The 209,328-nt window shown below is 54.3% G+C and carries 197 protein-coding genes, 1 tRNA gene, 1 other RNA gene and 1 pseudogene (1 of these 200 cut by a window edge); 98 read left to right on the top strand and 102 right to left on the bottom strand.

Annotation, left to right across the window (positions count from 1 at the left end):
- Positions 1–124 (top strand): transposase (locus HY913_14170; GenBank protein ID MBI4964420.1); only part of this gene is annotated, 124 nt, incomplete at its 5' end.
- A gap of 143 nt (positions 125–267) precedes the next feature.
- Here the strand turns inward: HY913_14170 and HY913_14165 are convergent.
- The 5 genes from HY913_14165 to HY913_14145 all read right to left on the bottom strand — a co-directional run bounded on the left by HY913_14165 (position 268) and on the right by HY913_14145 (position 6,014).
- Positions 268–1,569, bottom strand: a complete 1,302-nt coding sequence (locus HY913_14165) for a 2-oxoacid:acceptor oxidoreductase family protein (protein MBI4964419.1) — start codon at positions 1,567–1,569, stop codon at positions 268–270.
- Positions 1,562–2,680: a pyruvate flavodoxin/ferredoxin oxidoreductase gene (locus tag HY913_14160; GenBank protein ID MBI4964418.1), complete on the bottom strand. Its 1,119-nt coding sequence runs from the start codon at positions 2,678–2,680 to the stop codon at positions 1,562–1,564. The genes HY913_14165 and HY913_14160 overlap by 8 nt, the downstream gene beginning before the upstream one ends.
- 50 nt (positions 2,681–2,730) lie before the next feature.
- Positions 2,731–4,239, bottom strand: coding sequence for a tripartite tricarboxylate transporter permease (locus tag HY913_14155; GenBank protein ID MBI4964417.1), 1,509 nt, complete (start codon positions 4,237–4,239; stop codon positions 2,731–2,733).
- A 31-nt stretch (positions 4,240–4,270) separates the two neighbouring features.
- Positions 4,271–4,723 carry a tripartite tricarboxylate transporter TctB family protein gene (locus HY913_14150; GenBank protein MBI4964416.1) on the bottom strand — a complete coding sequence of 151 codons (453 nt, stop codon included), beginning with the start codon at positions 4,721–4,723 and terminating at the stop codon, positions 4,271–4,273.
- A gap of 325 nt (positions 4,724–5,048) precedes the next feature.
- Positions 5,049–6,014: a tripartite tricarboxylate transporter substrate binding protein gene (locus HY913_14145; GenBank protein ID MBI4964415.1), complete on the bottom strand. Its 966-nt coding sequence runs from the start codon at positions 6,012–6,014 to the stop codon at positions 5,049–5,051.
- Between the two features lie 442 nt (positions 6,015–6,456).
- On the opposite strand from HY913_14145, the gene HY913_14140 reads away from it, so the two are divergent.
- The 16 genes from HY913_14140 (at position 6,457) to HY913_14065 (ending at position 23,373) form a co-directional block, all read left to right on the top strand.
- Entirely contained in the window at positions 6,457–6,903 is a 447-nt protein-coding gene (locus HY913_14140; GenBank protein MBI4964414.1) for an RpiB/LacA/LacB family sugar-phosphate isomerase, read from the top strand.
- Positions 6,904–6,976: 73 nt separating this feature from the next.
- Positions 6,977–7,717, top strand: coding sequence for a 6-phosphogluconolactonase (pgl, locus tag HY913_14135; protein ID MBI4964413.1), 741 nt, complete (start codon positions 6,977–6,979; stop codon positions 7,715–7,717).
- Positions 7,718–8,449: 732 nt separating this feature from the next.
- Positions 8,450–8,749: a hypothetical protein gene (locus tag HY913_14130; GenBank protein ID MBI4964412.1), complete on the top strand. Its 300-nt coding sequence runs from the start codon at positions 8,450–8,452 to the stop codon at positions 8,747–8,749.
- Positions 8,750–8,811: 62 nt separating this feature from the next.
- Positions 8,812–10,038, top strand: coding sequence for a hypothetical protein (locus HY913_14125; GenBank protein MBI4964411.1), 1,227 nt, complete (start codon positions 8,812–8,814; stop codon positions 10,036–10,038).
- A gap of 95 nt (positions 10,039–10,133) precedes the next feature.
- A complete protein-coding gene (locus tag HY913_14120) occupies positions 10,134–10,472 on the top strand; it encodes a hypothetical protein (GenBank protein ID MBI4964410.1) in 339 nt (112 codons plus the stop codon).
- Between the two features lie 6 nt (positions 10,473–10,478).
- Positions 10,479–11,660 (top strand): S8 family serine peptidase, encoded by a 1,182-nt coding sequence (locus tag HY913_14115; GenBank protein MBI4964409.1) that lies wholly within the window; start codon positions 10,479–10,481, stop codon positions 11,658–11,660.
- Positions 11,661–11,726: 66 nt separating this feature from the next.
- Positions 11,727–12,680, top strand: a complete 954-nt coding sequence (locus HY913_14110; protein ID MBI4964408.1) for a trypsin-like peptidase domain-containing protein — start codon at positions 11,727–11,729, stop codon at positions 12,678–12,680.
- Positions 12,681–13,342: 662 nt separating this feature from the next.
- The gene (gene nuoH, locus HY913_14105) at positions 13,343–14,296 is read left to right on the top strand and encodes an NADH-quinone oxidoreductase subunit NuoH (GenBank protein ID MBI4964407.1); all 954 of its coding nucleotides are present in this window, start codon (positions 13,343–13,345) and stop codon (positions 14,294–14,296) included.
- 12 nt (positions 14,297–14,308) lie between these two features.
- Entirely contained in the window at positions 14,309–14,824 is a 516-nt protein-coding gene (gene nuoI, locus HY913_14100; GenBank protein MBI4964406.1) for an NADH-quinone oxidoreductase subunit NuoI, read from the top strand.
- 26 nt (positions 14,825–14,850) lie between these two features.
- Positions 14,851–15,372, top strand: coding sequence for an NADH-quinone oxidoreductase subunit J (gene nuoJ, locus HY913_14095; protein ID MBI4964405.1), 522 nt, complete (start codon positions 14,851–14,853; stop codon positions 15,370–15,372).
- Positions 15,372–15,680, top strand: coding sequence for an NADH-quinone oxidoreductase subunit NuoK (gene nuoK, locus HY913_14090; GenBank protein MBI4964404.1), 309 nt, complete (start codon positions 15,372–15,374; stop codon positions 15,678–15,680). The genes nuoJ and nuoK overlap by 1 nt, the downstream gene beginning before the upstream one ends.
- Before the next feature lie 2 nt (positions 15,681–15,682).
- Complete coding sequence (nuoL, locus tag HY913_14085; protein MBI4964403.1) at positions 15,683–17,548, top strand: NADH-quinone oxidoreductase subunit L; 1,866 nt, start codon at positions 15,683–15,685, stop codon at positions 17,546–17,548.
- A complete protein-coding gene (gene nuoM / locus HY913_14080) occupies positions 17,545–19,122 on the top strand; it encodes an NADH-quinone oxidoreductase subunit M (GenBank protein MBI4964402.1) in 1,578 nt (525 codons plus the stop codon). Before nuoL ends, nuoM begins: the two co-directional genes overlap by 4 nt.
- Complete coding sequence (locus tag HY913_14075; GenBank protein MBI4964401.1) at positions 19,119–20,558, top strand: NADH-quinone oxidoreductase subunit N; 1,440 nt, start codon at positions 19,119–19,121, stop codon at positions 20,556–20,558. The genes nuoM and HY913_14075 overlap by 4 nt, the downstream gene beginning before the upstream one ends.
- 146 nt (positions 20,559–20,704) lie before the next feature.
- On the top strand, positions 20,705–22,330 hold the full coding sequence (locus HY913_14070; protein MBI4964400.1) for a B12-binding domain-containing radical SAM protein: 1,626 nt from the start codon (positions 20,705–20,707) through the stop codon (positions 22,328–22,330).
- Complete coding sequence (locus HY913_14065; protein ID MBI4964399.1) at positions 22,330–23,373, top strand: hypothetical protein; 1,044 nt, start codon at positions 22,330–22,332, stop codon at positions 23,371–23,373. The genes HY913_14070 and HY913_14065 overlap by 1 nt, the downstream gene beginning before the upstream one ends.
- A 94-nt stretch (positions 23,374–23,467) precedes the next feature.
- Here the strand turns inward: HY913_14065 and HY913_14060 are convergent, their stop codons facing one another.
- Positions 23,468–24,697, bottom strand: coding sequence for a glycosyltransferase (locus HY913_14060; GenBank protein MBI4964398.1), 1,230 nt, complete (start codon positions 24,695–24,697; stop codon positions 23,468–23,470).
- 268 nt (positions 24,698–24,965) lie between these two features.
- Here HY913_14060 and HY913_14055 point away from each other — a divergent pair, with 268 nt between their 5' ends.
- The 6 genes from HY913_14055 to HY913_14030 all read left to right on the top strand — a co-directional run bounded on the left by HY913_14055 (position 24,966) and on the right by HY913_14030 (position 28,491).
- Positions 24,966–25,718 (top strand): hypothetical protein, encoded by a 753-nt coding sequence (locus HY913_14055; protein ID MBI4964397.1) that lies wholly within the window; start codon positions 24,966–24,968, stop codon positions 25,716–25,718.
- A 5-nt stretch (positions 25,719–25,723) separates the two neighbouring features.
- Positions 25,724–26,215, top strand: coding sequence for a metallophosphoesterase family protein (locus HY913_14050; protein ID MBI4964396.1), 492 nt, complete (start codon positions 25,724–25,726; stop codon positions 26,213–26,215).
- Between the two features lie 78 nt (positions 26,216–26,293).
- Positions 26,294–26,809: an HIT domain-containing protein gene (locus HY913_14045; GenBank protein ID MBI4964395.1), complete on the top strand. Its 516-nt coding sequence runs from the start codon at positions 26,294–26,296 to the stop codon at positions 26,807–26,809.
- Positions 26,806–27,222, top strand: a complete 417-nt coding sequence (locus HY913_14040; GenBank protein ID MBI4964394.1) for a hypothetical protein — start codon at positions 26,806–26,808, stop codon at positions 27,220–27,222. Before HY913_14045 ends, HY913_14040 begins: the two co-directional genes overlap by 4 nt.
- 73 nt (positions 27,223–27,295) lie before the next feature.
- Positions 27,296–28,234, top strand: a complete 939-nt coding sequence (locus tag HY913_14035; protein MBI4964393.1) for a bifunctional riboflavin kinase/FAD synthetase — start codon at positions 27,296–27,298, stop codon at positions 28,232–28,234.
- Between the two features lie 62 nt (positions 28,235–28,296).
- Complete coding sequence (locus HY913_14030) at positions 28,297–28,491, top strand: hypothetical protein (GenBank protein ID MBI4964392.1); 195 nt, start codon at positions 28,297–28,299, stop codon at positions 28,489–28,491.
- Between the two features lie 30 nt (positions 28,492–28,521).
- On the opposite strand, the gene HY913_14025 is transcribed toward HY913_14030, so the two are convergent.
- The 11 genes from HY913_14025 to HY913_13975 form a co-directional block, all read right to left on the bottom strand.
- Positions 28,522–29,361: a GNAT family N-acetyltransferase gene (locus tag HY913_14025; GenBank protein ID MBI4964391.1), complete on the bottom strand. Its 840-nt coding sequence runs from the start codon at positions 29,359–29,361 to the stop codon at positions 28,522–28,524.
- Between the two features lie 237 nt (positions 29,362–29,598).
- Positions 29,599–30,582: a tetratricopeptide repeat protein gene (locus HY913_14020; GenBank protein MBI4964390.1), complete on the bottom strand. Its 984-nt coding sequence runs from the start codon at positions 30,580–30,582 to the stop codon at positions 29,599–29,601.
- A 104-nt stretch (positions 30,583–30,686) separates the two neighbouring features.
- Positions 30,687–30,974, bottom strand: coding sequence for a DUF1232 domain-containing protein (locus HY913_14015; protein ID MBI4964389.1), 288 nt, complete (start codon positions 30,972–30,974; stop codon positions 30,687–30,689).
- A gap of 48 nt (positions 30,975–31,022) precedes the next feature.
- Positions 31,023–31,769 (bottom strand): carbonic anhydrase, encoded by a 747-nt coding sequence (locus HY913_14010; protein ID MBI4964388.1) that lies wholly within the window; start codon positions 31,767–31,769, stop codon positions 31,023–31,025.
- A gap of 734 nt (positions 31,770–32,503) precedes the next feature.
- The gene (locus HY913_14005) at positions 32,504–33,382 is read right to left on the bottom strand and encodes a bifunctional 5,10-methylene-tetrahydrofolate dehydrogenase/5,10-methylene-tetrahydrofolate cyclohydrolase (GenBank protein MBI4964387.1); all 879 of its coding nucleotides are present in this window, start codon (positions 33,380–33,382) and stop codon (positions 32,504–32,506) included.
- Positions 33,383–33,650: 268 nt separating this feature from the next.
- The gene (locus tag HY913_14000; GenBank protein MBI4964386.1) at positions 33,651–34,418 is read right to left on the bottom strand and encodes an AAA family ATPase; all 768 of its coding nucleotides are present in this window, start codon (positions 34,416–34,418) and stop codon (positions 33,651–33,653) included.
- A 76-nt stretch (positions 34,419–34,494) separates the two neighbouring features.
- The gene (locus HY913_13995; protein ID MBI4964385.1) at positions 34,495–35,160 is read right to left on the bottom strand and encodes a DUF3786 domain-containing protein; all 666 of its coding nucleotides are present in this window, start codon (positions 35,158–35,160) and stop codon (positions 34,495–34,497) included.
- Between the two features lie 60 nt (positions 35,161–35,220).
- The gene (locus tag HY913_13990; protein MBI4964384.1) at positions 35,221–36,801 is read right to left on the bottom strand and encodes a phosphoglycerate dehydrogenase; all 1,581 of its coding nucleotides are present in this window, start codon (positions 36,799–36,801) and stop codon (positions 35,221–35,223) included.
- Between the two features lie 287 nt (positions 36,802–37,088).
- Entirely contained in the window at positions 37,089–38,720 is a 1,632-nt protein-coding gene (locus tag HY913_13985) for a methylmalonyl-CoA mutase (GenBank protein ID MBI4964383.1), read from the bottom strand.
- Positions 38,721–39,094: 374 nt separating this feature from the next.
- Complete coding sequence (locus HY913_13980) at positions 39,095–40,294, bottom strand: acyl-CoA dehydrogenase (protein MBI4964382.1); 1,200 nt, start codon at positions 40,292–40,294, stop codon at positions 39,095–39,097.
- A gap of 265 nt (positions 40,295–40,559) precedes the next feature.
- Positions 40,560–41,753 (bottom strand): CoA transferase, encoded by a 1,194-nt coding sequence (locus HY913_13975; GenBank protein ID MBI4964381.1) that lies wholly within the window; start codon positions 41,751–41,753, stop codon positions 40,560–40,562.
- Between the two features lie 298 nt (positions 41,754–42,051).
- Between HY913_13975 and HY913_13970 the strand changes: the two genes are divergently transcribed.
- The 4 genes from HY913_13970 to HY913_13955 all read left to right on the top strand — a co-directional run bounded on the left by HY913_13970 (position 42,052) and on the right by HY913_13955 (position 47,380).
- Positions 42,052–43,041, top strand: coding sequence for an FAD binding domain-containing protein (locus HY913_13970; GenBank protein MBI4964380.1), 990 nt, complete (start codon positions 42,052–42,054; stop codon positions 43,039–43,041).
- Positions 43,042–43,262: 221 nt separating this feature from the next.
- Positions 43,263–43,748, top strand: a complete 486-nt coding sequence (locus HY913_13965; GenBank protein MBI4964379.1) for a (2Fe-2S)-binding protein — start codon at positions 43,263–43,265, stop codon at positions 43,746–43,748.
- Positions 43,749–43,954: 206 nt separating this feature from the next.
- Positions 43,955–46,285, top strand: coding sequence for a molybdopterin-dependent oxidoreductase (locus HY913_13960; protein ID MBI4964378.1), 2,331 nt, complete (start codon positions 43,955–43,957; stop codon positions 46,283–46,285).
- A gap of 90 nt (positions 46,286–46,375) precedes the next feature.
- Positions 46,376–47,380 (top strand): hypothetical protein, encoded by a 1,005-nt coding sequence (locus HY913_13955; protein MBI4964377.1) that lies wholly within the window; start codon positions 46,376–46,378, stop codon positions 47,378–47,380.
- 230 nt (positions 47,381–47,610) lie between these two features.
- On the opposite strand, the gene HY913_13950 is transcribed toward HY913_13955, so the two are convergent.
- Both HY913_13950 and HY913_13945 read right to left on the bottom strand, forming a co-directional pair.
- Positions 47,611–48,510: a toll/interleukin-1 receptor domain-containing protein gene (locus HY913_13950; GenBank protein ID MBI4964376.1), complete on the bottom strand. Its 900-nt coding sequence runs from the start codon at positions 48,508–48,510 to the stop codon at positions 47,611–47,613.
- A gap of 170 nt (positions 48,511–48,680) precedes the next feature.
- A complete protein-coding gene (locus HY913_13945; protein MBI4964375.1) occupies positions 48,681–48,905 on the bottom strand; it encodes a type II toxin-antitoxin system MqsA family antitoxin in 225 nt (74 codons plus the stop codon).
- A 523-nt stretch (positions 48,906–49,428) separates the two neighbouring features.
- Here HY913_13945 and HY913_13940 point away from each other — a divergent pair.
- The 3 genes from HY913_13940 to HY913_13930 all read left to right on the top strand — a co-directional run bounded on the left by HY913_13940 (position 49,429) and on the right by HY913_13930 (position 52,010).
- Positions 49,429–51,018, top strand: coding sequence for an AMP-binding protein (locus HY913_13940; GenBank protein MBI4964374.1), 1,590 nt, complete (start codon positions 49,429–49,431; stop codon positions 51,016–51,018).
- A 309-nt stretch (positions 51,019–51,327) separates the two neighbouring features.
- Positions 51,328–51,591, top strand: a complete 264-nt coding sequence (locus HY913_13935) for a hypothetical protein (GenBank protein ID MBI4964373.1) — start codon at positions 51,328–51,330, stop codon at positions 51,589–51,591.
- Between the two features lie 83 nt (positions 51,592–51,674).
- A complete protein-coding gene (locus tag HY913_13930; protein MBI4964372.1) occupies positions 51,675–52,010 on the top strand; it encodes a helix-turn-helix transcriptional regulator in 336 nt (111 codons plus the stop codon).
- Between the two features lie 114 nt (positions 52,011–52,124).
- Here the strand turns inward: HY913_13930 and HY913_13925 are convergent, their stop codons facing one another.
- From HY913_13925 to HY913_13905, 5 genes are all read right to left on the bottom strand, one after another.
- Positions 52,125–52,931, bottom strand: a complete 807-nt coding sequence (locus tag HY913_13925) for a methyltransferase domain-containing protein (GenBank protein MBI4964371.1) — start codon at positions 52,929–52,931, stop codon at positions 52,125–52,127.
- 33 nt (positions 52,932–52,964) lie between these two features.
- A complete protein-coding gene (locus HY913_13920) occupies positions 52,965–53,648 on the bottom strand; it encodes a cupin domain-containing protein (GenBank protein MBI4964370.1) in 684 nt (227 codons plus the stop codon).
- 96 nt (positions 53,649–53,744) lie between these two features.
- Positions 53,745–54,245 carry a hypothetical protein gene (locus HY913_13915; GenBank protein ID MBI4964369.1) on the bottom strand — a complete coding sequence of 167 codons (501 nt, stop codon included), beginning with the start codon at positions 54,243–54,245 and terminating at the stop codon, positions 53,745–53,747.
- A 132-nt stretch (positions 54,246–54,377) separates the two neighbouring features.
- Positions 54,378–55,013 carry a dephospho-CoA kinase gene (locus tag HY913_13910; protein MBI4964368.1) on the bottom strand — a complete coding sequence of 212 codons (636 nt, stop codon included), beginning with the start codon at positions 55,011–55,013 and terminating at the stop codon, positions 54,378–54,380.
- A 230-nt stretch (positions 55,014–55,243) separates the two neighbouring features.
- A complete protein-coding gene (locus HY913_13905) occupies positions 55,244–55,795 on the bottom strand; it encodes a hypothetical protein (GenBank protein ID MBI4964367.1) in 552 nt (183 codons plus the stop codon).
- A 285-nt stretch (positions 55,796–56,080) separates the two neighbouring features.
- Between HY913_13905 and HY913_13900 the strand changes: the two genes are divergently transcribed.
- The 5 genes from HY913_13900 to HY913_13880 all read left to right on the top strand — a co-directional run bounded on the left by HY913_13900 (position 56,081) and on the right by HY913_13880 (position 58,995).
- Entirely contained in the window at positions 56,081–56,320 is a 240-nt protein-coding gene (locus HY913_13900; GenBank protein ID MBI4964366.1) for a hypothetical protein, read from the top strand.
- 352 nt (positions 56,321–56,672) lie between these two features.
- The gene (locus tag HY913_13895; protein MBI4964365.1) at positions 56,673–57,407 is read left to right on the top strand and encodes a hypothetical protein; all 735 of its coding nucleotides are present in this window, start codon (positions 56,673–56,675) and stop codon (positions 57,405–57,407) included.
- Between the two features lie 53 nt (positions 57,408–57,460).
- Positions 57,461–58,042, top strand: a complete 582-nt coding sequence (locus HY913_13890; protein MBI4964364.1) for a hypothetical protein — start codon at positions 57,461–57,463, stop codon at positions 58,040–58,042.
- Between the two features lie 234 nt (positions 58,043–58,276).
- Positions 58,277–58,555, top strand: coding sequence for an AbrB/MazE/SpoVT family DNA-binding domain-containing protein (locus HY913_13885; protein ID MBI4964363.1), 279 nt, complete (start codon positions 58,277–58,279; stop codon positions 58,553–58,555).
- Entirely contained in the window at positions 58,552–58,995 is a 444-nt protein-coding gene (locus HY913_13880; GenBank protein ID MBI4964362.1) for a PIN domain-containing protein, read from the top strand. The genes HY913_13885 and HY913_13880 overlap by 4 nt, the downstream gene beginning before the upstream one ends.
- Before the next feature lie 10 nt (positions 58,996–59,005).
- Here HY913_13880 and HY913_13875 read toward each other — a convergent pair whose 3' ends face one another.
- Positions 59,006–59,644: a hypothetical protein gene (locus HY913_13875; GenBank protein ID MBI4964361.1), complete on the bottom strand. Its 639-nt coding sequence runs from the start codon at positions 59,642–59,644 to the stop codon at positions 59,006–59,008.
- Between the two features lie 588 nt (positions 59,645–60,232).
- Between HY913_13875 and HY913_13870 the strand changes: the two genes are divergently transcribed.
- Positions 60,233–61,507: an AMP-binding protein gene (locus tag HY913_13870; GenBank protein MBI4964360.1), complete on the top strand. Its 1,275-nt coding sequence runs from the start codon at positions 60,233–60,235 to the stop codon at positions 61,505–61,507.
- Between the two features lie 154 nt (positions 61,508–61,661).
- Here HY913_13870 and HY913_13865 read toward each other — a convergent pair whose 3' ends face one another.
- From HY913_13865 to HY913_13850, 4 genes are all read right to left on the bottom strand, one after another.
- Positions 61,662–61,862, bottom strand: a complete 201-nt coding sequence (locus HY913_13865) for a zinc ribbon domain-containing protein (GenBank protein MBI4964359.1) — start codon at positions 61,860–61,862, stop codon at positions 61,662–61,664.
- A gap of 13 nt (positions 61,863–61,875) precedes the next feature.
- Positions 61,876–62,064 (bottom strand): hypothetical protein, encoded by a 189-nt coding sequence (locus HY913_13860; GenBank protein MBI4964358.1) that lies wholly within the window; start codon positions 62,062–62,064, stop codon positions 61,876–61,878.
- 490 nt (positions 62,065–62,554) lie between these two features.
- Positions 62,555–63,100 carry a hypothetical protein gene (locus HY913_13855; GenBank protein MBI4964357.1) on the bottom strand — a complete coding sequence of 182 codons (546 nt, stop codon included), beginning with the start codon at positions 63,098–63,100 and terminating at the stop codon, positions 62,555–62,557.
- On the bottom strand, positions 63,097–63,447 hold the full coding sequence (locus HY913_13850; GenBank protein ID MBI4964356.1) for a hypothetical protein: 351 nt from the start codon (positions 63,445–63,447) through the stop codon (positions 63,097–63,099). Before HY913_13850 ends, HY913_13855 begins: the two co-directional genes overlap by 4 nt.
- A 241-nt stretch (positions 63,448–63,688) precedes the next feature.
- Here HY913_13850 and HY913_13845 point away from each other — a divergent pair, with 241 nt between their 5' ends.
- Complete coding sequence (locus tag HY913_13845) at positions 63,689–64,525, top strand: hypothetical protein (GenBank protein MBI4964355.1); 837 nt, start codon at positions 63,689–63,691, stop codon at positions 64,523–64,525.
- Between the two features lie 154 nt (positions 64,526–64,679).
- Here the strand turns inward: HY913_13845 and HY913_13840 are convergent, their stop codons facing one another.
- Both HY913_13840 and HY913_13835 read right to left on the bottom strand, forming a co-directional pair.
- On the bottom strand, positions 64,680–65,204 hold the full coding sequence (locus HY913_13840) for a hypothetical protein (GenBank protein MBI4964354.1): 525 nt from the start codon (positions 65,202–65,204) through the stop codon (positions 64,680–64,682).
- A 74-nt stretch (positions 65,205–65,278) separates the two neighbouring features.
- On the bottom strand, positions 65,279–66,202 hold the full coding sequence (locus tag HY913_13835) for a radical SAM protein (GenBank protein MBI4964353.1): 924 nt from the start codon (positions 66,200–66,202) through the stop codon (positions 65,279–65,281).
- A 266-nt stretch (positions 66,203–66,468) separates the two neighbouring features.
- On the opposite strand from HY913_13835, the gene HY913_13830 reads away from it, so the two are divergent.
- Entirely contained in the window at positions 66,469–68,181 is a 1,713-nt protein-coding gene (locus HY913_13830; GenBank protein MBI4964352.1) for a proline--tRNA ligase, read from the top strand.
- A gap of 251 nt (positions 68,182–68,432) precedes the next feature.
- Here the strand turns inward: HY913_13830 and HY913_13825 are convergent, their stop codons facing one another.
- The gene (locus tag HY913_13825) at positions 68,433–68,723 is read right to left on the bottom strand and encodes a hypothetical protein (GenBank protein ID MBI4964351.1); all 291 of its coding nucleotides are present in this window, start codon (positions 68,721–68,723) and stop codon (positions 68,433–68,435) included.
- A gap of 213 nt (positions 68,724–68,936) precedes the next feature.
- The gene (locus tag HY913_13820; GenBank protein MBI4964350.1) at positions 68,937–69,245 is read right to left on the bottom strand and encodes a hypothetical protein; all 309 of its coding nucleotides are present in this window, start codon (positions 69,243–69,245) and stop codon (positions 68,937–68,939) included.
- Between the two features lie 384 nt (positions 69,246–69,629).
- Between HY913_13820 and HY913_13815 the strand changes: the two genes are divergently transcribed.
- From HY913_13815 to HY913_13795, 5 genes are all read left to right on the top strand, one after another.
- Positions 69,630–70,493: a sulfide/dihydroorotate dehydrogenase-like FAD/NAD-binding protein gene (locus HY913_13815; GenBank protein ID MBI4964349.1), complete on the top strand. Its 864-nt coding sequence runs from the start codon at positions 69,630–69,632 to the stop codon at positions 70,491–70,493.
- Positions 70,490–71,914 carry an NADPH-dependent glutamate synthase gene (gene gltA, locus HY913_13810; GenBank protein MBI4964348.1) on the top strand — a complete coding sequence of 475 codons (1,425 nt, stop codon included), beginning with the start codon at positions 70,490–70,492 and terminating at the stop codon, positions 71,912–71,914. Before HY913_13815 ends, gltA begins: the two co-directional genes overlap by 4 nt.
- Positions 71,915–72,438: 524 nt before the next feature.
- On the top strand, positions 72,439–72,744 hold the full coding sequence (locus tag HY913_13805; GenBank protein ID MBI4964347.1) for a hypothetical protein: 306 nt from the start codon (positions 72,439–72,441) through the stop codon (positions 72,742–72,744).
- Positions 72,745–72,803: 59 nt separating this feature from the next.
- Entirely contained in the window at positions 72,804–73,109 is a 306-nt protein-coding gene (locus HY913_13800) for a hypothetical protein (GenBank protein MBI4964346.1), read from the top strand.
- Positions 73,110–73,406: 297 nt separating this feature from the next.
- Entirely contained in the window at positions 73,407–74,354 is a 948-nt protein-coding gene (locus HY913_13795) for an LD-carboxypeptidase (protein ID MBI4964345.1), read from the top strand.
- Positions 74,355–74,371: 17 nt separating this feature from the next.
- On the opposite strand, the gene HY913_13790 is transcribed toward HY913_13795, so the two are convergent.
- The 12 genes from HY913_13790 to HY913_13735 form a co-directional block, all read right to left on the bottom strand.
- On the bottom strand, positions 74,372–74,590 hold the full coding sequence (locus HY913_13790) for a hypothetical protein (GenBank protein MBI4964344.1): 219 nt from the start codon (positions 74,588–74,590) through the stop codon (positions 74,372–74,374).
- 105 nt (positions 74,591–74,695) lie between these two features.
- Entirely contained in the window at positions 74,696–74,905 is a 210-nt protein-coding gene (locus HY913_13785; GenBank protein MBI4964343.1) for a hypothetical protein, read from the bottom strand.
- A gap of 10 nt (positions 74,906–74,915) precedes the next feature.
- The gene (locus HY913_13780; protein ID MBI4964342.1) at positions 74,916–75,272 is read right to left on the bottom strand and encodes a hypothetical protein; all 357 of its coding nucleotides are present in this window, start codon (positions 75,270–75,272) and stop codon (positions 74,916–74,918) included.
- A gap of 183 nt (positions 75,273–75,455) precedes the next feature.
- Positions 75,456–75,845 carry a hypothetical protein gene (locus HY913_13775; protein MBI4964341.1) on the bottom strand — a complete coding sequence of 130 codons (390 nt, stop codon included), beginning with the start codon at positions 75,843–75,845 and terminating at the stop codon, positions 75,456–75,458.
- A gap of 16 nt (positions 75,846–75,861) precedes the next feature.
- Positions 75,862–76,653, bottom strand: a complete 792-nt coding sequence (gene rlmB / locus HY913_13770) for a 23S rRNA (guanosine(2251)-2'-O)-methyltransferase RlmB (GenBank protein ID MBI4964340.1) — start codon at positions 76,651–76,653, stop codon at positions 75,862–75,864.
- Positions 76,650–76,895: a DNA-directed RNA polymerase subunit omega gene (locus HY913_13765; protein ID MBI4964339.1), complete on the bottom strand. Its 246-nt coding sequence runs from the start codon at positions 76,893–76,895 to the stop codon at positions 76,650–76,652. The genes rlmB and HY913_13765 overlap by 4 nt, the downstream gene beginning before the upstream one ends.
- A gap of 18 nt (positions 76,896–76,913) precedes the next feature.
- Positions 76,914–77,753 carry a YicC family protein gene (locus tag HY913_13760; protein ID MBI4964338.1) on the bottom strand — a complete coding sequence of 280 codons (840 nt, stop codon included), beginning with the start codon at positions 77,751–77,753 and terminating at the stop codon, positions 76,914–76,916.
- 44 nt (positions 77,754–77,797) lie between these two features.
- A complete protein-coding gene (locus HY913_13755) occupies positions 77,798–78,331 on the bottom strand; it encodes a DUF4416 family protein (GenBank protein ID MBI4964337.1) in 534 nt (177 codons plus the stop codon).
- A 121-nt stretch (positions 78,332–78,452) separates the two neighbouring features.
- Positions 78,453–78,941: a hypothetical protein gene (locus HY913_13750; GenBank protein MBI4964336.1), complete on the bottom strand. Its 489-nt coding sequence runs from the start codon at positions 78,939–78,941 to the stop codon at positions 78,453–78,455.
- A 384-nt stretch (positions 78,942–79,325) separates the two neighbouring features.
- On the bottom strand, positions 79,326–79,700 hold the full coding sequence (dksA, locus tag HY913_13745; GenBank protein ID MBI4964335.1) for an RNA polymerase-binding protein DksA: 375 nt from the start codon (positions 79,698–79,700) through the stop codon (positions 79,326–79,328).
- 139 nt (positions 79,701–79,839) lie between these two features.
- Positions 79,840–80,841, bottom strand: coding sequence for a KpsF/GutQ family sugar-phosphate isomerase (locus HY913_13740; protein MBI4964334.1), 1,002 nt, complete (start codon positions 80,839–80,841; stop codon positions 79,840–79,842).
- Positions 80,819–82,171: a phosphoglucosamine mutase gene (locus HY913_13735; protein ID MBI4964333.1), complete on the bottom strand. Its 1,353-nt coding sequence runs from the start codon at positions 82,169–82,171 to the stop codon at positions 80,819–80,821. Before HY913_13735 ends, HY913_13740 begins: the two co-directional genes overlap by 23 nt.
- Before the next feature lie 433 nt (positions 82,172–82,604).
- Here HY913_13735 and HY913_13730 point away from each other — a divergent pair, with 433 nt between their 5' ends.
- The 3 genes from HY913_13730 to HY913_13720 are packed head-to-tail and all read left to right on the top strand — an operon-like array spanning position 82,605 to position 85,337.
- Positions 82,605–83,486, top strand: coding sequence for a PHP domain-containing protein (locus HY913_13730; protein ID MBI4964332.1), 882 nt, complete (start codon positions 82,605–82,607; stop codon positions 83,484–83,486).
- 49 nt (positions 83,487–83,535) lie between these two features.
- The gene (locus HY913_13725; GenBank protein MBI4964331.1) at positions 83,536–84,852 is read left to right on the top strand and encodes an alkaline phosphatase family protein; all 1,317 of its coding nucleotides are present in this window, start codon (positions 83,536–83,538) and stop codon (positions 84,850–84,852) included.
- Between the two features lie 26 nt (positions 84,853–84,878).
- Positions 84,879–85,337, top strand: coding sequence for a tRNA (cytidine(34)-2'-O)-methyltransferase (locus tag HY913_13720; protein ID MBI4964330.1), 459 nt, complete (start codon positions 84,879–84,881; stop codon positions 85,335–85,337).
- 99 nt (positions 85,338–85,436) lie between these two features.
- On the opposite strand, the gene HY913_13715 is transcribed toward HY913_13720, so the two are convergent.
- Positions 85,437–85,802, bottom strand: a complete 366-nt coding sequence (locus HY913_13715) for a response regulator (GenBank protein MBI4964329.1) — start codon at positions 85,800–85,802, stop codon at positions 85,437–85,439.
- Positions 85,803–85,959: 157 nt separating this feature from the next.
- Positions 85,960–86,706, bottom strand: a complete 747-nt coding sequence (locus tag HY913_13710) for an outer membrane lipoprotein carrier protein LolA (protein ID MBI4964328.1) — start codon at positions 86,704–86,706, stop codon at positions 85,960–85,962.
- A gap of 529 nt (positions 86,707–87,235) precedes the next feature.
- Here HY913_13710 and HY913_13705 point away from each other — a divergent pair.
- The gene (locus HY913_13705) at positions 87,236–87,598 is read left to right on the top strand and encodes a hypothetical protein (protein ID MBI4964327.1); all 363 of its coding nucleotides are present in this window, start codon (positions 87,236–87,238) and stop codon (positions 87,596–87,598) included.
- Positions 87,599–87,958: 360 nt separating this feature from the next.
- Positions 87,959–88,810: a hypothetical protein gene (locus HY913_13700; protein ID MBI4964326.1), complete on the top strand. Its 852-nt coding sequence runs from the start codon at positions 87,959–87,961 to the stop codon at positions 88,808–88,810.
- Between the two features lie 6 nt (positions 88,811–88,816).
- On the opposite strand, the gene HY913_13695 is transcribed toward HY913_13700, so the two are convergent.
- Positions 88,817–89,836 carry a dipeptide ABC transporter ATP-binding protein gene (locus HY913_13695; protein MBI4964325.1) on the bottom strand — a complete coding sequence of 340 codons (1,020 nt, stop codon included), beginning with the start codon at positions 89,834–89,836 and terminating at the stop codon, positions 88,817–88,819.
- 230 nt (positions 89,837–90,066) lie between these two features.
- On the opposite strand from HY913_13695, the gene HY913_13690 reads away from it, so the two are divergent.
- From HY913_13690 to HY913_13675, 4 genes are all read left to right on the top strand, one after another.
- On the top strand, positions 90,067–90,846 hold the full coding sequence (locus HY913_13690) for a PrsW family intramembrane metalloprotease (protein MBI4964324.1): 780 nt from the start codon (positions 90,067–90,069) through the stop codon (positions 90,844–90,846).
- A 722-nt stretch (positions 90,847–91,568) separates the two neighbouring features.
- Complete coding sequence (locus tag HY913_13685) at positions 91,569–91,985, top strand: S-adenosylmethionine decarboxylase proenzyme (protein ID MBI4964323.1); 417 nt, start codon at positions 91,569–91,571, stop codon at positions 91,983–91,985.
- On the top strand, positions 91,957–92,442 hold the full coding sequence (locus HY913_13680) for a MogA/MoaB family molybdenum cofactor biosynthesis protein (protein ID MBI4964322.1): 486 nt from the start codon (positions 91,957–91,959) through the stop codon (positions 92,440–92,442). The genes HY913_13685 and HY913_13680 overlap by 29 nt, the downstream gene beginning before the upstream one ends.
- Positions 92,443–92,552: 110 nt before the next feature.
- Positions 92,553–93,011, top strand: a complete 459-nt coding sequence (locus tag HY913_13675; GenBank protein ID MBI4964321.1) for a DUF721 domain-containing protein — start codon at positions 92,553–92,555, stop codon at positions 93,009–93,011.
- Between the two features lie 112 nt (positions 93,012–93,123).
- Here HY913_13675 and HY913_13670 read toward each other — a convergent pair whose 3' ends face one another.
- On the bottom strand, positions 93,124–93,741 hold the full coding sequence (locus HY913_13670) for a hypothetical protein (GenBank protein MBI4964320.1): 618 nt from the start codon (positions 93,739–93,741) through the stop codon (positions 93,124–93,126).
- A 214-nt stretch (positions 93,742–93,955) separates the two neighbouring features.
- On the opposite strand from HY913_13670, the gene HY913_13665 reads away from it, so the two are divergent.
- The gene (locus HY913_13665) at positions 93,956–94,627 is read left to right on the top strand and encodes an endonuclease III domain-containing protein (GenBank protein MBI4964319.1); all 672 of its coding nucleotides are present in this window, start codon (positions 93,956–93,958) and stop codon (positions 94,625–94,627) included.
- Between the two features lie 191 nt (positions 94,628–94,818).
- Here the strand turns inward: HY913_13665 and HY913_13660 are convergent, their stop codons facing one another.
- The 4 genes from HY913_13660 to HY913_13645 all read right to left on the bottom strand — a co-directional run bounded on the left by HY913_13660 (position 94,819) and on the right by HY913_13645 (position 97,728).
- Entirely contained in the window at positions 94,819–95,043 is a 225-nt protein-coding gene (locus HY913_13660; protein ID MBI4964318.1) for an addiction module protein, read from the bottom strand.
- Positions 95,044–95,123: 80 nt separating this feature from the next.
- Positions 95,124–96,185 carry an SPFH domain-containing protein gene (locus HY913_13655; GenBank protein ID MBI4964317.1) on the bottom strand — a complete coding sequence of 354 codons (1,062 nt, stop codon included), beginning with the start codon at positions 96,183–96,185 and terminating at the stop codon, positions 95,124–95,126.
- A 157-nt stretch (positions 96,186–96,342) separates the two neighbouring features.
- The gene (locus HY913_13650; GenBank protein MBI4964316.1) at positions 96,343–97,122 is read right to left on the bottom strand and encodes a rhodanese; all 780 of its coding nucleotides are present in this window, start codon (positions 97,120–97,122) and stop codon (positions 96,343–96,345) included.
- Positions 97,123–97,728, bottom strand: a complete 606-nt coding sequence (locus tag HY913_13645; GenBank protein MBI4964315.1) for a rhodanese-like domain-containing protein — start codon at positions 97,726–97,728, stop codon at positions 97,123–97,125.
- 476 nt (positions 97,729–98,204) lie between these two features.
- Here HY913_13645 and HY913_13640 point away from each other — a divergent pair, with 476 nt between their 5' ends.
- The 6 genes from HY913_13640 to HY913_13615 all read left to right on the top strand — a co-directional run bounded on the left by HY913_13640 (position 98,205) and on the right by HY913_13615 (position 102,415).
- Positions 98,205–98,393, top strand: coding sequence for a hypothetical protein (locus HY913_13640; protein MBI4964314.1), 189 nt, complete (start codon positions 98,205–98,207; stop codon positions 98,391–98,393).
- Positions 98,394–98,653: 260 nt separating this feature from the next.
- Positions 98,654–98,803, top strand: coding sequence for a hypothetical protein (locus HY913_13635; GenBank protein MBI4964313.1), 150 nt, complete (start codon positions 98,654–98,656; stop codon positions 98,801–98,803).
- A 73-nt stretch (positions 98,804–98,876) separates the two neighbouring features.
- The gene (locus HY913_13630) at positions 98,877–99,110 is read left to right on the top strand and encodes a hypothetical protein (GenBank protein MBI4964312.1); all 234 of its coding nucleotides are present in this window, start codon (positions 98,877–98,879) and stop codon (positions 99,108–99,110) included.
- Between the two features lie 188 nt (positions 99,111–99,298).
- Positions 99,299–100,723, top strand: a complete 1,425-nt coding sequence (locus tag HY913_13625) for a hypothetical protein (protein MBI4964311.1) — start codon at positions 99,299–99,301, stop codon at positions 100,721–100,723.
- A 79-nt stretch (positions 100,724–100,802) separates the two neighbouring features.
- Positions 100,803–101,792 (top strand): hypothetical protein, encoded by a 990-nt coding sequence (locus HY913_13620; protein MBI4964310.1) that lies wholly within the window; start codon positions 100,803–100,805, stop codon positions 101,790–101,792.
- A gap of 74 nt (positions 101,793–101,866) precedes the next feature.
- Positions 101,867–102,415, top strand: coding sequence for a hypothetical protein (locus HY913_13615; GenBank protein ID MBI4964309.1), 549 nt, complete (start codon positions 101,867–101,869; stop codon positions 102,413–102,415).
- Between the two features lie 322 nt (positions 102,416–102,737).
- Here the strand turns inward: HY913_13615 and HY913_13610 are convergent, their stop codons facing one another.
- Complete coding sequence (locus tag HY913_13610) at positions 102,738–104,255, bottom strand: redoxin domain-containing protein (GenBank protein MBI4964308.1); 1,518 nt, start codon at positions 104,253–104,255, stop codon at positions 102,738–102,740.
- Positions 104,256–104,387: 132 nt separating this feature from the next.
- Between HY913_13610 and rnpB the strand changes: the two genes are divergently transcribed.
- Together rnpB and HY913_13600 are read left to right on the top strand one after the other, a co-directional pair.
- An RNA gene (gene rnpB / locus HY913_13605) (RNase P RNA component class A) lies at positions 104,388–104,751 on the top strand.
- Positions 104,752–104,767: 16 nt separating this feature from the next.
- A complete protein-coding gene (locus HY913_13600; protein ID MBI4964307.1) occupies positions 104,768–106,390 on the top strand; it encodes a hypothetical protein in 1,623 nt (540 codons plus the stop codon).
- 200 nt (positions 106,391–106,590) lie between these two features.
- On the opposite strand, the gene HY913_13595 is transcribed toward HY913_13600, so the two are convergent.
- The 6 genes from HY913_13595 to acs form a co-directional block, all read right to left on the bottom strand.
- Positions 106,591–106,992: a HEPN domain-containing protein gene (locus tag HY913_13595; GenBank protein MBI4964306.1), complete on the bottom strand. Its 402-nt coding sequence runs from the start codon at positions 106,990–106,992 to the stop codon at positions 106,591–106,593.
- Entirely contained in the window at positions 106,979–107,293 is a 315-nt protein-coding gene (locus HY913_13590; protein MBI4964305.1) for a nucleotidyltransferase domain-containing protein, read from the bottom strand. Before HY913_13590 ends, HY913_13595 begins: the two co-directional genes overlap by 14 nt.
- Positions 107,294–107,576: 283 nt before the next feature.
- The gene (locus tag HY913_13585) at positions 107,577–109,298 is read right to left on the bottom strand and encodes an AMP-binding protein (protein MBI4964304.1); all 1,722 of its coding nucleotides are present in this window, start codon (positions 109,296–109,298) and stop codon (positions 107,577–107,579) included.
- Between the two features lie 39 nt (positions 109,299–109,337).
- The gene (locus HY913_13580) at positions 109,338–110,378 is read right to left on the bottom strand and encodes a histone deacetylase (GenBank protein MBI4964303.1); all 1,041 of its coding nucleotides are present in this window, start codon (positions 110,376–110,378) and stop codon (positions 109,338–109,340) included.
- A 7-nt stretch (positions 110,379–110,385) separates the two neighbouring features.
- Complete coding sequence (locus HY913_13575) at positions 110,386–110,874, bottom strand: GNAT family N-acetyltransferase (protein MBI4964302.1); 489 nt, start codon at positions 110,872–110,874, stop codon at positions 110,386–110,388.
- A gap of 98 nt (positions 110,875–110,972) precedes the next feature.
- Positions 110,973–112,937, bottom strand: a complete 1,965-nt coding sequence (acs, locus tag HY913_13570; protein MBI4964301.1) for an acetate--CoA ligase — start codon at positions 112,935–112,937, stop codon at positions 110,973–110,975.
- Positions 112,938–114,128: 1,191 nt separating this feature from the next.
- On the opposite strand from acs, the gene HY913_13565 reads away from it, so the two are divergent.
- Complete coding sequence (locus HY913_13565) at positions 114,129–116,018, top strand: cyclic nucleotide-binding/CBS domain-containing protein (GenBank protein MBI4964300.1); 1,890 nt, start codon at positions 114,129–114,131, stop codon at positions 116,016–116,018.
- Between the two features lie 31 nt (positions 116,019–116,049).
- Here HY913_13565 and HY913_13560 read toward each other — a convergent pair whose 3' ends face one another.
- Positions 116,050–116,349, bottom strand: a complete 300-nt coding sequence (locus tag HY913_13560) for a hypothetical protein (protein ID MBI4964299.1) — start codon at positions 116,347–116,349, stop codon at positions 116,050–116,052.
- A 283-nt stretch (positions 116,350–116,632) separates the two neighbouring features.
- Here HY913_13560 and HY913_13555 point away from each other — a divergent pair, with 283 nt between their 5' ends.
- On the top strand, positions 116,633–117,124 hold the full coding sequence (locus tag HY913_13555) for a hypothetical protein (GenBank protein ID MBI4964298.1): 492 nt from the start codon (positions 116,633–116,635) through the stop codon (positions 117,122–117,124).
- Between the two features lie 316 nt (positions 117,125–117,440).
- On the opposite strand, the gene HY913_13550 is transcribed toward HY913_13555, so the two are convergent.
- The 7 genes from HY913_13550 to HY913_13520 all read right to left on the bottom strand — a co-directional run bounded on the left by HY913_13550 (position 117,441) and on the right by HY913_13520 (position 126,296).
- Positions 117,441–118,241: an energy-coupling factor transporter transmembrane protein EcfT gene (locus HY913_13550; protein ID MBI4964297.1), complete on the bottom strand. Its 801-nt coding sequence runs from the start codon at positions 118,239–118,241 to the stop codon at positions 117,441–117,443.
- A 35-nt stretch (positions 118,242–118,276) separates the two neighbouring features.
- The gene (locus HY913_13545; GenBank protein ID MBI4964296.1) at positions 118,277–119,161 is read right to left on the bottom strand and encodes a phosphate/phosphite/phosphonate ABC transporter substrate-binding protein; all 885 of its coding nucleotides are present in this window, start codon (positions 119,159–119,161) and stop codon (positions 118,277–118,279) included.
- Positions 119,162–119,229: 68 nt separating this feature from the next.
- Positions 119,230–119,961: a Crp/Fnr family transcriptional regulator gene (locus HY913_13540; GenBank protein ID MBI4964295.1), complete on the bottom strand. Its 732-nt coding sequence runs from the start codon at positions 119,959–119,961 to the stop codon at positions 119,230–119,232.
- 195 nt (positions 119,962–120,156) lie between these two features.
- A complete protein-coding gene (locus tag HY913_13535) occupies positions 120,157–122,559 on the bottom strand; it encodes a hydrogenase iron-sulfur subunit (protein MBI4964294.1) in 2,403 nt (800 codons plus the stop codon).
- On the bottom strand, positions 122,559–122,885 hold the full coding sequence (locus tag HY913_13530) for a 4Fe-4S binding protein (protein ID MBI4964293.1): 327 nt from the start codon (positions 122,883–122,885) through the stop codon (positions 122,559–122,561). The genes HY913_13535 and HY913_13530 overlap by 1 nt, the downstream gene beginning before the upstream one ends.
- Before the next feature lie 16 nt (positions 122,886–122,901).
- Positions 122,902–124,653: an adenylyl-sulfate reductase subunit alpha gene (locus HY913_13525; protein ID MBI4964292.1), complete on the bottom strand. Its 1,752-nt coding sequence runs from the start codon at positions 124,651–124,653 to the stop codon at positions 122,902–122,904.
- Positions 124,654–124,703: 50 nt separating this feature from the next.
- Positions 124,704–126,296, bottom strand: a complete 1,593-nt coding sequence (locus HY913_13520; GenBank protein ID MBI4964291.1) for an anion permease — start codon at positions 126,294–126,296, stop codon at positions 124,704–124,706.
- Between the two features lie 414 nt (positions 126,297–126,710).
- On the opposite strand from HY913_13520, the gene queF reads away from it, so the two are divergent.
- The 9 genes from queF (at position 126,711) to HY913_13475 (ending at position 139,589) form a co-directional block, all read left to right on the top strand.
- A complete protein-coding gene (gene queF / locus HY913_13515) occupies positions 126,711–127,154 on the top strand; it encodes an NADPH-dependent 7-cyano-7-deazaguanine reductase QueF (GenBank protein ID MBI4964290.1) in 444 nt (147 codons plus the stop codon).
- A gap of 35 nt (positions 127,155–127,189) precedes the next feature.
- A complete protein-coding gene (locus HY913_13510; protein MBI4964289.1) occupies positions 127,190–127,987 on the top strand; it encodes a TVP38/TMEM64 family protein in 798 nt (265 codons plus the stop codon).
- 6 nt (positions 127,988–127,993) lie between these two features.
- Positions 127,994–128,845: a sterol desaturase family protein gene (locus tag HY913_13505; GenBank protein MBI4964288.1), complete on the top strand. Its 852-nt coding sequence runs from the start codon at positions 127,994–127,996 to the stop codon at positions 128,843–128,845.
- A 175-nt stretch (positions 128,846–129,020) separates the two neighbouring features.
- On the top strand, positions 129,021–130,103 hold the full coding sequence (gene gmd / locus HY913_13500) for a GDP-mannose 4,6-dehydratase (protein ID MBI4964287.1): 1,083 nt from the start codon (positions 129,021–129,023) through the stop codon (positions 130,101–130,103).
- Complete coding sequence (locus HY913_13495) at positions 130,100–131,050, top strand: GDP-L-fucose synthase (protein MBI4964286.1); 951 nt, start codon at positions 130,100–130,102, stop codon at positions 131,048–131,050. Before gmd ends, HY913_13495 begins: the two co-directional genes overlap by 4 nt.
- A gap of 614 nt (positions 131,051–131,664) precedes the next feature.
- Positions 131,665–134,952, top strand: a complete 3,288-nt coding sequence (locus tag HY913_13490; protein MBI4964285.1) for a PAS domain S-box protein — start codon at positions 131,665–131,667, stop codon at positions 134,950–134,952.
- Between the two features lie 136 nt (positions 134,953–135,088).
- On the top strand, positions 135,089–135,505 hold the full coding sequence (locus HY913_13485) for a hypothetical protein (protein ID MBI4964284.1): 417 nt from the start codon (positions 135,089–135,091) through the stop codon (positions 135,503–135,505).
- A 617-nt stretch (positions 135,506–136,122) separates the two neighbouring features.
- Positions 136,123–139,278 (top strand): PAS domain S-box protein, encoded by a 3,156-nt coding sequence (locus tag HY913_13480; protein ID MBI4964283.1) that lies wholly within the window; start codon positions 136,123–136,125, stop codon positions 139,276–139,278.
- Positions 139,279–139,316: 38 nt separating this feature from the next.
- Complete coding sequence (locus HY913_13475; protein ID MBI4964282.1) at positions 139,317–139,589, top strand: PAS domain-containing protein; 273 nt, start codon at positions 139,317–139,319, stop codon at positions 139,587–139,589.
- Here HY913_13475 and HY913_13470 read toward each other — a convergent pair.
- Positions 139,564–139,743 (bottom strand): hypothetical protein, encoded by a 180-nt coding sequence (locus HY913_13470; protein MBI4964281.1) that lies wholly within the window; start codon positions 139,741–139,743, stop codon positions 139,564–139,566. The two genes, HY913_13475 and HY913_13470, sit on opposite strands and share 26 nt — an antisense overlap.
- A 63-nt stretch (positions 139,744–139,806) precedes the next feature.
- Positions 139,807–142,464, bottom strand: coding sequence for a sigma 54-interacting transcriptional regulator (locus HY913_13465; protein MBI4964280.1), 2,658 nt, complete (start codon positions 142,462–142,464; stop codon positions 139,807–139,809).
- Positions 142,465–142,652: 188 nt separating this feature from the next.
- Between HY913_13465 and HY913_13460 the strand changes: the two genes are divergently transcribed.
- Both HY913_13460 and HY913_13455 read left to right on the top strand, forming a co-directional pair.
- Complete coding sequence (locus HY913_13460; GenBank protein MBI4964279.1) at positions 142,653–143,141, top strand: HEPN domain-containing protein; 489 nt, start codon at positions 142,653–142,655, stop codon at positions 143,139–143,141.
- On the top strand, positions 143,080–143,478 hold the full coding sequence (locus HY913_13455) for a nucleotidyltransferase domain-containing protein (protein MBI4964278.1): 399 nt from the start codon (positions 143,080–143,082) through the stop codon (positions 143,476–143,478). Before HY913_13460 ends, HY913_13455 begins: the two co-directional genes overlap by 62 nt.
- Before the next feature lie 161 nt (positions 143,479–143,639).
- Here HY913_13455 and HY913_13450 read toward each other — a convergent pair whose 3' ends face one another.
- From HY913_13450 to HY913_13355, 20 genes are all read right to left on the bottom strand, one after another.
- Positions 143,640–143,816 (bottom strand): hypothetical protein, encoded by a 177-nt coding sequence (locus HY913_13450; protein MBI4964277.1) that lies wholly within the window; start codon positions 143,814–143,816, stop codon positions 143,640–143,642.
- On the bottom strand, positions 143,816–144,229 hold the full coding sequence (locus HY913_13445; protein MBI4964276.1) for a hypothetical protein: 414 nt from the start codon (positions 144,227–144,229) through the stop codon (positions 143,816–143,818). The genes HY913_13450 and HY913_13445 overlap by 1 nt, the downstream gene beginning before the upstream one ends.
- A gap of 4 nt (positions 144,230–144,233) precedes the next feature.
- The gene (locus tag HY913_13440; GenBank protein MBI4964275.1) at positions 144,234–146,054 is read right to left on the bottom strand and encodes a hypothetical protein; all 1,821 of its coding nucleotides are present in this window, start codon (positions 146,052–146,054) and stop codon (positions 144,234–144,236) included.
- Between the two features lie 148 nt (positions 146,055–146,202).
- Positions 146,203–147,204: a class I SAM-dependent methyltransferase gene (locus HY913_13435; GenBank protein MBI4964274.1), complete on the bottom strand. Its 1,002-nt coding sequence runs from the start codon at positions 147,202–147,204 to the stop codon at positions 146,203–146,205.
- A 43-nt stretch (positions 147,205–147,247) separates the two neighbouring features.
- A complete protein-coding gene (locus tag HY913_13430; GenBank protein ID MBI4964273.1) occupies positions 147,248–148,426 on the bottom strand; it encodes a hypothetical protein in 1,179 nt (392 codons plus the stop codon).
- 411 nt (positions 148,427–148,837) lie between these two features.
- Complete coding sequence (locus HY913_13425; GenBank protein ID MBI4964272.1) at positions 148,838–151,600, bottom strand: molybdopterin-dependent oxidoreductase; 2,763 nt, start codon at positions 151,598–151,600, stop codon at positions 148,838–148,840.
- The gene (locus tag HY913_13420; protein ID MBI4964271.1) at positions 151,597–152,427 is read right to left on the bottom strand and encodes an FAD binding domain-containing protein; all 831 of its coding nucleotides are present in this window, start codon (positions 152,425–152,427) and stop codon (positions 151,597–151,599) included. The genes HY913_13425 and HY913_13420 overlap by 4 nt, the downstream gene beginning before the upstream one ends.
- A 100-nt stretch (positions 152,428–152,527) precedes the next feature.
- Positions 152,528–153,172, bottom strand: a complete 645-nt coding sequence (locus HY913_13415; protein MBI4964270.1) for a hypothetical protein — start codon at positions 153,170–153,172, stop codon at positions 152,528–152,530.
- 81 nt (positions 153,173–153,253) lie between these two features.
- Complete coding sequence (guaD, locus tag HY913_13410; GenBank protein ID MBI4964269.1) at positions 153,254–154,675, bottom strand: guanine deaminase; 1,422 nt, start codon at positions 154,673–154,675, stop codon at positions 153,254–153,256.
- Positions 154,676–155,099: 424 nt separating this feature from the next.
- Positions 155,100–156,554 carry an FAD-binding oxidoreductase gene (locus HY913_13405; GenBank protein MBI4964268.1) on the bottom strand — a complete coding sequence of 485 codons (1,455 nt, stop codon included), beginning with the start codon at positions 156,552–156,554 and terminating at the stop codon, positions 155,100–155,102.
- 160 nt (positions 156,555–156,714) lie between these two features.
- Positions 156,715–156,790 (bottom strand) — tRNA-Phe (locus HY913_13400).
- 149 nt (positions 156,791–156,939) lie between these two features.
- Positions 156,940–157,476 (bottom strand): hypothetical protein, encoded by a 537-nt coding sequence (locus HY913_13395; protein ID MBI4964267.1) that lies wholly within the window; start codon positions 157,474–157,476, stop codon positions 156,940–156,942.
- Positions 157,477–157,516: 40 nt separating this feature from the next.
- Positions 157,517–158,134: an indolepyruvate oxidoreductase subunit beta gene (locus HY913_13390; GenBank protein ID MBI4964266.1), complete on the bottom strand. Its 618-nt coding sequence runs from the start codon at positions 158,132–158,134 to the stop codon at positions 157,517–157,519.
- A 131-nt stretch (positions 158,135–158,265) separates the two neighbouring features.
- Complete coding sequence (locus HY913_13385; protein ID MBI4964265.1) at positions 158,266–160,173, bottom strand: 4Fe-4S binding protein; 1,908 nt, start codon at positions 160,171–160,173, stop codon at positions 158,266–158,268.
- Positions 160,174–161,214 (bottom strand): peptide chain release factor 2, encoded by a 1,041-nt coding sequence (prfB, locus tag HY913_13380; protein MBI4964264.1) that lies wholly within the window; start codon positions 161,212–161,214, stop codon positions 160,174–160,176.
- A gap of 41 nt (positions 161,215–161,255) precedes the next feature.
- Complete coding sequence (locus tag HY913_13375; protein MBI4964263.1) at positions 161,256–162,266, bottom strand: HD domain-containing protein; 1,011 nt, start codon at positions 162,264–162,266, stop codon at positions 161,256–161,258.
- A gap of 69 nt (positions 162,267–162,335) precedes the next feature.
- On the bottom strand, positions 162,336–164,717 hold the full coding sequence (locus tag HY913_13370; GenBank protein MBI4964262.1) for a hypothetical protein: 2,382 nt from the start codon (positions 164,715–164,717) through the stop codon (positions 162,336–162,338).
- A 48-nt stretch (positions 164,718–164,765) separates the two neighbouring features.
- A complete protein-coding gene (locus tag HY913_13365; protein ID MBI4964261.1) occupies positions 164,766–165,569 on the bottom strand; it encodes a hypothetical protein in 804 nt (267 codons plus the stop codon).
- Positions 165,570–165,699: 130 nt separating this feature from the next.
- Positions 165,700–166,875 (bottom strand): glycosyltransferase, encoded by a 1,176-nt coding sequence (locus tag HY913_13360; GenBank protein ID MBI4964260.1) that lies wholly within the window; start codon positions 166,873–166,875, stop codon positions 165,700–165,702.
- A 397-nt stretch (positions 166,876–167,272) separates the two neighbouring features.
- Positions 167,273–167,938 carry a hypothetical protein gene (locus HY913_13355; GenBank protein ID MBI4964259.1) on the bottom strand — a complete coding sequence of 222 codons (666 nt, stop codon included), beginning with the start codon at positions 167,936–167,938 and terminating at the stop codon, positions 167,273–167,275.
- Between the two features lie 270 nt (positions 167,939–168,208).
- Between HY913_13355 and HY913_13350 the strand changes: the two genes are divergently transcribed.
- Entirely contained in the window at positions 168,209–169,105 is an 897-nt protein-coding gene (locus tag HY913_13350) for a peptidyl-prolyl cis-trans isomerase (protein MBI4964258.1), read from the top strand.
- 555 nt (positions 169,106–169,660) lie between these two features.
- Here HY913_13350 and HY913_13345 read toward each other — a convergent pair.
- Both HY913_13345 and HY913_13340 read right to left on the bottom strand, forming a co-directional pair.
- Entirely contained in the window at positions 169,661–170,464 is an 804-nt protein-coding gene (locus HY913_13345; GenBank protein MBI4964257.1) for a hypothetical protein, read from the bottom strand.
- A gap of 6 nt (positions 170,465–170,470) precedes the next feature.
- Entirely contained in the window at positions 170,471–171,007 is a 537-nt protein-coding gene (locus tag HY913_13340; protein MBI4964256.1) for a hypothetical protein, read from the bottom strand.
- A 395-nt stretch (positions 171,008–171,402) separates the two neighbouring features.
- On the opposite strand from HY913_13340, the gene HY913_13335 reads away from it, so the two are divergent.
- The 6 genes and pseudogenes from HY913_13335 to HY913_13310 all read left to right on the top strand — a co-directional run bounded on the left by HY913_13335 (position 171,403) and on the right by HY913_13310 (position 175,615).
- Positions 171,403–171,540: a hypothetical protein gene (locus HY913_13335; protein MBI4964255.1), complete on the top strand. Its 138-nt coding sequence runs from the start codon at positions 171,403–171,405 to the stop codon at positions 171,538–171,540.
- Between the two features lie 68 nt (positions 171,541–171,608).
- Positions 171,609–172,385 (top strand): CoA activase, encoded by a 777-nt coding sequence (locus tag HY913_13330; protein MBI4964254.1) that lies wholly within the window; start codon positions 171,609–171,611, stop codon positions 172,383–172,385.
- A gap of 38 nt (positions 172,386–172,423) precedes the next feature.
- On the top strand, positions 172,424–173,311 hold the full coding sequence (bzdQ, locus tag HY913_13325; protein ID MBI4964253.1) for a benzoyl-CoA reductase, bzd-type, subunit Q: 888 nt from the start codon (positions 172,424–172,426) through the stop codon (positions 173,309–173,311).
- 118 nt (positions 173,312–173,429) lie between these two features.
- Positions 173,430–173,720 (top strand): 4Fe-4S binding protein, encoded by a 291-nt coding sequence (locus tag HY913_13320; protein ID MBI4964252.1) that lies wholly within the window; start codon positions 173,430–173,432, stop codon positions 173,718–173,720.
- Positions 173,721–173,840: 120 nt separating this feature from the next.
- A pseudogene (locus tag HY913_13315) lies at positions 173,841–174,365 on the top strand (transposase).
- A gap of 134 nt (positions 174,366–174,499) precedes the next feature.
- Positions 174,500–175,615 carry a (2Fe-2S)-binding protein gene (locus tag HY913_13310; GenBank protein ID MBI4964251.1) on the top strand — a complete coding sequence of 372 codons (1,116 nt, stop codon included), beginning with the start codon at positions 174,500–174,502 and terminating at the stop codon, positions 175,613–175,615.
- Between the two features lie 217 nt (positions 175,616–175,832).
- On the opposite strand, the gene HY913_13305 is transcribed toward HY913_13310, so the two are convergent.
- Entirely contained in the window at positions 175,833–176,189 is a 357-nt protein-coding gene (locus tag HY913_13305; protein MBI4964250.1) for an aspartate 1-decarboxylase, read from the bottom strand.
- A gap of 367 nt (positions 176,190–176,556) precedes the next feature.
- Entirely contained in the window at positions 176,557–177,411 is an 855-nt protein-coding gene (locus HY913_13300; GenBank protein ID MBI4964249.1) for a pantoate--beta-alanine ligase, read from the bottom strand.
- Between the two features lie 372 nt (positions 177,412–177,783).
- Between HY913_13300 and HY913_13295 the strand changes: the two genes are divergently transcribed.
- Positions 177,784–178,929: a DUF362 domain-containing protein gene (locus tag HY913_13295; GenBank protein MBI4964248.1), complete on the top strand. Its 1,146-nt coding sequence runs from the start codon at positions 177,784–177,786 to the stop codon at positions 178,927–178,929.
- A gap of 8 nt (positions 178,930–178,937) precedes the next feature.
- Here HY913_13295 and dcd read toward each other — a convergent pair whose 3' ends face one another.
- Complete coding sequence (dcd, locus tag HY913_13290; protein ID MBI4964247.1) at positions 178,938–179,450, bottom strand: dCTP deaminase; 513 nt, start codon at positions 179,448–179,450, stop codon at positions 178,938–178,940.
- 130 nt (positions 179,451–179,580) lie between these two features.
- On the opposite strand from dcd, the gene HY913_13285 reads away from it, so the two are divergent.
- A complete protein-coding gene (locus tag HY913_13285) occupies positions 179,581–181,101 on the top strand; it encodes an NFACT family protein (protein ID MBI4964246.1) in 1,521 nt (506 codons plus the stop codon).
- A gap of 10 nt (positions 181,102–181,111) precedes the next feature.
- Here the strand turns inward: HY913_13285 and bamD are convergent, their stop codons facing one another.
- Entirely contained in the window at positions 181,112–181,771 is a 660-nt protein-coding gene (gene bamD / locus HY913_13280) for an outer membrane protein assembly factor BamD (GenBank protein ID MBI4964245.1), read from the bottom strand.
- An 89-nt stretch (positions 181,772–181,860) separates the two neighbouring features.
- On the bottom strand, positions 181,861–182,826 hold the full coding sequence (locus HY913_13275) for a polyprenyl synthetase family protein (protein MBI4964244.1): 966 nt from the start codon (positions 182,824–182,826) through the stop codon (positions 181,861–181,863).
- A gap of 472 nt (positions 182,827–183,298) precedes the next feature.
- Between HY913_13275 and HY913_13270 the strand changes: the two genes are divergently transcribed.
- The 3 genes from HY913_13270 (at position 183,299) to ispD (ending at position 186,142) form a co-directional block, all read left to right on the top strand.
- Entirely contained in the window at positions 183,299–183,973 is a 675-nt protein-coding gene (locus tag HY913_13270) for a tetratricopeptide repeat protein (protein MBI4964243.1), read from the top strand.
- Entirely contained in the window at positions 183,970–185,367 is a 1,398-nt protein-coding gene (locus HY913_13265; protein MBI4964242.1) for a lytic transglycosylase domain-containing protein, read from the top strand. Before HY913_13270 ends, HY913_13265 begins: the two co-directional genes overlap by 4 nt.
- An 88-nt stretch (positions 185,368–185,455) precedes the next feature.
- Positions 185,456–186,142, top strand: coding sequence for a 2-C-methyl-D-erythritol 4-phosphate cytidylyltransferase (gene ispD, locus HY913_13260; protein MBI4964241.1), 687 nt, complete (start codon positions 185,456–185,458; stop codon positions 186,140–186,142).
- A 14-nt stretch (positions 186,143–186,156) separates the two neighbouring features.
- Here ispD and HY913_13255 read toward each other — a convergent pair whose 3' ends face one another.
- The 5 genes from HY913_13255 to HY913_13235 form a co-directional block, all read right to left on the bottom strand.
- The gene (locus HY913_13255) at positions 186,157–187,563 is read right to left on the bottom strand and encodes an amidophosphoribosyltransferase (GenBank protein ID MBI4964240.1); all 1,407 of its coding nucleotides are present in this window, start codon (positions 187,561–187,563) and stop codon (positions 186,157–186,159) included.
- A 571-nt stretch (positions 187,564–188,134) separates the two neighbouring features.
- Positions 188,135–188,998 (bottom strand): hypothetical protein, encoded by an 864-nt coding sequence (locus HY913_13250; protein ID MBI4964239.1) that lies wholly within the window; start codon positions 188,996–188,998, stop codon positions 188,135–188,137.
- 252 nt (positions 188,999–189,250) lie between these two features.
- A complete protein-coding gene (locus tag HY913_13245; GenBank protein ID MBI4964238.1) occupies positions 189,251–190,249 on the bottom strand; it encodes a hypothetical protein in 999 nt (332 codons plus the stop codon).
- A 118-nt stretch (positions 190,250–190,367) separates the two neighbouring features.
- Entirely contained in the window at positions 190,368–192,053 is a 1,686-nt protein-coding gene (locus HY913_13240; protein ID MBI4964237.1) for a glycosidase, read from the bottom strand.
- A gap of 563 nt (positions 192,054–192,616) precedes the next feature.
- Positions 192,617–193,735, bottom strand: a complete 1,119-nt coding sequence (locus HY913_13235) for a DUF362 domain-containing protein (GenBank protein MBI4964236.1) — start codon at positions 193,733–193,735, stop codon at positions 192,617–192,619.
- Between the two features lie 180 nt (positions 193,736–193,915).
- Here HY913_13235 and pilB point away from each other — a divergent pair, with 180 nt between their 5' ends.
- The 12 genes from pilB to HY913_13175 all read left to right on the top strand — a co-directional run.
- Positions 193,916–195,613 carry a type IV-A pilus assembly ATPase PilB gene (gene pilB, locus HY913_13230; GenBank protein ID MBI4964235.1) on the top strand — a complete coding sequence of 566 codons (1,698 nt, stop codon included), beginning with the start codon at positions 193,916–193,918 and terminating at the stop codon, positions 195,611–195,613.
- A gap of 122 nt (positions 195,614–195,735) precedes the next feature.
- A complete protein-coding gene (locus tag HY913_13225) occupies positions 195,736–196,821 on the top strand; it encodes a type IV pilus twitching motility protein PilT (GenBank protein ID MBI4964234.1) in 1,086 nt (361 codons plus the stop codon).
- Positions 196,822–196,869: 48 nt separating this feature from the next.
- On the top strand, positions 196,870–198,087 hold the full coding sequence (locus tag HY913_13220) for a type II secretion system F family protein (GenBank protein MBI4964233.1): 1,218 nt from the start codon (positions 196,870–196,872) through the stop codon (positions 198,085–198,087).
- A 387-nt stretch (positions 198,088–198,474) separates the two neighbouring features.
- Positions 198,475–199,938 carry a lysine--tRNA ligase gene (lysS, locus tag HY913_13215; GenBank protein MBI4964232.1) on the top strand — a complete coding sequence of 488 codons (1,464 nt, stop codon included), beginning with the start codon at positions 198,475–198,477 and terminating at the stop codon, positions 199,936–199,938.
- Complete coding sequence (locus tag HY913_13210) at positions 199,935–201,170, top strand: lipoprotein-releasing ABC transporter permease subunit (GenBank protein MBI4964231.1); 1,236 nt, start codon at positions 199,935–199,937, stop codon at positions 201,168–201,170. Before lysS ends, HY913_13210 begins: the two co-directional genes overlap by 4 nt.
- Complete coding sequence (locus tag HY913_13205; protein MBI4964230.1) at positions 201,163–201,849, top strand: ABC transporter ATP-binding protein; 687 nt, start codon at positions 201,163–201,165, stop codon at positions 201,847–201,849. Before HY913_13210 ends, HY913_13205 begins: the two co-directional genes overlap by 8 nt.
- Complete coding sequence (gene bamA, locus HY913_13200; GenBank protein ID MBI4964229.1) at positions 201,846–204,509, top strand: outer membrane protein assembly factor BamA; 2,664 nt, start codon at positions 201,846–201,848, stop codon at positions 204,507–204,509. The genes HY913_13205 and bamA overlap by 4 nt, the downstream gene beginning before the upstream one ends.
- A gap of 213 nt (positions 204,510–204,722) precedes the next feature.
- Positions 204,723–205,331 carry an OmpH family outer membrane protein gene (locus HY913_13195; protein ID MBI4964228.1) on the top strand — a complete coding sequence of 203 codons (609 nt, stop codon included), beginning with the start codon at positions 204,723–204,725 and terminating at the stop codon, positions 205,329–205,331.
- A 25-nt stretch (positions 205,332–205,356) separates the two neighbouring features.
- Entirely contained in the window at positions 205,357–206,406 is a 1,050-nt protein-coding gene (gene lpxD, locus HY913_13190; protein MBI4964227.1) for a UDP-3-O-(3-hydroxymyristoyl)glucosamine N-acyltransferase, read from the top strand.
- Positions 206,403–207,206 (top strand): acyl-ACP--UDP-N-acetylglucosamine O-acyltransferase, encoded by an 804-nt coding sequence (gene lpxA / locus HY913_13185; protein ID MBI4964226.1) that lies wholly within the window; start codon positions 206,403–206,405, stop codon positions 207,204–207,206. Before lpxD ends, lpxA begins: the two co-directional genes overlap by 4 nt.
- A 2-nt stretch (positions 207,207–207,208) precedes the next feature.
- Positions 207,209–208,060: a UDP-2,3-diacylglucosamine diphosphatase LpxI gene (gene lpxI, locus HY913_13180; GenBank protein ID MBI4964225.1), complete on the top strand. Its 852-nt coding sequence runs from the start codon at positions 207,209–207,211 to the stop codon at positions 208,058–208,060.
- A gap of 18 nt (positions 208,061–208,078) precedes the next feature.
- Positions 208,079–209,328, top strand: partial view of an ABC transporter ATP-binding protein gene (locus HY913_13175; GenBank protein ID MBI4964224.1) — the 5' portion only. 517 nt of this gene lie beyond the right edge of the window; the window shows 1,250 of its 1,767 coding nt (coding positions 1–1,250); it begins with the start codon at positions 208,079–208,081; its stop codon lies off the right edge, out of view.

Below are 209,328 nucleotides of genomic sequence, written 5' to 3'. Positions count from 1 at the left end.
CGAAGAAGAGTTCAAAAAGGAACTCGAACAGTACATCTACTACTACAACAACCTAAGACCGCATCAAGCCCTAGGGGGGAAAACTCCCCTAGAATTCCTCGAGTCTTGTCCACGAATTACTTGACACGTACAGCAATGACATGGTTCGCGCGTGCGGTCTCCCCCGCAAGATTAAACAGTTATTGCTCTCCCATTCGGTCGACATCTTCGGCAAGGACTATGACCACGTGCTGGTGAAAGAAGGCATCCTTGTCGGTTTGGTCGTAATTAAGAAGTCTGCGCCATTACGGTTTCGACCACAGTCTTGACGCTCGCCAGGACCTTTCCCCCAAAGCGGTATGCCAAGGCGGATTCGAGCATAGGCTCGTCGATCACGGTCTGCATCTTGGCTATGACCGCGAGGGCGGCCACGGCCCAATCCTGGCCCTTCAGGCCCAGTGCCTTGAAGTCAACTTCCCGGACTTTGGCCTTGGTTTCCGGAATTGCTACGCCGGATGCCTGAATCACGAGCGTGCTCTCGTCGGCGCCGGCAAAAACGTTTTTACGGCGCGCCACGCCTTCCGGGGCCAAAGCAAGAATCACTGAAGGTAGGCCGATCTCCGGGTAATCAATTTCCGCGGGGGACAGGATCAGTTCGGTAATCGAGGGGCCTCGGAGCACTGTGATGTCGTAGTCGTTCTTCTGAGTCACGTACAGGCCGGCCGACATCGCTGCCATCCCGAGAAGTTCGCCGGCAGTAATTACCCGCTGGCCCGCGGAGCCAAGGATAATCACGTCCTGGCGTCCCTCTCCGGCTGGTTTGAGAGCAGCTTCTATGGCTATGGGGGCCTTCGCTCGCACTTGTTGGCGTGCCAACTCTCGATAAGCTCGGCCGTACTCGGGCCGGGTATTGGTCGGTACCGGGCCGTTTGCTTGGCCATTTCGGGCCAGGTCTGCCTCGATCATCCCCGGTGTCAACTTGTTTCTTTTTGTATACCGGCCCGGGCATATGCCGAGGATCTCCACTATGGAAAACCCGTCAAACACGATGGCTTCTTCAATGGTTTTGTCCAGGCCCTTTTGATAGCCCGAAACCGAAGCAACATAGGGTGCGCCGGCCGCGGTGGCGACTGAATGCAGATCCAGGGGCCTATCCAACCGGTTCAGAAAACCCGAGGCGACTTCGGCCTCACTTGGAGTGGTGGAGGAACACTGTCCGCCTGTCATGCCGAAGTTGAAGTTGTTGAGCACCAGCAATGTGATGTTCACATTTCTCCGGCAAGCGGCCAATAGGTGGGCTCCCCCTATTCCTAGGCCACCGTCACCCATGGTCGCGACCACTTGCAGTTCGGGGCGACAAAGCTTTATCCCCGCAGCGTACGTGAGAACGCGACCGTGAAGGCCGTGAAGCGCGTGGGTGTTGAAAAAGGTATCGAACAGACCTGAGCAACCGATGTCACTGACCAGGCAAATCCGGTTTCCTTCGAGGCCCATATTTTGAAACGCCTTGTCCAAGGCTCGAACTACAATCTCATGCCCGCACCCGGGGCAGAAAACCGGCGGTCGGCTTTTGTTCAACAGACTAGTCAATTACCGCCTCCATGATCTGTGACGGGCTGATGAGCTTGCCATCCATCCCTCCGGTGAATTCGACGTTGTGGTGATTGAGGATACGAGCTACTTCCAGCACATACTGTCCCTGATTCATTTCCACGACCAGAACTCTTTTGATGCTGTCGGCCGCACGGCAAATAACGCTTTCCGGCACCGGATACAACGTCTTGAGCACCAGCAGGCTCGCCTTTCGGCCTGTTTTGTTTAGCTCACGGCATGCCAGCCGAGCGGCCCGTGAAGTGATGCCGTACGTGACCACAAGCGTCCGGGCGCCCTCGACCGGTTCCTCGTGGTAATAGCTGAATCGGTCGGCATTTGCCGTCAGTTTTCTCTCCAACCTTTCATTGGCAGCTCGTATGGCCGCCGGGTCTGTGGTTATGTACCCGTTTTCTCCGTGGGTGGACGATGTTTGGCGCACCACGGTCTTGGCCCCAATGGGCAGGAAATAGGGCACGCCGGAATCCGGCGCAGGCCGAAAAGGGACAAAAGGCATCCCCTCCTGTGCCGGGAGCCTATTGATTATAGGTACTCTCTCCAGTTCGGCAAAATTCACCGTTTCACCGGTCAGGCCGATCTCTTTGTTGGAAGCGATGAACACGGGACACCGGTACTGCTCCGCGAGATTGAAAGCGTGCATGGTTATCGGGAAACAGTCGGCCACATCCGCGGGCGCGAGCACGATCACGGGCAGTCCGCCGGAGCTTCCCCAGCGCATGAATTGAATGTCACCGTCCGCGCCCTTGGTAGCGGACCCGGTGGATGGCCCCAAGCGCTGGACGTTTACGATAACCACCGGGATTTCCGATCCTATGGCAAACGAGATGTTTTCACTGTACAGGCTAATTCCGGGACCGGACGTGGCGGTCATGGCCTTCCAGCCTGCCATAGACGCTCCGAGGCAATAGCCGAGCGAGGCTATTTCATCCTCTCCCTGAAGCACAATTCCCCCTTCGGGAGGCAGAATTCGGAGCATACTGTTGTAGATCGTTGTCGCCGGTGTAATCGGATAACCCGCGAAAAAGCGGCAGCCGGCCTCATAAGCGGCCCAGGCAATAACCTCGTTACCCTCCATTAAGGTCAAACCCATAATTGGACTCCGAGCGGATTCATGTTCTTCGCATTAGTTCATCGGGCAGGCTAATCTTCACTCTCCAGAGTTGCCCCGGGGCGTTTTCGCCCGAAGTGAGGTACGAGAGGGATTAAAAGCAAAATCAGGCCGATCCCCAGACACACTGCTGAAATAGGCCTTGTCACGAAAATGCCGAAGCTGCCCTTGGATATGAGCAGGGATTGTTTGAGTGAATACTCCAGCAGAGGCCCGAGAACGAAGGCTAAAATGAACGGCGGGGCCTCGTACTTGAATTTTTTCATGAGATAGCCGATCACCCCGAACACGAGCATGAAGAAGATGTCCATCACGCTGTTCGAGATGGTGTAACTGCCTATCAGACAGAATAGGACTATGACAGGCATCATAATAGCATAGGGGACCTTCAGAAACTGGACCCACATCCCCACTAAGGGCAAATTCAAGACCAGGAGCATGACGTTCCCGAGGTACATGCTGGCCACCACGCCCCAAAAGACCTCCGGGTGCTGGGTGATAAGGAGCGGACCCGGTGTCACTCCATGAATAATTAGAGCGCCGAGCAGCATAGCCATGACCACATTCGAGGGTAGGCCCAGGGTAAGCAACGGGATAAACGCGGACTGTGCCGCTGAGTTGTTGGCTGCCTCGGGCGCAGCCACTCCCTCGATCATACCGGTCCCGAACTCATCCCCGCGCGGGGAAAACCTTTTTTCCACAGCGTACGCGACGAACGAGGACAGGACCGCCCCACCACCAGGAAGGATCCCCAGGAAGAAACCGACCAAGGTCCCTCGGACAAGGGCCCATTTGCACCTGATCCAGTCTTCCAAAGTAGGAAGGAGCCCTTTGACTTTGGTTTTGAATATCTCCAAATCTATCTTGGTTTCAAGATTGAGTAGTACTTCCGAGATGCCGAAGAGTCCCATGACGACCGGAACGAGGCCAACGCCATCCATGAGTTCCATGGTCCCGAAGGTGAATCGGGTTGTTCCCGACACTACGTCCTGCCCGACCGCTCCCACGATGAGACCGAAGCAAGCCATCATTAGAGATCTGATCATGGAGGTGGATGACAGGAATGTCAGGACGACCAGACCCAGGCACATCAGGGAGAAGTATTCGGGAGGGCCGAAACGCAATGCAAATCCGACCAACGGCGGCGCGAGCAACGTCAGCCCGAGGATTCCCACCGTGCCGGCGATAAAAGAGCAGAACGCAGCCATGCCCAAGGCCGCGCCGGCCCGCCCTGCGCGGGCCATGCGATACCCGTCCAGGCACGTCATCACCGAAGCCGCTTCCCCGGGTATGTTGACCAGGATAGAGGTGGTCGATCCCCCGTACATGGCTCCGTAATAGATCCCGGCCAGCATGATAACGGCTGAAACGGGCTGTACCTGAAAGGTGACGGGCAAAAGAAGGGACATGGCCGCGGTCGGCCCCAGCCCCGGCAACACCCCCACCATTGTGCCAATCAAGCAGCCCAGAAAACAATAGAACAGGTTGATCGGCTGCAGGGCAACCTGAAAGCCCAGGGCGAGCTGAGTCAAAACGTCCATGGTGCCTCCATACAGCGACCATGAATCATGGCTAAAAAACCAGAATTCCTGATGGCAATCTTACGTCCAGCAATAGGACAAAGAAAACGTAAACAGCGGCCAATGACAAGATGCTTGCCAATAGCACTACGTGCCAACGGTACGGTTCAACCGCCCGAAACAGAAAGAGCAAGAGCAAGAACGTGCAAAGGAAAAACCCCAAGGTGTTGAGCAGAGCCACGTACAGCAAGAGGGTCAGTATCACCAGACCCAGTTTGAGGATCTTCACCCCTGCCCACACAGATGGCTCTTCCTTAGCCTTCTCGGTGGCAGTTTGGACCAGCGAAATCAACGAAAGAAGGCCAAGGAGTACACCGGCCCAGAACGGTAGAAAACCCGGGCCCGGACTCGTGAATTCCCCTATCCCCAGACTCCAGGACTCCACACACACAGCCACCGCCAGGACCAACCAGAAGCCATCAGCTATCAAATACTGCTTTGTCAAAGCTAGCGCCTCACACGATTGAGCCTCGTTCTCATCCAGCGTAAGCATTCACCGGGCTAACTGCGCCTTGGCGTGGTACGCATGGCGAACTTGGAGGGAGATAGGGCTTGCGGACCTGCCGAGAACTTTCATCAGCGTCCCGGCAGGGTTGGCCGGTGGATTTTTGGGCAACCTGTTGGGGGTACCGGTTTTTTGACGGCACTGCAAGTACTGCGGGGCCGCCCCTCCAAACCTCCCCCATCGAGATTTCGAGCCCTTATGGCTATCTTGCTGATCGGTTATCAAACCCGCTGTGGGCTACCGAACGCTCTGTTGCTTGCGACGGCTATTCCTTCTTGATGAACTTCTTGACGTGATCACCAGCCTCAACGTAGGCGTCTGCCCAGAACTTCGCGTAATCATTGCCGTCCTGATACAGGACCGGCAACTCATAACTTTCCATGGTGGATAGGAACGCCGGGTCTTCCATCGCCTTCTTGAACCCGTCATGTAGGGTCTTGACCACTTCTTTGGGCATGTTCTTAGGGCCGAAAATCCCGAAGGGCGAATTATGCACCACCTTGTAGCCTAGTTCAGCCACGGTCGGGGCATCCGGAAAAGCCTTGATCCGTTTGTCTGCGAAAACGGCCAACACACGAACTTGCCCGGCCTGGGCCAAGGGCACCCAGCCTGATGTAGTGGACATGAAATCCACGTGGCCCCCCAAAACCGCTGCGGATGATTCCTGGTCTCCTTTGGAGGGAATATGAGAGAGCTTAATACCGGTGTTGTAGGCCAACTCCTCCATGGCCACGTGGCCGCCTGTGCCCACCCCGGAGGCCATGTACGTCAGTTTACCCGGATTGGCTTTTGCATGAGCCACCAACTCTCCCAAATCCTTGAACTGAGAGTCGCTTTTCACCACTATGCCGTACAAATACCCACCGACCCGGATGATGGGAGTGAGGTCTTTAACCGTGTCAAAGGGCAATTTATTTATATACGAGTTCCGAAGCAGGCTGGTCACGGCTACGGACAGGAGATAACCATCCGGCTTCTTGCCTACGATGCTCCCTACACCTACGGCGCCTCCGCCTCCACTCTTGTTTTCGACGATTACGGGTTGCCCCAGGTGTTTCTTGGCTGCTTCGGCCAACGCGCGTATGGCTACGTCCGTAGACCCGCCTGCCGGGTACGGAACGATCACGGTGATCGGCTTATCCGGAAAGCCCGCGGCCAGTCCAACGGCAGGACACAAGGCAAGCGCACACAAGAGCACTGCCAAAGTCAACATCCAACTCGCAGATCTCATGACTACACCTCACCACAATGTCTCTTTGTCGGGAGCAGAAGTCGTGACCCCAAATCGCGCAAAACCTACCTCTTCAGCGATTGGCGAGCGTTCTGACCAGTAGTCTGACGACTTCCCGGACCAATGGGAGGGATCGCATCGCGGCGGATCTTGTTCCGAACACTGAATCGGTTGCGGCAGCCGGTGAAAATCAGCAGGGGTGACGCGGGTCCAGCCTACTCACAGGCGTTCCGCGTGTCAAGGCTTATTGTGGCCCGGAATCCGCGATTCGCCAATGCCTTCACTCTCCTGTCTCTGCCCTCAATTTCATGCTGGAAAGGACGAAGCCCCTGTGCCATACTCTTTTCATCCCACAAGAAAAACGAGGTTCTTCATTTCTGCGCGGCCCACGATCAGGGCCGCCGGTGTCAATCAATTGTGATAGGGCAAAGGAATTACTGAAATGTCCAGAATAGGCATAGCTGCCGATCACGGAGGCTTCAGACTCAAAGAGGAGATATCGGCCAGACTCAAATCCGCGGGACACACTGTACTGGATTTCGGGGCCGCTGACCTTCAAGACACGGACGATTATCCCGATTTCGTAATTCCTCTGGCTCAGGCCGTGGCTAGTGGAGAAGTAGAACGCGGCATCGCAGTATGTGGTAGTGGGGTCGGCGCCTGTATCGCGGCCAACAAGATCTCGCATGTCAGAGCCGCCTTGGTCCATGAAACATTTTCGGCTCATCAGGGAGTGGAAGACGATAACATGAATCTCATTTGTCTCGGCGGCCGTGTGGTCGGCTCTTCCCTGGCCTGGGAATTGGTTGAAGCTTTTTTGAATGCTGAATTTACAGGAGCGGAACGCCACAAAAGACGCCTTGCCAAAATAAGCGCACTGGAAAGGTGAAAACCGAACGCTTACTGTCATCGGATAACGGCCAAATAAGAAAAGAGAATTTGCGGCAACGGCTACATGCGGAATGACTATTCGCGTCTTTTCGGATACTGAAGAACTTAGCAAAGCTGCGGCTGACCTCTTCGTGCAGTCTTCCCGGGATGCTGTCGCTGCAAAGGGTCGTTTTTCCGTGGCGCTTTCCGGCGGCGGTTCTCCCCGCGAGACCCACCGAATGCTGGCCCAATCACCGCACCGGGAAAAGGTACCGTGGGAAAAAGTGCACGTGTTCTGGGGTGACGAGCGGTGCGTGGCTCCAGGCGATCCTAGACATAATGCCACAACCGCTTTTGAGGACATGTTGAACCATGTTCCCGTGAAGACAAATCATATCCACGCCATTTCGTGCAACGAATCACCCGGAACCGCGGCCGAAGCATACGACTCCTTGCTTCGCGACTTTTTCAAGGATACTCCGACGAGCTTTGATCTGATCTTCCTGGGGTTGGGGCAAGACGGCCATACAGCTTCGCTTTTTCCTCACAATCCTGTCTTGGACGAAAAGGAAAGATGGGCAAAAGAGGTCTTTGTTCCGGAACAGAGGATGTATCGTGTGACTCTGACCGCGGCTGTCATTAACAGGGCGGATTATGTCGTGTTCCTGGTTTATGGCGATGGCAAATCGCAGGTGCTGCGAGATGTTCTGGAAGGACCGCATGCCCCCCAATTGCTGCCCGCTCAGTTGATAAGACCGGCCAAAGGAAAATTGCTTTGGCTCGTGGACGAATCAGCAGCCTCCAAATTGACGACCATACCCCCTAAAGGCTGAACAGAAGGACTAAAGGAGATTACGCAAGAAGACTCGGTGAGGTGGTGTTTGGCTGGTCAGCTCAGGTACGCGGGGAGGCTCGGGAGATTTCAAAAGGCGATCTCTCCATGGGGAATGAACGGAGGACCGGATTTCCAGCGACCGCGCTCCGCGATCTCGGTGGCCTATGACGTGAGGGAGCTGTTGCTTCCTCGGGTAAAGCGTCCCTGAGCAAGTAAATTGTACCACGCCATGGAAAAAATATTGCAGGCTCGCGCTCGATTCTGTACACTGAAAGTGGTACCCCCTTTGCCCCGTGATTGTTTTCTTTCTCACTAGTAATGAAGATCTTGCGCAATTAATTGGGGGCGTTGATCTGTTCCTTTGGTTTTGAGCGCAGGGTAAACCGGCCATTGGGTCATCGGGTGCATGGATGAAAATAACGATGTTGGAAATTTTCTAGAGCAAAGATTCCTGTTCTCACGAATTTGAAGGGGGCTCTTGATTATGCTCCCCGTCGCTTCCACGGCCCGCATCGGCCAAAAGTGAACAACGGCATCATTTGGATTTTGAGGGGGACAAGCTTGATCCACAAAGCCATCAAGCCTTTCTGATCCGAAACAATACGGTGTGGGGGGGCTGAATCGCGGGCAGTGGAATGCCGGCCGGCTAATGGTTTGTCTGGCGAGCATGGATTTCGCTCTCTCATATGGCGGCAATTGAGCGTATCACCCGGATGAGCAGGAGGCGACCATGGGCATGTATGACGTTTTTGTGGTGGCAAAGAATGGAGCGTTGGCCGCAGTCAGAGGAACCACATACACCGTGCAACAAGGCATTGAATTATATGCAACCGTCGGAACATCCTCCGACTATGCCTATTCACGCCATTTAGCGGACCCATCCAAACCGAAAGTCATAGGATTTACCGTCGAATTCAGCAAACGAGGATTCATCCCGCCTTTTTCGGAAATGCAGATGATTATCAAGGAAATCAATGCTGCGGTGATGGAGCTGTGCTGGATCGCCTGTGCCGACGTGCTGCGGCCATAAGTTACTAAACCTGACATCGGGGCTATACGAAGGCCCCACAACTTCTTCAGGGGGGAAAGACAATGCCTGGATTGTATTCGAAGGTTTTCAGAATCGTCGTGGCTTTCATGGCAGCGTTCTTGATTATGTCGGGGATGGCTTCGGCGGCCGACGAAAAATCTGCTCCCAATCTGTTCGAGCAGATCCCGGCAGACCTCAAGGCCATGCCTCCGAGCGTGGACGAAGGGCTCGCCAAGATCAAACAAAACAAGATGGTTGTAGGCATCAACGTTGTGAAGATAAATCCTGCCGTATTCGACAATAAGAGGATTAATCTCAATGTGCCTGCGGCTCCGGGAGTGGTGGCGGAAACCGCCGAAGTAACTAAACGCGCGCCGAACGATTTTACGTGGATCGGGAAGTTTCCCGAACCCACGGGTGATGCGGTCATGGTCGTGAAGAACGGGCAGGTGACTGGATCAATACGAGCGGGCGCCGCATTGTACAGGGTTTGGCCTCTGGGCGAAGGACAACATGCCGTGGTTCAGATCGACCAATCGAAATTCCCGAAAGAGCATCCGCCCAGCTTTGAAAAGATCGTGCCCGGCACATTGCCGCCTCAAGACAAGAAAAGCGATCAGCCGAGCGGGCCACGGATCGTTACGGCACTGGTGGCGTATACCCCCGCTGCCGCGGCTCAGGTTCCCGGTCCCATGGAGTCATTGATCAACCTGGCCGTGGCGGAAGCCAACCAATCCTACGTCAATAGCCAAATAAACCTTAAATTGGAACTCGTTAATACCCTCAAGGTAAACTATCAGGAGAGCGGCTCATTCGATCAGGATTTGGACCGCTTCATGGGGAAATCGGACGGTTTCATGGACGAAATCCACGGGTTGCGGGATCAGCATAAGGCCGACCTCTGCGTTCTGGTCATCAACGACAACGCTTACTGCGGGTTGGCGGCAGCCATTCTCGCCAAGCCTGAATCCGCCTTTTGCGTCGTGTACCATGACTGTGCAACGGGTTACTATTCTTTTGCACACGAGATCGGGCATTTGCAGGGAGCCAGGCACAACCCTGAAATGGACCCCTCGACACAGCCTTTTCCTTACGGCCACGGGTACTATGTCAATCCCAATTGGCGATCCATCATGTCCTATGCAAACCCGTGCAACTGTCCTCGGATTCAATACTGGTCAAACCCTAATGTGCAATTCCAGGGCGCAGCGATGGGCACCCCTGACAAGAACGATAATGCGCGTGTTATCAACGAGACAGCTCAATACATTTCCGGATTTCGGCAATAAGCGGTCAGTTCGGTGGTGGTGGTGGGCCGGCGGACCATCGCCTCCGGGTTCTCGTTAATAGGACATCATTGGCAATTACCGTGAGAAGGGCAACCGTGACGGAAGACATAACACTTAGAGGATCTATTAATCTTGCGAAAGAGCCTCCCGTTATCCGAGTGGAGGGTTCGCTCATTGTCTATCGAGATGATGATGTCGTCGAGATCAGCCGAATCGAGGCAGACGCGAGCGAGCCATCGGTTCTTTCGTTACGGCTGAGAGTGATCGAAGGCTCTTTTCCCATGAAGGGTGTTGTCCGTCATTGGATCTATGAGGAGGGAGGTGAGCACGTCAGAAATTACAATCGCGTAAGCGTTCAGGACCTGAAGAGCGGAACACGAACAATTGCAGTCCGTGTGCTCAAGTCAAATTACCGGCCAAAACAGAAAGGATAACACCCCATGAAAGAAAAGTACGTGATTTTGCGAAAGAGCGGGGCGTTCATGACTCGAAGTGCCTTTGCAGGCCCGACTGCCTTGACCCTGGAAATGCCGTTGGGTGCGCCTTCTCTGAAAATGGATGTGGACGAGGTCACAAAAAAAGACATCAAATTGCTCCAGCGTGACCAAGGTGTATTGGGCGCGGCTCCGGTTATGCCCATGAAACTGATAGAGCCTCTAAATGTCACGGATGTGGCGGCCCCATCCGGAGAACAGGTCGCATGGGGAGTCAAGGCTGTTCGGGCGGATACATCTCCGTTTACCGGTGACGGGATCGTTGTCGCGGTGCTTGATACCGGAATCGATGCGACGCACCCGGCTTTCGCAGGGGTCGAGCTAATCCGCGAAGACTTCACCGGTGAAGGTGTTGACGACAGTCATGGTCACGGCACTCATTGCGCGGGCACTATTTTTGGTCGAGACGTAAACGGATTCCGCATCGGGATTGCTCCGGGAGTAAAGAAAGCCGTCATAGGCAAAGTCCTTGGAAGAGAAGGAGGTTCTACCGAACAAATCTGGAAGGCCGTTCAATGGGCTGTCGAAAAAGGAGCCAATGTGGTCTCCATGTCTTTGGGTATGGATTTCCCGGGATTGGTAAAAATCATGATAGAGCAGGGCATCCCGCCGGAACCTGCTGCCTCACGAGCATTGGAAGGTTATCGGGCCAATGTCCTTCTATTCGAGAACTTGGCTCGATTCGTAGACTCCCAGGCCAGTCTTGTTCAAGGCGCGGTCCTTGTTGCGGCGGCCGGCAATGAGAGCAACCGGCCGGCCTGGGAAATCGCGGTGGCTCCTCCGGCCGTTGCCGGGGGAATAGTCTCAGTGGCGGCCGTAGGTCAGCAAGACGGCAAATTGGTAGTCGCGAAATTCTCCAACACAGGGGCGGACATCAGCGCCCCAGGTGTAGGGGTAATCTCGGCGAAACTCGGAGGGGGACTTCGATCGTCGAGCGGAACGAGCATGGCTTGTCCGCACGTTGCCGGTGTCGCGGTCTTGTGGGCGGAGAAAATGAAGAAAACCCTCGCTCTGACCCCCGATAGACTTATTGCAAACGTTGTCGGCAAGGCAACTCTTGCGGATCTTGCCCCGGGTTTCAATGCAGTGGATATCGGAAATGGCGTCGTGGTGGCGCCGCAAGACTGAGAACGCCGTGCTGATTCCGGCAAGCTTCAATTGATGGCGCTGGCTTTCAATGAAAGGAAGAACACCATGAGTGACATCCAATTGCTCGAATCACTGTCCGCAGAGGAACTCAGAGCGGAGTTGGCCGCCAGGGAAGCGAAGACCAAAGGTGCTCTGGCGATGCCGGCAAGCGAATCGCTCAAACACGTTACCAGCGCGACAATCGTCGAGGTACTGAGGGCCCAGCAGAAGGTCATTTACGGGATTGATGACCGGCAGGATATTTGGGAGCTGTCTTCCGCTGATCCAATGAAATCCCAAGCCGATAGCGTGGTCGCATTGTTTGAGGCAGGCAGCATAACAGACAACGGCAACGGGACCTCAAGCCTCCAGACGACAAAATTCCGGACAGCTCGCAATCTCTGCCCTGAAGAACGATTTGGCGAGCAACCTGTGGGGGCTTTTTGCACCGGTTTCCTGGTCGCACCGGACATAATAGCCACCGCCGGGCACTGCGCTAACGCAAGCAATGTGCAGGATGTGCGCTTCGTCTTCGGCTTCGAAATGGAAAACGAAACAAAAGCCCGATTAATTATTGATAATAATGAGATCTACCGAGGCGTGAACATCATCGGGCGGCAGGAGATAGCCAGTGGAGCGGATTGGGCTCTAATACGTATTGATCGCGCGGTCACAAACCATCCCGTGCTGCAAGTCCGCAAAAGTGGAAAAATCAATGACAATCAATCCGTTTACGTGATCGGCCACCCAAGCGGCCTGCCAAAGAAGGTTGCAGGAGGGTCCGCCGTAAGGAAAAACGAATCCCCGGAGTTCTTTGTTGCCAACACCGATACATATGGAGGCAATTCGGGCTCACCGGTATTCAACGCCAACAGTCATCAGGTGGAGGGTATTCTGGTGCGAGGAGAGACCGACTTCGTGACGCAAGGCAATTGCACGGTATCTCTCGTTTGCCCTGCCAGCGGATGCCGGGGTGAAGACTGTACTCGAACGTCGGTGTTCGCGTCACTGATTCCGTGAAAATGATGAACCAAAGCCTGGCCGTCATTCCATGACGGACAAACTATAGTCGTTCTCGAAAGCAAACACGAATTAGTTTGCCGGTGTCCCGCCAACGCGGGACGACCTCATTCGGGAAGAGCTTTTGGGAAAAACTATAGTAGCCCCGCATCTCAAGCGATGCCTTCTGCATTGGGTGCCACGGACCTGGGCCTTGCCAGGTCCGTGCTTCCTGCCGTTTCTATCGCCACGACAACTCGGAAGATTCCCAGCTTTACCGATCCATCGGCTCGCTTTTCAATTTGGTGTTCAGTGCTGGGGACGACCTTGCTGTTTTCCAAGAAAGCCGGCACGGACCTGACGGAGCCTAGGTCCGTGGCACCCGGGATTCAATCCGTGATAACTTTCAAGAACTGCTATAGTGCGTCAAGGCCCTCGCGATGAGTTGGTTACGGTTTAGCGAAGTCTTGCCTTGACACGATGCACTCCGACATACATAGTGTTTCCAAAATAAAGATGTCTCGGATACGCGGAAATTACCAAATTAGTAGGGCGAGATTTGTATCTTGCACTAAAACGGAAATTCTTGAAAAGTTGATTATGGTGTTTCGATCGAGTGTAAGTGTTGCAGGCCAGAAGGTCTTTCTCGGGCAGGGACCCAAAACCATGTCCAGAGACTTGATATGCAAGAGATCATCAAACCCGTAATAACAGTAATAGCGGTTCTGTTGGCGGTCATAGGCTTGGCCGCAGGTCTTATTTGGCTGGAACGGCGCCTGCTGGGCCTATGGCAGGACCGGTACGGGCCCAATCGGGTGGGGCCGTTCGGCCTTCTGCAGGTGGCTGCGGACATGATCAAGATCTTCACCAAGGAAGACTGGGTCCCACCGTTTGCAGATAAGCCCGTCTTTGTTCTTGCTCCATGTGTGATAGTCGTTACCGTATTGATGTCGTTTGCCGTGATCCCGTTTGCTCCGGGAATAGCAGTGGTGAATCTCAACGTTGGGCTGCTTTTTCTCTTGGCCATGTCGTCGTTGACTGTGTATAGCCTGACACTGGCCGGTTGGGCATCGGGAAGCAAATACTCTCTCTTGGGAGGCCTCCGTGCCGCGGCCCAGATGCTGGGCTATGAAGTGTTTATGGGACTGTCGCTGATGGGAGTGGTTATTCTCGCCGGGTCATTTGACCTGCGGGACATTGTGGAAGCGCAAGAGGAAATGTGGTTCTGCATCCCGCAGTTTCTTGGTCTGGTGATATTCCTGGTCGCGGGATTTGCAGAAACCCGGCGAATACCGTTTGATATCCCGGAGGCGGAGAGCGAGCTTGTTGCGGGTTACCACACCGAGTATTCCGGAATGAAATTCGGTATGTTCTTTGTCGGAGAGTATCTCGGCATAACGCTAATATCGGCACTGACCGTGACCCTGTTTTTCGGAGGATGGTCAGGCCCGGTACTGCCTCCGGTGATCTGGTTCTTCCTGAAGACCCTTTTTTTCATCGGTTTGTTCATACTGGTGCGAGCGACCCTGCCGCGGCTGAGGTACGATCAGCTTCTCGTCTTCGGCTGGAAAGTTATGCTGCCGCTTTCGCTGCTCAACCTGGTCGCAACCGGTGGAATTGTTCTGACGATCGGTTGATGTGAGGGCTCCATGTTCAGTCTGCTAAAGGGACTCTGGACCATACTATTACATGCGTTTCGCAAGAGAGAGACAATCCTTTATCCGGAGGAGAAGCCTTACATCCCGCCGAGATGGAGGGGTCGTATCATCCTTTCGCGCGATCCGGACGGGGGCGAGCGGTGTGTAGCATGCTACTTATGCGCCGTGGCTTGCCCTGTAGACTGCATATCGCTTCAGGCTACTCAGGACGAACACGGCAGGCGGTACCCGGAGTTCTTCCGCATCAATTTCTCACGGTGCATATTTTGCGGCTTTTGCGAGGAAGCTTGCCCGACTTACGCTATCCAACTCACGCCGGACTTTGAGATGAGCGAATATCACAGGGCCTCACTGGTTTACGAAAAGAAAGACCTGCTTATCAATGGACCGGGAAAATACCCGGGTTACAATTTCTATAGGGTCGCGGGTGTTTCCATAGCCGGAAAGGATAAGGGGGAGGCCGAGGATGAGGAACCACCGGTGGATGTGCACACTTTGATCCCGTAGTATCCACCTGCTTCGAGGGACGCTCTATGACCGTGGTTTTCTATGTGTCGGCCGCTGTTGCGGTAATTTCCACCATCATGGTGATCACCAGGCTCAACGCTGTACATGCGCTGCTGTACCTCATACTGTCACTTTTATCCGTAGCATTGATTTTCTTCGCGCTTGGAGCGCCTTTTGTGGCTGCACTGGAGGTCATTATCTATGCCGGTGCGATAATGGTGCTCTTCATATTTGCCATTATGATACTCAACCTGGGGCCGGGGGCACTGGAGCAGGAGCGGGTTTGGCTCAAGCCCGGGACCTGGCGGGGACCCGGTCTGCTGGCAGGGGTGCTGCTGTGCGAATTGCTATATGTCTTTGTTTCCGGCGGGAACGAGTCATTTGCCGCTGTGAACGTCTCTCCCAAAGAAGTGGGAATTGTTTTGTTCGGCCCTTACCTGCTTGGCGTCGAGTTGGCCTCATTGCTGTTGATGGCGGGCCTGATCGGAGCTTATCATCTGGGACGGCGCATTAGATCCGCGGAGCCGGAGAAAGGGGAGGACTCCTGATGGCGTCCATTCCGATGGAGCACGGTTTAATCTTGGCCGGGATACTTTTCGGCTTGGGGCTGGTCGGAGTGCTCGTTCGCAGAAATATAATCTTTATGTTGATGTCTATTGAAATAATGTTGAATGCCGCAGGGCTGGCTTTTGTGGTAGCCGGGGCCAGGTGGCAGCAGGCCGACGGTCAGATAATGTTCATTTTTATTCTCACTATGGCAGCAGCCGAGGTTTCGGTCGGCTTGGCGTTGATACTCCAATTTTATCACCATTTTAAGACACTCGATGCAGACGCTGCGCGGCAAATGCGAGGCTAATAATGGCTGAACTGTTGTGGTTGGTTCCCGCTTTTCCCTTCGCAGGATTCGCCGTGCTTATACTCCTTGGGCGCAGGTTTTCCGAGCGCTTCACTGCTTTGGTCGGCGTGGGATCAGTAGCGGTTTCAGCCTTATGCGCGATAGTCGTCTATGCCGGTCCCATTAGATTTCCGTATAGGCAGACCTTGTGGACATGGATGCAGGTTTCCACGTTCAAACCCGAATTTGCCTTATACCTGGACGTTCTGTCCATGATCATGGTTCTGGTCATCACTGTGGTAGGCTTTCTGATTCTCTTGTATTCCGCTGAATATATGGCCGGTGAGGAAGGGTACAATCGGTTTTTCGCGTACATGGACCTGTTCGTCGGATTCATGTTGACGCTGGTGCTGGCCGACAATCTCCTGCTGCTCTACCTCGGTTGGGAAGGCGTCGGGATCTGCAGCTATCTACTCATCGGATTTTGGTACAAGGACGCGGCCAACGGCCGTGCCGCGATCAAGGCTTTCGTGGTAACTCGTTTTGGCGATACTGCGATGGCAATTGGGCTGTTCCTGCTTTTCATTAACCTCGGGAGTCTCCAAATCCAGGAACTAATGCAAAGGGCCGTGCAGGAATGGCCTGTCGGGTCTACTGTTGCCGTCGCGGCAGCGGCCTTGTTGTTGGGCGGAGCTTTGGGCAAGTCTGCTCAGCTCCCTTTGCAGGTCTGGTTGCCCGACGCGATGGCAGGCCCCACGCCTGTGAGTGCCTTGATCCATGCAGCTACCATGGTCACCGCGGGCGTGTACCTGATCGCACGCACCAATGTGCTGTTCACTTTGGCGCCGGTGGTCCAGTCCGCGGTGGCTGTAATAGGCGTCTTGACCTTACTTGCAGCCGGTTTCAGCGCATTGACCCAGACCGACATCAAACGCGTGCTGGCTTACTCGACCATCAGCCAGATCGGTTACATGTTCCTCGGCCTTGGCGTCGGCGCGTGGTGGGCCGCGATCTTCCATTTTGTGACACACGCGTTTTTCAAATCTCTCTTGTTCCTATCCGCTGGCGTGGCCATTGCCGCGTGCCACCATGAACAGAGCATTTTCAAAATGGGCGGCTTGCGCACTCAAATGCCGGTGGTGTTCTGGACTTTTGTTATCGGAGCCGCTTCTCTTGCCTCTGTGCCTCTTGTAACCAGCGGCTTCTACAGTAAGGAAGCCATTCTGTGGCAGGTGTGGTCATCGGAATGGAGCGGAGGGTGGCTCTGGGCCGGAGGACTGCTCGGCGCTCTACTGACCGGGATCTATGCGTTTCGCGTGGTATTCCTCGCATTCATGGGAGAAGCCAAGGCTCCAGTAACGTACCGTCCGGGCAACCTCGTGTACATCCCATTGATAATACTGTCTGTTATCTCGGTGGCAGGGGGATTACTTGGTTCCATGCAGCCTCTTCTTGCTGCACGAGTCCCTGCAATAGGATTCTCGGATGCCCCCCCAGTACCTTACGACGGGACAACCGAGCTGATCGTGGAAACGGTAGCCGCAGCCGCAGGTTTGATCGGAATATCCCTGGCCTATTTGTTTTTTCTGAGGCGGCGGGACTTCGCTGACAGACTCGTCACCAAGCCTGTCCCTGCGGCCCTGCACCGTTGGTGGTTTGTAGGTTGGGGTTTTGACTGGACATACGACAAACTATTTGTCCAGCCCTTCGTCTGGTTGGCCAAGGCGAACAAAGACGACGTGATTGATCTCGTTTATCAGGGTATCGCGTTGGTGAGCAGCGTTTTGCACGAGTTACTGAGCAGCGCTCAGACCGGCAAGATTCGAGGTTATGCAGCGGGCATAGCCATCGGCACGGTAATAACCATAGCCATTGTGGTGTTCTTATGATCCTGGTTTGGCTGATAATTGTTCCATTTCTCGGTGCGCTGCTGGCGTGGATCGCCGCGGGCTGGAGCACCCGTTGGCCAAGGTGGATAGCGGTCGGCGCCCTGGCCGTTGACCTCGTCATAGCCCTGTACCTATGGATTGGGTATCCCGAAGCTTTGGCGTACGCAGGCCGGGGTCCCTGGATTGCCGACTTCAATTACCCCTGGATCCCTCGGCTTGGCATCGGTTTCCATCTTGCAATGGATGGGCTGAGCCTCCTAATGGTGCTGCTCACGATTATCCTCGGAATTGCCTCGGTTGTATGCTCGTGGACGGAAATTCAGGAGCGTGTCGGATTCTTTCACTTTAATCTTATGGCCGTGCTCACCGGGATCATCGGGGTGTTCCTGGCCCTGGATCTGGTCTTGTTTTACTTCTTCTGGGAGCTGATGCTGGTCCCGATGTACTTCCTCATCGCGGTTTGGGGCCACGAAAACAGGGTTTTCGCGTCGCTAAAGTTCTTCATATTCACCCAGTTGGGTGGTTTGCTGATGCTGCTGGCAATTTTGGGGCTGTATTTTGTGCATGGCAACAGCACAGGCATATATTCGTTTGACTATTTCGAGCTGCTCAATACTCCCATGACGCCCCTTGTGTCCACGTGGCTTATGCTGGGCTTTTTTGTCGCTTTTGCGGTGAAGTTGCCGGCAGTGCCTTTCCACACCTGGTTGCCGGATGCCCACACCGAAGCCCCAACCGCGGGGAGTGTTATTCTTGCGGGGCTGTTGCTCAAGACAGGAGCTTACGGTTTCCTGCGATTTGTCCTCCCGTTTTTCCCGGAATCGGTTGAGGCATTCGCTCCGATGGCGATGCTCCTGGCAGTGGTGGGAATTCTTTACGGCGCGTTCCTGGCTTTTGCGCAGACCGACCTCAAGAGGCTCGTGGCATACACCAGCGTTAGTCACCTTGGGTTCGTGTTGCTGGGCGTGTTTGATCGGAATGAATTAGCCTTGCAAGGAGCGGTGATGCAGATGATATGCCACGGCTTCAGCACAGGGGCTTTGTTTATTCTGGTCGGGAGCCTGCAGGAGCGGATTCACACCCGCGACATGAATCAAATGGGAGGTCTGTGGTCCACAGCGCCGAGAATGGGGGGAATGGCCCTGTTCTTTGCTTTGGCCTCTCTCGGATTGCCGGGTTTGGGCAATTTCGTGGGCGAGTTCCTCGTGCTGATAGGCACTTTCCAGACAAGTATCCTTTTGACTGTGCCCGCGGTTTTCGGGCTGGTACTGGCTGCTGTTTACTCACTCTCAATGATCCTGAGGGCTTTCCAGGGCACGAAGGGCGAAGGCTGGCGAATCCCGGACCTGTCCATTCGAGAAACAGCTCTCATGGGAGCGATGACCGCTATTCTGATCTGTTTGGGACTGTTCCCTCAGCCGGTGTTGAACACTGCTGCAGCGGCATTGAAGGCTTTGCCGGCCCACACTACCGCGGCACACACGTCGCCTTCTGCTCAAGAGGACCAACGAGGTGCCATAGCCGAAGTGCAGGCAATTGCGCTTAAGGCGGCCGAGCAGAGGAAAGAAAGATGAACGCAGCCGAAATCACGGTTCTGTCACCCATCATTGTGCTATCAGCAGCGTCTGTGCTGATAATGATGGTGATTGCGTTCTATCGCCACCACCTGTTGACCGCGGTTATGGCGGCTGTGGGGTTTGTGCTGGCCTTAGTTGCCATTGGATTGGTAGCGCCCGTGCTCCCCATGGAAAGCACGCCTCTCCTGGTCATGGATGGGTACGCGGTCTTTTTCATGGCCCTGACCGTGGGGGCCGGCCTGGCTGTTGTTCTCATGTCTTACGGCTATCTCAATGGACGGGAAGGCCATCAGGAAGAGTATTACGTCCTCATATTGCTGGCTACGGTGGGCGCGAGCGTGCTGGCGTCGAGCAACCATTTTGCCTCGTTCTTTCTGGGCTTGGAAATACTCGGAGTGTCGTTGTACGTGCTCATCGCCTACCCGCGAAGAAGAACCATCAGTATCGAAGCAGGCGTCAAATACCTCATCCTTGCAGCTACGTCGGACGCGTTCCTTCTTTTCGGCATGGCCTTGATCTACAGTCAGACCGGCTCTCTGCAATTTCAAATTATTGCTTCCGCCTCAGCAGATGGGAACCCGGCTTTCCTGTTGGTAGGGACAGCGTTGCTCCTCACGGGCATCGGCTTCAAATTGTCGCTCGTCCCATTTCACATGTGGACGCCGGACGTGTATGAAGGCGCGGCTGCTCCCGTGGCCGGATTCGTTGCGACGGTTTCCAAAGGAGCTGTATTTGCTCTGCTCCTGCGGTACTTCATCCGGGCTGATATCGGTGCAAGAGCCGATCTGGTCCTCGTGTTGGGAATCATAGCCCTGGCCTCAATGATCGCGGGTAACTTGTTGGCATTGCTGCAGAACAACGTGAAGCGCATACTCGCGTACTCATCAATCGCCCACATGGGTTATTTGTTGGTAGCGCTATTGGCAAGCGGTCCATTGGCTTTGAGCGCGGCGAGCTACTACCTGGTAGCGTATTTCATCACCACCCTTGGCGCATTCGGGGTGATTACAGCCTTGTCCAGTGGAGAGCGAGACACTGACAGCCTCGATGAATATCGAGGATTGGGGTGGCAGCGGCCCTGGCTGGCAGGAGTCTTTGCCGCCATGCTCCTGTCGTTGGCCGGTATTCCGCTGACCGCGGGGTTCATAGGCAAATTCTACGTTCTGGCTGCGGGTGTCGGATCATCCCTGTGGACACTTGTTACAGCCCTGGTAATAACGAGCGTTATTGGATTGTTCTATTATCTCCGTGTCATCGTAACGATGTACGCCATGCCGGCCGCAAGTAGGACAGTACCCGCGAGCCCGGCTCGGGAAACGTCTCTTGCAGCAGGGGTGGTGCTGTTGGTCTTGACGGTGCTGCTCGTCTGGCTGGGCGTATATCCCCTGCCTCTGATGCAACTAATCGAGACAACCGTCGCGCGGCTCTCGTAGGAGCCAAGGTCCGGGGCTGGCGTAGTGACGTGGGATACATTATGTTAGTCGAATAGGTCAGTCGCACTCTCGGGTGCGACATTCCGTTTACACCGGAAAAGATCACCTGCTTAAATAGGCTGGAATTCGACTCAGAGGACCAAAGCATGAGGGCGCTGCTTGTAAATCCGAAGACGCCGGAGTCCTTTTGGACGTTCCCTGACGCGTGTGAATTCCTGGGCCGAAAGGCACTGACGCCGCCGCTGGGCCTCATAACCGTGGCAGCGCTGTTGCCGGAACAATGGGAGTTCAGACTGGTGGATTTGGTGGCCCGCGGTCTGACCGAGGACGACTGGAACTGGGCCGAAATAGTAATGATTTCCGGAATGATCGTCCAGAGGGACAGTCTGCTCGCCCTGGTTAAGGAAGCTAAACAGAGGGGCAAACGCATAGTAGTGGGAGGCCCGTATCCCACATCCCTTCCGAACGAAGCATTAGAAGCGGGTTGCGATTTCCTTGTCAGAGGCGAAGGAGAGAGCGCGATCCCACTTTTCCTAGAGGCGCTGGAACAAGGCAAAACCAGCGGGATTGTTGAGAATCAAAACAAGCCTGATATGAGCGATTCTCCAACCCCGCGTTTCGATTTGCTAAACTTCGACGACTACATTGCTCTGGGTGTACAGACCTCTCGCGGCTGCCCGTTTGACTGCGAGTTTTGTGACATTGTGAATCTCTACGGCCGAAAACCCAGGTACAAGAGCGCTGACCAGCTGATTAACGAATTGGACACCATTTATCGGCTCGGCTGGCGCAGGGAGGTCTTTATAACAGATGACAACTTCATCGGGAGCAAGACCCACTCGAGAAACCTCCTCTCCAAGCTCATTCCTTGGATGAAGAGCCATGGCGAACCGTTTTCCTTTTGGACTCAGACCTCAGTGAACCTGGGACAGGACCTGGAGTTGATAGACCTCCTGACAGAAGCCAATTTCAGCACGGTTTTCCTCGGGATAGAGTCGCCGGACGAAGACATTCTGGCATTGAACCGTAAGGTCCAGAATATTCAGAATCCTCTGCTGGAGTCGGTGGCAAACATAAATGCAAACGGTCTGTCCATCGTGGCCAGCTTCGTGATCGGCTTTGACAACGAAAGACCAGGGGCAGGGGAAAGGATCTGCTCGTTTGTGGAGACCGCGGGAATACCAATTGCCGCACTGAACATGCTTCAGGCACTTCCGAACACGAGGCTGTGGGAACGCCTCAGCAAGGAAGGCAGGCTTCTCGAAAACCAAACTTCCGGCCAAACCTCCGGCGCGCGAATGAACTTCATTCCGACTCGACCCGAATCCGAGATTACCGAGGAATACCTGGCAGCTTGGGACTATCTGTACGAGCCCTCGCGCTACCTTGAGCGCGCGTATCGCTATTTCCGAAAGATGCGGCCGACCAGGGCCGCCAAAGCCAAACGAGAAGGAGAATCGGTGCCGGCCTCTCGGACCCTGGAAAGCCCGTCCAAACGGCAGATTGGTCAAGACCTTTCCAGGTTCCTGCGCTTTTCGTGGAAGCAGGGAATTCTATCCGATCATAAGGTCCAGTATTGGAGCCAGTTGTTGGGTATGTGGCGAAATAACCCCAGCCGCCTGGTAAAATATCTGAACGACTGCGGCCTGGGGGAGAACATGATTTCATTCAAAAAGGTCGTTCGGGAAAGAATGGGAAGATTGGCGACGGACGAGGGTGCAATAGCCGATAAGCCCTCAGGCAGTCTGAATTCAACGAGGCCCCGCGGTTAATGGCTCGCATTCTCTATGGAGTTATGGGAGATGCTCTGGGACACGTCAGTCGGTCCTTGGCTGTTGCACAGGCCATGCCCGGCCATGAGTTCCTGTTCGTGGGCGGGGGAAGGGCCCAGCTCCTGAAGGACGAAGGCTACCAACTGGAAGACGTCCCGATGGTTGAAACGTTTTACAGCGGCAGCCGTGTGGATTTCTCCAGGACAATCACCAATTTCTTCAAGGTATTCCTTGGCAAGAAGCGAACGATCCAGAGGGTTGCAGACATCATCAAGAGCTTTGACCCGCATCTTATTCTCACCGACTATGAGCTGTTCACCCCTTTGGCTGCTCGCAGTTTGGGGCGGCCCAGCGTGAGCCTGGACCATCAACATGTCTTGACACATTGCTCTTACAGCCCACCCAAAGGTAACCGTTTGAACCGCCTGTTCACGTGTTTCTCGGTAAGGCACTTTTTCAGCGCGTCCGACCGATTCTTGATAAGCTCCTTTTTCTACGTGGAACCCAAAGATCCGGAAAGAATAGAGGTCCTGCCTCCTGTGGTGAGGTCATCGGTCAGGAATTATCAGGCCTCTGACGGGGAGCACATCCTTGTGTACGTGAAAGCCAATATCCTGGCCCGCTTGCTCCCGTTGTTGGAGACGAGAAAAAGCCGGGTCGTTGTTTACGGGATGGGGGAAAAACCGGACAAGAATAATCTAGCGTTCAGAAGGAATTCCACTGAAGGGTTCCTCGAAGACATGGCTTCCTGCAAATATGTCATCACGACCGCAGGCCACAACATCATAAGTGAGGCACTCTGCTTCGGGAAACCAATCCTGTGCTTTCCGATCAGCTTTGCGTACGAGCAATTGGTGAATGCCCACTTTCTGGCTCAACTGGGCTACGGCGAGTTTTATGAAAAGGCGTCCATTGATGCGGAGGCACTCGATGGCTTCGAGTCGCGGTTGATGCAGTACCGCGGCCGAATTCGACGTGAAGATTTCTTCGGGAACCACAGGGTGGCCGGAAGAGTTGAACAGCTAGTCCGCGATGGATGTTGATCAGAAACCACCTGAAGCCGGACTTCAAAATAAGCGAGTGCCGGTTTTCTTACGGTAGGCTCGGCGTCCCTGCCGCCCTTATTGCAGGCACACTTCACGGCCTTTTCTCAAACATCTCCTGGTACAACTCGAAGACTCTCTTGTGATTGATGTCCGGGTTGAACCGTTCCAGTACCCGGGAGCGGCCCCTTTTAGCCATTTCCAGAGCGGCTTGCCTGTCCCCTATCATTTGCTGAACAGCCCCGGCGATTGCCAGCGGCTGTTTTTCCGGAATCAGTAGCCCCGTGAGCCTGTCTTCAATGAGTTCGCCAATCCCCGAGACATCAGTGGCTATCACCGGCACCCGGTGCAACAAAGCTTCCATTATTACCGTGGGAATGCCGTCGCGGTCGCCCGAGGAGTGAACCACGCTGGGCATGACAAACACGTCCGTACCGCGAAACAGGTCAGAGACTTTGTCGTGAGCCACGAACCCCGGGAATGACACCCGGTCTCCGAGGCCCAGCTTCCAGGTCAAGTACTTTAATTGAGTCTCCCTTGGCCCCGCGCCTGCCAGGGTAAGGTGAAAATCCACTCCGGAGTCCTTAAGTATCTTGCAAGCCCGAAGGAGAAAGTCATAGCCCTTTTTCCCCACAAACCTGCCCAGCGCGAGGAGTTTGTACGGCGGCTTCATTTCCACCGGGGCATCCTCCCGCACTTTCAGAGGGACGCCATTATAGGTAAGGTGGATCTTGCTCGCTTGCACTCCCGTGAAATCAGCCAAATAGGAGATATTGGTTCTGGTCTCGCTCCTGATGAACATCGCGTCTCGGGCCTTTTCTTTCAGCGCGCCGTCAGGGGGATAAATGTCCCAAGCCCTGGCGGTAAAACTGAAAGGAATGCCGGTCAATCTGGACGAAATCCAGGCCGCTGTGGCCGGACCGTTGGCCCACGGAGCATGGATGTGCTCTATTCCTTCCTCTTCAAAACGGCGAGCGAGTCTGAAGGCGCACATGAAGGACCAGAGGTTTTCACCACCCTTTTCAAAACCGTTCCATCTGCGAAAAGGCACGTTCTTTAGTAAATCAGCGGTCCGGTCACGGTCCCGTTTCCACCAGTACCTCACATGCCGTGGGGCATCCTTGATAAACCATGCGCCGAGCCTTTCGACCCGATCACTGACGGATTGCATCTCGGGCGACAAATTGTGTTTACGTTCGCCGTAAAGAGTAAAGACTTTGACAGGCGCGCCCATTCGCCAGAGGGTCATAACCTCCTGGAAGATAAAGGTTTCAGACGGTTGCGGAAACCACAACAGTACGTAGGCGGTTTTCGGTATACTCATGATAGTGTTTTCCCTTGACGCAGTAACGGCAATCTGCCACACCGTTTTCAGATTGGCAAGACGCACGCCGTTTCTCTGTCTGAGTGAGAGATGGTTGCAGCTTTCAGTCCGAGGATTTTTGGTTGACACCGTCGAGGATGTCGATGAATAATCACGAACAGATGAGCTTTTGAATCGTATGCTGAACTGAGCGCCATCCTGCACGGGGCCGTCAACGAGGGCCATTTTCTGAGAATACCGAGTAGCCGCCAGGCCGAGGGTCACGCGAATGCCTTCGATTTACGACATCTACGAGAGAAAAAACTACCGGAATCAGGTCTCTCTGACTCAAGCGGTAAACTTTGAAGTGGAAGTGCGGGAGACCCATCTCCACATCCAGGCGCACAGCGACCTGGCTGCCAAAGCCAAGGATTCGGTGTTCCGATACCGCTATCAGGTCGAAGAGTATCTGCGACAGCATCCGGCATTTCGCGAAACGTCGTCGCCCATTCAAACATATGCGTCCGCGCCCGAAATAGTCCGGTACTGTGACCTGTCGTGTCGAGTCACCGGTGTGGCGCCGATGTCCTGCATGAGCGGCGCTATCGCGGACTTCGTGGCCAGGGACCTGGCTGTGGACTCTGCCAATCTGATAGTGTCCAGCGGAGGCGACACGTCCGCGCGGAGCACATTGCCTCTGGACGTTTACCTGTACGCTCAAGGGTCTCCTTTTCACGAGAAATTGGTGCTGGCCTTGCCCACTCTCAAGAAGACTTTCGGCATTTCGACCTTCGTGCCGGGGAACGGGATTCATGCGGCCACAGTTCTGTCGAGATCTGCTTGCTGGGCCTCGGCCTTTGCCATGGATATCGGAGCAAGGTTAAAGGCCGGCGAAAAGTTGTCCTCGGTACTGGACCGGGCAGCGGATTATAGCGATGTCGGCGGAATAGTGATCATTGCGGGGACCAAGATAGTTGTCGGCGGCGATTTGGTTCTGAAGTCCATGAATGGAAGCTCACCTAATGAAAAGGGGAGCGACTAAATGTCATGAGGATAGGTGTCTTATCCGACACTCACTTGAGGTCTCCTAACCCTGCTCTGGACCATATACTTGAAGATCTCTTCGCTGACACGGACTTGATCCTCCACGCGGGAGACATTGTGACTGGCCTGGTCCTGGACCGGCTGGAACAGAGTGGAGTAATTGCTGTCTGCGGGAACATGGACGATTACGATGTGACTGAGGCCCTTCCTCAGATGAGAATGATCCCCGCGGAAGGTAAACGCATAGTCCTGATCCACGGATGGGGATCCAAAGACGGTCTGGCAGAGCGCGTCGTGGCTCGGCTCAAGGACGATAAACCGGACTTGGTTGTCTATGGACACTCTCATGTTCCATTCTGGGGTAAGGTTGGGGACGTTTACGTGTTTAATCCGGGCTCCGCGAGCCAAAATCGCTACGGAGGGACCTCTACGGTCGGAGTAGTGGAAATTCGCGACGGCGAGTTTCAAACGCACTTCGTCGAAGTTGCGCGTTGAATCGGTTTTTTCGAACCAAATGACAATTGAATTAATGCTGGAGGCATACTGCAGGCCGGCAACTCAGGCGAGAGGAAAATGGAAAGAATCTGGGCTCCCTGGAGAATCGACTACGTGGTTGGAAAGGAGAAAGAAGCCGGGTGCATTTTTTGTACAAAGCCCGCGTCGGATGCAGATGACGACAACCTGATTGTTCACCGTGCCCAGGGCGCTTTTACCATGATGAATAGATTTCCGTATAATAACGGGCACGTTTTGGTTTCTCCATATAGACACGTCGGCGATTTGTGCGAACTGGAGTCGGAAGAAAACAGCCTGCTCATGCAGGAAGTATGTCGTGCGGTACAGGTCCTGAGAAAAGTGATGCATCCGGAAGGATTTAACATCGGGGTCAACGTTGGAGTTTGCGCCGGAGCCGGTATCCACGAGCATCTACACTTCCATGTGGTCCCTCGCTGGAGCGGTGACACAAACCTGATGCCGGTGCTGGCGGATGTCAGTGTGATACCGGAACATCTGCTCAGCACTTGCCAAAAGCTCAGGGAAAACTTCGAGCCGTCCCACCGCGAGTTCCGAGAACTGGAGGACAAATGAGGCTTATAAAGAGACTCATAGAATTGGCCTTCGTCATACTGGTCATCTCCCTGTTCATGAAGAACAAGGACGTGACCTTACAAATCGATTATTTTGGATTGCAGGAGCCTATAAAAGTAGCCTTTTGGGAACTGGTTACGTTTTGTGTCTCCCTGGGAGTTATAATTGCCGCTGTAGGTGACTTTGTGACCCAGTTGAAATGGATTCGAGAGAGACGCAGGATGGTCCAAACCGACAAGGAACACCAAGGCGAAGTGGAGCGGCTGAACAACAAGATCCAGGATCTTGAATCTGAAATCCAGCGTCTCAAAAAAGAGCTGGAGAAGAAAGCCGAGAGAACTACGGCTCTTGGCCCACCGCAGTCTGTGCCTCAAGCCTCTGAGCCGGTGGATTCCGAACCGGAACGCTCCTGAAATGTTGCATCCGGGTGACAATGATTATACGACAGGTGCCCCCAAATCCTGCCGGTAATAAAGAAAACAAGATATGGAAATCATTCGCGTTCGCGAAAAGATATATCAAAACTTCAATGCTCCGTCCGTAGCGCTGGGAAACTTCGATGGTGTCCACTTGGGACATCAACGGATCCTCAGTCGAACAGTAGAAACGGCCCATGGAAAAGGCAGGGACGCTGTAGTATACACCTTCGATCCTCATCCCCGCCTGGTGCTGAATCTAGTCCCGGAGATCCCCAGAATAACGACGCCTCGCGAGCGGGCAGAAATACTCGAGCACCTGGGTATAGACGTTCTTGTCCTGGCCGAATTTACACGCGACTTTGCCATGCAGACACCGGAGGAGTTTGTTCAAAACGTCCTGGCGGAAGAACTCGGGACCCGAAACCTGTTCATAGGCGAGAATTACCGATTTGGAAAGGGCAGGAGCGGCACCCCTCAGACCCTCAAGAAGATGGCTCCGGAACTAGGTTTTACGGTTCATGTTGTGCCGCCGGTGCGCGTGGACGACACCGTAGTTTCTTCCAGCCGAATCAGAGAGCATCTGATGCGAGGCGAGATTAGGGAATCAAATCTGTTGCTGGGACGTGAATTCGCCATCGAGGGGAGGGTAATCCACGGGCACCACCGGGGTAAGGCCATAGGATTTCCGACCGCCAATATAAAGCCCGAGGTGAAGCTCCATCCTCCTGAGGGTGTGTACGCCGTGTATTGCCGCACCGATGAGGGGATTCATAAGGGCGTAATGAATATCGGTTCCAACCCTACTTTCAAGGACCGCCGCGTCTCATATGAGGTTCATATCTTGGACTTCAGCCGAGACCTCTATGGACAAAACATAAAAGCATACCTTGTGGAGAGGCTCCGTGCGGAAATGAAGTTCAGCGGCGTGGACGAGCTGAAAGAACAAATCCAGAGGGATGTAGACCGGAGTCTAGGAATTCTTACCGGATCGCCGTCGATGCCCTAGAGCAAAAAAGGAATTGCCGCCCCGCGGCTGTTTGTTTGGTACAAGGCGGAGCGCTATAAGCCATGTCCAGAGATCACACGGAATCCCAACCAATTCTTCTGCCCGACGACCTCATGGATGCTGTAAGAGAGCTGTCAGCAAAACTGGGGGAGTCTCCCCGGGACATCATAATAGCAGCCGTGGACCACTTCACCAGAATCCCCGAGGAGAGACGCAAGGCCGTTTTGAAAGGGACATCGCTTCGCCGCCGGGGTTAATCGGAGTCTGCCTCTGCGTGTTTTGACTTATCACCCGAATTCCGGCCCGAGAATGGCGCAAAGCAGCTCCGGCCGCCCGGCATGATCGTTGGTTCCACGAAACATCCTTGTCAAGGACCGCTGGAACTCGAAGCCGTGGGCTTTGGCCAAGGGCACGGCCCAAGGATTTCGTCGTACACAATCGACAAACACCAGGTCCCTGCCTGAGAGTAACAAGAACTCGTCCAGTAGTGCCCCTGCAACCTCGCCGTTGCTCGCCATCCAAGGCCCCAACTGGTCGGCAAGCGAACCGGGTCGCCCGAACACGTACCCGGCTACACGGTCCCCCTGCCTGGCAACCAGAGTAAACTCCGGTGACTCTTCCTCTAAGGAACGCAGTAAGGTGCTCCTGTCCGCTCCAAAGATCTCTCGATCAAGCTGCAAAACGTCCGGAATTTCGGCCGGCGCTCTCTTTCCGACGTTCTCATCAGGTTGACGTTTCAGCATCCACCGCTCAATTTCATACTCGCACTCAAATCCAAACTTCTCGTACAGGAGTCTGCCCTGCGGGGTAGCATCGAGCTTCATGCAAGGGATGTTTCGCGAATCGAGGTACCGGATTGCACGTTGGAGAAGCTGTGTGCCGATTCCTCGCCCTCGATACCGCGTGTCAACGAGGACCATGCCGATCCATGCGAACCTGCCTTCATATATGATGGTTGTAGATGTGCCGACGACGCGGCCGTCGTCCTCTGCTGCAAAGCATCCCTCCGGACTGGCGGAAATAAACCGCTCCCAGTCGGCAACGGTTTGGTTCCAACCTGCGATGTCTTTCAATCGCATTGCTTCCGGGATGTCTTCAGCGTTCATCAGGCGAAATTGGATACTCATGCGCTCATTTGCCCCAGCGTTCTCCATGTAAACGCCGCGTCACGCCATAGGCGTGATTGATTTGTATCCAAAAAATATGCCGGCACGGGGAAACTGTCTCAGTATTATGACCGGTGGAGTTCGTTCGTGTAGGGGCGCTTCGAGAAGCGTCCTGATTTCGGGCGGTTCACGAACCGCCCCTACGCATGGGGTGACGAGTTCATCTTTTTTGAGACAGTTTCCGGAGGCCCGCACCTACTAATTTCCATGCGGCGCTTTTTGTTCACGGCCCGGTTTCCCCGGTTTGGACCTGATCCCTTGAGCCTTCATCTGAAGTTTTTCCGCTTCTTCATTTTTGCCCGTCTTGGCGTACAGCTCCACCATCTGGTCCAGAATGTCTGCCAGGAGAGGATCTTCAGACCCCTCAGACTTCTCCATGATTGCGAGAGCACGCTTCAAATGAGTCTCAGCGTCCGCATCCTTGCCCAGGGCCATCTCCAACCCGGCCAGGTTCTGGAGGAAAAGGGCAACCTCCGGATGGTCCGGTCCCGCCGACTTCTCCAGGATGGTTAAGGCCCGTTCCTGCAGCGGAAGCGCTTCGTTGAATTTGTTCTGTTCAGCGTAAACTGTGCTCAAGTTGTTAAGCGAGGTTGCAAGGCCCGGATGGTCAGGGCCATGTGCTTTTTCCAGAGTCTCTACAGCCTTGCTCATCAATGCTATGGCCTCGGCCTGCTTGCCCTGGTTCAGCTGGAGAATGGCGAGATTGTCCAGGGTTTCTGAAATCGTGGTGCGGTCTTTGGCCGGGTTCTTTTCATCAATTGCCAGAGTCCTTTTGTAGAGGGCTTCGGCTTCGGCGGTCTTGTCTTGCGCGTGGTACAGCGTGCCCAAATCGCTTGCAGCCTCTGCCACGGCCTCGGCGTCGGGGCCGAATGCCTTTTCATTTATGGCCAGTGCCCTCTTCAGCAACGGCTCAGCTTCGTCGAGCTTGCCCTGAATTTTGTACGTCCTTGCCAACAAAGCCAGGGATTGGGCCACGTGGGCGTCATCCGGCCCGAAAGTCTTCTCAGCCAGTTCCAGCGCTTGCCTGGCTGTTTTTTCCGCGTCCGGATAGTTGCGCTGGCTGAAGCTTTGTTCGCTCTTGTCTTTCAACGCTTTCCAGGCCTCTTCCTGACACCAACCGTTGGCTGTCACAAAGAGCGATACTGATGTCATGATTAAAATGAGCCGGAGACAGTACTTCATAGAAATCCTCCAATGGAGATTTATACAAACATTACGCCATGATATTGACTGACCTGCAAGGTGATCGACTTGGCTTTCATCCATGCAACAACAGGAGTTCCGGGCTATGTCACCCGGCAAGAAGCCGCCACCGAGCGGCAGTCCCGGATCACATGGTTGGGCACCATCCAAATCGCCAGGACAATGAGTGCAGGCACGACCACCAGATCATCGAGGTGGCCTACGACCGGGATGAAATCCGGGATGATGTCAACAGGTGACAGAGCATATGCCACGGCCAACCACAAGAGGGCTTTCGACATCCAAGGTGTGTCCGGATGCCGGTATACCGCCTGATAGTAAGCAAGCCTCTTTCTTAGCGTGCAGGCTACTTCGCGAAAGGAAAGGCTCATTGCCTTGCCAACCTCAATTCATGTTGTGAGGGATTCCAGTCGTTCCGTTCAGTGTGAATCTTTCTGGCCGGCGATGCTTTTGGCAATCAGTTCATCCTGTTTGTCGTGAGCGCCCATCCAATTGATCGCGCCGGTGTCTATGCTGTAGATGGCCCCTATGACTTTAAGCTTTCCATCCTTCACTCTCTTCGCTGTGACGGGGCTTATTTTGAAGAGGTCTTCAATCGCCTGCCAAACGTTGGCACGGATCGCGTCGTTGAGAAGGGCCTCAGGGGTCGCCTTGGGATTTCTTTGTCGAGCTTTTTCGACGGCCGGGACAATACTCTTGACCAGTTTAGGGAGGTTGCCGTGCACTTCGGCGTTTTGTGCCACCGCCTGAACAGCTCCGCAATGTGTATGTCCCAAGACTACCAGCAGAGGAGTATTCAAGTGGTCCACGCTGTATTCAATGGACGCGACTTCGTCGACGTTTGCTACGTTGCCTGCCACACGAATGACAAATATATCACCCACGCCGCAGTCGAAAAGGATTTCTATGGGCACTCTCGAATCGGAACAGGACAGCACCGCTGCAAAGGGGTTTTGTCCTTTCGATGCGGTTAACTCTCGCCGGTCAAAGCCCTGGTTGGGATGCTCCGGATTAGCTGCAACATATCGGGTATTTCCCTTCTTCAGCATTTCCAAGGCCTGGTCCGGGGACATGACAGGCCCTTCGCTCGCGGCCCATAACGGGGATACAGCAGCAATTGTCACCGTCAGTGCTAGGCTTACCAACGTAACGAACAACCTAGTCATAATACATCTCCCTCATTCGTAAGATCCCACTAATCAGAAGCGTCTATTTAACGCCGCAATGTTAACGGTCATATTACCTTGCCGCTTGACCTCGGGTCAACCTCAGACAACGCCGGCCCGGATGATAAACCTGTGCCGCGATTGATGCATGGCCGAAGTTTAAACCTTTTGGTGAACTTATCACCGACATAGATGGAAGTCGCACCTACAGAAGAAGCCCGATACCGGTTGCCAAAAGCAATGTCCGTTTGGCCACAAGATGATCGGTCCGGTTTTCAGACGGTATCGACGGACCTACTTTGCCAGAGCGTTATGACGCCCGTCGTTCCCGCGAAGACGGGAACCCAGGAAATCCCGCGAGACGCGGGACTGGATTCCTGCCTCCGCAGGAATGACGGAACGGGGTGCTGCAAATCGGACAAACAATATGGCAACTGCTATATGTCAACCTCTAAAGACGACGATACGAGCGAGGGAAGGGCAGTACCTTGTAAGCGGGCGGGCCTGGAATCTATTTCGCTGGAATTAAGATACTTGAATCCCGAAGATGAGTTCTTTGCCTGGGCCGTCCACCGGCAGATGGAGATCCGCCGGGTGACCTGTTGGTGTGATCTGTTGTTGGGGAACAGTCTCGGAAGGCCTGTCCCACATATCTGCCTTGGGTAATCGTATTGTTTGGAGAGTTGGGAGACGATAAGGGGTGCCCGAGTGCGAGCACCCCGCGTCCAGAGAAATTACTTCTTCATCGTTTCTTTTGCAGCGGTGAGCGTGTTCTTCATGAGCATGGCGATGGTCATGGGGCCAACACCACCGGGGACCGGCGTGATGGCCGCGGCCTTTTCCTTCACTTCGTCGAAAGCCACGTCGCCGACTAACTTGAATCCCTTTTCAGTTCCGGGTGCGTCAACGCGATTGATGCCCACGTCAATAACCACGGCACCTTCTTTGACCATGTCAGCCTTAACATACTCGGGCTTGCCTATGGCCGCGATGATAATATCCGCAGCAGCGCATCGCTCCTTGAGGTTCTTGGTCTTGGTGTGGCACATGGTGACGGTGGCGTTCATATCGCGCTGGTCCAGCATGTTTGATAACGGCCGGCCCACGATGTTGCTCCGGCCCACGATTATCACGTCCTGGCCTTGAGTATCGAACCCTCCGCGCTTGATCAGCTCGATGACACCTGCGGGAGTGCATGGAAGGAAGCGGACTTCACCGATGCTTATGAGGCCGACGTTGAAGGGATGGAAGCAGTCCACGTCTTTTTCCGGCAGGATAGATCTCAGGATCTTGGTTTCCGGGATGTGTTTGGGAAGTGGAAGCTGGCACAGTATGCCGTGGACGGTCTTGTCCTTGTTGTACCCGTCAATCACTTCCATTAGTTGCTCTGTGGTCGTTTCCGCAGGGAGCCTCGTCTCAAGCGACTTGATCCCTATGTACTCACAGGCCTTTTTCTTGTTGAGCACGTAGACTTTGGAAGCCGGATCTTCTCCCACGAGTATGACCGCCAGGCACGGCTCCAGTCCTTGGGCCTTAAGCGTAACGACCTCTTCCTTCATCTCGTCCTTTAGTTGCTGGGATACTTCGTTTCCACTGATGATTTTCGCCGACATGCAATCCTCCTTATGATGATGATTCAAAAAAATATTCGATCAGCCCGTGTTGATGTGTCGAATTCCAATAACCGTGGGTGCGCGGCCCGGAAGCTGTCTCAAAACCATGTCCCCGAGGTTTGGCCGGTAGGGGCGCTTCGAGAGGCGCCCTAATTTCGGGCGGTTCACGCACCGCGCCGTACTGCCGGCGCGGAGACATGGTCGGTTTTAAAACAGCCACCACGCAGTGCCCTTACCACTATTTACACCAAAATGCCGCCGAATCCCACTACGTTGAATCCGCTTCCAGAGCCTTCGCGATCTGTTCTATGGCCTGGAAAATCTCGGGATCGTCCAGGGATGGCGGACGGCTCTCCAGATCCGCGGCGGCGATCTCCTCGGAAAAGGGTATTATGCCGATCAAGGGTATGCCGTCGAGGTTGTTGCGCAAGAACTCCTCTTGCTGAATATTCCGAACTTTGCTCCCCACCGCCGCGACTTTGAGCAGTCCTATGTCGGTTGTGAGTTGCCGCACTTTTTCCGCGGTCTCGATGCTTCGGCGGCCCGGCTCCACCACAATTACGAGGCGGTCCACCCCCTGAGCCGTCCCGCGGCCCAGATGCTCGATGCCGGCCTCCATATCCATGATGACCACATCTTTCTGGTACAGGACGAGGTGGTTCACCAGGGCCTTGAGCAAGGCGCTCTCAGGACAGATACATCCTGATCCGCCTTTCTTGACCGTTCCCATAACCAACAGGCGAACGCCGTCTCTTTCCTTACCCAGGGCTTCGGGTAGGTCGTCCACTTTGGGGTTTAGCTTGAAGAACCCGCCCACCGTTCCCGGCTGCGCGCCCGTTCTATCGGCAATTAACTGCTCCATCTTGGCCACCGGAACAATGCCGGTGGTATCTATTCCAAGTGCTGACCCCAAATTAGCGTCAGGGTCCGCGTCCACGGCCAGTACTCGATAACCCTTCCTTGCCCAGTAACGGGAAAGGAGGCTGCTCAAAGTGGTCTTACCAACCCCGCCTTTCCCGGAGACTGCTATTTTCATGGTGTTCCTCGCAAAGCCCTACAATTGAATCACATGCCTTGGCATAAAATGGTCACTGCTTAATCCAAGGGAAAGCCTAGTCGCGGGAGGCCTTCAGCAATTCCAGTACCGCCATCTGTCCGGCCACCGCCATGTCCTCCGCGCTGAAGAAAAGATCGGCAGTTTCGTCAAACAAAACGCTCGCCTCGGGTGGAAACTCGTCGTCTCCTTTCCACAGGATGCAGGTGATGGGGAGGCACGGAAAATAAGGAAGTTCTACTGAAGCGTCGCCGGTTTCCCGTATCTTTCCGTTGAGCTTTTGGCCCCCGCGAATCATCATCGAGGGGTCGTTCCCGAAAACCTCCACGAGTATGTCCTTTGTCCGGCGGTTAAAAGCAGGTTCGTAAAAATGGCCGTCTCTGAACTCTCGGAAGTGTTTCAAACGGCCTACCGGTTGCCTTCCATCCGCGTTGTTCAAATAGTGCAGCGTGAGAATGGCCAACCAGATCGGCGCTTCTTCGCCGGTTTCTTTTATCGTGAGGCGAGCATCATCCAGATTCACCACGATTTCGCGATTAAGATGCGGTACGAGTATGGAACGTCCCACCAGTTTTGCCGCCGCCTTCTGTGCGATGCGGCCCGGATCTTTTCGTGCGAAGATTTCCAGGGCTATCTTCAGCGCCTGTTCATAATTATCCTGCTTTGGCAGCTCCGGACGGGACAGATCTCTAATATTCAGCATGCCTAACGGTCCGTCAATCACCAGGGAAACCTTCTCTGAACAAGAAGGTTTCCCCTTTGTCTTTGGTCATTTGAGCCGGGGTTATATGGCCAACCGTTTTACTGCAACGATGTTATCCAGCGCGCCAAGAGCGCTCAGTGCCGCATCATCCGCCCTGGTATCCGTGTTCAGGAACAGGAGAGCCTCTCCGCCTGCCTCCTGCCGAGCAAACTGGAAATGAGAAATATTTACGCCCTTCTCGCCGAGGGTAGCTCCTACCTTTCCGATTACTCCGGGTTTATCCACTCCCCGAATGAGGATAAGGTCCCCGGAGAGATCGAACTCCCCGCGAAAGGTCTGGTAACGAACCATGCGAGGTTCTGACCTGCCGAACAGGGTGCCCTCTACAACGTGCTCTCCTCGTTCAGTTACAACCCTGTACCGGAGGAGTGAAAGGAAGTTCTCGCCCTTGCTGACGCGTGTCTCTGAAATGACTATCCCACGTTCCTCAGCCACCATCGGCGCGTTTACCTGATTCACGTCGTCCTTCATAATCGGCGTAAGAAGGCCTGTGAGAAAAGAGGTGGTAATCGGCTTCAGGTCCATGTTGGCCACATCACCGGAATACTGGGATTCGACCGCTTTGATTCCCGTTTGTACCATCTGGCCGATGAACAGACCCAGCCGTTCGGACAGGTCGAGGAACGGCTTCAGAGTCACCAGGGCTTCGCCCGACACAGCGGGGGCGTTCACAGCGTTTCGGATGGTCCCGTTGACCAAGTAATCCTTAATCTGATCTGCAACCGCTATTGCCACGTTCTCCTGGGCTTCCTTCGTAGACGCCCCAAGGTGCGGCGTGCAGATTACCTTATCGAGGCCGATTAGCCTGGTCACGCCGGGCGGCTCCTGAGTATATACGTCAACTGCCGCGCCCGCGACCTTCCCGGACTCGATTGCATCGGCCAGGTCGTCCTCATTGATGACCGGTCCCCTCGAACAGTTGATGATTCGGACGCCTTTGCGCATTTTAGCTATATTCTTGGCGTTGATCAGGCCTTTGGTTTCCTCTGTAAGCGGCACGTGCAGCGTTATGAAGTCAGCGTCCTTGAACACGTCGTCCACGGTACCGAGCCTGACGCCCATCTGCTTAGCCTGATCCTCGGAGAGAAACGGATCGTATGCGATTACGTTCATGCCCAAGCCCATAGCTCGTTCAGCTACGACGGAACCGATCTTTCCTAGACCTATGATTCCCAGGTTTTTATTAAAAACCTCCGTTCCGGAGAATTTCTTCTTTTCCCATTTCCCGTCTTTCATGGAGGAGCATGCTTGAGGAATGTTTCGCGTCAGAGCCATCATCATGGCAAGGGAATGCTCTGCGGTGGTGACAGTATTGCCGCCAGGCGTGTTCATAACCACAATGCCCCGTTTGGACGCAGCCTTGATGTCCACATTGTCGAGGCCTGTGCCGGCTCTCCCGACCACCTTGAGGTTGTCCGCGACAGCGATCACGTCCGCGGTCACTTTGGTGGCTCCACGAATTGCCAGCCCATGATACTGGCCGATGATGGCTTTCAGCTCGTCGGGGCTCAGGCCAACTTTAACATCCACTTCAATGCCATCGGCATCACGAAGAATCTGCACACCCAATTCGGAAAGATTGTCCGAAACAAGGACCTTCACCGCCCATTCCTCCTTTGCTTTGGTTATCCGGCTAATTCGACTTAAATGCGCACTTAGGCAATGAAATTACGGTGAAAACTTCTTTTGGAACAAGGCCCTCGATCGCAATTCCCTTGCTTAAACGCGACGAGCGGACCACGGACCGTACCCCTGCGCGGGGCTTCGATACGCCGTGCCGCACTTGCCGGTGAACGATTGGACTTATAGATCAGGAACATTGCATAATTAGCAGGGATGGGCCACCATGTCAAGGAAGGGATTGTTCCGCCCACACTAGAGAAGACCCTTCAAAAAATGCTCGGTTCCTTGAATTCGCCGAATACTTCCCTGAATATGCCGGCCATTTCGCCCACTGTGCAGTATGCCTTGCAGCATTCCACCAGAGCGGGCATGACATTCTGTTTGGCTCGGGTGACTCTTTCCAGCTCCTGGAGGGTGCGAGCGACATCAGAAGAGCTGCGCTCAGCCTTGAGCCGGTTCAACGATTCGATCTGTCTGTCCTGGGTCTGAGCGTCGTACTCATGGAGTTCAACGTCAGGGTTGTCAGCCTCATCCACGTACTTGTTGACACCGATCTTGACGTATTCGCCTTTCTTGAGCCCTTTTTCCCATTCGTACGCCTGCTGCGACACAAGCCTCTGAACAAAACCGGTCGAAACCGCTTCGATCATCCCGCCCACGTCCTGAATCCTCTTGCGCTCTTCTTCGATCTTCTCTTCCATCTGTTTAGTCAGCGTCTCGATAAAATAGGAGCCTGCCAAGGGGTCAACCGTGTCTCGCAGGCCGATCTCGTCCATGAGAAGCTCGCAGGTCCGCAACGAAAGCAGCGCTGCACGCGGAGTCGGGATAGTGAAAGCTTCGTCAAACGAGCAGAGCGCCGTGGTCTGAGCGCCCGCGAGCGCGGCAGCGAGGGCGTAATAAGAGCTGCGTATGATGTTGTTTTCAGGCTGAGCCTTGGTCAGGCCGAAGCCTCCGCCTCCGAAGAGGCCACGGAGGTGCATTGCACGAGGATCCTTTGCGCCGTACCTCTCTTTCAGGTTCCTCGCCCAGAGCTTGCGGGCCGCACGAAATTTGGCCACCTGTTCCCACAGATTGCCGAATATGTTGAAATTGAAGGTAATCCCTCGCGCTACATCATCCACGGAAAGCCCGCGGCTCATTGCCTCGTCAATGTAAGTGTTGGCTATTTCCAGCGCGAATCCGATCTCCTGCGCAGAGGTAGCCCCTGATTCCCTGATATGGTAGCCGCAAACCGAAACGGGATTGCATCGGGGCAGAGTGGTTATGGAATACTCCATGGTGTCGCCGATAAGGCGCACCGCGTCGTGCACCGGAAACACCCACGCGCCTCGTCCTATCATCTCTTTGAGGATGTCATTCTGAGGTGTGGCGCTGACACGGGTGATGTCAAAGCCGCGCTTCTCAGCCATAGCCTGGTACATGGCCAACATTATCGAAGCCACGGCATTGACCGTGAGCCCTGAGCCGATTTTGTAGAGTTGGATGTCCGCGAACGCTACCTCGAAATCACGCAGCGTATCCACGGCCATGCCCACTCGGCCGACTTCGCCTTCCACGATGGGATTGTCCGAGTCGTAGCCCATCTGAGTGGGCAGATCGAAAGCAACGTTCAGGCCGGTCTGCCCGTGCGAGATCAACAGCTTGAACCTCTCGTTGGTCTCCTGCGGCGTGCCGAATCCCGAGTACTGGCGTGTGGTCCAGGCCCTTGAACGGTACCCCTGCGGGTGTATGCCTCTGGTAAAAGGATACTGGCCGGCCTCCGCCAGGTCTTTCTCATAGTCGAAGCCGCTTTCTTCAAGGTCCTTGGGGCCGTATTGCGTCTTGACTTTGATCCCCGACTGAAGGATGACCTCTTCGATAGCGTCTTTCTCGTTCTTTATGTACTTGGCTACACCCATGTTTGTTCACCTTTGGCTAAATACGAATTGCACTTTTTCACGTAGTTCCGTTGCGCCTATTTCCTAGGCGCCGCCTCATAGGCGCTAACCTCAGTGCCTAACCGTTTTCGTCCCAGAGGGACGAGACGAAAGTAGCCCGGCGATTCATCGCCGGGAAAGCCGTCAAAGAGACCCGTAGTCCCAGAGGGACGGCCGAAGAAGTTATTGAGGAAGCTTACCGATCGGTCGTCCCTACCGGGACTAAAGAATTTTTTTGATTTGTGCCTAAGCCGGCGATAAATCGCCGGCCTACTCTCAGGTGTTCCTCCGGAACACTGGGGAGGACGTCCCTCAAGTTGGCGCCCATGAGGCTCCGCCTGGGAACCAGGTGTAAATCACTGCCTGTTGCTCGTTCCTTTATCTCGCCTATGCTCTCGGAGCATGTCCTTGGCGATAATCAGTTTTTGAATCTCGCTCGTACCATCAAAGATGCGAAAGGCCCGAACATGGCGATAAAGACGTTCCACCACCATGCCTTTCACCACCCCTAATCCCCCAAATATTTGCAGCGCTTGATCAACAACCTCTTGGGCCGCTTCGGTTGCGTGCAACTTGGCAATCGCAGCCTCTCGGGTGATGCGTGACTCACCAAAATCATGCATCCAGGAGGCACGATACACCAGCAGAGCTGAGGCATCCACCTTTACAGCCATGTCAGCCAGTTTCGCCTGTACAAGTTGATGCTCGCAGATCGGCTTCTTGAAGGCAACCCGCTCCATGCTTCGCTCCGTGGCTTCTTCCATAGCGCGGCGGGCAAAACCCAGGGTGGCCGCGCCCACGGTAGGGCGAAAAAGTTCAAGCACCGACATGGCGATTTTGAAGCCCTGGCCGGGTTCGCCCAGGAGTCGGTCGGCGGGAACACGAACGTTGTCAAAATGAAGGGTCCCGACGGTATGTGGTGAGAGGACGCCAAGGCGTTCCTCCAACGTGATGCCGGGAAGTCTCCCATCCACGACAAAGGCGGAGATGCTGTCCGCATTCGGAGCCTCGCCGGTTCGTGCGAAAACCACATAAACGTCAGCGAGTCCGGAGTTTGAGGTCCAGGTCTTGCAACCGTTAATGATGTAGTGGGCGCCATCCAAATGCGCTTGCGTTTCAATAGCCGCGGCATCGGAGCCGGCCCCTGGTTCAGAGAGAGCGAAAGCAGGAAGCATCTCGCCCCGCAGATACCCTGGTAGCAAGTCTTCCTGCACATGCCCAGAGCCGAAAAGCGCAATAGGCATGATGCCAAGCCAGGGCTCAGAGAACGCCACGTCCGCAATACCCGACCTGTATCCGAGGGTCTCCCGCATCAGGCAGATAGTGCGGAGATCGTGCTTATCTCCCCGTGCGCCGTGGTTTCGAGGGATTGAGTGTTCAAGCCACTTATCAGCCCCCAACCTACAAAAAATTTCTCGCGCTGCTTTTCCATCGCCCCCATCGTCATCATCGTACCTAGGCAGTTCGGACGCTACCCACTGAGCGAAGTCCCTCGCAAACGTTCGGTGGAACGTATCAAAAAACGGCCAGACTAGGTGGCGATTGTCCATAAACATGTCCTTATAAGCAGACGCAACTAAACCGTTGACAAAGAAGCAACTCACGGGACCACGCTCATTGCGAGGATTGGAATCCCGCGTCCCGCGGGAAAGCATTCTCATCTTTGGTGGGACGGGCATCTTGCCCGTCATTCCAACAGACAGGCGAGACGCCTGTCCCACCGTGGAGATGGCTTCGGCTACGCCCTTGCAATGACAGCCTCACTCTCGCCCAAGGAAACAAGTCCGCATGCAAAAAGGGTCTCCCCGCAAATCTTCCTCTTCATATTATCCCGTCCGCCTTCAGAGAACCCAATTCGCTGCTTGACATGCCCAGTTCCTTTCCGAGTATCGCTTCATTGTGTTCGCCAAAGCGAGGCGGGAACGAAAGCCGGCGCTCGTTGGACTCAAGGAACGAAGTCGAAGTCGGCGCGGGAGCGAGGGTCAGCTCGAAGCCTGTCTTGTGGTCTTTTGCCTTTAGCAACTTTCCCGCCACTATGGGGTCATTTGCAACCTCAGCGACGGTGTTGATCTTGGCAGCAGCCACACCGATGCTGTTCATCACACTCACTAATCCGGCTGTAGTCATGGTGCTCGTGATGTCGGAGATCGTCTGATTGAGGTTGGCCACATCCCCTATGCGTCCGGCATTCTTCTTGTAATCCTCACGGTTGAGAGCCGAGAACTCGGATAGGGCTGCGAGTGCCTGGAATTGTTTGTCATTGCCTACGGCGATATACACGTAACCGTCCGAGGTCGGATAGACCGACACAGGAGCGAAGAATTCGTGGGTGTTTCCCCGGCGGGAGATCTTCTTGCCGAAAGAACAGGTCATGGTGATCGGAACCGTCAGCCATGACGTTGTGCTATCCAGCATGGACATATCTATTCTGGAACCTTCACCGGTCATGGCTTTCTTGAAAAGGGCTTTCATGACTAAGCCGTAGCAGTGTTCGCTTGTTCCCATATCGGGCAAAGGAATGCCGGTCACCTGGGGCGTGCCGCTCTTTTCGCCGGTAAGCTCCATCAACCCGCCGCGAGCTTGCAGGATCGGATCGTATGCGGCTTCGTTGCTATCGGGCCCGAAGCCGGTGATACCCAACCAGATAATGTCCTTTTTGACACCTTTCAATGTGTCATAGTCTATCCCGAGCTTTGTATAATTCTTTGGGAGCTGATTGGTGGCGAAGATGTCGATTCCAAGGTCACGAATCACACGCAGGAGTATCTCCCTGCCCTTGGGTTCACCCAGGTTGAGAGTAATCGCCTCTTTGCCTGCATTTATGGCCATGAAATAGCTGTTCATGCGGTCCTCGCCAGGCAGGAAAGGCTCGCCGACCATACGATTGGGATCGCCGAAAACCGGATGCTCAAGCCTTATTACTCGGCAGCCATCCATTGCGAGCCGATAAGTAAGATAAGGCAACACCGTTGCCTGCTCCAGGGATAGCACCTTGATACTTCTGAATAGATCCATACGTTCAGCTCTCCTTCAAGGGGACAATAGTGTTGACAGCGTTTTTTTCAGTGCCTATGATGGGGCTTGAAAAGGACTTTGGTCCTTTGTAATCAATTAATCCGATAACCACAATCGTGTCAAGGGTGCATTCCAAGGAGTAAATTGCTGGGAGACCTTTTTGTAGAAAACTGCTGCACGCAGGCCGACAATGCCTTTTTAGGCCCGCGCAGTCGGTGTCCAAAACCTGGCGACTCGAAGGAAGATATGGCCGCCCGCCGAGGGCACCCGTAAATTCCCCCTTTTGAACGGAGTTCAGATGCGTTTGCCCGCCTTTGCCTACCATGCGCCCGGCAGTCTTGCCGAGGCCCTCAGGATCAAGAATGAACTAGGAACATCGGCTTCGATCCTTGCCGGTGGAACCGAACTCATTGTGAACCTGAAACAGCGACTCTCTTCGCCGGCAGCGGTCATCAGCCTCAAGAATATTAAAGAGATGTCAGGAATAGAAGCGAAGCCCGATGCCGTGGTCGTCAAAGCCGGGACCTCGCTGATGGAGACAGCAGACAATGAGGCCATCAAGAAGCATTTTCCGCTCCTGGTCAAGGCAATAGGATCAATCGGCGCAATAGGTATTCAACATTTCAGAGGCACAATCGGCGGCAATCTTTGCCTCCAACCCAGGTGTATCCTTTACAATCAGAGCCTTTTCTGGCGAAGCGGAAAAGACAAGTGCCACCGTACCGGCGGCAAGGATTGCCTGGCTTTGAAGGGATCAGAGTCCTGCAATTCCGTATGTTCGGCTGACACAGTGCCTGTCTTGGTGGCTCTCTCCGCGCAACTGACCATCGCAGGAATCGGTGGCAAGAGATCCATGCCTGTCAGCGAGTTCTTCACGGCAAAGGGAGAAAGCCCGTTCAACCTTGCGCCTGAAGAGATCGTCACCGAGATACGGCTACCTATTCCCTGGGCACCTATTTCGGGGTCTTATCAAAGGCTCAGCTTCAGGTCCGCTGTAGATTTCCCTACGGTGAATGCGGCCGCAGTGGCGATCATGGACAAGGGCAGGGTTGAAAGCTTCCGTGTTGTTCTTTCCGCCGCGGGCCCTGCGCCGATCATCCTGAAGGAAGCGGAGTCCGTCATCAAAGGGCAAACGCCCGATCTTGAAATGATCGAGCTGGCGGGCAACATCGCGCTGAAGGCAGCCGAAGGCGCCATCGTGGACAATGCCGCTGCCTCAAAAGACTACCGAATAAAAATGGCAGCGGTGACGGTACGCCGCGCTGTGAAAGAAGCATTGGGGTTGTAGGGAGGGGAAAAGAAGCTAGTGCATTGCGGGGGGAAACTTTTTTGCAAAAAAGTTTCCCCCCGCACCCCCCTTCCAAAAACTCTCATTCATTCCGTAAGATATGACGATGAATGAAGTAGTCTGGCAGTAACCTCAAACTGGAGCCAATAAACCGGCACTTTGGAATGGTGCCACGGATGTGCGAAGCTCATCCGTGCTCTACCAGTGATAAAAGGCGGAAAATGAAGAAGCAGCTCTTGAGCTTGACGGTGAACGGAGACGTCGTTGATGTGGCGGTCGCGTCCAATGCCACGCTCCTTGAGGTCTTACGAGAACATCTAGGGTTGTACGGCGTGAAGGAGGGCTGTTCTGAAGGGGTTTGCGGGGCATGTACCGTGCTCATGGACGGGCAGCCCATCAGGTCTTGCATCACGCTTGCGCTGGAAGCGGAAGGCGCTTCCATAACAACCATTGAAGGCCTGGCTCAGGAGGGCAAGCTGCATCCCGTTCAAGAGGCCTTTGTCGAAAAGGGTGCAGTTCAATGCGGCTTTTGCACGCCGGGAATGATTTTGTCCGCGAAAGCCCTTCTCGATCGCAACAGCCACCCAACGGATGACCAGATCAAAACAGCCCTGGCTGGCAATTTCTGCAGGTGCACGGGATATTCCAAAATCCTGGACGCGGTGCGTTCGGCGTCAGGCGTGATAACCACGGCGGAGGGCGATTAACCCAAGTTCCGCCACGGGGACTCCTTTATGGAAAACGTTTCCCCCGTGCCCCTTTCAAGAAGTTCGATAACTTGCCCGCTGGCCGGCTCCCGCTACCAGCGGAAATCGGCCAGCGGACATGATATAGAAGTTTTTGGAGAGGGGTGTGGGGAGGAACCTTTTTACAAAAAGGTTCTCCCCACGAATTCCCCTTGGAGGTGAGCATCTTGGCTGAAGAGGAATTCAGTTATATCGGGAAGAGCGTTCCCCGCGTGGATGCCCGCGCCAAGGTCACGGGAGAAGCGGTTTTCACAGCGGACATCAGTCTGCCCAGAATGTTGGTTGGTAAAATCCTGCGGAGTCCCTTGCCTCATGCCAGGATTCTCAACGTGGACGTGTCGCGGGCAAAGAAGCTGCGTGGGGTGCATGCTGTGGTGACCGGCAGCGATACGGCAGGCGAAAAATGGGGCGTGTTCCGGTACACCCGAGATCAGCAATTGCTGTGCGTTGACAAAGTCCGGTACGTGGGGGACGAAGTGGCCGCGGTGGCTGCCGTAGATGAAGACACCGCACTCGAAGCGCTTAATCTTATCCAAGTCGAATACGAGGAACTGCCGGCTGTTTTCGACTGCTATTCCGCAATAGCGCAGGACGCGCCTCTTATACATGAGGACCGCGCTCGAAACATCAATGTCAGCGTGAAGATCGACGTTGGAGATGTGGATTCCGCGTTCCGGGATTGTGCGCTTGTGCGGGAAGACACGTTTGTGGCTGAGGAAGACTCTTACTTCATGACCGAGCCGTATGCGGTGGTGGCCAATAGCCATTCAGACGGGTCTATCGAAATCTGGATGCCGAACGCTTCGCCGCACACCAAGGCCAAGGCCTTATCGAATGCACTGAAGCTGCCTCTGTCGAAAGTGAATGTGAGAAAAATCACTATCGGAGGGGCCTTTGGAGGCCGGTCGGATGTCTTCCCGGCTGAGTTCATTACTTGTCTGCTCAGTCTCAGAAGCGAACGGCCGGTCAAGGTTGTTTATTCGCGGGAAGAAAACTCCATTGCCACTCGCATGGGTCACGCGATGATAACCACGATCAAGACCGGCGTGGGCAAGGACGGCACAGTGTTGGCGCGAGACATTGTCAGTTACTTGGACGGAGGGGCTTACTCCAGCACAGGGCCTATTGCCACCTCGGTGCCGTTTCTGTGTCATGAGCAGACCTATCGCATGGATAACGTCAGATTTCACGGATACCGCATCTATACGAACAAACCCGTGAGAGGGATGATCCGCATCCACGGCCGGTCCTTCGCGTGCGGGATTGACACTCAGCTCGACATGATCGCGGAAGAGCTTGGAATCGATCCGGTGACCATTCGGCTGAGGAACGCTCGCCGTCCTGGTGAAACGACGCCCACAGGGTCTTACGTTGCCAGTTGCGGCCTGGTGGAATGCATAGAAAAGACAGCGGAAAAGAGCAAACTGCTGGAGAAATTGAAAGATCAAAAGCCCAATCACGGCATCGGAATGGGATTGAATTCGGTGCAGACGGGCTTCCCACTGGGTATTCGAGGCGGTTCCCAGGCTTTTATCAAGTTCCACGAGGACGGTGGGGCCACCGTGATTTCCGGTGTAGTGGACAATGGTCAGGGCAACGACAACATGTTGGTGCAGATAGCCGCTGAGGAGTTGGGCCTGCCTTTGGAAGACATAAGGCTGATCTCCGCGGACACCGAAGTGACCCCGACTGACGCTGGATCTTACTCCATGATTTCGACCTTCGGCGGAGGGAATGCGGTGAAAGCAGCGGCTTCCGATGCCAGGGAGCAGCTATTCGAAGTGGCATCGGACATGCTTGAAGCAGATCCCGCGGACCTGGTGGCCCGGAACAGGAAAATATACGTCAAAGGCGCGCCGGATGTGGGCATTCCCATCGAGAAGGTCGTCCGGAAAGCCTTGATAATGGGCCGCCCGATCATGGGGCGAGGCGCGTTTTCCCCTGAAGTGGATCAGCGCCGCGAATGGATTACCAATCCCAAGGGGCAGTTATCGCAGGCGTTTTCATTTGGAGCGACTGTCGCGGAAGTGGAGGTCGATCCTGAAACCGGCCAGGTGCATGCGCTTGAAGTTACAGCCGCGCAGGATTGCGGTTTTGCTCTGAACCCCATGGTAGTCGAAGGCCAGTTCGAGGGCGGAGTTGCCATGGGAGGGCAGGGCGGCATGCTGGGTGAAGAGCACCGCTGGAACCAAGGGCATTTGCTCAACCCGTCCATGCTTGAGTACAAGATCCCGATCATAACCGATATGCCCAAGATCAATTCCATCATCGTCGAAACCATAGATCCGGCCGGCCCGTACGGCGCAAAGGAAGCCGGCATGTCCATAGCCATGTCCGCAGCCCAGGCCTATTGCAACGCAGTCGGAAATGCGCTCGGCATTTACTTCAATCACTACCCCTTGACTCCCGAAAGAATCCTGGACGCGATCGAAAACAAAAAACCAGGCATAAGAACCGCCTGGGATTTTGAGCCCGTCAAGATAATAGAGCCCGAATAAGAGAGGAAGTCTTGCATTTCAAGACCTGCATTCGCATCCTCAGAGACCAACCCTGATCCAGACTCACAATTGGCCAAAAGGACTATCCCCATGACGAAGTATGATGAATATTGGGAGTTGAGACTTGGGGACCAAAGCAAGGGAACGCTGCTGAGGAATGTTCTTGAGGCTTTGGGTTTTGTTTACGCGGGGCCAAACTCGTTCTCAGGCTTGTCCGGTCTGAGACACGAATTTGAAGCTATTGGCTCAAATGATCGAAATATTCTGCTTGTAGCTGGTGGCGCAGAAAAGGACCGGGGGGTAGAGTGTGAGCTTAATCCTCGACAGCGAATGAAGGAATGGCGGGATCAAGCATTGTTAAGTGCTCTCGATGTGCAGAATGCCCTTCTGCACGAGGGTCTCATAGTCGAAATAATGTTTTTTCATAACGTTGCCTATGGCTACAGCTTGCCATTTGGAGAATGGGCAAAGCGGGGGATTTCGAGTACTGAAGCAATTCAAGGTTGGATGGCTGACTATAAGCTGCCCAGCGATATTGAGTTGTTTTGTGTTTTGCCGCGCCAGGAAATTGAGCAGCTATCCAACCAGGAGTTGGCAAACGTCGCCCAGTCTGTTGGAGCCAGCTTCCTGAGTCTCGATGACTTTGCAAAGGAAGATCTCTCCACTATCGTCAAGGCTCACGCGAACAGTGACACAGATGAGAGTATCAAGATAATATTGAAGCGTAGCCGTCTTTATCAGTACTTCGCTCCTCCTACAGACGAACTCGTGCTATCGGCTTATGACATCTCGCGGCGCAAAGACCGCGACCTGGCCAAGCAAATCTATGACGCAGCCCGGGAATTGGGTCATCCCCCAGCAGAAAACATCTTAGTGCCTTCCGCTGATTTCAACGATCCTATTGAAACCGCCAAGGAGCTTGAGAAACACAAATATATTTCCTTTGAGCATCGAGTGGAATTGACCGAATCTGGTGTCAGGGCCACGCAAATAATTAGAAAAACCGCGCAAGGAAGTTCTGTCATTCGTGCACTAAAGGCCCTCAACTTAGATAAAGTGGTTGAGGCCATTATTAGAGCAACAAAGGGAGAGTAACGGATTTCGCTTTAAGGATCATGAGCGAACGGGCGGAACCTTTGCTGACGACACGTTCGTGAACAATGTTGAGAACGCGCTTGGTCGTATTCTTAATCCTCCTAAGCCTGGCAGGCAGGCCATCACCGCACATGAAAGGGGCATCCTGTCCTTGGAATGGCGCAGTGCAATTTTATAGAATATTTTCACTACCTCACTCTAAGCCGCTAACTCCCTTCAACTGGGCAGCCCTAGCCTCGTTGCAAATCCTTTGTGATCTCTCTTACGATTTCAATTGCCGTCTTTTGAGGAATGCCGTTTCGCTCCAAACTCGCAATAACCTCCTTTGGATTTCTACCATCTTCTAAGTTTTTCAACGCATAGTTTTCCGCTTCGGTGTATCTTGAACGGTGTATAGGTCTTGAAGTCACATGACCCCCACGCTCTAACTCAGAGCAGAGGTTAGGGGGATCCAGAGCAATTGGTGTGTTGTCATCTTGATGTCTCGCTTTTATTTCTTTCAGTGAACTATCCGTCTCAAGCACAGACTGCGCAATTAAACGTGTGTTTTGGAGTACTTCTTCAAGCACCGCGCGTTCCGATCTTGAATCTGTCCCTTGGTCTTTCTGTCCATCATGTGGCGTTGCCTGCCGTCTTCCTCTCTGCACCGCTCTCTTCTTCGCGTCCTGAATCTGACTATCAAAATCCGGCCACCACCTAGCAAAAGACTTCTGAAGATGAGGTTCGTCTAATCTACCCGATTGTAGATCAGCATTGATTGTATTAAGCAGTTTAAACATATCTTTCTCAGTGGGCATCACCGCCTGAAATTGGACTAATGGACCTTGCAGGTCAGATGGAGATAAGTCAATAAGAAGCGGGGAAACATGGGAGCGTGAAACGCTCTTGGAGAGAGCACCAGCTTCGAAGAATATCCATGGTGATCTAAGGTTCTCTTTTGTTAGGCAGATGACACCGAAATCTGTCTGTTCTAGTTCGGTGGCAACATGTGCAAACCACTGCGAACCCTTAGTGATGTCTTCGGATGAAACGTATGGTACAATGACTTGAACAACTGAAGGCAGCCACTCACGCAATCCTAAAGCAATCTCGTGGCTCAGCTGTCCTGACCAACTGATGAAGACTTTCATAAGCCTATACCCCCAAAATCTGAGTCCATTGACCGGCGGCTCTAGGATAGACAATTCCTAACAGAAAAAATCTTGTGTTTCAAGACCTGGCTCCGCATTTGCACAAGGAAAAGGCCTGATTCCTAGGCTGGCTGGAAAGTGATACGTGAAACACACTTTCGGAACTTCGACTATGCCGCGAACCGGATGATTTCCACCTCAGTGTTCCTGCTCACTGCATCCTCGGCCATACTGAGGACCCTCTCGGCAACGGCTTGATCGAGGTAGTATTCTCCGCAGTTTTCGCATACCTGGCCCGGCACTTCCTTAATGATCACGGTTGCTTCGCCTCGCTCCAACGTGACGGTCACCATTCCAGGGCTCGTTTCACCCAATTTGCACAGAGTACATCTCATGGGGTCCTCCTCACTCTGAAGCCGTTTTCCCATAGGTCCGGATCAGGCTCATAGGCAGTCACAATATAGCATGTCCCGGTTTCCGCGTCTAAGGCGGCTGATTCCATTGTTAAAGAGGTTCTAATCGGTGAGAACCCTTTCGGATTTGCCATCAAACCGCCGTTGATACGACAGCACTGGTAGGGGCGAGGCACGCCTCGCCCGTGGGCGACACATGTGTCGCCCCTACGGCGCTGCCGCCTGGACAATTCGGAGGGAGTGCCTTGAAAGCAAGCTCATATAGCAAGTGAAACGGCCGTCCAGCCAACTTTCCGTTTAACAAGAAGTTCTTTATAGTGGGCCATTGAAATAATTCTCGACAAAAACTCTTTTGCAAAATTGGCGAGAAATGGCGTATCATACGGGGAGGTAGCGACACTGGATCGAAGCCAGCCTTCTTACATGATTCCGTAGAATGAATTCACGGCCTTCAGCTCTCCCGCGAGAGAGACTCAGGCTCGTGGTTTTTCTCCAGGAGGATTTCATGACCATAAGCAAATGGATTCACATGGGAACGGTCCTTAGCAGGCACGCTGTTCATTATCCCGACAAGCTCGGTTGCCAAGACAAGAAAAAGAGCTTCACATTCAAAGAGTGGAACGACCGAAGCTGCCGCGTGGGCAATGCTCTGACCTCCATGGGCTGCGGGCGTGGGGACCGGTTCGCGGTCATAGCTTTCAATCGCGTGGAATGGATGGAGATGTACGCGGGATGCGCCAAGGCCGGGCAAATATGCGTGCCGATAATGTTCAGGCTGGCCGCGCCGGAGATTCAATACATAGTGAACGATTCCGGCTGTAAGGCTCTTATTGTGGATAGACCGTTCGTGGATATGATCAACTCCATCAGAGGCCAATTGCCGGTTCCTGCCGGCAATTTCATATATCTCGGGGAGCCGGGCGATTCTGTTCCCGACGGTTATGTGGGATACGAGGACTGGCTGGCTGCTTCATCAGGGGAAGAGCCCGATGTGGTGGTAGACGCGGAGGACCCGTGGACCTTTATGTACACGTCGGGCACGACCGGCAAGCCCAAGGGAGTCGTCAGGACCCACGAGAGCTATCTTGCAATGTACTACCTCGACGTCGCAAACATGGGTGTGCGCCCCACGGACAAAGTCATGATGGTCATGCCCATGTGCCATGTCAATTCCATATTCTATTCGTTCCCTTATACCCTGGTGTCTGCCGCTGTGTGCGTGTACAACGAATCGAGCTTTAGCCCGCAGGATTTTCTGGCCACAGTGGAGAAATACAAGGTCACGTTTGTATCTCTTGTCCCCACGCATTACATTATGATCCTTGCTCTGCCTGAAGACGTTAAGAAACAATACGACGTATCGAGCATGCGGCAGCTGCTGATCTCATCCGCGCCGGCCAGAAAGGACACAAAGGTCGCAATACTGGACTTTTTCAAGAATGCAGAGTTGTGGGAGGCTTACGGCTCCACGGAAGCAGGCCTGGTGACGTTGTGTCGGCCGCAGGATCAATTGCGTAAGCTGGGTACCATCGGCCAGGAGATCTTCGGCGTGGACCGCATCAAGGTCTTGGACGAAGAAGGCAACGAAGTCCCGGATGGGCAGGTGGGCGAACTTTATGCGCGAACGCCCATGTTGTTCAAGGAATACTGGAACCTTCCCGAAAAGACCAAGGAAGTCTTCCACGGCGAGTGGTTTACCGCAGGGGATATGTGTTATCGCGATCCCGACGGGTTCTATGTTCTCGTGGACCGCAAGGCCAACATGATAATCACCGGTGGGGAGAACGTTTTCCCCTCAGAGGTGGAAAACGCTCTGGGCGCTCACCCTGCGGTGAAAGATGTGGCTGTGATCGGCATCCCGCATGAGAAATGGGGCGAGTCCATCCACGGCGTGCTGATCCTCCACGAAGGAAAGGAAGCCACGCAAGAACTGAAAGAAGAGATCAAGCGGCTTGCACGCACAAAGATAGCAGCATACAAAGTCCCCAAAACTCTGGATTTCATCGAGGACGACGAAATGCCTCGCACCGGGACCGGCAAAATCCTGCACCGTATCCTCAGAGAAAAATACGGAAAATGGAGCGATGTGAAGTAGGGCCGGGGGCAAAGCCCGGGGAGGCCGAACAAAAAGGGCCTCCCCGGACCCCACCCCAAAAACTCCCATCATTTGCAGGCATTGCCTCTGCCGAGGCAATGCCTGACTGCGACTCCTTGACACTCTGGCAACGTTCCGTTCAGCTGCCCGGTGCCACGTGTACCCCCACAGTTTCCTCTGGGCCAGCCCCCGCCGCGGCTTGCCTCGGTTGAAAAGCGCCTGCTTTTGTGATATTGACGTTACCCTAATCCGTGGCCTTTTCACGGAGCGGACTTCCGGTTGTCCTGCGAATTCCAACGGAGAAAGCGAATGAAGTCACTCCTCTGCCTGTGCTGCATGTTGGCAATAGTTTTCCTCTGCCTTGCGCTTGTTCCTGCAAGCGCGCAGCAAGCCCAGCCGGGAAGCCGAGGTTCCTCAGATCAGTGGACGAGCCACCAGATGAATCAGCCCCCGCCCGGAGCAGGAGACAAAGACCTCTCCAAAGATCGCCTCGATGACATCCGCGAGCTTTACGAGCTTGCCAGGAAAGAGGCCGAAGCAAAGGCCGCACCGAAGCCCGCAGATAAAAAGTAGACTACCCAAAGTTTCAATTACAGCATAGCAAGGCGCGGCCCGTTCTACAGGTGAATCCCACACTGTGCTCTGGGAGCCATGAGATGGAAGAAAAGAAGCTGAGTTCGGACGCCTTTGAATTGATTTACAGACGGTATATCAAGGATGATCCTGCGCGAGTGGCTTCCTTTCAAGAAGAACTGACCAAAGCCGAGATCGCGCGTGAAATCTACGACCTGCGTAATCAGGCTGCGCTAACACGCGAGCAACTCGCGGACCTTGTTGGGGCTACGGCGTCAGTCATCGAAGACGTCGAAGAGGCCGATTACGAAGGAGACTTTCTTTCGATGGCGTCAAGAATAGCCGCTGTCCTTCACAGGAAGGTGGAAGTTCGTTTCGTACCGGTGGAAGGCACAGAACCCACCGAAATCGGGGTGTAACATCCCCTTGCGGAACCACCGGCCACACAATGCAATTTGTGCACGGCTCTGTGACAGTGACAGGCGAGCTTCGTAGCCATGCCTATACGAGCAATTGCACGGGAACGATAATCCTTACACCGCCCTCACCGCGGTTTTCTGTCCCACCATCAGTATCCATCTGAAGAGAATTTGGGTCTTTGGCATGTGGTCGAAGAGGCTGGCGACTTTTCGCAAGCGTTCAGGGTATTCGATTCCGGGAAATAATCCGGCGGACATGGCCGGTATGGAGAAGAACTCACGGAGAAGCTCTTCAGGTAATGCGAAATTCTCTTTCCACGTGCGGTGGCGAGGAAACAAGTCAGCGAAAAAGGATTGGAAGTTTCCCAGGTTCACTGGTTTTTTCAGACTCACCCCCTCTTTGGCCTCCTGATCCGCGACGGCCATAAGGTTGTTGTCCGTTGCATCGAAAAGGCCTTCCATGAAAGTAAGGCCGACGCTGCCCTTGTCCTTTAAAAGGCCCTGCGCCTGCCTGAGGCTTTGCTGGTAATCGGGGATAAGGAAGATGGAAGCACTGTAAATAATTGCGTCAAACGGAAAGCTAAAATATTCGGAAAGCGTCGCGGCATCGCCTTCCACAAAAGTCAGCCGGTCGGACACACCAATTGTAGAGCGGGCGGTCTCCAGCATGGCAGGCGAGTTATCCAGGCCCCAAACCCTGCAGTGAGGCAGCGCTTCAAGAATCTGGATCGAACTCGCACCGGTCCCACATCCGACATCGAGTACGTCCGCGGTTCGCGGGAGGCTCATGCCGCTGAGCAGCGCTTTGTTCAGGTTCTTGAAAAAACCATACCGCTCCTCGAAGGAATGATAAATGGCGGGGCTGCGATCAAAGTTCTCCCTTACGGCCCTTTTTATTCGAATGACCTTGTCTTCGTCCATTTCGAGTCCTTATGACCCCATCTGCTGCCGAGATTAGTCCTGCCGAAAAAACTTCAGGTCCTTAGGGAGAACGATTATCCTTTCCATTGTACGGCGGAGACTGGATTCGCTGTGATCGTCTCCGTGTTTCCATTCCCTCAGAAGGGCCTTGGCCTCCTCTTTGGACTTCTTCAGAACTTTCCGCAATTGCCCCATAGTGATGCACTGTCGTTCATAAACATAACGGGCAAGCAAATCCAGAGGCAATTCCTTGAGGTCCTCCAAAGGGACCTTTATGCCGGCAGCGGCCAGATATCCCTGGAGCTGTTGGTAAGGGTCCCGGTCTTCTGCTGCGGGAGACTGCGGGTCTTGTCCTTGCTCGCCCAATGGCTTGATGTATGTGGCGCTCCCGTCAATGAAATCCTGTCGGAGAGGCGAAAACAGATCCACTGCTGTGGCGCCTTGAGGACCTACCTTCACACCGTGCGGTTTGGAGGAAGGAATCACCAGCATATCGCCCTGGTGCAGAGCGAATTCCTCCTCACCAGGGAAATATATGGTTACCGTTCCTTTCTCGACCATGGTTATCTGTTCGGAAACGTGATCGTGAACAGGAAGGGTGGTCGCTGGTGCGAGTTCCCACCGAGTGACCATCAGCTTTTCACCCCAGAACATCTTGCGGGTGATGTTTTCGTTTAGTCTTTCTTCCTTGATGCTGTTCCAATCTATTTTCTTCATGAATCCAGTCTCCGGGGATGCAAAGTGGGTTCCGAAAGTCCGTTTTGCCGGCTCGGTCTCCCGGCGCAACAGGACTAAGAACCACCCTTTTGAGCTTTATTTCTCCCAATCTTCCAGATCGGACCGGCTTGGGTCGATGACGGTTACCTTGGAGTTCTTCAATGCCAGCCACTTGCCACATTTGCGGCAGTGAATGCGAACTCCGGTCTTCTTGATGGTTTTGTCTACAGGAACGTGGCAATCGTCACAGGTTATTGCGGCGCTCTCGAGGGAATCCAGGGCGAATGCTTCCCAGATTTGCCCGCTGGAGGGTTCGATCTCCATGATTCGCTTTACAGAGGCTACCATAGTGGCAGCGTCCGACGATCCCATACTGTCTTTGGCGCAAATGGATTCGACGGTGTCCACCAGGGATTTAAAATCCTTTGTGGTTCTATGGCTCGATGTCGTCTTCGGGTAAACGATTTTCGCCTTGCGGAACTTCCCAAGATCCATGCGGTGAACAGGGAAGATGTTCTTCACTCGGTCCGGGTAGGTCCTCCAATACCACACCACAAATATGATCACCCAGATGGTTATGCCGATAAGGATTTCCATTGTGCCGTCTTGGTGCCTCGCGTGCTCACAGCAATACGTGCAGTTCTAATGTGCCCGCAGCGGGTACTTACATAGGTTTAGGTTAATTTGTAGGACGAGCAACTCTTGGACGACCGGAAGCGGGCCTTCCTGCTATTGCGAACCTGTCTTCATTTCAACTGCCTTGGAACGCTCCAAGGCTTGGAGTTCCTCCAAAATTCCCTTTACCTGATCAAGAGTATGCTCCATGCTGCCGGTATTGTCCACGACCCGATCCGCGCTTTTTTTCTTTTCCTCTATCGGCATTTGAGCGTCGAGTCGCGATTGGGCGTCTGCCGGGGATATCTTATCTCGATCTACCAGCCTGCGTTCCTGTATGTTCCTGGGAACATAAACCACTATTATAAGATCGAAGGCCTTGTCCCATCCGCTCTCGTAAAGTAGCGGCACGTCTATCACTGCAATGTGATGACCTTCGCGTTCCAGACGCCGTAATCTGTTTTCTTGCTCCTCAGCCACTCGAGGATGGATGATGGATTCGAGCAGTTTTCGTTTGGACGTGTCTTGAAACACCAACCGCGCCATACCCGCTCGGTCCAGGTTTCCGTCCTCATCAAGGACTTTTTGTCCGAACGCGCGGCGAATCTCGTCCAGTGCCGCGGACCCGGGCTTTACCGCTTCGCGGGCCAACTCGTCCGCGCAGATGACCGGTATACCTGCGTCGGCAAACATCCGGCTCACAGTACTCTTACCCGAGGCTATGCCTCCGGTCAGTCCCACAACTAGCATTTGGCTCTTTCATTCCCGGCAATGACTATGTGGAGGAAACCCCCTCGTTCAAGAAGAGGTGGCCTCGTGCGTCTCTAAGAAAACTCTATATCTTTCCTGCTGCGCCCCTTACGCCGACAGCGGAAGGAGCGCAGCAGGAAAGGATGCAGAAGTTTTTGGAGAGGGGTGCGGGGAGGCCCTTTTTACAAAAAGGGCCTCCCCGCAATTTCTTCTCCTGAAAAGACTTCGACTCAGTCTTTCCTTTTCCAGGCTTCCCAGGCTGCATCGAGCGCGCGGTCTATCCTCTTGCCCGTTTTTTCCATGCTATCCCGAAAAACTCCCCATTGGCATCTCATGATTTTGGCCATCTGTTCGGACTGACCTTGAAACGCTTTGAGTTGGCCCTCGCCCAACCGCCCCATGGCAGTCCACTGCCTGTCCAGCACATCTTTGGCCTGACTGACGACCAGATTAAAGGTTTCCTCGGTAATGGTTCCAATGGTGTTGAGGCGGGTTTTGATCTCGTTCAGAAAGTTGTCCCAATCCAGGTCTTTTTCTTTGTCCAGTAATTCCCATGACTTTTTGATCTGCTCTGCCGCGGCTTCGATATCTTCCGAGGCCATTTTGCCTGACGCTTTCATGTTTCGAGCAATATGATCGACCGCGGCCATGAATTCTTCCCGCGAAGCGCCCCAGCTTTTGCGGAGGAAAGCCCGGGCCTCTGAGAGCATGAAAGCGCCTATGGTTCCCAGGTTTTCCATCAACTTGGCGATTGTTTCTTTGGCATCAGGTGATGTATCCATTTTGTCGCCTCCACTTGCGGCCTTAAAGCAATTGTCCGAGAAAAGAGTACCATGCGACGGTTTGGCTGGCAATGGAAATCCCTTTAGGCGGGCCTGTGGTGCAGCGTCTCCCGGTCCGGCAATTCCCTGCCAATGGGGCATGGCCGGTGAGCCTCTGCAAAGCCGCTTGGGGCAAAAGAACTTGACACGGGGCCGGTGGTCAAATACAAGTCCTATTCTGGAGCTATGTTTCTTGCTCCAAGGGTAAGAACACCAACCATGTTGGCGAATGCAGGAAAGAACCGAATGGATTACGCAAAGTTTATGAGAAAAGAGCCGTCCCCGGGGTTAAGCCCGCAGTCGAATCGCGATGAAGGCCATCCCGTCCTGGACGCGGACATACCGTGGGGGGAAGTCATTCTTGATTCTGAAGGGGAGTCTTTGGAGCATTTCCAGCCCGGCCCGCTTGATTACGCCTTTGTTAGCCAGCCCCCACTCATACCTATCCTTATTGTCGGGATGTTTGTAGTCACTCTCTTGCTCTAGTAAACTGACGAGATCTCCTGACGCGACCTGCTTGAACGGCAGGGCAGAGGCTCTACCCACCGACTGATAGCATGGTTCACCCCCGTGAATTCCCTTGACATACCTTCAGTGTTCTGAGTAAATGAGGCAAGACCGCTAAATCACTTCCGGAGCTGCCTTTTTTGTCCATCGCACCAGCGACCAAGAGCTGGAAGTCGGAGGCTGTCAAAACTGCGTTTGGATATTCCATCCACAAGTTAATAGGACTCAACGCTGCCATAGGACCTGGCAGCCCTAGGGGAGGAGTTGTTGTCGATATGAGGTTAGGGACCTTTTCAGAAACAACCAAGCTTGCGGATGCGAGGACGGATACTTGAGCAAACGATCAATTTCCGTCAAAGACATGATCGAGGACATCAATAAGGGAATTTCTGATGCTGAACTCATGCACAGACATGAACTTACCCATGTTCAACTGCAGAAAGTTCTCGGCCAACTCCTAAAGGCTGGACATGTTGGTCGGGAAGTGCTTGATGGAAGAAGGCAGGAGAAAAATAAGACATCTTCTGTAGAATTTGAAGGGGCTGACGCGCCCGCTACGGCGACCGAATCGCGTTCCTCGGAGTCCCCGCGTCCCACGCCGGTAGAACCGCATTCCTTCGGGCTGTCGGATCATGCAAGCCGTCACCCTGGCAGAGCTAAGTCCTCTTCTCCGTCGCTCCCATACTCACGGGAACAAGCGGCCCGCTTTCGCCGTAATGGTTTGATTCTTATTGTCGCTTCCTACGCGTGCATGGCAATGTTCACCATAGCGGGTACGTTACAGGCGGAGATGGAATACCCTATAGGTAATGTGGTAGGCCTTCCCGGCGCAATAGGATGGATCGTGACCGCGATCGTGGGATGTCTGTGGCGCCTGAGGGGACTGGGCCAAAATGCGGCCTGGGCCATCGTGGCACCCGTGGTTGGCCTCAATCTTATTGTGGTGGAGGCGCTGCCCAACCGATACGAACCGCAGTCTTATCCAAGACTATTGCGGTTGGCGTTCGCGGCCGTGGGGATCGCGGGCTGGGGCATTGCGTTGTCACAAATTATCAGGCTTCTCTGAGGGGACGCAGTGATAGAGACAACTCATTGCTGAAGGACGCCAGAGGCGGATTCATGAACACAGAACCCAGCAAAGGACGGGGGAATGCAATTATTGGTGGTGCGCATTTCTCCATGGGGCGAGCCATCTTTGGTATCGTGCGAGGTTCCGTTGTGTTGTCATTATGCTTTATGTCCGGATTTGTCATGTTGTCTATGGGGGAACCGCTTTTGAGCGTTCTTATGTTTGTTCTAAGTCTGTTAATGCTTCGATCTCTTCTTGATCTCATATTATCTGATCGAATCATTTTTTATGGAAATAGGGTTACAAAAATTTGGCACATCCTCGGGTCTAGGACCATTTATTTTTCGAGAGCAAAAGTTTGGCGACAGCAGTCCACCGTTGCACCGCCTATTTGGCTGATCAGAGAAACCGCACCCAACGACCAGCGTCGGTTTATAAAAAAACAGATCGAGTACGATCCCCGTTTCTTTCCTTCGGAAGCAGCGGAGGAAATTCTCTCTCGTCTTGTTGAACTCGCTGGTGGTGAAGTCGAACGTACCCCGTATTCCCGGAAAGACTGGCTAATAGCGGGAACGGCATGTTTCACGATGTTCTTGTTTTGGCTGTTGACTCTGTACCTTTGTGGCAAATGAAGCCGAATCGGTCGGAAAGTCGGAACAGCGGAGGCCCTGAAACGTAAATCGGTCAGGTCTGCTCTTGGCTCATCTCTTTGAAAGACGATATGGCGCGACATCTTCGTATCAACTGATGGCAGAGCGCACCAATCTCGCCGGGCTACCTGCCGTTTTCACGAGCTTTGAAAATCAGTTTGCCAGCTCGGCAATTTGGGATAGAATTCCATCATTGATTCAACATGAGGCACAAACATGACCGAGCCTATAGAGGTTTCAGTTGACACTCAGGGATGCATCAAGATCCCGGCGGAAGTTCAGGATCGTTTGGGATTGTCGCCCGGAATGACGCTTGTAGTAGAAGAACGTGAAAAGGGTGAAATGTGCCTGCGCGTTCAGAGGGATCTCCCGGAGCTTGTTGACAAACAAGGAGTGTTAGTCGTGCGATCAGAATCGGTCGGTGATCTGGCAGACGCTGTTCGGCATGAGCGTGGTCGGCGCTTATCCGAACTAAGGCAGCGATTAGGTCTATGAAGGTATTACTTGACACGTCGCTGCTTGTAGCCGCTATGGTTGAGGCCCACCCCGTCCATGAGAACGCATTGCCCTGGCTGCAAAGGGTGAAGGATGGCACGGACGAGGGATTCGTCGCAGCTCATTCCATCGCCGAGCTTTACTCGATTCTGACAACGCTACCGGTTCGACCTCGTATCTCTTCTGTCGTTGCTCGGCGCCTTATCGACCAGAACGTTATCACTTCCTGTAATGTGGTGGCCTTATCCGAGGAGGACTATGTCACGGTCCTGATCCATTTATCCGAGTTGGGAATAGTGGGCGGTGGAATTTACGACGCGTTGATAATGTATGCAGGGATAAAGAGCGGTGTTGACCGATTCATAACACTGAATGAGAAGGACTTTCGGAAAGTCTATCCGCAGTTTGCCGATCGGCTCGCCGGGCCTTTGGATGGGTGATCTCAGTTCGCTAATCGCCCCCACCACCATTGCCTCCGCCTCCGCCATTTCCGCCGCCATCAGACCCGGAATCCCCGCCCGCGTCCCCTGCATCAAAGCCGGAATCTCCCCCGACTTCTCCGTCGCCTGATTCCGAGGCACTGGAGGTCCACTCGGACACGCTTTCGGATATCGAGGAACCAGTGTCGGATATCCAATCCAATACATGGCTTATTACGCCCTCGGAATGGGATTCGACTTCAGCGTCTGCGGCGGACTCTGGTTCGGAATCATCGTCCGGCTCATCGTCGATTTCGGAGAGAGACGAGCTGCGGAGCCACGGCTTGTCATCATCGCGTAACGCCTCCCTCCGCTGCCGCATCTTTTTGAACTTGGCCACAACAATCCCGCAGACAGGGCATTCGCTAAATTCCTCAGATTGGGAGGCCCCGCACGCGGGACAGGTCCACAACGAGCCGGTGCCTGTTTCCGGCAAGCGCGTCAAAGCATCCACTCGGGATGGGCTGATAAGGCCGGCATCGCTCAGCTCGGTGCAGAAGTGCTGAAGGGTCTCGGCAGAAATCCGGTATTTCTCCATCAGACCGTAATGATCCATCCCCGCTTCGATATCGGCCGCAAGAGACTTTGCGCTTATCCTTCGTTCCGTCATGTAGTTCCTCCCGGCTCGGCGGTCTCGCACCTCGTGACCTCAATATCAGATTGTGGCACAAAAGCGGTCAAAATCGTTGAACCGAAGGTCGGTATTGTAAGCATTCACTTATGTGGTGGAGTTCTTTCCGTCATTCCGGCGGAAGCCGGAATCCAGAATTATTGGAAGCTGCTGGACCCCGGCCTTCGCCGGGGTGACGATTTCGGCTGCCGGGGCTCTCTTCAGGTCAACAACATGGACTCTCCGGCTATACTCTCCCCGCGTAACTGGATGGTTACTCGTTCTTGATCGTTGTCCTTGATTTCTGCGTGGCCTGGTGTTACAAAACATCCGTATCCAACCTTTCCGGTTTAACCACTCAAGGTTCTTTTTGGGCAGTCTTATAGGGAATTGTCGCCGCCAAAAACGGTGGTGTGCGTCCGCGGGATCAAACGAGGAAATTGCAGGGAGAACGCTTTTTGCGTAGAAAAGTTCTCTCGTAAGTTACTTCCTTAGCAAGCACGTCAATGTGATTCGACGGGCATGAACACGACGCGGTCGACCACACCATGACTACCCCACTGTATCCGCTCTTTTTGGGAGGAAGGTATGCATCACGTTGATCGAAACTCCGGGATCCTGAACGAGGAAGAGAAATTCTCACCTGACAAGCGCCGCGAATACCAAGAGAAGTTCCTCCAAGATGTGGTCTCACACGCGTATGCGGCAGGAACGCCGCTGAAGGCTGCCATGGACGCGAGAGGACTGAAGCCGGCAGACGTGCGCGAGATGGAGGACCTCCAAAAACTCCCCATCATAAAGAAAAAAGACCTGTCCGAAGCCCAAAAGATCAATCCTCCATTTGGGGGGTTCTTGACCGTTCCGGTGTCGGATTTGGTTCGAGTGCACCAGTCTCCCGGACCCATTTACGACCCGGTCGGTAGAGTGCGCGATTACTGGCGCTGGAAGACTGCACTGCACTCTGTGGGATTCAGACCCGGAGACCTGGTGGTAAATACTTTCGCATACCATCTGACCCCAGCGGGACACATGTTCGAAGAGGGAGTGTCCGAACTCGGGGCTACAATCATTCCCACCGGAGTAGGCAATACCGAAACGCAGGCCGAAATCATGAGAAATCTTGGCGTTACCGGTTACATCGGCACTCCGAGCTTCCTCATGGCCGTACTCAAGAAGGCCGAGGACATGGGAATGCGAGTGGCCGAGGAATTCAAGTTGGAGATGGGATTTCTGCTGGCCGAAATGGTGCCGGAATCGATGCGCAAGAGGTTCATGGACGATTACCACATCATAGGCAGACAGGCCTACGGGACTGCGGACGTGGGGTGCGTTTCCTACGAGTGCCCCCAGGTCAACGGGATGCATGTCCACTATGATGTCATAGTGGAAATAGTGGACCCCAATACGGGCAAGGTCCTTCCGAACGGCGAGCCCGGGGAAGTCGTAGTCACCACAAGCAACAAGATCTACCCTCTGGTGAGGTTCGGGACCGGCGATCTTTCCAGCCTGGTCGATGACGACTGCCCCTGTGGGCGCCGATCGCCTCGGTTGACTCGTATAATGGGCCGCGCGGATCAGGTGACCAAGGTAAAGGGAATGTTCGTTCATCCTTCCCAGGTTCAGAAGGTCGTTGAAACCCATCCGGAGATTGCAAAAGGCAGGCTGCTGGTGGAGAGACCCCAGGATCAGGACGTCATGACCCTCGAAATCGAACTCAAAGCCACCGCGTCCGAAGGGCTAATCCAGTCCATAGAACAAACGGTCCGGGAGGTGATCAAGCTCAAGGGGAAGGTCAAAATCCTGCAACCCGGCACGCTTGCCGAGGGCTACAAAACCATAGAAGATGTACGCAAATGGGACTAGGGCTTGTCGCCCTTATTGAAGGAACACGGCGGACAGTGACCTGAATCGTGGGAACCCTTGGCCTAGGGTTCCCACCCGTCGCTTAAACGAGGTCAGATTTTTTTAGATCCACATCAGTTATGCGATCACCCACTCACGGGGGTGTCAGTCAACCTCAGGAGTGCCCCGACGCCGGCCTAGGGCCGCAAGAAGCTCCCGAGCACCTTTCCGATCCTGAACTCGAAAAGACCGACAGAATCTTGTGGGTCTTCTCCGAACCGCACTTCGGACACTTCACGGCTTGATCCTCAGAAGCGAAGACCAACTTTTCGAAGTCATTGCCGCAGTGATCGCACTTGAATTCAAAAATCGGCATGGCGTTCGCCTCCTCAGGAGCAGCCGCACCCGCCGGCTACCTTTGATTCAAGCTCGGCCATTGGACCGAAGATCCCCGATTTTATGTTCAGGCCCCCGGATTCCTTTATCAGTCGGAGCGCGAAGGGATCGACAATCACGCTCAGGTCATCCACCTGATAGTTTTCGTCGCCGTCTCGAGGCTCGTCCAGAGCCAACCCCATGCTGGGGCCGCCTCAACCATAGCCGCCGAAGAACACTCTCAACGCCTGCTTGTCATTCATCTTGTCCTTGAAGTAGCTGCGAGATTCCTCATCAATAGTAAACATGTTTCACCCCTCGGTACGAAATACTACAACTTCGCAGTCGGCACCTACTATATATTCATATAATCCTATATCGTCAAGTACTCTCACGTCTTCTCAACGCAGACCACCTCTGTCGTAAATCAAAAGACCTCTAATATCAACATAATCACCGCGCAGGACAAAACAAGGAACCGGGGGGGCACGCGCCCGAAGTTGCGGGGGGTTGTGGCAGACCGTCCGGACCGAACGGTTTCTTGGCACCGGGGGTCAGTCAGGTGCAGGACGCAAGCATGAAGATCAAAGCAAGCAACAGCAATAAGGTTTTAATCCATCTCATAAGTAGAGTAATCCTCCAAGAAGTCATTTGATGCTTGGGGCGCTCTTGCCCCGTAAAATAAGACCGCGGTCAAAGCCATCTTTCAAGAAAACCACGAATTCGTTTCAGCTCGTCTGTAATCTCCGGAGCGCGACCGCGCTCGCTGCAATTCCGGCACGGCTCCCGGGAATCAACCTTTGAAGAGCGGCCGGGAACTGCACCTAGGTAAGGAACCGGGGCTCCTCCTGATTTTGCCATTTTGCGAACCAGACCGTCCAGCTTTGCAGATATCTCGCTCTCGCCCATGAGAACCGATTCGCCAACCATTACCAGGGGTACGGCAAACTTGTCCTTGGAATGAATGGCCTGGAGCCTTTGCATAAGCTCTTGATTAGGCTTTTGGTCGATGTTGAACATCTTTGCTTGGACAGGATACTTCACCTTCAACGTTTCAATCAATTTCTTGACAGTTTCACACTTCTCGCAGTCTGCGGAAAAAAAATAAACGAGCCAAACAGTGCCCGCCTTTTCCTTGGACCGCGCTCGGTTTTCGGCCATTGCCTCGGTGGCAAGAGTCTGACCAAAGGCTATAACCACCATGCACAAGAAAAGAAAGAACGACCTGGACGAACTCATTTCTTCAAGAGACCGATCTTCCGAGGAATAGGATAGTGAACGTACACGTCACGATGGCGCCGGAACCCGCAGGCCTCTCTCTGGATCAGGAGCCATCTCAAAGCATCTTCCGCCTTGTCCACCAAGGCGTTGTACTCTCTAATGGAGTCGTTGACAACGGCAAGGTCCGGTTTTTCACAATCGTCCCTCTCCCCGCGATAGCATGCCACCATCCGACGCGCGTTCTCGCTCGCGGCCGTGGCCTTTTCCAGCAATTCTTCTACCCGCAGACCGCTGCTCCCGAGGGACTCAGCCATCTCTTTAACAATGTCTATTTCCTGTTCACCGGATTCCCGGAACATTCCCATAGCATTCCTCCACATTAAACTGATAACATAGAGTATGGATGAAGGCAAGGGCCTGCTGGGCCAGCCAAAATGTGATGAAAGTGCTGTAGTATCAAAGGTTATGTTATTTACTTTGTAATTTACTTGACTTTTTCAATCTAACCTACTATGTTCGGGACACTTTACGCTACAGGGGTCTCGGAACACCGAGAAATAGTCCCGAAAACAGCGAATCCCGTAACCCCCAGTGAGGAGGTCCCCCATGCAAGGGAGCTATTCCGTTTCAGCCTGGGCCGTGCTGCTGACAGTGACCATCATCGCCGGATGCTTGGTGGCCGTGCCCGCTGAGGCTTACCGAGTCTGTACGTTCAAAGGCACGGTCGTAGATAATGGCTGGCGTACCATGGCGGTCAAATCCGGCGGTCAATGCGCCGAAGTAAACGTAGGCTGGAGGACCAAGTACATTCCCAACCGCCGACCCTGCTTGGGCGAGCGCGTGGCAGTGGATTTCATCCTTGAAGACGGTTACATGAAGGCGACCAAGGTCGTCAGCCTTTCCCCGTTGCCGCGAGAGGCCGAGTGCTATCCGCCAGCGCCCCCGAGCACATCCGTATGTCGCAGTGTGGGGGAAGAGACCACCGCGGTGGACACCTGCCCTTCACCCAGGGCCGTCTGCTCGACGCGGCCGCCTGCTCATGTGAGCGACAAAAACTGGTCTCCCAGCAAGAAGGCTATTACTCCCAAGACAGAGCCTCTGCCGTCCGCGAAGAAGCCGACGGGCGAGCGCAAGGAAAAGGAGATGGCCAAGGCGCCGGTGACGAAGACCGCGCCCGAGGGCAAGGAAGAGGCTAAAGAGACCATCCCCACCGAGGAAAAGAAATACAAGAGCGTAAGCGGCGAGGTTGTGGCTTCTACGCCCAAAAGCCTTTCCGTTCGCGTAACGCAAGAAGGCGAAGCCGCGGAGGTCCTGAACGTGAAGGTGGGGTTAAAGACAAAATTCATACCCTTCAGGCGACCCGCGGTAGGTGAGAAGGTGAAGGTGGAGTACCGCCAAGAGAACGGCGACAAGTTCGGGTACACGGTCCAGGTGGTTCAGTAGCCCGTCTTTCCCTGCTGGATTCGCTGATTCGGAATGTGCTGTCAGGACGGGGGAAATCCTCTCTCAGGATTTCCCCCGATTGCATACTCGACGCGCTCGCTCACCGTTCACTCACCGAGGTTCCCCGCGACGTTCCCCTCGTCTGCTCCTCTGCTCACTCAGCCGGTGGCATTCCAAGGTCCCGGCGGATTTTAGCTAAGAAGTCACGATAAAGAGCTTCCAATTCCGGGGCCTCAGGAGAGGCTGCTCCTTCGTAACCTACCAGGAAATAGTAAACGGCTCGGTCGAAAAACAACGCGGTCCTATTGTTGAGAGCGATTATGGAACGAACGTCAAACGGCTGTCCTGCGAAATTGTTGTCCTGAAAAAACAGCCAGATGTGACGTTTCAGCAGAATAAACGCGTGGACCACCTCGGACTGGCTCACGCGATCCGCGCTGCAACGTGTCCCGAGCTGAGAGTATTTCTCCGCAAGGGTTTCCACAGAGGTCTTCTTATCAATATTTTTGGTAAATCCTGCCAGGATGCTGTCGGCAAGGTCGGAAAGCATCTCGTGGCCGAACCCGTGTTGGGAGAGGATTTCCCGTTTGACCGCGTCTTCCAGAAAGGCTTCTTTGATCTGCTCGCGAAACCTTTCGATGAACTTCGCAAATCCCAGTTCAAAAGTGGCTGCGCCCATGGATGCCTCCTAGGAGCCGGTAACCTTGCGCCCTCGCGTTCCGGTCAGAGCAACCTGCCCCCCATCAATATTTATCACCAGTTGAACGGCTTATCCAGTCGGAAGTCGGGAATGCTCCGGTCGTGAGAGTCCAAGTCTTGCACGAACACGTTCTTAAGGCCCAGTTCCCATGCCAAATCAACGGCGTTTTCGTATTCGTCAGCCGAGAGTCTCCGGTCGAGCGGCAAGAAATCGCGACTCTGGTGCAAGGGCGAGTATTGGGCCATGAGTGAGAGGGTAATGGTTCGTGGAAGGCTGTTCCGAATCCAGAGCAGGGTTTCAGCAGTTCCCGAAATATCTTCCGGGAGAACGAGGTGCCTCAAAATCAGCCCCCGAATGCCGCGGCCCCGGGCATCAATCACAAGATCTCCCACCTGGTCGTGCATTTTCACGATTGCTTTCCGCGCGGTTTCAACGTAGTCGCCGGCGTCGGAATATTCGAGCGCTCCCTCCTCACGTGAGTATTTGAGGTCCGGCACATAGATATCGACAATTCCATTGAGCAGGTCGAGGACTTCCAAAGATTCGTAGCCGTTGGTGTTATAGACAATCGGTAGAGCCATTCCGCAGTCCGCTGCTATAGCGAGCGCTTCGAGCAAACCGGGCAGGTGGTGCGACGGCGAAACAGGTTCTATGTTGGCACACCCTGCGTCGCGGAGTTCCAGGATCATTCGAGACAAATGGAGGGGACTCACGATGGAGCCGAGGCCCTCCTGGCTTATCTGGTGGTTTTGACAATACACGCAGGAGAGGTTGCAATGCGAAAAGAAGATTGTGCCTGCGCCGCCATCGCAGGAAAGAGGTGGTTCCTCTCCGAAATGCGGCAGATGCGCCGCGACCGCCGGTTGCGGACCGGCTCCGCAATATCCTGTTTCTCCGGCCGTCCTGTCCACTCCACAGGTCCGGGGACACAAGCGGCACGATTTGGAAAGTTTTAGGGCCTCGTGAGCCCTTTTCATGATTTCATTGGATGCGAGCAACAAATCGTGCCTCTCCCTGCGGCATTTGCATGAGGCTGTTTTCAAACGTAGGGTCCGCGGGGCTTGACCTATGTTCTGTTCCGCTTCTTTCCTATACCCAGTTTACACCTAAAGAACGGCGAGCGCACGTCGCGTCGAACGCGAACATCCTTGATCGCATGAATCCTATCGGTTAAATTGGTCGCTGCTGTAATCGTGGAAGGAACGCTCAAGGCACAATTTAGTGAAAGGGAAGGGAATCGCGCATGAGAATGTCTAGGCTGCTAATTCCGACGCTTAAGGAAGACCCGGCTGACGCGGAAGTAGTCAGCCACAGGCTGATGCTAAGAGCCGGAATGATAAGAAAACTTACCGCAGGGATTTATTCTTATCTACCGCTTGGATGCCGCTCTTTGCGCAAAATGGAACAAATCGTCCGGGAAGAAATGGATGCAGCGGGTGCGCAGGAGGTCTTTCTGCCTATGGTTCAACCCTCCGAGCTGTGGAAAGAATCCGGCCGTTGGGACCTTTATGGTAGCGAATTGCTCCGCTTCAAAGACCGGCATGACCGAGAATGTTGTCTGGGACCCACGCACGAAGAAGTTATCACCGACCTTGTACGCCGCGATGTCCGCTCATACCGCGACCTGCCTCTGAACTTGTATCAAATACAGACCAAGTTCCGTGACGAGATACGCCCCCGCTTCGGCCTGATGAGGGGCAGGGAATTCACCATGAAGGACGGTTATTCCTTTGACGCCACCGAAGAAGCGGCTGAAGAGGCCTACCGCATAATGTGGGACGCCTATTCAAAGGTCTTTGCTCGCTGCGGCCTCAAATTCAGGGCCGTGGAAGCGGATTCCGGACCGATCGGAGGCAGCTTTTCCCACGAATTCATGGTCCTGGCGAATACGGGCGAGGACACCATAGCGTCGTGCGATTCCTGCGACTACGCGGCGAACATGGAGAAAGCTGAGACAAGGCCGGCCGAACCTGCGAAGCCGGGAGTCGAGACGGCCCCGGAAAAGGTTTCGACGCCGGGAATGAGCACTATTGAACAGGTTTCCCAGTTCTTGAATGTCAGCCCGCAGCAACTCGTCAAAACGCTGATCCTCAGCACGGACCAGGGGACGATCGCGGTCCTGATTCGGGGAGACCACGATCTGAACATCGTGAAGGCCAAGAACTTTCTCAAGGCCGCGGAAGTGGAACTTGCCGACGAACGCGTCATCGAAGAGGTGACAGGTGGCCCCCTGGGATTTTCCGGTCCGGTGGGATTGGATCGGGTCACTATTCTAGCCGACCATGCGATTCGGGGGATCTCGTCCGCTGTAGTGGGTGCAAACGAAAAGGACACCCATCTGGTCGGCGTGAATCCGCAAACCGCGTTCAAAGTGGACCACTATGGCGATTTCCGAGCCGTGGTTGAAGGGGACAAGTGTCCTCGGTGTGACGGGATACTCGGTCTCAGCAAAGGAATAGAAGTCGGCCACGTGTTTAAGCTGGGAGTAAAATATTCAGAGGCCATGAATGCCAGATTTCTGGATGCGGACGGCCAGGAACGGCCCATGATAATGGGATGCTACGGGATAGGGGTCAGCAGGACGGTCGCAGCTGCCATAGAGCAAAACCACGACGAAGACGGGATCATCTTTCCACCGCCTCTAGCGCCTTTCACAGCCATCGTGACCCCCGTGGGCGCCAAGAATGATGAGATAGACCAGGCTGCGGAGCAGGTCTATAGCGCTCTGTGGGCCGCGGGAATCGACACCCTGCTGGACGACAGGGACGAGCGACCCGGGGTGAAATTCAAAGACGCGGACCTCATCGGGATTCCTTTTCGAGTAACCATAGGGAAGAAAGCTCTTGCCCAGGGAATGGTGGAACTTAGGAGCAGAAAAACCAAAAACGTGGAACTGGTTGAGATCTCCGGGATAGTCGATGCACTCAAAAAGGCGCTGGAAGACTGGGCGGCCTAGTTCAGGGCCTCGGCAAAAAGCTATAAACCAAGCGATGAGTCACGCCAGGGCGGGCTATGGCCGCCGTCTTGCGAATCCCACCTGCCGGCACCGCCCGCCCTACAAGTGCCAACCCGTGATGGAGACCCCATCGCAAGTAGATACTTGAGAATGCCGGCAGAGTGGACCACCCGTAATTCAAACACCTCCACCCGTGTTTCCCGTATCTTGCAACAGAGAACATTCACACTCAGCAATTAAGGCGGGAGCGATCAGGCCACCCCAGGCTTTTCAGCCATGCCGCAAGCCGAGGCACACTGATTTTCCCAGTCCGCGGCCCAGTGGAACCCATTCATGCAATCCCAATAACATTGGCCGGCTTTCAGCCCGCCTTGCTCGGTGGACAATTCACCGGGAAGGGCCTCAGATCCGTGCCTCGAGATTTCGGGACTGCTCTTGTGGGTCAACGACCAGGCGGTAGCTGCAATTATGCTAACCACGAACGCTGCGCCCACAATGGCCATCACTAATATTGTCCCGCCTATGATTACATTCGCATCCATGTGATCTTCCTCGACTTCCCCAATCCAGGATGAGGGACGCCCGTTATCTTTCATGTATTACGATGCCAATCGGCAGGAAAGGATTCGAGCCCACAGTGGTTGCAGGAAACAGAGAGGAAATTGGGGGAATAATCTGCGCAGCGATCTTGCGAACTCCCCGGGACCATGTTTTGGGTGATTGTCGCCAAACCCGCGATGAAACGATTACTCTTGTTACTGACCGTAGTAATATTGTTGTTGGTAAGGGTTCCCGGAGAAGCCGCCCTGTTGGGTCCCAGGATATTGGCCCTGGTAATACCCTCCGTATCCACCGTACGGGCCGTACCCGTACCCCGGATAGGCTCCGTACGGGCCATAACCATAAGCAGCATAGGGATAACTGGGAGGAGCCGCCGTGGGCGACCACTGACTCGGATAGTGGTTCATGGGAGCGGACCATTTGACAGGATCGGCACAAGCCACTCCGAACATCACTTGTATCAAAATCATCAGCCCGATCACGAGCATCAGGGGTATTCTCATGGACGGTCTCCTGGGATGGGTAAGCACTCGTTGTGTAAGGATACCTTGTATTCACTCCCGGTTCAATGCCAAATGCCTGTGGCGCGTAACCATTCACTTACGCGCGGGAAAGATTGTCATTGCGAGCGTAGCGAAGCAATCTCAGGGTTTGAAGGCAGAGATTGCTTTCCCGCGGAACGCGGGATTTCACTCCTCGCAATGGTACGGATTCAACAGTTCACCCGTGTAACTGAGGGAGTATCCGTCCGGGAAAATTTTGTTGAACGCCAGTCCTGCGGTGTGGTAATCTTACTCTTTTGGCGGCTTCCTAAACAGTCTCAGACCCAACCGACTGAAGCTCCCATAGAAAAAATAGTGTGGTCAACATCCGAGGAGGTTCGGTAAATGTTCGAGATTCTTGCAAAAGAGCGGATCGGCCCAGGAGTCAATCGGGCCGTCATTTCTGCTCCGGACATCGCCCGTGCTCACAAGCCGGGCCAGTTCATCATCTTGAGGACCCAGGAGAATGGAGAAAGAATTCCTCTGACCGTAGCGGATAAGGACGCGGAAAAAGGCACCATAACGCTCGTGTGGCAGGAAGTGGGCGTCACGACCTACTATATGGGAACCATGTGTCCCGGAGACAAACTGCAAGACCTGTGCGGACCGCTGGGCAAGCCTACTCACATTGAGAAGTTCGGAACAGTGGTAGGTGTCGGCGGCGGAATCGGGGTAGCGCCTCTGTATCCGATCACCAAGGGCATGCACGACGCGGGCAACCATGTCATCACCATCCTCGGCGCGCGAACAGAGGGACTTCTCATCATGACGGACGACATGAAAAAGGTCAGTGACGAGACCCTCATCGCCACCGACGATGGGTCCTTTGGCATTCACGGTTTTGTAACCCAGGTATTACAGGGCCTTATCGACAAGGGGACAAAGATCGACCTTTGCGCGGCCATCGGACCGGTCCCCATGATGAGGGCCGTGGTGAAGGTCACCAAGGCGGCCAATATCCCCACTGTCGTGAGTCTTAACCCGATCATGGTCGATGGGACCGGGATGTGCGGAGCTTGCCGAGTGGAGGTTGGCGGCAAGACTATGTTTGGATGCGTTGACGGACCCGAGTTTGACGGCTTTGAAGTGGATTTCGATCTGCTCATGAAGAGATTGGCCATGTACAAAGGCCCGGAGCTGATCGCATTAAACAAATTCCGTGAGACACCTCGAGGGTGTGAATGCGAGATTCCGGGAGGCACATCATGACCGAACAAGAACAACCAAAACCAGCCAAGCCGAAGATTCCTCGGCAGAAGATGCGTGAGCAGGACCCTCTGGAGAGGGCTCACAACTTCTATGAAGTGGCTTTGGGATACGACAACGATCTGGCCCTGCTCGAATCCAGCCGTTGCCTAAAGTGCAAGAAGCCCTATTGCATGGCCGGGTGCCCGGTTGAAGTGGACATACCTGATTTTATCTCCATGGTAAAGGCCGGTGATGTGCTAGGCGCGTCGTGGAAACTCAAAGAGAAGAACAGCCTCCCGCGTATCGCCGGCAGAGTATGCCCCCAGGAAAGCCAGTGTGAGTCCAAGTGTGTGCTCAACAAGAAGGGAAAAGGCGAACCATGCGCGATCGGCCGCCTCGAGAGATACGTGGCGGACTGGGCCGCGGAGCATGCTGAAGGGAAGATGCCCGAGCTTCCCAAACCGACAGGGCTAAAGGTAGGCGTAGTGGGCTCCGGTCCGGCCGGTTTGACACTTGCCGGGGCATTGATCAAGAAAGGTGTTGCCGTAACCGTGTTTGAGGCCCTCCATGAGTTGGGAGGAGTCCTGGTGTACGGGATACCTGAGTTCCGTCTGCCCAAAGCGATCGTTCGATCCGAAATCGACGAACTCAGACAGCTGGGGGTCGAGTTCAAGACCAACTGGGTCGTGGGCCGCATCGAGACGGTTGACGATCTTCTGGAAAAGCGCAAGTTCGATGCCGTGTTTATCGGCACCGGCGCGGGAGCGCCTCTGTTCCTGAGAATACCGGGAGAAAACCTGAACGGAGTGTACTCGGCCAACGAGTATCTCACCCGTTCCAACCTCATGAAAGCGTACATGTTTCCCGAATGGGATACGCCGGTGGCGAAAGGCCGAAGGGTGGTCGTGTTCGGTGGCGGAAACGTGGCTATGGACTCGGCAAGAACGGCTCTGAGGCTCGGTGCTGAAGAGGTCACCATCGTCTATCGCCGCACTATGGACGAACTGCCCGCGAGGTCGGAAGAGGTTCATCACGCGATCGAGGAAGGGGTAAAGTTCCAGCTTCTGACCGCGCCGCAGGAGATTCTCGGGAAGGAAACCGGCTGGGCTGTCGGCGTGAAATGCCAGAAAATGGAGCTTGGTGAGCCGGATGATTCGGGTAGACGTAGGCCTGTACCGGTAGCGGGGGCTTACTTCGACATAGAATGCGACACGGTCATCGTTGCGATCGGGAACGCGGCGAACCCTCTTGTCCCCTCTACTACAAAGAATCTTGAAACCAACAAGTGGGGAAACATTGTGGCCGATCTTGAGACGGGAAAGACCTCGAAAGATCGCGTTTGGGCCGGAGGAGACATAGTCACCGGTGCTGCCACGGTAATTCTCGCTATGGGGGCTGGTCGCAAATCAGCCCTATCCATGCTGCAAACCTTCGGGATTTAACACCCTATGTGCGCAGGCGACAGCCCGGGAGTCCTACGTGGAACCCGGGCTGTTTTTGGTTTCTCATCGCTGCGTTCGTTTACGGCAAGTGTCGAAAATAATGTCCGCTAACCTTTGAGGATGTTTCTTGCGATAATATGATGAAATCAGGTGATTTGCTTGTCGCCCGGCATGTCAGGAATGGATTAGAAGGCGATGCGGGGATTTCTTCCCTCGGAATCATGCGCTTGGCAAAGAAGAGACTGCTTAGCCTGTCACCGTCCGGACCTGCATCTCCTGATCCTGTAGGGGCGCATGGCGTGCGCCCGCATTAGGGCGACCACCGGTCGCCCCTACAGGAGCCAGGGGATGAGAGCAAGAGCGGACATCCTGTGACCAGCGTGATGATCTCCACGGAAGTGGGGCATTCTTTGTAAAGTGAACAATTCCGTCTTCCCTTACAAACTGAGCTTAAGAAGGTTCATCTCCGAGGCCATATTGGTGTAGAATAAACCTCAACGCTACTATGCGTCGAATAGGCAAGCATGCGTATTGTAACGACACTCTCGGTCTTGATCTTCGTCATCCTATTTCTTGCCTTCAACAGTTCTGCGGCGCCGATCCAACGAATTCAAGGGACGATTTTAGAAGTGGGGGAGGGCTTCCTAATTCTCAGCCCCGACGACAAGTCTCCCTCGAGGAAATTCCTTTTGCGCTGGAAAGCGCACTTTGTTCCACCAAAGGTCCCTTTGAAAGGGGACCACGTTCTGATACTTTACAAGGACAAGGAAGAGGGCGCTGTCATTTACGAGGTCAATTACTTGAAAGTGGCGCCGAAACCTCTCCAGTGAATCGCAGACACCTACAACGGCGTGTGTTATAGCCTCGGGTGTCGGTCGAGGTTCGAGCGATGGATTTCTCTCTGATTTTGAAAGCAGGTTTTTTTGGTTTTGCTCTGTCCGCGGGCGTTCTGATTCTCGTCTTTTACGTGGTCGGGAGTTTTGTCCGGATCTCCCAAAAGAACTTCGTCAGAGTATTTCTTCTAGCCGCAGTCGCCTCTTTCCTGGCTGTTTATGCCTTGCTTCACTACAGGTTGTCGGGTTATCAAGCTGCCGAGGCCCAGATCTTTCTTGCGGGCTGCGTGGGTGGATGGTTGGCGGGGATTTTTTCAGGCTTGACCACACTCAAGAGGCTTCTGATCTCTCTCCGACGATAGATTTCTCAAGAGGATTCTAATGAGGAACGGAAGCTGATGATGCAAGAAAGGACGGGGAGTTAGCTGGCCAATTGTTCTAGTGGAATCCTTGACAAGCCTAAAATCTGTTCCACCAATTGCGAAACTGCAATGGCTGTTATGCCCCGTCCTTGGTTCTATTAGACACATGAGGCAACCCCAGGTTCCTGCAATTGTGGTCGGGCCGAACGATAATCGGATCGTCACGGTGGCGGGGCTTGACACGGAATCGCTTACTCACTACAACCCCTTTTGTTACCAATGCGCCCGAAGAGCGAAATGAACTCGATTGGAATATCCAAGGAGCCCGTATCCATTTTGATCCCTCGACCGCTGCAGCCGGGCGACAGGCTCGGGGTGGTGGCTGCCTCAGGGCCACCGGCCGCGGAACTGCTGAGCGACGGCTTGAAGTTCTTTGAAGAAAAGGGGTTCAGCGTTGTTAAGGGCTGCCATCTTCACGAGCGCAACGGCTATCTCGCGGGCACCGACGAGCAGCGCAGCGAGGACTTGAACTGCATGCTGAGAGACCCCGAGGTGCGAGGCATTCTTTTTGCCAGAGGCGGTTACGGTCTCATGCGCTTGCTGGACCGGCTTGACCACACCGCCGTAATGAGAGACCCGAAACCCCTCGTTGGTATGAGCGACGTGACGGCCCTTCATCTGTCGCTTTACTCACAATGCGGGCTCGTGACATTGGCCGGTCCGATGATAGCCGGACAGGTAGGTCAGGGGCTCGATCCAATCTCCGAGGAATCGCTCGTCCGAGCGTTAACCGGGCCTATTGAGGGTCATAACCTGTTCGACGGAGTGGGAGATTCGATTCGGGTACTTCGGGCCGGACAGGTGAGGGCTCCGCTAGTGGGAGGCTGCTTGTCGTTGGTCACAGCGATCGTCGGCACCCGTCATTGCCCCGACTTCCGGGGGAAGGTGCTGATTCTGGAAGATGTGAACGAGGCGGCCTATCGGGTGGATAGAATGCTCACCCAATTGAAATTAGCAGGGATTCTACAAGCTGTGGAGGGGATTATTCTGGGCTATTTTTTGGGACCCGACGGCGAGGACCTTGGGAAGGAGGTGGAGACCATTCTTTTGGAACTGATGGATGCTCACCCTGTCCCCGTGGTCTCGGGATTCCCTCATGGGCATAGGCTCCCAAACCTTACCGTTCCCATCGGACGCACGGTGGAGTTGGATACCGAAAAGACACTTCTCCGGGTCTGCGACTGAAACAGAGCGAATCGAAACTACTTGGCCTCGGGAAAGTAGAGCAAATCGAGATCAAGCTGAACAGAGGCCCATGAATGGCCCACAAAAAGCGCTTGGTCCCATCGGGATGACACGGGACGTGCCCAAATTCCCTGCCTGACAGCTTTCGCGTCGGATTCCGGGAATGTTTCCCCTTTCGCGAAAAAACGGGCTTCCCACCTGGCTCCACGCACGTTGTAGAACCTGCTTTGGATCAAACCAGATCCTCCGAGCCCGCTGTGAAAAATGGTTTAAGAATGGCTGAGGGCGGGAACAGGCCGTATTCGGAGATTATTTGGGTGATTCCTACAACAACGGTAGCCTCAGGTCACCTCGTTTGGGCTATCTTCGGTCCGTCGCGGATCCTTCAGATGCTTCCCGCGTATGCTGGCGTATATCATGAGCGGAGATGCCAGGACCAAGGAAAACAACACAAGCACGGCCACGCCTAACATCAGGGGCACTATTGCCACAAGAAAAGCGAACGTCCTCACTTTGGTCAGCCACGGATTTGAAACACCGATTTCTTTCAACGCAAATCCCTCAACGTCTGGACGCTACAAGCGAAATCTTATGGCCGCTCTTTGTCCTCACTACTCCCACCAATTGACCGTTAGCGTTTATGCTTCCCGCGAACCGATGGCCACTCGGATGTACGGCCGTGATGCTGTTTCCCTGCACGTTACCGGTGAAGTGATAAGTGTCCGTCTTGCCCGAAGGGTTATGCACATGGGCCACTCCGTTTATGGCAGGGCCGTTCTGATTAATGGTAACCTCCATGACCGTGCCCATGTGTGAGGCGTACCATCTGCCGGATGCATTGACCATGGAAAAAGCGGGAAGACTCCAGAGGATCGATAGTATACCCAAAATCAGTCCCGCTACCAAATTTCTAAACATCGAAAAGACCTCCAGCCGCCCTGAAACAAGTCTGCATGGCAACCATTCACTTACTCAGCCAGGTCCGGCAGGCCGCCCGACCTCTCCTTCTTAAACGAAGGTTGATAATTGAGTAGCTTGAGCCCACAGGATGTTCCATCATGAGTCGGATAGTCTGTCGGTTCCCGGTAGAATTCAGGGATGCTAGGGAATGTCCAACCGGATTGTCCCTGTGAACCAACGCAGGCCCTTTCGAGCCAAGCGACGTCCGGTGGTGGGATCTCCTATTACCAGGGCGCCGATGGCCCCTTCTGAGGCCCGCGCTATTATCATTCCCGTTTCAAATGTCTTGATGTCCCCGCTGCCTTCAAGGCGGATCGTGCAAGGCTCCCTGAACTCCACAACTTCAGGGTCTCTTTCTTCCACGGCAATATTTATGCTCTGAACAATGCCGAGCAGCAGGTGGCGATCAGGCTTGTGGGAACCGTCCGGGACATACGTTTGGGGGGCTTCGTCCTCGTCTACGCGGATAACCAGCTGCAATTCTTCCGCAAACACCGGAAGCGGCCCCGGGCATTCCGTCACGAGCCTCATTCTCGGAGCATCTCCGTCATGTCACATTGCCTTGCTCAACAGTGCTGCCGCGGTCCCGCACCAGCCTTTGGCGAAGCGCCTCACCCAACAAGATCGCTGCTGTTTGCGCCACATTGAGGGAGTCCACTTTGCCGCACATAGGGATGAATACTGCATTGTCGCACTTCTCGAGCACAAGGCGGCGAATGCCCTTTCCTTCCGACCCTAGAACCAGGGCGACTTGTCCTGTCAAATCAATGGAATAGCACATGTCCTTCGCCCTTGAATCCGCGGCATACACCCAGAACCCGGCTGCCTTAAGCTGATCGATGGTTCGTGCCAGATTTACAACTCTGACCACCGGAATGTGGGCCGACGCGCCGGCAGCAGCCTTCTCCGCAGCGGGAGTGATCGAGCAGGCACGGTCCTTCGTGAGAATGACCGCGGCCGCGCCGAGGCATTCCGCGCTCCGCAGTATGCTACCCAAATTGGCAGGGTCCTGGATTTCGTCAAGTATGAGGACTACGCCTGTCGCCGGAACCTTTTGCGCGAGAAGGTCCTCTATTTCGGCGTACGGGAAGGGTCCCACCCTGGCAGCCAGCCCCTGATGGTGTGGTGACCCCGCAATGGAGAGCATATCGGTGGCCGAAATTCGAACGATCGGGATACCGGTGGGTTCCAGAAGTGCGGCCAGCTCACGCTCTATAATCGGGCCTCTGGATATATAGATCTTTTCAAGGGGCCTCTTGCCGGCCTTAATGGTTTCCAGAACCGGATGCACCCCGTACAGAACAGGCGGGGCATGGGGCGGTAGCTTCTTCTTGTTCAATTCGATTTCTTGTCTACTACGACCTGTGACTTGTCGCTCTCCTCCTCGGGTGCCGGCAACCGGCTGCCGATCTTGCCGGACGCGATTTCCCTGAGCGCCATTACAACCTCACGGTTGTCGCGGTCACGGACCATCAGAGGTGCGCCTCTTTTCAGTTCTTTGGTCCTCTTGGAAGCCAGAACAACCAATGCGAAACGATTTTCAACCTGCTCCAAACAATCTTCAACTGTTACACGTGCCATTTTCCCCTGTCTTTCGTTCTATTCGATGTTTTGGGTTTGTTCTCGAATTTTTTCCAGTTCAGCCTTCATGTTCACCACATACGTGGCTATGTCGGTGGAAGCCGATTTGGAACCCACGGTGTTGACCTCTCTGAGAAGTTCTTGCAAAAGGAAATCCAACTTCCTTCCCAGTGGAGACCCTTCCTCGCCACACGCAAGAAACTGCTTCACATGGCTGTTCAGTCTGGTCAGTTCTTCGGTTACGTCCGACCTGTCAGCCATGAGAGCTACTTCTTGAATCAGTCGCTCCTCGTCAAGTTCCAGTCCACCGGTCAGATCCTGTACTCTCTTGGCCAACTTTTCCTTGGCAGACGCCGTGACCTGGTCCACCAACGGCGCGATAAGCCCGGCCATTTCTAGGATCGACGCGAGTCTCTGTGCAATATCCTTCCAGAGCGCGCGGCCTTCCGTCTTTCTCATTTCGTCGAGCGCATCCAGTGCGTCGCCCAAGCTCGCTTGTGCCAGAGGCAGCTCTCCTTCTATGCCCTGTTCTTTCTCAAGCGGCACTATCAGCTCTCGGAGGGTCAGCATGTCCGAGACTGTGATTTCACCGGCCAAACCATACCGCTCCTTGAGTTCAAGGAGGCATTTATAATATCCGTCAGCCAGTTGACTGTCCAGCATGACGTCCATGAGGCCGCCCTTTCCGCCGGTCCGCGTAACGGTCACATCTATTTTGCCCCTGGAAATCCGTTCTGAAACAATCTTCCTTATTTGCGGCTCGAAGCTTGTGTAGAGCTTGGGGACACGGACGGATATGTCGAGGAAGCGGTGATTAACAGCCCTTATTTCGGTGATTATTTCTACTTCCGTGGTCATGCTGCGACCCCGGCCGAAACCGGTCATGCTTCTCACGAAATTATTCACTTTTCCAGTTGCGCCAACTTGCATTTGTAAGTTTGCCTCAGTTCGTTGAGTACGCGGACAAGCTCGCTGTCCGCGTAGTCAGGATAGGTCCATTCAAGCGGACGGTAACTTCCGCCTTGGAAAATCAAAGTGAGGTCCCCAAAGATCCCCTGTCCCAAATAGATTCTGTGGGCGTTATCCTTTCCCGTAGCCAGAACGAAGTTGCCCAGGGACATCAACCCGGGATCCAGGTTAAATCTGCGTTTGCCTTCAACCGTATATGACTGTTCTATTTCGTTAGTCAAGCTTTTGATTCCGGCCAAATCCGCTCTATCCACCAGGTCGGCAAATGCCCAAATCCATCTGCGAATTCCGAGCCCCATCTCTTTGTCGTAATAGGACGTGAATTCGAAGTTCATTGGTCCGATCTCTTCCTCCACCGGGCCCAGCGCTTGTTCAATCGCGGGTGCGGCCATATCAACGATTCCCTTGTCCGGGGTAAGAATGCTCAAAACAAGCCTGGCCGGCTCGGGGATCTTTGGGACACTCACGGTTTGACCTTCGGGGAAATTTCCTGACAACTCGTACTAAATGGGAACGTTCAGATACAAAACAGGGCCTACCACGACCTTTAACAGCGGGATCTCGGACACCGTGCCGTTAACATGCGGACTAATTGTCGGCATCGGTCTCCGTGTCAAGATCAATTCCCTCCAGCATAGCTTTGGGAACGGATTTGGGGGAAGTCTCGAAAATTTTGGGCGCTTCCTCTCTTCGGCGCCTTATAACTTTCAGAGGCTTGGGAGGCGCGGGCTGTAATGGGGCCGCCTTGGCTCTCGGAGGTCTGATCTCCCTCTTTCGCGGGGTTGGAACAACCTTGATAATAGCTTCGGAGGGGCGTTCCACCTTCTGCACGGTTTCGGGGGAAGGCCTTGCCACGATCGCTTCAACCGGTTGTCGCTCAACAGGCGCCGCGGGCTTCAATCTCTCCAACGATACACGGGGAAGCTTTCCCGCGACTTTGACCTTTGTGCTATTCAATCGTGGGATCCTGAAAGTTGTCGCCAGTGTGCACTTCATGATAGCTTCGGTCCGGTCTTTAGTCGCGTCCCTCGGAGTAGGATCGGAAACTGACTTGGGCACGTGGCCGGCTGCATTCATTGTTTCTTCCGAACCCACGGGCTCATTCGGAACACAAAGGCAGACTCTCCGCCCGAACTTTGGTGCCACCACCCGCACATGAAGCATTTTGTCGCTGATTTTCAGCATTCCGACAAGGCTCTCGCGTGTTCCCGTTGCTATACAAATAGCGCATTTTAATATCAACTATAATAATAAAGCATATTATGGCTATTTTCAACAATAGTGTGGCAGATCTTTCAAGTATTCCCTCTAACTCGCCTTGATCGGCCCGGAAATAAAAGTTGACGAAAAGGCTTACTTACCTATCTACGCCGATGATGTTCCGTTTACAGCCTGCTTGCACGATCCGTCGGCACCGATGCCAACACCAATTCAGAAAAGACGTTGACCTAACCCGGTCTTCTATATTTTGCGAATCTTTTCTTGCTCTTCTTCAGAAGTCTTGCATTCAATGCAATGCGTTGTCACAGGTCTGGCCTCAAGCCTCTTGAAGTCGATGGGCTCCCCGCAAATCTCACAGAATCCAAAAGAACCGTCTTCGACTTTTTCCAAAGCTTTCTTGATTTTGTTAATCAGCTTCCTTTCGCGATCCCGTATCCTTAGTTCGAAATTTCTGTCCGATTCCATGGATGCTCGGTCCGTGGGGTCCGGAAAGGCGCTGGTGTTCTCGGCGTCCGTCATCTCATCGACGGTCTTGCCGGCCCCCTTGACCAGTTCATCCAGTTGTTTCTGAAGTATTCCCTGGAAATACTCCAGGTCTTCCTTTTTCAACTTCATGACAAGTCTCCTTGATCGGTTCCAGCCTCGCTGGGCACGGGCCGGTCATAAACGCAACACCTTTTCGTTAGATGCCTAAACGCTGATAAAGGTTCGCATCCTTCGGTGCATCGATCCACAGGCCGCACCTGCTGTCAACCTAACCTGTAAAGCGAATCTCTCCACGACCCAACAGGTCATGCAGGTGAACTATGCCCGTCAGTCGGTCATCCGAACTCAAGACCGCCAATGCGGTGATCAGTTTTCTCTCCATCATCTCCAATGCTTCAGCCGCGGTTCTGTCCTCGCGAATAGTGAGCGGGTTGAGAGTCATAAGGTCACGCGAGCAGGAATCGTAGATACCGTCACCTTTCTCAAGCGCCCTTCGCAGGTCGCCATCGGTTATTATTCCCATAAGGCGGTCTTCGGCGGTAACAAGGGTAAAGCCCAGGTTCTGCTTGTTGATGCTGCTTATCACCTCTTGTAAGGAGGCGTCTTCCGCGACCTCAGGAACCGCACGCCTGTCCAGCATGATGTCGCTTACCTTTAAGTTTAGCCTCTCACCGAGCGTTCCCGCGGGGTGGTGCCGCAGAAAATCCTCTTTGCGAAATCCTCGTCGGATCATCAGGGCTATCGCCAAGGCGTCTCCGATTGCCAGCGTAGCCGTTGTGCTCGCTGTAGGCGCCATGTTCAGCGGGCATGCTTCCCGCGGCACGCAGCAGTCCAATACCATATCAGCCATGCGAGCCAGGGTGGAAGAAGCACCACCCGTCATTGCCACTATAAATGCGCCTCTCTTGCGAATGGTGGCGGCAAGAGAAGTAATTTCCGTTGATTCCCCGCTGTTGGAAATCGCCAGCAACGCGTCGTCTCGACTGACGATCCCCACGTCTCCGTGCAGGCCCTCCACAGGGTGGACAAAAATTGCCGGCGAACCTGTGCTTGTCAAGGTGGCGGCTATTTTCCGGCCGATGATGCCGGACTTGCCCACTCCCGTGATGATCACCCTTCCACGGAGTGAATAGAGCATGTCCACACATTGGTCGAACCTGGAGTCCAAGCGATCCAGGACAGACCGTATTCCGTCTATCTCGATCTCAAGGACCTGCCGGGCAATGTCCACGGCTCGGCCGGATAGGTTACAGATGTTGGGCGATTGCATCGGACACCATATCAACCACAAGGTTCACAGTGCTTTGCTCAGGTCCTTCCGCCATTACCCGGCACAGAAGCTGAGTGCCGGAATAACGAACCAGAAGCCGACCCGAATCTCCCAGCTTCCCCTGGGCTTCCTGCATAACTTTCTGCAATTCAGGTATGTCGTCGAGGTTTTTCCTGGCGCTCACCTCTACATTTCTCAGTACCTGCGGGTACTTTGTTACACGAGCTGCCAGTTCCGACAAGGGCTTCCCGGTCTCGCTCATCACCCTCATTACCTGCAGGGCCGAGAGGATGCCGTCACCAGACGTATTGTAATCGAGGAAAATGAGATGGCCGGATTGCTCGCCCCCAAAGTTGAATCCGTCGCTCCTCATTCTTTCCACAACATATCTATCGCCGACAGGGGTGCGAACGAGCGAGCCGCCCATCTCTTTCATGGCAATTTCCAAGCCCATATTGCTCATGACCGTGGCTACAAGGGTGTTTTTGTTGAGGCCGGCCCGGCGTATGAGGTCCCATGCCAGCAGGCCCATTATCTTGTCACCATCAACCACGTTCCCTTTTTCGTCGGCAAATATCACGCGATCGGCATCGCCGTCCAGCGCAACCCCCAGGTGAGCCCCTGTGCGGCGCACCTCGCTACAGATCACCTCCGGGTGAAGAGAGCCCGAGTCCAGGTTGATGTTGTGCCCGTCAGGATGTACCCCCACCGCGGTGACGCCCGCGCCTAATTCCTCGAAGACAAGGGGCGCCGCTCGATAAGCCGCGCCGTTCGCGCAATCCAGTACCATATTTATTCCGTCAAGCGTCATGTGCCTCGGAAAAGTGTTCTTAACAAAGACCACATAGCGCCCAAGGGCATCATCAATGCGCACAGCCTTGCCAATGTTTTCCGCAGTCGGTCTGATCTCATCTATGTTATTGGAAAAGATCAGCCTCTCTATCTCTTCCTCAAGCTCGTCGGAGAGCTTGAACCCATCTCGGGAAAAGAACTTGATGCCGTTGTCCTGGAAGGGGTTGTGCGACGCGGAAATGACAGCACCCGCGTCACATCTCATGTTCGTGGTGAGAAAGGCTATTCCGGGAGTCGGCATAGGCCCCACCAGAAGGACATCCACTCCCATGGAGCAAATACCTGCGCTAAGTGCGGTCTCCAGCATGTAGCACGACACGCGGGTGTCTTTTCCCACTAGGATCTTCGGCTTCTTTCCGGCCCCCAACTTCGCAACATGAGCAATTGCCCGGCCCAATTTCAGAGCGGTCTCCGCTGTCATGGGCTCTTTGTTGGCTACCCCTCTCACGCCGTCTGTGCCGAAAAGTCTTTTTGCCATGTATTCCTTACCTGAACTCCCAAACGCCCGGGTTGACAGCAGGCGGCAAAGGTGCAGAGGTTTTACCTATATTATCGAGGGGTTCTCGGACGGACAAACGGTCTCGTGAGATTCGACTTACAAGGAAAACGGCTTCTGTGGTATTGCACATCCGCGTTGCTCCCGAAAAATCAGACAATCTATAAATATAGCATTGGTGATTCCCGGCCACAACTTTTTTTTCAGCAGGTTGGCGTAACCATTCAGTTACCAACGGATTCACCCCGTGTAACGCAATACTTACCCGGTTCGTTTGCAAGCTCTTCCCAAAACGGCCCCAATCTGAGATATAAACAAATTGCTTCAGAATAAGGTTCGGGGTGCCTGCACCATGTGGCCCGGGCCTTCTGGGGACGGGGAGACAGGCGAAACAGCTAAAGGCTTGGACCAATTCATGATTGACCTTCATGTTCATACCAGTATGTCGGACGGGACCTTTTCTCCCGAGGAAGTCGTTCAGATCGCTATGGAAAAGGGACTGCGCGCCATCGCGATAACCGACCACGACACAACGGCAGGGGTCCGCCGGGGTCAAAGGAAAGGCGCCGAGATAGGGGTAGAAGTCATATCAGGGGTCGAGATCAGCACGGAATGGCCAAACGGGATATTGCACCTGCTCGGATATTTCGTTTGCCCGGAAGACCGCGATCTGTTGCAGGCTCTCGATTCCCTGAAAAAGGATAGGCAAGAGCGAATTCTGAAGATCGTATCCCGACTCAATGGCCAGAACGTTTCCGTCACCGTAGAAGAGGTAGCTCAGGAAGCGGTGGGTGGAGTCCCGGGCCGGCCCCATGTAGCGAACTTGATAGTGAAGAAAGGCCATGTCGCAACACTTCAAGAGGCTTTTGACCGATATTTGGGAAAAGGCGCTCCCGCGTATGTCGAGAAGAAGAAGCTCTCGCCGCTTGAAGCTATGCAACTGATCGCCAATGCGGGTGGAGTTCCGGTCTTGGCCCATCCTTATTCTCTGGAAGAACCTGACGCAGACGAACTGGAAAAGATCGTCCGGCGATTAATGCGCAACGGGCTCAAGGGCATCGAAGTCTATTACCCCAAACACACTCCTGAACAGACGGATGTCTTCCTAGATCTTTGCAGAAAGCTGGACCTTGCCGCAACCGGCGGAACTGATTTTCACGGCGCGGTAAAACCGGATGTTGAGCTGGGCACGTTTCCCGGAGGAAAGACTCTGCCGTGCTCCATGTTGGAGGAATTGAAGAAGAAAGAGCAAACAGGCCGGGATGCGTATGACTGTGCAGCCTCTTTGCACAAATGAGGCTTCCTGATATTTTTCGCTGCCGCCCAATCGCCGTGCGGAACATAAAATGAGTGCTTTCACGAAAGTTGTAGTACTGGGGCTCGACGGGGTCCCTTATTCCTTGCTGACCGAGCTTTTCCGGAATGGCGTGATGCCTAATCTGGCTGCAATGGCGGGGGAGGGTGCTTTTGCTAGGATGGACACAACGCTGCCCGCGGTTTCTTCGGTGGCGTGGGCATCGTTCATGACCGGTAAGAATCCGGGCCGTCACGGCATATTCGGCTTTACCGACGTGGCGGAAGACGAGATCTCGCTGAAACTGCCTTCTTTTGATGACATTCGACAGCCAGCGATTTGGAATATGATCCCCGGGAAATCGACCGTCGTGGTAAACCTGCCTTTCACGTATCCTGCCCGTCGACTCGACGGGACGCTGATTTCCGGATTTGTGGCTCCCATTTTCGAGCGGGCTGTTTATCCTCAGTCATTGATCCCTTGGTTGCGATCCCTGGACTACAGAATAGACGTGGACGCTGTCAAAGGTAGGCAAGACCGAGGATTTCTCATACATGATCTTTTCAAGACCTTGGACATTCGGGAAAAGGTCATGCTTTCTCTTATGGATGAAACTCCTTGGGACCTGTTTATCGGGGTGATTACAGGCACTGACAGACTGCACCATTTTTTCTTCGATGCAAAAGACGATCCGACCCACCCTTTTTATTCGGACTTCATGGACTACTACCGGCGGATTGACTTATTCTTCGGCAGGTTCCAGGACCGCGTGACGAATCAGACTAAACTGATATTGCTTTCAGATCACGGCTTTACCAGGTTGAAGAAACAGGTCTACTTGAATCCGATTCTGTGTTCTTTGGGTTACTTGTCGTTTACCAGGCCCGAGCCGCAATCGTTGAATGACATTCACCCTGACTCCCAGGCGTTCGCTATGGATCCCACCCGGATATATCTCAACACCAGGGAGAGATTCCGTCGCGGGATTTTGAGCCCTGTTGAAGCTGCTGAGGTCAGGGCAAAGCTGAAACACGAGCTGGAAGGATTGCGGCTGCGCGATGTAGGTATCATTGAAGCCGGCCCCGGTGAAACGCGTGATGATTACCTGTTTGCAGAGGTGAAAGCGAAAGAGGAGATATATGAGGGGGACCTCTTGTCCCTGGCCCCGGATCTCGTGATCATCCCCAGTGCCGGATACGATCCCAAGGCTGCGATCAACGCGGCCGCGCCTGTCATGACCGACATTTTCACCGGAATGCACACGCATGACGACGCTTTCCTTATCATACGGGACACCCGGCAGTCAGAAGTGCCTGCAAATCCTTGCATTACGGACGTGGCCGGGAAAATACTGAATGCTCTAGCTTAATGCAGCCTGCATTTGGAACCGAAATGCTGAACGTCGTCCTTGTACACCCGGAAATTCCTCCCAACACCGGCAACGTGGGAAGATTGTGTTGCGCTGTGGGTGCCACTCTCCACCTGATTAAGCCTCTCGGCTTCCATCTTGACGATCGATCTCTAAAGCGCGCAGGTCTGGATTACTGGAAAAAAGTTGATCTGGTCGTGTGGGAGGACTTGAAAACCTATCTTGCTTCGGTGTCGCCGGAAAAGCTGGTCCTCACGAGCAGCAAGCGGGGCGACATTTATCATCGCGTTCAATATCGGCCGGACGATCATATCCTTTTCGGTCCCGAAACCTCGGGGCTGGCCCCGCGCCTTTTTCAACGCTTCCCTCAGCGAATCGCCCGTGTTCCAATAAGGTTTGACAAGGTGAGAAGCCTGAATCTGTCCACAGCGGTGGGAATAGTCGTGTACGAGGCCCTGAGGCAAACCGGTGGGCTACCGGACTGAAAGCGGTCTGCCATTTTGACCGTTACTCGGCACAAACCGAACAGGGGGCCTGCTATCCGCGTCTGACTTGATCCTGTTCAGCAAAGAATTGTTTATGGGTTAATCGCGTGGAGATTTCTGGACCAACTGGGCAACTTTATTCACGAGGTCGGCCATATCGCCCGACTTGACCACGTAAGCGTCGGCTGCCTGCGTTGAAGGGTCATCTTGCAGGTAAGGGTAAGCGGTGCTGATAACAATGGGGATTCTCAATTTGAGCCTCTTGAATCGATCGAGAAAACCTCGTCCCCCCATGCCCGGCATCTTGAGGTCTAGTATGATGATATCCGGACGGCTGCCTTTAAGGATGCGTAAGGCCTCTTCACCTGTGGACGCCCCAACGACCCGATACCCCAGTTCTTCAAACACTTCCCTGTAAAGCAACCGCACGGAATGCTCGTCTTCCACATGAAGAATTACAGCCATGTTACCCTCGGCCGGATTCTAACATTTGGAGGAAGCAGACGCAAACCGGATCTCGACGGACCGGCAAGCGAAGAGATTTGATTATTCCGCCATTGTTGCAGGTGCGCACAATTTCCAGGGTCAACGGGGCGCATAGGGTCTGTCGAAGACGAATCGGCTAGTGCTGTTCCACCGCCATTGATAGTGGGCTAGGTGCGGCCCCCGGCGAGTGGTCCGGCTGGGATTTGGACAATGCCTTCAATTTGGTTTCGAGCTGGACCACCTCAGGGTCGTCCTGAGCCAACAGCGTCCACGAGTCAAAGACCACTTCATCGCGTTCACCATCTTTGAACAAAATGCTGATTTTCTTGATGTCCCCTGTCAGCCCGAATGAGAGAAGAACGCTTTTAATTCGCTCGAACTGGTTGTCGTTGCCTGGCTGGAGTTCCGCGATCAGGCCATCGGGCTGTTCTATCCTTCTGATCTCAGAAAACGCGCGAAGCCCGCCGTTTTCCATCTTCTTGATCAGCAGCATAAAAGGGTCTGAGAACCGGGCCAAATCGCGCTCGCCCTGCACGTGGTAGACCTCGCGATCTTTCTGGTCGTGCATCAAGCTGATCATGGTCCCGTCGGAGAGTATCTCCACATTGGCATCTCCGGTCATCGTCAGCAAGAAGCGGTCGGGCTTCTGGAAAACCAACCGGCACTTGACCGTGACATCCCTGTTGAACACCGACGTCAGGCGCGTTTTTGTGAAATCCGCCCGGAACTGTTTGACCAGATAAGCTTTTTTCTCCGCATCCCGTATCAGGTCCTCCAACTGGAGCCCGTTGACGGGGACCTTGGCCGCGCACGCCCCAAGCATGACGACAGCGGAGACACCCAGGACAAGTCTCTTACTAATTTCAACGACAGACGTGAACATCCGACCTAACCCCACAAGTACAATTCTCGAACACTCAAGCAATTAGTCGGTCCGGATCAATTCCAGAAGTCTTATCACGAACAATTGAAGCCACGCAAGTCCTGCACAGAGAGCCCTTCCAACTCCTCACCGCTGTTCCACGTCCCTCTTGGACCTGCATTTCATTCCTTTTCAGACTCACAAATCTTAAGGAATATTTCATTATCACAATTCTAATCATGGGGCAACTTTTATGCAACCCCAGAGGGTTACCCTTCAATTTCCAGCGGCAAAGACTGTCATTGCAAGCGCAGCAAAGCAATCTCGGCGCTCAAAGGCAGAGATTGCTTTGGGCTACGCCCTTGCAATGAAAAGTTCATGGCATCTCGTAACCTCAACCGGGCCAAGGCGTCGCCCATTGGGGAATTGCCCTGCTCCCGTAACCGAAGCGATGTCGGCTGCAACGGTTGGAGCTGTGACTATCCTGATTCCGGCGAGACATTGCTGATTTGTTCGGCTTCCCGGTATAATTGTCATCATGCTTCTGTACATGAAATCGCAACGAGAGAACAACAAGAGCAAGAAATCCTACCAATGTTCCAGGTGCGGAGCCCGGATTGCTGGAGAGGACGCGATCATTACCAGGAACGGCTCTGATCGGCATTCGTTCGTGAACCCGGCAGGAGTTCGCTGCAACTTTATAACGTTCGGCCATTGCGAAAACGTTATGGTGGACGAGAAGCTCTACATGGAGAACTCGTGGTTCCCCGGCTATGGTTGGCACTTCCTTCTCTGCCGCAGATGTTCTCAGCATTTAGGGTGGAAATACGATGCGGCTCGCGCGGAAGTGAGTCCGCAGGTCTTCTTCGGGGTCCTGATCGATTCGGTGGAACCCGTGGAACAGCAGGATTGATGCTATAGCGACGTGCAATGGACTTTGTGGAACAAGTCGGAGGGCACGGCATGCCATGCCCCTACGCCAAGACGAGGCGCTGAACTCAGTTGTAGGGGCACGGCATGCCGTGCCCGAAAAACCATGGCTTCAGGCTACCGCAAATCCCCCCGCTTGGATCTATAACCCGGCGGGCTGTCCTGTCTCGCATGCGCAAACTGAAAACACGGCGCTGCTGTTAGGGCCGGCGTCTATCGGCCGCAGACCGGGGAGTCATTGTCGCCACCTAAATTGACCCAGAGCTGAATCGCGTCCGTTACAAAAGCGGTTAATGGGATTTCGCGATTGACGCCAAGGGCAGTATCGTGATTATCTCTCACAATGGCGTACGTTGTTGTATTTCCGGACCATGATTCTTTTGAGCGCGGACATCAGTGCCTGGCATCAAGCCCTGTCTACTTGAAAACCCTTCAGCCGCCGGTTTTCTGTACCGGGCTGGTAGCTCCTACCATACTCGTGACAGGGATAACCGCTTTCATATTAGAGGAACTCAAGTCGCGAGGAGTCTCTGTGAGCGGCATGGTTCCGTATGCTCCCTTCAAGAAAACGATCCCCAAAGCCGACCCGCCAAGCCCGCTATGGTGCGAAGCCGTCGGGGATCTCAGCATTCGCGTAATCGAGGCCAGCGTCAGCGACTCGGTAAGACTCAGAGCGGAGGTGGAGACCGAGAACGACCTGGGACCATTGATACCGCTCGTCGCTTGCCTTATTCGAGGTGGTTCCTACAGGCCCGATCTGCCGGCCCTCACTTTTGAAGAGGAACACAGGCTTTTGGCGATCGCGCGGGATCGTATTGTTTTTTCCAGATCTGATGATCTCCTGGACTTTTGGACAATGCTTCGTTCGATGATTGACCTGATTGTCGCGGCATGGGAACGTCGGTCGATATTGGAGCCGGAGCGGCAACCGAGACAGGGAGTCGGAGCCATTGAAGTATTCAAGCGCCTCCCCGGCACAAATTGCGGTGAATGTGGAAGCGCCAATTGCATGGAATTCGCGACCCGTTTATTCATGGGACGCTGCCAAATTGAAAAGTGCCCAACTATTTTCGAACCGAAATGGACCCGAAATTTCGAGTCCCTCCAGTGGCTTATATCAGCTATCGGAGTTTCGGGCTTGCCACAAGGTTGCTCGGGAACGAATTCGACTTCACAAAGAATTGCCGGTTCATAGTTCGCATCAATGCGTTTCACCATAAGCTTTTAGCACAGACGGATCGGGAGCGCGAACGTGGCAGGCTGCTCCATGGCCATCCGTAACGTCCTTCAGGCGCGGAACTATCTCCGAGCAAATCGGAATCCTCAGCCAACAACGCGGATGGAAACGGCACCCTGGCGGAGGAACGATCGGACTGGGAACGTCCCCTTCCAGAATTATCCGCCTACGCTTCATCAAAGGGTCCGGAATGGGAACAGCGCTCAACAGGGCCTCGGTATAGGGGTGCAACGTGTAGTTGTACACCTTTTCTTTCGGGCCTATTTCCACAATTTTTCCCAAGTACATGACCGCAACCCTGTCCGAGATGTGTTCCACTACGGACAAATCGTGCGAGACAAATAGATACGTCAGTCCGTATTTCTCCTGCAAATCCTCCATGAGATTCAGCACCTGCGATCGGATCGAAACATCCAGAGCGGAAACAGGCTCATCTGCCACTATTAGACTTGGATTCAATGCCAAAGCTCTGGCGATCCCTATCCTTTGCCTCTGGCCTCCGGAAAACTCGTGCGGGTACCTGTCGCCATATTCGGGCCGAAGACCAACCTCCTCCATGAGGGCCGCTACCCGTACCCGCCGTTCAGCGCGGGTCCCAATTCGGTGAATGGTCAAAGGTTCCATGATGATGCTTCTTACTGTCTGGCGGGGATTCAGCGAACTGTACGGGTCCTGAAAGATGATCTGCATACTGCGCCGCACTTGTTTCATTTCGCGGGAACCAAGGTGACTGATGTCCTTTCCTTGGAAAAAGATATGGCCCGAGGTGGGGCGCTCCAATCCCAAAATCAGTCTGCCCAGAGTGGTCTTACCGCACCCCGATTCTCCCACCAGGCCCAGTGTTTCGCCCCGAACTATGGTCAGATCGACCCCGTCCACCGCGTGCACGTAGGACTCTGTGTTCTGAAAGAAGCCTTCGCTCACGGGGAAGTGCTTTACCAAGTGCTCGACACGAACCAGCTCCTGCTCGTAAGATGGTTCCAAGGGGACTGCAGCCGAATCTGACTTCAAATGAAAGCTCCTTATTATCGGGTTATCAGGTTGGGCTCTTGGCGTGACTTTGTGTCCGTGTTATACGGTTCAGGCTGCAAAGTCAATTACGAGGTGACAAGCTGGAAAAGGTTTATGCGGTTCTGGGCCTCATTCCTGGACTGATTTGGCTATCTTACTTCTATAGGAAATCTCTCCACAGGCCGAAGTCTTTCCGGAACCTGGTGCGGGTATTCTGCGCGGGCTTGCTTTGCACTATCCCGACCGGGATCGTAGAGCACTTCACCGGAGCAGGCCTCGTTCAGGACACCCTGCTGCGTTCTGCGGAGATGAGCTTTTTCCTCATCGGCCCTCTTGAAGAGTTGTCCAAGCTTGTTGCAGTGTGGCTGATAATCTACCGCAGTTCCGACTTTCGCGAACCTCTCGACGGGATAATATATGCGGGTACCGCAGCGGTGGGCTTCGCATCGGTGGAGAACATAATATATTTATTGCACTTAGGGCCGGGCATCATCGTGTCGAGGGTGCTTTTCGCAACGCCGGCTCACGTGATGTTCTCGTCCATGTGGGGATACTCCATGGGGCTGGCGCGGTTCCGAAGAGAAGGCGAGCTGAAGACGATTCTCAGCGGATTCATCCTTGCGGCATTTCTTCACGGGACCTACAACTTTTTGGTTGCTTTCAATCCCAAGGCCGCGGTTTTTTTGCTGGTCCCGTTGCTGGTTTTTATGGGTTGGCTGATGAATTCGAAGATCCAGCAGTTCCGAAGGGACTTGCGGTTCCCCGTGCTCGGACAGGGGGCGCTGATCTATTGCCCCAACTGCGGCGCGTATGCACCCGAGGAATCTGATTCGTGTCTCCGGTGCGGCCTGGACATTCCGCTGCTGGAAACCGACGCGCCTCGATTTTGCGGTAAGTGTCGAGCGCGCTTGGACCCCTGCGCTGAAGCGTGCGCGTCGTGCGGCGCTCTGGTACATCGTAGGCCGTCATGTTTGCCGACATAGTAGAGCGCCGGGAAGGTTGCCGAATGCCGTTTCAGCGCGAGTGGGATGTGGTGAACGAAGTGAACCGCATCGCCGGGGAAAAGAACACGTACAATGCGGTCTTTACAGGCGATCTCTCTTGTGTTCCTGCCTGAAGCGTGCCCGCGTTAGTGAACGGTTAAATAAGGGGTGAAATCTTCGTCACCAGAATGTTTCAGATTAATAGTTTTTCTTCGAAAATCCGAACCGTTGAGGGATCTTTTTTGCTTGACAGGAGACAAGAAAAAGAGGCAAAAAAGTTGGCGGATCATATCACAAGAGGCTTGCGCCTCGGGACGGGAAAATGAACCGGATGGTTGCCTGCAACGAATCTCTGCTCATTTTGCGCGCGTGGAACCCCTTCGCCGGTTTGCGGTCCCGTACTTCCGTTCTGAATCCCTTACATCAAAAATCTGTTACAGGAGGAATTGGCCTGAGTGGGGAGATCTCTGATTTCCTCCTCGTAAGGTTAAGACCGTAGGCCTTCCGGCCTGGAGGAAAGCAGCTTCCTCCAATTTTCGACCGCGATATGGAGGTCAGGGCACAACCCTGGCGAGGGGGATCTGTTTATAGGTCGAACGCTGCAAACAACGGAGGTGGATCATGTTCGCCAGTGCCCGTCCGTCTAACGGCGTGGTACAGGCGGTGTTTGTCTAGAATCACACATACGAGAGGCAATAGCCCACTCGGTACGGGGGATGACGATGAGAGCTTTGGGCATTCATCTTCTGATCGAGCTTTGGTCTTGCAATACGCAAAAGATTGACAACCTCGATTATCTGGAAACAATCCTGTCCCAGGCCGCAGAGGCCGCAGGAGCAACTGTTCTGAAGACCGCCTTTCAGGACTTCAACCCCCAGGGAGTCTCTGGGGTCGTGGTTATAGCCGAGTCACACCTGACCATTCACACCTGGCCGGAGTACGGATACGCTGCCGTAGACGTTTTCACGTGCGGGACTAAGGTGGACCCGTGGAAAGCAGCAGGCTTCCTGAAGCAAGAATTGGAAGCCGCAGATATGCAGGTGCGCGATTTTCAGCGAGGCATACCGTCCGCGGGTCAGAACATCGGCGAGGAATACAGGTACGTCCCACATGTCGCGTGCGGGAATTCTCACCGTTAGCGATCGCTCATCGCAAGGACTAAGAGCGGACGCTTCCGGCCCGGAACTCGAGAATGTGCTGCGGTCTCACGGCATTACCGTGGATTGGATCGCGGTTTGTCCGGACGAAGAGGAAGAAATCCGCAAGGTACTGATGGCCTGGGCGGATGAAAACAGCGCGGACCTCATTTTGACCACGGGCGGGACAGGACTGTCCCCGCGAGACGTTACACCTGAAGCCACCATGTCCGTGATCACGAGACTGGTTCCCGGAATGGCTGAAGCCATGCGCGCCTCAAGCATCAAAAAGACGCCGCACGCGATGCTTTCCCGCGCGATAGCAGGGGTCCGGGGCCGAACGTTGATCATCAACCTCCCGGGTAGCCCAAAAGGCGCCAAGGAGAACCTGGAAGCAGTTATCCCTGCTCTGGAACACGCTATAGCGAAGATCCAGGGAGATCCGTCGGAATGCGCCTGAAACCGGCAAAGGCCCACCATCGCCCCGCGCAGGGGCATTGAATTGAAGCCAACGCTTTCCGTTCAATTCCTCCGGCTATTAACATGAAGCGTCGTCGTCAGAAGAATTTGGTGTCAGCAGGGTCCGTGCTCCAGAAGGTCCTGGACCGTTTCGGCCTGCAAACCTCCCTGTCAAAGCACAATGTTGTGGCCTTATGGCCCAAGATTGTAGACTCGGCAGTTGCCAGGCATGTTCAAGCCGAGAAGGTAACCGGTTCCACGCTGCACCTTGTGGTCGATTCATCGGTATGGATGAACGAGTTGGCCGCGATGAAGCATATTTTGCTCGAAAAAGTGAACGCTTGCCTGGGGCCGGGCGCACCAAAAATAACCGACATACGTTTCCAGCAGCGCTCCTGGGCGAAAGCCGCGGAAAAAACCGTGGCTCGGCCCCTTCCACCAGAACCTACTGACCAGGACCTCAGGAATATTCACAGAATTATGGAGCCGCTAAAAGATGAGGGTCTTCGGGAAGTGGTGAGCAGAATCCTGGAAAAAGACCGAAAGCTGAAATTCGACAGAGATGCCTGACTAAGACCTGCCCTTTCATCCTGGGACCGTGTCCCCGAGGCTCTTCCCCATCCACTGAGAAATGGTGTTCTTTGACATCTCCGGAGAACTCGCGGGGACGGGAGCGAATCGTCTAAAAGCCTGCCTTGGGTTCCCAAAGAAGATCCGGGTCCTTTGCTGGTTTTTGGGTCACCGCGTCCGATGACTGCGGTTGCATCCAGGGGGAACTACCTTGTCTCCGAGTGCTCTTCCGGGGCGTCGTTGAGTTGGCATCAGACTTTTCTCGTGCGCGGACGAACTCTTCGTCAGGCACCCGAACCATGCCGATTCCAGTGGCTCCGCCGGTAAAGGGGAGCAGCACCCATATCCGGTCTTTGTCTCTCTTGCGGACGGGAAGAATCTGGGAGCCTCGTTCAGGATAACGTGGGTCATAGATCAAAATCCCCGTCTGTGTAAGTTCCCATCGGCCTTCCTCGGGCCTGAAGAAATTGGCCATCTTCATGGCTCCGTCTTTGTCCAGGCTCATAAACGCGTTGCCTCTGAAGGGTTTTACCTTGGCCTTGTCCTTATCCGTCACGCCCCACCTGAAGAACTCCTCGGAGTATTTCCATGTTCCTGTCATGAACTCTGCGGTAATTGACTCTTCTATTCCCAACAGGGCGCTCGGGTTGATCAGGAGGCTACCGTCCGTGGGAACGACTCCCGACAGAACAGGGATCAGGGTCAGGGCAAGAATCTGGAGGCTGAGCAATGTTTTGATCTCCGGGTGCAGGTAGTTGGAACATGGTTTATACCAAAAAATAGCCTTGACCGTCTATAGCATCGACTTATCGGTAGTCTTGTAGGGCGGGCCGTGCCCGCCGATTTTTGGATTCGGCGGCCAGAGGCCTCCCGACGCTCTGACAAAGATGGCAGGCTGCCTGCTCCTTCTTGCGCGGTCCGATAACGTGAAATAAGATGCCCGAATGAAAAGAAACGCGAAATTGCGGTCGCTTCTCCTAAATCTTTACGAAGAAATGGTAGCGAGTTTCGGTCATCGCAATTGGTGGCCGGGGGATTCACCGCTTGAAGTCTGCATCGGGGCTGTGCTGACGCAGAACACTGCCTGGAGGAATGTGGTCAAAGCGATCGACAACCTCAAGGCAGCTTCGGCCCTCGATCTGTTCCGAATTCACGAAATGTCTCATGACGAGCTTGCGGAGCTTATTCGGCCCGCGGGCTATTACAATGTGAAGGCTGGGAGGCTCGGCAACCTGGTGAGGCACATTGTCGAAGGGCACGACGGAGATCTGGATTTGTTGTTTCTGCTACCGATGGAGAAACTTCGAGAGGAGCTGCTTTCCATCAACGGCGTGGGAAAGGAAACAGCAGACAGCATAATACTTTATGCCGCGAACAAGCCGATTTTCGTGGTGGATGCGTACACGAAGAGAATTCTATACGGACACGGCCTCATCCGCGAAAAGGCAGACTATGACGAGGTGCAAGGACTGTTTCACTCAAGCTTGCCGCGGGATGTGGCCCTGTACAACGATTTCCACGCCCAGTTCGTGGCTGTAGGGCATCATTACTGCAAAAGAAATCCGCTATGCGATCAGTGCCCTCTGGGACAGTTCCCGAGAAGGCAAATTGCATGAGCCACCGGGTAGTTACGGGGTTTTTCACACCGATAAGATGGCGGGCACGGCCCGCCCTACAAGAAGAGCTTCACAAAATCGCAGCGCGGGCACGGCCCGCCCTACAAGACTGCTGTCTCGTTCGTCTTCCCATATTCAGGGTTACGGTGCCGCTACGGCATCCAGATGAAATTGAACCGGGAGGGATGGCATTACTTTCGGGCAAGTCGCCGTCGCAACTCTGCCCAAGGCACCGGCTGGACTTTGCCTTCGTCAAGCTCTTTGAGACGCAAAAAAACTTCTTGTTCCCATGCCGACTCAGCGTCGTCGTCCACCGTCCGGTCGAGGCTTTCAAGTAACGATCCCGCGATGGCGGCTCGTGCTTCAGGCGGAAGTTCCAAGGCCTTTTCCAGAATTTCAGCGATTTCTCGTTTCATAATCTAATCCTGCCATCCCTGCGAACAGGATCGTTGAAGTTCTTGCGCAAATAAGAGGAGCCTGCAGTGGACTTCTCTCCTTATTTCATCTTTTCGCCGCATTCCTGACAAAACTTGGCCGCGGGCTCATTGGGTTTTCCGCACTTGGGGCAACCGCTGCGAAGCGCAGTCCCGCATTCAGGGCAGAATTTCGCGTCAGCCGCCACGGGCTTGCCGCATTGCGAACAGAACTTCCCCGAACCTTCCGCTGGTGCGGCCTTAGCCGGCTCTTCCTTTTGTGCCTTCGTTAGGCTGGCAGCCATCGCTCCTGCCATCTGCTGCCCCATCGCGATGCCTGCGCCCATTCCCATGAACTCACCAGCGCCACCGGATTTTGCAGCTTCCGGTATGGCCTGGGCCGTCTGGAACTGGGTGAACCGGCCCATGTCGCCGACAATGCCCATCTGCGAACGAGTATCCAACATCTTCTCCACTTCCGGCGGAAGTGAAATATTCTCGATCAGGAACAGTGTAAGTGAGACGCCGTATTTCTGGAATTCAGGCTCCATAGCTCCCCTGGCCTTGTCCCCTATGCCCTTGTAGTTGGCGGCGAGGTCCAACGCGGCCACCTGCGCTGTCGCCAACATACTGGTAAAGGCCGAAACCAGCATGCTGCGCAATTGTCCTTCAATCTCGTCCGTAGTGAACTCGCCGTCGGTTCCCACGATTTCTTTCAGGAAAACGCCGGGGTCGGTAACTCTTATTCCGTAAGTCCCGAAGGCCCTCAAGCGAACCGCCCCGAGGTCGGCATCCCTCATCATTATCGGATTTTGCGTTCCCCACTTGAGGTCCAGAAAGTTTCTCGTGTTGACAAAGTACACCTCCGCCTTGAAAGGCGATTCAAAGCCGTACTTCCACGACCGAAGGGTTGTCATCACGGGCATGTTCTGAGTGTTCAGGCTGTACAGGCCGGGGGTGAACACGTCCGCAATCTGACCCTCATTTACGAACACTGCCGCCTGTCCTTCCCGAACCGTCAGCTTGGCCCCCATCTTGATCTCATGGTCCTGGTCGGGGAAACGCCAGACAAGCGTATCCCCTGTATCATCCAGCCATTCGATTACCTCGATCAGTTCGCCTTTGACTAAATCCCATATGCCCATGGTGATCTCCTCTTGTGTCCAGCGCGGGGAATTCGGGTGTCTCCAATGTACGAATAACACCTTGAATCTCGCTTGACAAGTGATGATCTACGGAAACCAAGATTGGAAGAAGGGAAGGGCGAGGGCACCCGATAAAGGATGCCCCCCTGGTGTGAGGTTAATCGCTTATTTTGTAAGCGCCCTTTTTTTCTTTGTCGAAATCCACATTGGCCTTCACATACTCGGCGTTGAACCCGGCCTCTTTCAGCTGATTGTACGCCATCTCCGCGCGAACTCCAGTGGAGCAGTGAATGACTATCTTTTTGTCCTTGGGCAGATCGGCCAACTTTGTCGCCAGGTCATCCAGGGGAATAGTTTTGGCGTTGGGCAAAACGCCTTCGGCAATCTCAGAAACCGCACGGACATCCAGAATGACCGTATCCGCGGCCGGCTTCTCCACCAGCGTCTTGAAGACTTCGACGTCCACTTCTCCGGGGAGAAGTTTGCGAACGTAGGTGATCTTGGCGTCGGCCGGACCTTTGGCTACTGTCTTTCCGGCCTTTTCCCAAGCGTCAAATCCGCCCGTGAGAATGCTCACCTGCTTGTAGCCCCAGGAGGCAACCTTCTTGTAGGCCTCTTTGGCCGGTTCGGTGTCTCCGTGTTGAGCGTACAGTATGACAGGGGCATTGAGATACTTGGGGAACTGATCCTTGAGCGCGTCAAGGCCACCCTCCGGCATGGCCACGGCCTTGGGGATATGACCTTTTTCCGCTACCTTGGCTGGTCTCAAATCAATCAAGATGTACGAGGCGCCGAGCTTGTCGTAGTTCTCAAGACCGGCCACGTTGGATATGACAATGTTACCTGCTTTTTTCCAAGCCGGCAGACCTGCATGGAATACCTTAACGTTCTTGTAGCCGAGTTTTTCCGCCTTCCTGGCGGCTAATGGACTCAGCACTCAAGAGAATCCTATGCAGTAGTAGATCTGGAGCACCTCCTTGTCCTTGGGCAGCAGGGTTTCTTGCAGCTTGTCAAAAGCAAAAAAGGGCATTGAGACAGCGGTGGGGATATGGCCCTGATCGTAGCCCTCCACGGGTCGGCTGTCCAATAGCACATACTTGCCTTTTTCAGGGCCGAGCGCTACCAACTTGGCCACTTCTTCCACATCGGCAAGCTTTTCCTTGGGAACTGCTATGCCTTTCTTGACCTCTATCTCCTTGGCAAAGGTCTTTCCATCCTTCTTAAAGTACGTGATCCTGATCGATTCCTGCTTGGGAATTTCCTTCATGGAAGGGGCATTCTTAAGGACAGTGGAATCGTCGAAGTAGATCACCTCCATACCTTTGTCGATCTGTAGCTGCAAAGCGTTTGCCTTGCTCGATACTTCCACCAGCTTTCCTGCAAAGAGGTTGGATGCTTTGTCGTACTCGTGACATTTCAAACAGCTCTGGTCGGACTTTGACGGCAGTTTGTCATCGGCTAGGACGGGCCCGACGAGTGCCCATCCGCCGACGAACGTCGCCGCGGTTACGAGTGCCAAGGCCGCAAGGGTTTTCCTGGCCATGCATTTCTCCTTTCAGTGGTTTGTGAAATGTGCCACAGCGGGTGGCAATTTCCATCCCCCCTTGTTAAGAACATGACTTGAATCCTAATATGTGGCCGGTCAACCGGAGGCTGACTCGCGATTGTACTGTATTGTAATATATAAATAAGTGAAGATCCATTTTTTCTGACACCCACATGAATTTTTTTTTAACTTCAAGGGCAATGGGCCGGGTAGCGAGGTTACGCCACAACCAAACGTCATGGAGGCAGTCTACATGCCATCCCCTTACCCCGCGATCTCTGGGGTTAAAGATTTCTTTTCTTTTCATGTAATGCCTACCATAGGACTCAAAGGTTAACACTCGCGACTTTTTTTGGTTACATTCAATGAACGCGCTCGGTAAGATGGCAAGAGGGCGTCGGGTTTCCATGGGACCCGCGCGGCCGGCGAACCCGGAGCACGGCGACTGGACCGATTCTTTCGAGGAGGCGTCAATGGATCTCAAAGAACTGGCGGAATGGATTGAGGCGAGGCTTTGCAGCAATTGCAGACAGGGCTACACCTGCGACAATTTCGACTGCGAGCAGGGAAAGAAAATCGCTGACATGCTGAAGCGAATGATTCCTTTCAAAGGTACGGATAGTCAGGGAAAGCCGGTTTCCGGGTGGTTGATTTCGGACTAGTGCTGCTGCCCGGTGGTCTGTGACGATTAGGCGAGCCGGCCGAATCAAATGGGTTCGAGGCATCGCTACGTCGGCAATAGGTCCTTGCCGGGCTGTTTGGGGTACGGCGTTTGTAAGCGGCCGCGCGTTCCGAACCGGTCCCTACCGAGATCCGCAATTTTTGCCGTTCCTCCCGCGGAATTGTAATATTGGGGAATCCCATTATTATTCTTGCGAAGGAACGGAATGGGATTGGGTGGAGCGGGCCAAGGAGGCTTGAGATGGAGAATTTGATCGCGCAGGCTTTGATCCAGGCGAGGCCTTTGCCGGGAGCGGACTGGAGTTGCATAAGTGCATTGTGGCAATGGGGCTTCGGTTTAGGTTTTCTGGTCGGAATTGTGGGCGCTGTAGTGTTATTCTTGAAGAAGTAGGGTCGAGCCCGAAATTCGGCCCTGCAACGCGCAAATTGCTCGGCACGATTCATTTCGTTGTTCGGAGTGTTTAATGGGCTCAGAGAGGCGTTTGAACATTCCCAAGACCGTCCCGGAGGAGTTCGCTCATGCTGTCGCCACGGTGCTGCTCCTGGGGATAGCGGAAGGGAGAGTGTGGGACAGTATTTACGGTTATCCGCCGGAAATGTCCCTGGCCTGGATCGAATCCATTTTGGATGCCAACGATCCCGCAGGACTTGTTCACCCGGACCTTGAATGGTGGGAGCACCAGGTGCTTGGACACTGACCGCGCTCGAGGTCAGGAATAGGCGGTGTGTCAACATAGAAACTGGATTTCCCTTCGGCCATGCCCTATGATGGGCCAAGCTTGTTCAGGCCGGGCAAACGAGTTTGTGGGAACCGGCCTGGTAATGGGAGACCACAGATGTACCCCATGAACATACCGGAAAACCGGACAGCCAATCAGGTGATCTGATGGGTGTAAAGCTGGACGTGCAGAAATTTGCGGTTGACTACCGAAAGGGCGTCAGCGATCGGGACCTGCTTGCCAAGTACAAGATCAGCGCTCAGGAACTGCTTGCAATTGTCAAGAAGCTGATTAAGGGAGGGCATATTTCAAAGGAGGATTACTTCGACCGAAATCGAAAAATAGACGAGTTGAAGGCGATCCGCGAAAAGGATTTCCTGAAATCCCTCCATCACTGTCCCGTTTGTAGCCACGTACAGCCCATCCCGTTTTCGACGTGTCCCGCGTGCGGAACCGATATCGCTGAACATCAGGAGGCCGAACTTTCGGGAGAAAGGGCAATCGAGAAGGCAATAGAGGAGAAATACGCGGCCGACTCTTCCGTCGGGCAAGAAGGGGGCGTTGTCGAGGCAACTCAAGCCCCGCGGCCGGCAATGAAGGCTCGGGTCACGAGGAAGGCGCCGCAAGAGGCGGTCGCGCTTCCTTCGAGGGAGCCTCCGCTTGTTCCGGAGTTCTTGAAGGCTAAGATCGGAATGCCTCTTCAGGGTCTGTCACTGCTGGAGGGGGCAGGCGACGTCCTGTTGGCGGACGCATACGCGCTGGCAGAGGTTGTGTCTGCTGATAGCTTTTCGGCCCTTTTCAAGGCCAAGCCACAGTCGAAACAGGGCAGCCCGCTACTGGTAAAGATTTTCGATCCCGTAATCCTGTCGGAGACCGATGCTGAAGAATTCTTTTACAAGTTGGCCGATTATCAGACGGGGATGGTCGATCCCAACATCCTGAGAGCCGTGGCAACAGGCACAGTAGGAGCCGACAAAGCCCTGGTGTATGAATTTTTGCCGACGACGCTGGACAATGTCCTTCGTCAGCACGAGGAGGGGCTGTCACTGGAAATGATGATGGGGATACTTCCTCAGGTCCTGAATGCGTTGGGATATTCCCATATGCACCGTGGAATCGACGGGAAGGTCCAGAGACTGTCCCATCTTCACTTGAGGCTTTCCAAGTTTCTGTTCGACGAAGACAAACAAGTGGCAAAACTGGAAGATTGCGCGGTTTGGCGTTCGCTGGTGGAAGTCCGGGGCCTCAAAAAGCATCTCTCGGACGAACCCGGGGTGGACCTTTCGGCCCTTGCGCCAGAGTGCTTTGTCATTGAAAGCAAATTCGTCAATGCTTTTCTTGTGGATATTTACGCCCTGGGGGTCTTGCTTTACAGGCTTACGACTGGCCGGGATCCTTTTTTAGGCTCCAACCTTGAAGAGTACCGGTTCGAGCACCTCCGGAAGTTCCCCGTTCCTCCTCGGGTTCACAGATATACTATCCCCAGATGGCTCGACGAGATGATCCTGAAGTGCCTCGAAAAGGAGCCGGGACAACGGTGGAGGAGCGCGACCCAGATGGAATTGGCCATAAGAAAGGACGTGCTTCAATAGGAACAAGCCAAACCAGGGCTTGCCCGTAGTCTTTGAAGGCTCTGATCGGTCCTTGCGGCATCGTCGCTCTCGGAGGAACATGAAAACCGCACCCAATAATAACTGCGCGGCCTGCGACGCCGAGTTTCGTGAAGGCGCACCGTTTTGCACGGATTGCGGAAAGCTTTCTCCCGCGGTGCTGTCAGAGGGCGACCTGGCCATAGAGATTGACGATGTGCCGGCCGAGAGATTCCGCAGCGAAGCGGTAAGCTTGCTGAAAGCGTGGTTCCCGCAACTGGACGCTATTCGCGCGGCGGAAAGGCTCAAATCAGGACGAGCCACTTTGATAGTAGGAATAGACGAGGCATCGGCTGACCGCATCCTCCAGGCCCTGGAAGCCATTAAGGTGCGGGGACGAGTCAAGTCCCTTAAAGAAAAGCCGGCCTGGCTCAGGTGGATCTGGAACCCCGGACTGGCAGTGTCTGCGGTAAGCCTCGCACTGGCTGCACTCTTTGGTGGATGGTTTGCTCTTCTCATGGTCATCCTCGCTGTCGGCGCTCCAGCTGCGGTAGGACTCTTAAAGGACCGCGGTGTGGAGCCATTGGTGTCCGGCGTCAGGCTTGGCGGCCAATCTGAACACTGGGTTCGCATAGCCGAGGAATACTCCCGCGTGATATCACAATTGAGTCCACAAGATTCAGAGGCCCTGAGGACCCTCGTTCAGACGGTCTTCCGTTTGCAGAGGCGCCTGAGGTCCGAGTCATTGGCGTCCGTTGCCGCAGGTTTCGATAGAGGCGATCTTTACCAGCGCCTGAGCGACGCGCTCAGTTCGGGTGTAGAGCTAAGCCGCCGGGTTCTAGCCGAGCAGGAAGAAAACAAGGGGCCGTTGCGAGAAGAGATTGCTCGACTCAACGAACTTGCCGGCCGCACGGCAGAATGGTTTCGCGGACTGGACGGCCCGGTGATCAAGAGTGCTTCTATCCTTGAGGCGGAACTTAGCGGTATTTCAGAGAGCATTGACCGGATAGTGCGTGAAGTTCGCCCACTGCCGGAAGTCCGATTGACCAACAAGGGGAAAGTGCCGCTTTGAGACGGCCGACGCGCGGTTCTTCAAATGAAATGCGAGTCCGGCGCTTTTTGGGGAGACGGAGGTAAGCGACTGTTATGGAGAAGCAAATCGTCCCCGCGCGGTTTCCTGAAGACAGGCCCTTGGAGGAGGACATCGGCGACTGGTGGGTGCTGCATGTGAAACCGAATTGCGAGAAACAGGTCGCCACATACCTCTTCAACCGGAAGATCAGCTACTACCTGCCGCTTTATACCAAGAAGACCAGAGTCGGCTATTTCAAGAGAATAAGAACAACTGAGGTCCCGCTATTCAGTGGCTATCTTTGCTTCGCACTGGACAAGGAAAAGCACAACCTGCTCTACGACACCAAGAAATTCGTGCGGATAATAAAAGTAGACGATCAGGAAAGCTTTGTCGAAGAACTCAATGCAATTGCGCGAGCCATCGAAACGGGGGAGGACCTTTTGGTCCAGCCCGGATTGACACCGGGTAGGAGGGTCCTAATTCTGTCCGGCCCTCTGGAAGGGACCGAAGGAGTTGTGGTCAAGCGACGCCTCGAAAGACAACTCGCTCTGTCGGTCAGGATGTTCAATCAAACTGTTCTCGTACGTTTGGACCCGCTGACAAAGGTGGAACCTATCTAACGCCCGCAAATTATCGTTTGACCATCATAGGCCGGCCTGTCTAACGACCCGCGACCCATTATAGCAGTTGTCAAAATCTTTGTCCGACAGGGTGGCGAAGTCAAGCCTATCGCTGACTCATACACTCGGCGAGCGCAGCCCGCCCTACGATTGGATGACACGCCTCCTGTAGGGCGGGCCATGCCCGCCGCAATACAAATCTTGAAAGCGGAGATGGTGGAAGTCGAGGGCTCCTCACAATAGCCCGCACGTGATTCGGACAAAAAAACTGGGAATAGATATGAGGGCCAATTTCCGGCCGACCTGTTTCAAAGCCGCTGGATTATCTTCCCGGAAGCACCCTGTAAAAGGTATCTCTTATCCCTCCTCCCAGCGCTTGAATGTCCTGGTTCAACTGACCGAAGATAGAGGAAGGAGGGGCTTCCGGCGCAGCGGGTTGCACTCCCGGTTGTTGGGTGGCTGGCGGACGGCCTGTGCCGAAGGATTCGAGAATGAATCCGCCAATGGGGTTGCGCCCAGTGACCGGTTGCGCAGGAGGCAATGCGCTTCCCATGCCTGCAGGCGGAGCACCGCCGCCGCCATACCCACCTTGATCGTATCCAGGTATTCTGGCCATCACGTTTCCCTGGTCGTCCGGGGTCACAGGCGGGCTCGATGCCTGAGAGCGACCCGGGATGTAAGGTAGGGCGGGAGGAAGAGGCGGAAGGTAAGCGCCACCCTGGGGTGTAGGAGTGGCCGCGCCAAGCGGCGCGGGCGGAGGGACCGGCGCCATGCCGCCCACAGGCATCTGGCCCGTCGCTCCAGGACCGGGGGTTTTCAGCCCTGGGCCCATTGGAGATGCGGAAACGGCCTTGGTTGAGCCAGTCTTAGCTTGAGGTGTCGCGGCCTTTCCGGGTTTGGTAGCCTGTGCCTTCTTGCCGGCTGGGCCTGCCGGCCCAGGTTTTGCGGTCTGCGGTCTTTCTCCGGGCTGGCTTGGGACGAGCCCCGAAGCCGGCGGTGCAATCGGTGGCGCGGGCACCGGTTGTCCCATTCCCGGCGGCGTCCCTTGCGGTTGAAAGGGCAGAGGCGAAAATGTTTGGCCGGCCGACGGCCCTTGAACGACCGGCGCATATCCTTGCCCCGGAGCCAACAGCGTGCTGGTAGGAGGAGGCGAGCCCTGATTCATCTGCAGTGGCTGTCCACCCTGTCCAGCAGACCTGGAAAAATCTCGGGTATTCTGGGCTACGGTTTGGGCCGCGGGCCCAAGCAGGGACTCCAAAAATTCTGCAAAAGGCGGCTCTTCCCAATTCACCATTCCAACGGAGTTGCCTACGACCTCGCCCTTTCTGTTGATCACGTACGTGGTCGGGACTCCCGGAATTTCGTAAATGGCCTCGGATTTCGAATTGACCACAAAGCTTGTCGGCACACCTGACGGCAGGTTTTGCTTCCGCACGGTAAAGCGGTTCTCTGGATCGAAAGCGAAGGTAAAGCCGAAATGGCCGCTCTGGCAGTACGACTTCAGCCTGTCTCCAGTGTCGAAGAGATTTACGGCTATGATTTCCAAACCCCGCGCCGCATACTTGCGATGAATTCTTTCCAAAATGGCTTTTTCCGCGGAACATGGCGGGCAGTCGATTTTCCAAAAATTAAGGATGACGATTTTGCCGCGAAGACCCGAGAGGTTGATCATTCCTCCCTTCACATTCTGGAGGACCATATCGTTGGCAGGGCAGGGCGCCGGATAGACGGTGAAATTGCGTTCCCTTAGTAAATCCGGCAACGCGGCCGAAACCTGAGAGGCTGAAAGGAGGGATGCTGCACAAAGAAGGAAGCCGACGGCAGCTCTATACTTGCTCATAGATCGGTTCCTTTAGCAAGAACTTAAAAACACGTTTAATGCTATAACACAATGTCGCGTATTTCAAGGCTTTTCTGGAGAAGCTCTGATTGCTTGCTTTTTTGATTTGATTATCATATAAGGCGCATTGTCTGGGGCGGCAAGGCGATCGCCGGCGCGAAAGAGCGCGGGAGGAAAGTCCGAACTCCGCAGGGCAGGATGCCGGGTAACACCCGGTGGGGGTAACCCCAAGGAAAGTGCCACAGAAAGTAGACCGCCTTCGGGCAACCGGAGGTAAGGGTGAAAGGGTGAGGTAAGAGCTCACCGGTTCCCGTGGTAACACGAGAAGCCAGGTAAACCCCATCAGGAGCAAGACCAAATAGGGAAGCGTTGGAGGACGGCCCGTCCGAAGCTTCCGGGTAGGTCGCTCGAGACGGCGGGTAACCGTCGTCCTAGAGGAATGATCGCCGTCCGGTTTTTCCGGAAACAGGATTCGGCTTACTGCCCGCCCCAGACTCCCCAAGGGGGAAAAGATGCCTGATCAAAGCCAGAACAGCCAGCAACAGCCGGAAGACCAGAAGAAAGCCGCCTCTCCCCCCCCACCGCCGGCAAGTCGTTCTTCGACGGTCAAAATCCTGGTGTCAATAGTTGTGCTGGCCGCGGCCTTTTTTGCAGTTTATCAGTCGGGGTTGCTCCACCGATTCGTGGGCACTCAAGGTCCTTTAGGGTCTGCCGCCGAACTGACCCCGGCTTTGAACAGATTGTCTCCCGATAATTCAATCTCATCTGCACAACTTTTGGCCGATCTTGGCCGAAGCCCTGTTGATCCCTCGAAGGTCCTGTTCCCCGCTTTCGATAAATCTGCGGCATCCGACCCGGACAAGAAGCCCAAGTCGTGCCCGCCCGGTTCGCCGGCCTCACTTGCCCCCCCGCTCGGGGCCGAGTCGGCAGTTGTACCCGCTCCTGGACCGGGAACGTCAGGCGCCAAGGCGGTCGAGACACCAGTCATAGTGAGCCGAGGGCCGGGCGAACCAGCACCGCAAGAAAAGCCGGGCCGGAAGAAAAGGCGCGGTGAAACCAAAACTCAAGAGGCCAAGGCTGAACCCGATAAGGAACCCAAAGGCGGTGAAGCGACCGCTGTAGCTCCTTCCGGGCCTCAGGCCGGTGAGCAGGCAAAGGTTGAAGACGGTGCGGCCAAGCAGAAAGAACCGGCGCCTCAGACCGCCGCGCAAACCAAGCCGCCTGAGCCAGCGGACCAGGCCAAGTCTGAACAATTCCAATTGCCGGGCTCTCTGGTGGTAAAAGTTCAGAACTATTCCGGCACCTTGGCCAAATGGGGGCTGATGGTCATCCTCGACGATTCCGCGGCAATGGGCAAAAAGTCCAAGTCATGGGAGCCTAATAAGATGGGAGCTGCCTCCGCTCTGGTGAGCAGGCTGCCCGAGGCTGTCACTCCAGGTTCGAGATTGGCGGTCAGGGATTTTCTTTGCACCAAAGCCGAGGGGACCAAGAAAGCGGACGCTGCTCCGTGCATGAGCCATATGCTGTATGACTGGGCCGACCACCCATTCAAAGGACTCAAGGAGAAGCTTGAAAACATTAACCCTGGTGGACAGACCAATGTTTGCGCGGCCGCTGCCTATGCAATGAAAAAGGACCTCACAGGACTCAAGGACTTGGCCCCCCGCGTATTGCTCCTGACGAGCGGTTCCGGGAAATGCACTGTGAAAGAGGTCTTGCACGCGTTGGATCAGCGGGCAGGGCAGGGCCAGACCATACTGGACGTTATTGCTTTTGCAATGGCCAAGAAGAGAGAAGGAACGTATTCAGCTTTGGCCAAGAAAGGCCGCGGTTTGTTCCTAAAGGTTGAAAAGCCTGCCGATCTCGATCAGACGCTTGCCCGATACGGCAAGACTCTCAAAACAAAAGTTTTTGAACGAATTGAAATCAAAGGCGACAAGGCCGTTTTCAACACCGCCCTCGAGGAGGAAATCACGCTTCCTCCGGGTTCCTACACCATCACCCTTCCTCAAGTTGCCGGATTGGCAGCATCCAAGAGAACAATCCCCAACGTCAAGATAAGCTCCGGCGAAGCCAAGGTCTTGGAAGTCCAGGTGAAAAAAGGCCAGCCCGTCCTCCGGGCTGGTAAGAAATAGCGCTGAAACCGGACGAGGAACTCAGTTACCGAAACAAATTGGCATTGCGTCCCCTAAATTAACGGTGTCCCCTGAATGCTGGAGAGAGCCATGGAACGATGGCATGAGCCCGTAGGATGCGGTGACCAACGGGAACCGCATCGGTCGCGTTGCCCGGCTATTTGTGCTCGATCGATGCCGTTCGCTTCGCTCACCGCATCCTACCGCGGACAACCGGGCAGGCGCTTCAAGACTTGTTCACGGACTCTCCGCGCTGCTTCAAGCATAGCCAAAGCATCTTCTTTGGTCGGCTCGAACAGATCGTCCGGGTATCGCGACCCTACTGCATAAGCAGAAAGCCTGCGACAATCTTCCTCCATTACATTTAAACCACTTTCGAACTGAACAGATCTCGCAAGCAAGGCGACCAGGTCGTGTGTTCGTGTCGGCGCTTGTCCCTGATGAACCAAAAACCCTTTGAGGAGCTTCTCAGCTGCCCGCTGGGCGTGGAAACAGACTGTGTCCCAGGGCACCTGAGCCGCTTGCAGGTTGTTTTCCATGTTAAGGAAATCGTTTTCTGCCTTTACGAGCCACGCCGAATAGTTGGTCTCAGGGGCGCTCATAAAGCACCTCCCCTTCGGCCTCAATAATGGACAAAAGGGTACCTCGGACCTTCCTCAGACGCTCCACCTCTTCCGGCGTATAGACGACCACATCCAGAGGCCATTGACGAAGGCCGAAAATGGCGCTTACCTCGATCGCCCTCTCCGGTGGGCGCTGATCGCTTTCCATTTCCACAAAAAGATCAAGATCGCTGTCCTCGCCGGCTTCTCCCCTCGCGTGGCTTCCAAAGACCACAATCCTCACGGGCTGGAATCTTTCAGCGATTTTTTGTGCAATGGCTTCGAGTTCTTTTCTCTCCATGACAACCCAACCTATCACATTTGATGCAAATTCGTTTCCAAGCGCGTAGGATTGAGTAACCAACGGGAACCGCATCATTCCGTTGCCCGGCTATTTGTGCACGAGCGACGCGGTTCGCTTCGCTCACCACATCCAGCCAGGCTAGGACGGCGGACACGGTCCGCCCTACAGCATAAGCCTATCACACACGTAGGGCGGGCCGTGCCCGCCGTCTTCGGTGCCGCCTACCAGCCCCAATCGCGCATCCTTTAAAATTTATACCGGCAATCAATCAATATTTCATTCATTCCTTCAGCTTCGATGTATCGCCGCTGGGGAGGCCAAGTTCGCGGGCGCGGAGCACTCGTCGGAGCAGCTTTCCGGAATGAGTCTTCGGGAGTTCGTCGAGAAACACTACCTCAGTCAAGGGCAACTCCGGGGAGAAATTGGCCTTCACGAACGTCTTGATCTCATGGTTGAGCCTCGCTGACGAGGGGAAGTCCTGTCTTATGGATACGAACGCCTTTACGCATGTTTTGGCAGAGGCTGAGCCGAGCGAAATTGCCGCGGCTTCTTCGACAGCCGGGTGCATCATGAGCACCTGCTCGATTTCATAAGGTCCGATGAGGGTTTCGCCGACCCTTATGAGGTCGTCGTTTCGGCCTTCATGGTAAAAGTACCCGTCATCGTCTCTCGTAACCATGTCTCCTGTAAGGAACCAGCCTCGGTGACGGAAATAGGCTTGATAACGCGGCGGGTCCTGCCAGATGCCGGTCAGCATGGAAGGCCATCCCGGCTTCAGAGCCAATTCCCCCATGGCAAGCGGAGGAAGCGGTTCGCCCTTTTCGTCCAGAACCGCGACTTCCACGCCCGGAACAGCCCGTCCCATGCTGCCGGGTTTTATGCTCGTTGCGGAGAAATTAGCTATGCAAATCATGCCTGTTTCAGTCATCCACCAGGTGTCGTGCGGGGAGCGGTTTAAGACCTTCCTTGCCCAGTAGAACTGGTCCGGGCTGAGCGTTTCGCCGGCAGTGGCTATGTGGAGCAGGCTTGATAGATCGTACCTGCCAGGCAGGTCTTCCCCGGCCTCCATCAACCTGGTGACGGTTCGCGGCGTAGTGAACCATATAGTGACCCGATGCTTTTCCAAGGTCCTGTACAAGGTCGAAGCCGATGACGGGTCGCCCTGAATCACCACGGTTGCTCCGCACAACCACGGCGCAAAAGACCCGTAAACCGCTGCTGCTATCCACCCGGGATTGCCGTCGGTCCAGACGCGGGAGGCTTCAGTGACGCCGAGGACATACCTTGCAGTCATCAACTGTCCCAACATGTCCTGATGCGCGTGGACCACGCCTTTGGGCGGCCCTGTCGAGCCCGATGTATAGATCAGATAGAGCGGCGTGGTCCCGCGAACCCATCGTATGATACTTCTTTTCGGCAATTGTTCGAGGCGTTCCGGCACTATGATTTTGCCCGGAAGCGTCCCTGTGGCAGGCCCTTCCGTAAGCAAAACATGCTCCACCCCGCCCAGGGCGTATGCAGGAAGCTTTTCGAGCAGGTCCGGGTGCGTGACTATTCCTTTGGGCTTCGAATTTTGAAGCCGCACCTCGATCTCGTCGTACCTCAGAGTCGGATACAGTGGGCAGAAAATAACCCCGATACGTGCGCAAGCAATCATCACGAAATAGATTTCGGGACAGTTGGGCAGGAATATGAATAGGCGGTCGCCCTCCGCGAACCCGCATTCGATCAGTAAATTGGCCCACTGGCAAGAACTGTCCCGTAAGTCGAGATAGCTGAACTCCCGCACCGTTCCGGCCTTTTCAAAAACCAGGGCCTTTCGGTCGCGTCTGTCTCTATTCTTTGCCCACCGATCTACGGCTTCATGGGCAATGTTGAGTTCTCCAGTCTGCTGCCAGGTAAACTCCTGTTCCATGTCGGCCCATGTGAATTCCCGGTACATCTTGTCCAATGATTTGACATCCTCGTCCGAGGTCTCCGGGGGTATTCTGGCCTTGATCATGTGTTTTTCCTCAGACGGAGTCTAAGCGGAAACTGCCGATCAATCGGTCCAAACGTGAAAAGGCTTATGAACAGCTTCCAGCTTTTCAAAAATCTCCATTGCCCGCGGGGACAGGGTAATCGGGACACGCTCTCTACGTCCTTTGTCGGTCAGGACGTCGAGCACTTCTCTCACGCAATTTGTCAGCGCTGCCACGTCAAAGCCGCCTTCGAGAGTGAAGAGCAACGGAGGCGGCCGTACCGCGTCTCTCAGATCTATCAACAGTTCGGTTAACCACCGGAATGCCTTCTCCGTGAGCCGCGTCCTGCCGATCGGGTCCCGTTCGTGTCCGTCGAAACCCGCGGCCACGAAAATCAATTCGGGCTTGTACTTCCTGATCACGGGGCCAAGGACCTTCCAATACAGGTAGAGCAAATCAACGTCGGCAATTTCTTTTGGCACAGGAATGTTAATCGTGTAACCGAGCCCTTCTCCGGCCCCGACGTGGTCCCAGTCCCCGGAATGAGGATACCAGCCGATATTGTGAGAGGAAACATACAGTACTTTCTGCGTCTCCCAAAAAAGCTCCTGTAGACCGTGACCGTGGTGCATGTCCCAGTCAACGATGAGAATTCGGCGGAACCCGTGGCGCTCGATCGCATATTTCGCCGCGATTCCGAGATTGTTGAAAATACAAAAGCCGCCGGGCCGGTCAGGTAGCGCATGATGCCCGGGAGGTCTCACCAGAGCAAAGCAAGCGTCACACCGCCCGGAGATAAGAGCCTGGAGTCCCTTGATGCATCCACCCACGGCCAGCCATGCGGCCAAATAGGACTGCGGGCCGGCCGGGGTGTCCGGAGCGAGGTTTGTGAATTCCCGTTCCGAGGTCCTCAGGACTCGCTTGATATAGGCGGGAGTATGGACCAGTTCCAAGTGTTCCAAAGTAGCCGGTTCCGGATCAATGCTTAGGAGCCCTTCCGGGAATTCCTTGTCCAGCATCCGGTAAATGCTCTTCAATCGGCCGGGACGCTCAGGATGATCGAGGCCCGTTTGATGAAGCAAAAAACGGTCGTCCCGGACAACACAAACCTTCAGTGCCATGTCTCGCTCACAATTGCAGAATCATTGTGCGCTCGCGCTCTCCCGAATCACAAAAAACGAACCCCATCTTCCTGTACAATTTTATCGCTCTAAAGTTTAGGGCCTCAACGGTAAGCCAAACTCTGTTGAGCCCCATATCACGGGCCTTTTCGATTGCCGCACGGGTAAGCTCTGTTCCCATTCCACGATTTCGGCAGGATTGGTCCATAAAGATGAGGTATTCCCCGTCTCTCTTGGCCGTGTCAACAATTATGGAAGCGTGGCCGACCAGTTTCCCCTGATGCCAGGCTAGGAAATTCTCTCCGTTCTCCAAAAGACTGTTTATCCATTGATAGCGGGCATCGGTATTTGCGGGTGGGAGGCCCTGAGTAATGGCCTTGGGGGTGAAGCGGTCATACATTTCCACAAGGGCCCACCGCTCTTCGAAACCGCTGTTTGTGATTTCAAATTCTTCACCCCGCTTGTCCACGCGTTTTATGCCATTTCTATCCGGCATGATAACTCAGGGCCCCAAATGAAAGGTCAGCACCGGCCTTTTCCCATTGGAATCGGCAAATCGTGACACAGTCAGGTGCTGACCCTCTAACGACCTATTTATGCGTTGGTACCAATGCGTTCGTTCACCAAGTTCTCGACCACTGTCGGATCCGCAAGAGTCGTCGTGTCGCCAAGATCATTTACCTGACCCGCGGCTATCTTCTTCAGAATGCGCCTCATGATCTTGCCGCTACGGGTTTTAGGCAGGCCATCCGCCCATTGAATTGCATCCGGTGTCGCAATCGGACCTATTTGAGTTCGAACTAATTGCACCAGCTCTTTTTTCAGTTCATCGGATTTCGTGGCGCCGGTGTTAACGGTTACGAAAGCGTAGATCCCCTGTCCTTTTATCGGATGTGGGAATCCGACCACCGCAGCCTCCGCGACCTGAGGATGGAGAACCAAAGCGGATTCCACCTCCGCTGTTCCCATACGATGCCCGGAAACATTAATGACGTCGTCGATGCGGCCGATGATCCAATAGTACCCGTCTTCGTCCTTCTTCGCTCCATCCCCTGTGAAATACATGCCGGGCATGCGGGAGAAATAAGTTTCTCTGAATCGTTCGTGATCTCCGTACACGGTTCTCATCATTCCGGGCCACGGTCGTTTGAGGAAGAGGGCCCCCTCCTGGCTGGGGTACTTCACCTCTTCACCCGTATCAGGATCGAGGATCACCGGGTCAACTCCAAAGAACGGAAACGAACATGAACCGGGCTTGATTGGAGCCACCCCAGGCAATGGGGTCATCAGCTGCCCACCGGTTTCCGTCTGCCACCATGTATCGACGATCGGACACCAATCGCGGCCTACATTGTGATGATACCATCTCCAGGCCTCCGGATTAATCGGTTCGCCCACGGTCCCCAACAGCTTCAACGAGGAAACGTCGTGTTTTTTCACGTAATCCTCGCCTTCCTTAGCCAAGGCACGGATAGCCGTCGGAGCGGTGTAAAACTTGTCCACACGGTGCTTTTCCACGATCTCCCAGAATCGGCCAAAGTCCGGATAGCTGGGGACTCCCTCGAACATGACGCTGGTGAAACCGAGGCAGAGCGGCCCGTAAACTATGTAACTGTGGCCTGTAACCCAGCCGATGTCTGCTGTGCACCAGAAGGTTTCATGGTCCTTGAGGTCGAAAACCAGCTTGGTGGTCATGGCCACGTGAAGCAAGTAACCGGCTTGAGTATGCAACACCCCCTTGGGTTTGCCGGTGCTCCCGCTGGTATACAGAATGTAGAGGGGATCTTCTGCGTTCATGCGTTCGGGTTCGACGTATGAGGGCAGAGATGGGTCAGCCATCAGCTCATGCCACCAAAACTCTTTCTCCGGATTCAGTTTGAGGCCAAGGTTAGCGCGATTGAAGACAATGATCTTATTAACTTCAGGGAACCGCGTGAGGGCTTCATCCACATTCTTTTTCAGTGCAAGCACCTTTCCTGCCCGGTAGCCCCCGTCAACCGTGATGACCATCTTTGGGTTGCAGTCCTGCACGCGACCCGCAATGGATTCGGCGCTGAATCCCCCGAAGATGACGCAGTGGATGGCGCCTATTCTGGCGCAAGCCAACATCGCGATGGGCAGTTCCAGGATCATGGGCATGTAAATGATGACCCTGTCCCCTTTTTGGATTCCCTGGGCTTTGAGCACCGCTGCAAGTTTGTTTACCTGTTCGTAAAGCTCCTGGTAGGTGAGGGTCCTTGATTCTCCCGGGTCGTCGCCGTCCCAGTAGTAGGCTACGCGGTTTTTCAGCTTTGGAAGGTGCCTGTCAAGGCAGTTGTACGTGACATTCAGCTCGGCTCCGCCAAACCACTCGATTTTGGCCGCCTCAAAATCGTAACGGAGCACGAAATCCCATTTCTTGTACCAGGAAATGTACTCATCGGCCATTTCCCCCCAGAAGTTGTCTACATCCTCGATTGATCTGCGGTAGAGTTCTTGGTACTCTTCCATGCTCTTGATGTATGCAATCTTCCGGTACTCTTCGAGATGGGTGTCATACCACTTTGGAGCATTCTCCATTGCCACAAACCTCCTTTTCCCTTCTGTTCAAGTTCCAGACCTCATGGGCTCATCAATGAGCCCGGTTCCGCCAAGTTGTTCCTCCCTTCTGTCCCGTTGACTCGGACAATCGTCTCTCCAGCGGTCTTGCTGCCAACAAGGCCCCGGAGTCACGCATGCACACCGTCACGGGACGTGCCAATCCGATTGCACGTCTTGACCGAAGCTAGCCGGCCACAGGACAAAAACCGATTCTCACGCTTTTTGCCGTCACCGTACTAAATAACCAAGAACGTTTCCCAACACGAGGATGTTTCCCCCGCATTTCCTCGGCGCGATGTAACCTTGGCATTTGGCACTTTTTCTGCCGAGCAGAACGAGCCGAAACGAACCGGGATTCCCCAAAGGCCGGGAGGTGCGGGACAAGGAACGCCCCTGGTCCATGATCTCCCGAATTGATAGCCTGAGAACTACGGCCCTGTATCGTGCGATGTGGCGATTTGGCTAGGAAGGACTTGAAAGCCATCAGCCATCTCTTCAGCGGAACGAAGGAGAAAGCAGAAGAAACGCGGAAAAGCCTTTTCCGCCTCTGGATTCTCTTTCGGGTTCTGTCGAAGCCGACATCTGGTTGGAGGAGCTTGCAACGATGCGCGACCGAGATCACGTGGGATTCATGAACCACGATCGCCACCAAAAAACCGGAAGAAGCCCGCCTGCAAAAAAATGGAACTCAGGAACCTCTCTGCGCGGTTCATTTGCTTCCGCGCACCCGGCAGTCTAAGAGGTCCGTTCAAGTGGGCCTGTCTTCCTGGTCAAGCGATAACAGAATGGTAATTACACCTCCACGAGTCTGTATGTCAAGTACGATCGAGACCGGACAGGCAAGCATCCAGTGACGGGTGGGGTCAGGGAGTCGTGGGGCAGGCTTTCCAGCCTGCCTATCCTAAAAGGCCCATGATGGCAGGCTGGAAAGCCTGCCCCACGAGGACAGTCTGGCCCGCGAAAGCCCGAATGCCTGCACTGAACTTCACCTGACCGGAGCCCGCAGGACGCTCATCACCCTGGTATTTGATTTTTCTGCCGGTGAATGATTAATAGGGATTGCAAAGACGCGCTCCACTTGCGAGGATATACTCCTTCTTCTCGGCGCTTTGAACTCTTCAGGGAGGTCCTGCGCTCTTGGTTGAAAGCTCATATTCGGCTCCCTCCAACATGCTCCTTCAATTCCTGGGCAAAACTCTGCCGTTCAAGGATTTGGACAGCCCCAGCCTGGAACGCCTCGCCACCCGGTGGGTCATAGATTATTTTCCCAAGGGGAGCTTGATTTTCGAGCAAGGCGTAACCGAGGTCACGCATCTGTTTCTGATTCAGAAGGGCGGCGTCAAGGCATATTTGACCAGACCGGATACGGTGAAGGTGTTGGTGGATTTTGGAGGCGAAGGAGCTGCGTTTGGCGCTTCCAGCCTCATAAGAGGCCATAAAGCGGACCTGAATGTTGAGGCCGTGGAAGACACCTTCTGTTTCTTGCTGGCAAGAGGAGACTTCCTAAAACTGATGCAGAGCAATCCGCGTCTTTCGCATTACTACCTCACGAGCTTCTCGGAGGATTTTGTGCTGGCTGCTTATTCCGAGTTGCGACAAGACAGAGTTAAGGCCAAGAATCAAGAAAGGCTGTACCTTTTTAACAAACGAGTCCAGGACCTTGTCAAAGGCCCCGTGGAGGCAATCGCGCCATCCGCCACAGTACAGCAGGCGGCCGCACGAATGTCCGCGAAGAGAATCGGGTCCTTGCTCGTTCGAGACGACGCCGGGAGCCTGATCGGAATAGTCACGGACAAGGACCTTCGGAGCAAAGTGGTTGCCAAGGGGCTTGATCCCGGTTGTTCGGTTGCAGATATCATGGCGTCTCCTGTCCAAACCATCCCGGCCCGGTCTCTGTGTTTCGACGCCATGCTCGCAATCATGCAGCGGCAAGTGGGGCACCTGGTCGTCGAACACCAAGATGAGATCGTGGGAGTCGTTACGGCCCACGATATAGTTTTGTCGCAAGGTTCGTCGCCCGTGAACCTCTTCAAGGAAATTGCTTCCCAAACCAGAATCGAAGACCTGCATGAATTGTCCCGGAAGATCCCTTTTCTCGTCAGAAGCCTTATCGAAGAAGGGGGGAAGGCCCCTAATATCACCAGGATCATCACGGTTCTGAACGACAGCTTGCTGGATCGCCTTTTTTCACTACTTAGACTTGATTTCGGGCCGCCGCCCGTGCCGTTCTGTTGGTTGATGCTAGGCAGCGAGGGACGAAAAGAGCAGACATTCCGGACAGACCAGGACAACAGCCTCGTGTACCAAGATCCTCGTGATCCCGACGAACGCAGGCAGGCTGAAAGCTATTTCGAGGCATTTGTCCCACAGGCCGTGGATCATCTGATCGCGTGCGGATACCCTCCCTGCAAGAATGAAACTGCGGCGTCCAATCCCAGATGGTGCAAGCCGTACTCAACCTGGGAAAGCTATTTCTCGGAATGGGTTTCCACACCTGACCCTCACGAAGTACGTCGGGCCCGCGTGTTTTTCGATTTCCGGGGCGGTCACGGACACAGTGCTCTAGCAGACGGACTCCGGGAGAAGTTCGCGACCCTGGCACGGCATCAGCACACATTCCTGGTTCACCTTGCCGGTGATTGTCTGCTCGACTTGCCCCCACTCTCGTTCTTTCGAAATTTCATTGTGGAAAAGGACGGTGAAAGGTCTAATCGTCTGGATCTGAAGAATCGAGGACTGCTGCCGATTGTCAACTTCGCGCGATTGATGGCATTGTGTCACGGAATTCAAGAGACCAACACGTTCGCAAGAATGGAGCTGCTGGCCAAACAAGGTCATATCCCCGCGGACTTGTACGCGGATATCCGCGAGGCCTATGAATTCCAGACCCAGCTCAATCTGGTGCATCAGCTAAGGATGGCGGAATCGGGACAGGCCCCGGACAGTTTTATCGATCCGGGTGATCTGTCCGATCTTGAGCGCAAGACGCTCAAAGACGCGTTCTCGGTAATCAACAGGTTGCGCGGGTTCATCAAAGAGGCATTCCCCTCCGTGATCTAGCTCCCTTTCCGGAGCCAAGGCCCGCGCCGGATCATCGTAACGCTACACAGCCCTTGATTTCTATGGCCTTGAGCACGGAATCGAGTTGTTTTTTTACCACGCTCTTTTTCAGCTTGTAGTTCCTGATTCTGTCCATAGTGCCCGCGTCGATAGCTGAACCCAGTACCGTGTCCACGGTCTTCAGATCTTCCTGGCAGTTGTGAGCCATTCTGACCAGCTCCGAGCATTTCTTTACGACCAGTTCATCCGCGAAAGACGGGCTGCAAACGAACAGTATCCCGAGAACCGCCACGATTATGAAGCACCAAATTCCTTTTGGCTTGTGGTTCATTGAATCTCCTTTGTCCGGCGTTGGTTTCCGGCCGGGTAATTGCGATATTCCGGCAGGGAGTGAAACAGCCGTTTATCTGGGGAGTTGTTATATCAATAATCACATATTTTGTCAATAGTAATGTAACGTTATACGAATAAATTAAAGCAATACATTATATATTTCTGCCTCGCATACGGTGATTCAAAAAACCGTATTATCGCAGCGCCACGCAAAGATATGGTTTGACAACATCGCTTCTTTTAGTGTAACATACCAGCATTCCCAGCAAAAAGGAGCATACTTGAGAATTAGGAAGCCACTTTTGGCCGTGGTGGCCTTTGGGCTCGCGGTGGTTATTCTCCCTTATCTGCCTTCGGCCGGGACATTTCCCTATACTGAAGGCATCGAACTCGGGATGCAGGCCTCGAGTGTCTTTGAGGCTCTGAAGGCTAAGACCTGTGAAGACGATCTTATGGAAACCAAAGCGGGCTTCTGTGTGGCCTTGCGGGATAATGACTTCTTTCGCCACGCTTGTTACTGCTTCGACGACCGAGGTTCTCTGGTGGAGATTCACCTGACCATACGGGAGGTTCGCGGGACGGACAATGTGGTGAAAGAGTTGAACAGTGCTTACAATCTCAACCTATCCCCGGATAAGCTGGTCGTAAGGGACGGAGTCGCGTTGGGAATCGATGGGAACAAGCTCATTATGAGAGACGCGGAAGTCCTACCACTCAAAGCCCACGCCAAGCGAGGTCCTACCAAAGAGCCGCTGGCCGAAAGTAGCAAGTGAATTCCCGATCCCGGATTGATCCTGGCTTTGTCGCTTGAAACGCTTCTCAAAGGTTACGTCTTCTCACCTGTCATCCGAACAAAGAGAGTAATCTTCTGGGTGCCACTGCCGGCTTGCCCAGCAGTGCCTCCAGAACAACTCACTGCTGGGCAAGCCGGCAGAAAGTGTCTCAGAATTATAGTGACCGGCGGATTTCTTATGTAGGCGCGCTTCGAGAAGCGCCCCGATTTCGGGCGGTTCACGAACCGCCCCTACCTATCCCGCGGTGAAATCGTAGGTTTTGAGACGGTTTCGAATTGCTCGCCTCACAAGTTGATCATGAAGACACGAAGATACGGACTGCCAGGAAAGCTGCTAGGCAGATCGTCGCTGCGTAATCCATCTCCGAAAATCTGAGCGGCCTGTATTCGGACCGAGGTTGTCCCGGCACAAACCCTCTGGCAGTCATGGCCAAGGCAAGGGTATCCGCGCGCCTGAGAGTGGCCACCAGGGCCGGGACGAGCACCGCGGCCAGATTATGGGATCGCACCAACAGGTTGCCGCGGCGGAATTCCACCCCACGCGACCTTTGCGCGTCAATTATGGTTCGCAGTTCCTGTTGCAGGAGCGGAATAAACCTTATGGCCAATAACAGCACGACGCCCAGGTCCTCGACAGGGACCTTCAAACGGGTCAAAGGGGACGCGAAACGCTGGGCCGCGCGCGACAGTTGTCTCGGTGTTGTGGTGAATGTCAGAATCATGGAGAGCATGATTGCTTCCAAGACCTGCACCGTGAATTTCAAACCCGTCTGAACACCCTCTACAGTGAAAGGCAATTCCCATTCACCTAAATATATGAGTTCACCTCCGGATCTGAAAAATAGGTTTGCCCCCGCGACCACTACAAGCATCCAGGCAAACCGGGACAGTCCCCAGGCCCATACCCGCCATCCTGTTCGAGTGAGCCAGGCCAGCGCGACCACCGCCGCAGCGGTTAGCAGTATCCCGGAGGCATTGGAGTTTGCAAAGGCAGCTAACAACAGAACTGCCATTCCCAAGAGCTTTGTCCTGGGGTCAAGCCGGTGCAGGACCGAATCACCGGGGAGGTATCCGCCGAAGGATATATCTTCTATCAAGAGACGCATGGTTCCGAGTTAACGATCTTCTACCTTCACCCTTTCTTAAAGGGTTCAACTCTGAGGAATTTGAGCAACTCCTCCAGAGGGTCATGATCCACGGGTTCCTCAAATCCCTCCAACTTGTTGCGAGCACCTTCTAAGGCGGGATGACCGGGCGGAAGTGACAGCAACGCTGTCTTGACCTTCGAGGCAAGTTCAGGAGCCGTATCCTTCAGAGAGGCCACCGTCCACTCGGGATAAAGTGGCGTGCTGCAGACCTCGTGAAAATTCTGGTGTTTCGTTTCATTGAGAATGAAGAAATCCTGCTTTTTGATTTTGCCTTCGCGCTCCATTGTTTCGAGTATGTTCGTCCTCACAGTCCCCACGTCTGCCCTTCCGTCTTTCACTGCCAAGACTACCTCATCGTGGGTTTGCCCTTCGACAAGCAATTTACAGTCCTTTTCCGGTGTAATCTCATGCTTCACCAGCACTCCTTTTTGAAAAAGCCAGCCGCCAGGAGAGGCAAACTTCATGCACATGAGTACTTTGTCACGAACGTCAGGAAGGGACCGGATTCCGCTGTCGCTGCGAGCGAATATTACTCCGCCGAAATGGCTCCCTGATCCCTTTATTCTCGCTGTCGCAAGAATCTTGGCTTTTCTGTAGACTTTGGCTCTCAAGATAAACCACGAATTGGCAAAAAGGAAGCCGGTGGGTTCATCACGGCAGAAATCAAGAACTTCCTCAAACTTAAGGGGGACTATCGTTACCTTCTGGCCCAGTTGGTGGGTCAAATAATTGGCCAGAGGTTCCCACTCCTTAAGAGTAATCTCTGCTGATCGCTGAGCCAGCACACCGAATTTCACGTCCGCTTCGACAATGGACGCGAATGACGCTACCAAAAGAATCGCCACGGCCAAACCTAGTCGCCTTTTCATCCTTTTGCCCCCTCGTAACTTTTTGTCCAACTGAGAATTTTCCGGAATTTACAGCTGAATCCCCGGGTCTAATGGTAGGTGTGTTCGAGAATCTCCGAAGGGTGAAGAATGGTGATCTCTTTTCCGGAGATTTCGATAATTCCCTGCTGTTCCAGTTTTTTGAGACTTTCGCTGATGGTTTGTTGGCAAGATCCCATCATTGCAGCCAGTTCTGCCTGAGTCAGATCCAGCCGGAACCTGACTGGGCCGTCAGGACCCTTCAAGGAGACCAATTGGTTGTAGCCCAGGCAAATGAGCAGTTTGGCAAGCCTAGAAGGCACATCTGAGACGGTGATGTTTTCGATCTGTCCGCAGAGGTACCTGATACGTCTGCCCAACATAGAGATAACCTTCGTTGCTACCCTCGCGTGTCGCAACAAAAGTCCTTCAAAATCCCTTGCGTGAACCTGATACGCCGCGCAATGGCCCAGGGCTTGGGCACTACAAAACCTCTCGTTTCTGTTTACGATCTCAGCAATTCCGAACAGCTCGCCGGGTCTCCGAATCCAAAAAATAGGTTCTTTGCCCTCAATCGTCGGGCGAAAAATTTTCACCGATCCGCCGACCAGGTAGTAGCAAAAATCACCCGGGTCCCCAACGGCAAAGATGCATTCGCCTCTATGAAAACTCCGCCTCGTTGCCAAAGAAAAAAAATCTTCTTTCGCGTCAGACAGATCCTCAAAGAAATCGGATTCCATCAGGTGCCAATGGGAATTCATCCCTGGATACTCTACCTCGGGTGACATGTTCTTCAATAGCATAACACATTCCTCACACGGAGAGTAACTGTCTTGGTACCGGCTGTACCCAGTGCTCTTGGCTGACTGCGGTAGTGGGGCCGCTTTGTTCATCGGGATAGTCTTAACTCCTGAGAGTCACGATGGGGGAGGTTTGGAGGGGGAGATGGTCTCCCCCTCCATTCTCACCGGGCGCAGAGCCGCCTCAAGCCCGGTGAACTATACCTTGAATGGATTTGGTCCCATTGCTCTGAGTTCCTCAATGTATGACCGTAAGGTGTCCACATATCTGTCAGCGTCTCTGATTTCAATCGCTTCAAACCGGACCCTTGCCGGGTCAACCATCATCGACTTCAGTTTGTCGCTCAAGTCGCCACTTCGTTTCTGCACGAGCTGGTTACCCTTCACATAGTGGCATTGGCCTTCTTGGCAACCGGCCACTATGACTCCGTCGATGCCGTTGGAAAGGGCATCGGCTATCAATGCGTTGTTCACGGCACCTGCGCATGGAACTTTCAAAAAGATGACATTTGGCGGAACAGGCAGACCTTGATCCATGGCAGCTCGGGCAGCCTTATAGGCGTCGTTTTGACAGAGAAATGCCAGAACCGTAGGGTCTTTGTCACCCATGAAAGCTGTGTTGATGGCTCCAATCTGTGCTGCTGTTTGTTTGATCGTGTTATGGCCCAGCGATACGGCGGTGAGAGGGCAGAGCCCCATGCAGTTCCCGCACTGGCGGCACCTCGCAAGGTCGGGCGTAGGGAAACCCTTTTCATCAAAAACAAAGCTGGAAAACGGGCAGCTCTCCATACAGCGCTTGCATTGATCGCACTTGGCCTTGTCCACCACCGGAAAGGTGGGTTCAATCGAAATGGACCCCTCGAGAAACCTCAAAGCCTTTAAGGCGGCCATATGCGCCGATTCGATAGCATGGCTGACCTTCATGGGCTCCCTGGCGCATCCGGCAACATAAATGCCCGTTCTCTGGCTCTCATCGGGATGACATTGGTAGTGAGACTCAAAGAAGCCGTAGGAATTCGTGGGCAAGTTGAGGACGTGGGCCACATCCGAACTGCCTTGGGCCGGCGTCATCCCTCCGGCCAATACCAGGAGGTCGAGATTCATTTCCAGCGGTCTGTTCAGAGTTGGGTCTATCACTTGCACTGCCGGTTTCCCGGAGACCGGGTGCACAATGACTCTGGATGGAACTTCACGAACAAAGACGACACCCAGATTCCTGGCCCGCCGGTAAAGTTCTTCGTCGAACCCCGGAGAGCGAACATCAATATAAAAGATGTAACAGTTCGCTTCCGGGTCCCTTTCCTTTATTTCCACGGCCTGCTTCAGGCTCACGGAGCAACAAATCGAGGAACAGTACGGAAGATGCCGCTCGTCTCTGCTGCCCGCGCACTGTACGAAGCCGATTTCCTTTATGTCTTTCAGGGGCGATTCCCGGCCCGCCCCGGGCCCCGAGTTATCCGGGCCAAGAAGCTGCTCCATTTGCAGGTTGCTGATTATGCGGTCGCTTTTCTCGTAACCGAACTCCCCCACCCGCGAGAGAGGGTATGGGTCCCATCCTGTGGTGACGAGGACCGCTCCGACTCTGAGGGTTTCCTCCGACAGGGATTGACCGAAGTCTATAGCTTGCTGAGGGCAGGCTGTCGCACATTCATTACAGCCCGGAGGGCAAAGATCTCTGTCGATTACAAAGGCAGATGGAAAGGGCATCGGCGTGGCCGGATGGACGGCCCTGGATTTGGGTAGGAGTAAATTGCCAATGCCCCCCGAAGCTGCACCTTGGCAGGAGTCTGTTTGGTTGCCCCGCGAAAGAGCCGGCACGTGAGTTGGGCACACTGCTGCACATGCGCCGCAGGCGTTACAGCGCTGTTCATTCACATAGCGGGGTCTCTTTTCGATTTTCGCTTCAAAGTTTCCGGGACCGCCTGTAAGCGAGGTCACTGCTGAGAGCGTGTGAACTTCCACGAGATCCGATCCGGCCAGCTTGTTCAGAGCGAACTCCAAGCCGCAACGGGGATCGCATAACCGCGGATAGAACCGGGAGAGTAGCGCCACTTTTCCGCCCACACCGCTTTCCTTCTCCACGAGGTGCACGTGCTTGCCCAGACCCGATAGAGTGTCGGCAGTGTGAATTCCCGCGACCCCTGCTCCGATAATCAGGACAGCGTCCGAAGAAGGGACTTCCACAGGCTCCAGGGGAACCAGGAGCCTGGTTCGTGCAAGAGACATCCGGATCAGCGATTCGGCCTTGCGCTTGAGGACGCCAGGATCCAAGTCTTCCCGGCCTATTCCCTGTTCCTCGAGGTCGCGCCATTCATGTAGGTGCCTGTTCAACCCGACTGAAGCCAGCTTAGTCTCGATAAACTTAGTCTGATATGGTGTGAAACGTCCCACCCAGAGGATGCGGTTGATGTGGCCGCTTTCCACATCCTTCATGATTGAATCAAGGAAGGCCGGGGCCCACGGATCGCTGACGATCTCACACCTCACCACGCCCTTGACCTTGGCGAATTTTGTTACCAGGGCTTCGAGGTCCAAAGTTCGGTGGAGCCCGCCTCCTTCGACACAGAGGAGAAGTCCGATTTTTGGAACAACCTTCTCCATTACTCGGGCTCAATCCTATTCTTGTAACGAAATCGTTCCACATTTCCGTGGATGTCGATACATGTCCAGGTTATGCTGTCGGTGCCCATCATCGGAATGAGCTTCGCCACGTGGTAGCCCAGCTGATATGGAATACGTGTCTCTATCGCTCCGACGGGACAGACCTTGGTACAGGACATGCAATCCCAACAATCGCGGCGCGCCCTGCAATACGCCTTCTTGTCCGGGCCCAGGGCCATCAAATCGCCGGGGCAGACCTGTTCGCACAGGGGTTCTTGCTGGGCATTGCAACCATCGCATTTCTCTCTATCAACTCTCGGGGGCATGCTGATCTCCTCCTCGTTAAGGTGTGTACCGGTCGCCGGGTACGAGTTGCTCATAGGGGCGTGTGAACATCTCCACTTCGCCGGTTTGCTTGTTCAATCTGCTTTCCACAAAGCAGTCCAGGTTCGGATCGACGTCCGGAAAATCGGACCGGGTTTGCCAGCCGGGCCAGCGGGTCTCTTTTCGAAACTTGAGGTGATGCGTGAGGACCTCGGCTACGACGAGACGGTCCAACACCTCGTGAGCGTTCATCAGATCGTGAAGGTCCTTGGCATACAGATACTGGCTCTGGTTAGCCAACATTTTCAAATGCTTGAGCGCGTAATCGAGGCGTTCTTCGTTGGTTCTGTAGAATTGCGAAATCCCGCCGGCGTACTCATCCATGAGGCGCTGCATCCGTTCTTCCATTTCCACCGGGGAAATGCCGTCAAACTCGGGGCCGCGCAACAGAGGTGCGAAAACCCTCTCCTTCTCCTTGGCCACTTGATCTGCGTTCAGGCCTGGTAGGGTCACGGAAGCTACATATTTGGCCGCGCCTCTTGCAGCCAGCTTTCCTTCAACCGCACAACCGCCGACGAACTTGTTGGGAGTCCCTCCCGCCGACTCTCCGGCAGCGAACAGGCCGGGGACAGTCGTCATGCGGTCTATGCCAACCCAATAGCCGCTTTGGCAGTGGCCACCCACTACATAGGGATCGCTGCCGTAGATCTCTATGGGCTCCTTGGTTATGTCCTGGCCTCTGCTGGCAAGGAACAAAACAAACGAGGGTCGCTCGTTCAGGTAATCCATCTTCAGGTCTTTCGCGTCCTCGGGAGACAGGTCGGTGGTATCCGCATAGGTGGGGCCTCGGCCTGCCAACCATTCCTCCATCGGCGCGTTGGCTCGAATGTAGCGGGGGGCCTTGTCACCGCCAAGATGGGCGTAGTGCTTCTCGAGAATCCGCTCCCCTTTGGCGTTGATTATCGAAGACTTGTATCCCACGGATATCGTGTCGACGGGACCGCAGTGGTCCTTTGTCCGGGTCGCTACCCATCTTTGTTCGAGTGAGGTCATTTCCGCGCCTTCACGGATCCCCACCGCGTAGCCGGTTCCCACGTTGAACGGGCTCATCCAGGTCTGGTGGTGGGAACTGGTTGCGTCGCTGGTGTATGACTTGTACAGGCCGCAAGCACCGCCGGTTGAGACAATGGTGGCCTTCGCTCTGAACACGTAGAATTTCCCGTCTCTTACTCCAAACCCCGTTGCCCCCACACATCTGTCGCGGTCCATCAGGAGTCCGGTGGCAACGACGCGATTGTAGACGTCCGCTCCCGACTCAATGGCCTTTTCGGCCATGATCGGCTTGAGTTGCTCGCCGTGAATGGAAACGTCCCATTTACCGCGGTATTGAGCGATGCCATCCTCGTCTCTCAGTATAGGCAACCCCCATCGTTCCAGGTCTTCCACCGCCTCGTTAAGTTCTTGGGCGTTGCTTAAGGCAAGATCTTCTCGTATGGGGCCTCCTCCAACCTGGGATCGACTCCATCTGACAAGATCCTCGGGAGTCCTGCCATCAGGAATGTAGGTGTTGATTGCGTCCATACCGGCGGCGGTTGCGCCGCTGCGGCTTATGTGAGCTTTCTCCATGATGGCTACGCGCAGAGCCGGATTGAGCTTCTTGGCTTCAATAGCGGCGAAACATCCCGCGTTTCCACCTCCGACAATCAAGATATCGGCCTCTATCTCTTGAGTTTCCACTTCATTAATGTCCGTAATTGTCTTGCGACTCATGATCTGTCACCTTCCCTTTCGTTCGTGAATCTTTGAGTCTTGTCTTAGCTCTAGTAGGGCCATGGTGCGGTGGGGTCCCAAACCGGCAAGCCCAAGAAGGCATACCAGGGGGCCATGACCAGCAGGCCGTAAGCGATCGCAATGAGGATGCAAACCCAGCCGGCCTTGGCGTAATCCGCTGTACTAAAGGTTTCCGTGCCATAAGCGATGACCGCAGCGGTAATCTGAGTAGGGAGCAGATACGCGTAGGTGTCGGTGTCACACACCAGGAGGGTGAACGCCACCGGATGCAACCCCACCTTGGGCGCCATCTCAAAGACGATAGGGGCCAGCATGGCCACTGCCGCTACGTTGGAAAGCATGCCTATGCGGATGATGTGGGTGCCGACCATGAGGGCGAGAACGATCCCCCACCAGGGTAGGCCGACCACCGCGCCGTGAATATGGTCAGCCAGCCACCCCGCCAGACCGGAACTGCTCATGGCCGCGGTCAGGGTGATGGCGCCGCCGAGTAGCAGAAAGGTCCCCCAGATAGTGCGGTCCTGGACTTCTTTCCACTTGAAGGGAAACAGTCCGGGCATGAACAGGATGAGGATCCCGACGAGTGCTACAGCTCCGAGCTGAAAATGATGAAGGACAAAAATAGGGCTGCCCTTGCCCATGGCGAATAGCATGGCTATGATGCCGAACACCCCCAGGAGGATCCATTCGGCCCGACTCGTTTTTCCCAGCTTCCGATACTGTCCGCTGATCTCGGTGTGGCCGCCTGCGATCTGGATGTTTGCGGTCTTGAAGTGGTAGCGCACCCACCATTGAGTCAGGACAAACATTCCCAGGTATGGGAATTGCAAAACCGCCCAATTCAAGTAGCTGAGGTTGGGGAATCCGTTGTTGCTGAAGATACCCACCATGATCAAATTAGGCATGTGAGCAGTGAGTATGAATACCCCGCAGATCATGCAGCCATAAACAAGGGATTGGATCACGATGGCTTTTTTTGCTTCTTGTTCCTGCGGTGTATCCCCCAGCAAGTTAGTGATCCCTTTAATAACCGGCAGTAGGGTGGCAGCTCGTGCGTTTGCAGCGGGTATCAGGAATGCCAGGACGATATTGACCCCAAACATGCCCCAGATGACCCGGCCTACCGTGGATGCACGGACTTTGTCCAGGATTCCCAGGGCTATGCGCCGGTCCATTCTGAGAAGCTGCATGATGGCCCCGACAAAAAAGGCAAACAGGCAGAGCCACACCTCGTGTGAGGTGAATCCCGAGAACAGCGTCGCCATAGGCGCCTTGCCGTCCTTCCAGGGGATGGCGTGGGTCAGGAGCAACAAAGTGGGGATCGAGATGCCGGTTATGCCTACGGGCAAAGCCTCCGAGACCCACATGATACTGGCCCAAACAACTATGGCCAGAACCGTCATACCGTTTGGCGGCAAGCCATTAGGAACGGGTAGCACCTTGAAGATCAAAAAGAACGCGACCCAGGCGGCGAAAAACCCTAGTAGCACCGATGTGGGGTTCTTTCCCGTGTCTCGAATGTTTTCCACTATGTAGGCGATGATGCCGGGTGGACGAGTTTCCGGAAAGTCGTTACTCGTCGCCTCTTGCACTCCCTCAGCGAGACCATCTCCGGTCTGCATGATGCTTTGCCCTCCCTGTGTATGGCTTGCTGTCCATGGTCGAAGGATACTGATGAATCGTGAAAGGTTCTATCGGCTGGACGATAAGAGAGAGAGAATTTTTCTTTGAGGCACCGAGTCGGCTGTAGAATTTCTTCAGACCTTGCCGCGGGGTAGACAGTTACCCTCCCGATGCACAAGAACAGGTGCAGTTTCGATAATTGAATATTCTTGGCATAGCCGTAAGGTATGAGCTTGAACCTCACACCGTTTGTGCTTAATACTATCTGTATAGGAATCGGGGAAGCCGCATTCAGTTTTGGCTCTCTGTAGCCTCTTGGCCATGGTCGGCACGGAGCACGGTGGCGTATCTGCGGCTCACCCCGATCCCACTACCGTTGACGGACGGTTTTGGGTAAATTCGATGGTGAAAACATGCATAAACGCGAGTTCGATGATCTGACCGTTCTTTCCAAGGCCGGCACGGTCTATCCTGAAAGCCCTGAAAAGGCCCGATTGGAGAGCTTTGCCAATAAATACGCCAATCGGAATTATGTGGTGGAATTTAACTGCCCGGAGTTTACCAGCCTTTGTCCCGTAACCGGGCAGCCTGACTTCGCTCGGATCGTTATAACCTACGTTCCCGATCTGAAATGCCTGGAGTCTAAGTCTCTAAAAATATATCTATTCTCCTTCAGGAACGCAGGCATGTTTCACGAAGAGATTACAAACAAGATATTGGACGACCTTGTTGCAGCGTGTGAGCCCAAATGGGCCAGAGTGCGAGGATTGATGAATCCCCGCGGGGGAATATCCATAGACGTGAGCGCAGAATACTGTAAACCCGGCTTTGAGCGGCCCCGCGAAATTTTGCCGTAGGAGCCGGGTACCGCAGGAAAAACCGGAGCAGCAACATGAAAGACCACGATGCGGCACGCCGGGACGTGCGGCTGTCGGGAAAATCATTATCCTTGAAAATCGTTTTGCTGGTGGTGATCGTAGCGAGTGCGGCCGCCGCGTTGTGGCTCTTTCCGGTGAAACAGCACGTTGTAAGCATTCTGGAGTGGACGCAGGGGCTCGGGGTCTGGGGTCCCGTTGTCGTGGCGGCTTTCTATGTAATCGCCACCGTCTTCTTTCTCCCCGGGTCGGTACTCACTCTTGGGGCCGGATTTCTGTTCGGTCTGCCGGTCGGATTCCTGTGCGCATGGACCGGTGCTACTCTGGGAGCTTGTGCAGCGTTCTTGGTCGGACGCAATCTTGCTCGTGATTGGGTTGCACGAAAAGTTGAAGGAAACCCTAAGTTTGCGGCAATCGATGAGGCAGTTGGCAGGGAAGGGTTCAAGATCGTTTTCTTGTTGAGGCTAAGCCCGGTATTCCCGTTTAACCTTCTCAACTACTCCTTGGGTTTGACCAAGGTCTCGTTTAGGAATTACGCAATCGCTTCCGTGATTGGCATGGTTCCGGGCGGGTTGATGTATGTCTACTTCGGGTCGGCTGCAAGATCTCTCGCGGATGTGGCCGCGGGCAACGTTGAGAAGGGTTTGGCCGGCCAAATCTTTTTCTGGGTCGGTCTTGCCGCCACAGTACTGGTCGCGGGGTTTGTGACGCGGCTGGCTCGCAGGAGCCTCAAGGCCACTGAACAACCTGCAACTGTAGCCGGCGGAATGAACGATGGCCAACAGGCTCCGGCCCAAAGGAAAGGGGACGTGTAGTTACATATGAATGGATTTGTGTTTCACCATGAATTGATCGTGCGTCTCGGCTTCTTTATTGGGATTTTCACAGCAGTGGCGTTTGCCGAATGGGCATCCCCGAGGCGTCGGCTGACCACGTCCAAGACCGTCCGGTGGCTCTCCAATATCGGGATAGTCGTCATAAACTCGATCCTGTTACGGATTCTGTTTCCGATCGCCGCGGTGGGAGTGGCCGCTTTGGCCTCTCAAAAAGGATGGGGCGTGCTGAACAATGTCGAAATACCTTATTGGCTTGCCGTGGTGGTTTCGGTGATCTTTCTCGATTTCGTGATCTACTTGCAGCATGTGATGTTTCACGCTGTGCCTGTTCTTTGGCGGCTACACATGATGCACCACGCGGACCTCGATTTTGATTTGACGACCGGGTCACGTTTTCATCCGATTGAGATCGGCCTTTCCATGCTGATCAAGATGGCCGCGGTGTTGGTTGCAGGTACTCCGGCATTGGCTGTGATTATCTTCGAGATTATTCTAAACGGCGCAGCAATGTTCAACCACGGTAACCTGTCCGTGCCCATCGCCATCGACAAAGTCCTGCGGCTGTTCGTCGTCACTCCGGATATGCACCGGGTTCACCATTCGGTGTTTCCCACTGAGACCAATAGCAACTTCGGGTTCAATCTTCCTTGGTGGGACCGTCTGCTGGGAACGTACCGGGCTCAGCCCAGGCTTGGACACGAAGGCATGAGCATAGGGCTGAACCAGTTCCGTGATCCGGCTCGTCTCACTTTGCCTTGGATGCTGGCCCTGCCTTTTGTAGGAGCTATGGGCAACTACCCCATAAACCAGAGGGGAGCTTCCGGCTCCGGCGGCTAGCCGTAATGAACCGAGGAACAGCGAGACCCGGAATGCGCCGAGGCCACTGGTTCCTGCTTTCCAGGCCCACGCGAAGCGTTGCCCAGGCAAGTCGTGAGCCTTGACGCCGGCCTCCATGCCGTGCTAATTTCCATCGTTTAGCAACTCCGATTCTATTGCTATTGGAAGGCCTTCCATGAACCCATCCTCGGACAAGAGAGCGCTGGTAACAGGTATTACCGGTCAGGACGGAGCCTATCTCGCGGACTTCTTAATTGATAAAGGATATGACGTTTGCGGTGTCAAGAGACGCAGCTCCCTGCTGAACACTCAACGAATCGACCACCTGTACGAAGATCCCCATGCGCCTAACCGCAGGCTGGAGCTTGAATACGGGGATACCACGGATTCCACCAATCTTATCCGTATCATCCAGCAATTTCAGCCCACCGAGATATACAATCTTGCCGCACAGAGCCATGTGAAGGTCTCTTTCGAGACTCCCGAGTACACCGCCAATGCGGACGCACTCGGTACCCTGCGACTGCTGGAAGCCATTCGCATATTGGGCATGACGGACAAGGTGCGTTTCTATCAGGCCTCTACCAGCGAACTGTACGGCATGGTCCAGGAGTCGCCTCAGAAGGAAACCACTCCTTTCTATCCGAGAAGTCCTTACGCTGTTGCAAAGCTGTATGGCTATTGGATTACGCGTAACTACCGCGAGGCTTACGGCTTTTTCTCCTCGAACGGCATACTCTTCAACCACGAGTCTCCCCTTCGCGGGGAGACATTCGTGACGAGAAAGGTCACTCGCGCTGTCGCCCGCATCAAGCTCGAATTGCAGGACGTGCTCTATCTCGGCAACCTCAATGCCAAGAGAGACTGGGGTTACGCAGGGGATTTCGTGGAGGCCATGTGGCTGATTCTCCAGCACAGCGAACCGGATGATTTCGTGATCGCAACAGGAGAAAATCATTCCGTGCGGGAGTTCATCGAGCGAGCGTTTAAAGAAGTGGGAATCACTGTGGTCTGGCACGGCGAAGGTATTGACGAACGGGGAGTTGATGCCGAAACCGGCCGGACGTTGGTCCTAGTGGACCCAAAGTATTTCCGTCCGACGGAGGTAGATGAATTACTGGGTGACGCCACTAAAGCCCGGGAAGTCCTTGGCTGGAAACCGAGAGTCCCCTTTGCCGAACTCGTAAGACGAATGGTCGTGGCGGATCTCCGAGAAGCTGAAAAGGAATTGCTGTGTAAAAATGCGGGGTTCCGATGAGCGATGTCCCGAGGAAAGAAACCACGGTCTTTGTGGCAGGCGCGACGGGAATGGTCGGCTCTGCTTTGGCTCGCCACCTTGGCCGAAAGGGTTATGCCCTGCTAAAAGGCCCGACCCCCCGGGTGGACCTGACAAATCAGCAGGCCACCCTTGATCTGCTCAAAGAACTCAAGCCGGATTGGCTTTTCCTTGCCGCGGCAAAAGTGGGCGGGATTCATGCGAATGCCACTTACCCTGCGGATTTCATCTATAACAATCTGATGATTCAAACGAATGTTCTTCATGCTGCGCACCTGGCCGGCGTGAAGAAGCTCCTGTTCCTCGGCAGCTCCTGCATCTATCCAAAGTTTGCGCCGCAACCAATGAAGGAAGAAGAGCTTCTAAGCGGATATCTGGAACCCACGAATGAGCCGTACGCCATTGCCAAGATAGCGGGTATCATTATGGCTAAGTCTTATAACAGGCAGTACGGGACTAATTATGTTTCGGTCATGCCTAGCAACCTTTACGGGCCGAATGACAACTTTGACCTTGAGCATTCTCATGTGATTCCCGCGCTGTTGCGCAAGACCCACGAGGCCAAAGTGGCGCGCGCCGATTCCATAGAAATTTGGGGCACCGGCGCCCCTTTGAGGGAATTCCTGCATGTGGAGGACCTGGCGGACGCTTGCGTGTTTCTAATGGAGAATTACAGTTCAAGTGAACCCGTGAACATAGGAGCGGGAACCGATCTTTCTATACGGGAGCTGGCTCTTCTAATCAAGGATGTTGTCGGGTACGACGGAGAGATCCATTTCAATCCGGACAAACCTGACGGAACTCCTCGCAAACTCCTTGACGTCAGCAGAATTAAGTCGCTGGGATGGCGACCTTCCATACCGTTAAGAGAAGGCCTGGAATCCACATACCGCTGGTACGTAGAGAACGAAAGCCGGCTAAGGAAGTAACCACCCTAGGTCACCAGTGACGCCAGCCCAAGGAAGCCGCTGCCCCTTTGTCGCGTTATCTGTAAACGACCTCGTTGCACCAGCGGCTGTCTTACGGATTTGCTTCCACATGTCCTCGTGCCCCTTTTGATACCAGTTCGCTATTATTGTCGTAACACACAAGATATCACACAGATTTGCAATCAAACTGCTGACAAAGCCTTGGCCATGGTAGGGCCGAGGCATGCCTCGCCCACCAGGGCGACACATGTGTCGCCCCTACAGTCGGTCCCTGCTGAAACAATCTGAGAGCAGCAACTTGAACGCAAATTCGTATCAGCTGTCATTGCGAGAAGCGAAGCGACGAAGCAATCTCTCGTCGCTGAGATTGCTTCGGGCTAGACGCCCTCGCAATGACAACTGTTGGCGATGTTGTATTTTTTGTGGCGAATCGGCATGGCAGATCCTACCAAGCGAACCGTGGCCAAATTGAGACATGGAAGGGACTCCGAACGGTTTTCCGGCGGAAAGTGAATTTATAAAAGATGGCTTGGAAAGCCGTGGCTTTTGCATGTATGATATTGGGGGGAGGGAGTCGGATGGGCTAGCCACGAATCCCGACAGGGAGGCGAGGCATGAAACCAACTAGCGATTATTACGTCGAAAAACTTGCCCTATTGGTCACACCTCGAAAAGGGATCCTATTCACCGTCTTGGTAGCGGCTACGCTAGTATTTACGGGTGTCAACAGGTACTTCAGCGGCAAGGGTTTTTTCACCGATATGGGCGACTACGTCGAGATCGGTGTTGAAATGGCCGTGCTTGCCGGAGTCGGATTGTATCTTCTTTGGATCATCGCGAAGAGGTCCGAAGCAATGCAGATCCTGCAGGAGAGCGAGACGCGTTATCGCAGCTTGTTCGAGGTGTCGCCGCATCCTATGTTCCTCCATAAGGATGGGAGAATTATACAGACAAATCCGGCCGGCGTAAGATTCCACCTTGCGGCCGAAGCCGATGAATTGCTCGGACAGCCCATCCTCGATTTAGTCCACCCTGACTATCGCGAAACGGTCTTGAAAAGGCTGAAGCGACTGGACCGAGAGCAGGACTCACTCGCTACCCAGGAGATCCGGGTCTTGAGGTTCGACGGAACCACTGCCGAGGTGGAAACCGCTTCCGTTGTCACTACGTATCACAACGAGCCTGCGGTTCTCACCGTAGGGTACGACGTGACCGAGCGCAACAGGGCCAAGCGGGCGCTCGTGGAAAGCGAACACCGTTACCGGCAGCTCTTCGATGTTTCTCCTGACACTATGATTGTCCACAGACAGGGGAAGATTCTGTTGGCGAATGAGGCCGCGTCCCGGTCTCTTAGAATGAAAAGTCCCCAAGAAATGGCGGGCAAATCCGTATTTGACTTCATTCCCTCCCATCATCATCAAATGGCCCGGCAGAGGTTCGACCTGGTTGAGGCTCAGTCTTCCGCTGCACCTCTCCTCGATATGACTTTTGTCAGATCAGACGGGACCTCGGGGTACGGAGAAGCTATTGCGGTTCCCACCACGTTTGAAGGGGAACCGGCTGCTCTGTCGGTGGTACGGGACGTGACCGAACGGCGACGCGCTGAAAGGGCCCTAAGAGAATCGGAGAGAAAATACAGACTACTGGTGGACAACGCTCACGAGGGAATTTTTGTGACTCAAGACGGAATGCTCCGCTTTGTCAACCCCAGAGTGGTTGAGGGCATGGAGTATTCCGAAGAGGAATTACTGCAGAAACCCTTTGTCGAGGTAGTTTATCCGGACGACCGCGAGGAGGTGGTTCATTACCACCTCAGGAGAATGTCAGGAGACGAAGTTCCCTGGCGCCGATCCTTTCGAGTTATTACCGGCACAGGGAAGGTCAAGTGGATCGAAATGGAATCGGTGCTGATAACCTGGGAAGGCAAGCCCGCGGGTTTGTGCTTCACCACGGACATAACCGATAGAAAGCTCGCGGAGGAGGCGCTGAGGGAAAGCCAAAAACTGTACAGGGACTTAGTCGAAAATGCCAATGACATAATCTACGTGACAGACGCAGATGGATACTTTGTTCTGATGAATCCGGTCGGACTCAGAACCACAGGCTACTCGTTGAACGAAATTACCAGCAAGCATTATCTCGATTTGATCCCAGCGGAATACAAGCAGCAAGTTGAAAAATTCTACGGGGTTCAATTTGTCAAAGGAATTCCCGACACTTACTACGAGGTGCCGATTATTACCAAACAGGGAGAAACGGCATGGATAGGGCAAAGCGTCCAATTGGTGTTTGAAGGTGAAGCGGTCGTAGGCTTTCAGGCCATTTGCCGGGACGTCACGGACCGAAAGATTGCCGAGGAGGCCCTGCGGGAAAGTGAGGAGCGGTACCGCGCCGTCTTCAACAATGCGGCCGCGGGGATCAACCTGTCAGACCGTGAAGGGAGGTTCCTACAGGTAAATTCCAAGTCGGCAAGCATGTTCGGTTACACGCGAGAGGAACTGCTGCGGATGTCCTTCTTTGACATAACTCATCCCGAAGATGCGGATGTTTCGAGAAAGCATCTGCTGGAATTGGTGCACGGGAAAAAGGATTTCTACGGATTGGAAAAACGTTATGTCCGAAAGGACGGCATAGTGATCTGGGCGGATATTTACGTGTCGGCAATTCGCGATGCCAAAGGAGAATACGCGGCCACGCTTGCGGTTGTCGTTGACATAACGGATCGCAAAAGATCCGAACAAGAACGGGAAAGTTTGAGAGAGCAATTACTTCAGGCGCAAAAGATGGAAGCAATCGGAACCCTGGCAGGTGGGATCGCCCACGAGTTCAACAATCTTCTCACCGTGGTCTCAGGCTATACCGAACTGCTTCTGCAAGAGAGAGACGCCCGCGACCCGGCTCGTGCGGATCTTCAGAAAATAGCCTCTGCTGCAATCAGCGGCGCGGAATTGGTGCATAAGCTCCGCACATTCGGCCGAAAGGCCGAGTACCAATTCCGCCCGATGAACTTGAACAATGAGGTGAAGGAAGTCGTAAAATTTCTGTCCAAAACGATCTCAAGAACAATAGAGATCCAATGCAATTTGGCTGCGGACCTCACCGCCATTAATGCGGATTCGGCCCAGATGGAACAGATGTTCATTAATCTCGTTTTGAACAGTCGAGACGCCATGCCCGAAGGAGGCAAACTGGTTGTTGAAACCGGAAATGTGACCCTTGGGAAGGAGTATTGCAGTTCACATGTGGGGGCAAAACCAGGCGACTATGTGATGCTGAAAGTGGCGGACAGCGGCCACGGCATGGACGAAGCTACCCGAAAACGAATTTTTGAGCCTTTCTTTACAACCAGAGGACTTGCCGAGAGATCGGGTCTGGGACTGGCCGTGGTACACGGAATCGTGGAAAAACACGGCGGCCACATTGACTGCGAAAGCAAACCGGGCGAGGGAACTACCTTCACCATATACCTGCCGGTCTTGACGGCAGATGAAGATCAACAGGAGTTGGTTGAAGAGGCGCAAATTCGCGCTGGAACCGAGACCCTTCTTCTAGTTGATGATGAAGAGTTGATAACGGATCTGGGAAAAAGGATGCTCACGCGAGCCGGATATACTGTCCTGACAGCGTGCAGCGGGAAAGACGCGAAGGACGTTTTCAACGCTAACAAGGACGAGATTTCTCTGGTGATTCTTGATCTCTCCCTGCCGGGTATAGGAGGCAAGCAGTGCCTCCGGGAGATTATGGAAATAGATTCTCGCGCAAAAGTCCTCATTGCCAGCGGGTACACGGACCTCCAGAAAAAGGAAGAACTTATTGAAGCCGGCGCGCGGGGATTCATCACGAAACCGTTTTCTATGCCGCACTTGTTGGGACAGGTGCGAGAGATCTTGGATGCCGCGTGACAACGACAACGCGGGTACGGCCTTGACCGGATTCGACCGCTACTGCAAAGGCCATGAAAAAACAGTGTTGCCCCCGCGGACACAACTGATTACACTTGGCAGAAGTGGAAGTGAAATTCTTGAAAGGAGATTTCTTATGAGGCCACTGATTTTAGTCCTGGTTTTAATGCTGGCAATAGTCGCCCCCAATTTCGGCCTGGCCGCGGAGAAAGAGGCTCAGCAAGGAGAAGCTGCCACCAAACAGGGTCAGCAAGGGGAAGGGATCACGAAGCAGGACCTGCAAAAACTCAGACAACAGCTCCAGGAAAAGGCCAAGCAAGACCTTGAGCAATTCAAACAAGATGTCCGGGACCGTGGAAAAAAGGAAATCGAGGCAGCCAAACAGGGCCTAAAAGAACAGCAACAGGGCTTGGAAAAACTCAAGAAAGACCTTGAGCAAAAGGCGAAGTCAATAAGAGAACAGGCAAAGCAGGAAATAGACCAAAAAAAGAAGCAATTGGGCGACTGGGTCAAACAGGAATTGGAGCAAAAAAAGGGCCAGGGCCAAAAATAGAGCCTATCTGCAAACAAAATGATCCGATGGTGTGTGCTTTTTTACGATGCGGATTTTTTTCTTGCCTCGCTAGAGTCCGGAACTCAATCCCGTCGAACGCCTTTGGGAGGAAATCGGTGAAAACCGGTTTCCGAACAAAGTCCTTAGGAGCCCGGATGAGGCCGAAAGTGTCCTCGTGGAAGCTTTTGCCCCCCTGGAGCGATCCTGGGACAGGATGGCAAGCATAACGGGATCTGCGTGGCTCAATATTCTTGTCTTCAAGGTGACTTGGTCTTATGGTCATTTCGATGGGATTTGACTTCATGGAGTCTAACCATCTCGCGACACAGTCTCTCAAAAATTCTCTCCTTTTCTGACGTGTTAGCCTTACGGAGCCCACCACCCCTTCTTCCCTGATCCGTCACCTATAGCGGTTCTCGAAAGTAATCACGGATTGACTTGTGGGTGCCACTGCTGGCTTGTCCAGCAGTGCGATTTCATTTCGCGAAGACCTTTGAGAATCACTATAGTCGTTCAATCCCTTGAGATCTCCGGGTGTGGCATCTAAAATATGTGGTAGCCGTGTGCGCTGAGATTTCACCTGCCAGCGGAAAATGAGCTGTCGAAGGAGGCCTGCCTTGCGGGATGAGGATAAAACCAAGGGACGACTTATCGAGGAATTGGCGGAGATGCGCAAAAGGATTTCCGAAATGGAGGCGACACAAGCCCGGCTGGTAGGAATAGAAAAGGCACTGAGGGAGAGCGAGGAGCAGTTTCGGCTTCTGTATGAGAACGCTCCTTTGGGTTATCAATCCTTGGACGAAAACGGCCATTTCCTTGGAGTGAACCAAGCCTGGCTCGATACTTTGGGATACAAACGAGAAGAAGTCATTGGCAGGTGGTTCGGAGATTTTCTGGCTCCCGGTTATCAGGATCATTTCAAGATCAACTTCCCAAAATTCAAAGCAGCGGGCGAGATTCACTGGGTCGAGTTTGAGATGCTCAGGAAAGACGGTTCCCAAATCCCTGTGGCTTTTGATGGGCAAATAGGGCGTGACGAACAAGGACGTTTCAGACAGACTCACTGCATATTACACGATATTTCTGAGATCAAGCGGTCCCAGGATGCCCTCAAAGAGAGCGAGCAGAGATTTCGAGCGGTAATTGACAACGTTGAGGTAGGGATTTCCGTTCTCAACGCTAATATGGAAATCGTTGAAGTCAACAAGGCCATGAAAAGATATTTCCCTCACGTTCGACCTGGATGCGGGCAGATCTGTTATGAGCATTACAACGACCCTCCAAGGCTGAAGCCCTGCTCGTACTGTCCTTGTGTTCTTACCCTCCAGGACGGTGAAGTACATGACGCGATCACCGAAACCCCGGCAGGTTCGGAAATCAGATGCTATCACCTCATCTCGTCTCCAATCAAGGATTCTGAGGGTCGGGTTCAGTACGTCATTGAGCTGACTGAGGACATAACGGACAGGAAGCGTGCGGAAGAGGCCTTGCGTCTTAGCGAGGAACGGTATCGGCGACTGTTTGAGGATGCGCCCTTAATGTATGTAATCACGCGGAATGAACGAGGCGTACCCCTCATCAGCGACTGCAACGAACTGTTTCTGAATTCAGTGGGTTACACGCGAAAAGCAGTGCTGGGACAGCCGCTGGCGGATTTTTACTCGCCTGAGTCTCGCACGGAACTCCTCGAACGTGGCGGGTACACACGTGCTCTGGCGGGGGAATTTTTCATCGGCGAACGACAACTGCTGACTCACGATGGCAGGCTCATCCCGGCTCTCCTATACACCGCGACTGAAATGGATCCTTCGGGACAGGTGATCGGGACACGGGCCATGTTTGTGGACATCACTGGGCGCAAGAAGGCCGAGGGAAAGATGCAGGATTCCGAAGAACGGCTACGGCTGACTTTGGAAGCCGCCCAGATCGGGATTTGGGATTGGGATGTGAAAAATGATCAATGGTATGCCTCTCCAACATACCATTCCATGCTTGGATATGAACCTGAAACAGGGCTGGCGGACCGCCGCAAATGGTTGGACCGAGTGCATCCCGATGATCGGGCGCAAGTGAAAGAGAGAATTCAGGAGGTGCTGACGAGGGATTTCAAGGAATATCAATACGAAGCGCGCTTGCAGCATGCCGACGGCACTTATCGGTGGCAACAGGTCCGGGGATTCGGCATCAAACGTGATGAAAACGGAAAGGTGACCCGGATGCTGGGGATTAGAATGGACATCACCGAACGCAAACAGGCGGAGGAGGCGCGGAGAGAAAGTGATAAACGATACCGTACCCTCTTTGAAGAATCGAGAGACGGGGTGTACTTTGTCCTGAGAGATGGGGAGATAATGGATGTCAACCCGTCTTTCTTGGAAATCTTTGGCTACACAAGAGAGGAGCTGATCGGCAAGGACATCCGCGCCCTCTACGTTGATCCTGCTGACCGCCTAAAGTTCCAGGAGGAGATAGAGAAGAAGGGATTCGTGAAAGATTATGCGGTCAAGTATCGGAAGAGAGACGGAGCAGAGATGGACTGCCTGCTCACCTCATCTGTGTATCATAGGGAGGATGGAAGCATTGCCGGATACCGGGGAATCGTACGAGATGTGACCGACCAAAAAAAACTTCAGAGAGAACTCCTTCAGGCACAAAAGATGGAATCCATCGGCACTCTGGCTGGAGGCATTGCTCACGATTTCAACAACTTACTAACAGTAGTCCTGGGATTCTCCGAATTGCTTCTCATCGGTAAAGATCAACGAGACCCTTCATATGCAGACCTTCAGAGAATAAAACACGCAGCCACGAGTGGAGCCGATCTGGTAAAAAGAATACTTGCCTTTAGCAGGAAGGCCGATTTCAATCCACGCCCCTTGAATCTGAACCACGAAATTGAGCAGGCCAAACAATTGCTGACTAGAACGGTTCCCAAAATGATCGAAGTCGAACTGGCCCTGTCTAATGGACTACCCCCGGTGATTGCAGACCCGACCCAAGTGGAGCAGGTCCTCATGAACCTTGCGGTGAATGCTAGAGACGCCATGCCGGATGGGGGTAAGCTGACCATTGTTACGAGGCTTGTTGCCCTGGATGAAGAATATTGCGGGCTGCATTTGGGCGCAAAACCGGGTAATTATGTAATGCTTTCCGTTTCAGATACGGGTCACGGCATGGATCAGGAAACATTGAATCACATATTTGAGCCTTTTTACACTACCAAGGCTTCGGGCGAGGGAACAGGTCTCGGCTTGGCTATGGTCTATGGCATGGTCAAACAGCATGGAGGTTACATTATCTGCAACAGCGAACCTGGGATGGGGACAACGTTCAATATCTATCTGCCTGTGATCCCGAACGAAGCGAAGTCGGAGAACGCCACGGAGACACGGATACTCTCGCGTGGTACTGAGACAATCCTGTTGGTGGATGATGAAGAGATGGTAAGGGACCTGGGGAAAAGGATTCTGGAACGATCCGGTTACGCTGTGCTCACCGCAGCCAATGGACTAGAGACTTTGGATGAGTACAAGAAAGAAGGGCACAACATTTCGCTCGTGATCCTGGATCTCATGATGCCGGAAATGGGGGGCAAGCAGTGTCTTGAGGACCTTCTGAAGATTGACCCACAAATAAAGGTGCTAATAGCCAGCGGCTATTCCGCGGCCGGAGAGACCAAGAAGGCCATTGAATTAGGAGCAAGCGGCTTCGTCGATAAACCCTACGCAATGAAGGGGCTTCTAGAAGCAGTTCGCCGTGTTCTGGACGCGTAAACGATCGCACCGAGTTATAGGCCCAAAGGAGCCAATCTGTGGAGGAGGAAAGCGTCTCTTATGAACGGTTGCTGGACGGGATCTCGGACGGAGTCTATTTCATGGACCGAGACCGAATCATTCGGTATTGGAATCGTGGCACAGAGAGAATCACGGGTTTCAAGAAAGAAGAGGTCATCGGAACGGCATGTCGGGACAATGTGCTTAGGCACGTGGATGATGCGGGAACTATTCTCTGTCCGTCCGAGTTAAGTGACCCCCGGCAGAGCCGGGGGTCACTTAACTTTATTCATTTTTTAGGTCGAGTCTGAAGTCCTGACGCCGGAGCCACTTTCTTCCAGAGCCGGACAGGGCTTCAAGCCCGTCCCGGGCAGGTGTCTGATTAGCCGATTCCAGAAATCGTTCCATAGGGGTCTTGCAGTCAAGTGCATCGAGGTCTCTTTCCCAGTCAAGGAATGTTGCCATTCTTGCACCTGTTCTGGGAGATCGGGAATATCGACTAAAGCAGAAGACTAGATCCAGTCCGGGTCAATCCTCTGGTGCCAATCCATCGGCATCTTCTATCCCTAACTTCTTTAAGTAACGGTAAAGAGTGTCGCGGGATATTCGCAGGATACGAGCTGCGGTTGTCTTGTTGCCTCCGGCCTGTCGAAGCGCCTCCATGCACCATTTCTTTGCCACCTCGTCGATCGCTTCTTGAAGTGTGCTGCTCGACGGCAGACAAGTGGTCAAGGACTCGTCCGCGGACCACGTCTGACCACGGCCCTTCAATTTGAGAAAGCTCAAATCCAAAGATTTGCCGTCTGAGAGAATCAGGCCTCTTTCCAGTACGTTACAGAGTTCACGAACATTCCCCGGCCAATCATATTCTGCAAGGACATTTAACGTGGGGGCATCAATAACGGGCTTGTGAAGCTGTAGTTCCCGGCAAAGTCTGGCGACCAGTTCCGCTACGAGAATAGGGATGTCTTCTCGTCTTTCCCGAAGGGGAGGGACCTCTATGGACATCACGTTGATTCTGTAGAAGAGATCGTGTCTAAAATGCCCCTGTTGAACCTCTTGCTGGAGGTTCCTATTAGTGGCGGCGATAAGCCTTGCATTGACGGAGACCTCTTTTTCACCGCCTACACGGGTAAACGTTCTGGTATCGAGGAAGCTGAGCAATTTTGACTGCAATGCAAGCGAGAGTTCTCCGATCTCGTTGAGCAGCAGAGTGCCGCCCTCGGCCAATTCAAGCAGTCCTCGTTTGCGAACCACGGCTCCTGTAAAGGCCCCCTTTTCATGGCCAAACAGCTCCGATTCGGCGAGTTCCGGTGCTATTGCAGCACAATTGACCGAAAAGAAAGGCCCGTTGGCGCGATCGGAATGGCTATGGATGTACTGGGCCAGATAGTCTTTTCCGCTCCCGCTTTCGCCTGTGAGGAGAATGGTGGAGGCCCTTTTTGCCGCAATTTTGGCCTGAAACAAAGTGGATTGCATGGCCTTCGAAGGATACTCTCCGGCCGACTCCAAAGGGACCCCGACTCTCTTCCGATCGGTGATATCACGTGCAATGGTGAAAATACCTATGATCTCACCTGAGTCATCTCTGAGAGGAACTCTCATTTCGAGGAGGACCGCGGGGACATCGTTGATTCTGATAGTATGTTCTTCCTGTATAGTTTCCCCGTTCAGGACACGCGCGTCCACGTCTGTCAGGTAGGAGGCATCTTCCGGACTGAACAGGTCCTCATAAGTTGAACCTATGATTTCAGAGACCGGCAGTCCCAGGAATCTTTCAGCGGCAGGGTTCACGTCAATGTATGTCAACGACCTATCTTTCAGAAAGATATAATCCTCTGACCCTTCAAAAATGGCTCGGAACCTCCGTTCACTCTGACGCAGAGCTTCTTCGACTCTCTTTCGGGCAGTTGTGTCCTGTCCCACGAACTGGAACCCGAGGCGTTCGCCGTTGTCGCCAAATAACGCCCGGCTGGTCCACTTCAACCAGCGGCGTTCACGGCGGGAAGTGGGAACTTGGATTTCATAAGTCGACACAGGGTGTTGATAACTCAAGGAAGCGAGATGGTTTTGTATCTCTTGCCGTGATTTCCCGGGCAGGAGGGGCAATAAGCTCCGCCCGATAAGCTCCTTTTCCTCAACATCGAAATAACGGCAGAAGGCACTGTTGACAAAGGTGAACTTCCACTCCGCTGAGAGGCGGCAGATCAATTCGGTTTGATCCTGTACAACCGCGCGGTACCGTTCTTCGCTTTCCTTAAGGGACTGTTCCGCTCGCTTCCTCTCCGATATGTCCGAAATGGCGGCAACGGTGGCTTTGGGACGATCGGGGGTCCCCAGAGCTTTCATCCTTATGTGACCTTCAAAATGCGAGCCGTCTTTTCGTCTGAACGTAGCGTCCGTATCGGTCACTGCGCCGGTTCGAAGGCTTTCATACAAGATCTTTCCGACACGGTCATACTCTGCGTCGGATGAATAGATCATCCTGGTGGTTTGCCCTACAAATTCGCTTTCATTTTCGAACCCGAACATTTCCACCCAAGCTTCGTTGGCCCACTCCATGACCCGATCTTCGGACAGACCAATCCCCACCGGAGATGTGGACAATATGCTCCGTAAGAGCGTTTCGCTGTCCCGCATCTCCTTCTCGACACGTTTACGTTCCCGGATTTCTTTCCTTAAAGCTTCCTGATGTTTCTGGCTGAGCAGAAGTTGTTTCTTTTCAAGGGTCAGATCTTCGATGAGAATAAGTATCAGCCTTTGGTCGGCCATACGGAGGGACCGGAAGAACATCCGACCCCATATTCTCTTGTTTTCAATTCCCAGTGCCGCCTGATAGGCCCGCGGCTTTCTGGTAGAGAAGACCTCTTCGGTGACAAGCTGAATCTCCTTCGCAGTGGCAGGATCGGGGCATATTGCAGTAATCGGCGCGGCCAGCACCTTCTCATAGGACGGGCTCATTCTTCCGCACGCTTCATTCGCAAAGATTATGCAATGGGTTTGATCAATCAACAAGGCGGGGATGGGCAGAGCTTGCAACAACTTGCCGAGTGAGCTTGTCTGCACTCCTTTGACATAGAAGCTCCCCGACGTACTCACATCCTCGGTCAGAAGGGTGGCAAAGTCTATCGCGATCGATTCGGTATCTTCAAAATCGCCTCCACTAGGAGGCTTGTCGGGTTTCATGATCCATTCCGGTCGGTTTGCATCATTCCGTCCGAGAAGGATACCATGTTTCAACCCGATACGAAACCCGGCCCCAATTGCACGCCGCAAGTTCTTGTTCGTCCGTGTCGGATTCTCGCCGTTTCAGCCGCGGACGGCAAGCACATGGCAATGAATATTTTTCGTAGATGATCAACCATCATGTTACTATGGTACCTAGTTTTAGCTGTCGAAACGAACGGTTTTTTTCGTCAAACCTGCGGAGGTACGTACCGAAAATTCCGAAGGAGGGATCGGTGCCAAATCGAGCAAAAGACTGGTTGGCCCAAGCGATTCGGGACCTTGACCAGGCCCGATCTTCCGCGTCGGAAGGACGCCATGAGTGGGCTTGCTTCGCAGCTCACCAAGCAGCGGAGAAAGCGGTCAAGGCTCTGCACTTGACCGCCGGGCAGGAGGCGTGGGGTCATGTTGTAGCTCGACTATTGGTGGACCTGCCTTTTCCACCGCCGGAGGACATGGTCGAGAAGGCTCGAGTTCTGGACAACTTCTATATCCCCACTCGTTATCCGAACGGGCACCCGGCAGGTGCTCCGTTCGAGCACTACGGGCGGCTACAAAGCGAAGAGGCTATCAAATATGCCGGTGAGATCATTGAGTTCGCCAGTGTTCAAATGGCCCAATCGCCACGAAGTGGATAAAGCGGTCCGTGTTTGGGCCGGACATATAGTGAAACGGCATCCCGAGGCAATCAAACTCGGGTACTTCGGCTCATATGCTCGAGGTGATTGGGGCGTTGGGAGCGATCTGGATCTGATCGCTATAGTGGGTAGCGCCGAGGATGTCTTTGAAAGACGGTCTCTGAACTGGGAAGTAGATCAACTGCCTGTGCCGGCACAAATTATTGTGTACACGCTGGAAGAATGGGAATCGTTTAGACAGCACCGTGGACGATTCGTGCTCACTCTGGAGCGGGAAACGGTTTGGGTCCATCACGACACTACGTCAAACAAAAAAATCCCGCGTCGTTCTGATTAGCAGACTACGCGGGATTCTTTGGATTTCTGGTGCCGAGGGCCGGAATCGAACCACCGACACAAGGATTCTTAGGACGTTTCTCCAGCACCAAATACACCAATAACAGTGTGTTATCACGGCGAAGGCCGTTGCCAAAATGTCGGTCGGGCGGTTCGAGGGGCCTAGAAGAGTGCGTAGATCATCAAAGCCGCCTTTGATCCGAGCGTCACAACGAACACACCCAACACAGCGATCAGGACGAAGAGAGGGGCAAGCCACCACATCTTATATGTGCGCAAAAAGTAAAGGTATTCTGCTAGTAGACCGTGGCTGGATTGCTTCGTTTTCCGTGTATCCATCAACTCTGCCTCCGCAATGATTCCTTAGTCGTCTTGGGAGGATGGACGAACATGCTCGTCTTGAGCCGGTTTTCCTGCCAATCTCGCTGCAAACGGTCCATGCCCACTAGTCGCAGCAGCGATCCAAAGACGCCGATCCCAAGCATGTAGATGATGACGACCATCAAGAACGAAACTGCCTTTCCAAGAATCTCGGCTCCCAGGTTCAATATCAGATAGATGTTGTACCCTAGCCCTCGGCCTACGGCCCCACCTATCAAGGCGGTAGCACTCAAGACTGCCAGGAACCAAACTATTCTAGGGCCGTCGAACAGCCAGAATAGAACGATGGCCGCGATGGCTAATCCACATCCGGCTCTAATTAGAGCCGATCGTTCATACTTTGATAATAACTCACGAGACCCTGTCTCCATCCTGTCATCCTTCACTCTTTGGCATTTCTTTAAGGCTTCCTTCTGGGTAGTTTAGCTCCAGGCCGGGCTTGGTAACCACGAAGTTCTCAAGTACCAGAACATCCATGTCGCTCATCGAAAAACAGTGGTAGGCATCTATATGGTCACATACGATGGGTTCGCCACGCAGATTGAAGCTGGTGTTTACGATCATGGGGCAGCCCGTAAGGTTGTGGAACTCCTTGATGATCTGCCAGAAGCAACCGTTGCGCTCGCTGGTGGTGGTTTGAAGGCGGACGGAGTAGTCCACATGGGTTATGGCCGGCACCTCGGAACGAACGACCTTCAGCTTGGCAAACCCCGTCTCTTTTAGGTTCTGTTCCTCGTTCAGGCGACGGTCCTGCCGGATCGGGACCACCATGAGCATATAAGGGCTCGGAGCATCCATCTCGAAAAAGTCTTGGGAATGGTCTTCCAGCACAGCGGGAGCAAAAGGACGGAACGATTCCCTGTACTTGATCTTCAAGTTGATCCTCGTTTGGTTCTTCGCGTCCCGGGGATCGCCCAACACACTGCGTGCCCCCAGCGCCCTGGGCCCAAATTCCATTCGGCCTTGGCAAAGGCCCACTATAAGTCCTTCCGCAAGCCACCCGGCGATTTGCTTGGGCAGCAGGGCCTGATCCACCTCGATGTACGGCTGATTCATGGCGTTCAGGTATGTTCCGGCGCTATCCGTCTGAATAGCCGGGCCAAGATATGCCCCGTTCATAGCATCCTTCGATGCAGTCCGTTTGTTTTCCAGGGCCTCGTACCAAACTTGTAGTGCAGCGCCGACGGCCCCGCCGGCATCTCCTGCAGCCGGCTGAATATAAATCTCCTCGAACAAGTGCTCGCGATGAATGACCCCGTTGGCCACACAGTTCAATGCTACCCCTCCTGCTAGGCACAGGTTGGCGGCACCGGTCAGGTCCTTGGCTGTCCTAGCCAGCCGCAGCATCGCTTCTGTAGTAATGGCTTGAACCGACGCGGCGAAATCCATATGAAACTGATCCAGCTCCGACTCGGGTTTCCTGACCGCATGTTCGGTCACCGTGCACAGTTGGTCATTGATCATGGAAAGCCCGTGGACGAAATCGAAGTATTTGAGATTCAGCGCACAGGACCCATCGCTTTTCAGGTCCAAGATGTTGTCCAGAATCAGGTTCACATATTTCGGAGTCCCATACGGAGCCAGCCCCATGACCTTATATTCGTCAAAATTTACCTTGAAACCCAAATACTGAGTCATAGCGGAATAGAACAAGCCCAGTGAGTGAGGGAAATGCACCTCTCTGAGCATTTCGATCCTGTTTCCCATACCCTTGCCTATGGAAGTGCAGGCCCACTCACCCACCCCGTCCACAACCACGATTGCCGCTTCCTCAAAGGGGCTGCAAAAAAAGGACGAGGCCGCGTGTGACTCATGGTGCCGCGAGAAAAACATCTCGCCTTCAAACCCCGGGATGTTTTTCGAAATCACGGCCGGTATATGCAGCTTCTGATTCAACCATAGCGGCAGACTGACCCTAAAGCTCTTGAAACTGATCCAGGGCGTTTCGAGGTACGATTGAAGCAATCTGCTGAAGGTAAGCACAGGTTTGTCATAGTAGGCTACCGCAAAAAGCTGCGATCCCGTGATCCCAGCTTCTGCAAGGCAATACTCTACGGCCTTTTCCGGAAAACGGTCATCCCCTTTCTTCCTGGAAAAGCGTTCTTCCTGAGCCGCGGCGACAATTTGGCCATCCGCCACCAAACACGCTGCGCTGTCATGATAGAATGCCGAAATGCCCAGGATGTACGTGGTCATGCGGACTTGCCCTTTTCCTTTTGGATTGCTTCCAGTGCTCGCTCTCCTTCCTGACTAATGCAATCTACACTTTCCATGACGTCCCGCATCTCTTCGCAATAATTTCCACAAGAAGGGGCATATGTCTCTTCGTCCGCGAACGGTGTTTTTATTGCTTCTTTCCGATCATGATGAAGAGCCCGCCCTCTACGTCGTTAACCATTTGGTGCATCTGCGTTACTATTCGGCCTAAGTGTGTGCCCGATGACTCCGGTTCGAAAAGGGATCGCCTGTAATCCCAAGTGGACTCATCACCGGGAATTGTGCTGGGAATCGCTCGAATGAACCTGATTCCTGCTTGGTCGAACCATCCCAGCACCTCATCCATGGTATGCCGCGATTCGTGCGGGTTGCGGTACTGGTCCATAGCCCAAGCGCGCCTTTTTTCTTCGTCCATGGGATGCTTTCGTAAATATGGCTCTACGGCCAGCACTCGCTCACCGCCAATCCACGAAAGCCATGCCAGCAGGCGGTTCTTAAGGCGTCCGAGGGAATTGTAGAGGCCTATGATAATATGCCCCCCTGGTTTAACAAAGCGCACGAGCCCTTGAAATCCCTTCTTGGGATCGGAAGTATGATGCAACACGCCGGTGCAAATCACGACGTCAAAACTCTCCTGAAGAAGAGGAAGCCTGAAAAGATTCATCTGGGCAAACGTGACGTTTGTCAGGCCGTTACGATCCTTGAATTCCTGACCAAGTTTGAGCGAGTTCCAGGTCATGTCGCAAGAGAGTACCCGCCGGTTGGCAATGCTCAAGAAATTTCCAAGCTGCCCTGTACCGCATCCCGCTTCGAGAACCGTGGTAAGGGGCGGTATCGAACGGTTCAAGAGATCGGAAAAGCGACGAGCAAAGCTTTTCTCCAGCAGAGAACCTATCGTCTCCATTTCATCGTAGTTCGGAAACGGATGATGGCTGTAGAAATCTTCCATCAGCACGGCAACGTCATCTCCTTCGACGGGCAGGAAGGCCCTCAAAATGCCTGCCTCGATAGGAAACCTGATAGAAGGGCGGCCCACACTCACAAACCCGCTTCCGTCATACCGAGTGGGCGAACCCGTGCTGGGGCAGCTCAGAATGCTATTCAGCCATTCGAGGTGATCTGAAGCCATCGTAACTCCGTCTTGACGCCGCACCGTACGATTTCGTGGATGGTCAGTGGCCGGTGGCTTTGCGAGCTGCCTCTGAAAGGCTCGGCCCGATGATTCCGGCCACATATTCCGCGATGATCGCGTTTCCGGCACTCTCCACGTGAAAAGCGTCGAGGAAAATAGGCGCCCGGTTGGCGTCAAGAATTCCTGAGGCATCGTGCGCCGCAAGACCCGATTCCTTTAGCCTGCCTATTGCGTCCCTCAGTGCCGGGTAGGTGACCTTGAAAACATGACCGTAAGCAACATGACATCTGGATAAGACTTCCGTTTCGTGAGCGGTCAAAGGCCGATCGATTGTATACAGACCAGGCTGCAAAAAGACAAAAACCTGGCACCCGCGACCGGCGCAGGCGCTCGCTGCGTCGCGCATGTTTTTTTCATAATTTTCCGAAGTCTGCTTAACCAAGTCGCTCACAATGCCGGCATTCTGCAAATGATCGGGCAAGTCGCCCTGGTTATTCCGCTTCAGCCGTGCCCACTCGCCTGCAGCCAGATCGACAAAAGCCAAACGGCGACGAATCTTGACAGTCCACCGCGCCTCCCGATCTGCCAAAGTTTCATAAATCGTGCCACGAGGCTGCTTGCAGACAACACCCTGAATAACGTCGTTCGCTCCATTCAAAAAAATACAGAGAGCGGGTGCGTCGCCTCTGGAAAGCTCCAGACGCTGCCTTTCCAACTCCTGATAGGAGTTGACCGATGTTACGCCATAGTTAATTACCTCAAACTGAGCATCGGGAACGGCCTTGTTTATGAGGTTCTGGAGTTGGCTGGGCCAAGTCAAATCGTCAGGCACTTCGGAGCAATAAGTGGTCGAGCCTCCAAAAATACAAATACGTCCACCAAACGGCACGCGAGGATTCCTCACAAAACCTGTGGTCTTTCGGACTCCGCCCGTGACCGTGAAGTACCGGTCGGAGTAGTCACGTGGAAGAATAAGACGCGTTCCTTCAGGTGTATGCCAACCGCCGGGTTGAACAAAGGACGCTTGGAGGAATCCCTCACTGAACCAAGGCTTGCTTGTGTAAGCTGCGTTGGTGAGACGGTCCCGGTAGTTCCAATAAGAAGGCAGGTTAGCCCGCAGAGAACGCGATGCCGCTTCCACCAACACCAGGAGCCCCACGATGGTAACAATTGCGAAAACCAGCTTTTTTCCCCAAGAGAGGGAGACGTTTGCCGACATACTTTGCCTAACTGCTCGGTTCAACGATGGCCTGCCGCCGCGGGCCCGAAACAAATTAGCACATTCTTGCCACGTTCTGAAGTTTCGAGTCAGCGGAGCGGTCTGTAGACAAGAGTTCGCCCCGCGTCCTCCGCTGAGCCAAATGCAATGCCTAGTGCGTCTTCCTGTAACGCGACGATATCGCCGGATTGCCGAGAATACTTGGTGGCTTTGTGATTTTCAAGTCTTCAAAGGTTTCCACAAAAGAAAAAGGGTTCAAGAAATCTCTTGAACCCTTAAGTATTCCCATGGTGCCGAGGGGCGGAATCGAACCGCCGCCACAAGGATTTCCAGTTGGCTCCTCACGCATCTCAAACAATAAAATGCTGGGACGGCCGTTTCGTCTTCTCGCCGTGTTCTGCGGCCTGCCGATCAGGCGCCAGGCGATACCCTCTGATCGGGTGCGCCGTCGTTCGCCGGTGGGTGTTTCCCGAGGATGACGCTGTAGATGTGATCGGGGGCCAGGGGAAGTTCATGAAAGCGGATGCCGGTGGCATCGGCCAAAGCGTTGGCCAGCGCCGGGGCTACCGGGTTGATCGGAGCTTCGCTCATGCTCTTGGCACCCAGGGGGCCAAAGACATCCGTTGTCCGTGCAAAATAGACCTCGCTGCGTGGGACATCGGCGTAAGCCGGGATGCGGTAGTGACGGAATGTCGGGTTAACGACCCGTCCCTCCTGGTCGAAAACCATTTTTTCGTAAAGGGCCCATCCCAGTCCCTGGGCAATAGCGCCTTCGACCTGGCCCTGGAGTTGCCGCGGATTGATCACCACTCCGGCATCAACTGCTTGAACGCTCTGGAGGATTTTGATTTCCCCTGTAACGCGATGGACCGCGATCCGGAAACCGTGAACGTTAAAAGCCACTGTGCGCGGCGTTCCATAGGCCTTGCGTACGACCTGCAGAAGCTGTCCCGCCTGCAATGCCGCGTTGTGAAGATCAACCAGCCCGATCCTGGCGCCATCGCAAACAACAGCATCCGATTCCAGCCGGCATTTGTCGCGGCTGGTACCGCAATGCCGGGCAGCGAAATCCAAGATCCGCTCCCGAAGGGATTCTGCCGCCTGATGCACCGCCTTTCCAGCCACGGTCGTTCCGGCGCTGCCGAACGGCCCGGTATCATAGCCCGTGCGATCGGTGTCAGACTGGATTGAGAACACGCTCTCCGGGGAAGTGCCGAGAACCGTGGCGATAATCTGTCGGCGGACCGTGGTTGAACCATTGCCGAATTCCGGCGACCCGATTGTCAGGTGGTACTTGCCATCAGCCTCCAGGCTGAGACCCGCTTCGGAACGATGCTCGAGGGGCGGCGTACAAGCAATCATTGCCAGCGCGACACCCTTCCCAGCCAGCCACTCATCTCCCTCGGGGCAGGCAAGTCCATTGCCTCGGGCGAGAGCGTCGCGCGCCAGATCGAGGCACTGGTCCAGTCCATAGCTTCCGTAGTCCAGGTCGTCCGGCTCACAGCCCAGCGACGTCATCGGATCGCCGGGGTGTACGACATTTCGATGTCGGAACTCGATGGGGTCCATGTTCAAGCCCCGGGCGAGTTCGTCCATCGCCGACTCGACCGCAAAAATTGTCTGCGACAGCCCGTAGCCGCGAAATGCCCCGGCGGGGACCGTGTTGGTGTAAACCGCGTAGGCGTCGATCTTCTTGTTCGGGCAATGATAGACCGAAACCGATTCGCCCGTGGAATGGAAGAGTACTGAGCCGCCATGCGTGCCGTAGGCCCCCGTGTTAGAAACGATTCGTAAATGGAGGGCGGTCAGCGTGCCGTCCCGTTTTGCCCCGACCTTCACGTGGATCTTCATCGGATGCCGCGTGGTGGCGCCGAAGAATTGCTCCTCCCTGGTGTACTCCAACTGGACCGGCTTGCCTGTCTTGATCGTGGCGAGGGCGCAAATATCCTCTGTCACCATTTCCTGCTTCGCGCCGAATCCGCCGCCGACGCGCTCGGTGAACACACGCACGCTGTTCGGATAGAGGCCGAAGAGATAGCACAGCTTTGCCTTGGTAAGGAAAGGGGTCTGTGTGCTGGTCCGGACATTCAGACGCTGGTTTTCGTCGATCCACGCGGTCGTGCAGTGCGTCTCGAGATGAGCATGCTGGGCTCGGGGCGTAGAATAGGTCGCTTCGTGGAGGACATCCGCCTGCGCGAAAGCGGCCTCAACGTCGCCAACGCCGCCGTGGAGTTCGAGCAAGATGTTTCGACCCGGTCGCTGGATACGGGACTCGGCGCCCTTGTCGTGAAGGACCGGAGCGCCGACGCGCATCGCTTCCTCCGGATCGAAAACAGCCGGCAGCAATTGATAGTCCACCTCCAGGCGGCGGCATCCCTCCTCTGCAGCTCCCACGCTGTCCGCCACCACGGCCGCGACGCTCTGACCCACGTGACGGACCACGTTGTCCAGAATGTACGTGTCGTTGGGATCGGAGTGATAATCGTCGTGATTGGCCCTGGTAAACAGCCGCCGCGGGACATCCTCCCACGTGAAGACCGCGTGGACACCGGGAACCGCCAATGAGCGTTCCTTGCGAATAGACACAATCCGCGCGTGCGCGTGCGGTGACCGGAGCAGTCTAAGGTGCAGCAGTCCGTCCATGTGCATGTCGAGGGTATAGGGCTCCTTTCCCGTGACGATTGCTGCGGATGCCGGCGCCGCGACGCTGCTGCCGAACGCCTCTCCCGGCTGCGGTTCCTCAATCGCCTTCATTCCACCGATCGCGTCCTCGATCGAGTGGTATCCGGTACAACGGCAGAGATTGCCCTTGAGCATGTGCGGCAAGTCCTTGCGGTCTTCCTCGTTGAGGCTGGCAGCGGTCATGGTAAGCCCCGCTGTACAGAATCCGCACTGGAAACCCTGTGCGTCGATAAACGCCTGCTGCACGGGATGGAGTTCTCCATCGACGGCTAATCCCTCGATCGTCGTCACCTGTCGGCCCGCAGCGCGGAATGCCGGCACCAGGCAACTGTGGACGGGAACGCCATCGAGCCAGACTGTGCATGCTCCGCAATCGCCGGCATCGCATCCCTTCTTGACTCCGAGCCACCCCAGATCGCGCAGGAAGGTCCGCAGGCACTGCCCGGGCCGCGGCTCTCTGGAGAAGGTCTTGCCGTTGATGTGATAAATCATGAGCCACCCCCGGCCGAAAGTTCACTGCGGATTTCTTCGGCGAAATAGAAGGTCATATGTTTGCGGTACGCAGGGGTCCCATGAACGTCATCCAGGTACAAAGCATCCGGGATCGCTTCGCGAAGCTTGCTTCGAAGTTGATCGGCAGCCGGGACCCCAGGGAACTCGATCCGAACTGGTCGCACTGTGGCGGCGGTGACGGTCAGCGCAAAACTCCCTTCAAGCGGGCATACGACGCCGATGAGCAACACCGAGGACCGGCCCAGGTGCGTCAGCGACATTCGGCGAAAGCTGGTTCGCTTCTGAAGGGCAGATGCCGGCAAGTTGATGCTGCGGAGCAAATCCCCCGGTCCTAGGACGTTCTGCTGAACGCCGGTGACGAAATCCACGACCCCTACGCACCGCTCGCCCCCGTCGTGCGGCCAGATCGTGCAAACGCCTTCGAGAGCGGCAGTCAGGGAGATCATCGCACCGGCCGGCAGGGACATGCAGATGTTACCGCCCACGCTAGCAGTGTTCCAGATCTTGAACGATGCCAGCAGCGACCGGCAGCACTGGCGGATCAGGGGCGCAGCGCTCCACTCCCCAGGCGCAGAGAGGCCATAGAGCTGGCTGATCGTGCACGTCGCGGCAATTGCGAGACCTGTCTCGCTGACTTGCAGCGGTTCCCAGCGAAGCTGTTCCAGATCGATGAGCCGACGCACGGCGGGCTGCGGTTCGGAGAAAAGCCAGGTTCCGCCGGCCAGCCAGGCGTCTGAGTCGCACCAGTGGGGGATGTCATCCCTGGTCGAGGGACGAGCCACTTCAGAAACCGTGTTGAGATCCATGTTATACCGCCTTTCACTTGCAACTGCCGCTCCGCCGCTAATTCGGAATAGCGGCGGCGATCAACTGGGCATCATGATGGATGCGTCGCTCTGAGTTCGTCTATCCCGTCACCTGGCGGAACAGGAGGGCCAAGCCCGCCAAGACGAGGAGGATCAGAAAAAGCCCACCGACCGAGATGGCCCTTTCCTTCTCAGAATTTGCCCTGAGCCAAGGGGTGAGCACGATGTTCAGCACCGGCATCACGACCCACTGGAGAATGGCTACGCTGAGGGTGTTTCCGATCAGCATGGCCAACGCCAGTCCCAGAGGCTCCGTGTAAGGACCCGGAAAGAGCGTGAGCAACATGACGGTAGGATATAGCCCGAGAAGCACCGTCAGGGCGATTTTCCAGGAGGGCGGCGGCGCCGCCGGGCCTTGGGCATGTCCGGCAAACCAAGCGCCGAAACCCCCTGGCAGAGCCTTCAGCTCAAAGTCCCCGACGTGCGCTTGGAGTTTCTCCACCCACTGCGCCCGAACCGACGAGTTCAGCCACCCCTGAAGTGACTTTTCATCGTCGAAGTGGATCACCACCACCCACTCGTCTCGCCGGCTGTCACCCGGGGGGTAGACGTCGGTGCCGCGATAGCCCGCAAACCCCTCAGCTGCACCAGCGACGCCGCGCTGCCATTCCATGAACCAGTCCGCGATGGAAGCAGGGACGTGTTGCACCACAACCGCGGAGGCCCTTGATATATGCACTTCCAAACTTGACCTCCTCATGTTTGAGGAATTTGACCGCGCTCCGGCCGGCAAAGAGGCTGGGGCCTCGGTCCGGCGGCCGCGGCCCTACGCTTGCGCTGGGTCAGAGGCTTTCTTGTACGCGCGCTTTCCGGCGACCCATGTCTCGTCGATGTTGCGGTCGTCGCCGACCGTCATGACGCCGAACAGCAACTGGGCCGCCTGCTCAATGGTCTCCGGGCCGGCGCCTTCCACGATGAGCGACTGGTGCCAGCGCATCGCGAGCTGACCCGCGTTCCAGTCGATGGCGACGAAATCGGCCTCCTTGCCCTTGTCGAAATTGCCCAGCATGTCGTCGAGGTACAGGGCGCGGGCGCCGCCGAGGGTGGCAAGGTAAAACGCTCGATAGGGCGATAGTTTGTTGCGCTCGGCCTCGGCCAGGTCCTGCTCGCGCGGGTTAACGGAACCGTCGAGCATGGTGTTGTTGCACATGCCTACCTTGTAAGCCTCTTCGAGCACGCGAACGATGGTGAATGCGTTGCCGCCACCCATGTCGCAACCCACGGCGATGCGGACGGGGTAGTCAGGGTCTGTGGCACGGCCCAGGCGGAAGAGCCCGCTGCCGAGGAACAGGTTCGACAGCGGGCAGAAAGCAATCGCCGCACCCGCCTTAGAGAAGCGGCGAAATTCGTCATTGGAGAGCCAGACCCCGTGGCCGGCAACGAACTTCGGTCCCAGCAGCCCGTGTTTTTCGTGGACGTGCGTGTAGTCGTCGCAACCGGGGAAGTGGTAGTGCGCTGTACGAATTTCAGACGGGTTCTCGGAGATGTGCGTATTGACCCAGCAGTCTTTGTGCTCCTGCTTCAACTGCCGGCAGCGCTCCATCATCTCTCCTGTACAGCCCACAGCGAAGCGCGGGGTGATGGCGTAGAGGTTGCGGCCCTTGCGGTGATAGCGGTCGATCAGGCGCTGGGACTCGCGGTAAAATTCATCCGGTGTGATGACGAAGTCGTCGGGTGCAAAACGGTCGATGCCGGTCAGGCCCGCGATCACGCGCATGTTGCGCCGAGTCGCCTCGTCGAAGAACTCCTCGGTCGAGACCGGGCTGCTGGTGGTGAACGCCAGGCACGTCGTCGTGCCGCCTGCGAGCATAGCGTCGAAGAAGTGCCCTGCGGCGGTGCGCGCGTAGTCGCGGTCGCGGTACTTCAGTTCTTCGGGAAAAATCCAGGTTTGCAGCCAATCCAGAAGTTGGTTGCCGTACGCCCCGAGGACGCGCACTTGCGGAAAGTGAATGTGTCCGTCTATGAATCCAGGAAGGATGAGCCGATTTTGCAGGTGGGTGACGGGGACGTCGGGATGGCGCCGCGAGACGTCGGCGAATGTACCAAAATCCTCGACGACTCCATCCTTGACGACGAGCAGTCCATCTCGGATAAAGCGTGCAGCGTCCTGCTCGTGCCCTATGTTCTTCCACGGGTCGTCGATGAAGTCGAAGAACGTTCCTCGGATCGCACACCTAGCATCGGCCATGACGGTTCCTCCTCTCAAAACAAGATTGCGCTGGGATGCACTTCGTTGTGTGACAGAGATGGTTCTTGGACGACCAGAGAGAGGTGCGCCGGCCATGATCCACCTTTACCATACTGTTTCTCACTATCTCATGCAGGAAATTGATGGTCTAACAGAGTTCAGGCTAGTCGGTTCCGACAGGGTTCTGTCTCAACAACTCCCCCGTCCGCCTATATCTCTGTTTGACTCCTTGACTCCCCGGACGTGAAATGCCGACAGGAGCCGCATGATGGCGTCTAATGCAAAATTTTGTACCTAAGCCTTTACTTTGGAACTAACAATTTTCTTTCTGTACCTTGGCCTGTGCTGGAGCAGGTTTTCAGTGTCATAATTTGCCGCATGAAAAAGTAAGACAATGAACACCAATTAAGGTTCCCATCTGCCCTCAGCTCAATCCATCGAAATAATTGAAGAACATTCCATCCGGATCATATTTCTTCCGCAGATCTTGAAGGCGTTTCCAATTACTTTTGGTGTACGATTCCTGAACGTGATGTGGATACGTGACTGTGTCCGTTTCACCGATGTAATGCCCGGCGACAAACGGCTTAAGCAGCTGCAGACATCTCTTGTGCCATTGCGTGTTGGCTTCGTCGTCCTCCGCTCTCGTCCACATCGTCCACGGTCCGCCGTAATAACGGGCGCTCATTGAGAATGCAGCATCGGGAAGTGGAGCCGGAATGTTGGGCCCGGTATAAATTGCAAACATGATAAGAGTGGTTGGTGACGGCGTTTTCAAAAAATGGTCCCGGACCGCATTGAACACATCTGCTAATTTGGAGTTGGAAAACATTGCTTCAACGTGGTTACGGTGATCGGCGGGCCACAGATCTCCGGATGCATCGAATAAGGCCTCAAAGTTGCAAGGCTTTGCGATCGTCTTGGAAAGACACTTTGAAATGATCGGGCAATCATCGAGCGGTTTGAGCGATGACTCGGCCTCTTCCATTGAATCGGCAAAGATCGTTGCTGTCACCATGCAAACCTTGCCTGCAGGTATCTTGCCCCTTTCCGCAAGCTCCGGCGGGGCGCTTAGCATGAATAGACTCAATTCGATGTTGGGGGTCAATTTGCTTGCTATGGATTCAAGCCAACGGGCGACAGTGCCGACTTCGCCGATTGGGTAATAATAAGAGCTGAATGCTATCGCTTTGGGTAATTCATAGAGTTTGAGGTGGTAGCGGGTCACGACCCCAAAGAAGGTCGATCCGGCCCCACGCGCGGCCCAATAGTAATCGGTGTTCTGGTCTTTGTCGGCAGTAATTAGGTCTCCATCCGGAGTGACTAACTCAACTGCCTCTACGCTACCAATTCCGGGTCCCCATACACCTTGATTCCAGGACATTCCTCCGCTGAGCAGATAACCACTCACCTTGACGGGCGGGCAATGCCCAGTGGGGTAGGATAGGTTCCGGGCATTGAGGTGAGCTTGGATTTCCCGATTGCTGATGATTGGTTGCACCACAGCCTTATGGGCTTCTGCATCTATGGAAATGACTTGATCAAGATTTGTCAGATCGATCATCATGCCGCTGTTGCGCAGCGAAGGATTGCACCACGTGTGTCCACCGCCGCGCACTGTGACTTTCAGTTTGTTGGCCTGGGCGAACTTAACCGCCGTAACCACGTCTTGTTCGTCAGCCACACGAACAATCAATTGAGGCCGACGCTTCATCGGTTCATATTTATTCCAAACATCAAGAGCAATTTTCTCGAAATCGGCATCAGATGCGGTCAAGACTTGGCCCGTGATGCTTTTCCGGAGAGCGCTCGAATCTAGATTTGTGTGAGCCGGCGTCCTGCTGTTCTTCGCAATTTCATTATCCGTTTCCTCCGTCATGGCTAACGTCCTCCGTGTGTCCTGGGCTTGCTTACCGGAAATATCCGGCGGCCTTGCCATGTACTATAACTACGACAGCAGTGGGGCGCATTATGATCACCCTGAAAAAGAAATCCCGCCTTGCCGACGTGAACGACAAGGCGGGATTCTTTGCTTTTAGTGGTGCCGAGGGCCGGAATCGAACCAGCGACACAAGGATTTTCAGTCCTCTGCTCTACCGGCTGAGCTACCTCGGCGCATGTACGAAGGACATAATAGTGGGCAGGGCAGGGACTGTCAACCAATTTTGGACCCAAGAGTCAAGCTGCCAATCTTTTGGGAGGGGCTGAATGTCTTTGTGGGGCAGTCCCGCGGAACGCGGGATTCCAGCCTGCCCCACAATCTCTCACAAACCTCTAATTCGGTACACGATCGTGTGGTCGGGGTCCCTGTGGTCCATGTCTATTTCGGCAATTCCGTTGCGAACCAATTCTTGGATTATCTGCTCCGCACGCTCGAAGGAGACGTTCAGTTCCAGGGCAAGACGGGGCACAGTAAGGCAGTTGCCGTAGCGCATGGCAACTACCATGGCCTCATTGGTGTCTTTCAGCCTTGGGCGCCATGCCAGCAACGCGGAACCGCCCGCAATCATCGCCAGTCCTGCCATTATGGTCTCAGGGCCGATGAGGGCAAAGGCGTAAAGCGGGCACGAACTCATGACGGTCATCGCTCCTACCACGATCAGCCCGCGGCCGGTCCATTTTCGTCGCCAAGTTGTTTGAGCGCGGTCTTTAAGGTGAGCTTCGATTATCTCCCTGGTTCGGGCAGCCCGTTCGGTATCTTGCGCGAACTTCTCGGGCCCGCGTAGTTCCTCTTCGGCGGCCCGTCGGCGCAAAGGAGTTTTTTCGTCCCTGAGCAATTCAGGCTGCTTATATCTTTCCATGGTCGCTTCCATTACACGCAAGCGCCGCGGGCCGGTGTTCCTACTGGAGCGGAACAGGGCCGGTCATTTCCATTCCAAGGATAAATGCCTTCCTATTCAGTTCCACTTTGTCGGCCGACATGTATTGGGTGACAGCCTTATCGAGGTCCTCGGCTGTAATCGGCAGCAGTCCCGCTCCTGCCACAGCCCCTATCAATATGACGTTGGCGAGTATGGGGTTGCCCAGTTCCAGGGCCTTTTCAGTGGCTTGTACCAAATACACTCTCGCACTGAGGGACTCGACCGCGTCCAGCAGGTCGTTCATGGCAGGGTAGGGGAGTTCGCCGCTGATGACATCGACGGGATGAACCGGCCTGGTGTTGACCACGGAAACCGCGTTCGGATTGCCGAATTGAGCGAGGACACGCGCGGCTTCGCTCGGTTCCAGAGCTATGACCAGATCGGCCAATCCCGGTGGAATCAAAGGCCCGTACTGACGTGAGCGGGACACCCGCAGGTGGCTCATTACCGAACCGCCTCGCTGCGATGCACCATAAGTCTCGCCTATGGTGACTTTGTATCCTTGCTCTACGAGCATTGCTCCCAAGAGCAGAGAGGCAAGGACGTTTCCTTGACCCCCGACTCCGGTAACCACTATGTTGTAAGGATCTTTGTCCATTTCATACCACCTCTTTTACCATTGGTTCACCGGGCTTGAGGCGGCTCTGCGCCCGGTGAGGATGGAGGGGGAGACCATCTCCCCCTCCAAGCCTCCCCCATCGTGATTCCGACCGGTTCGAGTTGTCCCGCTCAATCGTTACCTTTCACAATCGCGTGAGCAGGGCAAATATCCGCGCAAACGCCGCATCCCGCGCAAATGGCCTCATCTATGTTGGTCTTCTTAAGGTCCCGGTCCCAGTTAAGGCCGGGGCACCTGAAGACCCTCGTGCACAGCCGATTGCAGCCACAGTCCTCTCCCATGCACTTGGCCGGGTCAACGGTAACCTTGTACCGGCGGGCTCCTTTCTTTGCTCGAACTAAAGCGCACGGTTGTCGCAGGATCAGAATGTTGGTACCGTCACGCTGTAGCAGATCGTAGACCGTCGTGACCGTTTCCTGCACTTGGAAGGGATCGAGCACAACCGGTTCGGCCCCGAGGCCTGAGCAAACCTGTTCTATGTCAATAACGGGCGCGGGAGAGCCCATCGCGTCGGCAGCGCTGCCCGGATGCGGTTGGAAACCGGTCATGGCAGTTGCACTGTTGTCCAGGACGATCATCAAGCAGTTGGCTTTATGATGTAAGGCGTTGATAAGAGCAGGAATCGCCGCGTGATAGAAGGTGGAATCTCCGCACACGGTGAGAGCGGGCTGAGTGGCTCCGAGTCTGTTCAAAATCCCGAACCCCGACGCCATACCTATCCCCGAGCCCATAGCGTGAAGCGTCTTGGCCTGACTAAAGCCGGTAGGCATGAATCCCAACCCGTAACAGCCTATGTCTCCGAAGAGCACCCCATCCCGTCCATCCAGTGCTAAAGCGGTCTTGATGGCCCAATAGGACGCGCGGTGTGGGCATCCGGGACAGAACGCCAGAGACCTCGCGGGGCAGAAGTTGTTGAGGACCTCCTCGGCGGTTGCCTGGTACTTTGGGGCAACACCGGGCGCAACGGCGCCTGTGAGGCCGGAGAGAATGGACAGCACAAGTCCCGGGCTCAATTCCCCCTGGTCAGGGACTGTACCGGATTTCTTGCCGAGAAAATCAATCCTGGGCAGGTCCAAGTTGTGGTCGGCATAGAGAGACTTGACGTTGTTCTCTAATACCGGGTCCACCTCTTCGAGAAACAGGACCTTGGATGCCGACCCAAGATGGCTCAGAATCAGTCTCTCCGGCAAAGGCCAGGTCGTCCCTATTTTTAGGAGGCCGATGCGGGCTTCCAGGCCAAGGATCTCCACGGCCTCGTTTGCGAAAAGCCATCCGGCCCCGCAAGTAATAATTAGCAATTCCGGAGAATTAGGTCCACGGTACTTGTTGAATGGAGAGTCCTCAAAATCCTCCTGAGCTTGCCTCAGCCTTTCATGTGCCACCGGATGGGTTACCGCGGCCGGCAGAGCGGAAAGCGGGCGGCTGGTGTCAAAGTAAGGAACGGGTTTTTCCTTGTGCAGGGGGCCTAATACAACGTTTCCCCGCGCATGTGAAATCCGGGTCACGCTCCTGACAAGGCAGACATTGCCGATCTTTCTGGAAAGCTCGAAAGCATGGCGCACCATGTCCTTGGCTTCGTGGAACGTGGCCGGCTCCATCAGGGGAAGATCGGCCAATTTGGCGTAAATCCTCGAATCCTCTTCATTCGTGCTTGATATGCCTGACGGGTCGTCACAGACAACCAGCACAAGCCCACCCCGTATGCCGGTCATGTTCAGGTTCAACAAGAAATCCGAGGCCACGTTGAGACCGTTCTGCTTCATGGCCACGATTGCGTTCAACCCCGACGTCGCGGCCGCTGCCGCGACCTCCAGGGCCACTTTCTCGTTGATTGACCACTCAACGTAAATGCCCATTTGAGCGGCCACTTCGGCCAGGGACCCTATGATCTCGGAGGAAGGATTGCCCGGGTAGGCGGCGGCAACGCTCAGACCCGCTTCGAGGGCCCCGCGCGCAATGGCCTCATTTCCCATGAGCAGCACTTCTTTGCCTGGGGCGTCTATACCTATTACCGGCATTTATGGTGCTCCGTTACTCTTGGCTTGAAAAAGAAGATAATCCTGAATGAGCTGATTGATGTCTCCGTCCAGGACAGCGTTCACATTCCCGATTTCACAATTGGTCCTGTGGTCCTTGACCATCTGATACGGTTGGAGGACGTATGAACGGATTTGTGAGCCCCAGGCTATGTCTTTCTTCTCTTTATGGAGCTGGTCCTTCTCCGCTTGTTTTTTCTGCAACTCCAAATCATAGATCCTGGACCTCAGAATCTTCATTGCCATAGCCTTGTTTTTGTGTTGGGAACGCTCGTTCTGGCACTGAACCACTATTCCTGTCGGCAAATGTGTAATTCTTACCGCGGAGTCGGTCTTGTTCACGTGTTGGCCGCCAGCTCCGGATGCTCGGTAAGTGTCTATGCGCAGGTCCGTCTCGTTAACCTGAATATCTACGCCTTCGTCCGCGGAAGGATATACGAAAACCGAAGCAAACGAGGTGTGTCTGCGCGAATTGGCGTCAAAGGGCGATATCCTGACGAGTCTGTGTATACCCATCTCCGCTCTCATCCTGCCGTATGAATAGTCGCCCTCGATCGAGAAAATACCTGACTTTATCCCGGCCTCTTCTCCGGGAAGTGTGTCCAGGATTTCCGCTTTGTATCCTTCGCGTTCCGCCCAGCGCAGATACATCCTCAAGAGCATTTCCGCCCAGTCTTGGGCTTCGGTGCCACCCGCTCCCGCGTGGATTTCCACTATGGCATCGCCGGTATCTTCCTGGCGGGTGAAAAGCCTCTGGATCTCCAAGCCTCGAATATGCTCTTCTATGTAATCCAGCTTTTGCTGCACTTCCTTGAGCACGGAGGGGTCATCTTCTTCCAGTGCGAGTTCCAGCAGTACAGCGGTGTCATCCAATTCCCGATCCAACCCGAGATAGTTCTCAACCAGCTTGGAGATCTGTTTTTGTTCTTTGAGAAGTTGTTTTGCGGCTTCGGGGTCGTTCCAGAATTCGGAGTTTTCCTGACTTTTCTCCAGTTCGTTTAGGCGAGATATCTTGGCGTCCAGGTCAAAGATAACCTCGAAGTTCGGTGCTTTTCTGACGTATATCAGCCAATCTCTCTTGAATTTCCAACATCATCATCCTCCTTGGGAAGAAGGCCGCCTCCTGCGAAGGCGCGTCCTTCCAACCACTTGTTGTATGCCGTGAAGCCTTCGGAGTCCACAGACTCCAGAGCTTCCTCCATTATTTTGAGCTTCGAATCCAGATTGTCAATGAAGTGTACCAGCAGAGCTTCTCGCGTAAGCGGTTTGACCGGTGCTCCGAATTGTGTCTCACCGTGGTGAGACAGGATGATGTGTTCCAGTTCCATCAGCCACGGTCGGTCCTCAAGGCCCTTTTGTGCCGCGGCGTCTCGGACAAGGCCCACACCCAGTATGACGTGTCCTATGAGCCTCCCCTCCAGAGTTCTCCCTTGGGCTCTGGGGTTAAGTTCCAGTATCTTCCCTATGTCATGGAGAATTGCCCCTGCCAGCGCAATGCTTCGGTTTATGTTCTTTTCGATTTCGAGTATTGCCTCGACTTTGCGCGTTACGGTGCAAACGTGCTCTATCAAGCCGCCTCGGTAAGCATGATGTATCATCTTGGCCGCGGGAAAGGTCTTGATAGTGTCGGCGTTCTTTACCAGGATCTCCTCCAGGAGATCGCTCAATTCGGGCGGCTCCAATGTTCGCGCCAGAGCTATCAGCTCTTCGAGCAGGGCTTCCGGGTCACTCTGCGACGCACGTATCAGGGAAGCAGTGTCCGGGATCTCCGAGGGCTCCACCCGGCGGATCTTTTCAACCACCAACTGATTTCGGTCCTTGTAGGCCTCGACGCGGCCCTCGATCTTGACGAAATCCCCCGGGTTGAAGTCCTGCCCCCATTTTCGTAGGGCATCGGACCACATCTTGCACGATATGGTCCCCGTCGCGTCCCCCACGGTCAAATCCAAATAGTCCTGGCCGCTGCGGGTCTTGCGAACATCTTTGGACCTCAATTCAAAGAACTGCAAAACAGCAGTGCCGGGCTGAAGATCTTTGACGCAGGTTGAAATCAGGCCTAAATCATCGTTGTTCATGCTCGGCTTCTTTCCGAGGCTTCCGGCCAGGATTCCAGTGTTGGGCTCGGTGTTGGCTTCCCGGACTGCTCAGTATCTCGGGGATCGAGGGCGCACAGTGGATGGGAGCGGATGGCTCATCCGATGAATCAGGGCATCGAGGCATTTTTCAATGAAAAAGTCCACGTCCAACTCTTTCCCTCCGTGGAGAATGGCGTAAATTTCCCCCAGGATCGGAGGGTGAAAACCACGTTGGGAGGCTATCCTCTGAGCGAATCGCGTGGCTTCAAAGCCTTCGACCGCTATCCTCTTTTTCCGATATTGTTCGAGGAGAATGCGAGCGGGCCGAAGTTTGCCCTGTTTGTCGTCCATTTCAGCCAAGTCCCGGCCGAAGAGCGCGGAGCGGCCTCCTCGGCAGGTCGCAAGCAGGTCCGCCATCCATACCTGGCTCTCCGCGTCGAATGTTTCCGGCGAAGCCCCCAAAATCATTCCGAACTGACGTATCTCAGCGGTCACAAGAGTGGCATAAGTAGCCAGGAAATTTTCCGGCGCTTTTTTGGATCCCTCCAGCATGCCGAATCCAATGGCGTAAACGTTCTTCAATGCCGCTGATATTGACGTTCCGATAACATCCCCGGAATACACCACCCGAAACCGCGGGGTCTCAATGAGTTGTCTGAGGCGCTCGAAGGTCTCAGCCTCCTCGCAGGCTATCTGAGTCACTCCCGCGCCGCCGCGCACTATTTCGTGAGCAAGGTTGGCGCCGGAAAGAACTGAAAGCCTCATCTTCTTTCCGAGCCGTTCCATTTCTCTGTATGCCGTCTGGCACGGCAGCAGCCCTGTCTCCGGAATAAAGCCTTTGGTGGCGATTACAAGATCACTTCCTTCCGGCGCGAGTTCCAGGATCTTCGTTAAGTTGGAGTGAAAATACTTGCTGGGGGTAACGATTAATATAAGTGAAGTATCGCCCACTGCCGCAGTTAGATCGGCTTCCGGTCGGACCGACCGTGGCAGGTCCATATCTTTGAAGTGCCAGGGATGCTTGCCTTCGACAGTAAGCTTTTCGATAAGGTCTTCCCTCGAATCGTACAGGACCAGAGAATGCTCGGCAAGTTCCTCTTTTTTCAGTAAATTCCAGCCAATGTGCAGCGCAAGCGTATACCCCCAAACCCCCGCATTCACTACTGCCATAGCGTTTCGGCCCCGGAGAGGATATATTCTCCGGTCCGCGTGATAAGAATAAAACCTGAGCAAAAACGCATTCTTCGGCGAAAAACTACGGCGTAACAGAGATCTCGTAACAGCCCCGCGATTGGTCAAGACCCTGGTCCCCATCCGGACGGCCTCAGGGATGTCGGAAATCAACACCGGATTGAACGGTGGATCTTTTCTATATCTGGCCCTGAAGAAGGATCGGGTATCCTCCATTTCGTGTTCTACTCTCTTTCGAAGAGTCTTTACGTCTACCCGTTCAAGGCCCTGCATGGACTTGGCCACAATCTGGCTCGGATGAATCACCTTGTTGCGTGCGATCTCTTCGATGGCGCGATGCGAGATCCTCATGAGGGTCAGGGAGTTGTCGTCCGCCAACTCAAACGGATCCCCAAGATCTACGCTCACCTCGCCGAAAACTGCGTCCCAACGATTCAAGATCCTGTCGGAATTGCCCATGCCCACCAAAAGCGGGAGCAAGTGAAACCATCCCCGCGGCAGCATGGAGAGGAAAGGAAAGAATTTCGGAGAAGTAAGATGGCTGTCTTCGGGAATCGCAGAATAGGACATGGCAACCGGCACGATGAGAACTCTTCCGGTGGCCTTTACCGCGGATATCACCCCATGCGGGACGTAGGGTTCACGCAGTATGCCGTCCCGCGATCTAACCGAGTATCTGCTTGTTCTTGCGAAAAGAGCCTGTATTTCTGAGGCCTCGGCAAGGGCAGCGGAAAACCAGGCGTAGGCACGGTGCTGCACTGACGAAAAAGTTTTGGGGACCGCAAGTGTCCGAAAGCCCGCTATCCACTGGGACGGCTTTCCTTTCGTGACACTCCCCGAAACGTGCATGATCGGTTCAGAGAGGCCCAGCTCGCGCAGAAGCTGTGCGACAAGCACATAATCGAAGTATGAACTGTGCCCTATAAAAAAGAATTTGGGGCCGTCAAATCCCTGTATTTTCCTAATGACCCCTTGCGGCACCGGGGAGGAAATGTCCGTGAACAATGTCTTCGCCAAGAAACTCAGCACAGGCGAAATCTGGCTGAATTTGGAGGGCTCATAAGATACTGAAAGGTCTGACAAAGCAGCCGCGAGTTCGCTTCGATCACCTCGGGGCTCGAAGTTCTCGCATAATTCCAAAGCCCTCTCGCGCAGCGAGGCAGGGTTCAATGGCGCAGGTACGGGGACTGAAAAGGTCTTGCGAAATTCGCGGTACCTGTCATTGGATTGGAACAGTTCTATAGCGCGACGAAGGCTCATCGTCGTTTTGCCTCGCGTGGAATTGTCGCTCCAAGTAGTCGGACGGGATCAGTTGACTATACCCGTTGCCGGTCTTTCAGGCTCCCGCGAAGGCCCTCTGGGCCCTGGTTTAGGAGGAGCCGGCGCGGGCTGCATCTGCCGAGCAGGCGGCTGGGGTCTGGCCTCCGGAGCAGGTTCAGGCGCCATAGCCGGAGGACCTGGCCTGACCATAGGCTGTGGCGGAGCCGGCGCAGTCGGGGGCGCAGTCGTTCTCGGGGGCGGAGCGACCTCGGCCTCACCGCCGGAGAACTTCACTGACACAAGTACATCATTAAACACTTGCTGAAATTTTTCCATAGATGACGACGGCGCAAGGCACGAAACTCTGAGTAGTGTCTGATCCTGCTTGTAGAAGACAATTACTATGTCCAACCAAATCCGGAGCTTGTCCTCCAGGGCCTGGATGAAAAAGAAGTACGCTCCAGGGACCTCGCACTTAAACTCCCCTTCGTCAAGAATGCGAACTTCCTGTTTTTCTTTGCCAGCTCCGGCGGTTTTCTGTAAGTCCTTTATCCCGTTGCGGAATTCCTGCAGAAAAACGCTAATGGGGTCCTTTACGGGTTTGTGGGCCGCAACATGTATGGAAGCCCTGAAATTATCCGTCAGATCAGGGGCTTGAAACTGTTTGTAATAGTTTCCTTTAGGTTTGTCGATTTTCACCCATGTGGCAGGATACTTCATGGAAAAACCGTAATCGTCGCTGACAAATTCCTTATAATCCTGTGCCCACAATGTTACGGGAACAATTAGCAGAAACACAATGATTATTGCCATGGGCACTCGTGAATACGACCCCACCCTGGGCAAGTCCATCGACAAATCTCCTTTCATCATCGGCTTGCACGAACCAAATGGCATGATAACAGGAAAGCCTTCACACGGTCAATGCTTTTCTCCCCTGGTCCAGACCCCGCAAAAGCCGCTACAGAAGAACCCACCGGGGTTACCGGTAGGTCGACCCCCTCCAACGAATGCCTTCGTTGGTTAGAACTGTAAACAAGGTACTCAGGCTAACAAACAGGCACACAAAGACGCCCACGGGAGAAGCCAAGGCGTATATCCAGTCGCCTTGCTCATGATTGATAAAAATACTGAACGGTATGATCACTGCGGCCATAGCCAGTAACGATACAATGAACAGCGCCACCGCAGGAAGCTCGCTCCTCCCGATGAGCAGAAAGATGGCAGAGACGGCAAACAGGAGTATCATTAAGGACAGGACTGCGTAGTTCATGGTGAGACGCGCTATCTTCGCAACGTTCTTCTCCAATCCCCCATAATATGTTCTTTTCCAGAATCGGCACACATCCGAAAGTCTGTCAAACGGCTTGGTCCGAACTAAAGCGAAGCCTCGCATTACCATCAATTTCAACCCGTTGGCTTTTGCGGCCTTGCTGAGGGCCACGTCTTCGGTTACCTCGTTTCTGAACCTTTCCCATGTCCCCAGCTTCTCATATCCCTGCCTGGTAATCATTATGAAGCAGCCGGAGGCCAAGGCAGCCTCCTTTGCGGGATTGTTCACGTCGGTCAGAGGATAGAAATACGAAATGCCCAATGCCATGTGGGGATGCACTGCGTTTTCATTGAACCCCTTTTTGACGAAGCCCGGCAGCAAACTGAACATGTCCAACTTCTGGGCCTTGAAAAACCGGAGCACTTGGGATATCGCCTTCGGGTCAAGAAAGACGTCGGCGTCGGTGAACAAAAAGATGTCTCCGGAGGCTTCCTGAGCAGCCCTAAACATGGCGTGGGTCTTGCCGGTCCATCCTTTTGGCAATTCGTGGATCGAGATAACCTTTATCCTCTGATCCTCTTGGGCTAACCGTTCCATAATTCGGAGTGTGTCGTCTTCGCTGCGGTCGTTGACAAGAACTATTTCCAAGTTGCTGTAATCAGAAGCGATAATTGATCGAACAGACGCCTCGATACCTGAGACTTCATCCTTGGCAGGCACAACTATTGTAACTAACGGGTGGGGATTGTCCGGGAGTCCAACCTGTTCCGGCAACGTCGGCTCATTGTCCAGCGCGCGAAATAAGAGGACGTTCATTCGCATCAGTTCTATGAAAACGAGCAGAACAAACACGAATCCGATCCAAAGGGCAGCAGTAATCAACATTCAGAATCCTTTTGCTCACATGGCAGTTGTACCGATCAAAAGTGACTCTGAGACATTTACGTCTTTCCCGGACCTGTAGTAGGGTACTCCAGGAAAGCCTGGGGTAGAAAACCCGTCACTCATGTGATGCCGATTCGCAATACCAATGCGCATCCCAAAGAGTAGCATCGAGACACCTGTTCCGAGCCTGCTCCGGCAGATCTCGTCGGCCGCAAAGGGCACGACCCGGTAACGTAACTTTATCCGGTTTTGTCTTTTTGTCCAGGGGTAAGTTACCGACTGGCCGGCAGAGCTAAACTTCGGGGCAAGCTTGTCCTAAAACGCGCAATCGCGAGTGAGAGAGCGGTTCCAAACACTCCGGGGCCTCGCGAAATCCACAAAAAAAGCCTTCAGCGCATTACTGCTTATTCAAGTCAAGTGAAGCGGTTTTTCGATTGGACAGCTTTTCGGCCCGGACGTGATCCTTTTTGGCCAGGGTGGGTTCCTCCATTTTTTCGTACAGCAAGGCCCTTGATTTGTACGCGTCCGCTCTCCCAGGCTCCATTCTGATGGCCGCCGAAATGTACGCATGTGCTTCAGGATACAGCCCGTTTGCCATCAATTCCTTGCCCTTGGCCAGGTGTTCGGGCCAACGGGCCGGTTCCTCGTCGTAAACGTAAATAGCTTCCTTGGAGTAATCGCTTTCCCCGCGCTCGTTCCATGAGGTCACGGCGAAACAATGCATCTCACCTTTGTTGAGCCCTGAAATAATCGCAGAGCAGTTCGGGGAGTTCGCAAAGCTTCTATACTCAGTGGGTGTCGAGCCCCAAAAAACGGTGTAATAAAGCGCATTCTTTACTGCGGGCCACTTTATGCGCACTCCTTGGGGCACCTCGTCCACCTGGATCGAAGGCGGCGGGACAGCGGCCTTTGTTCCACCGGAATTCGTTCCGGTCCCACAGGACGCCACCGCCATAACCGCGACGAACAAAGTGCAAATTTGAAACCCGCGAAGCATCACAAAGACCCCGCCGTCCCTCACACATAGCCCTCTATCTACCTTTTGTCTTGCACCATGAAGCATTAAAGCCGTCTCTTGTTCAGCGCGCCGGTCGCTTGTATCAGGATCGATGCGCACCTGGCAGTAATTAATATCGGATCATTTTGTCCTGTTCGGCATCTTTTTGCAACCCCTTTTTGGCATTATGGCCGAAAATCAGTGCGTTGAAAGGGGCTTGATCAGGGGAGCAACGTTTGACTTGATCAATCGCCTATGATATAAATCCGTTCCTGACAAGAGCTTATAATAGTAATTAATATGGGTTAGCAACTAAACACACAGAAGGAGACCAAAGTGCAGACCAACCTACGGATTTACAAGGATCTTTTGTGCGGCGCCTTCTTCCTCATCTGTTTCCTGGCAGTCCTGCCCCAGTCTTTCGCCGCGGGGGAGGACAAGGTTCTCGCACGAATAGGCAATGAAACAGTGAGCGAAAAGGACCTGAGCGAAATGTCCAATGCCGTCCCGGAAAGGTTTCGCGAATTCTACAGGACACCGGAGGGGCGACAAAAGACGCTCGATTACATTGTCAACATATATGTCCTTGCTGCTGAAGCCGAAAAGCAAGGACTCGACAAGGCCCCTGACACGGCGAGGCTCCTGCAATTCACGAAGAAAGACCTTCTGGCTCGTTTATACCTGGAAAAGATGACGAAGGACATGCCCGTCCCCACCGATGCCGACGCAAAAGCCTTCTATGAGAATAACAAAGCCCAATACACGACTCCGGAAAGCGTCCACCTTCACCACGTGCTCGTAAAGACCGACAAAGAAGCCAAGGACGTTCTGGCCAAACTGAAAAAGGGCGAGAAGTTTGCCGACATAGCGTCCACCGTGTCCATCTGCCCGAGCCGAGTAAAAGGCGGGAACCTGGAATGGCTGCCCAAAGGAAGCCTGGTTAAAGAAATCGAAGACGTGGCTTTCACCGCAAAAAAAGGCGAGATCTTCGGTCCCGTGAAAACCAAGTTTGGGTATCACGTCCTGCTGGTTGAAGATACCAAACCGGCTCAAGAAAGCTCATTCGACCAGGTCAAGGATTACATCATGGAGCAGCTCAAATTTCAGAAACAACAGGAACAATATGAGAAATTGGCCGAGCAACTGAGGAAAAAGATGAACGTGCAAGTCACTCAGGAGGCTCCCCCGGTTCCTGCAGGCCCTGCCGGTCCGACACCGGGGCCCAAGAACTAGCGCAAGGTATCCGTGATAGTTTGCCATAGGGCGGCCGCTGGCAGCCGAATCCAGGAATTGGCGGGCACAGCCCCATAGGCGTTAACTTAAAGGTCGTCCTCCCCAGTGTTCCGGAGGAACACCTGAGAGTAGGCCGGCGATTTATCGCCGGCTCAGGCGCAAATCAAAAAAATCTTTAGTCCCGGTAGGGACGACCGATCGGTAAGCTTCCTCAATAACTTCTTCGGCCGTCCCTCTGGGACTACGGGTCTTTTTGACCGCTTTCCCGGCGATGAATCGCCGGGCTACTTTCGTCTCGTCCCTCTGGGACGAAAAAGGTTAGGCACTAAAGCTAGCGCATATGGGGCACAGCCCGCCCTACGGGACACGCGTCATCTGAAGGTAGGGCCGGGTGTTCCCGCCAATATCCTCGTTGCTCACAGCACTAACGGCCCCTATTTGCTTGGGAAGTAATTTTCGAGGTCGATATGATTGGATTAGGCGGCTTAGGCCAGGGGGAACCTCTTGCGGAATGGGCCTGTCCTCTGAATATTTCCAGAATCCAGAACCGCTGTACTACTCTTCGAGTGGAATAAACATCTCTTCGGCTTCCTCCGTAACTGCGGTCATATCGCCCACCTGCTCCTGAATTCGCTCGAAGGCTTCTTCCGCGGTCCTCACCTTAATGTCGTCCTCTCTTATCATGAGAGAAACCAACTCGTTGAAGTATGCCTCGTTGGTGACATATATTCTTGTAAGAATGTCCAGGGCTTCCTCATCGGACACATCCAGATCGTCAGGCTTCAGTTCCCCTCTATCCAGCTTGACCATGAAGTCGGCAGGAAAAGCGCTGGTCTCTTCCTCCGGGTTAGCCTCCTGAGCCGACCTGGACCACGACCGTAGTATTTTATCCTGAAAGGTGGATGCCACAACTTTGATGTCTATTGTCTGCAAGAGCTTGGAAAACACCTCGTCATCTTCTTCAAGGAAACTCACCAGCCAGTGGTAAGCGGCCTGTGGATCAGTTACCCCTTTGGTGGAAAACAACTCCGGATCAAGGTCCAGGATGGATTGGACCCTTTGAGGATCCACCAGGCACAGCACCCCTATATGAGTCGAACTTTGAGACTTCATAATTCGGAAAAGGGACCTGTCACCTAACTTGTCAACAACCTCTTGAGCGGTCTCATCCTTTAGAAGAAAGAGCAGTTCTTGCGCGGACTTAGGATCGCGAAGCGCTTGATGGCTCACCAGCGACGCCTGTTCCTCAAGAGGCAACGATGCCATGAGTTGTGACGCGGCGCGATTGTCCACCTTTACGAGATCAAGAACCTTCTTGCCCCTTTCGGAGACCGGAACCAGATGAGTATCATTTGCCATTGGTTGTCAGACTTCCTCCGTCTCTTTCCACTGCGGATCTTCCACGGCTCGTACGGTTTCCAGGAGCGAATCGTCGCCGCCGAAGTCTTCTTCCGTCCATCCCTCTTCCGGCGGCCTGTAGGATTCCCCCAGGTTAAGGGCGACTCTCCGTCGCTCGCGACTGATAGTGAGGATCTGGAGCGCCTTGGTGAAATTCAGCCTGATATCCTCATCAGCACTGTCGCGGAACGCGAATATCACTTCCCTGAGGCCCGCTGCCCTGGTCTTGTCAAGCTCTATACCTTTTAGGGCCAGGATGGTAGACAGATCGGGAGTTGAGTCACCATCCAGGGTTTTCGAAAGCACATCCATCAGGCCGCGGGACAGGCGGATCAAATGCCTCAGACAAAACGCGAGGGTGATAGCGTCCATCTCCAGGGGGTTGCGCTGGACAACCTCCAGGTACGCCAATTCCTGCCCGGCATTCTCTTCGCAGAATTCTTCAAACAAACTGAAGTCTTGGCTCAATTCAGGGCTGACAAGGATTTCGTCGTCCTCAGGCATGGCGATCCTCCATCCGGGATTCCAATTGCTGGCAGCGGAAGCCCGCGCCGGGAAAATTAATTGTATCATGAGCACGGCCCGTGTGGTCATAATATGCGTGGCCGTTTCAGGAAGGTCAATTTCGACCCCCGACTATAACCCGGCCTCCGAAATGTTTCAAGGCCGCACGTGGGTGAACTGTATCTTTCAGTTATGTGGCTGGGATTTTTGTTTCAAGCGTAACGCAAGGATCGCGGCAAACTGCAAAATAGCCAGGAACTACACCGCTGGGTGGCCCGGACGCAGTGGCGTCCGGGCCACCCGCCGGAACCGGCAAGAGGATGGCAGGCTTCTTCTGGAAACCGGGCGGCATTATCCGGCATGCCCACCGAAGTTGCGAAGATCTGAGCGCCGGCATGGCAGAAAATAGCCTCGGTCTGTTAGAATGGAGACTCAAGGTGATGCCGCACGAAGGAAACATGGGCGATGAACGCGAGTTCGACGCGAATAGGCTCGACATCATCCCGGAGAGCCTCGGACTGAAAAGAAAATAACAGGTGACTTGCGATTCAAAAGGGCCGGCAATGAGGTCGGCCCTTCAAATTGGAGGGAGGTTTCATACATGATCACTGCAGGGATTGACTGTGGTGCCAAGAACACGAAGACAGTTATCATCAAAAACGGCCGGATAATCGGCAGAGGCATCGTGGTGACCGGCTTTGATCAGGCCCAGGCAGTAAAGGAATCGTTGGAATTGGCCCTGAAGGACGCGGGGGTTTCCAGGTCCGATCTGGGCCACATTGGTGGGACCGGATCAGGGGCCAAAGCCATCGCTGAGGCTGATGTAAAGGTAAACGATATCAGGGCAATGACTGCGGCAGCTCATTACTTTTTCCCCAATGCAAGGACCGTGGCGGACGTGGGAGCTGAGGAAGCCCGTGCCGCCAAGTGCGACGAGAACGGCCGTGCAGAGGACTTCGCGATCAACGAGAAGTGCGCAGCGGGCGCGGGCGCATTTATTGAGGCCATGGGCCGGGCCCTGGAGACCCCGCTGGAACAGATGGGCCTTTTGGCACTATCCTCAAACAACCCTATCCCCATGAATGCCCAGTGCACGATCTTCGCCGAATCCGAGGTCGTGGGCCTGATCCACGCGAAGACTGAGAAGAAGGACATCAGCAAAGCAATCCATGATGCCATGGCCGGCAGAATAGTGTCGATGATTAGGCGCGTTGGGGTCAATCCGGACATAGTGATGATCGGCGGAGTGGCATACAATCCCGGTTTTGTGACAGCGCTTCAGAGAGAGTTGGGGGTGGACAAAATACACATTCCGGACAAGCCGGAGTTCGCTGCCGCTGTAGGCGCAGCCGTTGTTGCGGGCGCGGACGGCAATTAGACTCAATCAATCGAAAAGCGGAATCGGAGGATATACAGGTGGCTGAGGAGAACAAAAGGGAATTCTGGAGGTGGGAAGAGACCAACTGGGTAAACCCTGACATTAAATGGCAGGACGGAGAATTCGTGACCTTGGGTATTGATGTGGGATCAGTAAGCTCGCAGGCTGTGATAATGGTTGACGGCCAGTTCTACGCCTACGGCAACATGAGAACAGGTTCGGACAGCCCCAACAGTGCGCGCAACGCGTTTGCGTTCGCTTTGGAAAAGACGGACCTCGCCGAAGACAAGATACATTACTGCATCGGGACAGGTTACGGCCGAGTAAATGTGCCTATGGCCGACCGTACGGTCACGGAGATTGCGTGCCACGCGCGTGGAGCAAACTTCATCTACGGCCCGCAAGTGAGGACCGTGCTTGACGTCGGCGGCCAGGACATTAAGGCCATCCGCTGCGACGACAAAGGTAAAGTGACGAACTTTCTCATGAATGACAAATGCGCGGCAGGAACGGGCCGAGGCATGGAGGTGTTTGCCGATCTGCTTTCAGTCCCCATCGGTGACGTGGGGGAGAGGTCGTTTCAGATTGATAAGGAGCCCACTGCGGTTTCCAGCACCTGCGTCGTTTACGCGAAGTCTGAGGCCACGGGCTTGTTGCGAAAAGGGCTGAGCACCAACGAAGTCCTTGCAGCTTATTGTTCTGCAATGGCGGACAGGATTTATTCCCTCCTGGAACGGGTAGGTGTGGAGCCCGAGTTCGCCATAACCGGCGGGATGGCCAAGAACCGTGGCGTGATTGACAGGCTCAAAAAGAAGATAGGTCTGGAGCCGATGAAAGCCAAGTGGGATACCCAGTTGGCCGGTGCGGCCGGTGCGGCCCTGTTCGGTCACGCCCTGTGCAAGAAAGGGAAGGGCAGGCGCAAGTAGGGTTTCCTGGGCGAGTTTTAGCGGGGGACACTCGTTGGCGGCTGGGTCCCCTGATCCGGTCCTCGGAGCGGACAATGAAAAAATTCATCGGTATGGCTCTATGGAATAGGATGACAGCATGTTAGCAAACTACGGATATAGTGACGGTTCTGGCAATTACTTCATAACCATCGATACGGACAAGTGCAACGGGTGCGGCGACTGTGTGACGGCCTGCCCTGCGCATGCCTTCCAGGTCGTGGACGAAGACCCCAACGATCCCACGAACGAAGAGCCCGTGGCTATGATCGTGCCCGACAAAAGGAAAAAGCTGAAATACGAGTGCGGTCCGTGCAAACCGCCGTCCGACAGGCCGCCGCTCCCGTGCGTACAGGCGTGCAAAGCAGGAGCCATATCGCATTCGTGGTAAGCAGGATTCCACACGAATCATGCGGTTCGGACAGGCCCGTGTGCGGTTCCGGCCGCGAGGATGAGACGCTGTAGGGGCACGGCGTGCCGTGCCCATCTCCTGTTCACAAAGGTGACGCGCGTGCCTCCTATTCCACCCGCTCGGCGTTCAATTCGGCTCAAAGACTTCGATTACACGGAGGCCGGAACCTATTTCGTAACTGTGTGCTCTTACGGGAGAGTGAGCCTATTCGGCGAGATCCGCCACGAAGAAATGCGACTGAACGAACTAGGTCATCAAGTCGAGGCGGAATGGCTGAAGACAGAGACCATTAGATTCAATGTTGAGCTGGACGAATATATTGTCATGCCGAATCATTTCCACGGAATTCTTATAATCTCCGGTGCCGTCGCAGAGGGCACGGCACGCCGTGCCCCTACGGTTTCTCGATTCGGCGGGTCCGTACCGTCCTCTCTGGGAACCATCGTTCGGTCTTTCAAATCCGCTACCACTAGGACCATTAACCGTTTACGGCATACCCCAGGGCTACCGGTTTGGCAGCGCAACTATTACGAACATGTCATTCGCGATGATCGATCCCTCGATCGTATTCGCGAATACATAGTAACCAACCCATCGCATTGGTCTAACGATCGCGAAAACCCATCCCGCACGGGAACTGACGAATTCGATCTCTGGCTGTCGTCAATTATCGAACGGCCCGTTGGCCGCAAATCTGTTGCGGTATCCCGCAGGAAATTGATCTGCATTCAAAGAAACCTTTTCAGGGGTCTCTATCTATGTCCACCATCACCATAAACGGCAATCGGGTTACGGTCGAACCGGGTGACACTATTCTTGAGGCTGCTATCAGGGCTGATATCTACATTCCTACCCTTTGCTATCATCCCGATCTTCCGCCCCACAAAGGCGGCCAGCCGGTCGAGGCCGTTTATCGAGGTGAGACCAGGATAGAAAACCATAGTGCTTATGCCCCTGCTGACGGGATCGAATCCGGGTGCGGTCTTTGCGTGGTCGAAAGGATAGACACCCGTGAGTTGGTCCCCTCTTGCCTTACCCAGGTCTCTGAAGGGATGCGGATCGCCACCGAGTCCGAAGCCGTTAGAGCGAGAAGACAGGAGCAACTTGCCTCTATAATGGCCGGCCATCCCCATTCATGCCTGACGTGCGCCCAGCGCGAAGGTTGTCCCCGGACCCAGTGTTCGTCAAATGTTCCTGAGAATGAACGCTGCTGCCCGCAGTTCGGAAACTGCGAATTTCAGAAGGTGGCTGAATACGTCGGGATCAGTCCTTCCACGATCAGATGGGTACCGGCCGATATTCCTGTGCTCGACGCGGACCCTTTGCTGACGCGGGACTACAATCTGTGCATATCTTGCACGCGATGCGTTCGGGCGTGCCGCGACCTGATGGGCATAGAGGCTATAGGTTTCGTGTTCGACAAAGACGGAAAAGTTACGGTGGGATCGGTTGCGCCGAGTCTGAAGGACTCCGGATGCATATTTTGCACGGCGTGCATGGAAGTTTGTCCTACCGGCGCGATCATAGACAAGAAGCTGAAAAGCGCCGGTCGTGACCTGATGCCCGCCATGCGACGAGTCATGGCTCCTCCCGAACATTTGTCAGCATTCATTGAAGAAAACGTGCTCAAGGTTCCGGCGGCAGAGGGAGCTTTCCGACTGATGGACGAAGAAAAGAAGCCCATCGTGATCAAAGGAACCGCGAATATGCGGGAACTTCTCTTGGAGTATCTGGAAGCGTGCCAAAGCGCGAAACATTTCGATTACGAAGAAGACAAGATGTTTTCCAAGCGTGAGAGCGAGTTGCTCCAGCAACATCTTCAGAAATACGGCGAAATGCCCTCCGGAGGCGAAGACGAAGACGAGCTTTTTTAGCCCTACTTAGAGACCCAAGTGCGGCGCATGTGGCCATGGTGAATTGGCTCAGCCGGTAGATTCCTCGAAGTTTTGGTCTCAACCCAGTGGCCCAAGACGTCACCCCGGCGAAAGCCGGGGTCCAGGAGTCCCAGGTGGAACATCGGACCAAACACACTGGATTCCTGCTTCCGCAGGAATGACGGAAAGAGCGACCTTCAGAACCAGGAGGTGTCTTTCAGCCCTTTTTTGTAATGCGGTTGTTCTGGTCCACAAATATGTTGCGCGAGTGGTGTCCCTTACATTCCGAGTCTTCCATGGCCACGTACGAACAGATGATGACCAGGTCACCCACGGAGACCTTCCTTGCCGCGGCTCCATTCAGGCAGATCACCCCGGAATCCGGCTCGCCGTTTATAACGTAGGTGGTAAACCGTTCGCCATTGGATACGTTGTAGATGTGCACCTGTTCGTATTCCAGGAGGTCCGCGGCCTCAAGTAGGCGCGAGTCTATGCTTATGCTGCCTTCGTAATCGACGCAGGCGCCGGTTACTCTTGCGCGGTGAATCTTCGACTTAAGCATCGTCCGTTGCATGTCCTGCCTCCAGCAGGGGATAAGGAGGGAATAGCGGGGAGCCCCTTTTTGTAAAAAGGGTCTCCCCGCACCCCTCTCCAAAAACTTCTATATATCTGCTCCTTGAGCTTCCTTTATGCGGAAGCTCAAGGAGCAGATATATATGAAATTTCGTGATAAGGAATGCGGTGAAAACCTTCTTGTTTCTCCTGTAGGTTCGGCTTTTTGAGAGTACACTCGCATTAACCGTTCAAGCACCGTCAGCAGAATCCGCTTCAAGACACTGAGCACCTTGCCGTCGCAGACGGGAAAGACGGCAAGATATGGGAGTTTTTGGGGAGGGGTCCGAGGAGGGCGTTTTTGCAAAAACGCCTTCCCCGGTCATTGTTCAAGCTTCGCCTCTCCCAAGGACCATATTGTCTATGAGCCTCGTCTTACCAACTCGAACCGCGAGTGCAGCCAAAACCGGCCCATTGACCACTTGCAGCTCCTGAAGCCTGTCCGGGTCAGTCAGGCTTATATAGTCCACCGCCGCGTCAGGTTCCTTTCGTATTCTCGCGGACATCACTTCGATGTACCTTTCAGCGCTTGTCTCACCTTTGTTGAATAGGCCCTGGGCCTCTTGCAACGCCTGGTACAGACACACGGCCTGTCTGCGCTGATGCGGCGTGAGGTATGCGTTGCGGGAACTCATGGCCAGGCCGTCGGGCTCACGAACGGTCGGGCATGCAACCACCTCAACGTCCAGATTCAGATCTTTCGACATAGTCTTGATGACTTGAAGTTGCTGGTAGTCTTTTGCCCCGAAATACGCGGCGGTTGGAGCGACAATGTTGAACAGTTTCAACACAACTGTGGCAACACCTCTGAAATGCCCGGGCCTCGACGCACCACATAGAGGCGCGGAAACCTTTTCCACATCCACATAGGTTTGGAAATCCGGGGGGTAGATGTCTTCGACTTCCGGCATGAACAAGGCATCGACGCCGGCTTCCCGGCATTTCGCGGAATCCGACTCGGGGTCTCGGGGGTAAGTCGAGAGATCTTCACGCGGTCCAAACTGGGTAGGATTGACGAAAATACTTGCCACGACCGCGTGGTTTTCAGAGCGGGCTCGATGGACCAGACTCATGTGGCCCTCGTGGAGGTAGCCCATGGTAGGGACAATTCCTATGGTTTCACCTTTGGAAAGGTGAAGCCTGGACCATTCTTTCATCTGAGCGACTGATCTCAGTGTCTGCATGGGCATGTGCCAATAAAAAACGCCTTCCGGCGGGAAGGCGCGTTGAATCCTTGAGTATCGTCCTTCCGTCCCGGTCCAATGGATCCAGGCGGTATATGAAGCCACCTAACAGAGAGGGTTCCGGGTCCAACGGGGGACTCCAGATCCTATCCACTTACTATAGCGTAAAGATGTTTTTGGTCAAGACTAAAAATGCTTTATTTGTGAGCCGCGGTCTTTCAGCCGTGAATTGGCCCGTGGGGCAGTCCCGCGACTCGCGGGACTGCCCCGCGACTCGGGGACTTTGCTGTTAGGGATGCCCGCCCTGTCCGCGGCAAGTCTGCCATGTGACCTCACCTTTACCCTCGTCGGCATACATGCTAAAAAACCTCCATGAAGTCTTTAGTCTCAATACGGAAATGTGCCGACTATGATCCTCGGCTCTTGCGAGAGAGCATCGAGAAAGTCCTCAATGACATTGGAGGCCTCGGGGCCTTAGTAAAATCAGGCGACCAGGTGCTGCTCAAGCCGAATCTGCTGAAGTCCGCGGTCCCGTCCAAGGCCGCGGTGACGCATCCCGGCGTTGTCGAAGTCGTCGCATCGATGGTGCTGGATTGCGGCGGCAAACCCTACATAGGGGACAGCCCTCCTCTGGGGAACCTCGCCAGGATCTTGTCCAAATCCGGATACACGGATTTCATGAAGAATATGTCCATCCGCGCGGTACCGTTTGGCGAAAAGGTTCCGATGGAATTTCCTGAAGCGCGGCTCTTCCGTAGGATAGACCTTGCCCGGGAGGTCTTTGAGTTCGACAGCGTCATCAATCTGCCAAAGTTGAAGACCCACACCCAAATGGTGCTTACCCTGGCGGTCAAGAACCTTTTCGGAACGGTCATCGGCACGGACAAGGCATCCTGGCATCTTCGCGCGGGCAAGGACTACGACAGCTTTGCCACGGTCCTCGTTCAAATCTTTGAGAAGGTCCGTCCTTGCTTGTCTCTTGTTGACGGGATACTGGCGATGGAGGGAAACGGTCCCAACAGCGGCACACCTCGTCCGGTTGGAATCATCGGCGCCTCGACCGATGCAGTGGCTCTGGATGCGGTGGTTACTCGGCTTGTAGGCTTCCCCACCGAGGCTGTACGGACCAACCTCATCGGAGAACGTTTGGGCGTGGGAATCGCGGACGAGAACGGGATCGAACTGGTCGGAGACGAATTGGACGGATTTCCGTTAAAGGATTTCAAGGTCCCCAAGTCCCTCACAATGGCATGGAACCTTTCTTATTGGAACCCGATCCGCAGATTCATGGAGAACCATATAATTACCAAGCCTGCCATAGATCGCGGAGAATGCCTCAATTGCGGTGTTTGCGTCAAGCATTGTCCGCCTCAGGCAATCCGAGAGATCGACGGGGTCATGAAAATCGACCGGCGCAAGTGTATATCTTGTTTCTGCTGCCACGAGCTTTGCGCGAACGACGCGGTGCAAATTGTGCAACCGCTTCTCGGCAAGGTCTTCTCTGTTATTAGTCGCTGAACCGATCGTCAAAGGGCATTCTGGTCGCGATGTTTTCCGTCGTAGACCGCTTCGCCGACGGTAGCCTGAAATACTACCTGGCATATTCGGGTGTTGGGCTTGAGTATGAGGGGAAAAGGGGCCATATTGCTGATCTCCAGCACCTGCCGATTGTTTATACCCGGCTGAATAAAGCTGGCAGTCATGTGGACCAAGAGCCCGATTCGCGCAAAGCGTGACCGGCCTTGTATCCATCCGCAGATATTGGGCGCGAGCTTGATCCTCTCTCTGGTAATTCCAAGTATGGTTTCACCCGGCAGAAGGGTCAGGGATTTTTCGCGGCGGACAAGCCGAGTGATCTTCCCGAGATCCATAGTGTCGTCCACTACGACGCCGTGGCGGAGCTTCTTGAATATCCGGAATTCATGGCTCAGGTTCAGGTCCACCGAACCCGGGCCGACCATATCTTCGGAAAAAGGCTCTATCTGAATCCGCCCCTCTCGTATGGCCTGAAGCAGCGCATCCCTGGTGAGCACGCTCATATCCCCACCTCCGTGACAGCCGACGTTGGGTTTGTTTTCAACTATAACTCACCGCTGCCGGCTTCGCCATGATGTATAATTACTCAGTGAACCGCCGGAAGCTTTGTGGGAAAACACAAACGAGGATTGCATGGATTTGTCGGTCCTTCAAAGGGTAGCGCTGGAGCTTGACGATTTGCTGCGAGGCGGATTTATCAACAAGATACATCAGCCTTTGCCCAGAGAGATCGTTTTGCGCGTACGGCTGCCGAAAGGCGGTGAAAAGAAGCTTGTTGTGAGCGCGGACCCCAAACTAGGCCGCATCCACCTCACGGGACTGCGAATTCCCAACCCGCCGTCTCCCCCAAGGTTCTGTGCTTTCTTGAGGGCGCATTTTCAAGGATCGAGGATTCTGAAGGTCGAAGCTGCCCACGATGACCGCGTAGTCAGTATCGAGGCCATTCGCGGGCCTGAAGGGGCCAGGGTGGAGAGACGCCTTATTCTGGAGCTGCTCGGTCGCGATTCCAACATCATTCTGGTAGATCTCCAGTCCAACCGGATCATGGACTGCCTCCACCGTATTCCTGAGAAAGAGACAGGGAGCAGAGTCGTACTGCCGGGATGTGATTACTTGCCGCCACCAAAGCACGCGCGGTCGGAGACTTCCGCAGCCGTTTCAACCCACCAAGACGGGCCCGCGCCGGGGATCGCAGGGTCGCCCGATGGGAGGAAAGTCCTGACAGCGACGGCCCACATCGACGACCAGACCTTTCCCTCGATGAACGAAGCGGTGGACGCGTTTTTCAGCGTGAAGCTGGGGTCAGATCTCTTGGAAGGCATGAGAAGAGCATTAGCCGCCCCACTCAAGGCACGGCTGCGCTCATTGGACAAGCGTCTGGCGAAAATCCGAGAGGATAACGATAGGGCCGAGGCATTCATTGCGCGTGGAGAGGAAGGGGAACTCCTGAAGGCCAATCTGAGGCGCATCAGCAAGGGCATGGATCGTATTGTCGTTCAAGACTGGACCACCGGCCAGGACCGAACCATTGAACTGGACCCGGCACTTGACCGGGTAGCCAACATGGAACGTATATTCAGGAAGTCCGCCAAGGGGAAACGCGGGATGGAAAAGATCTTGGAGCGGCTCAAACAGACCTTGGAAGAAAAGGAGGCCGCCCAAGACCAACTGTTTTTCATAGAATCAGCCAAGAACGTTACCGAACTGAACGAGCTTGCAGCCGATGTGTCTTCAGGGGAACCGCCGCGGCAATCTCGGCCCGATTTGGAGAGAAAGGCCGGTCGCAAGCCCCGGACCGATCTGTTCCGTGAGTTCAAGACCGCGTCGGGGAAGGACGTTTTCGTGGGGAAAAGCGCCGCGGGAAACGAATACCTGGTGAGAAAACGGGCGAAGAAAGGTGATCTTTGGTTCCATGTAAAAGATCGGCCCGGCGCCCATGTGCTGTTGATTCAGCGAGGCAAGGAAGCCGCGTCGGCCACGGATATGGAATTTGCCGCGGGTCTGGCGGTGCAATTTTCAAGGGCCCGAGGAAAGGGAAGGGTGGAGGTCATGGTCGCGGACGTTCGGGACGTGGGGCATCCTGCGGGAGGCGTACCAGGACAAGTTACCGTTAAGAACTACAAAACCGTGTTAGCCTCAGGGGAACCGGATTGAGTATAGAGACTCATTTATCTTTGTCTTTCAGCCTCTCCACCAGCTCTTTGGCTTCTTCGTCCAGGCCGAGCTTGGGATATTCCTCCAGGATTCTTTTGGCCGCCAATCTAGCGGCTCGGTAGTTGCTCATTTTTACATAATGCTTGGCTTTGTAGAGTTCCTTCTCACCGAGCTTCCGCATGCATTCTCTATGTTTTTCTTCGGCCTGCTTGGCCCATTCTCCCGCGTTTGGATCGCCGCTAAGGGCCTTGAACGAATCAGCGGCCCTCCTGACCACCGAACTGTCGAGGTCCGTATTCTTAATCTGGTTGAAGTACGCGAGAGCGACTTGGAATTTTGCCCTGGGTGCTTCCTTATGATTCGGGTAGAGTTCTATGAATTGGAGGTACCGGGAGATAGCGTGGTCGTAAGAGCCCTGGTTGAAAAGACAGTCGGCTATTCTCATGTAAGCTTTGGGGATGTTCTTGAAGTCCGGGAAGGCTGATTTCAGCCTTTCGTAGCTTTCCAGTGCCCGTTTGTACTCTTTCCTGTCGAACTGGCTTTCAGCAGTCTTGAAAAGCTCTTCAGCGCTTGGCGGCTTGTCACTAAGCTCCGTGTTCCACAATGAGGGGCATCCTGTCAGCACCAGTGCCGCGAGGACAACCACAAAGACATGGAATCCGTGTTTCATCGAGCTAAATCCTCTGTTGGAGCGCAATGTCGCAGGTCTTCAGTACCGGACAAATCTCGCGGTGAATGTTCACGGCCATTCTAATGGAATCAGTAGGTCCTGTGAAGGATCTTGTCGGCCAACCTCATCAAAGCGCCCTTCTCTTCCGAATCAGGGAAGATGTCCAAACATTTCTTTGCCTTTTGCAAGTAGTCCCGACTTTTCATTAGCGTGTAATCTATGCCGCCTCGCCGGTTCAATAAATCCCTTACCCACTCCAGATCTTCTTCAGACAGCTTCCCATCCTGAACCATTTGCCTAATTCGAGCCTTCTCAGCTTCGTCAGCGCTTCTCAAAGCAGCAATGAGCGGCAGGGTCAGTTTTCCTTCTTCGATATCTTTGCCGGGGGTTTTGCCCATGGTTTCTTTATCTGAACGGTAGTCTATCACATCATCCGTCATTTGGAACGCTATACCGAGATTGAACCCGAATTGAGCCAACGCCTCTTCTTTGGAGGGCTCCAGACTGCCCAAAATGGCGCCGCCTCTGCACGCGGCCTCCATGAGCACCGCGGTCTTGTCCGTAATCACCTGTATATAATCCGCCTCTGTGATGTCCATATTGCCGATGTTCGCCATCTGGAACAGTTCCCCTTCGCTAAGTCTTTCCGTGGTTCGCGAAACGATTTCAAGAATTCGAATGTTCTTCAGTGATGTGAGGGCGGAAAAGGCTTTGGCCAGTATGAAATCGCCTCCAAGCACGCACATCTCGTTCGCCCAGAGCGTATTGGCCGCCGGGCGCCCCCTGCGGGTATCGGCCCCGTCCACCACATCATCGTGAAGAAGGGTCGCTGTGTGGATGCACTCAATGGCTCCGGACAACGTGACCGCGTCCGCGCCGGTGTATCCACCCATTCGAGCTGCAATAATGGCCATCTGCGGCCGCACTCTCTTGCCGCCGCTGTTCATTATGTGGGAACCTATTTCAAAGGCCACCGGGACGCGGCTCTGCAATTGCTGGATGAGTTCGCGCTCAAGCGTCTGCATCAGGGACTGAATTGAATCGAGCAGGTCCAAGGTGGTCCTCCTAAGCCACGGCACTGGCGCGTGACTTTACCATTTATGAGGTTTGCCTGCAAGACCGGTGAATTACGTTCATGGCACTTGACCTGGCGATCTGCCTAAAATGGCCGCGAGAGCGACAGGACATCATTTCACTGCGGAGGACGTCAAACCTGTAGAAACGTGGGGATACGGAATAGAGACTCTCTCAAAGCTCAAGTTGAGGACCATGCGTGCCACGATTTCAACTGCCCCATGAGTTTGGAGACATTTCCCATGCCGTGCCCACCGTCTGCGCCCTCCGTGATCTCTGCACTGAGAGTTCCCTTTAGGATCTTCCGCTTTTCGGTATCTTATGCTACCTATATGCTAGATGAATTGTCGTCACAGCATCCTTACCAAGAATAGCCTATTCATTGGCCTTTGGTCCGTGTTGGTTCTTCTGTCCCCGCTGTCGCCCGACAATGTCGAAGCCGCGGAGGAGGCGGTGGAATTCGAAAAAGCCGCAGCGTTCAGAATCGAAGGGAAGAACCAGCGGGCCGTGGAGGCGTTTGATAGGGTCCTTTCGGTCTATCCCGACCACGTCGCGGCGCTGGTACAAAAGGGAGCGGCCCTGGAGGACCAGGGCAAATGGAAGGAAGCCGCCAAGACCTATCGGCAGGCACTGGAATTCGACCCTGAGAACCTCGCGGCAAATCGCAACCTTCAGCAACTCTTGTCATCAAAGATGATGGATACCCCCCTAGGCGGCGCGACTCCTGCAAAGGAAGACCTCATCAATAGCGGTTTGGAGGCTTTGGAAGCACGGGACTTCCACAGGGCCCTGGAGATTTTTGGCCTATCCAGCGGGCTTTTCCCCGAAGACCCTCGCACGCTGTTCTATCAAGCTTACACTTTCGAAAAACAGGGCAAACTGCAGGAAGCGCTGGAAATCTATGCAAAGACCGCGGAGACATTTCCGGACCATGCGGCAGCAAGAATTCACAGGGTCATCTGTCTGCTCGCCTTGGGCGACCGGAAACTCGCACAAAAAGAGGCTCAAAGGGCGAGAGAACTTCTGAAGGATAGCCTCGAAGTCAGGGCTTTGGGACGAGTAACAAATGGGCCCTGGCCATCGGGATCGGATGCGCAAACACTTAAGCAATGGGACAAAGGCCAATGAAAAGGTTGGTCGGACTCTGCATCCTGCTGTCCTTGGCCTGTTTCGTAATGTTCGCCGGTCCTGCTCTAAGGGCTGAGATCGAAGGCCGACGACCTCTCCTGCCCTGGTACTACATCAACAAGCAACTGGCCTCGGAGATCGCGTACGCGGAGTCCCGGAAAGATGAAATTCCACCCAGGTACGAAGCTGTTATCAGGGAGTATGCGAGCGTTCAAACCAACCGGGATGCGCAGTCAGTTCAACGAAGTTCACTCTCCGGCCGAAACAGGCCTCTGAGCGAACGAGTTTTGGCAAGAATGATATTGTGGCAGATGAATCTGCCGTCTGACTTCTTTGTCGCTGACCCGGTTCAGGGAATCGTGGAGAAACTCTCCGATCTTCGCAGAAGAGAGAGCAGCTTAGCCCTGGCGAGAGACGAACTAATTGAGAAACATCTCATCGACTGCGTGAGACATCGTCCCTCGCGTTCCGTTTCGTCGCTAAGGGGTAGGGGCTCTTTGCCACTTGCCGTGATCGAGACCGGCCTCGTCTTCTGCGGGGAGCCCATACCCCTTGAAAGGTCGGACGTTCGCCAGAGAATCGAACATCAGATAGACTATCTGCTGAACGATCTGAGAGATTCCACCGGGATCTGGCTAAAGCGGAAAGATAGGTACGGACAGGTCATCGACAACATCCTGAGCGAGGAAGGTGTCCCGGAGGAGTTCTGCCTGTTGCCCGCGCTGGAATCAGGGTACAGTTGCACGGTGGCGTCGCCGTCCTTAGCCAAAGGATGGTGGCAATTCGTTAAACCCACTGCCGTAAGATCGCTGGCAGCCCAGGAAGATCTCGACTGGACTTTACGGATAGACCACCATGTTGACGAACGAAAGGACCTGGCTCTTTCCACGCGAGCAGCGGCCAGATATCTTAAGTGGATGAGGTCAAGGCTTGGCCAAGGAAGCGAAAGGGGTAGCTGGCTCACAGCGGCAGCCGCGTATAATGCGGGCCTGGACGAGGTCCAGCACAGGATAGTTGCTTATGGCACCCGTCTTTATTGGGATATGAAGCTCCCATTGGAGACCGAGCACTATGTGCCGCGCTGGATTGCTTTTGCAGTTATTAACGGCAACCGCGGGTTCTACGGATTGGAAGTGCCTGAAATCGTACCTCTGAGCTTTGACACCCTGAAAGGCGTCCGGTTGGCCAAAGATCTGCCTCTAAGCCTTCTCGCCACTGCAACCGAGTCTTCAGTTAGGTTTGTCCGCGAGTTGAACTCTTCTCTGGACAAGAGGGAGACATCTTTCAGGGCCACCAAAGCTGAGGGCGGCTCGGTGGTCACAATTCACATTCCTAAGGGCTCCAAGAGCGCCGCGTTGAAGGCCATGAAGTCGAATGGATACCTGAGGAACTGATTCCGGCAGGTAGGTCGTTGGAACACACCGATGCTATGAACATCGCCATGTGGATGCGAAGGCGATTCCGTTTGAGGAAAGAATCTCGATGACTCATGCAGCCCTTGTGACAGCCGCGGGCGAGGGAAAAAGAATGGGCCGGGGTACCCCAAAGCAATACCTCGATTTGGGGGGTATTCCGATACTCGCCAGGACTCTCCTGGCTTTTGAGAACCATCCCTTGGTCGATTTAATTGTAGTGACGGTTCCGCCGGGGGATGAGGATTCGTGCAGATCAAGGATCTTGACTCCATTCAACTTGACAAAAGTCAAAGAAATCATAGTGGGTGGAGCCACGAGGCAGGCCTCGGTGTACAATGGGCTACTGCGGCTTGATGACACCGACCTGGTGGCCATACACGATGGAGTGCGTCCGCTCGTAACACCGGAAGTGATAACTGAAACATTCAAGGCGGCTGAGGCCTCTGGAGCGGCCCTGGCATGCGTGTCTGTACGTGACACCATAAAGAAAAAAAGAGGCACGCATCTGGAAACCATTCCGCGGGCAGACCTGTGGTTGGCTCATACTCCGCAGACGTTTCGAACTCGCTTGATATTGGAGGCTCACGAAAAGGCGTTGAAAGACGGTTTCTCCGGAACGGATGACGCTGCGTTAGTAGAGCGTCTGGGACATCCTGTCACCATAGTTGAAGATTCGCCCGACAATATGAAGATCACCACTCCGGAGGATTTGGACCTTGCAAAAATGGTCCTGAACCGAAGGGCTGGCAGGTAGGCCCGCCTGATGCTCTACACGGTGCCGTGTTCCAGGCAGGTCTTGGTGAAATCGTCAGCGATTTTCACGGGATACTTCCCGGTGAAGCATGCTGTGCAAAAGTGCTCCGCAGGATGGGGCATGGCTCTCATCATGCCCTCCAAGCTGAGGTAAGCCAGGGAATCAGCCCCGATAAAGTCACATACCTGCTCGACCGTATTAGCGCATGCGATCAATTCACCTTTGCTGGAGAAGTCTATGCCGTAAAAGCAAGGGTACCGGATGGGCGGGCAGCTGATCCTCATGTGGATTTCCTTTGCGCCGGCCTCACGCAGACGCCGTGTCCGGAGTCTGCTGGTGGTTCCCCTCACTATGGAGTCATCGACCACGACAACCTTCTTGTCCTTGAGCACCTCCCTCACCGGATTCAGCTTGAGCCGCACTCCAAGGTCCCGTATTGAAGGCGAAGGCTGTATGAACGTCCGGCCCACGTAGTGGTTGCGGATTACTCCGTACTCCAATGGAAGGCCGCTCCCCTGAGAAAAGCCCAGCGCTGCATAATTGCCGGATGCGGGCATGGGCACAACCATGTCTGCTCCTTCCACAGGACTTTCCAGTGCCACTTGCAGGCCCAAATGTTTTCGGACCGAATAGACACCATTCCCGAAAATCATGGAATCGGGTCGCGAAAAATAGATGTACTCGAAAATGCACATCGCGGGGGTTGATTTCCTTGGCCCCTTTATGGACCGCAAGCCGTTGCTATCCGCGATGACAATCTCACCCGGCTCCACATCTCGAATATAGTCGGCTTCTATGATGTCCAGGGCGCAGGTCTCGGATGCGAAGATGATGGCGTCGCCTTTCTTTCCTATGCAAAGGGGTCGAAATCCGTGAGGATCTCTCGATGCGAGCACTCCGTCGGGGGTCAAGAATACTAAAGACCACGCACCTCGCAAGTCCTCGAAGACCTTTATCAGCCTTTCTTCCAGGGTGCCTTTTTTGTGCAGGACCAGGTGCGCTATCAATTCGGAATCCGTGGAGGTCTGAAAAATGGCCCCCTTCGACTCCAGGTACTTCCTGACCTTCTCGACATTCACGATATTGCCGTTGTGGGCCAAAGCGAAGATTCGATCTATCTGCTCCACCAGAAAAGGCTGAGCATTGCGCAGCATAGAACTGCCTGTTGTTGAATACCGTACATGCCCTATGCCCATATTGCCCTTCAGGTCCTGAAGTGTCCCCTCTTTGAACACGTCCGCGACAAGGCCCATGCCTTTGTGGGCTTTGACGTTGCTTCCGTCACAGACCACTATGCCGGCCGATTCCTGGCCGCGATGCTGAAGTGCGTACAGTCCGAGGTATATCAGGCGTGCGGGGTCTTCGGCGCCGTAAATGCCAAAGATGCCGCACTCCTCTTTTTTGGAGGGAGATTCAAACATAACGTCCTCTTGGGAAACCGAGAAACTCATGCGGGAATTGGACTAACCACTTTTCACAATATAGCAGCTTGCTAAAGCAGTCAAGGGACCGGCGATTCCGGAAAGATCATCGGAAATGGCTCAGGCCAATGCCCTTGCATGCGAGTAGGCATGGCGGGCGCCCGGTTCCCGCGGGGCCGCTACCACATTATGGTAGGGGCCTGCGGCCCGGAAGTGTCTCAAAGCCGAATTTCAAACAAGCATCGTGGCACGAATTGGACTGCGGCCGCAGAGGTTGGGTAGCCCGGAGGCTACGGCCTCCGGGTGCCGCAGGCATGAGGGGTCTGGACCTGTAATATGGCAACAGAATGATTGATAAAAACAGCAGCGTCAAGGATTGGTTGGGCCACCAGACCTCCTGTCGCTGCGCGACCCGCGGGTGGGACCGGCATCTTGCCGGTCATTCTAATAGACAGGCTGGAAGCCTGTCCCACCGAACGTCCGGGCTACCCGGTGCGTAATACGACGGCGCGTTGTGGTTTCATTTTGAGACAGTTTCTCCCTGCCGGGCCTAAGTTGCCGGCGAGTCCAATCACCTGGCTGGGCCTGCCCCTGGCATGCGATTCACTGCAGGTCCCCAACCTGTCCTCGGGTCTTGCCCTTGGGGGATTTCCACCGGCCTCGGCATGGCCACAGAAGGGTCACCTCCCGGCGCAGCAGGCGAGGCAGTCTGTTCGCGGGGTTTGACCCGTCTTGCCTTCGTCGCACTCGACTGCTGAGTCTGTCGAGTCTGCGGACGAACGCCGGGCTGGCCCTGGACCGGCTCTCCTGACGGAGGATAGTACTGAATGGTGGTTCCATCGGGAGTAGTGGTAGTAACTCGAACGGCTCCCGAAGGCAGAGCTTCCACATCCCCGGTCGGTGGTTGGTACGGCGAATACTGGCCCGGACGCAAAGGAGCCCCGCCGGGAGGCCCCTGAGGCGGTGCAGCTTGAACCTGCGGAGCCGGTGCTGTTTGGACCGGCGGCGCACTGTACCTTACCGGGGGAGGTCCTGCCGGAGCAGGTCCTTCAGGAGGAGTCTGATAGTTCTGCCAGTCGGAATACGTGCCCTGCTGGCCGGGATAATAATACCCGGGTGTACCTTGCTGGCCATAACCTTGTGGAGGATAACTCTGCTGACCATAACCTTGCGGCGGATAGCCCTGCGGTGGGGCTTGAGGATAACCTTGAGGCGCACCGGGCTGCTGGCCGGGATACCCTTGCGGGTACATTTGCTGCTGAGCTTCTTGAGGATTCCCGTAGAACTGCTGGGTGTTAAATTGTTGCGGGTCGCCGCCACCTCCCCAGAGGCCGAGTCCTCCCGGCCCGAATAGTGAATCTAAGACGCCCTGACCAAAGGCCGGTCCTTGAAGGGCCAAGATCATCGCGCAGAGAAATATCGCTTTTCGTATCATTTTGATCCTCCAATTGGCTCAGTCGGCGAGCCGGATAAGTGAGGATAGATAAAGGCATTTCAAGCACATTGTAGTGCAGTTTATAGCACTGGCCGATTTGTGTCAAGGCATTCCTTGAGTTTATGTCTGCAACCCCTTGGGAAGTTATATGGATATTAATTGCCTGCCGCGGAAAGCCGGTCCCGGAGACCGACCGTGGAAGACCAGACCGTGTCCTCCTGGGTAACTCAAAGGTCTGAGTGTCAACGATCCTTATTGCTTGTTGATGACAACCGTAAAGGATCCCGCGTTGTTAAGGTACCATAAGCCTCGCATTTTTCGCTGCCAGGCGGTAGGGTCGCATGAGCGGTCCGGAAGAGCCGGATCGAAGAAGCACGCCTGCAATTTGTACTCATGGCCTAGCTTTTCCGATCTGTCGGCTAAGGTTGCCAGGAGCGATTTTTCGATGATGCAGTCGTTTACGAGCAGGTACAAGTAAACCTTACTCCGAGATACATTTGCCGCGCCGTACCGATGAGTGACAACTCTTCTTGAAAACTCGAGCCTGTTCTCTTTCCCGATTTTAATTACCCTCTCCGGCGCCAGGGGTCCCTCAGGGAAATCTCGCCCGTCCTTGTAAGACAGATATCCAAGAAGGCAGCCATACGGATGGTTTGGTAGAGCTTTCTTTTCTTCGATCATATCCCTATTTGCAGGATCCAATTCGAGCATTTTGTTATCCAGGTTATACTCCAAGTTTCCATCAGGGTTTCTCCAGGCAAATCGGTAGTTATTTCCCAATTGTAGGTAAAGAAGCTGTTTGGCGATTTTGAGCGTCGATTCGGCGGCTTCATCCTTGGGCAAATCATATTTTTTGTGAATTATCTCCTCAGCCTTGGTCGCGGCCAGCACTTGCTTCCAATCGGTGAAGTTCCCTGTTTCGACAAATCCGGTGGCGGTTATTTCCACTGCTTCACCGTCTTTCAGCCACACGTCGGTATAGTTCTCCATGCTGTAAGCCGGAACGGTAATCACCCTTGTTATGAAGCCTCCGGCTGTTTCGATGGTCACTCCGTTCAAATTGGCAGAGAATTTGAGGCCGCCGCGAGAGGCGCTTGCAACCCCTCTTAGGATGCCCGGCAAGAAATGATGGAGGAAAACCGTAACGCTTACCCCGAGGATAAGCAGCAAGAGAATTAGTTTGCCGAAAAGCCACCCGTCGTTCAAGATCCGAACCAGAGTCGGTCCATTTTGCGGTTTGTTTGTTGGCATCGCTTACCTCCTCCTTAAAGAAGAGCGCTTTTTCGTTACAGGAGTCGGTCAGACCGCACGGTCTTTGCCTAAGCCTCTCTGAGTTAAGCCGGGTGCTTTTGACAAGTTCCCGGCCGACTCACGGTTTTTTCGCTACATACGCTCCTATGGTCTTGCCGGGAAGCTTCACCGTGCAGGAACCTTGATCAATCGCGAGCTGTCCGGGGCCTCCTAGGTCGAGGAGATCGACGAGTTTCGTGCCGTCTGCCAACCTTTTCTTCACGCTCTCAGGTACGCCGGGATTCCCTTGCACAGGTATCCTGAGGGTGGGTGATTCTGCCGGATCGTTGTTAAGCACGACGAGAACAAAGTCGTCATCGAGGGCTCGAATGAAAGCGTAAACGTTAGGGTTGGCAGCGCCGTTCTGGCGCCATAGTTCGGTGTACCCGCCAAAACAGAGAGGTTTGGATGCTTTTCGAAGCTCGATCAGCCTTTTGGCCACTTTGAAAGTCTCATTGGGATCGGGGATGAACCTCGGGGGATTAAGCCGATATCGGTCTCGGCTGTGGACACGGTCCTCTTCAGCCCATGCCCAACGGGGCATATCGAATCGGTTGTCGGGATCATCGCCGCCGTACATGCCGATTTCTGCACCGTAATAGAGTTGCGGGATTCCCGGCAGGGCAAATAAGAGGGCCAGGGCCATATGGTATCTCTTGACGATTTCCGTTTCAGGAACACCGGGGCCCGGTGTATTGATGAAGCGGGGAAGATCGTGATTATCCAGCATGTTGACCATGTAAAGCGCTCTTTCCGGCGTGAGCAGCTCTGCTGTCCGATCAACGCTATGTGCGAGGCGATCGACGCTTCCCTGCCTGGCAATGGTATCCACCAGCGCGGAACGCAGAGGGAAATTGAACGCGGAATCGAATCCCACATTGAAATATGGCAGCAACTTTGTGAGAGACTCGGCGTCCCCGTCCATGAACACCTCGGCAATCAAGAAAATGTCCGGACGCTCTGATCTCAGAGCACCCACCCACTCCCCCAGGTAGTTCAGAGGCACATGTCTCGCTGTATCAAGCCTCACCCCGTTCATCGGAAATCTTTTGACCCACGGGACCGACATGTTGGTCAAGTAACTCTTGACCTCGCTGATTTCTTGGTTGAAATCCGGGAGTCCGGCAAGGGGGCAGTTGACAGGGTCCTTCTCGATGTCACAGTCGCCGTTCTCGTGGAACCATTCCGGCTTTTGACCGCAAATGGCGGCCCCGTACCCGGAATGATTTATGACCATGTCAAAAATCACTTTTATTTCAGTTCCCTGGCTCTGAAGGCGCTGCACTAATTGCAAGAGGTCGTCTTTGGTGCCGAGTTTCGGTTCAATTGCCTCGTCATCGGGGATTTTGAAATCCGCCCAATATCCGTGATACCCGGCGCTCTTCCGATTGGATGGGTCTTTATGAACTCCAATCTGTTTATACACTGGAGTCATCCAGAGAGCGGTTATTCCCAGATCTTTAAGATACGGGATTTGTTGTTCTAAACCAGCGAGATCTCCGCCGTGGAAGAACCTCGGATCGGACGGATAGTATGCTCCGGCGTGGCCGGCTTTGTTATTCGCTGTATCGCCATCATAGAAGCGATCCGTCATAACAAGGTATATCACCTGGGCCCGCCAGTCCCACTGAGGTTGGTTCCCGTCGGATGCATAAGAGGGCAGGTTGGCAACAAAGAAGACGAAAGCCGAGAGAAGGACGCTCAGCAGGATGGCGAATCTCTGCGCTTTGGCCTCCGAACGGTTTGGCCTGCGGCGATTCCACATTTCCCCCTCCTTTGGTTTGTGTTCATGCTATGCGGAGATCATCCGGATAGACTTTGCGTCTCCCGTGGCGAACACGAAATATAGTGCCGCGTCCTGTAACGCGCGAGCCGCAGGTAGGAACGGTTTTCGAACGAATGGACGTTATAGGGTTTGACGCTGTCTCAAAACTCGACAGGGACTCCAAATCGTGCCACGATCACAGTCGCTAGTTGACTTGTCGCCCTCATCCCAACCCTCTCCCAGAGGGTGAGGGGCCTTCGTGCTACGATTCCTACTGTTCCATGACCTTGGAGACAACTTCGTTTTTCCGCGCCGATGCTTGACCGGGTGGGCGTCCGACGCATGTCGTCCGGGTCACAGCCTTTCGGGCAATTCATTTCCCCGTGTTAAGTTTTGAAAGTTCTTGAATCTCGCGCCTGCGAAGCTTGAGCCTCTGCTCGAAAAATACCAATTGACAGCCAGGAATCAGATGAAACTCCCCCTTAAATGAGTTTACATCGGCTGCCGCACCTCGGTCAATGTCAAAAGAGAAATCAGATTAATTCGAGGCTGCGATTCCTCTCTCAGAGGCCCTCCAGGATGTATTCCCTCGTCCCCAGTCCGAGTTGCTCCGCATAGTTCAGTTGATGAACCCAGTCAATGGCGGGGTACAGAGCACGGAACTTGTCTTCTCCCGGGCTCAATGCGGTCTTCAAACTTGACAAAGGGTTTCCAGGTGCCCTGTTGACCAAATCCACGGCTGCCTGATCAATGGCAACGGGATCGAGGGAGGCAAGGATGCCAAGGTTGGGAACAATTGGTCTTTCGGAAAACGGGACACAGTCGCACAATGGTGATACGTCCATGACAAAACTCATGAATAAGGCCTTTCCCTTCTTGCGCTCAAGCACCGTAGCTGCGTACTCGACCATTTTCTCCATGAATATCGGAATGGACTCATTCCATTGCACCTGAATTGCTCCCTGAGGGCAGGCGAGTATGCATTCTGCACAACCGATACACCTTTCAGGAGTAATTTCGGCCTTGGGCTCGTCCAGGTCATCCCGGACGGCTATGGCTCCGCCTCGGCACCAAACCACGCATTCTCCACAAGCTATGCATTTGTTCTTCTTGATTTTTGGCGCAATGTTGGAGTGCTGGTCCAATTTTCCTTCGCGCGCTGCGCACCCCATTCCCAAGTTCTTGAGTGCACCTCCGAACCCCGACAGCTCATGTCCCTTAAAATGAGTCAAAACCACCAGTCCGTCGGCGTTGTGGATATCGGCGGCTAAGTGTGCGTTCTTAATGTGTCGGCCTCGAGTCGGGACCTGGATCGAGTTGTTCCCGCGCAGGCCGTCGGAGATAATCAGAGGGGCTCCGGTCACTTCTCTCGTAAACCCGTTGTCGAAGGCCGTCGTAAGGTGCGACCATGCCTCGGTCCGAGACCCCACGTACAGAGTGTTGGTGTCCGTGAGAAAAGGCTTGGCCTGTAGAGACGAGAGGCGATCCACAACCCGCCGGACGTATTGCGGGCGGATATACGCCGTGTTGCCCGCTTCTCCAAAATGAAGTTTCACCGCTACAAGGTCTTTGCGAGCGAAGAGATCGCCGGGTGACAGCTTGTCAAGCAGATCCGCCACCTTTTTGGAGACACTCCTCTTCCAATCTGCCGTCATATCGGTTATATATACTGTTGATGGCAACGATCGCAACTCCTCTCAGAGCTAGAGATGGGAGGAAATTATCTTCCAGGCTCCCTGAAATCACAAGAAGAAATTTTTTGAAAAAAGCCCGGTGCCGCGGTAAGATAAAGCATTGGATGAAAAAAGTCGAAACAGCCATCGCCGGACTAGACACTACAGGCAGGATATAAGAAACCACAGATGAAAGATCGAATCGGCGAAATGCTTCTCCGCGCTGGACTTATCGATGAGGAGAAGCTTGAGAGAGCTTTTGACCATCAACGCACGCAAGGTGGTAAGGTTGCCAGTGCCCTGATAAAACTGGAATTTCTCAATGAGGACGACCTGGTCGAGTTTCTGTCCAGACAACTCGGACTGCCGACGGTCTCCCTGGATGAAATAGACGTGGACCCGGATGCGGTTAAGCTCATCCCCACTCCGATCGCCCAGAAATACATGGCGATCCCTTATGCACACGTCAATTCCTCGCTGCACGTGGCAATGGCGGACCCGACGGACCTGAACGCCATTGATGACATCAAGTTCATGACCGACCTTTCCGTGGAGGTCAGCATCGCCACGGAATCGCAAATTCGCAAAGCCCTCGACACTTTCTACGACACCGGCTTGCAGGTCGATGACATGTTGGATGAGTTTTCCGACAGCGACCTGGACGCCATGGGGCCCGATGTCGAAGAACTGGACGTGAACGACGTCGCGAAGCTGGCAGAGGAAGCCCCGGTAGTCAAACTTGTGAACTTCCTGCTGAGAGACGCGATCGGTAAGAAAGCCAGTGACATACATATAGAGCCGTACGAAAAAATACTTCGTGTCCGTTTGCGCATAGACGGGGCGCTCTATGAAATCATGAAACCGCCTTTGAAGCTCAAGAACGCCATTACCAGCCGGTGCAAGATCATGGCGCGGCTCGATATCGCCGAAAGGAGATTGCCTCAGGACGGGCGAATTAAGCTCAAGTTGGGCAAAGGGCGGGACATGGACTTTCGTGTTTCTGTCCTGCCGACGCTTTTTGGCGAAAAAGTGGTCATGAGGCTTTTGGATAAATCCAATTTGCAGTTGGACATGACCAAGTTGGGGTTCGAGGAAAAACCGCTAAGGCATTTCAAAGAAGCCATACACAGACCTTTCGGCATGGTCCTCGTCACCGGTCCTACCGGGTCCGGGAAAACAACCACGCTGTATAGTGCTCTCTCCGAGTTGAATGCCCCTGACGTAAACATCTCTACAGCCGAAGATCCTGTCGAATTCAATCTTCATGGAATCAATCAGGTGCAGATGCACGAAGAGATAGGGCTGACTTTTGCTTCCTCGCTTCGGTCTTTTCTCCGCCAGGACCCGGATATTATAATGGTAGGCGAGATCCGCGACTTCGAGACAGCGGAAATCGCAGTAAAAGCCGCGCTCACAGGCCACATGGTTCTTTCCACTCTTCACACCAACGACGCTCCCCAGACCGTCAACCGCTTGCTGAACATGGGCGTCGAACCTTTCCTCGTGGCCAGCTCCGTCAACCTCATCCTTGCCCAACGCTTGGCAAGAAGGATCTGTCCCAGCTGCAAAAGGGAAATCGAGCCCCCTGCGGAAGCCCTTCGGGACCTCGGCGTCAAGATGGAAGAAATAGGCACATTCCCCGTTTACGAGGGGACAGGATGCGGCCAGTGCAGCAACACCGGATTCAAAGGCAGGGTGGCTCTGTACGAAGTAATGCCCATAACCGACGAAATAAAAGAACTCATCCTGGCGGGGGCTTCGGCAATGGAGCTTAAAAGAGAGGCCATCCGGCTCGGGATGGATACCCTGAGAATGGCCGGGGTGACCAAGTTGAAAGAAGGAATGACCACGGTTAATGAGGTGGGTAGAGTAACTATGGCGGATTAGGCGTGTTCACCAAGTGGCAACGAACTCCAGTGGCCGCAATGTCACCGAGAGTTGTTCAACCAGGACACCGATGAGGCGGCATTGTCGGCCTCGCTCCATTTTTCAGCGAAAGGAATCAAGTTTTGGCCAGCCTTCACGATTTTCTGAAAGAAATGGTCGAGCGCGGAGCTTCGGACCTTCACATAACTCCGGGCGTGCCGCCCATGATAAGGGTCCACGGCGAGTTGGTGCCACTGGAGTACGCCCCGTTGAAACCCCAGGAGACCCGTCAGCTCTGTTACAGCGTCCTGACGGATGTCCAAAAGCACCGTTTCGAAGAGGCCCAGGAATTGGACCTTTCTTTCGGCGTCAGGGGCTTGAGCCGATTCCGAGCCAACATCTTCATGCAAAGAGGTGCCTTGGCCGGCGCGTTCCGGCTGATACCTTATCAGATCCGTTCCTTTCAGGAACTGGGGCTGCCGTCGGTTGTCAACGATCTTTGCTCCAAGCCTAGAGGGCTCATGCTCGTGACCGGCCCCACCGGGTCCGGCAAATCTACGACTTTGGCGTCAATGATTGACAAGATCAACAGTGAACGTCGTGTTCACATTGTCACCATAGAGGACCCAATCGAGTTCACTCATCAACACAAGGCGTCAATTGTGAACCAGAGGGAGGTGCATCAGGATACCAAGGGTTTCCATGCGGCCTTGCGGTCGGTTCTCAGACAGGACCCTGACGTCGTGCTGATCGGGGAAATGAGGGACCTGGAAACCGTTGAAGCGGCCCTCACGGTCGCTGAGACCGGTCACCTGACCTTTGGGACCCTACATACCAATTCATGCGTGCAGACTATTAATCGAATTATTGACGTGTTTCCCGCGCACCAACAACCCCAGGTTCGGGCGCAATTAAGCTTTGTGCTGGAAGGAGTCATGTGTCAGAGCCTCATTCCTACCATGGACGGAAAGGGTAGGGCGTTGTGCCTGGAGATCATGGTTCCGAACGCTGCAATCAGAAACCTAATCCGAGAGGACAAGGTTCATCAGATCTATTCCCAGATTCAAGTGGGACAAGCCAAGTCGGGCATGCAGACAATGAATCAGTCGCTCTTCTTCCTCTGGCAAAGGAGGATCATCTCGTTTGACGACGCGATGTCCAGATCTTCAGATCCTGACGAACTCAAGCAGATGATGGGGGGCGCAATGAAAGGAATCAAGAAAGGGTAAGCCGTGCATTTTCTTCTTCTCGCAAGGTCTATCTAGGGAGAACAACCGATGCCTGAATACGTTTGGAGAGCCAGGACTACGGCCGGCAACACGATCAAGGGGGAGATGAATGAGGTCAATGAATCGGTAGTCATGACCAAACTGCGTAGGATGAACTACGCGGATATCAAGGTAAAGAAAAAACCGAAAGACCTACTCGAAAACGTAGAGTTTTTTCAACCTAAGGTCGGCACCAAGGATGTCGTCATATTTACGCGTCAGTTTGCTACGATGATAGACGCTGGACTTCCTTTGGTGCAATGCCTGGAAATCTTGGCCAGCCAGCAGGAAAACAAGACCTTCAAGAAGATTCTCGGCCAGGTGAAGCAATCGGTGGAAGGCGGGAGCACTTTTGCAGACGCGCTCAAGCCGCATCCAAAGGTGTTCGATGATCTATTTGTGAACTTGATACACGCAGGAGAAACGGGCGGTATTCTGGATACTATTCTGCGAAGATTGGCAGGCTTCATGGAAAAGGCCCAGGCCCTCAAACGCAAGGTCAAGGGGGCCATGGTTTATCCGGCAGTGGTCGTGACTATCGCCGTGTCGGTCGTCACAGTCTTACTCGTATTCGTTATTCCCGTTTTCAAGGAGATGTTCGAGGGCGCCGGGGAGAAATTGCCGGGCCCGACTCTCTTCGTGCTGGCGTTGAGCGAATTTGTCCAGAAGTATGTAATTTACATGATAATTTTGCTGGCAATCCTTGGGTACGCTTTTCGCCGGTTCTATCAGACTGAAAAGGGCAGGATGATTGTGGACCGGTTTGCCTTAAGGACCCCGGTTTTTGGGATGCTTTTGAAAAAAGTGGCTGTGGCACGGTTCTGCGCCACGTTGGGCACTATGATATCCAGCGGTGTGCCGATCCTGGATGCGCTGGAAATTACAGCAAGGACGGCCGGAAACGTAATCATCGAACGAGCCATTATGAACACCCGCACGGCCATTGCCGAAGGCCGTACCATTGCGGAGCCCCTTATGGAGACAGGGGTTTTTCCCGGAATGGTTGTAAGAATGATAGCGGTAGGGGAAGCTACGGGAGCGCTCGATGCAATGTTGGCAAAGATATCGGAGTTCTACGATGAGGAGGTGGATGCTGCTGTTGAGGCCCTTACACAGCTTATGGAGCCGATCATGATCGTGTTTCTGGGCGGGGTATGTGGTGGATTGGTTATCGCCATGTATCTTCCGGTTTTTTCTATGGCTGGAGCTGTTTCACAGGCAAAATAGGTTCAAGTTCCAACCTTCGGCTTCTGCTGCCGCGGCAGACTTACCGCAACAAATAGAGGCTTGCCATGCCTCTTTTTTGTTTCTTGCCTCCCCGGACGCCGTGCCATGTGAAAGGAATTCGCGATCGAACAGGCGACCCTGTTGAAGGCCGGCAAGTTCTTTTCTTGAATACGCATCGGTGTTAAAAGGCGAGTCGTTTCTGTGTCTTGGCAGAGAGACAGTCGTCGTGCGCTGTTACAGCTATCCCCGCACGACGCTGGTGGCGATCGCCTTGACTTTTCAGGGGGGAAAGGATAAAAACCCGGTCTGATCTTGAGAAAAACTCAGGAGACATCTCAGTTGGCTGAAGATTTACCTAAAAGCAACAAACCTGCGGCTTCCTCTTTGATGGACGTGCGCTTAAATAAGATCCGCGAACTCGAAGCGCTCGGGATACCCGCGTTCTCGACGGGATTCAGCCCGAATATGAGCGCTGCCGGGTTCAAGGAGAGGTTCTTAGCCGTCGACGAACTGGACGAATCGGGAGATCCGATTCAAATGGCCGGGCGCATTGTGGCCATGAGAGTACTCGGCAAAGCCGCGTTTGCCAGGATTCTGGACGCCACTGGACATTTTCAGGCCTATTTTACGAAAGATACCCTGGGAGCGGAAGCCTATCAGTTGGTCAAGAAACTGGACGTCGGCGACATTGTGGGCGTGAGTGGTAGGCCGTTCCGAACCCGGACAGGAGAATTGAGCGTCCTCACCGACAAGATGGTAATTCTCACGAAATCGCTCAGACCTCTTCCCGAAAAATGGCATGGGCTTTCGGATGTGGAAACAAGGTATCGACAGCGTTATCTGGATCTCATCGTCAATCCGTCCGCTCGTGAAATCGTGAAGGCGAGAAGCCGCATTATCACATTTGTAAGAGATTTTCTGGCCCGCCGGGATTTCCTGGAAGTAGAGACCCCCATGATGCAGCCCATCCCCGGTGGAGCAACTGCACGGCCTTTCGAGACCTTTCACCATGCGTTGAACCGAGAGCTGTACCTGCGGATAGCGCCGGAACTCTATCTCAAGAGACTGCTGGTCGGCGGCTTTGAAAGGGTCTTTGAGATAAACCGGAACTTTCGGAACGAGGGAATATCCACCCAACATAATCCCGAATTCACCATGCTCGAATTCTATCAGGCTTACAGCACGTACGAAGACCTTATGAGCCTTACCGAGGAAATGATTTCCAGCCTGGCAAAGGAGATCATCGGCGGATTCCGATTGGCCTATGGTGAGCGAGAAGTGGATCTCACCCCCCCCTGGCCGAGGCTGACTGTGCGAGAAGCCCTTCTGAGGTATGGGGGGCTGACCGCAGATCAGGTGGATGACCGCAATGCGGCTTTCATAAGAGCAGTGGACGCCGGTCTGGACGTGGACAAAGACGTCTCTCTGGGGAAGCTCAAGATGGATCTTTTTGACCACCTTGTGGAACCTCAGCTTTGGGGTCCGGTCTTTATCCACAAGTATCCGGTTGAAGTTTCACCCCTGGCTCGCCGAAACGACGAGGACCCCACCGTCACAGACCGTTTCGAACTCTACATATGCGGAAGGGAAATGGCCAACGCTTTCACGGAGCTTACCGATCCTTTGGATCAGCGAAGCCGCTTCGAGGAACAGGTTCAGGCAAGAGCTTCGGGAGACGAGGAGGCGCATTTCCTCGATGAGGATTTTCTCAGGGCTTTGGAATACGGCATGCCCCCGGCCGCCGGTGAAGGCATCGGAATCGACAGGTTGGTGATGCTGTTGACCGACGCCCAGTCCATTCGAGAGGTGATTCTGTTCCCGCACATGAGGCAAGAAAAAGGGTTGGGATGAACTTACCCTTCGAGATCAGCGTAGGCCTCAGGTATATGAAGGCCAAGCGCAAGCAGGCGTTCATCTCCGTGATCAGCGCGTTCAGCGTTCTGGGAGTCATGCTCGGTGTCATGACGCTGATAATCGTTCTCGGTGTCATGAACGGCTTTGAGAAGGACCTCAAGGAGAAAATTCTGGGCACCGTTTCCCACCTGGTCGTAATGAGCCATTCCAGTAGGACGGTCACAGGCTGGGACCAGTTGATGGACCGGATCAAGGTCTTCGACGGGGTTGAGGCCACCACACCGTACATCTACGGCCAAGCGATGATTTCAACTCACGGGAAAGTGCGGGGAGTAGTTGTGCGGGGGATAGACACCGAGACTGCCGGTAAAGTGATCTCCCTACCCCGATATCTGCAGAGCGGCTCACTTCAGGAGCTGACGCAGGTCGCGGACGGCCTGGGCGGCGTCATAGTGGGAAAAGAACTGGCTCTGTCCGCCTCCATGAGGGTCGGCGACTTAATACAGCTAATTTCGCCTCAAGGGAAAAGGACCCCCATTGGGGCAATTCCGCGCGTCCAGAATTTTCGCATCATAGGGCTCTTTGAATCCGGGATGTACGAATTTGATGCGAACCTTGTTTACATGGAGTTGTCTCAAGCTCAAAAATTCTTTGAGCTGGGTGACGGAGTAACGGGCATAGAAGTGATGCTTAAAGACATCTATTCAGCCCCCAAATTGGGCAATCGTATCGAATCGGCCTTAGGTCCCCCCTTCTGGACCCGAACATGGGGAGACATGTACAGGAATCTTTTCAGCGCCTTGAAACTCGAAAAGATCGCTATGTTTATCATCCTCACATTTATCGTGCTGGTAGCCGCGTTCAACATCATCATATCCCTCATCATGCTGGTCATGGAAAAGAGCAGGGATATCGCAATACTGAAGGCTCTGGGCGCTACATCGGAACGAATCATGCGCATATTCATCGTCCAGGGCATGGTGGTGGGGGTAGTAGGGACCGCCCTGGGCGCGGTTGCCGGCATTGTGGGATCGGCTCTGCTGGCCAGATACCGCATCATTGAGCTGCCCAAGGATATTTACACCATATCCACGCTTCCGGTGTCCGTGGAGCCGTTGGATGTAGTGATAGTGTGTGTGGTGGCTGTCACCATATGCTTCCTTGCTACGCTTTATCCGTCCTTGCGAGCGGCGCGCCTGGAGCCGGTGGAGGCGCTCCGTTATGAGTGAGGCCTTCATCTATGAAATCAATGAAGTGTGGAAGACCTATTCCAATGGCAGCAAGACGGTTGAAGTCCTGCGCGGGGTGGACTTGTGCGTCCGGCCTGGAGAAACGTTGGCTGTTACCGGTCCTTCCGGGGTTGGAAAGAGTACGTTGCTCCATTTGCTGGGGCTGCTTGACAGGCCGGGTAAAGGAACGCTGTTGCTTGATGGAGCGGATACCGATGTGCTCAACGAAAGTGAACGAGCCGGACTGAGGAACAAGCGCATCGGGTTCGTATTCCAGTTCTTTCAGCTTCTGCCGGAGTTTTCCGCGCTTGAGAACGTCGTAATGCCGGGTCTCATTGCAGGAGCGCCACTGGGAGAAATCAAAACCAGGGCACTCAAGCTTCTCGACGAAGTGGGGCTTTCCCAAAGAGCTACTCACAGGCCAGGCGAAATGTCCGGGGGAGAGCAACAGCGAGTTGCAATCGCCCGCGCGTTAATCATGAATCCGGACGTGCTGCTGGCAGACGAGCCCACCGGAAACCTCGACCCGGATACCGGAACTGAGATAGAGTCCCTCATGAAGGAGTTGAACCGCTACCGGAACACCACCTTGATAGTCGTCACACACAAAGAATCCCTTGCTCGCTCCATGGACAGGAGGGTGGGCCTGGTGGCGGGAAAACTCGAGGAGCTTCAATGAAGAGGCTTCTGTTTTTCATAGTCCTGTTCTTGCTCGTTCCTCTCGTTTTGTGGGCGCAATCCCAGAAATTCAGTAAGATCATGATCTTCCCGTTCAAGATCGTTTCCAAAGGGGAACTTGCGGAGTACAGTACTGAATTCTCGGGGGCCCTCGGCTCCGAATTGACTCGTGAAGGAGATGTTGAACTTCTATCCGGCCAACCCTTTCAATCGGCTGTTCAAGACAGAAAGGTAGATCCAACTCGCTTGCTGCGCATCGGGGAGCGAATGGGTGCCCAAGCGGCCATTTGGGGGACGGTCACCAAATTGGATGACGGGTACAGCGTCGAGTTGTGGGTCGTTGACAAGGAACACGCTCAAAGGCCGCGATTGTTTTCTGCCAATGGAAAAGACATGGAGGAACTGAGCAATCGCGTCAAGGAATTGGCCCCTGAGATTGGTGACCTCGTTCTTAAGAGGCCCAAGATAGGCGAAATTAAGATTGAAGGAAATAAAAGGATTGAAAAGGACGCAATTCTCCACAAGTTGGAGGTAAAGCCCGGGTCCTTCTTCCGCAAATCGGCTATCGGCAATGAAATCAGAGAGATCTACTCGATGGGATACTTCGAGGATGTCCAGATTGATGCCGAGGGCACGCCGGAAGGCACTATAGATCTCAAAGTGACGGTCAAGGAGCGGCCGTCCATAGGAACGATAGAGATCGAAGGTAATAAGCTTTTCGCCAAGGACGAGATCCTCGATACCTTGACCACGAAATCCCGCGCGGTTGCGAGCAATGAAAAGATCCGAGACGACATCGAAAAAATTAAAAAAATGTACGAGAAATCCGGCTATTATCAGCCGAAAATCGAATACGAAATAAAGGACCTTTCTCAAAACGAGGCCAAACTGGTTTTCAAGATAGACGAAGGTCAAAAGAGCTATCTCACCGACATAGTCCTTGAAGGGCGAAAAAAGCTACCTGAGTCTGAAGCGCGAAAGCTGATGACCCTGAAGCCAAAGAGTTGGTTCTGGTTCCTCGACGACTCCGGTACTTTTACCAAAGACAAATTGGAAGAAAACCGCATGCGGCTCACCGTGGCCTACATGGACAACGGCTTCATCGAGGTCCAGGTGGGGGCCCCCAAGATGGATTTCAAGGATAGGTCCGTTACCGTGACGTATCCGATCCGTGAGGGGAACAGGTACCAGGTGCGAACGGTTAAAGTTGATGGCGACCTGGTCGAACCTGCGGAGAAATTTATCCCGGTATTGCAGGTCAAGCCCAAAACTTGGTTCCGTCGGTCTCTTGTGGGTGATGACATCAAGGCGCTCACCAAGATTTACAATAACTTAGGCTACGCATACGTGGACATCGAGCCTCGGCAAAAGATAAATGAGAAGCATGAATTTGTAGACCTGGTTTACCATATAACCAAAGGGGAGCGCGTTACCATCGAGAAGGTGGACGTAGCCGGCAATGAACGAACACGAGACAAGATTATTCGAAGGTCCCTTGCCATTAGCGAAGGAGATCTCTATAGCGCTGACAGGTTTGATGCGACCAAGAGCAGGCTTGAAGGTACGGATTTCTTCGAAGCGGTGAGACTCAAGACATCCCCCGGTTCCCGGCCCGACCTCATGAATGTGACGGTCGAGGTCCTGGAAAAGAAGACCGGCTCCTTGTCGGCAGGCCTGGGCTATTCCTCGCAGGACGGCGCGATGGGTAACGTCAACCTTCAGGAGAAGAACCTCTTCGGATTAGGGATCATGGCCAATGCCAAGGCAAATCTCTCCGGCAGAAGGAACTCCTATGAGGGATCGGTCACTTACCCGTGGATCTTTGATCTGTCTCTTAGCGGCACGGTCCGGGGATATAAGTCAATGATGAAGGAATCCAACTATTACCGAGACAGTGAAGGATTCAGCGTTCATCTTGGGCATCCGTTGTACGGCTTTTGGACCATGTCTACCGGCTTCTCCCGCGATTCGAGCAAACTTACCGGATTCGAACAAGGATTCGCCCGATCCATAGTGGAGTACTACAAGCAGTATGGAACGGTGGCCCAGAAGTTCACGAATGTATCCGACAACGCGGTCTCTCTTAGCGTGGGCAGAGATACCCGCAACCATCCCATGATTCCCAGCGGAGGAAGTAAGGTTTCGTTTGCGAGCCGATTTTCAGGGTTTGGTGGTGACTTGGCTTTTGCCAGTCACATGGCGGATATGAGCTATTATTACCCGTTATTCTGGCGGGCTATCGTCAAAGTGCACACCAGCGGCTCGCTGCTACACGAAGTCGGGCCCGACCCCATCCCGTTTGACCGCCGACTTCTGCTCGGTGGAATAGGCAGTGTTCGAGGCTACCAGTTCGGCCAAATAGGACCGCGCGATCGATACGGCAATATAATAGGAGGCGACAGATCGCTGTACACCAACTTGGAATGCCTTTTCCCCCTTGTGGATCAACTCAAGCTGAATGGAGTGGTTTTCTTTGACGTGGGAAATGCCTGGAACGCCTCCGAAAGCCCCTTCTTGACGACCGCCAAGGCCGGGGCCGGTGTAGGGATTCGCTGGGTTTCCCCAATGGGGCCTCTCCGCATAGAATATGGCTGGAAAGTTAGCCCGGAAAAGGGCGAGACGCCGGGTGCCGTGGCCTTTTCAATGGGCCAGCTCTTTTGATATTACACATTTTCCGGGAGTAATCGGGCTTTCCCCTGGGATTGCACCGGCTCCGGGCAGGCGAAACACTAGACCGACGACATCCGGATCTCTGTTGCATCAGGTAGGTGTCCGATCCGGAACAGTATGGATTCCATGTAACGCAGGGCCGCTATCTTCATTTCGGGAGGAGTTGCGGCCTAAGAACTTAACAAAGAACAAAGGAGTGGTTTGATGAAGAAAAGTATCTTGATAGCCCTTTGGGCCATTGTTTGCGCTGCATTCGTTTTTTCCGGCGTCTGCGTCGCGCAGGAGGGCAAGATGGCCTTCGTTGACTTTGCCAAATTTGCGAATGCGTCCAAAAAAGCGCAGGACCAACAAAAGAAGTTCCAGGACAAAGTAATCCAGAAGCGGACAGAGTTGGAGAATAAGAAAAAAGAACTCGATGCGATCCAGGAAAAGATCCAGAAACAGGGCCCCATGCTCAAGGAAGACACCAGGAATCAGCTGATCAAGGAATTGGGGATCAAGGAAATGGAGCTGAAGCTGGGCGAAAAAGAAGCCCAGAACGCTCTGCAAAACGACCAGCGCGAAGCACAGGATTCCTTCCGGCGAGACATAGCGAAAATAATATCCGCGATCCGGACGGAAAAGCACCTTACCTTGGTTTTCGATTCGGGAGCACTGCTTGCGGCAGATGATGCGTTGGACATCACAGACGAAGTCGCCAAGCGATACGACGCAGAGGCCGGCACTTCCAAAGCCCCTGCCCCCGCTGCTCCAAAGAAGCCGGCTCCTGCGCCCGCCCCCCCTGCTAAGAAACCTGCGGCCCCGGCGAAATGATCCGGAAGGGACAGTCTTTGAAAAAATGGTGACATTTACCCTGGAGCAATTGGCCGGATTTCTGGGCGGGCAGGCCTCGGAGTCGCCCGGACCTGAGATTGCGGGTGTGCGGCCCATTGAGCATGCCGGCGAAAAGGACATAACCTACGTCGCCAATGCACGATTTCTCCAGCAACTGGCCCAGAGTTCGGCAGGGGCTGTGATCGTTCCGCCGAACTTGGACCCCGGTTCACGACCTCATATCAGGTCGGGTAACCCGGAAGCGGCTTTCGCGCGCCTGACGGCCTTGTACTATCCTTACCCGGCACCACCGGCGGGTGTTTCCTCCAAGGCCGAAGTCCATCCGGAATGCACGCTGGGACAGGATGTCTCGGTAGGGCCGTACGCTGTCCTGGGCAAGGGCGCGGTTGTGGGGGACCGTTCGGTCATAGGCCCGCACGTCGTAGTCGGAGAGCACGTTGAAATAGGTGAGGAAACACGGATATTCCCGAACGTAACGATTTATCCGAGAGTTAGAATCGGTCGACGGGTTATTATTCATTCAGGCGCGGTCATCGGTTCCGACGGTTTCGGGTTCGCGAGGGACCAGGACCATCAAGGAAACTTCGTCAACGTGAAGAAATACCAGAGCGGCACTGTGGAAATTGAAGATGACGCGGAGATCGGGGCCCTTTGTGCTGTGGACCGGGCGTTGGCCGGAGCCACACGTATAGGAAAGGGTGTAAAGCTGGATAACCTGATTCAGATAGCTCACAATGTCTCCATCGGTGACGGCACGGTCATCGCCTCTCAATCAGGAATTGCCGGGAGTTCGTCCGTCGGTCGTTTCGGAATGATTGGTGGGCAAGTGGGGGTAAGGGATCATGTGCGTATCGGCGACGGTGTGATCCTTGCCACCCGTGTCGGAATATACAGAAATGTCCCCGATGGCTCGGTCATGGCCGGCTCGGTCCCGGCTATGCCCCACAGTGTGTTTCTGCGAGTGCAGTCGCTTTTCAAGAGGCTTCCGGAGATCCTGGAGAGGATCAGAAAACTGGAAAACCTCGTTTTATCGAACCGCAAGGAAGTGCAATGATTCATCCCACGGCAGTTGTCCATCCGGGAGCGTCCATAGGTGAAGCCGTCTCCATCGGTCCTTACTGCGTGGTCGGTGAGAACGTCGTGATTCACGAAGGCTGTGAAATAGGGCCTCACGTTACCATCGAGGGACGTACGACGATCGGCGCCCAAACACGCATTTTTCAATTCGCCTGCATAGGCGGGGCTCCTCAAGACTTCTCCTACAGAGGAGAGGACACGCGCGTGGAAATTGGCTCCCGTGTTATAGTAAGGGAGTACGTCACCATCCATCGCGGAACCTCCAGGGGGAGAGAAGCCACAGTAATCGGAGACGACTGTTATCTAATGGCCTACTGTCACGTGGCGCACGATTGCACCCTCGGCCCCGGCGTCATCATGGCAAATTCGGCCCACCTGGGAGGTCATATAGAAATCGGCGCACACGCCATTCTGGGAGGCATCGTGGCCGTACACCAGTTCGTAAGGGTGGGAGAGTACGCCCTCGTGGGTGGCGTGTCGGGAGTGGCTAAGGATGTTCCGCCGTACACCCTGGCCTCTGGCGCCAGAATCTATGTTTATGGCCTGAACGAGGTCGGTCTCAGGCGCAATCGTTTTCCTCGCGAGACCATCCTAAAACTCAAGAAGGCCTTCAAAATTGCATTTCGTTCGTCGTTAAGGGTGGAACAGGCTGTTCAGAAGATCCGAACAGAGATGCCGGAGGTGCCCGAGGCACTGAGGTTTGCCGAGTTCCTCGCCACGTCCAAGCGTGGCACAGCACGCGTCTCGCTCAGCCGGCACGCATTCCGGGCGGTTTGAGTTTGGACAACCTTGGCATAATAGCCGGCACGGGAAATCTTCCTCTGCACGTGGCGGACGAAGCTGCAGGTCGCGGGTACAACGTTGTTGCCATAGCGTTCCCCGGTTTTACGGACCCGGCCATTGCCCATCTGGTCAAAGAGATTTTCTGGCTGAAGCTGGGGCAACTGGAGAAGGCGATCTCCATTCTGAAATCCCGGCAAGTCAGCCGCGTTGTTATGGCCGGAAAGATAGAGAAAAGCAATCTTCTGCGGCCGTGGAACCTGCGTTTTGACCGACGGGCCCTGCGGGTGGTTCGCGCTATGTCGGATTGGCGGGACGACACTATTTTGGCGGCAATAGCCGACGAGTTCAAAAAAGATGGGATAGAGATCGAAGAGATCACCTCATGGGCCTCCAAGCTCATGGCGCCGCTGGGTGTAATGACCAAGCGCGTTCCGACCGAAAAGCAGTGGAAGGACATTTTGTTCGGCAGAAAAATGGCCCTCGGAATAGGGAACTTGGATATAGGACAGACCGTCGTGGTCAAGAACTCGGCCGTGCTGGTGGTGGAGGCGATCGAGGGAACGGACAGAGCCATCCGCAGGGCCGGTGAACTCAATATCCCTAACGGGATAGTGGTCAAGATGGCCAAGCCCGATCAGGACATGCGTTTCGATGTCCCCGGCGTAGGGCCGTCTACCATTGACAGCATGACCGTGGCCAAGGCCAAAGTGCTGGCAGTGGAGGCGGGCCGTACCATGATCACGGAATACGGCGAAATGGTAAGAAGAGCGGACAAGGCCAAGATTTCGATGGTCGGAATTTCCGCACAAGGCGACCCGGATCTAACCGCCTTGAGTTCGCGGCGTTGAACGAGGCAAGCCTGATTCATGTACGTTTATAAGAGGCTCCTGACATATCTCAAGCCCTACATGTCACGGCTTATAATAGCCGGCTTCTGCATGATCGGTGTCGCTTGCCTAACCGCGTCCCTAGCGTTTCTGGTGAAACCCGCTTTCGACGATATATTCTTCGAAAAAGACCGGACGATGCTGCTCCTGATTCCCCTGTCGGTGGCCCTTGTTTACATGCTCAAGGGCGTCTGCGATTTCGGGCAGTACTATCTGATGGCTTACATCGGGCAGAGCGTTATCAAAGATATTCGAGAGCAGATGTTCTCCAAACTGGAAGAAATGTCCGTAGCATATTTTGTTCGACATTCCACCGGTGAGCTGCTTTCCAGGATGAATAACGACGTAGCCCTGGTGCAAGGGGCAATGACCAGCGCTATCACGGGGATAGTGCGCGACGCGGTTACGGTGGTGGCACTGGTATTCGTTGTGTTTTACAGGGATTTTTGGCTGGCTCTGATGGCGATGGTTGTTTTTCCTCTCGCGGTTTATCCGCTGCTAAATTTCGGAAAAAAGCTCAAGCGCTATTCCACGCGAATGCTCATATCCCTGGAAGACATAACCGAGCGATTGAGCGAGACCATCACCGGCATCAGGATAGTCAAAGCCTTCGGGATGGAAGACTATGAGCGTGCACGGTTCCGAAAAGTCAATCAGCAGCTCTTCAACTCATTCATGCGAAGATTCAAAGTGAGGGCCTTGTCGAATCCGGTGATGGAGACGCTGGGCGGCCTCGGAGTTTCCGCCATCTTTTTTTACGGCGGGCTTCAGGTGATCAACGGGACCTCCACACCAGGCACCTTCTTCTCCTTTATAGCCGCTCTCTTCATGCTTTACGAGCCCATAAAAAGGATCAATGAGGCAAACATGACGATTCAGGAGGGGGTAGCGGCCGGAGAGCGGATATTTGAATTACTGGACACCTCGCCTGACGTGATTGACGGGCCGGACGCTCAGCGGCTCGAAAGTGTACGAGAGGAGATCCTCTATGACCGGGTGATCTTCGCGTACGACAGCGAGCCGATTCTGCAGGATGTAACGCTCAGGATCAAAGTGGGGGAAGCAGTTGCCGTAGTTGGAGAGAGCGGAGTTGGGAAAAGTACGCTGTTGGACCTTCTACCGCGCTTTTATGACGTAACCTCCGGCCGCGTGCTGATTGATGGCAAGGACGTGCGTGACCTGACACAACGTTCGCTCCGGGACAACATCGGCATTGTCACTCAGCAGAC

Source organism: Desulfomonile tiedjei, assembly GCA_016212925.1.
In the GTDB taxonomy this organism is placed as follows: Bacteria; Desulfobacterota; Desulfomonilia; order Desulfomonilales; family Desulfomonilaceae; genus JACRDF01.
The sequence above is the reverse complement of the archived record's forward strand: the minus strand, read 5'-3'. Positions and strand labels throughout refer to the sequence as shown.

What these genes read in the sequence shown, in the direction of transcription:
- lpxD (MBI4964227.1), top strand. Translation starts at nt 205,357, where the DNA reads ATGGTGACATTTACCCTGGAGCAATTGGCCGGATTTCTGGGCGGGCAG.
- HY913_13815 (MBI4964349.1), top strand. Translation starts at nt 69,630, where the DNA reads ATGTTCGAGATTCTTGCAAAAGAGCGGATCGGCCCAGGAGTCAATCGG.
- HY913_14000 (MBI4964386.1), bottom strand. Translation starts at nt 34,418, where the DNA reads ATGAAAATAGCAGTCTCCGGGAAAGGCGGGGTTGGTAAGACCACTTTG.
- HY913_13395 (MBI4964267.1), bottom strand. Translation starts at nt 157,476, where the DNA reads ATGGAAAGATATAAGCAGCCTGAATTGCTCAGGGACGAAAAAACTCCT.
- HY913_13625 (MBI4964311.1), top strand. Translation starts at nt 99,299, where the DNA reads ATGGGTGTAAAGCTGGACGTGCAGAAATTTGCGGTTGACTACCGAAAG.
- HY913_13600 (MBI4964307.1), top strand. Translation starts at nt 104,768, where the DNA reads ATGCCTGATCAAAGCCAGAACAGCCAGCAACAGCCGGAAGACCAGAAG.
- HY913_13220 (MBI4964233.1), top strand. Translation starts at nt 196,870, where the DNA reads ATGCCTGAATACGTTTGGAGAGCCAGGACTACGGCCGGCAACACGATC.
- HY913_14040 (MBI4964394.1), top strand. Translation starts at nt 26,806, where the DNA reads ATGAGGCTTATAAAGAGACTCATAGAATTGGCCTTCGTCATACTGGTC.
- HY913_13495 (MBI4964286.1), top strand. Translation starts at nt 130,100, where the DNA reads ATGAGCGATGTCCCGAGGAAAGAAACCACGGTCTTTGTGGCAGGCGCG.
- nuoM (MBI4964402.1), top strand. Translation starts at nt 17,545, where the DNA reads ATGATCCTGGTTTGGCTGATAATTGTTCCATTTCTCGGTGCGCTGCTG.
- HY913_13465 (MBI4964280.1), bottom strand. Translation starts at nt 142,464, where the DNA reads ATGAAACCCGACAAGCCTCCTAGTGGAGGCGATTTTGAAGATACCGAA.
- HY913_13920 (MBI4964370.1), bottom strand. Translation starts at nt 53,648, where the DNA reads ATGAAGAAAATAGATTGGAACAGCATCAAGGAAGAAAGACTAAACGAA.
- HY913_14145 (MBI4964415.1), bottom strand. Translation starts at nt 6,014, where the DNA reads ATGAGATCTGCGAGTTGGATGTTGACTTTGGCAGTGCTCTTGTGTGCG.
- HY913_13530 (MBI4964293.1), bottom strand. Translation starts at nt 122,885, where the DNA reads ATGCCCCCGAGAGTTGATAGAGAGAAATGCGATGGTTGCAATGCCCAG.
- HY913_13420 (MBI4964271.1), bottom strand. Translation starts at nt 152,427, where the DNA reads ATGGATCTCAACACGGTTTCTGAAGTGGCTCGTCCCTCGACCAGGGAT.
- lpxA (MBI4964226.1), top strand. Translation starts at nt 206,403, where the DNA reads ATGATTCATCCCACGGCAGTTGTCCATCCGGGAGCGTCCATAGGTGAA.
- HY913_13635 (MBI4964313.1), top strand. Translation starts at nt 98,654, where the DNA reads ATGGAGAATTTGATCGCGCAGGCTTTGATCCAGGCGAGGCCTTTGCCG.
- HY913_13775 (MBI4964341.1), bottom strand. Translation starts at nt 75,845, where the DNA reads ATGAGGCTCGTGACGGAATGCCCGGGGCCGCTTCCGGTGTTTGCGGAA.
- HY913_13735 (MBI4964333.1), bottom strand. Translation starts at nt 82,171, where the DNA reads ATGGCAAAAAGACTTTTCGGCACAGACGGCGTGAGAGGGGTAGCCAAC.
- HY913_13880 (MBI4964362.1), top strand. Translation starts at nt 58,552, where the DNA reads ATGAAGGTATTACTTGACACGTCGCTGCTTGTAGCCGCTATGGTTGAG.
- lysS (MBI4964232.1), top strand. Translation starts at nt 198,475, where the DNA reads ATGGACGTGCGCTTAAATAAGATCCGCGAACTCGAAGCGCTCGGGATA.
- HY913_13975 (MBI4964381.1), bottom strand. Translation starts at nt 41,753, where the DNA reads ATGGATCTATTCAGAAGTATCAAGGTGCTATCCCTGGAGCAGGCAACG.
- HY913_13540 (MBI4964295.1), bottom strand. Translation starts at nt 119,961, where the DNA reads ATGCTATTGAAGAACATGTCACCCGAGGTAGAGTATCCAGGGATGAAT.
- HY913_13820 (MBI4964350.1), bottom strand. Translation starts at nt 69,245, where the DNA reads ATGAGAATACCCCTGATGCTCGTGATCGGGCTGATGATTTTGATACAA.
- nuoI (MBI4964406.1), top strand. Translation starts at nt 14,309, where the DNA reads ATGTTCAGTCTGCTAAAGGGACTCTGGACCATACTATTACATGCGTTT.
- HY913_13930 (MBI4964372.1), top strand. Translation starts at nt 51,675, where the DNA reads ATGGAAGAAAAGAAGCTGAGTTCGGACGCCTTTGAATTGATTTACAGA.
- HY913_13405 (MBI4964268.1), bottom strand. Translation starts at nt 156,554, where the DNA reads ATGACGGAGGAAACGGATAATGAAATTGCGAAGAACAGCAGGACGCCG.
- HY913_13440 (MBI4964275.1), bottom strand. Translation starts at nt 146,054, where the DNA reads ATGACCACGTACATCCTGGGCATTTCGGCATTCTATCATGACAGCGCA.
- HY913_13890 (MBI4964364.1), top strand. Translation starts at nt 57,461, where the DNA reads ATGAACACAGAACCCAGCAAAGGACGGGGGAATGCAATTATTGGTGGT.
- HY913_13840 (MBI4964354.1), bottom strand. Translation starts at nt 65,204, where the DNA reads ATGGGCGCAGCCACTTTTGAACTGGGATTTGCGAAGTTCATCGAAAGG.
- HY913_13245 (MBI4964238.1), bottom strand. Translation starts at nt 190,249, where the DNA reads ATGCCAACAAACAAACCGCAAAATGGACCGACTCTGGTTCGGATCTTG.
- HY913_13740 (MBI4964334.1), bottom strand. Translation starts at nt 80,841, where the DNA reads ATGCAATCGCCCAACATCTGTAACCTATCCGGCCGAGCCGTGGACATT.
- HY913_13620 (MBI4964310.1), top strand. Translation starts at nt 100,803, where the DNA reads ATGAAAACCGCACCCAATAATAACTGCGCGGCCTGCGACGCCGAGTTT.
- HY913_14115 (MBI4964409.1), top strand. Translation starts at nt 10,479, where the DNA reads ATGAAAGAAAAGTACGTGATTTTGCGAAAGAGCGGGGCGTTCATGACT.
- HY913_13560 (MBI4964299.1), bottom strand. Translation starts at nt 116,349, where the DNA reads ATGAACCACAAGCCAAAAGGAATTTGGTGCTTCATAATCGTGGCGGTT.
- HY913_13435 (MBI4964274.1), bottom strand. Translation starts at nt 147,204, where the DNA reads ATGGCTTCAGATCACCTCGAATGGCTGAATAGCATTCTGAGCTGCCCC.
- HY913_14075 (MBI4964401.1), top strand. Translation starts at nt 19,119, where the DNA reads ATGAACGCAGCCGAAATCACGGTTCTGTCACCCATCATTGTGCTATCA.
- HY913_14015 (MBI4964389.1), bottom strand. Translation starts at nt 30,974, where the DNA reads ATGAGCCTTTCCTTTCGCGAAGTAGCCTGCACGCTAAGAAAGAGGCTT.
- HY913_13455 (MBI4964278.1), top strand. Translation starts at nt 143,080, where the DNA reads ATGCCGGTGAGATCATTGAGTTCGCCAGTGTTCAAATGGCCCAATCGC.
- HY913_13765 (MBI4964339.1), bottom strand. Translation starts at nt 76,895, where the DNA reads ATGGCACGTGTAACAGTTGAAGATTGTTTGGAGCAGGTTGAAAATCGT.
- ispD (MBI4964241.1), top strand. Translation starts at nt 185,456, where the DNA reads ATGACTCATGCAGCCCTTGTGACAGCCGCGGGCGAGGGAAAAAGAATG.
- HY913_13590 (MBI4964305.1), bottom strand. Translation starts at nt 107,293, where the DNA reads ATGGAGAGAAAAGAACTCGAAGCCATTGCACAAAAAATCGCTGAAAGA.
- gltA (MBI4964348.1), top strand. Translation starts at nt 70,490, where the DNA reads ATGACCGAACAAGAACAACCAAAACCAGCCAAGCCGAAGATTCCTCGG.
- HY913_13985 (MBI4964383.1), bottom strand. Translation starts at nt 38,720, where the DNA reads ATGGGTGTAGCCAAGTACATAAAGAACGAGAAAGACGCTATCGAAGAG.
- HY913_13565 (MBI4964300.1), top strand. Translation starts at nt 114,129, where the DNA reads ATGCTCCTTCAATTCCTGGGCAAAACTCTGCCGTTCAAGGATTTGGAC.
- HY913_13850 (MBI4964356.1), bottom strand. Translation starts at nt 63,447, where the DNA reads ATGGGAATGTTCCGGGAATCCGGTGAACAGGAAATAGACATTGTTAAA.
- HY913_13910 (MBI4964368.1), bottom strand. Translation starts at nt 55,013, where the DNA reads ATGCTAGTTGTGGGACTGACCGGAGGCATAGCCTCGGGTAAGAGTACT.
- HY913_13430 (MBI4964273.1), bottom strand. Translation starts at nt 148,426, where the DNA reads ATGTCGGCAAACGTCTCCCTCTCTTGGGGAAAAAAGCTGGTTTTCGCA.
- HY913_13710 (MBI4964328.1), bottom strand. Translation starts at nt 86,706, where the DNA reads ATGTTCACGTCTGTCGTTGAAATTAGTAAGAGACTTGTCCTGGGTGTC.
- HY913_14140 (MBI4964414.1), top strand. Translation starts at nt 6,457, where the DNA reads ATGTCCAGAATAGGCATAGCTGCCGATCACGGAGGCTTCAGACTCAAA.
- HY913_14160 (MBI4964418.1), bottom strand. Translation starts at nt 2,680, where the DNA reads ATGGGTTTGACCTTAATGGAGGGTAACGAGGTTATTGCCTGGGCCGCT.
- HY913_13870 (MBI4964360.1), top strand. Translation starts at nt 60,233, where the DNA reads ATGCATCACGTTGATCGAAACTCCGGGATCCTGAACGAGGAAGAGAAA.
- HY913_13360 (MBI4964260.1), bottom strand. Translation starts at nt 166,875, where the DNA reads ATGTTGATTACTGCTGCCCTTTGGATCGGATTCGTGTTTGTTCTGCTC.
- HY913_14025 (MBI4964391.1), bottom strand. Translation starts at nt 29,361, where the DNA reads ATGAGTATCCAATTTCGCCTGATGAACGCTGAAGACATCCCGGAAGCA.
- HY913_13875 (MBI4964361.1), bottom strand. Translation starts at nt 59,644, where the DNA reads ATGACGGAACGAAGGATAAGCGCAAAGTCTCTTGCGGCCGATATCGAA.
- HY913_14060 (MBI4964398.1), bottom strand. Translation starts at nt 24,697, where the DNA reads ATGAGTATACCGAAAACCGCCTACGTACTGTTGTGGTTTCCGCAACCG.
- HY913_13900 (MBI4964366.1), top strand. Translation starts at nt 56,081, where the DNA reads ATGGATTACGCAAAGTTTATGAGAAAAGAGCCGTCCCCGGGGTTAAGC.
- HY913_13845 (MBI4964355.1), top strand. Translation starts at nt 63,689, where the DNA reads ATGCAAGGGAGCTATTCCGTTTCAGCCTGGGCCGTGCTGCTGACAGTG.
- HY913_13860 (MBI4964358.1), bottom strand. Translation starts at nt 62,064, where the DNA reads ATGGGGTTGGCTCTGGACGAGCCTCGAGACGGCGACGAAAACTATCAG.
- HY913_13915 (MBI4964369.1), bottom strand. Translation starts at nt 54,245, where the DNA reads ATGGAAATCCTTATCGGCATAACCATCTGGGTGATCATATTTGTGGTG.
- HY913_14035 (MBI4964393.1), top strand. Translation starts at nt 27,296, where the DNA reads ATGGAAATCATTCGCGTTCGCGAAAAGATATATCAAAACTTCAATGCT.
- HY913_13725 (MBI4964331.1), top strand. Translation starts at nt 83,536, where the DNA reads ATGAGTGCTTTCACGAAAGTTGTAGTACTGGGGCTCGACGGGGTCCCT.
- HY913_13580 (MBI4964303.1), bottom strand. Translation starts at nt 110,378, where the DNA reads ATGGCACTGAAGGTTTGTGTTGTCCGGGACGACCGTTTTTTGCTTCAT.
- dcd (MBI4964247.1), bottom strand. Translation starts at nt 179,450, where the DNA reads ATGAGCGTGCTCACCAGGGATGCGCTGCTTCAGGCCATACGAGAGGGG.
- HY913_13205 (MBI4964230.1), top strand. Translation starts at nt 201,163, where the DNA reads ATGAGTGAGGCCTTCATCTATGAAATCAATGAAGTGTGGAAGACCTAT.
- HY913_13320 (MBI4964252.1), top strand. Translation starts at nt 173,430, where the DNA reads ATGTTAGCAAACTACGGATATAGTGACGGTTCTGGCAATTACTTCATA.
- HY913_13365 (MBI4964261.1), bottom strand. Translation starts at nt 165,569, where the DNA reads ATGGACTTGCCCAGGGTGGGGTCGTATTCACGAGTGCCCATGGCAATA.
- HY913_13345 (MBI4964257.1), bottom strand. Translation starts at nt 170,464, where the DNA reads ATGGCAAATGATACTCATCTGGTTCCGGTCTCCGAAAGGGGCAAGAAG.
- nuoH (MBI4964407.1), top strand. Translation starts at nt 13,343, where the DNA reads ATGCAAGAGATCATCAAACCCGTAATAACAGTAATAGCGGTTCTGTTG.
- HY913_13865 (MBI4964359.1), bottom strand. Translation starts at nt 61,862, where the DNA reads ATGCCGATTTTTGAATTCAAGTGCGATCACTGCGGCAATGACTTCGAA.
- nuoL (MBI4964403.1), top strand. Translation starts at nt 15,683, where the DNA reads ATGGCTGAACTGTTGTGGTTGGTTCCCGCTTTTCCCTTCGCAGGATTC.
- HY913_14010 (MBI4964388.1), bottom strand. Translation starts at nt 31,769, where the DNA reads ATGACTAGGTTGTTCGTTACGTTGGTAAGCCTAGCACTGACGGTGACA.
- HY913_13310 (MBI4964251.1), top strand. Translation starts at nt 174,500, where the DNA reads ATGTCCACCATCACCATAAACGGCAATCGGGTTACGGTCGAACCGGGT.
- HY913_14125 (MBI4964411.1), top strand. Translation starts at nt 8,812, where the DNA reads ATGCCTGGATTGTATTCGAAGGTTTTCAGAATCGTCGTGGCTTTCATG.
- HY913_13250 (MBI4964239.1), bottom strand. Translation starts at nt 188,998, where the DNA reads ATGATACGAAAAGCGATATTTCTCTGCGCGATGATCTTGGCCCTTCAA.
- HY913_13905 (MBI4964367.1), bottom strand. Translation starts at nt 55,795, where the DNA reads ATGGATACATCACCTGATGCCAAAGAAACAATCGCCAAGTTGATGGAA.
- HY913_13335 (MBI4964255.1), top strand. Translation starts at nt 171,403, where the DNA reads ATGGCAGAAAATAGCCTCGGTCTGTTAGAATGGAGACTCAAGGTGATG.
- HY913_14065 (MBI4964399.1), top strand. Translation starts at nt 22,330, where the DNA reads ATGGCTCGCATTCTCTATGGAGTTATGGGAGATGCTCTGGGACACGTC.
- HY913_13445 (MBI4964276.1), bottom strand. Translation starts at nt 144,229, where the DNA reads ATGGAGACAGGGTCTCGTGAGTTATTATCAAAGTATGAACGATCGGCT.
- HY913_14055 (MBI4964397.1), top strand. Translation starts at nt 24,966, where the DNA reads ATGCCTTCGATTTACGACATCTACGAGAGAAAAAACTACCGGAATCAG.
- HY913_14005 (MBI4964387.1), bottom strand. Translation starts at nt 33,382, where the DNA reads ATGTCGGCGAAAATCATCAGTGGAAACGAAGTATCCCAGCAACTAAAG.
- HY913_14050 (MBI4964396.1), top strand. Translation starts at nt 25,724, where the DNA reads ATGAGGATAGGTGTCTTATCCGACACTCACTTGAGGTCTCCTAACCCT.
- HY913_14045 (MBI4964395.1), top strand. Translation starts at nt 26,294, where the DNA reads ATGGAAAGAATCTGGGCTCCCTGGAGAATCGACTACGTGGTTGGAAAG.
- HY913_13240 (MBI4964237.1), bottom strand. Translation starts at nt 192,053, where the DNA reads ATGTGGAATCGCCGCAGGCCAAACCGTTCGGAGGCCAAAGCGCAGAGA.
- HY913_13300 (MBI4964249.1), bottom strand. Translation starts at nt 177,411, where the DNA reads ATGCAGACACTGAGATCAGTCGCTCAGATGAAAGAATGGTCCAGGCTT.
- acs (MBI4964301.1), bottom strand. Translation starts at nt 112,937, where the DNA reads ATGGAGAATGCTCCAAAGTGGTATGACACCCATCTCGAAGAGTACCGG.
- HY913_14070 (MBI4964400.1), top strand. Translation starts at nt 20,705, where the DNA reads ATGAGGGCGCTGCTTGTAAATCCGAAGACGCCGGAGTCCTTTTGGACG.
- HY913_13980 (MBI4964382.1), bottom strand. Translation starts at nt 40,294, where the DNA reads ATGTTTATGGACAATCGCCACCTAGTCTGGCCGTTTTTTGATACGTTC.
- HY913_13450 (MBI4964277.1), bottom strand. Translation starts at nt 143,816, where the DNA reads ATGGATACACGGAAAACGAAGCAATCCAGCCACGGTCTACTAGCAGAA.
- HY913_13375 (MBI4964263.1), bottom strand. Translation starts at nt 162,266, where the DNA reads ATGAACAACGATGATTTAGGCCTGATTTCAACCTGCGTCAAAGATCTT.
- HY913_13535 (MBI4964294.1), bottom strand. Translation starts at nt 122,559, where the DNA reads ATGGAGAAGGTTGTTCCAAAAATCGGACTTCTCCTCTGTGTCGAAGGA.
- HY913_13715 (MBI4964329.1), bottom strand. Translation starts at nt 85,802, where the DNA reads ATGGCTGTAATTCTTCATGTGGAAGACGAGCATTCCGTGCGGTTGCTT.
- gmd (MBI4964287.1), top strand. Translation starts at nt 129,021, where the DNA reads ATGAACCCATCCTCGGACAAGAGAGCGCTGGTAACAGGTATTACCGGT.
- HY913_13595 (MBI4964306.1), bottom strand. Translation starts at nt 106,992, where the DNA reads ATGAGCGCCCCTGAGACCAACTATTCGGCGTGGCTCGTAAAGGCAGAA.
- HY913_13385 (MBI4964265.1), bottom strand. Translation starts at nt 160,173, where the DNA reads ATGCCGGTAATAGGTATAGACGCCCCAGGCAAAGAAGTGCTGCTCATG.
- HY913_13575 (MBI4964302.1), bottom strand. Translation starts at nt 110,874, where the DNA reads ATGCCGGATAGAAATGGCATAAAACGCGTGGACAAGCGGGGTGAAGAA.
- HY913_13520 (MBI4964291.1), bottom strand. Translation starts at nt 126,296, where the DNA reads ATGCAGACCGGAGATGGTCTCGCTGAGGGAGTGCAAGAGGCGACGAGT.
- HY913_13470 (MBI4964281.1), bottom strand. Translation starts at nt 139,743, where the DNA reads ATGGCAACATTCCTTGACTGGGAAAGAGACCTCGATGCACTTGACTGC.
- HY913_13370 (MBI4964262.1), bottom strand. Translation starts at nt 164,717, where the DNA reads ATGAGCCTTCGTCGCGCTATAGAACTGTTCCAATCCAATGACAGGTAC.
- HY913_13705 (MBI4964327.1), top strand. Translation starts at nt 87,236, where the DNA reads ATGAAATCGCAACGAGAGAACAACAAGAGCAAGAAATCCTACCAATGT.
- HY913_13680 (MBI4964322.1), top strand. Translation starts at nt 91,957, where the DNA reads ATGTCGCGTGCGGGAATTCTCACCGTTAGCGATCGCTCATCGCAAGGA.
- HY913_13545 (MBI4964296.1), bottom strand. Translation starts at nt 119,161, where the DNA reads ATGAAAAGGCGACTAGGTTTGGCCGTGGCGATTCTTTTGGTAGCGTCA.
- HY913_13795 (MBI4964345.1), top strand. Translation starts at nt 73,407, where the DNA reads ATGAACTCGATTGGAATATCCAAGGAGCCCGTATCCATTTTGATCCCT.
- HY913_13955 (MBI4964377.1), top strand. Translation starts at nt 46,376, where the DNA reads ATGACGAAGTATGATGAATATTGGGAGTTGAGACTTGGGGACCAAAGC.
- HY913_13510 (MBI4964289.1), top strand. Translation starts at nt 127,190, where the DNA reads ATGAAAGACCACGATGCGGCACGCCGGGACGTGCGGCTGTCGGGAAAA.
- guaD (MBI4964269.1), bottom strand. Translation starts at nt 154,675, where the DNA reads ATGGCCGATGCTAGGTGTGCGATCCGAGGAACGTTCTTCGACTTCATC.
- HY913_13730 (MBI4964332.1), top strand. Translation starts at nt 82,605, where the DNA reads ATGATTGACCTTCATGTTCATACCAGTATGTCGGACGGGACCTTTTCT.
- HY913_14130 (MBI4964412.1), top strand. Translation starts at nt 8,450, where the DNA reads ATGGGCATGTATGACGTTTTTGTGGTGGCAAAGAATGGAGCGTTGGCC.
- HY913_13265 (MBI4964242.1), top strand. Translation starts at nt 183,970, where the DNA reads ATGAAAAGGTTGGTCGGACTCTGCATCCTGCTGTCCTTGGCCTGTTTC.
- HY913_13195 (MBI4964228.1), top strand. Translation starts at nt 204,723, where the DNA reads ATGAAGAAAAGTATCTTGATAGCCCTTTGGGCCATTGTTTGCGCTGCA.
- HY913_13585 (MBI4964304.1), bottom strand. Translation starts at nt 109,298, where the DNA reads ATGATCAAGGCCAGAATACCCCCGGAGACCTCGGACGAGGATGTCAAA.
- HY913_13935 (MBI4964373.1), top strand. Translation starts at nt 51,328, where the DNA reads ATGAAGTCACTCCTCTGCCTGTGCTGCATGTTGGCAATAGTTTTCCTC.
- HY913_13655 (MBI4964317.1), bottom strand. Translation starts at nt 96,185, where the DNA reads ATGGGCATATGGGATTTAGTCAAAGGCGAACTGATCGAGGTAATCGAA.
- HY913_13525 (MBI4964292.1), bottom strand. Translation starts at nt 124,653, where the DNA reads ATGAGTCGCAAGACAATTACGGACATTAATGAAGTGGAAACTCAAGAG.
- HY913_13610 (MBI4964308.1), bottom strand. Translation starts at nt 104,255, where the DNA reads ATGAGCAAGTATAGAGCTGCCGTCGGCTTCCTTCTTTGTGCAGCATCC.
- HY913_13615 (MBI4964309.1), top strand. Translation starts at nt 101,867, where the DNA reads ATGGAGAAGCAAATCGTCCCCGCGCGGTTTCCTGAAGACAGGCCCTTG.
- HY913_13970 (MBI4964380.1), top strand. Translation starts at nt 42,052, where the DNA reads ATGCGTTTGCCCGCCTTTGCCTACCATGCGCCCGGCAGTCTTGCCGAG.
- HY913_13210 (MBI4964231.1), top strand. Translation starts at nt 199,935, where the DNA reads ATGAACTTACCCTTCGAGATCAGCGTAGGCCTCAGGTATATGAAGGCC.
- HY913_13945 (MBI4964375.1), bottom strand. Translation starts at nt 48,905, where the DNA reads ATGAGATGTACTCTGTGCAAATTGGGTGAAACGAGCCCTGGAATGGTG.
- HY913_13950 (MBI4964376.1), bottom strand. Translation starts at nt 48,510, where the DNA reads ATGAAAGTCTTCATCAGTTGGTCAGGACAGCTGAGCCACGAGATTGCT.
- HY913_13630 (MBI4964312.1), top strand. Translation starts at nt 98,877, where the DNA reads ATGGGCTCAGAGAGGCGTTTGAACATTCCCAAGACCGTCCCGGAGGAG.
- pgl (MBI4964413.1), top strand. Translation starts at nt 6,977, where the DNA reads ATGACTATTCGCGTCTTTTCGGATACTGAAGAACTTAGCAAAGCTGCG.
- HY913_14110 (MBI4964408.1), top strand. Translation starts at nt 11,727, where the DNA reads ATGAGTGACATCCAATTGCTCGAATCACTGTCCGCAGAGGAACTCAGA.
- HY913_13645 (MBI4964315.1), bottom strand. Translation starts at nt 97,728, where the DNA reads ATGGCCAGGAAAACCCTTGCGGCCTTGGCACTCGTAACCGCGGCGACG.
- nuoK (MBI4964404.1), top strand. Translation starts at nt 15,372, where the DNA reads ATGGCGTCCATTCCGATGGAGCACGGTTTAATCTTGGCCGGGATACTT.
- HY913_13640 (MBI4964314.1), top strand. Translation starts at nt 98,205, where the DNA reads ATGGATCTCAAAGAACTGGCGGAATGGATTGAGGCGAGGCTTTGCAGC.
- HY913_13925 (MBI4964371.1), bottom strand. Translation starts at nt 52,931, where the DNA reads ATGGACGAAGACAAGGTCATTCGAATAAAAAGGGCCGTAAGGGAGAAC.
- HY913_13665 (MBI4964319.1), top strand. Translation starts at nt 93,956, where the DNA reads ATGAAAAGAAACGCGAAATTGCGGTCGCTTCTCCTAAATCTTTACGAA.
- HY913_13460 (MBI4964279.1), top strand. Translation starts at nt 142,653, where the DNA reads ATGGTACCTAGTTTTAGCTGTCGAAACGAACGGTTTTTTTCGTCAAAC.
- HY913_13830 (MBI4964352.1), top strand. Translation starts at nt 66,469, where the DNA reads ATGAGAATGTCTAGGCTGCTAATTCCGACGCTTAAGGAAGACCCGGCT.
- HY913_13800 (MBI4964346.1), top strand. Translation starts at nt 72,804, where the DNA reads ATGGATTTCTCTCTGATTTTGAAAGCAGGTTTTTTTGGTTTTGCTCTG.
- HY913_13805 (MBI4964347.1), top strand. Translation starts at nt 72,439, where the DNA reads ATGCGTATTGTAACGACACTCTCGGTCTTGATCTTCGTCATCCTATTT.
- HY913_13885 (MBI4964363.1), top strand. Translation starts at nt 58,277, where the DNA reads ATGACCGAGCCTATAGAGGTTTCAGTTGACACTCAGGGATGCATCAAG.
- HY913_14155 (MBI4964417.1), bottom strand. Translation starts at nt 4,239, where the DNA reads ATGGACGTTTTGACTCAGCTCGCCCTGGGCTTTCAGGTTGCCCTGCAG.
- bamD (MBI4964245.1), bottom strand. Translation starts at nt 181,771, where the DNA reads ATGAAACACGGATTCCATGTCTTTGTGGTTGTCCTCGCGGCACTGGTG.
- HY913_13750 (MBI4964336.1), bottom strand. Translation starts at nt 78,941, where the DNA reads ATGAATGCAGCCGGCCACGTGCCCAAGTCAGTTTCCGATCCTACTCCG.
- HY913_13835 (MBI4964353.1), bottom strand. Translation starts at nt 66,202, where the DNA reads ATGAAAAGGGCTCACGAGGCCCTAAAACTTTCCAAATCGTGCCGCTTG.
- HY913_13355 (MBI4964259.1), bottom strand. Translation starts at nt 167,938, where the DNA reads ATGCTTCATGGTGCAAGACAAAAGGTAGATAGAGGGCTATGTGTGAGG.
- bamA (MBI4964229.1), top strand. Translation starts at nt 201,846, where the DNA reads ATGAAGAGGCTTCTGTTTTTCATAGTCCTGTTCTTGCTCGTTCCTCTC.
- HY913_13660 (MBI4964318.1), bottom strand. Translation starts at nt 95,043, where the DNA reads ATGAAACGAGAAATCGCTGAAATTCTGGAAAAGGCCTTGGAACTTCCG.
- HY913_13340 (MBI4964256.1), bottom strand. Translation starts at nt 171,007, where the DNA reads ATGCCTGAGGACGACGAAATCCTTGTCAGCCCTGAATTGAGCCAAGAC.
- HY913_13330 (MBI4964254.1), top strand. Translation starts at nt 171,609, where the DNA reads ATGATCACTGCAGGGATTGACTGTGGTGCCAAGAACACGAAGACAGTT.
- HY913_14020 (MBI4964390.1), bottom strand. Translation starts at nt 30,582, where the DNA reads ATGAAGTACTGTCTCCGGCTCATTTTAATCATGACATCAGTATCGCTC.
- dksA (MBI4964335.1), bottom strand. Translation starts at nt 79,700, where the DNA reads ATGAAGTTGAAAAAGGAAGACCTGGAGTATTTCCAGGGAATACTTCAG.
- HY913_13305 (MBI4964250.1), bottom strand. Translation starts at nt 176,189, where the DNA reads ATGCAACGGACGATGCTTAAGTCGAAGATTCACCGCGCAAGAGTAACC.
- HY913_13285 (MBI4964246.1), top strand. Translation starts at nt 179,581, where the DNA reads ATGGATTTGTCGGTCCTTCAAAGGGTAGCGCTGGAGCTTGACGATTTG.
- queF (MBI4964290.1), top strand. Translation starts at nt 126,711, where the DNA reads ATGCATAAACGCGAGTTCGATGATCTGACCGTTCTTTCCAAGGCCGGC.
- HY913_13490 (MBI4964285.1), top strand. Translation starts at nt 131,665, where the DNA reads ATGAAACCAACTAGCGATTATTACGTCGAAAAACTTGCCCTATTGGTC.
- pilB (MBI4964235.1), top strand. Translation starts at nt 193,916, where the DNA reads ATGAAAGATCGAATCGGCGAAATGCTTCTCCGCGCTGGACTTATCGAT.
- HY913_13855 (MBI4964357.1), bottom strand. Translation starts at nt 63,100, where the DNA reads ATGAGTTCGTCCAGGTCGTTCTTTCTTTTCTTGTGCATGGTGGTTATA.
- HY913_13505 (MBI4964288.1), top strand. Translation starts at nt 127,994, where the DNA reads ATGAATGGATTTGTGTTTCACCATGAATTGATCGTGCGTCTCGGCTTC.
- HY913_13295 (MBI4964248.1), top strand. Translation starts at nt 177,784, where the DNA reads ATGAAGTCTTTAGTCTCAATACGGAAATGTGCCGACTATGATCCTCGG.
- HY913_13780 (MBI4964342.1), bottom strand. Translation starts at nt 75,272, where the DNA reads ATGTTTAGAAATTTGGTAGCGGGACTGATTTTGGGTATACTATCGATC.
- HY913_13760 (MBI4964338.1), bottom strand. Translation starts at nt 77,753, where the DNA reads ATGACCACGGAAGTAGAAATAATCACCGAAATAAGGGCTGTTAATCAC.
- HY913_13700 (MBI4964326.1), top strand. Translation starts at nt 87,959, where the DNA reads ATGGCGTACGTTGTTGTATTTCCGGACCATGATTCTTTTGAGCGCGGA.
- HY913_14030 (MBI4964392.1), top strand. Translation starts at nt 28,297, where the DNA reads ATGTCCAGAGATCACACGGAATCCCAACCAATTCTTCTGCCCGACGAC.
- HY913_13425 (MBI4964272.1), bottom strand. Translation starts at nt 151,600, where the DNA reads ATGATTTATCACATCAACGGCAAGACCTTCTCCAGAGAGCCGCGGCCC.
- HY913_13940 (MBI4964374.1), top strand. Translation starts at nt 49,429, where the DNA reads ATGACCATAAGCAAATGGATTCACATGGGAACGGTCCTTAGCAGGCAC.
- HY913_13825 (MBI4964351.1), bottom strand. Translation starts at nt 68,723, where the DNA reads ATGGATGCGAATGTAATCATAGGCGGGACAATATTAGTGATGGCCATT.
- HY913_13965 (MBI4964379.1), top strand. Translation starts at nt 43,263, where the DNA reads ATGAAGAAGCAGCTCTTGAGCTTGACGGTGAACGGAGACGTCGTTGAT.
- HY913_13255 (MBI4964240.1), bottom strand. Translation starts at nt 187,563, where the DNA reads ATGTTTGAATCTCCCTCCAAAAAAGAGGAGTGCGGCATCTTTGGCATT.
- HY913_13685 (MBI4964323.1), top strand. Translation starts at nt 91,569, where the DNA reads ATGAGAGCTTTGGGCATTCATCTTCTGATCGAGCTTTGGTCTTGCAAT.
- HY913_13390 (MBI4964266.1), bottom strand. Translation starts at nt 158,134, where the DNA reads ATGGACAAAGATCCTTACAACATAGTGGTTACCGGAGTCGGGGGTCAA.
- nuoJ (MBI4964405.1), top strand. Translation starts at nt 14,851, where the DNA reads ATGACCGTGGTTTTCTATGTGTCGGCCGCTGTTGCGGTAATTTCCACC.
- HY913_13485 (MBI4964284.1), top strand. Translation starts at nt 135,089, where the DNA reads ATGAGGCCACTGATTTTAGTCCTGGTTTTAATGCTGGCAATAGTCGCC.